At 46.6% G+C, this 230,686-nt stretch carries 195 protein-coding genes and 1 tRNA gene (1 of these 196 cut by a window edge); 121 read left to right on the top strand and 75 right to left on the bottom strand.

From position 1 onward, the window contains the following. Nucleotides 1-1,743, bottom strand: the 5' portion of a protein-coding gene (locus tag LSG34_RS20850) for an ATP-binding protein (RefSeq protein ID WP_233009095.1). 1,134 nt of this gene lie to the left of the window's left edge; the window shows 1,743 of its 2,877 coding nt (coding positions 1-1,743); it begins with the start codon at nucleotides 1,741-1,743; its stop codon lies off the left edge, out of view. A 195-nt stretch (nucleotides 1,744-1,938) separates the two neighbouring features. Here LSG34_RS20850 and LSG34_RS10740 point away from each other — a divergent pair, with 195 nt between their 5' ends. From LSG34_RS10740 to LSG34_RS10765, 6 genes are all read left to right on the top strand, one after another. After that, a complete protein-coding gene (locus tag LSG34_RS10740) occupies nucleotides 1,939-3,741 on the top strand; it encodes an assimilatory sulfite reductase (NADPH) flavoprotein subunit (RefSeq protein WP_233009096.1) in 1,803 nt (600 codons plus the stop codon). Beyond that, the gene (gene cysI, locus LSG34_RS10745; RefSeq protein WP_233009097.1) at nucleotides 3,741-5,456 is read left to right on the top strand and encodes an assimilatory sulfite reductase (NADPH) hemoprotein subunit; all 1,716 of its coding nucleotides are present in this window, start codon (nucleotides 3,741-3,743) and stop codon (nucleotides 5,454-5,456) included. Before LSG34_RS10740 ends, cysI begins: the two co-directional genes overlap by 1 nt. A gap of 61 nt (nucleotides 5,457-5,517) precedes the next feature. Beyond that, a complete protein-coding gene (locus LSG34_RS10750) occupies nucleotides 5,518-6,255 on the top strand; it encodes a phosphoadenylyl-sulfate reductase (RefSeq protein WP_233009098.1) in 738 nt (245 codons plus the stop codon). 200 nt (nucleotides 6,256-6,455) lie between these two features. After that, nucleotides 6,456-8,732 carry a GGDEF domain-containing phosphodiesterase gene (locus tag LSG34_RS10755; protein ID WP_233009099.1) on the top strand — a complete coding sequence of 759 codons (2,277 nt, stop codon included), beginning with the start codon at nucleotides 6,456-6,458 and terminating at the stop codon, nucleotides 8,730-8,732. A 72-nt stretch (nucleotides 8,733-8,804) separates the two neighbouring features. Beyond that, nucleotides 8,805-9,191 (top strand): DUF4377 domain-containing protein, encoded by a 387-nt coding sequence (locus LSG34_RS10760; RefSeq protein ID WP_233009100.1) that lies wholly within the window; start codon nucleotides 8,805-8,807, stop codon nucleotides 9,189-9,191. Between the two features lie 113 nt (nucleotides 9,192-9,304). Then, nucleotides 9,305-11,131: a tetratricopeptide repeat-containing diguanylate cyclase gene (locus LSG34_RS10765; RefSeq protein ID WP_233009101.1), complete on the top strand. Its 1,827-nt coding sequence runs from the start codon at nucleotides 9,305-9,307 to the stop codon at nucleotides 11,129-11,131. A 21-nt stretch (nucleotides 11,132-11,152) separates the two neighbouring features. Here LSG34_RS10765 and LSG34_RS10770 read toward each other — a convergent pair whose 3' ends face one another. Then, entirely contained in the window at nucleotides 11,153-12,247 is a 1,095-nt protein-coding gene (locus LSG34_RS10770; protein WP_233009102.1) for a transglutaminase domain-containing protein, read from the bottom strand. A 270-nt stretch (nucleotides 12,248-12,517) separates the two neighbouring features. Between LSG34_RS10770 and sstT the strand changes: the two genes are divergently transcribed. The 8 genes from sstT to LSG34_RS10810 all read left to right on the top strand — a co-directional run bounded on the left by sstT (nucleotide 12,518) and on the right by LSG34_RS10810 (nucleotide 21,426). Then, complete coding sequence (sstT, locus tag LSG34_RS10775; RefSeq protein WP_233009103.1) at nucleotides 12,518-13,732, top strand: serine/threonine transporter SstT; 1,215 nt, start codon at nucleotides 12,518-12,520, stop codon at nucleotides 13,730-13,732. Between the two features lie 253 nt (nucleotides 13,733-13,985). Continuing rightward, nucleotides 13,986-15,404: a siroheme synthase CysG gene (gene cysG, locus LSG34_RS10780; RefSeq protein ID WP_233009104.1), complete on the top strand. Its 1,419-nt coding sequence runs from the start codon at nucleotides 13,986-13,988 to the stop codon at nucleotides 15,402-15,404. A 51-nt stretch (nucleotides 15,405-15,455) separates the two neighbouring features. Then, nucleotides 15,456-16,370 carry a sulfate adenylyltransferase subunit CysD gene (cysD, locus tag LSG34_RS10785; RefSeq protein ID WP_053423049.1) on the top strand — a complete coding sequence of 305 codons (915 nt, stop codon included), beginning with the start codon at nucleotides 15,456-15,458 and terminating at the stop codon, nucleotides 16,368-16,370. Continuing rightward, nucleotides 16,370-17,788, top strand: coding sequence for a sulfate adenylyltransferase subunit CysN (gene cysN / locus LSG34_RS10790; protein ID WP_233009105.1), 1,419 nt, complete (start codon nucleotides 16,370-16,372; stop codon nucleotides 17,786-17,788). The genes cysD and cysN overlap by 1 nt, the downstream gene beginning before the upstream one ends. A 2-nt stretch (nucleotides 17,789-17,790) precedes the next feature. Continuing rightward, nucleotides 17,791-19,527, top strand: a complete 1,737-nt coding sequence (locus LSG34_RS10795; RefSeq protein WP_233009106.1) for an SLC13 family permease — start codon at nucleotides 17,791-17,793, stop codon at nucleotides 19,525-19,527. Nucleotides 19,528-19,536: 9 nt separating this feature from the next. Beyond that, nucleotides 19,537-20,130 (top strand): adenylyl-sulfate kinase, encoded by a 594-nt coding sequence (gene cysC / locus LSG34_RS10800; protein ID WP_233009107.1) that lies wholly within the window; start codon nucleotides 19,537-19,539, stop codon nucleotides 20,128-20,130. Then, on the top strand, nucleotides 20,130-20,900 hold the full coding sequence (cysQ, locus tag LSG34_RS10805) for a 3'(2'),5'-bisphosphate nucleotidase CysQ (protein ID WP_233009108.1): 771 nt from the start codon (nucleotides 20,130-20,132) through the stop codon (nucleotides 20,898-20,900). The genes cysC and cysQ overlap by 1 nt, the downstream gene beginning before the upstream one ends. Nucleotides 20,901-21,042: 142 nt before the next feature. Beyond that, on the top strand, nucleotides 21,043-21,426 hold the full coding sequence (locus LSG34_RS10810; protein WP_233009109.1) for an LETM1 domain-containing protein: 384 nt from the start codon (nucleotides 21,043-21,045) through the stop codon (nucleotides 21,424-21,426). Between the two features lie 9 nt (nucleotides 21,427-21,435). Here LSG34_RS10810 and LSG34_RS10815 read toward each other — a convergent pair whose 3' ends face one another. After that, nucleotides 21,436-22,383, bottom strand: coding sequence for a lysylphosphatidylglycerol synthase domain-containing protein (locus LSG34_RS10815; protein WP_233009110.1), 948 nt, complete (start codon nucleotides 22,381-22,383; stop codon nucleotides 21,436-21,438). Between the two features lie 270 nt (nucleotides 22,384-22,653). Then, nucleotides 22,654-24,000 carry a sodium-dependent transporter gene (locus LSG34_RS10820; protein WP_233009111.1) on the bottom strand — a complete coding sequence of 449 codons (1,347 nt, stop codon included), beginning with the start codon at nucleotides 23,998-24,000 and terminating at the stop codon, nucleotides 22,654-22,656. Nucleotides 24,001-24,309: 309 nt separating this feature from the next. On the opposite strand from LSG34_RS10820, the gene LSG34_RS10825 reads away from it, so the two are divergent. The 5 genes from LSG34_RS10825 (at nucleotide 24,310) to LSG34_RS10845 (ending at nucleotide 30,479) form a co-directional block, all read left to right on the top strand. Further along, the gene (locus tag LSG34_RS10825; RefSeq protein WP_233009112.1) at nucleotides 24,310-25,824 is read left to right on the top strand and encodes a thioredoxin-like domain-containing protein; all 1,515 of its coding nucleotides are present in this window, start codon (nucleotides 24,310-24,312) and stop codon (nucleotides 25,822-25,824) included. A gap of 44 nt (nucleotides 25,825-25,868) precedes the next feature. Then, a complete protein-coding gene (rsuA, locus tag LSG34_RS10830) occupies nucleotides 25,869-26,561 on the top strand; it encodes a 16S rRNA pseudouridine(516) synthase RsuA (protein ID WP_233009113.1) in 693 nt (230 codons plus the stop codon). A 239-nt stretch (nucleotides 26,562-26,800) separates the two neighbouring features. Then, on the top strand, nucleotides 26,801-27,529 hold the full coding sequence (locus tag LSG34_RS10835; protein WP_233009114.1) for a complement resistance protein TraT: 729 nt from the start codon (nucleotides 26,801-26,803) through the stop codon (nucleotides 27,527-27,529). A gap of 159 nt (nucleotides 27,530-27,688) precedes the next feature. Then, nucleotides 27,689-28,660 (top strand): catalase family peroxidase, encoded by a 972-nt coding sequence (locus tag LSG34_RS10840; protein ID WP_233009115.1) that lies wholly within the window; start codon nucleotides 27,689-27,691, stop codon nucleotides 28,658-28,660. Nucleotides 28,661-28,772: 112 nt separating this feature from the next. Next, complete coding sequence (locus LSG34_RS10845; protein WP_233009116.1) at nucleotides 28,773-30,479, top strand: alpha-amylase family glycosyl hydrolase; 1,707 nt, start codon at nucleotides 28,773-28,775, stop codon at nucleotides 30,477-30,479. A gap of 32 nt (nucleotides 30,480-30,511) precedes the next feature. Here the strand turns inward: LSG34_RS10845 and LSG34_RS10850 are convergent, their stop codons facing one another. Together LSG34_RS10850 and LSG34_RS10855 are read right to left on the bottom strand one after the other, a co-directional pair. After that, entirely contained in the window at nucleotides 30,512-32,137 is a 1,626-nt protein-coding gene (locus LSG34_RS10850) for an ATP-binding protein (protein WP_233009117.1), read from the bottom strand. 129 nt (nucleotides 32,138-32,266) lie between these two features. Further along, entirely contained in the window at nucleotides 32,267-33,025 is a 759-nt protein-coding gene (locus LSG34_RS10855) for an SDR family NAD(P)-dependent oxidoreductase (RefSeq protein ID WP_233009118.1), read from the bottom strand. 133 nt (nucleotides 33,026-33,158) lie between these two features. On the opposite strand from LSG34_RS10855, the gene LSG34_RS10860 reads away from it, so the two are divergent. Both LSG34_RS10860 and LSG34_RS10865 read left to right on the top strand, forming a co-directional pair. Beyond that, nucleotides 33,159-34,058, top strand: coding sequence for a LysR family transcriptional regulator (locus LSG34_RS10860; protein ID WP_233009119.1), 900 nt, complete (start codon nucleotides 33,159-33,161; stop codon nucleotides 34,056-34,058). 81 nt (nucleotides 34,059-34,139) lie between these two features. After that, nucleotides 34,140-34,685, top strand: coding sequence for a hypothetical protein (locus tag LSG34_RS10865; RefSeq protein WP_233009120.1), 546 nt, complete (start codon nucleotides 34,140-34,142; stop codon nucleotides 34,683-34,685). 11 nt (nucleotides 34,686-34,696) lie between these two features. Here the strand turns inward: LSG34_RS10865 and LSG34_RS10870 are convergent, their stop codons facing one another. Continuing rightward, nucleotides 34,697-34,978, bottom strand: a complete 282-nt coding sequence (locus tag LSG34_RS10870) for a DUF1289 domain-containing protein (protein WP_233009121.1) — start codon at nucleotides 34,976-34,978, stop codon at nucleotides 34,697-34,699. Nucleotides 34,979-35,390: 412 nt separating this feature from the next. Here LSG34_RS10870 and ilvG point away from each other — a divergent pair, with 412 nt between their 5' ends. From ilvG to ilvA, 4 genes are all read left to right on the top strand, one after another. After that, complete coding sequence (gene ilvG, locus LSG34_RS10875; protein WP_233009122.1) at nucleotides 35,391-37,049, top strand: acetolactate synthase 2 catalytic subunit; 1,659 nt, start codon at nucleotides 35,391-35,393, stop codon at nucleotides 37,047-37,049. Further along, nucleotides 37,046-37,315, top strand: a complete 270-nt coding sequence (ilvM, locus tag LSG34_RS10880; protein ID WP_233009123.1) for an acetolactate synthase 2 small subunit — start codon at nucleotides 37,046-37,048, stop codon at nucleotides 37,313-37,315. The genes ilvG and ilvM overlap by 4 nt, the downstream gene beginning before the upstream one ends. A gap of 157 nt (nucleotides 37,316-37,472) precedes the next feature. Next, nucleotides 37,473-39,326 (top strand): dihydroxy-acid dehydratase, encoded by a 1,854-nt coding sequence (ilvD, locus tag LSG34_RS10885; protein ID WP_233009124.1) that lies wholly within the window; start codon nucleotides 37,473-37,475, stop codon nucleotides 39,324-39,326. A gap of 89 nt (nucleotides 39,327-39,415) precedes the next feature. Then, a complete protein-coding gene (gene ilvA, locus LSG34_RS10890; RefSeq protein WP_233009330.1) occupies nucleotides 39,416-40,921 on the top strand; it encodes a threonine ammonia-lyase, biosynthetic in 1,506 nt (501 codons plus the stop codon). Nucleotides 40,922-41,096: 175 nt separating this feature from the next. Here the strand turns inward: ilvA and LSG34_RS10895 are convergent, their stop codons facing one another. From LSG34_RS10895 to LSG34_RS10935, 9 genes are all read right to left on the bottom strand, one after another. Then, on the bottom strand, nucleotides 41,097-42,359 hold the full coding sequence (locus LSG34_RS10895) for a DUF6575 domain-containing protein (protein WP_233009125.1): 1,263 nt from the start codon (nucleotides 42,357-42,359) through the stop codon (nucleotides 41,097-41,099). Beyond that, complete coding sequence (locus tag LSG34_RS10900; RefSeq protein WP_233009126.1) at nucleotides 42,360-42,740, bottom strand: hypothetical protein; 381 nt, start codon at nucleotides 42,738-42,740, stop codon at nucleotides 42,360-42,362. Nucleotides 42,741-42,785: 45 nt separating this feature from the next. Then, on the bottom strand, nucleotides 42,786-43,484 hold the full coding sequence (locus tag LSG34_RS10905; RefSeq protein WP_233009127.1) for a DNA-methyltransferase: 699 nt from the start codon (nucleotides 43,482-43,484) through the stop codon (nucleotides 42,786-42,788). A gap of 248 nt (nucleotides 43,485-43,732) precedes the next feature. Then, nucleotides 43,733-44,863 carry a hypothetical protein gene (locus LSG34_RS10910; protein WP_233009128.1) on the bottom strand — a complete coding sequence of 377 codons (1,131 nt, stop codon included), beginning with the start codon at nucleotides 44,861-44,863 and terminating at the stop codon, nucleotides 43,733-43,735. Nucleotides 44,864-44,886: 23 nt separating this feature from the next. Continuing rightward, complete coding sequence (locus LSG34_RS10915) at nucleotides 44,887-45,441, bottom strand: HEPN domain-containing protein (protein ID WP_233009129.1); 555 nt, start codon at nucleotides 45,439-45,441, stop codon at nucleotides 44,887-44,889. A 234-nt stretch (nucleotides 45,442-45,675) separates the two neighbouring features. Next, nucleotides 45,676-45,891 (bottom strand): nucleotidyltransferase family protein, encoded by a 216-nt coding sequence (locus tag LSG34_RS10920; RefSeq protein WP_408636167.1) that lies wholly within the window; start codon nucleotides 45,889-45,891, stop codon nucleotides 45,676-45,678. A gap of 17 nt (nucleotides 45,892-45,908) precedes the next feature. Then, nucleotides 45,909-46,124: a helix-turn-helix transcriptional regulator gene (locus LSG34_RS10925; protein ID WP_233009130.1), complete on the bottom strand. Its 216-nt coding sequence runs from the start codon at nucleotides 46,122-46,124 to the stop codon at nucleotides 45,909-45,911. Nucleotides 46,125-46,161: 37 nt separating this feature from the next. Next, on the bottom strand, nucleotides 46,162-46,653 hold the full coding sequence (locus LSG34_RS10930; RefSeq protein WP_233009131.1) for a hypothetical protein: 492 nt from the start codon (nucleotides 46,651-46,653) through the stop codon (nucleotides 46,162-46,164). Between the two features lie 208 nt (nucleotides 46,654-46,861). Further along, nucleotides 46,862-47,224 carry a MerR family transcriptional regulator gene (locus tag LSG34_RS10935; RefSeq protein ID WP_233009132.1) on the bottom strand — a complete coding sequence of 121 codons (363 nt, stop codon included), beginning with the start codon at nucleotides 47,222-47,224 and terminating at the stop codon, nucleotides 46,862-46,864. 196 nt (nucleotides 47,225-47,420) lie between these two features. On the opposite strand from LSG34_RS10935, the gene LSG34_RS10940 reads away from it, so the two are divergent. Beyond that, nucleotides 47,421-48,644, top strand: coding sequence for an NADH:flavin oxidoreductase/NADH oxidase family protein (locus LSG34_RS10940; protein WP_233009133.1), 1,224 nt, complete (start codon nucleotides 47,421-47,423; stop codon nucleotides 48,642-48,644). Nucleotides 48,645-48,792: 148 nt separating this feature from the next. On the opposite strand, the gene LSG34_RS10945 is transcribed toward LSG34_RS10940, so the two are convergent. Then, the gene (locus LSG34_RS10945; protein ID WP_233009134.1) at nucleotides 48,793-49,785 is read right to left on the bottom strand and encodes a branched-chain amino acid aminotransferase; all 993 of its coding nucleotides are present in this window, start codon (nucleotides 49,783-49,785) and stop codon (nucleotides 48,793-48,795) included. Nucleotides 49,786-50,185: 400 nt separating this feature from the next. Here LSG34_RS10945 and LSG34_RS10950 point away from each other — a divergent pair, with 400 nt between their 5' ends. Further along, a complete protein-coding gene (locus LSG34_RS10950; RefSeq protein WP_233009135.1) occupies nucleotides 50,186-50,563 on the top strand; it encodes a hypothetical protein in 378 nt (125 codons plus the stop codon). A 48-nt stretch (nucleotides 50,564-50,611) separates the two neighbouring features. After that, complete coding sequence (locus LSG34_RS10955) at nucleotides 50,612-51,574, top strand: S41 family peptidase (RefSeq protein ID WP_233009136.1); 963 nt, start codon at nucleotides 50,612-50,614, stop codon at nucleotides 51,572-51,574. Between the two features lie 58 nt (nucleotides 51,575-51,632). Here LSG34_RS10955 and LSG34_RS10960 read toward each other — a convergent pair whose 3' ends face one another. Continuing rightward, on the bottom strand, nucleotides 51,633-52,112 hold the full coding sequence (locus LSG34_RS10960) for a hypothetical protein (protein WP_233009137.1): 480 nt from the start codon (nucleotides 52,110-52,112) through the stop codon (nucleotides 51,633-51,635). Nucleotides 52,113-52,129: 17 nt separating this feature from the next. Continuing rightward, the gene (locus tag LSG34_RS10965; protein ID WP_233009138.1) at nucleotides 52,130-53,446 is read right to left on the bottom strand and encodes a Fic family protein; all 1,317 of its coding nucleotides are present in this window, start codon (nucleotides 53,444-53,446) and stop codon (nucleotides 52,130-52,132) included. 623 nt (nucleotides 53,447-54,069) lie between these two features. Here LSG34_RS10965 and nirB point away from each other — a divergent pair. From nirB to LSG34_RS10985, 4 genes are all read left to right on the top strand, one after another. Next, complete coding sequence (gene nirB / locus LSG34_RS10970; RefSeq protein WP_233009139.1) at nucleotides 54,070-56,631, top strand: nitrite reductase large subunit NirB; 2,562 nt, start codon at nucleotides 54,070-54,072, stop codon at nucleotides 56,629-56,631. A 1-nt stretch (nucleotide 56,632) separates the two neighbouring features. After that, nucleotides 56,633-56,992, top strand: coding sequence for a nitrite reductase small subunit NirD (gene nirD / locus LSG34_RS10975; protein WP_233009140.1), 360 nt, complete (start codon nucleotides 56,633-56,635; stop codon nucleotides 56,990-56,992). Between the two features lie 79 nt (nucleotides 56,993-57,071). Beyond that, nucleotides 57,072-57,950: a uroporphyrinogen-III C-methyltransferase gene (gene cobA, locus LSG34_RS10980; protein ID WP_233009141.1), complete on the top strand. Its 879-nt coding sequence runs from the start codon at nucleotides 57,072-57,074 to the stop codon at nucleotides 57,948-57,950. A 98-nt stretch (nucleotides 57,951-58,048) separates the two neighbouring features. Then, on the top strand, nucleotides 58,049-59,257 hold the full coding sequence (locus tag LSG34_RS10985; protein WP_233009142.1) for an alginate export family protein: 1,209 nt from the start codon (nucleotides 58,049-58,051) through the stop codon (nucleotides 59,255-59,257). 22 nt (nucleotides 59,258-59,279) lie between these two features. Here LSG34_RS10985 and LSG34_RS10990 read toward each other — a convergent pair whose 3' ends face one another. Further along, nucleotides 59,280-60,995, bottom strand: a complete 1,716-nt coding sequence (locus LSG34_RS10990) for a bifunctional protein-serine/threonine kinase/phosphatase (RefSeq protein WP_233009143.1) — start codon at nucleotides 60,993-60,995, stop codon at nucleotides 59,280-59,282. Next, nucleotides 60,995-61,849, bottom strand: a complete 855-nt coding sequence (locus tag LSG34_RS10995) for a formate/nitrite transporter family protein (RefSeq protein ID WP_233009144.1) — start codon at nucleotides 61,847-61,849, stop codon at nucleotides 60,995-60,997. The genes LSG34_RS10990 and LSG34_RS10995 overlap by 1 nt, the downstream gene beginning before the upstream one ends. 420 nt (nucleotides 61,850-62,269) lie before the next feature. On the opposite strand from LSG34_RS10995, the gene LSG34_RS11000 reads away from it, so the two are divergent. Next, a complete protein-coding gene (locus LSG34_RS11000) occupies nucleotides 62,270-63,556 on the top strand; it encodes a nitrate- and nitrite sensing domain-containing protein (protein ID WP_233009145.1) in 1,287 nt (428 codons plus the stop codon). On the opposite strand, the gene LSG34_RS11005 is transcribed toward LSG34_RS11000, so the two are convergent. Further along, on the bottom strand, nucleotides 63,553-64,431 hold the full coding sequence (locus LSG34_RS11005; RefSeq protein ID WP_233009146.1) for a substrate-binding periplasmic protein: 879 nt from the start codon (nucleotides 64,429-64,431) through the stop codon (nucleotides 63,553-63,555). The genes LSG34_RS11000 and LSG34_RS11005 overlap by 4 nt on opposite strands. 137 nt (nucleotides 64,432-64,568) lie before the next feature. Between LSG34_RS11005 and LSG34_RS11010 the strand changes: the two genes are divergently transcribed. Both LSG34_RS11010 and LSG34_RS11015 read left to right on the top strand, forming a co-directional pair. Further along, nucleotides 64,569-64,907, top strand: coding sequence for an FKBP-type peptidyl-prolyl cis-trans isomerase (locus LSG34_RS11010; protein WP_233009147.1), 339 nt, complete (start codon nucleotides 64,569-64,571; stop codon nucleotides 64,905-64,907). 304 nt (nucleotides 64,908-65,211) lie between these two features. Next, nucleotides 65,212-67,347 (top strand): TonB-dependent siderophore receptor, encoded by a 2,136-nt coding sequence (locus LSG34_RS11015; RefSeq protein ID WP_233009148.1) that lies wholly within the window; start codon nucleotides 65,212-65,214, stop codon nucleotides 67,345-67,347. A gap of 39 nt (nucleotides 67,348-67,386) precedes the next feature. On the opposite strand, the gene LSG34_RS11020 is transcribed toward LSG34_RS11015, so the two are convergent. The 4 genes from LSG34_RS11020 to LSG34_RS11035 all read right to left on the bottom strand — a co-directional run bounded on the left by LSG34_RS11020 (nucleotide 67,387) and on the right by LSG34_RS11035 (nucleotide 70,421). Continuing rightward, entirely contained in the window at nucleotides 67,387-68,322 is a 936-nt protein-coding gene (locus tag LSG34_RS11020; protein ID WP_233009149.1) for a M14 family metallopeptidase, read from the bottom strand. A gap of 32 nt (nucleotides 68,323-68,354) precedes the next feature. After that, the gene (locus LSG34_RS11025) at nucleotides 68,355-69,008 is read right to left on the bottom strand and encodes a DsbA family oxidoreductase (RefSeq protein WP_233009150.1); all 654 of its coding nucleotides are present in this window, start codon (nucleotides 69,006-69,008) and stop codon (nucleotides 68,355-68,357) included. A gap of 179 nt (nucleotides 69,009-69,187) precedes the next feature. After that, nucleotides 69,188-69,739 (bottom strand): porin family protein, encoded by a 552-nt coding sequence (locus tag LSG34_RS11030; protein WP_233009151.1) that lies wholly within the window; start codon nucleotides 69,737-69,739, stop codon nucleotides 69,188-69,190. Nucleotides 69,740-69,857: 118 nt separating this feature from the next. Further along, nucleotides 69,858-70,421, bottom strand: a complete 564-nt coding sequence (locus tag LSG34_RS11035; protein ID WP_233009152.1) for a hypothetical protein — start codon at nucleotides 70,419-70,421, stop codon at nucleotides 69,858-69,860. Nucleotides 70,422-70,548: 127 nt separating this feature from the next. On the opposite strand from LSG34_RS11035, the gene LSG34_RS11040 reads away from it, so the two are divergent. The 4 genes from LSG34_RS11040 to LSG34_RS11055 all read left to right on the top strand — a co-directional run bounded on the left by LSG34_RS11040 (nucleotide 70,549) and on the right by LSG34_RS11055 (nucleotide 72,096). Beyond that, on the top strand, nucleotides 70,549-70,743 hold the full coding sequence (locus LSG34_RS11040; RefSeq protein ID WP_233009153.1) for an alternative ribosome-rescue factor A: 195 nt from the start codon (nucleotides 70,549-70,551) through the stop codon (nucleotides 70,741-70,743). A 128-nt stretch (nucleotides 70,744-70,871) separates the two neighbouring features. Then, nucleotides 70,872-71,120, top strand: a complete 249-nt coding sequence (locus LSG34_RS11045) for a hypothetical protein (protein WP_233009154.1) — start codon at nucleotides 70,872-70,874, stop codon at nucleotides 71,118-71,120. Between the two features lie 2 nt (nucleotides 71,121-71,122). Next, a complete protein-coding gene (locus LSG34_RS11050; RefSeq protein ID WP_233009155.1) occupies nucleotides 71,123-71,410 on the top strand; it encodes a cell division protein ZapA in 288 nt (95 codons plus the stop codon). Between the two features lie 119 nt (nucleotides 71,411-71,529). Beyond that, complete coding sequence (locus LSG34_RS11055; RefSeq protein ID WP_233009156.1) at nucleotides 71,530-72,096, top strand: GNA1162 family protein; 567 nt, start codon at nucleotides 71,530-71,532, stop codon at nucleotides 72,094-72,096. Between the two features lies 1 nt (nucleotide 72,097). Here LSG34_RS11055 and LSG34_RS11060 read toward each other — a convergent pair whose 3' ends face one another. The 7 genes from LSG34_RS11060 to LSG34_RS11090 form a co-directional block, all read right to left on the bottom strand. Next, nucleotides 72,098-72,637: a hypothetical protein gene (locus LSG34_RS11060; protein WP_233009157.1), complete on the bottom strand. Its 540-nt coding sequence runs from the start codon at nucleotides 72,635-72,637 to the stop codon at nucleotides 72,098-72,100. 65 nt (nucleotides 72,638-72,702) lie between these two features. Beyond that, the gene (locus LSG34_RS11065; protein ID WP_233009158.1) at nucleotides 72,703-74,631 is read right to left on the bottom strand and encodes a S9 family peptidase; all 1,929 of its coding nucleotides are present in this window, start codon (nucleotides 74,629-74,631) and stop codon (nucleotides 72,703-72,705) included. Nucleotides 74,632-74,747: 116 nt separating this feature from the next. Continuing rightward, a complete protein-coding gene (locus LSG34_RS11070; protein ID WP_233009159.1) occupies nucleotides 74,748-76,097 on the bottom strand; it encodes a hypothetical protein in 1,350 nt (449 codons plus the stop codon). Between the two features lie 82 nt (nucleotides 76,098-76,179). Continuing rightward, complete coding sequence (locus LSG34_RS11075; protein ID WP_233009160.1) at nucleotides 76,180-77,160, bottom strand: response regulator; 981 nt, start codon at nucleotides 77,158-77,160, stop codon at nucleotides 76,180-76,182. After that, nucleotides 77,160-80,480 carry an MHYT domain-containing protein gene (locus LSG34_RS11080; RefSeq protein ID WP_233009161.1) on the bottom strand — a complete coding sequence of 1,107 codons (3,321 nt, stop codon included), beginning with the start codon at nucleotides 80,478-80,480 and terminating at the stop codon, nucleotides 77,160-77,162. The genes LSG34_RS11075 and LSG34_RS11080 overlap by 1 nt, the downstream gene beginning before the upstream one ends. 24 nt (nucleotides 80,481-80,504) lie before the next feature. Beyond that, nucleotides 80,505-81,674, bottom strand: coding sequence for a dipeptidase (locus LSG34_RS11085; protein WP_233009162.1), 1,170 nt, complete (start codon nucleotides 81,672-81,674; stop codon nucleotides 80,505-80,507). A gap of 107 nt (nucleotides 81,675-81,781) precedes the next feature. Continuing rightward, nucleotides 81,782-82,165, bottom strand: coding sequence for a DUF1294 domain-containing protein (locus LSG34_RS11090; RefSeq protein WP_233009163.1), 384 nt, complete (start codon nucleotides 82,163-82,165; stop codon nucleotides 81,782-81,784). Nucleotides 82,166-82,504: 339 nt separating this feature from the next. Between LSG34_RS11090 and LSG34_RS11095 the strand changes: the two genes are divergently transcribed. The 4 genes from LSG34_RS11095 (at nucleotide 82,505) to LSG34_RS11110 (ending at nucleotide 85,242) form a co-directional block, all read left to right on the top strand. Beyond that, complete coding sequence (locus LSG34_RS11095; protein ID WP_233009164.1) at nucleotides 82,505-83,098, top strand: DUF4412 domain-containing protein; 594 nt, start codon at nucleotides 82,505-82,507, stop codon at nucleotides 83,096-83,098. Between the two features lie 2 nt (nucleotides 83,099-83,100). Beyond that, nucleotides 83,101-84,369, top strand: coding sequence for a hypothetical protein (locus LSG34_RS11100; protein ID WP_233009165.1), 1,269 nt, complete (start codon nucleotides 83,101-83,103; stop codon nucleotides 84,367-84,369). A 111-nt stretch (nucleotides 84,370-84,480) separates the two neighbouring features. Then, the gene (locus LSG34_RS11105) at nucleotides 84,481-84,912 is read left to right on the top strand and encodes a cupin domain-containing protein (protein WP_233009166.1); all 432 of its coding nucleotides are present in this window, start codon (nucleotides 84,481-84,483) and stop codon (nucleotides 84,910-84,912) included. Beyond that, nucleotides 84,913-85,242, top strand: a complete 330-nt coding sequence (locus LSG34_RS11110) for a YceK/YidQ family lipoprotein (RefSeq protein ID WP_233009167.1) — start codon at nucleotides 84,913-84,915, stop codon at nucleotides 85,240-85,242. It abuts the gene before it with no gap. Here the strand turns inward: LSG34_RS11110 and yjeH are convergent. Continuing rightward, complete coding sequence (gene yjeH, locus LSG34_RS11115) at nucleotides 85,226-86,470, bottom strand: L-methionine/branched-chain amino acid transporter (protein ID WP_233009168.1); 1,245 nt, start codon at nucleotides 86,468-86,470, stop codon at nucleotides 85,226-85,228. The genes LSG34_RS11110 and yjeH overlap by 17 nt on opposite strands. A 129-nt stretch (nucleotides 86,471-86,599) precedes the next feature. Here yjeH and LSG34_RS11120 point away from each other — a divergent pair, with 129 nt between their 5' ends. Continuing rightward, nucleotides 86,600-87,028 carry an Lrp/AsnC family transcriptional regulator gene (locus LSG34_RS11120; protein ID WP_233009169.1) on the top strand — a complete coding sequence of 143 codons (429 nt, stop codon included), beginning with the start codon at nucleotides 86,600-86,602 and terminating at the stop codon, nucleotides 87,026-87,028. Here LSG34_RS11120 and LSG34_RS11125 read toward each other — a convergent pair. From LSG34_RS11125 to LSG34_RS11135, 3 genes are all read right to left on the bottom strand, one after another. Then, the gene (locus tag LSG34_RS11125; RefSeq protein WP_233009170.1) at nucleotides 87,012-88,472 is read right to left on the bottom strand and encodes a diguanylate cyclase; all 1,461 of its coding nucleotides are present in this window, start codon (nucleotides 88,470-88,472) and stop codon (nucleotides 87,012-87,014) included. The genes LSG34_RS11120 and LSG34_RS11125 overlap by 17 nt on opposite strands. A 150-nt stretch (nucleotides 88,473-88,622) precedes the next feature. Then, the gene (locus LSG34_RS11130) at nucleotides 88,623-89,159 is read right to left on the bottom strand and encodes a glycine zipper 2TM domain-containing protein (protein ID WP_233009171.1); all 537 of its coding nucleotides are present in this window, start codon (nucleotides 89,157-89,159) and stop codon (nucleotides 88,623-88,625) included. 232 nt (nucleotides 89,160-89,391) lie between these two features. Next, on the bottom strand, nucleotides 89,392-89,652 hold the full coding sequence (locus tag LSG34_RS11135; protein ID WP_233009172.1) for a GNAT family N-acetyltransferase: 261 nt from the start codon (nucleotides 89,650-89,652) through the stop codon (nucleotides 89,392-89,394). A 77-nt stretch (nucleotides 89,653-89,729) separates the two neighbouring features. Between LSG34_RS11135 and LSG34_RS11140 the strand changes: the two genes are divergently transcribed. Continuing rightward, entirely contained in the window at nucleotides 89,730-90,485 is a 756-nt protein-coding gene (locus LSG34_RS11140) for a substrate-binding periplasmic protein (RefSeq protein ID WP_233009173.1), read from the top strand. Nucleotides 90,486-90,671: 186 nt separating this feature from the next. On the opposite strand, the gene LSG34_RS11145 is transcribed toward LSG34_RS11140, so the two are convergent. After that, complete coding sequence (locus LSG34_RS11145) at nucleotides 90,672-92,012, bottom strand: NAD(P)/FAD-dependent oxidoreductase (RefSeq protein ID WP_233009174.1); 1,341 nt, start codon at nucleotides 92,010-92,012, stop codon at nucleotides 90,672-90,674. A gap of 90 nt (nucleotides 92,013-92,102) precedes the next feature. On the opposite strand from LSG34_RS11145, the gene LSG34_RS11150 reads away from it, so the two are divergent. Beyond that, a complete protein-coding gene (locus LSG34_RS11150; RefSeq protein WP_233009175.1) occupies nucleotides 92,103-92,669 on the top strand; it encodes a GNAT family N-acetyltransferase in 567 nt (188 codons plus the stop codon). 268 nt (nucleotides 92,670-92,937) lie between these two features. Here LSG34_RS11150 and LSG34_RS11155 read toward each other — a convergent pair whose 3' ends face one another. After that, nucleotides 92,938-93,201, bottom strand: a complete 264-nt coding sequence (locus LSG34_RS11155) for a hypothetical protein (RefSeq protein ID WP_233009176.1) — start codon at nucleotides 93,199-93,201, stop codon at nucleotides 92,938-92,940. A 294-nt stretch (nucleotides 93,202-93,495) separates the two neighbouring features. Between LSG34_RS11155 and LSG34_RS11160 the strand changes: the two genes are divergently transcribed. Continuing rightward, the gene (locus LSG34_RS11160) at nucleotides 93,496-94,740 is read left to right on the top strand and encodes an NRAMP family divalent metal transporter (RefSeq protein WP_233009177.1); all 1,245 of its coding nucleotides are present in this window, start codon (nucleotides 93,496-93,498) and stop codon (nucleotides 94,738-94,740) included. Between the two features lie 173 nt (nucleotides 94,741-94,913). Continuing rightward, nucleotides 94,914-96,197 (top strand): cation:proton antiporter, encoded by a 1,284-nt coding sequence (locus tag LSG34_RS11165; RefSeq protein ID WP_233009178.1) that lies wholly within the window; start codon nucleotides 94,914-94,916, stop codon nucleotides 96,195-96,197. Between the two features lie 60 nt (nucleotides 96,198-96,257). On the opposite strand, the gene ilvN is transcribed toward LSG34_RS11165, so the two are convergent. Next, the gene (gene ilvN / locus LSG34_RS11170; RefSeq protein ID WP_233009179.1) at nucleotides 96,258-96,749 is read right to left on the bottom strand and encodes an acetolactate synthase small subunit; all 492 of its coding nucleotides are present in this window, start codon (nucleotides 96,747-96,749) and stop codon (nucleotides 96,258-96,260) included. A 1-nt stretch (nucleotide 96,750) separates the two neighbouring features. Beyond that, a complete protein-coding gene (locus LSG34_RS11175) occupies nucleotides 96,751-98,490 on the bottom strand; it encodes an acetolactate synthase 3 large subunit (RefSeq protein ID WP_233009180.1) in 1,740 nt (579 codons plus the stop codon). A gap of 617 nt (nucleotides 98,491-99,107) precedes the next feature. Between LSG34_RS11175 and LSG34_RS20855 the strand changes: the two genes are divergently transcribed. The 4 genes from LSG34_RS20855 to LSG34_RS11195 are packed head-to-tail and all read left to right on the top strand — an operon-like array spanning nucleotide 99,108 to nucleotide 102,197. Further along, nucleotides 99,108-99,953, top strand: coding sequence for a tetratricopeptide repeat protein (locus tag LSG34_RS20855; protein WP_233009181.1), 846 nt, complete (start codon nucleotides 99,108-99,110; stop codon nucleotides 99,951-99,953). 23 nt (nucleotides 99,954-99,976) lie between these two features. Then, a complete protein-coding gene (locus LSG34_RS11185; RefSeq protein WP_233009182.1) occupies nucleotides 99,977-100,579 on the top strand; it encodes a S1 family peptidase in 603 nt (200 codons plus the stop codon). Between the two features lie 41 nt (nucleotides 100,580-100,620). Beyond that, nucleotides 100,621-101,229, top strand: a complete 609-nt coding sequence (locus LSG34_RS11190) for a hypothetical protein (RefSeq protein ID WP_233009183.1) — start codon at nucleotides 100,621-100,623, stop codon at nucleotides 101,227-101,229. Continuing rightward, nucleotides 101,220-102,197, top strand: a complete 978-nt coding sequence (locus tag LSG34_RS11195; RefSeq protein WP_233009184.1) for an FHA domain-containing protein — start codon at nucleotides 101,220-101,222, stop codon at nucleotides 102,195-102,197. The genes LSG34_RS11190 and LSG34_RS11195 overlap by 10 nt, the downstream gene beginning before the upstream one ends. A 31-nt stretch (nucleotides 102,198-102,228) precedes the next feature. Here the strand turns inward: LSG34_RS11195 and LSG34_RS11200 are convergent, their stop codons facing one another. Then, on the bottom strand, nucleotides 102,229-102,612 hold the full coding sequence (locus LSG34_RS11200; protein ID WP_233009185.1) for a response regulator: 384 nt from the start codon (nucleotides 102,610-102,612) through the stop codon (nucleotides 102,229-102,231). 213 nt (nucleotides 102,613-102,825) lie between these two features. Here LSG34_RS11200 and LSG34_RS11205 point away from each other — a divergent pair, with 213 nt between their 5' ends. Beyond that, the gene (locus LSG34_RS11205; RefSeq protein ID WP_233009186.1) at nucleotides 102,826-103,989 is read left to right on the top strand and encodes a methyltransferase; all 1,164 of its coding nucleotides are present in this window, start codon (nucleotides 102,826-102,828) and stop codon (nucleotides 103,987-103,989) included. On the opposite strand, the gene LSG34_RS11210 is transcribed toward LSG34_RS11205, so the two are convergent. The 4 genes from LSG34_RS11210 to speA all read right to left on the bottom strand — a co-directional run bounded on the left by LSG34_RS11210 (nucleotide 103,986) and on the right by speA (nucleotide 109,091). Next, a complete protein-coding gene (locus tag LSG34_RS11210; RefSeq protein WP_233009187.1) occupies nucleotides 103,986-105,191 on the bottom strand; it encodes a mechanosensitive ion channel family protein in 1,206 nt (401 codons plus the stop codon). The two genes, LSG34_RS11205 and LSG34_RS11210, sit on opposite strands and share 4 nt — an antisense overlap. After that, the gene (locus LSG34_RS11215; protein ID WP_233009188.1) at nucleotides 105,185-106,108 is read right to left on the bottom strand and encodes an acyltransferase; all 924 of its coding nucleotides are present in this window, start codon (nucleotides 106,106-106,108) and stop codon (nucleotides 105,185-105,187) included. Before LSG34_RS11215 ends, LSG34_RS11210 begins: the two co-directional genes overlap by 7 nt. Beyond that, the gene (locus LSG34_RS11220) at nucleotides 106,108-107,001 is read right to left on the bottom strand and encodes an acyltransferase (protein WP_233009189.1); all 894 of its coding nucleotides are present in this window, start codon (nucleotides 106,999-107,001) and stop codon (nucleotides 106,108-106,110) included. Before LSG34_RS11220 ends, LSG34_RS11215 begins: the two co-directional genes overlap by 1 nt. A gap of 203 nt (nucleotides 107,002-107,204) precedes the next feature. Further along, nucleotides 107,205-109,091 (bottom strand): biosynthetic arginine decarboxylase, encoded by a 1,887-nt coding sequence (gene speA / locus LSG34_RS11225; protein WP_233009190.1) that lies wholly within the window; start codon nucleotides 109,089-109,091, stop codon nucleotides 107,205-107,207. Nucleotides 109,092-109,216: 125 nt separating this feature from the next. Here speA and speE point away from each other — a divergent pair, with 125 nt between their 5' ends. Next, nucleotides 109,217-110,074, top strand: coding sequence for a polyamine aminopropyltransferase (gene speE, locus LSG34_RS11230; protein WP_233009191.1), 858 nt, complete (start codon nucleotides 109,217-109,219; stop codon nucleotides 110,072-110,074). A 30-nt stretch (nucleotides 110,075-110,104) separates the two neighbouring features. Here the strand turns inward: speE and LSG34_RS11235 are convergent, their stop codons facing one another. From LSG34_RS11235 to LSG34_RS11245, 3 genes are all read right to left on the bottom strand, one after another. Continuing rightward, complete coding sequence (locus tag LSG34_RS11235) at nucleotides 110,105-110,953, bottom strand: EamA family transporter (protein WP_233009192.1); 849 nt, start codon at nucleotides 110,951-110,953, stop codon at nucleotides 110,105-110,107. Between the two features lie 279 nt (nucleotides 110,954-111,232). Next, nucleotides 111,233-111,883, bottom strand: a complete 651-nt coding sequence (locus LSG34_RS11240) for an OmpA family protein (protein ID WP_233009193.1) — start codon at nucleotides 111,881-111,883, stop codon at nucleotides 111,233-111,235. Between the two features lie 204 nt (nucleotides 111,884-112,087). Further along, nucleotides 112,088-112,663 (bottom strand): gamma-glutamylcyclotransferase, encoded by a 576-nt coding sequence (locus LSG34_RS11245; RefSeq protein ID WP_233009194.1) that lies wholly within the window; start codon nucleotides 112,661-112,663, stop codon nucleotides 112,088-112,090. A gap of 262 nt (nucleotides 112,664-112,925) precedes the next feature. Between LSG34_RS11245 and proB the strand changes: the two genes are divergently transcribed. The 3 genes from proB to LSG34_RS11260 all read left to right on the top strand — a co-directional run bounded on the left by proB (nucleotide 112,926) and on the right by LSG34_RS11260 (nucleotide 115,840). Then, on the top strand, nucleotides 112,926-114,044 hold the full coding sequence (gene proB, locus LSG34_RS11250; RefSeq protein ID WP_233009195.1) for a glutamate 5-kinase: 1,119 nt from the start codon (nucleotides 112,926-112,928) through the stop codon (nucleotides 114,042-114,044). 2 nt (nucleotides 114,045-114,046) lie between these two features. Next, entirely contained in the window at nucleotides 114,047-115,297 is a 1,251-nt protein-coding gene (locus LSG34_RS11255; RefSeq protein WP_233009196.1) for a glutamate-5-semialdehyde dehydrogenase, read from the top strand. 66 nt (nucleotides 115,298-115,363) lie between these two features. Next, entirely contained in the window at nucleotides 115,364-115,840 is a 477-nt protein-coding gene (locus LSG34_RS11260; protein WP_233009197.1) for a hypothetical protein, read from the top strand. On the opposite strand, the gene LSG34_RS11265 is transcribed toward LSG34_RS11260, so the two are convergent. After that, nucleotides 115,837-116,082 (bottom strand): DUF1272 domain-containing protein, encoded by a 246-nt coding sequence (locus LSG34_RS11265; RefSeq protein WP_233009198.1) that lies wholly within the window; start codon nucleotides 116,080-116,082, stop codon nucleotides 115,837-115,839. The genes LSG34_RS11260 and LSG34_RS11265 overlap by 4 nt on opposite strands. Before the next feature lie 194 nt (nucleotides 116,083-116,276). Here LSG34_RS11265 and LSG34_RS11270 point away from each other — a divergent pair, with 194 nt between their 5' ends. After that, nucleotides 116,277-117,362: a glycerol-3-phosphate dehydrogenase/oxidase gene (locus LSG34_RS11270; protein ID WP_233009199.1), complete on the top strand. Its 1,086-nt coding sequence runs from the start codon at nucleotides 116,277-116,279 to the stop codon at nucleotides 117,360-117,362. Here the strand turns inward: LSG34_RS11270 and argA are convergent. From argA to LSG34_RS11295, 5 genes are all read right to left on the bottom strand, one after another. Then, complete coding sequence (gene argA / locus LSG34_RS11275; protein ID WP_233009200.1) at nucleotides 117,357-118,676, bottom strand: amino-acid N-acetyltransferase; 1,320 nt, start codon at nucleotides 118,674-118,676, stop codon at nucleotides 117,357-117,359. The two genes, LSG34_RS11270 and argA, sit on opposite strands and share 6 nt — an antisense overlap. 307 nt (nucleotides 118,677-118,983) lie before the next feature. Further along, nucleotides 118,984-119,799: a hypothetical protein gene (locus tag LSG34_RS11280; protein ID WP_233009201.1), complete on the bottom strand. Its 816-nt coding sequence runs from the start codon at nucleotides 119,797-119,799 to the stop codon at nucleotides 118,984-118,986. 145 nt (nucleotides 119,800-119,944) lie between these two features. After that, nucleotides 119,945-121,096: a glutathionylspermidine synthase family protein gene (locus LSG34_RS11285; RefSeq protein WP_233009202.1), complete on the bottom strand. Its 1,152-nt coding sequence runs from the start codon at nucleotides 121,094-121,096 to the stop codon at nucleotides 119,945-119,947. Between the two features lie 6 nt (nucleotides 121,097-121,102). Next, entirely contained in the window at nucleotides 121,103-121,717 is a 615-nt protein-coding gene (locus tag LSG34_RS11290; RefSeq protein ID WP_233009203.1) for a DUF1190 domain-containing protein, read from the bottom strand. Nucleotides 121,718-121,744: 27 nt separating this feature from the next. Then, a complete protein-coding gene (locus LSG34_RS11295; RefSeq protein ID WP_233009204.1) occupies nucleotides 121,745-122,158 on the bottom strand; it encodes a DUF350 domain-containing protein in 414 nt (137 codons plus the stop codon). A 177-nt stretch (nucleotides 122,159-122,335) separates the two neighbouring features. Between LSG34_RS11295 and LSG34_RS11300 the strand changes: the two genes are divergently transcribed. The 7 genes from LSG34_RS11300 (at nucleotide 122,336) to LSG34_RS11330 (ending at nucleotide 140,523) form a co-directional block, all read left to right on the top strand. Next, nucleotides 122,336-123,961, top strand: coding sequence for a methyl-accepting chemotaxis protein (locus tag LSG34_RS11300; RefSeq protein ID WP_233009205.1), 1,626 nt, complete (start codon nucleotides 122,336-122,338; stop codon nucleotides 123,959-123,961). Between the two features lie 383 nt (nucleotides 123,962-124,344). Next, nucleotides 124,345-127,263 (top strand): TonB-dependent receptor, encoded by a 2,919-nt coding sequence (locus LSG34_RS11305; protein WP_233009206.1) that lies wholly within the window; start codon nucleotides 124,345-124,347, stop codon nucleotides 127,261-127,263. Nucleotides 127,264-127,333: 70 nt separating this feature from the next. Then, the gene (gene pulA, locus LSG34_RS11310; RefSeq protein ID WP_233009207.1) at nucleotides 127,334-131,323 is read left to right on the top strand and encodes a pullulanase-type alpha-1,6-glucosidase; all 3,990 of its coding nucleotides are present in this window, start codon (nucleotides 127,334-127,336) and stop codon (nucleotides 131,321-131,323) included. Nucleotides 131,324-131,758: 435 nt separating this feature from the next. Further along, nucleotides 131,759-134,581, top strand: a complete 2,823-nt coding sequence (locus tag LSG34_RS11315) for a TonB-dependent receptor (RefSeq protein WP_233009208.1) — start codon at nucleotides 131,759-131,761, stop codon at nucleotides 134,579-134,581. Between the two features lie 127 nt (nucleotides 134,582-134,708). Next, complete coding sequence (locus LSG34_RS11320; RefSeq protein ID WP_233009209.1) at nucleotides 134,709-136,214, top strand: tryptophan halogenase family protein; 1,506 nt, start codon at nucleotides 134,709-134,711, stop codon at nucleotides 136,212-136,214. Between the two features lie 47 nt (nucleotides 136,215-136,261). Further along, nucleotides 136,262-138,670 carry a glycoside hydrolase family 31 protein gene (locus LSG34_RS11325; RefSeq protein ID WP_233009210.1) on the top strand — a complete coding sequence of 803 codons (2,409 nt, stop codon included), beginning with the start codon at nucleotides 136,262-136,264 and terminating at the stop codon, nucleotides 138,668-138,670. Then, nucleotides 138,667-140,523 (top strand): glycoside hydrolase family 13 protein, encoded by a 1,857-nt coding sequence (locus LSG34_RS11330; RefSeq protein WP_233009211.1) that lies wholly within the window; start codon nucleotides 138,667-138,669, stop codon nucleotides 140,521-140,523. The genes LSG34_RS11325 and LSG34_RS11330 overlap by 4 nt, the downstream gene beginning before the upstream one ends. Before the next feature lie 2 nt (nucleotides 140,524-140,525). On the opposite strand, the gene LSG34_RS11335 is transcribed toward LSG34_RS11330, so the two are convergent. Beyond that, nucleotides 140,526-140,909: a DCC1-like thiol-disulfide oxidoreductase family protein gene (locus tag LSG34_RS11335; RefSeq protein WP_233009212.1), complete on the bottom strand. Its 384-nt coding sequence runs from the start codon at nucleotides 140,907-140,909 to the stop codon at nucleotides 140,526-140,528. A 156-nt stretch (nucleotides 140,910-141,065) separates the two neighbouring features. Here LSG34_RS11335 and LSG34_RS11340 point away from each other — a divergent pair, with 156 nt between their 5' ends. From LSG34_RS11340 to LSG34_RS11355, 4 genes are all read left to right on the top strand, one after another. Beyond that, nucleotides 141,066-141,926 (top strand): hypothetical protein, encoded by an 861-nt coding sequence (locus tag LSG34_RS11340; RefSeq protein WP_233009213.1) that lies wholly within the window; start codon nucleotides 141,066-141,068, stop codon nucleotides 141,924-141,926. Between the two features lie 9 nt (nucleotides 141,927-141,935). After that, nucleotides 141,936-142,277: a flagellar biosynthesis regulator FlaF gene (locus LSG34_RS11345; RefSeq protein ID WP_233009214.1), complete on the top strand. Its 342-nt coding sequence runs from the start codon at nucleotides 141,936-141,938 to the stop codon at nucleotides 142,275-142,277. Between the two features lie 158 nt (nucleotides 142,278-142,435). Beyond that, complete coding sequence (locus tag LSG34_RS11350; protein WP_233009215.1) at nucleotides 142,436-144,505, top strand: M13 family metallopeptidase; 2,070 nt, start codon at nucleotides 142,436-142,438, stop codon at nucleotides 144,503-144,505. Nucleotides 144,506-144,834: 329 nt separating this feature from the next. Continuing rightward, entirely contained in the window at nucleotides 144,835-146,346 is a 1,512-nt protein-coding gene (locus LSG34_RS11355; RefSeq protein ID WP_233009216.1) for an MFS transporter, read from the top strand. Between the two features lie 90 nt (nucleotides 146,347-146,436). Here the strand turns inward: LSG34_RS11355 and rlmF are convergent, their stop codons facing one another. Both rlmF and LSG34_RS11365 read right to left on the bottom strand, forming a co-directional pair. Further along, complete coding sequence (rlmF, locus tag LSG34_RS11360) at nucleotides 146,437-147,372, bottom strand: 23S rRNA (adenine(1618)-N(6))-methyltransferase RlmF (protein ID WP_233009217.1); 936 nt, start codon at nucleotides 147,370-147,372, stop codon at nucleotides 146,437-146,439. A gap of 21 nt (nucleotides 147,373-147,393) precedes the next feature. Continuing rightward, nucleotides 147,394-148,434 carry a LacI family DNA-binding transcriptional regulator gene (locus tag LSG34_RS11365; protein ID WP_233009218.1) on the bottom strand — a complete coding sequence of 347 codons (1,041 nt, stop codon included), beginning with the start codon at nucleotides 148,432-148,434 and terminating at the stop codon, nucleotides 147,394-147,396. 658 nt (nucleotides 148,435-149,092) lie between these two features. Here LSG34_RS11365 and LSG34_RS11370 point away from each other — a divergent pair. The 4 genes from LSG34_RS11370 to LSG34_RS11385 all read left to right on the top strand — a co-directional run bounded on the left by LSG34_RS11370 (nucleotide 149,093) and on the right by LSG34_RS11385 (nucleotide 152,367). Beyond that, a complete protein-coding gene (locus LSG34_RS11370; RefSeq protein ID WP_233009219.1) occupies nucleotides 149,093-149,950 on the top strand; it encodes a MipA/OmpV family protein in 858 nt (285 codons plus the stop codon). A 14-nt stretch (nucleotides 149,951-149,964) separates the two neighbouring features. Continuing rightward, nucleotides 149,965-150,339, top strand: a complete 375-nt coding sequence (locus tag LSG34_RS11375) for a DUF3019 domain-containing protein (RefSeq protein ID WP_233009220.1) — start codon at nucleotides 149,965-149,967, stop codon at nucleotides 150,337-150,339. Beyond that, nucleotides 150,339-151,034 (top strand): response regulator, encoded by a 696-nt coding sequence (locus LSG34_RS11380; protein WP_233009221.1) that lies wholly within the window; start codon nucleotides 150,339-150,341, stop codon nucleotides 151,032-151,034. Before LSG34_RS11375 ends, LSG34_RS11380 begins: the two co-directional genes overlap by 1 nt. Nucleotides 151,035-151,191: 157 nt before the next feature. Then, the gene (locus tag LSG34_RS11385) at nucleotides 151,192-152,367 is read left to right on the top strand and encodes an ATP-binding protein (protein ID WP_233009222.1); all 1,176 of its coding nucleotides are present in this window, start codon (nucleotides 151,192-151,194) and stop codon (nucleotides 152,365-152,367) included. Nucleotides 152,368-152,390: 23 nt separating this feature from the next. Here the strand turns inward: LSG34_RS11385 and LSG34_RS11390 are convergent, their stop codons facing one another. Continuing rightward, complete coding sequence (locus tag LSG34_RS11390) at nucleotides 152,391-153,065, bottom strand: DUF3334 family protein (RefSeq protein ID WP_233009223.1); 675 nt, start codon at nucleotides 153,063-153,065, stop codon at nucleotides 152,391-152,393. A gap of 141 nt (nucleotides 153,066-153,206) precedes the next feature. Between LSG34_RS11390 and LSG34_RS11395 the strand changes: the two genes are divergently transcribed. Continuing rightward, nucleotides 153,207-153,758 carry a sugar O-acetyltransferase gene (locus tag LSG34_RS11395; protein ID WP_269822868.1) on the top strand — a complete coding sequence of 184 codons (552 nt, stop codon included), beginning with the start codon at nucleotides 153,207-153,209 and terminating at the stop codon, nucleotides 153,756-153,758. Here LSG34_RS11395 and LSG34_RS11400 read toward each other — a convergent pair. After that, entirely contained in the window at nucleotides 153,755-154,459 is a 705-nt protein-coding gene (locus LSG34_RS11400; protein WP_233009225.1) for a substrate-binding periplasmic protein, read from the bottom strand. The two genes, LSG34_RS11395 and LSG34_RS11400, sit on opposite strands and share 4 nt — an antisense overlap. Nucleotides 154,460-154,604: 145 nt before the next feature. Between LSG34_RS11400 and LSG34_RS11405 the strand changes: the two genes are divergently transcribed. After that, nucleotides 154,605-155,789, top strand: a complete 1,185-nt coding sequence (locus LSG34_RS11405; protein ID WP_233009226.1) for a Bcr/CflA family efflux MFS transporter — start codon at nucleotides 154,605-154,607, stop codon at nucleotides 155,787-155,789. On the opposite strand, the gene LSG34_RS11410 is transcribed toward LSG34_RS11405, so the two are convergent. After that, complete coding sequence (locus tag LSG34_RS11410; RefSeq protein ID WP_233009227.1) at nucleotides 155,786-157,285, bottom strand: YifB family Mg chelatase-like AAA ATPase; 1,500 nt, start codon at nucleotides 157,283-157,285, stop codon at nucleotides 155,786-155,788. The genes LSG34_RS11405 and LSG34_RS11410 overlap by 4 nt on opposite strands. A gap of 318 nt (nucleotides 157,286-157,603) precedes the next feature. Here LSG34_RS11410 and LSG34_RS11415 point away from each other — a divergent pair, with 318 nt between their 5' ends. From LSG34_RS11415 to LSG34_RS11450, 8 genes are read left to right on the top strand one after another with little or no spacing between them, the layout of a single operon-like run. Beyond that, nucleotides 157,604-158,911 (top strand): tetratricopeptide repeat protein, encoded by a 1,308-nt coding sequence (locus LSG34_RS11415; protein WP_233009228.1) that lies wholly within the window; start codon nucleotides 157,604-157,606, stop codon nucleotides 158,909-158,911. Beyond that, nucleotides 158,901-160,073 (top strand): FecR family protein, encoded by a 1,173-nt coding sequence (locus LSG34_RS11420; protein ID WP_233009229.1) that lies wholly within the window; start codon nucleotides 158,901-158,903, stop codon nucleotides 160,071-160,073. Before LSG34_RS11415 ends, LSG34_RS11420 begins: the two co-directional genes overlap by 11 nt. A gap of 23 nt (nucleotides 160,074-160,096) precedes the next feature. Continuing rightward, entirely contained in the window at nucleotides 160,097-165,865 is a 5,769-nt protein-coding gene (locus LSG34_RS11425) for an Ig-like domain-containing protein (protein WP_233009230.1), read from the top strand. A 9-nt stretch (nucleotides 165,866-165,874) separates the two neighbouring features. Further along, entirely contained in the window at nucleotides 165,875-166,690 is an 816-nt protein-coding gene (locus LSG34_RS11430) for an MBL fold metallo-hydrolase (RefSeq protein ID WP_233009231.1), read from the top strand. Then, a complete protein-coding gene (locus tag LSG34_RS11435) occupies nucleotides 166,684-168,891 on the top strand; it encodes a CHASE2 domain-containing protein (RefSeq protein WP_233009232.1) in 2,208 nt (735 codons plus the stop codon). The genes LSG34_RS11430 and LSG34_RS11435 overlap by 7 nt, the downstream gene beginning before the upstream one ends. A 15-nt stretch (nucleotides 168,892-168,906) precedes the next feature. Continuing rightward, nucleotides 168,907-170,538 (top strand): HD family phosphohydrolase, encoded by a 1,632-nt coding sequence (locus LSG34_RS11440; protein ID WP_233009233.1) that lies wholly within the window; start codon nucleotides 168,907-168,909, stop codon nucleotides 170,536-170,538. A 39-nt stretch (nucleotides 170,539-170,577) separates the two neighbouring features. Then, complete coding sequence (locus LSG34_RS11445; RefSeq protein ID WP_233009234.1) at nucleotides 170,578-171,375, top strand: hypothetical protein; 798 nt, start codon at nucleotides 170,578-170,580, stop codon at nucleotides 171,373-171,375. A 45-nt stretch (nucleotides 171,376-171,420) separates the two neighbouring features. Continuing rightward, nucleotides 171,421-172,179: a TerC family protein gene (locus LSG34_RS11450; protein ID WP_127026023.1), complete on the top strand. Its 759-nt coding sequence runs from the start codon at nucleotides 171,421-171,423 to the stop codon at nucleotides 172,177-172,179. 30 nt (nucleotides 172,180-172,209) lie between these two features. Here LSG34_RS11450 and LSG34_RS11455 read toward each other — a convergent pair whose 3' ends face one another. From LSG34_RS11455 to LSG34_RS11470, 4 genes are all read right to left on the bottom strand, one after another. After that, nucleotides 172,210-173,241, bottom strand: a complete 1,032-nt coding sequence (locus LSG34_RS11455) for a DUF2955 domain-containing protein (protein WP_233009235.1) — start codon at nucleotides 173,239-173,241, stop codon at nucleotides 172,210-172,212. A 46-nt stretch (nucleotides 173,242-173,287) separates the two neighbouring features. Then, nucleotides 173,288-174,352, bottom strand: a complete 1,065-nt coding sequence (locus LSG34_RS11460) for an HlyD family secretion protein (RefSeq protein WP_233009236.1) — start codon at nucleotides 174,350-174,352, stop codon at nucleotides 173,288-173,290. Beyond that, entirely contained in the window at nucleotides 174,349-174,801 is a 453-nt protein-coding gene (locus tag LSG34_RS11465; protein ID WP_233009237.1) for a MarR family winged helix-turn-helix transcriptional regulator, read from the bottom strand. The genes LSG34_RS11460 and LSG34_RS11465 overlap by 4 nt, the downstream gene beginning before the upstream one ends. A gap of 132 nt (nucleotides 174,802-174,933) precedes the next feature. Then, nucleotides 174,934-175,560 carry a trimeric intracellular cation channel family protein gene (locus LSG34_RS11470; protein WP_233009238.1) on the bottom strand — a complete coding sequence of 209 codons (627 nt, stop codon included), beginning with the start codon at nucleotides 175,558-175,560 and terminating at the stop codon, nucleotides 174,934-174,936. Between the two features lie 131 nt (nucleotides 175,561-175,691). Here LSG34_RS11470 and LSG34_RS11475 point away from each other — a divergent pair, with 131 nt between their 5' ends. The 3 genes from LSG34_RS11475 (at nucleotide 175,692) to LSG34_RS11485 (ending at nucleotide 179,891) form a co-directional block, all read left to right on the top strand. Continuing rightward, the gene (locus LSG34_RS11475; protein WP_233009239.1) at nucleotides 175,692-176,657 is read left to right on the top strand and encodes a hypothetical protein; all 966 of its coding nucleotides are present in this window, start codon (nucleotides 175,692-175,694) and stop codon (nucleotides 176,655-176,657) included. 84 nt (nucleotides 176,658-176,741) lie between these two features. Next, a complete protein-coding gene (locus LSG34_RS11480; protein WP_233009240.1) occupies nucleotides 176,742-178,817 on the top strand; it encodes a TonB-dependent receptor in 2,076 nt (691 codons plus the stop codon). A gap of 12 nt (nucleotides 178,818-178,829) precedes the next feature. After that, a complete protein-coding gene (locus LSG34_RS11485) occupies nucleotides 178,830-179,891 on the top strand; it encodes a PepSY-associated TM helix domain-containing protein (protein ID WP_233009241.1) in 1,062 nt (353 codons plus the stop codon). Between the two features lie 221 nt (nucleotides 179,892-180,112). On the opposite strand, the gene LSG34_RS11490 is transcribed toward LSG34_RS11485, so the two are convergent. The 5 genes from LSG34_RS11490 to leuA all read right to left on the bottom strand — a co-directional run bounded on the left by LSG34_RS11490 (nucleotide 180,113) and on the right by leuA (nucleotide 185,387). Then, complete coding sequence (locus tag LSG34_RS11490) at nucleotides 180,113-180,484, bottom strand: DUF3718 domain-containing protein (protein ID WP_233009242.1); 372 nt, start codon at nucleotides 180,482-180,484, stop codon at nucleotides 180,113-180,115. Nucleotides 180,485-180,707: 223 nt separating this feature from the next. After that, nucleotides 180,708-181,310, bottom strand: a complete 603-nt coding sequence (gene leuD, locus LSG34_RS11495; protein ID WP_233009243.1) for a 3-isopropylmalate dehydratase small subunit — start codon at nucleotides 181,308-181,310, stop codon at nucleotides 180,708-180,710. Continuing rightward, complete coding sequence (gene leuC, locus LSG34_RS11500) at nucleotides 181,307-182,731, bottom strand: 3-isopropylmalate dehydratase large subunit (protein WP_233009244.1); 1,425 nt, start codon at nucleotides 182,729-182,731, stop codon at nucleotides 181,307-181,309. The genes leuD and leuC overlap by 4 nt, the downstream gene beginning before the upstream one ends. Continuing rightward, a complete protein-coding gene (gene leuB / locus LSG34_RS11505; RefSeq protein ID WP_233009245.1) occupies nucleotides 182,731-183,813 on the bottom strand; it encodes a 3-isopropylmalate dehydrogenase in 1,083 nt (360 codons plus the stop codon). The genes leuC and leuB overlap by 1 nt, the downstream gene beginning before the upstream one ends. Nucleotides 183,814-183,815: 2 nt before the next feature. Beyond that, a complete protein-coding gene (gene leuA / locus LSG34_RS11510) occupies nucleotides 183,816-185,387 on the bottom strand; it encodes a 2-isopropylmalate synthase (RefSeq protein WP_233009246.1) in 1,572 nt (523 codons plus the stop codon). Nucleotides 185,388-185,864: 477 nt separating this feature from the next. Between leuA and LSG34_RS11515 the strand changes: the two genes are divergently transcribed. The 8 genes from LSG34_RS11515 to LSG34_RS11550 all read left to right on the top strand — a co-directional run bounded on the left by LSG34_RS11515 (nucleotide 185,865) and on the right by LSG34_RS11550 (nucleotide 192,803). Beyond that, nucleotides 185,865-185,951 (top strand) — tRNA-Leu (locus LSG34_RS11515). 102 nt (nucleotides 185,952-186,053) lie between these two features. Then, nucleotides 186,054-187,283, top strand: a complete 1,230-nt coding sequence (locus tag LSG34_RS11520) for an adenosine deaminase family protein (protein ID WP_233009247.1) — start codon at nucleotides 186,054-186,056, stop codon at nucleotides 187,281-187,283. A 479-nt stretch (nucleotides 187,284-187,762) separates the two neighbouring features. Beyond that, nucleotides 187,763-187,963 (top strand): hypothetical protein, encoded by a 201-nt coding sequence (locus LSG34_RS11525; RefSeq protein WP_233009248.1) that lies wholly within the window; start codon nucleotides 187,763-187,765, stop codon nucleotides 187,961-187,963. 360 nt (nucleotides 187,964-188,323) lie between these two features. Beyond that, nucleotides 188,324-189,742 carry a sensor histidine kinase gene (locus tag LSG34_RS11530; RefSeq protein ID WP_233009249.1) on the top strand — a complete coding sequence of 473 codons (1,419 nt, stop codon included), beginning with the start codon at nucleotides 188,324-188,326 and terminating at the stop codon, nucleotides 189,740-189,742. After that, on the top strand, nucleotides 189,739-190,314 hold the full coding sequence (locus LSG34_RS11535) for a YtzC family protein (protein ID WP_233009250.1): 576 nt from the start codon (nucleotides 189,739-189,741) through the stop codon (nucleotides 190,312-190,314). The genes LSG34_RS11530 and LSG34_RS11535 overlap by 4 nt, the downstream gene beginning before the upstream one ends. A 2-nt stretch (nucleotides 190,315-190,316) precedes the next feature. Continuing rightward, nucleotides 190,317-191,666, top strand: a complete 1,350-nt coding sequence (locus LSG34_RS11540) for a sigma 54-interacting transcriptional regulator (RefSeq protein WP_233009251.1) — start codon at nucleotides 190,317-190,319, stop codon at nucleotides 191,664-191,666. 35 nt (nucleotides 191,667-191,701) lie between these two features. Continuing rightward, the gene (locus LSG34_RS11545; RefSeq protein ID WP_233009252.1) at nucleotides 191,702-192,028 is read left to right on the top strand and encodes a DUF2288 domain-containing protein; all 327 of its coding nucleotides are present in this window, start codon (nucleotides 191,702-191,704) and stop codon (nucleotides 192,026-192,028) included. Nucleotides 192,029-192,047: 19 nt separating this feature from the next. Then, a complete protein-coding gene (locus LSG34_RS11550; RefSeq protein WP_233009253.1) occupies nucleotides 192,048-192,803 on the top strand; it encodes an arylamine N-acetyltransferase family protein in 756 nt (251 codons plus the stop codon). 100 nt (nucleotides 192,804-192,903) lie between these two features. On the opposite strand, the gene ggt is transcribed toward LSG34_RS11550, so the two are convergent. Both ggt and LSG34_RS11560 read right to left on the bottom strand, forming a co-directional pair. After that, nucleotides 192,904-194,616 carry a gamma-glutamyltransferase gene (ggt, locus tag LSG34_RS11555; RefSeq protein WP_233009254.1) on the bottom strand — a complete coding sequence of 571 codons (1,713 nt, stop codon included), beginning with the start codon at nucleotides 194,614-194,616 and terminating at the stop codon, nucleotides 192,904-192,906. 84 nt (nucleotides 194,617-194,700) lie between these two features. After that, nucleotides 194,701-195,093: an acyl-CoA thioesterase gene (locus LSG34_RS11560; protein ID WP_233009255.1), complete on the bottom strand. Its 393-nt coding sequence runs from the start codon at nucleotides 195,091-195,093 to the stop codon at nucleotides 194,701-194,703. A gap of 18 nt (nucleotides 195,094-195,111) precedes the next feature. On the opposite strand from LSG34_RS11560, the gene LSG34_RS11565 reads away from it, so the two are divergent. Beyond that, a complete protein-coding gene (locus LSG34_RS11565) occupies nucleotides 195,112-195,813 on the top strand; it encodes a 2OG-Fe(II) oxygenase (RefSeq protein ID WP_233009256.1) in 702 nt (233 codons plus the stop codon). A gap of 41 nt (nucleotides 195,814-195,854) precedes the next feature. Here the strand turns inward: LSG34_RS11565 and LSG34_RS11570 are convergent, their stop codons facing one another. Further along, a complete protein-coding gene (locus LSG34_RS11570) occupies nucleotides 195,855-196,331 on the bottom strand; it encodes a GNAT family N-acetyltransferase (protein WP_233009257.1) in 477 nt (158 codons plus the stop codon). A gap of 167 nt (nucleotides 196,332-196,498) precedes the next feature. Between LSG34_RS11570 and LSG34_RS11575 the strand changes: the two genes are divergently transcribed. Next, complete coding sequence (locus LSG34_RS11575; RefSeq protein WP_233009258.1) at nucleotides 196,499-198,307, top strand: EAL domain-containing protein; 1,809 nt, start codon at nucleotides 196,499-196,501, stop codon at nucleotides 198,305-198,307. Here the strand turns inward: LSG34_RS11575 and LSG34_RS11580 are convergent. Continuing rightward, nucleotides 198,279-199,199: a 1-aminocyclopropane-1-carboxylate deaminase/D-cysteine desulfhydrase gene (locus LSG34_RS11580; RefSeq protein ID WP_233009259.1), complete on the bottom strand. Its 921-nt coding sequence runs from the start codon at nucleotides 199,197-199,199 to the stop codon at nucleotides 198,279-198,281. The genes LSG34_RS11575 and LSG34_RS11580 overlap by 29 nt on opposite strands. A gap of 102 nt (nucleotides 199,200-199,301) precedes the next feature. On the opposite strand from LSG34_RS11580, the gene LSG34_RS11585 reads away from it, so the two are divergent. The 25 genes from LSG34_RS11585 (at nucleotide 199,302) to pssA (ending at nucleotide 229,940) form a co-directional block, all read left to right on the top strand. Continuing rightward, the gene (locus tag LSG34_RS11585; protein WP_233009260.1) at nucleotides 199,302-200,264 is read left to right on the top strand and encodes a hypothetical protein; all 963 of its coding nucleotides are present in this window, start codon (nucleotides 199,302-199,304) and stop codon (nucleotides 200,262-200,264) included. Continuing rightward, nucleotides 200,248-200,862 (top strand): PilN domain-containing protein, encoded by a 615-nt coding sequence (locus tag LSG34_RS11590; RefSeq protein ID WP_233009261.1) that lies wholly within the window; start codon nucleotides 200,248-200,250, stop codon nucleotides 200,860-200,862. The genes LSG34_RS11585 and LSG34_RS11590 overlap by 17 nt, the downstream gene beginning before the upstream one ends. Further along, the gene (locus LSG34_RS11595; protein WP_233009262.1) at nucleotides 200,859-201,509 is read left to right on the top strand and encodes a hypothetical protein; all 651 of its coding nucleotides are present in this window, start codon (nucleotides 200,859-200,861) and stop codon (nucleotides 201,507-201,509) included. The genes LSG34_RS11590 and LSG34_RS11595 overlap by 4 nt, the downstream gene beginning before the upstream one ends. Then, complete coding sequence (locus LSG34_RS11600) at nucleotides 201,487-201,816, top strand: hypothetical protein (RefSeq protein WP_233009263.1); 330 nt, start codon at nucleotides 201,487-201,489, stop codon at nucleotides 201,814-201,816. Before LSG34_RS11595 ends, LSG34_RS11600 begins: the two co-directional genes overlap by 23 nt. After that, nucleotides 201,813-203,510, top strand: a complete 1,698-nt coding sequence (gene mshL, locus LSG34_RS11605) for a pilus (MSHA type) biogenesis protein MshL (protein ID WP_233009264.1) — start codon at nucleotides 201,813-201,815, stop codon at nucleotides 203,508-203,510. The genes LSG34_RS11600 and mshL overlap by 4 nt, the downstream gene beginning before the upstream one ends. 2 nt (nucleotides 203,511-203,512) lie before the next feature. Continuing rightward, nucleotides 203,513-204,424: an ExeA family protein gene (locus LSG34_RS11610; RefSeq protein WP_233009265.1), complete on the top strand. Its 912-nt coding sequence runs from the start codon at nucleotides 203,513-203,515 to the stop codon at nucleotides 204,422-204,424. Next, the gene (locus tag LSG34_RS11615; protein WP_233009266.1) at nucleotides 204,421-205,650 is read left to right on the top strand and encodes a tetratricopeptide repeat protein; all 1,230 of its coding nucleotides are present in this window, start codon (nucleotides 204,421-204,423) and stop codon (nucleotides 205,648-205,650) included. The genes LSG34_RS11610 and LSG34_RS11615 overlap by 4 nt, the downstream gene beginning before the upstream one ends. Nucleotides 205,651-205,654: 4 nt before the next feature. After that, entirely contained in the window at nucleotides 205,655-207,400 is a 1,746-nt protein-coding gene (locus LSG34_RS11620) for a GspE/PulE family protein (protein WP_233009267.1), read from the top strand. Further along, nucleotides 207,400-208,617: a type II secretion system F family protein gene (locus LSG34_RS11625; protein ID WP_233009268.1), complete on the top strand. Its 1,218-nt coding sequence runs from the start codon at nucleotides 207,400-207,402 to the stop codon at nucleotides 208,615-208,617. The genes LSG34_RS11620 and LSG34_RS11625 overlap by 1 nt, the downstream gene beginning before the upstream one ends. Nucleotides 208,618-208,719: 102 nt before the next feature. Next, complete coding sequence (locus LSG34_RS11630; protein WP_233009269.1) at nucleotides 208,720-209,364, top strand: prepilin-type N-terminal cleavage/methylation domain-containing protein; 645 nt, start codon at nucleotides 208,720-208,722, stop codon at nucleotides 209,362-209,364. Between the two features lie 31 nt (nucleotides 209,365-209,395). Then, entirely contained in the window at nucleotides 209,396-209,965 is a 570-nt protein-coding gene (locus LSG34_RS20755) for a prepilin-type N-terminal cleavage/methylation domain-containing protein (RefSeq protein WP_269822869.1), read from the top strand. A 15-nt stretch (nucleotides 209,966-209,980) separates the two neighbouring features. Next, entirely contained in the window at nucleotides 209,981-210,487 is a 507-nt protein-coding gene (locus LSG34_RS11640; protein WP_233009270.1) for a pilus assembly FimT family protein, read from the top strand. Next, nucleotides 210,478-211,119 (top strand): type IV pilus modification PilV family protein, encoded by a 642-nt coding sequence (locus LSG34_RS11645; protein WP_233009271.1) that lies wholly within the window; start codon nucleotides 210,478-210,480, stop codon nucleotides 211,117-211,119. The genes LSG34_RS11640 and LSG34_RS11645 overlap by 10 nt, the downstream gene beginning before the upstream one ends. Beyond that, nucleotides 211,119-211,952 (top strand): PilW family protein, encoded by an 834-nt coding sequence (locus tag LSG34_RS11650; RefSeq protein ID WP_233009272.1) that lies wholly within the window; start codon nucleotides 211,119-211,121, stop codon nucleotides 211,950-211,952. Before LSG34_RS11645 ends, LSG34_RS11650 begins: the two co-directional genes overlap by 1 nt. Further along, nucleotides 211,942-212,406, top strand: a complete 465-nt coding sequence (locus tag LSG34_RS11655; protein ID WP_233009273.1) for a pilus assembly PilX N-terminal domain-containing protein — start codon at nucleotides 211,942-211,944, stop codon at nucleotides 212,404-212,406. The genes LSG34_RS11650 and LSG34_RS11655 overlap by 11 nt, the downstream gene beginning before the upstream one ends. A 67-nt stretch (nucleotides 212,407-212,473) precedes the next feature. Continuing rightward, on the top strand, nucleotides 212,474-217,174 hold the full coding sequence (locus LSG34_RS11660; RefSeq protein WP_233009274.1) for a DUF6701 domain-containing protein: 4,701 nt from the start codon (nucleotides 212,474-212,476) through the stop codon (nucleotides 217,172-217,174). A 287-nt stretch (nucleotides 217,175-217,461) separates the two neighbouring features. Beyond that, entirely contained in the window at nucleotides 217,462-218,505 is a 1,044-nt protein-coding gene (locus tag LSG34_RS11665) for a rod shape-determining protein (protein ID WP_046521342.1), read from the top strand. A gap of 14 nt (nucleotides 218,506-218,519) precedes the next feature. Further along, nucleotides 218,520-219,407, top strand: a complete 888-nt coding sequence (gene mreC, locus LSG34_RS11670) for a rod shape-determining protein MreC (protein WP_233009275.1) — start codon at nucleotides 218,520-218,522, stop codon at nucleotides 219,405-219,407. Then, nucleotides 219,407-219,889 (top strand): rod shape-determining protein MreD, encoded by a 483-nt coding sequence (gene mreD / locus LSG34_RS11675; RefSeq protein ID WP_233009276.1) that lies wholly within the window; start codon nucleotides 219,407-219,409, stop codon nucleotides 219,887-219,889. The genes mreC and mreD overlap by 1 nt, the downstream gene beginning before the upstream one ends. A gap of 8 nt (nucleotides 219,890-219,897) precedes the next feature. Then, entirely contained in the window at nucleotides 219,898-220,461 is a 564-nt protein-coding gene (locus LSG34_RS11680) for a Maf family protein (protein ID WP_233009277.1), read from the top strand. Then, the gene (gene rng / locus LSG34_RS11685) at nucleotides 220,458-221,927 is read left to right on the top strand and encodes a ribonuclease G (protein WP_233009278.1); all 1,470 of its coding nucleotides are present in this window, start codon (nucleotides 220,458-220,460) and stop codon (nucleotides 221,925-221,927) included. Before LSG34_RS11680 ends, rng begins: the two co-directional genes overlap by 4 nt. Further along, entirely contained in the window at nucleotides 221,927-225,913 is a 3,987-nt protein-coding gene (locus tag LSG34_RS11690; RefSeq protein WP_233009279.1) for a YhdP family protein, read from the top strand. The genes rng and LSG34_RS11690 overlap by 1 nt, the downstream gene beginning before the upstream one ends. After that, complete coding sequence (locus tag LSG34_RS11695; RefSeq protein ID WP_233009280.1) at nucleotides 225,906-226,745, top strand: carbon-nitrogen hydrolase family protein; 840 nt, start codon at nucleotides 225,906-225,908, stop codon at nucleotides 226,743-226,745. The genes LSG34_RS11690 and LSG34_RS11695 overlap by 8 nt, the downstream gene beginning before the upstream one ends. Further along, the gene (gene tldD / locus LSG34_RS11700) at nucleotides 226,742-228,181 is read left to right on the top strand and encodes a metalloprotease TldD (RefSeq protein ID WP_233009281.1); all 1,440 of its coding nucleotides are present in this window, start codon (nucleotides 226,742-226,744) and stop codon (nucleotides 228,179-228,181) included. The genes LSG34_RS11695 and tldD overlap by 4 nt, the downstream gene beginning before the upstream one ends. Nucleotides 228,182-228,596: 415 nt before the next feature. Further along, the gene (pssA, locus tag LSG34_RS11705) at nucleotides 228,597-229,940 is read left to right on the top strand and encodes a CDP-diacylglycerol--serine O-phosphatidyltransferase (RefSeq protein WP_233009282.1); all 1,344 of its coding nucleotides are present in this window, start codon (nucleotides 228,597-228,599) and stop codon (nucleotides 229,938-229,940) included. Between the two features lie 59 nt (nucleotides 229,941-229,999). Here the strand turns inward: pssA and yjgA are convergent, their stop codons facing one another. Further along, a complete protein-coding gene (yjgA, locus tag LSG34_RS11710) occupies nucleotides 230,000-230,527 on the bottom strand; it encodes a ribosome biogenesis factor YjgA (RefSeq protein WP_233009283.1) in 528 nt (175 codons plus the stop codon). Nucleotides 230,528-230,686 lie beyond the last annotated feature (159 nt).

Here is a 230,686-nt window from a genome sequence, read left to right on the forward strand (position 1 = left end):
ACTGGCCAAAGGCTCGAGTAAGTTATGCAGGCGACCCAGTAACTCGGCCAATACTACCTGCTGATCCACGGGTTGATAGACGCCATAATCTAACCTGCTGGTGGTCAGAATATTGTTGATAATATTATCCAGCGACCAGACAGAACGACGCGCCAATTGCACTTTCTGCTGGCTGCTTTGGTGATCCAACTCAGTAAATAATTGGGCCAACACTGCATCTATGCCTTGCAATGGCGTGCGGATTTCATGGCCTAAGGTGGCGATAAATTCATTTTTAACGGCAATTTTTTGTTGGGCCATTTCCTGCTGTTTCTGCAGTAACAGGCGGTTACGCCTTGATTTGTGATAAAACAGCGACAGCAGTAATGCCAAAGCTAAACAGGCGCCGACAGATAACAACAGCAGCATATTTTTTTGATGTTGATGAGTCAGTTGATCCAACTGACCTTGCTGAGCGGCTTGCTGTAGATTACGTTCCAGCAATTCTTTGTGCTGTTCACTGGAGATCACCAGCGATTGTTTATGAATTCTGTCATCAAATAATTGTTGTTGCAGCTGCCGCACTTGTTCCGCAGCAGCATAAGCCTGTTGGTAATCCTGATTAAATTCGGCCACCTGAGCTGTTACTGTCCAATAATCCAGCAGGTTCTGAGGTTCGGTAAAATGCGAGCTTTGTAAGTTTAGCTTTTGATATAAAGCTGCAGCCTCTGCCTGCTGCTTAAACTCCAGCAAAGCCGTTAAGTAGTTTAAGCTGAATTGGCGGAAATTCGGCTGATGTTCGTCAGCTTGCAGTAACTGACTGATCTGTTGATACCTGGTGTTCGCCATAGCAGGACGGTCAAAATATAAATCCAACCAGGCTAAGCTTTGTTGAGCGTCCGCCTGCTCAATGTTATTTCCAACTTGCTGTGCTGCCATTAACGCCAGCTGGAGCTGTTGCTCACTTTCCTGATATTTTTTCTGTGGCAATAAACTACGGGCCAGACTTAAGTGGTATTGGGCTGTTAAAGCTTGTTCCTGACGGCTAAGGCGCAGTTCCAGCGCTTTACGGGCAAAATCTTCAGCAGCCTGATGTTGCTGATACAACCGGCTGGCTTCAGCCAACAGATGTAAAAAATTAGCCTGACGATTGCTGTCATCCCCGCTCATTGCAAGGCTCAGACCATCGCTGGCAATTTGAATAGCCTGGGGGTAGGCATACAAGTTTAAATAAATATGAGCCAGGTCATAACGGACGATTTGCAGCGGGATAGCGTTGTTGGCATCGACAGCAATTTGCATGGCTTCCAGTGCTTTGGGTAAAGCTTTATCGGCCTGACCTAAACGGTTCAGGTTGTCGGCTTGTCGCCTCAACGCATTAAATAACTGTTTAGTGTCCTTTTGCAGGCGGGCTAAACGCTCTATTTCCAGACTGGTTTGATAGGCTTGTTGATAATTTCCTTGCAGCATAAAAGCTGTAGTTTGCTGCAACAGAACTCTGTGATAATTGGCACTTTCTCTGTCTGTGCTGCTCTGCAGCCATTGTCTGGCATAGCTCAGGCTTAAGGCCGGGTCTTGTGTGACAAAAACTTCAGTTAACCTGACCAGCAGGTTCAGCCGTTGTTCTGGCTCTGTGCTTTGTTGTAGTTGCTGCTGCAATTGCTGACGCTCAGCTGCAGTTGAAACCTCTACCTGTTGGCTTTGCGCCATTGCGGGTAAAAGCAACATCAGACCCAACCATAGAAAAAGCAGCTTAACGGCCACTATACAACTCCTTGAACAGATTCAACCCATGCTAACAACCAGTTCTGATTAGGGCAAGGCGTCATCTGGTTTTATGGTTATAAACCAAAAACTTATTTTAATAACTAAAAGGTATAAAGCAGAGATAAGGGTTATTTAGGTTTATCCATTTAGACGGCTAAAATGGCTGCAACTTAGCTTATTTGTGGTGTTTTTATGCTATTTGCGTCCTTAGCTGCTCAGGCCAGTCCTTTGTCCGCTCAACAAATCAAGGATTTACAGTCGCTGGTCAGCCAGCTGAATCCTATACAGCAGGCCTGGGTCAGTGGTTATCTGGCGGCTGCTGCTCAATTATCCGGACAAGCTGCCGCTCCTGTACAACAGAGTAGCGAGAGTGCTGTGCTGACTATTCTCTATGGCTCACAAACCGGCAATGCCAAAGCTGTCGCAAATAAAATCAAAGCGGCCGCTGAGCAACAAGGCATAGCTGTGAAGTTAACAGATATTGGCAGCTATAAAACCACTCAATTGGTGAAAGAAAAATACCTGCTGATTGTCACCTCGACTTATGGCGAAGGTGAACCACCAGAAAGCGCTGTGGCTTTCCATAAATTCTTATTCAGCAAAAAAGCACCTAAGCTCGACGGTCTGCAATTTGCCGTGCTGGGTTTAGGTGATACCAGTTATGAATTTTTCTGCAAAACGGCCATCGATTTTGACGAACAACTGGCTGCTTTGGGCGGTAAAAGACTGCATGCCCGTGCTGATCTGGACGTAGATTATGCGGCACAGGCGGCCAGTTGGACTGAAACTGCAGTGCAGGCTTTTGCGCCAGAGCTAAAACAAGCTAGCGGTTCTGCCCAGGTTATTGCCTGGCCTGGTGCTACAGCCACAGCTGGTCATGACAGCGCTTATAGCAAAGAAACACCTTATCTGGCTGAGTTATCCGTCAATCAGAAAATCACTGGCCGGGATTCAACCAAAGATGTGCGTCATATTGAAATCTCTTTGGCCGATTCAGGAATAACCTATCAGCCTGGTGATGCTTTGGGTGTGTATTTCCTCAATGACGACAAGGCAGTGGACGCTATTCTTACTGCGACAGGTTTAGCTGGCACGACAGAAGTGCAGTTGGCTGGTCAGACTTACAGTTTAAAGACTGCGTTAACTGAACACTTAGAGCTGACCCAGTCTTATCCGAGCTTTGTTGAGAAATATGCAGAGGCCACGGCCAACAGCGAATTGCTGGAGCTGGTCAAAGATAAAGCAGCCTTACGTCAGTATCTGGACAACCGTCAGACGCTCGATGTGATTTTACAAAACCCAGCGCCTTTAACGGCGCAACAGCTGGTTGACGCATTCCGTAAACAACAACCGCGGTTGTACTCCATTGCATCCTCTCAGGCTGAAGTGGGTGATGAAGTGCATTTAACTTTGGGCGTAGTACGTTACGACGCTTTTGGCAGCACCCATTTAGGTGGCGCTTCAGGTTTCCTGGCTGAACGTTTGGAAGAAGGCGCTCAATTAAAAGTATTCGTGGAACACAACGACAACTTCCGTCTGCCTGACCATGAAACCCCAGTCATTATGATAGGACCAGGTACTGGTATAGCGCCGTTCCGCGCTTTTTTACAAGAGCGGGATCAGGCCGGAGCTACAGGTCAGAACTGGTTGTTTTTTGGTAACCCACACTTTACTCAGGACTTCCTGTATCAGGTGGAACTGCAGGATTATTTAAAACGTGGTGTGTTGAGTAAGCTGGATGTGGCTTTTAGCCGCGATCAGGCACAGAAAGTTTATGTGCAGGATAAATTACGCTTAAAAGCCGAAGAAATCTGGACCTGGTTACAACAAGGCGCTTACCTGTATATCTGTGGTGATGGCAATAAAATGGCCAAAGATGTACATCAAGCCTTGCTCGACATAGCGCAACAACAAGCTGGCCTCAACGCAGAAGAGGCAGAACAGTATTTTGACGATTTACGTCAAGCCAAACGTTATCAGAAGGATGTTTATTAATGACTCAGCCAATTAACCCGGATTTGCAGGTGCAAGGTCAGCTGTCTGATAACGAACGACTGAAAAAAGACAGTCATTTATTACGTGGCACTATCACTAAAGATTTAAAAGACGAGATCACTGGTGGCTTTAACGGCGACAACTTTATGTTGATCCGTTTCCACGGTATGTATCAGCAAGATGACCGCGATATCCGCCCTGAACGCGCCGAACAAAAACTGGAGCCTCTGCATAACGTCATGTTACGTGCCCGTATGCCTGGCGGTATTATCAAACCAGAACAATGGCTGGCCATCGACGAGTTTGCAGCGGATAACACCATCTATGGCAGTATTCGTTTAACCACCCGTCAGACCTTCCAGTTCCACGGCGTATTAAAGCCAAAGATCAAAGGTATGCACCAGATGCTGAACAGCATAGGGATCGACTCTATCGCTACAGCTGGTGACGTAAACCGTAACGTGTTGTGTACCTCCAACCCGGTCGAGTCGGTATTGCATCAACAGGCTTATCAGTGGGCGGCGAAAATTTCTGAGCATTTATTGCCAAAAACTAAAGCCTACGCCGAAATCTGGCTGGATGAGCAGAAAGTAGAGACTACAGAAGTCGAACCTATTTTGGGTGAAGCCTACTTGCCACGGAAGTTTAAAACCACAGTGGTGATCCCACCGCAAAACGACGTCGACGTGCATGCCAACGACTTAAACTTTGTCGCTATTGCCGAAAACGGTCAGTTAGTTGGTTTTAACGTGCTGGTGGGTGGTGGCTTGGCCATGACTCATGGTGATAAAGGCACTTACCCTCGTAAAGCCGAAGACTTTGGTTTTATTGGTCTGGAGCATGTGCTGGCGGTGGCTGAGCATGTGGTGACAGTGCAGCGTGATTATGGCGACAGGGTCAACCGTAAAAACGCCAAAACTAAATACACCATAGACCGGATCGGTGTGGATGTATTTAAAGCCGAAGTGGAAAAACGTGTTGGCGTGAAGTTCCAGCCAAGCCGTGCTTATGAATTTACCGGTCGTGGTGATCGTTTTGGTTGGGTGGAAGGCATAGATGGTAAACATCACCTCACTGTTTTTATCGAAAACGGCCGCATTCTGGATTATCCGGGTAAAACCTTAAAAACGGGTGTCGCTGAAATTGCCCGTATTCACAAAGGCGATTTCCGCATGACTGCGAATCAGAACCTGATTATCGCTGGTGTTGCGGTTGAAGATAAAGCCCGTATTGAAGCTTTGGCACGTCAGCATGGTCTGATTAACGACAGTGTGACAGAGCAGCGTAAAAACTCTATGGCTTGTGTGTCTTTACCTACTTGTCCACTGGCGATGGCGGAAGCTGAACGTTATTTACCAACCCTGGTTACTTATGTTGAAGAGTTACTGACCAAACATGGTGTGCCTGATGACCACATTATTTTACGTGTGGTGGGCTGCCCTAATGGTTGTGGTCGCGCCATGTTGGCTGAAGCTGGTTTAGTGGGTCGTGGTCCTGGTAAATACAACCTGTATTTAGGTGGCAACACTCAAGGCACCCGTATTCCAAAGCTGTATTTAGATAACGTGGCTGAAGCCGAAATTCTGCAGGCGTTGGACGGCTTGATTGGTCGTTGGGTGCTCGAACGCAACAGCGGCGAATGTTTTGGTGATTTTGTCGTGCGTGTTGGCGTTGTGGCCGAAGTGAAAGTATCAAAAACCGACTTTCATGCCTGAGTTCAGTTTTAAGTATGCCCTGATGAGTTGTTAAAAAGCACCAGGGCAGGAGAGGCAGATTATGAGTCAGTATAAACAGCTATTACAGCTGGGCACAGAACAACAGCAACAACTGCTGGCTGAAGCCAACCAGTTGCTGCTGCCTTTAACGCCTGCACAAAGGGTGCAATGGGCGCTTGAGCATTTGCCGGATCAGCAGATTTTAAGTTCCAGCTTTGGCATTCAGTCTGCTGTAATGCTGCATCTGGTGACCACTGAGCGGCCTGATATTCCGGTGTTACTCACCGACACCGGCTACCTGTTTCCTGAAACTTATCAGTTTATTGATGAGCTGAAAGAGCGGTTGCAACTGAATCTGAAGGTGTATCGTGCGCACTTAAGCCCTGCCTGGCAGGAAGCCCGTTTTGGCAAGTTATGGGAAAACGAAGCAGGTATTAAACAGTACAACCATATGAATAAAGTCGAGCCTTTGCAGCGTGCTTTAAAAGAGTTGAATGTGGGCACCTGGTTCAGTGGTTTACGTCGCAGCCAGTCCAGCACCCGCGCCGATAAAGATATTATCGAAATCAGCCGCGGCACAGTTAAAGTGCAGCCTATTATCGAGTGGTCAAATAAGGACGTGTTTTATTATCTAAAAGAACATGACTTGCCGTATCACCCTTTGTGGGAGCAAGGTTATGTTTCTGTTGGCGATGTGCATTCCACCCGCAAACTCGAACTGGGCATGACCGAAGAAGACACCCGCTTTAACGGTTTTGGCCGTGAATGTGGTATTCATCTGGATGGGGATGGTATTTAAACCATCCCGCTTTCACTCTTGCTCCTCCTGCCACTGAACTGGTTAATAGTACCAATTATCGTCTTTGTCCCCTAAGTGAATAAAAATAACTTGTAGTTAACAAGCTGACCTATTACATTCTCATCGGTAAAAAACCTGTACTGGGTTTGTGTTATCAGCGCCCTGAGCTGGCCTGATCAAAGGGAATTAGGGAGCTGGATGTGGGGTGGTTGGGTCGTTATTTGCGGCTGAGGACTCAGGATTTAGGCAATGCTGATACAGCGTTTTGGCAACAAAGTGTGCTGCGCATTATAATGTTGTCTGGTTTGTGTCTGGTGTCTGTTATTGTGTTCCACAGTTCCTGGCAAGCATGGCAACTGGGCGCTTATCACGTCATCATCATCACCTCGTTATTTTATGCTGCTTTAGTTTTTGCGCTGTTTCTCTCCAAACAACATACAAAGAAAAGTGCGGTGGCTTTGCTGCTGATTGTGGTGATGGCAGGGCTTTGTATTCTGCTGTTTAATGACGATTTTGAAATGGGCAAGCTGGGTATCATTTTTATCTATACCTTGCCGATGATCAGTCTGATGTTTTTTGGATTCAGAACAGCACTCGTTTTTATGACTCTGAATTTCATTCCTTTTTTCTATCTGCTGCAAAATGAAGCTCCGGATAATTTATTCGGTTTATCTATTACTCTGCCTGCAACCCATAGCTACTTACATGGCCTGTTGTTTTTGTTTTTTAATTTATGTTTACCTTTGGCCGCGGCCCGTATTTTCAGCACTTTAAAACGCAGTGCCGGTCAGCTTTCTGAGTTGAATCAGAATCTGGCACAAAGCCATGATTATTATGAAGAGTTGTTTGAGCATAATGGTTCAGCCACTGTCTTAGTGACGGCTTCCGGCGATGTTATCAAATCGAATAGCCAGGCTTGTGAGGTGCTTGGGCTGGAGCCTGGACAAAAAGCGAATTTATTGTCCTTACTCAGTTTTGTGCAGGATAGTCAGTTACAAGGACATTGGTTAAAGGGCAAAGTGGAATGCAACGTAAAAAGTCGTCCTGAGTCCAGTTTGGTATTAAAACATGTGATGCTGACCCGCTCCGGGCACCATGTGGTCAGCTTGCAGGAAATAAGCGCTCTAAGGCAATTGCAACTGCAGCTGAAACAAAGTCAGAAGGTGCAGGACAGCTGGCTACATTATGACAGCTTAACCTGTTTGCCTAATCTGGCCGGTTTTACTGAATTGGCTAACTACAAACAAGAGCAGTTAGCACCCCATGAGTTTGCGCTGGTGGCTATTATCCGGCTGCGGCATGTTAAAACACTGAATCAGCAATATGGTTATGAGTTTGGTAGCCAGTTATTACAACATTTTGCCAAAGTGGCTAAGGCGGCTTTGCCGTCAGATGCTGTATTGGCGCGGGTTCGGGGAGTCAAGTTTGCGCTCTGGCTGAAAGGCGATTTAAACGTGTTGGATCCAAAACAACTGGCGCAGGCTATTGCCAGCCAGTTGCCGGTTGAACTGACAGTTGGGCCTTATACAGCTCGTATGACTTACCAGTTTGGAGTCAGCTTCACTGAGCTGCGGGACAATCACAATGCGCAACAACTGATTGAACAATGTGAGCTGGCGCTGGAGTTATCTGACCCGAATCAGGCCGTTGGCTTTTATGATCAGCAGCAGGCTCAGCAATTGGAGCAGGACTATCAGCTGTTAAATGCCTTTCGTGACGCAATACGGCAAAAACATCTGGAGCTGTGGCTACAACCTAAGGTCGACCCACAAGGTAAAATTCAAAGTTTTGAAGCCTTAAGTCGCTGGTTTATTGATGGGCAGGCGATAGCGCCCGATTGTTTTGTATTAATGGCAGAACGTCATGGCTTAATGACGATGTTTTCGCGTTTAGTCTTGCAGCAAAGTGTCAGTATTTTACAAAGCTGGCAGCAGCAAGGTTTGTTATATCCCATAGCCATCAACCTCGGCGGGCCTGAGCTATTGGATGACAGTTTTTTTGCGGAACTGATGAGCTTAAGTGCTGATCACCCCTGGCTTACCCGCTACCTGCAACTGGAAATCACCGAAACCAATATTGCAGTGCAGCAACCTTTATTACATAAGCGTTTAAAGGCGCTGAACCAGTATGGTTTTAGCATTTCTATCGATGATTTTGGTACAGGCCATTCGTCGTTAAGTCAGTTGGTCGATTGCCCGGCCGATACCATCAAAATAGACAGGCGTTTTGTCAGCTGTATCCCACAAGACAGCCGTACAGTACGTATTCTGCATACTACGATCCAACTGGCTAAAGCCTTAAATCTGAATATAGTGGCTGAAGGGGTCGAAAACGATATTCAGCGCCGCTTCCTGCAAAGCCTGGGTTGTCAGCTGATGCAAGGTTATTTATTTGGCCGCCCAGCTCCGGCTTTGTATTGGGAAAATTTATTGTCGCCCAAGTTAGCCGGGTTGGAATTAAGCTCGAAGCAGGCATAAGGATATGCCGTTCAGTTTCTGTCCAGTTTTGGCGGATACACTGAGTTAAACAGTAAATTAGGGACAATGCTTATGTTGAATAAACGACTGGCCAGCCTGGTACTTTTAACTTTGGTGGGCTGCTCAGACTCTTCTGAACCTGCTGTTACTGTGCAGCAGCCTAATGAATCTGGCGTTTATCCTCCTGTTTTTGCTGAAGCGCCAGTTGACACTCTGATCTTATGGGTCGCAGCCGAAAAGCGTCAGTGTATGGCGGTGGGGCCTACCGAATGTCTGCAAATTCGCCATCACCCTGAAGAAGACTGGCAACTGTTGTATGGCGATATTGTTGGTTTTGATTATCAGCCAGGCAGGGTATATCAAATTGAAGTCAGCGAAGTACGGATCCCTGAGCCGCCGGCTGATGCGCCAGACAGGCAATGGGTGTTGCGACAGATCATTAGTAGTCATTCCGAATAAAGCGCTGCAGTTTGTAGTAAATTCTTGTTTTTCTGCCAAATACAGTACAAATCAGCAGCAAACTGCGGCATGCTGGAGTCAGTATTCTTAGAAATGACAAACGAGGTCATAGCTTGAAATTCTGCTTTGCTGTTGTTCTTCTGTTGCTGATCCATTGTCCTGCTCAGGCAGCTGACGCCTTACCATCTCGTTTACTGGAACTGGAAGAATTAGCTGTTGATAAGTTCAGTGAAGCTGACGCTGAGTTTCGTCTGTTATTAAAAAACACCTCAGAACCACAACAATTACTGAAGGTGCAGCAAAGTTACTGTTGGGTGATCGCTGTTCAGGATCCTGCGCGGGCTTTACAACTGGCCGAGGAGTACAAAAAACAACAACAGGATTTGATGTGGCAACTGCGGTTTTTATTGTGTGAAGGTTATGCCAAAGAGCAGCAGGATAAAACGGCTGAAGCCATGCTGGATTATCAGCGGGTGCTCTCTTACAAAGAGGCTGAGACTGATCCTGAGTTACATGCTAAAGCTTTGGTGCTGCGTGGTGAACAATACGCCCTAAATGCCGCTTATGCTGATGCCTTAACCGATTTGCAAAAAGCTTATCAGCTGGAACTGTCGCACGGCACAAAAGGGCGACAAAATTATGTTGCCAATGCATTAGCTAATTTATATTCCGATTCCGCAGTCGGTGATTATGACCAGGCCATCACACTGTATCAAAAATCTCTGGAGCACTGGCAAAACAGCGGTAACTTGCAGGGGCAGGCTACGGCTTTGTTCAATTTAGGTGGTACCTACGAAAGCGCTGGTCAACTGGAATTGTCGCTGAACTATTTAAATCAGGCATTGGCTATTGATCAAAAGCGCGGGGATTTGGATGAAATTGCCTACGATAAACGATCGGTTGCCAGGGTACTGACCAAATCAGGCCAGGGTGAAAAGGCTCTGGTGCTGCTGAACGAAGCTATAGCTCATTACCAATCCAGTTCTGATGCGCAAATGCTGGCTTATTGTCAGCTCAGCCGCGCTATCAGTTACAGGACCCTAAAACTGTATCCAGAGGCTCGCCAGGATTTTGAGTCGGCGATGAGCTATTTTGGGCAAAAGCCAGATCTGCGTTTTGAAGCCTTGTTGTATAAAGAATATGCTTTGTTGCTGGCGGAAATGCAGCAATGGCAGGACGCTTTTATTATGCAGCAAAAGCAACAACAAAAAGATGCTGAAATTCAGCAACAACTGCTCGATCAGCGCACCTCCCGTTTAAAAATCCAGTTACAAACTGAACAAATCCAACGCGAAAAAACCGAACTGGAAGTAAAAAATGCAGCTCAAAGGCAAGCTTTAACAGACGGAGAGAAGCTCAGGTTTTGGCAGTATTTGGCGCTCTGTTGCGCTTTGTTAATGATTTTGGCCATGCTGTTTTTATTTAGCAGGCAAAGAGCTTTGTCTGCGCAACTAAAAGATATGGCGTTAACTGATGAATTAACTCATCTGCCCAACAGGCGTCATACCCTGGCTTTAGCGCAACAGCTATGGCATCAACAGCAACCTTTTTGCGTGTTGGCTATAGATATTGATTTTTTTAAGCGGATTAATGATCAGTATGGCCATGCTGCGGGCGATTTAGTTTTGCAAAAGGTCGCGTATTGCCTGCGGCAAGAATTGCGGCCAGTGGACAAGCTTGGGCGGGTTGGTGGGGAGGAGTTTTTAGTCCTGTTGCCCGGTACTGAGCTCAATAGTGCTAAGGCTATAGCGCAACGTTTGTGTAATGCAGCGGCCGCATTAGAGTGGCCGCAACTGGAGAATTCCTATCAGGTCACTATTAGCCTTGGGGTCGCTCAGCTCGATCAACACAAAGACTTTATGCAACTGTGGTGTTCTGCTGATGAGGCTTTGTATAAAGCAAAACAAAATGGCCGTAACAGAACAGAAACGGCTGACTAATTCAACTGGAGCCAGTTTTGCTTAATCTGATTTGTCGAGGCTTTGCCTGTGTTGTTTCAGAGCTGCCAGCTTAGTGTTATAAAACTCCCGACGCTCGGGTTCATAGGCATAATCCATAGCTTGTTCCACCAGGCGTTGAGCTGATTTGAAGTTTTTTTCCTTCAGGTACAAGCTGATTAACGCCAGGTTAGCCTTATGCAGGTAGGGCGCTTTTTCCAGTAGTTTTTCGTAATAGCGTTTGGCATGGCTGAATTGTTGATTACGTTCAGCATCTATGGCTAAAGCTAACCAAGCGTAGGGATTGTCATCCTCATTGGTCAGCAGTTGCTGATTGATTTTTTCCAGCAGTTGTTGGTTATCCATTTTTATCGCCAGATCCCGGTAATTGGTCAGTAGAGTGATACGGTTATCTTTGAGCTTCATTCCATAATCAAACCATTGAGCTGCTTCTGCATAGGCATTTTTCCGGTGATACATTAATGCCGTCATATTCACAGCAGGATTATAGGTGGGGTCCTGCTCTAAGGCTTTTTGGCTTAAAAAGAACGCTTTATCACTATCGCCTTGCAGCAAGGCGTCTGCTGCGAGGTTGCTGAACAGCATGGCGTGAAAGCGGGCAACCTGAATGTCCTGCCCTGTTAAATGAGTGTTATCCGGGAAGTAGTCGATAATCAGTGCGCCTCTTTGCAGCAACAGCTTGCCTTTTTCCTGCTTCGTCGTTGCTTTGTAGAGATAAGTACGGATGTGGTTTGAACTGATGAAAATGTTATTTTTGTAATCAATCAAAGGTTCCTGATAAATCACTTTGTAACCCACTTCAATATTGGCCAGTTTTGCCAGCGCCGAAGTGACCAACGCCAAAGTCATGCAGTTCCCTCTTCGTTGCTCCAGAGCAAGCTGCGCGCTGTTATTGGCGCCTTCGTAGGTAAAGTACATCAGCTTATTTTGCAGATAATTGTAAAGTCGGTATTCAGCCGTATAAGTGGCTTGCTCCTGGCTATGAAAATAACCTAAAAAATCCTGCTGCTGCTCGTCGTTCAGGTAAAACAGTTGCTTCAATTGTGGCAGGCTTTCAGGTTGTCGGAACAGACTGGCGGATGTTGCCGGCAGCTGCATAACCTTTGGCGACGCCTTTTGCGTTGCGCAACCTGACAATGTAAGAATACAAAAAAGCAGAATAATTTTAGTCAGTGACATAGTCCATTCGTCCAACTCATACTTTGCTATAAGCTAACATCCGCTTCAGTGAAATTAAAGTCCCTGTTTTATCTCTGGCTGCTATGAAGCTTCGAGAACTCCGACTTGCCCCGCTAGCAGATTCAAGGCAAAATCGGGCACTTATTCCTATAACTGTGGCGCGCACCACAGCAGCAACAGAGAGTCCGTATGACATCCAGTCCATCCCGTCCATGGCAAAAACTTCTGCAATTAGGGTTAGTGCCACAAATTATTATTGGTATTTTATTAGGTGTGCTGGTGGCTGTGGTATCGCCTGAACTGGCAAAAAACTTATCCTTGTTGGGCACCTTATTTGTCAAAGCGTTAAAAGCTATAGCGCCTTTATTGGTGTTTGTGCTGGTGGCTTCAGCTATTGCCAATAAACAAGCTTCAGAAAGTGGCAGTATCAAACCTGTGCTGGTGCTGTATCTGTTTGGTACCTTTTTAGCCGCAGTGGTCGCTGTGCTGTTAAGTTTTATGTTCCCAACGACGCTGGTACTGACGGCTGTGCCTGAAGCTATTGCTGCACCTGAAGGTATTAGTGAAGTATTAAAAGCTTTATTGCTTCAAGTAGTGGATAACCCTATCAATGCCTTGATTGCTGGCAACTACATTGGCGTTTTGGCCTGGGCTGTGGGTTTAGGTCTGGCGCTACAACATGCCAGTAAAAGTACCAAATTAGTCTTTTCTGACCTTTCACATGGCGTATCCTCTTTAGTGCGTTTTATTATCCGTTTGGCACCTTTTGGTATTTTGGGTTTAGTCGCAGATACCATAGCCACTACAGGTTTTGCTGCTTTAGCCAGTTATGGTCAACTGATTGCTGTGCTGTTAGGCGCTATGGCGATTATCGCTTTTGTGGTGAACCCGCTGCTGGTGTTTGCTAAAACAGGTTCTAACCCTTATCCGCTGGTCTTTACCTGTTTACGTGAAAGTGGCGTGACTGCGTTTTTTACCCGCAGTTCAGCCGCCAATATTCCGGTCAATTTGCAGTTGTGTGAAAAGCTGAAACTCAACGAAGAAATTTACGGTGTGTCCATTCCGCTGGGCGCGACCATCAATATGGCAGGGGCAGCTATTACCATCACAGTGCTGACATTGGCGACTGTAAATACATTGGGTATAGAGGTAGATTTTGCCAGCGCTATTTTATTAAGTGTGCTCGCTGCTGTTTCTGCTTGTGGCGCCTCTGGAGTAGCTGGTGGTTCTTTATTGTTGATCCCTCTGGCCTGTAGCTTATTTGGTATTCCAAACGAAGTGGCGATGCAGGTTGTGGCCACTGGTTTTATTATTGGTGTGATTCAGGACAGCGCTGAAACTGCGCTGAATAGTTCTACTGATGTGGTTTTTACTGCCGCAGTCTGTCAAAGCCAAAAAGTCTGACTATGAAAAGGACTGAGAACATTAGTCATGCATAACTAATGTTAAAAAGGGTGGGCCATATTTATTTGGTCCACCCTTTTTTATTACTCCTTCATTCCATTTAGTTATAAGAGATCGATATCCATTATTGTAAAAAAGACGTTTAGACGTCTAATATGCAGGCTCAGATTAAAAAGCTTTGATTGAGGTCGCCACTCTAACCAAATCAGAGCATAGTTGTATCAAAGTGCTGTCCATACAGCAGGAGCCTCAAGTGCAGTATTTGCCTATTTTTGCCCAATTGAATAACAGACCTGTGTTACTGGTGGGTGCTGGTCATGTGGCATTGCGTAAGGCGGGCACTTTGCTAAAAGCCGGCGCCCGTTTAACAGTAGTGGCCACTTACTTTTCAGATGAATTCAAAGAGTGGCAGCAACAGGGCAAAGCAACCTTAATTGAAAGCCGTTTTGCACCTGAACACATTGACGGACATGTGCTGGTGATAGCCGCTACTGATGATGATGCAGTCAATCAGTCTGTGTTTGAGGCTGCTGATGCGCGCAATATTCTGGTCAATACTGTGGATGATCAACCGAACTGCAGTTTTATTTTTCCTGCCATTATCGACCGCAGCCCTATCCTGATCGCCATTTCCAGTGCGGGCACTGCACCAGTCTTGGCGCGGCGTTTGCGGGAAAAACTCGAAGCTATATTACCTGCACATTTAGGCCCGCTGGCTCAGTTAGTGGGGTCCTTTCGTGACAAAGTAAAACAAAAGATTTCAGGTTTTGCCGGTCGTCGCCAGTTTTGGGAGCGGGTATTTGACTCCTCCATAGTGCGTGAAGTGCAGGCCAATAGGTTGGATCTGGCGCAGCAGCAATTAGAAGCTTTATTAGAGCGTGAAATCCCGACTCAGGGGGAAGTCTATTTAGTAGGTTCTGGCCCTGGCGATCCTGAGCTTCTGACTTTAAAAGCACTGCAACTGATGCAACAGGCTGATGTTGTGGTGTACGACTATTTAGTCTCAGAGCCTATTATGCAACTGGTGCGTCGTGACGCTGAATTGATTTGTGTAGGTAAAAAAGCCGGTGCGCATTCGGTAGCTCAGGAAGAAACAAATAACTTGTTGGTTTCTTTAGCTTTATCAGGTAAAAAAGTATGCAGACTCAAAGGCGGTGACCCTTTTATTTTTGGTCGTGGCGCCGAAGAAATTGAAGTGCTGTTACCTCATAAGATCCCGTTTCAGGTGGTGCCAGGTATTACTGCAGCCGCAGGGTGCGCCGCTTATGCCGGTATTGCTTTAACCCACAGGGATTATGCCCAGGCCGTGCAGTTTGTCACTGGTCATTGCCGTAAAGATGGTGTTGAACCGGACTGGCAAAGTTTAAGCCGGCCAAACCAGACGCTGGTGATTTATATGGGCCTGATGAAAGTAGAACATATTCAGCAGCAGTTATTGGCCGCTGGCCGTGCTGCAGATATTCCTGTGGCTGTTATTGAAAACGGTACCAGAGCCGATCAGCGTGTATTTACCGGACAGCTCAGCCAGCTGGCCACTTTAGTCGCAGAGCATCAGGTGCAGTCACCCGCTTTGTTGATTATTGGTGAAGTGGTGGCCTTACAGCAGAAATTAAACTGGTTTGGTGACAGACCTGATCAGCAGGCTCAGCAGCCTTTAACCAACAGAATTTAAACACTTTTTGTTTTAGAACTCTTTTTTACAGACTTAATGGGAGCAGACCCTATGGGCCAGCCAGTCAAACCTCTGACACATTTACAACAACTGGAAGCTGAAAGCATCCAGATTTTCCGCGAAGTAGCGGCCGAATTTGATAATCCGGTGATGTTGTATTCCATAGGTAAAGATTCCTCTGTGCTGCTGCATTTAGCGCGCAAAGCTTTTTATCCGGGCAAAATTCCGTTTCCACTCTTGCATGTTGATACCCGCTGGAAATTCCGCGAGATGATCGAGTTCCGTGACAAAGTGGCGAAACAATATGGCTTTGATTTGCTGGTGCATATCAATCCGGAAGGTGTTGCTATGGATATGAATCCATTTACCTACGGTAGCTCGAAACACACTGACGTGATGAAAACCCAGGGCTTAAAACAAGCGCTGGATCAGTACGGTTTTGATGCTGCTTTTGGTGGCGCCCGCCGTGATGAAGAAAAATCCCGAGCGAAAGAAAGGGTCTATTCATTTCGCGACCAACACCACAGATGGGATCCGAAAAATCAGCGTCCTGAGCTGTGGCATACCTACAACGGTCAGGTGAATAAAGGCGAAAGTATTCGTGTATTCCCGCTGTCGAACTGGACTGAGCTGGATATCTGGCAATACATCTATCAGGAAAAAATCGACATAGTGCCGCTGTATTTTGCTGCGGTGCGCCCTGTGGTTGAGCGCAACGGCACTTTGATTATGGTGGACGACGAACGTATGCCACTGAATCCTGGTGAAGTACCAGAGCAAAAACTGGTGCGTTTCCGTACTTTAGGTTGTTACCCGCTGACGGGGGCTATCGAGTCTTCTGCCGACAGCCTGACAGGTATTATTGAAGAGATGCTGTTGTCGACTTCCAGTGAACGACAAGGCCGGGTGATTGACCACGATTCCAGTGGTTCTATGGAAAAGAAAAAACGTGAGGGGTATTTCTGATGTCAGTCGCCAATGAATTAGCCCAAGTAGGCATTGAGCAGTACTTAGAGCAGCAACAGCATAAATCGCTGCTGAAGTTTTTAACCTGCGGCTCAGTCGACGATGGTAAAAGTACGCTGATCGGTCGTTTATTGCATGACAGTATGCAGATTTATGAAGACCAACTGGCGGCTTTGCATAAAGACAGCAAAACCCATGGCACCACAGGTGAAACCATAGATTTAGCTTTGCTGGTCGATGGTTTACAGGCTGAGCGTGAGCAGGGCATTACCATAGACGTGGCCTACCGGTATTTTTCCACCGACAAACGTAAGTTTATTATTGCCGACACCCCAGGCCATGAGCAGTACACCCGCAATATGGCCACAGGCGCGTCGAACTGTGACCTGGCTATTATTCTGGTGGACGCCCGTTATGGCGTGCAAACTCAGACCCGTCGTCATAGTTTTATTTGTTCTTTGCTGGGCATCAAACAGTTTGTGGTTGCCATCAACAAAATGGATTTATTAGGTTTTGACCAGCAGCGCTTTGAGCAAATTAAACAGGATTACCTGCAATTTGCTGCACAGCTGAACGTGCCTTCTATTCAGTTTGTGCCTTTGTCAGCCCTGAATGGCGACAATGTAGTGCATAGCTCAACCCAAACGCCCTGGTATCAGGACGGTCCTTTATTGAGCTTGTTAGAAAAGGCTCCTGTCACAGGTTTTAACTGGCAAGCCGAAGCCCGCTTGCCGGTGCAGTATGTCAGCCGCCCTAACCTGAACTTCCGTGGTTTTGCCGGTACTATCGCCAGCGGCAGCTTTAAAGTAGGTGATGCCATTGTGGCTTTACCTTCAGGCAAAGGCTCCACTATTAAGTCTATTGTCACTTTTGATGGCGAATGGCAGGAAGCAGTTGCAGGCCAGGCCGTGACTCTGACATTAAAAGACGAAATCGATATCAGCCGTGGTGATGTAATAGTGCCTGCCACTCATCATGCAGCGGTATCCAACCGTATTCTGGCCAAAGTAGTCTGGATGCATGAAGAACCGTTGCTGATTGGCAAAAGCTACAACATCAAACTGGCGACAAAAAAGGTCAGCGGTAAAGTCACAGCTATAGCACACAGCATAGATGTGAATACGCTAGCGGAACATCAGGCCGACAAGCTGGAGCTGAACAGCATAGCGCTGGTTGAGCTGGAACTGACCGAAGCTGTGGTGTTTGACCCTTATGCGCAAAACCGTGATACAGGTGGTTTTATCTTTATCGACCGCATCAGCAATATCACTGTGGGTGCTGGTATGGTCGACAGCGCTTTGGCCAGCGTCAGCAGTAAAGCTGAATTCAGTGAGTTTGAACTGGAATTGAATGCCTTAGTGCGTAAACATTTCCCACACTGGCAGGCACTGGATTTAAGCCAGTTGAAAAAAGGCTGAGCATGAGTCTGGAGCAGTACGGCGTATTCGCTATTTTGGCAGGGTTGATTGCCCTGCTGACCCTGACACGGCTATCGGCCGCCTGGGTATTTGGAGCAGTGGCCGTACTGACTTATCTGACGGACTTGCTCAACGTACAACAATTTGCCGCCAGTTTTACCGACTCCTCGTTATTAACATTGGTGTTGTTATTGCTGGTGTCTATAGCGCTGGAGAAAACCCGGCTGATCAGTTGGGTAGGGCAGCAGCTTAACAACGGCGGCTTACGTACCGTACTCACCCGGCTTTGGGTGTCCACTTCCTTGTTGTCGTCATTTACTGCCAATACCGCAGTAGTCGCCAGTTTAATTGGTGCTATTAAACGTAGTCAGAAGTTTGCCCCAAGCAAGCTGATGTTGCCTATGGCTTTTGCGGCCACTTTTGGTGGCACTCTTACTTTGATTGGCACCTCCACCAACTTAGTGGTCAACAGCTTTTTAGATAAAGCCGGTTTGCCCTTACTCGAGTTTTTCACTACAACGGCCGTAGGTGCTGGAGTGGTGCTGTCTGGTATGTTGATGATGTGGCTGATTGCAGACCGTCTGCCTGTCACTGAAAAAACAGTAGATGAAGCCGACTTGCAGTATTTCCTTGAAGCGCGTTTAAGTGCGGACTCAGTACTGATTGGAAAAACTATAGGTGAAGCAGGCCTTCGGCATCTACGGAAGTTGTTTTTAGCCGAAATAGTGCGGGGTGATCAGAATATAGCGCCTGTTTGCCCGGACGACCGCTTGCAGCAAGGGGATGTATTACTCTTTGCCGGTGATATGGAATCTGTGGCTTTATTGCAGGAAATTCAGGGTCTGACTTTGTATGGCCATCACAGCATGAATGGTCAGGCGTTGGTGGAAGCTATTATCAGCCATTCGTCGAGCCTGAATGGCGTATCTCTGAAAGACGCCAAATTTCGTGAAGAGTTTGATGCTGTGGTAGTTGCAGTCAAACGTGGGCAGGAACGCCTGCAGGGCGGTTTAGGTTCTATAGTGCTGCAAACCGGCGATACCTTATTGCTGGTGCCGGGCAAAACCTTTCATCAAAACAGCAAACTCAATAAAGAGTTTTTATTGGTAAACGGCGTTGATTCGGCGACCCGTTTATCCTTGCGCCGCAGCTGGGGTGTGTTATCTGCTTTTGTTGCTGTGATTGGTTTATCCATGACTGGCGAGCTACCTTTACTCAAAGGGCTGGTGTTATTACTGATAGGTTTAATGGCGACAGGCATTATCAGTTTGCAGGAAGTCAGGCGGCGTTTTCCACTGGATATAGTGCTGATTGTAGGTGGTGCTTTGGTGTTGTCGCAGGCGATGGAAAATACTGGTGTATCTGAACTGCTGGGGCAGGGCTTGTTGCAGGTATTTACTGGTTACCATTTATTCTGGGCTTTAGCCGCTTTGTATTTTTTCACGCTGATACTGACGGAGCTGATGTCCAATAATGCTGCCGCTGCTTTGGCTTGTCCTTTGGCTATCAGTTTGGCGAAAGCTTTTGGTATCGACCCTATGCCTTTTATTATGGCGGTACTGTTTGGTGCCAGTGCCAGCTTTATATCGCCATGGGGTTATCAAACCAATCTGCTGGTTTATACAGTCGGTAACTACAAATTAAGCCAGTATGTCAAAGTGGGTTTGCCTATGGCGCTGGCCTATTCGATAGCTGTATTAGCCTTAATTCCATTGTTTTTCCCTTTTCAGTCGCTGTAAGGAATTTTTATGAGTCAGGTCGTTTGGCAAAACTATCAAATCAGCCGCGCCGATCGTGAGCAACAAAACGGTCATCAGGGCGTTGTATTGTGGTTTACCGGATTAAGCGGCGCAGGAAAATCCACAGTGGCCAACGCGTTAGAGCAGGAATTAGTAAAACGTAAAGTGCATAGTTATTTGCTGGATGGCGACAATGTGCGTCATGGTTTATGTGCTGATTTAGGCTTTAGTGAAGCCGACCGCACCGAAAATATCCGCAGGGTAGGTGCAGTAGCAGGTTTAATGCTGGACGCTGGTTTGGTGGTTTTGAGCGCCTTTATTTCGCCTTACCGTGCCCAGCGTCAGGCAATAAAAAACAGCCTGCCGGAAGGTAAGTTTTTAGAGATTTATATCGCCACCTCTTTGGATGTGTGCGAGCAGCGTGACGTCAAAGGTTTGTATCAAAAAGCCAGACGTGGTGAAATCAGTCACTTCACCGGGATTTCCGATCCTTATGAAGCACCGGAGCAACCGGATCTAACGATAGACACAGCACAGCAAAGTCTGGAGCAAAGTGTTGATCAACTGATTGCCTTACTGACTGAAAAAGGAGTGCTAAGCTAATGTTGGAACTGACACAGGATTTATTGCAGCAAGTACGACGTATAGCTGTTGCTGCAGGTGAAGCCATTTTAACTGTCTATCAGCGTGACTTTAGCGTTGAACAAAAAGACGATGACTCGCCTTTAACCGAAGCTGATTTAGCCGCTCATCACCTGATTTTGGCTGAACTGAATAAGTTAACGCCGCATGTGCCTGTGTTATCCGAAGAAGCGGCTGATATTCCATGGTCAGAACGTCAGCAGTGGACAGAATACTGGCTGGTTGACCCTTTAGATGGCACCAAAGAGTTTATTAAGCGTAACGGCGAATTCACCGTTAACATCGCCCTTATTCAGCAAGGTGAGCCTGTGCTGGGCGTAATTCACGCACCAGTGCTGGATAAAACCTATGCAGCAGCTGAAGGTTTAGGTGCAACCCGACAACAAGATGGCCTAACAGAAACTATCAGGGTGGCATTAACGCCATCAGCCGGTGAGGTAGTGAAAGTGGTCGGCAGTCGCAGCCATTACAGCGCTGATGTGGAAGACTATTTAAGCCGTTTCCCACAACATGAACTGATAGCTGTAGGTAGTTCGCTGAAGTTTTGCTTAGTGGCTGAAGGCAGTGCGCATTTGTATCCACGTTTTGGCCCTACTATGCTGTGGGATACAGGCGCAGGTCATGTGATAGCTAAAGTCGCAGGTGCCCAGGTGGAGTATCAGGGGATAGCCAATCCGGCTTATCACAGAGAAAATCTGAAAAACCCAAATTTTCTGGTCAGCGCCTTATAATTCAGTGAGTTAAACTAAATGCTACAAAATAATACTGTCTTGTCTTACCAAAGCAGCCGATAATGTATACACCCTTGAACTTGAAGCGACAGCTGTCTTGACTTCAGTTATCTTGGGTAAGGATAAGGCAGTTGAGGTGGGTATGAATCTGTTAAGTCGGTTGCACAAGGCTCCGATCCGGGTATTGCGGTTACAACGGCGTAAAAGTATGTCGCGTATTCGCTTTAGCATGATTCGGCTCAGAATGGCCTTGTCGCAGGAAACAGATGAAACCAGACGCATGCTGATTATTTATCAGCGCTCTTTACAGGGCAAAGCCACCCAGGCTGAAATGCGTTTTGCCAATCACCAATTGGTGGACGTGTTAAGAGCAACAGGCTTGGGCATATTCGCCGTGTTACCTTTTGCGCCTATAACTATTCCTATCCTAATTAAACTCGGCCGCAAGCTGGGCATAGAAGTGTTGCCAAGCTCCTTTCAGCCCAAAGCAGATAAACCGAAAAAGCTACCGGATTACGAATCTTAGTTGCAGTTCTTAACTCTTTGAGCTTCTGAATTTTTTCAGCAACTGGTCCTGTTCAAACCACACCACAATAATCAACGAAATAGCAAAAGGGATCAGCAGATAAAATAAGCGGAATACCAGTAACGCAGCAATCACATCGGCCGGATTCACTTCAGGCAATGCCAATAAAAACATTACTTCCAGTACACCTAAACCACCTGGTGCATGCGATAACAAGGCCGCAGAGAAAGACGCCAGAAATATACCCAATACCATAAAATAACCTGGGTTACTTTGTTCGGGTAAGGCGTAATAAATAATGGCAGCAGCGGCCAATAATTCCAATGGCGCTACAATCAGCTGACGGCAAACCAATGAAAAGCGAGGGTACTCCAGCTTCATCTTCCATAAATTGATACAGCGTTTTTTCGCCAGGCTACCCCATAAATACAAAGCCACCAGAAACAACATGCCAGCGCCAAGCAGGAAAGCTATCCATTCAGGTATGGCTTTATGAAAATGGGCAGGCAGGCTGGGTTCGATCATCAGCGCTATGCCACCCAACAAAATACTGCCCAAGGCGAAAGTGAAAGAACAGAACGCAACCAGAATACCTACTTCGCCGGCGGTTAGGCCTTGCGAGCGATAAGCCCTGTAACGCACTACAGCGCCGGAAAATACCGAAGCACCTAAGTTATGGCCAATAGCATAAGCGGTGAAGGAAGCGATGGAAATAAAGGTCCAGGATACTTTTTTACGCAGATGAGATAACGCCAGCCTGTCGTAGCCCGCTAAGGCCACGTAAGCAAAGACTGTTGCTAATCCAGCCATCAGCCAACCATGCAGAGAAATGGCTTCAAGGCTAAGAACTACATCTTCATAGGAGATATCTTTGAGCTGCTCAAGCAGCACATAGACTGAAAATGCTACAGCGGCCAAACCTAACAGCGGCCAGAAGTAGTCTTTTTTTATCATCATCTCAATCCTTGTCTGATCGCATGTTTTTGCGTTGTGGGCAAAAACGGTAACACAACCATGACGTGTCTTGCGTGTCAGGTGTCCTGCATTATCCATTGTGGTTAAGCAGTGAACCTGACTTTATGGTTATTACAATGGGTCTATCTCAGCATCCACAACAGGCTTTGGCAAGTTAAGCCGTCCTTTTTGGTGACTGGTTGCTTAAAACTACAGCAAACAAGACAAAAACCGGCATGTTGAATTCAAACTGCCGGTCTATTACCTGAAAACTTAACTGCCTTTAATCGTCATGATGGCCACTATCGCAATCAATACCGGAGAAACTACAGCAGCTAACAACCAGTAAATTTTCTGCACAGCGGCTGGCACTTCACCCGCTAAAATGGCTTTAATTTGTGGCCAAATTCGCCAGCCGACAAAAGTCGCTGCAAACATACCACCTAAAGGCATCAACACATTAGATGCCATAAAGTCCATCGCATCAAATGGGGTTTTTCCGAAAATGGTATAGCTTTCCATACCACCGCCGAAAGACAACGCAGCCGGAATACCTAACACCACATAGTTCACTACAGCAACCCAAATAGTGGCTGTCTTACGCTCCATGCCATATTCATCAATCAGGAAAGCCACTACAGGTTCCAGAATAGAGATTGAAGAAGTGACAGCAGCAAACAGCAGCAAACAGAAGAATATTAAAGCTAACACCTGACCACCAGCCATCTGGGCAAAAAGCGCAGGCATAGTGATAAAAGTTAAACCCGGGCCAGCAGCAGGGTCGACGTTAAAAGCGAATACTGCAGGTAGAATCATCAGGCCAGCCATCACAGACGCCAGAGTCGCTAAACCAGCTATCCATAAACCTGCGTTCACTACTTTGGTTTCAGGACTTAAATAAGAGCCATAAGCCACCATTAATCCAGCGCCTACAGACAAGGAAAATACAGCTAAACCTAAAGCATCCAGCACCATCTTAATGCTCAATTTGCTCCAGTCCGGCGTAATAAAGTACATCACACCTTCTATCGCACCTGGTAAGGTCAGGCTGCGCCATACCATCACCAGCATTAACACAAACAGCGCTGGCATCAGAATTTTACAAATACGTTCAATACCAGACTGAACACCTGCAATCACAATGACTGCTGTGATGATCATAAACAGAGCTGTGTAGATTAAAGAGGAGGTTGGATTAGCGATAAAGTTAGTAAAAGTATCACTTAACACTTTGGCGTCTGTGGTCAACACTGTGCCCTGAATAGTTTGCACTATATAGGCTATGGTCCAGCCTCCTACCACACAGTAGAAGCCCAGAATTAAAAAGACCCCAAGCACAGAAAGCCAACCTGCGACATGCCAATAGCCTTTGCCCATGGCGCGATAGGCTGAAGTGGCAGATTTTTTGGCAGTACGGCCAATCATCATTTCTGCCAGCAACATCACCACACCAACAGAAAACACACAGGCCAGATACACTAATAAGAATACGCCGCCGCCATTGGCGCCTGCGACATAAGGGAATTTCCAGATCGCGCCAAGGCCCACTGCAGAGCCTGCTGCCGCTAAAATAAATCCGATACGCGAACCCCAGCTGCCGCGTGTTGTAGAGTTAGTCATGCTTATCTCTTATGTAGTTATAGTTTTTTTGGACTTGGTTATACCCGTCGCACTTGTGGCCTCACTGCAATCCCCATTACTTTGGGTATATCCTGACTCACAGTTAAAGATGGAATGAGTCTGGAAGTCGCAGAAGTTACACCTTGGTGCAGCAGCAAGATAGAGGAAATCTGTGTCAAAAAGCAACCAAAAAACCGCCGCTGTCATTAATCTATCGTTAAACTCTGGTTAGTTTAACTAAAACAATGAACGAAATTAGCTGAAACACCGTTCTATAGTAGGTAAGAGCAGTCTGACCAGGAGTCACTAATGCGTTTTAAACTAATAATCTGGATTTTCATCATGGCCTGTAGTTTAACCTTTGGCCTCGCCAAAGCCTCTGCCCGCACCAATAGTGTTGAGTTTCCTGCGGGTTTACCCTGGGTCAATGTGACAGAACCTCTGACGATGCAGAAATTAAAAGGCAAGGTAGTGTTGCTGGATTTCTGGACCTATGGCTGCGTCAATTGTATTCACGTGATCCCGGACCTGCACAAGCTGGAGCACAAGTATGGCAACAAGCTGGCTGTGATCTCAGTGCACTCCCCCAAGTTTGATAACGAAAAGCAGCTAAGCACCTTAACTTCTATAGTGCGGCGTTACGGTATGCAGCATGCGGTGGTGAATGACGTTGATTTTCAGTTATGGCGCTCTTACGCGGTTCGGGCCTGGCCTACTTTTGTGCTGATAGGCCCGGATGGTAAATACGTTGGCCAAACTTCAGGTGAAGGCCGTTACGATGTGTTGGATCAAGCCATTGAACAATTGCTGGCCGAGTTTAAAGGCGAACCGAATCTTAAACCTCTGCCTATTAAATTACTGGACCCGCTGGATACTCCATTAGCAGCCCCAGGCAGTTTGACTGTGGACGAACGTTATATTGCCATCAGCGACACCTTGCATAACCAAATCGTACTGCTGGATCATCAGGGTAAGCTGGTGAAGCGTTTAGGGTCTGGTATAGCTGAACTGAAAGATGGCCACAGCGACAGCAGCGCTTTTTCGTCTCCTCAGGGTTTGGTACTGACAGACAAATCTTTGTATGTGGCTGATACAGGCAACCATGCTATTCGCCGTATTGATTTAACCACTTTCCAGGTGACGACTATTGCAGGCAATGGTGAATTGGCACAAGGCCGTTTAGTGCCGGGTTCAACACCAACTGAAGTATCGCTGCGTTCCCCATGGGATTTGGTCATGGATAAAACCACTTTGTATATCGCTATGGCGGGCAGTCATCAAATCTGGACTTTGGATTTACAAAACTCACAATTAAAAGCTTTTGCCGGCACAGGACAAGAAGCTTTGCTGGACGGTGAACGTGGTGATGCCGCTTTTAATCAGCCAAGCGGTTTAGCTTTAAGAGGCAATAAGCTGTGGGTTGCAGACGCAGAAGCCAGCGCAGTGCGGGAAATAGACCTGAGTTCTGACAAAGTAGACACTTTAGTGGGGCAGGGTTTATTTGAATTTGGTTTAAAAGACGGTGGTTTTAAACGGGCTTTGATGCAACACAATAAAGACGTGGTGTCACTGGATAAAAATACCCTGGCCGTGGCTGATACCTATAACCATAAAATCAGGTTATTGGATTTGGATGAGCAGCAAGTTATGACTTTAAGCCTGGGCACAGAGTTAAACGAACCTGGTGGGCTGGCTGTGTTTAATGGTGAGCTTTATATCGCCGACACTAATAACAATAGAATTTTACGCTGGCATCTGAAGGACCAGAAATTGTCTGAAGTGCAGGTGCCTGCGTCCGCTAAGGCAGATACAAAGCCAAAGTAAGTGGAGTCTGGTACACTGAATGCAGAATAGTTGGGAAACTCAAAATGCGTTTAGATAAGTTTATTTGTGATTGTACCGGTCTGACTCGTAGTCAGGCCGGCAAAGTAATACGCCAAAAGCTGGTCACAGTGAATGGCGAAATTGCCAAACAACCGGCCTTGCAACTTAAAGCCTCTGACCAGGTGTTTTTAGAAGGCGAACAACTGCAGCTGATTGGTTTACGTTATATAGTCATGCACAAACCTGCTGGTTATATCTGCTCGACTGAAGATCCAGACCACAATACTGTGTTCACTTTAATGGATGAACCTCTGATGGAGCGTTTGCACACAGTCGGCCGTTTGGATTTGGATACCACAGGTATGGTGCTGATCACAGACGATGGTCAGTGGTCACATAAAATCAGTTCACCTAAACATCACTGTACTAAAACCTACAGGGTATGGTTGGCTGACCCTGTGCCTGAAGCAACAATTACAGAGTTCGCTGAAGGCATTATGTTACGTGGTGAAAAAGACTTAACTAAGCCTGCGAAGCTGGAAATCATCGATCCACATCAGGTCCTGCTGACGATAAGCGAAGGTCGTTACCATCAGGTCAAACGTATGTTTGGAGCTATAGGTAACAAAGTGGAAAAACTACACCGCGAACAAATTGGCGACCTGCCACTGGACCCGGATTTAGCCGAAGGCGAGTACCGTTATTTAACGCCTGAAGAAGTGGCTCTGTTCCGCTAAAAGCTTAAAAAAGGGGTCAGCTGAGATTGTTCACACTGCGCAATCTGAGCTGACCTCTTTTTAATTCATCTGCAATTCAGACGCCCAGCCTATACTTCCCACCAAGACGGCAGCAAAAGCATATAACGGCATAGTCTGTTACAACTTTTTACCTGATGTATGAACACTTCGCCTTGGTCTGCAGCGTGCTGTCCGTTAAACTAAGCAGGTCTAATCTCATTTGTGTTATGGAGTTTTGTATGTCAAAAATGAAAATCGCTATTGCAGCATTAGCTGTTGGTGCTTTGATGTTGTCCGGCTGTTCAGCTACCCATACGGCGATCAGCAAGCGCAATCTTGAAGTTCAGACCAAGATGAGTGATACCATCTTTTTAGACCCTGTTGCAGATGATAAACGTACTGTGTTTGTACAGGTACGTAACACCTCAGATCAACAAGGTTTATCCATTGAACCTCAGATCATCGAAGCAGTGCAGTCTAAAGGTTACCGTGTAGTGCGTGACCCTGAGCAAGCCAACTTCCTGTTACAAGCCAACGTGTTACAAGCTGGTCAAACTGATTTACGTAGCCAGAATGAGCTTTTAGGTAGCGGTTTTGGTGGCGCTTTAGTGGGTGGTGCTATCGGTAACCAGTTTGGTAGTGGCAGTGGTCGTGCTGGCGCTACAGTTGCTGGTGCACTGATAGGTTTAGCTGCTGACGCTATGGTCAAAGATGTGCATTACAGCATCATTACTGATTTACAGATCTCTGAACGTGCGAAAAAAGGCGTGGTTGTGCTGGAAGAAAACAAAGCCAGCTTAAAACAAGGCAACAGTGGCTATAAAAATGTCACGTCCACTGAAGAAACCGAGTGGAAACGTTACCAGACCCGTATTTTGTCTACTGCGAATCAGGTCAATATGGAATACGCCGAAGCTGAGCCTGAGTTAGTAAAAGGCCTGATGCGTTCTATCTCCGGCATTCTGTAACTTTTAGTCGTAAATAAGTTTCCCAGTGGCCGCTGTTTTGTTGTCTTCGGCGGCCATTTTTTACTCGGGCTATCCTGCCTTGCTCTTCTTTGAAAGTTTTTAATTGATCGTCCTGTCTCTATTCGCAGTATTTATTGCAGTGATATAGAAGGATGTGCCATGAACAAAATTACTTTATCTTTACTGCTGGCGTTAAGCCCTGCTTTGCATGCCGCTGAACAAGCTACTCCTAACCAGTTTATTGACGTCTTCGCCAAAATTTTTGGTGAACATAAAGGCGAGCGTAAAGGTCATGCCAAGGGCTTTTGTGCTGTAGGCAGTTTTCAGGCTTTACCTGATGCCAAAAACTTCAGTTCAGTAGCCTGGTTATCCGGTGAAACTGTTCCTGTGACCGCACGTTTTTCAATGGCTGGTGGTAATCCTAAAGCACCTGAAAATGCCCGTTCTCCCCGAGGTTTAGGTTTGCAGTTAAAAACTGCTAATGGTCAGCTGCAGCATTTTGCTATGTTAAGTACGCCGGTCTTTGGCGCTAAAGATCCGGAAAACTTTTTAGGTTTACTGCAAACTCAAATTCCTGACCCTGCAACAGGTAAACCTGATCTAGCCAAAATTCAGGCCTTCCGCGCAGCTCATCCAGACACTTTGCCTCAGGCTGAGTATTTAGCGAAAAACTCTCCACCATGGAGCTACGCCACTACACCTTATTTTGGTATTCATACGTTCTTTATCAAAGACAACAGCGGTGTCGAGCAAAAAGTACGTTGGCAGTTTGTGCCTAAAGATGGCGTGAAGGGTTTAACTGAAGCCGAAATCAAAGCGCCAGCCACAGACTTTCTACAAAAACGGTTGGCTGATCGCTTAGTCAAAGGTGCAACTCAGTGGACTATGCAGCTGGTGCTGGGTGAAGCAGGAGATACTGAAACTGATCCGTCGGTATTATGGCCTAAAGAGCGTAAAACTCTGGACATAGGGTTGTTATCCATCACAGAGCAAGGCGGCGAAGCCTGTACAGGCCTTAACTTTGATCCAAACGTGCTGAGTACAGGTTTGCGTGCAAGCGCCGACAGAGTGCTGCAAATGCGCTCTCCTGCTTATGCCATCTCTTTTGGTAAACGCCTGACAGGCCAATAACAGTATTTAACGCTAAAACGAATGCACCAGAGGAGTGCATTCGTATGCAGTCTGGCCCTGTGGCTGGAATTTGACTAAGCTGGGTCAAATTCAAAAAAACAGGGATCTTCGAATGCTGAATAAATCATTGCTCGCGCTGGCTTTAGCAGTTGCTTTAACGGGCTGCGGCAAAGCGCCGGAACAAGCCACCACCACTGCAGAAACACCGGCTGCAGTTTCTCAAACTGCTGTTCAAAGTACAGAAGCAACACAGCCCTGGTGGCAGGATGCAGTGTTTTATCAAATCTGGCCCCGCAGTTTTTATGACACCAATGCCGATGGTACAGGCGATTTTAAAGGCATCGAAGCCAAGCTGCCGTACTTGCAGGATTTAGGTATCAACGCCATTTGGTTAACACCAATGTTTGAGGCCCCTTCTTATCATGGCTACGACTTCACAGAGTTTTATCAGGTAGAACAAGATTACGGTTCTATGCAGGATTTTGAAGAGCTGGTACAGGCGGCCAAAGCCAAAAACATTAATATTATCCTCGATTTAGTCATCAACCATATTTCCGACAAACACGACTGGTTCCAGCGTTCTGCCAAAGGCGAAGCACCTTATAAAGACTATTTTGTCTGGCGTGATGAAATGCCAACAGATGGCTGGGGTCCGGCCTGGAGCACTGAAGTGAAGCCAGAAACTGTCTGGCACTGGAACGAAGAACGCAAAGCCTTCTACTACGCTGCTTTTGGTGCATCACAACCTGATCTGAATTTAAAACACCCTGATGTGATTGCTGAAATGAAAAAGATGGCCAAATTCTGGCTGGACAAAGGGGTTGCTGGTTTCCGTTTAGATGCAGTGCGTTATGTGCAGGAAGATGGCCCGCAGCAACGCGCTGATACCCAGGGCACTATCGACTATTGGGTCGACTTTACCCAATACGTTAAAAGTGTGAAGCCGGACGCTTATCTGGTGGCTGAAGCCTGGGTTGATTTACCTATAGCAGCCAAGTACTGGGGCGATGGCAAAGGTCTGGATGCTGGTTTTGATTTTGAATTTGGCTACAAAGTGCTGGAATTGCTGAATGTAGGCAAACAAAATGCCGAATTTGGCACTATGCAGCAGCAAGGCAGCTCAACTGGCGACAATCTGCTGATGGCGAATTTGCAACAGCGCAAAACTACCTCTGCGCCTATGGAGTTTTTTAGCCCTTTCCTGACCAATCACGATCAGCCACGTTTAAGCTGGCAAATAGGTCAGGACTTTAACAAAGCCAAACTGGCTGCGGCTTTGTTGTTCAGCTCACCAGGCACTACTTATATCTATTACGGTGAAGAAATTGCGCTTACTCAGGCATCGGATAAAGAGCATTTACACCGCCGCTCGCCAATGTTCTGGGACAACAGCGCTCAGGCAGGTTTTAGCACCGCCGACAAAGTCTGGGTGCAACGTGATGATTTATTCCCGCCTCAGGCAGAAAGCAGTTGGTGGACACCATTCCTGACGGCTCAGCAACAAGGAGCGAATAACGTCGCAGCTCAGCAGGCGGATGCGAAGTCTGTCTGGTCTTTGTATAAATTCCTGATCAAACAAAAAGCCGACCGCGCTGAGTTTGGTATAGCGGGGGACTACAAAGCAGAGTTTTTAGCTGAAGGTAAGTTGCTGAAAATATTGAGGTCTTTGGGTGATAAACAAAGCCTGATGCTGCTGAACTTATCAGCCGACACTATGGCAGTTCCAACTGATTTAGTGCCAGCTGGCTTCACTGCGACCTGGCAGGAAGATGAAACACCAGAGTTAAATGCCCATCAACTACAAATCTGGCAAAACTAAATGAAAATGGGGTCAGAACACATAAGTTACGCCTAACTTATGTGTTCTGACCCCAATTTTAAGTCAATATAAAAACTGCTGCCTTGGCCTGTCGTACTTTCAAATGACAAGGCGCCACCATGATGTTCCATTATAGATTTGCTGATACTCAAGCCTAAACCTGTGCCGCCAAAATTCCGTACATCAGAGGTGTCCGATTGGCTGAAAGGCCGGAAGATAAAGGCCTTAAATTCTTCGTCTATGCCAGGGCCCCGATCGATAATGGCGATACGGATTTGTTCATTCAGTGACTGCACCTTGATCTGCACTGTGGAGTTGGCAAAAGAAAACTTAGCGGCGTTGGATAATAAATTGGCCAGCACCTGCATCAGGCGATTGCTATCAGCCCATAACCATAAATCGTCAGGCACAGTGTCTAACTCCAGTGTCACCTGATGCTGTTCCGCATAACCGGCCATTTGCTCCACGGCACCACGCAGCAAAGGCTGCAGCTGCACTTTGGCAAAATGGAAGTTCATCTGGCCTGCTTCAATTTTTTGCATATCCAGAATGTCATTAATCAACCGGATCAACCGCTGGCTGTTTTTTTCAGCCAGTTCCAGCATGGCGCGAATTTTTGGTTCAGGTTCACCTAAGGCATTGCCCAGAATTAAACCCAAAGCACCATGGATGGAGGTTAAAGGCGTACGCAGTTCATGGCTGACGGTAGAGACAAAACGGTTTTTCAGTAAATCCAGCTGTTTGCGGGCACTGATATCTTCATACACTGCGATGCCAAAGGTCAGTTCACCGTGTTCGTTGTAACCAGGCCGGCCCCAGGCCTGCATCTGACGACGAATGCCATCCTGCTCAATTTCCATATCTTCGGTTTGGCTGGTTTCGCCGGACAAAGCTTTGGCGGCAGGCATTTGTTCTGCCGGATACACTTTGTCTGTGCCAGCAATAAAAGCAGAAGGTTGTAGCGGTGCAGGGCCCAGTAGTTCTTCGGCGGCTTTGTTATGGTAGTAGGGCTGCAGGTCTTTACCCTGCACTACGACACCCATAGGCAAATCATCAATCCATTGCCGGAACTGGTGTTGGGTCGTGACCTGCAAAGAGGCTGTATAAGTTATAAAAGTGCGGACCACCACAAAAAATACAATGCAGTTGACGATAATGTAGGTGGCCCACGAAGCCGAATCTGTGACATAACGGCTGATGCTGACCGGAATAGACAAATATCCCGACATAAAGCCAAAGGCTGTGCCAATCATGCTCAGAAAGGTGGCCAAAGCTAATAAAAGAGCTACTCTGGCCTGATACAACACATGAGCAACCAGACAACTTAACACCAGCCACCAGATCCCTGGCGAGGCAAAACCAAAAGTTAAAGCACCAGGTAGGCCAACCAGCCAAAACACCAGGATCAGCAAGCCGCCTTTTAAGCGCAGTGACATTTTATGGCAAATCAAAGCACCAGAAACCAGCAAAGTCCCCACTACCAGATGCACTGTATACACAGCTAACCAACCTGTATTGAAGGAGCGTAATATCGACAATGGCACTGCTATCAGTGCAATAAGCGCAAAGCTGCGCCACAACGAGTTGGTAAACTTGTGTCGGATAGTGCTGAGCTGATGTTGCAACTCAGTAGTGGAGGTGCTCTGAGGCTGACTCAAAAAAACTGATCTCTGCAGCTGTAATGCATTCACTCTAACCAGCAGTGCCGCAAGGTGCAATCTATCCTTGTGTTTGGACGTGAAATAAAGCTCAGGGCCGCTAGAGCAACGGCCCGGTAATAGAAAATTTTACAGATGAATTCCGCCCGAGACTTCAATACGCTGGCCATTAATCCAGCCACTTTGTTCTGACAATAACATCTGAACCACACCACCTATATCGTCAGGTAAGCCGACGCGGCCCAATGCAGTTTGTGATGCAATGTAGTGATTAATATCGGCATTATCACGCACTGTGCCGCCACCAAAATCGGTTTCAATAGCGCCTGGTGCAAGCGTATTTACTCTGATACCACGGGCACCTGATTCCAGCGCCAAATAACGGCTTAACACCTCAACCGCACCTTTCATTGCGGCATAAGCGCCATAACCAGGCAAGGCAAAACGGGTTAACCCTGAAGATAGATTCAAAATACGGCCGCCATCGGCGATTTGCGGTAACAACTGCTGAGTTAAGAAAAACACCCCTTTAAAATGCACATTCATCAGCGCATCAAATTGCTGCTCAGTGGTTTCACTCAACGGGGCGTGAGCACCAAAACCTGCATTGTTTACTAAAAAGTTAAACTGATCACGTTGCCATGTTTGCTGCAAATGAGTGGCTAATTGCTTTGAAAAGTTAGCAAAAGAAGATACATCACCAGTATCGAGCTGAATGGCTACTGCTTTACGGCCCAACCACTGTGCTTCTGCCACCACAGCTGCAGCTTCGTCAGCTTTGCTGTGGTAAGTAATAATTAAATCCACACCGGCTTTGGCCAAAGCTAAAGCGGCATTTTTGCCTAAACCACGGCTGGCACCTGTAATTAAAGCGATTTTCTGACTCATGTTATGTACCCTTTATTTATGTTTGGCTAATTCAACAACTGCAGTGTATTGTTTGAATTAATTCGGATAAATAATGCAAAAACGAAATCACTGTTCGTAATTTTCGGATAGTTGCGGCGAGGAAGATCAAGGCATGGACAGAATTCAGCAGATGCAAATTTTCCAGCGAGTGGCCGAACTGGGTAGTTTTGTCCGTACCGCTGAACAATTGGGTTTACCTAAAACCAGCGTGTCAGAAGCTGTACAGCAGTTGGAAACTCAACTGAATGTGCGGTTGTTAAACCGCACCACCAGACGGGTTGAACTCACTCAGGATGGCAGCAACTATTACCAGCGTTGTGTTGAACTGCTGGCCGACTTTGACGAGTTGCAGCAGTTATTCCAGCAACAGCCTGAACAGCTCAAAGGTGTGTTGCGTATTGATATGCCAACTGGTCTTGCCCGTGAAGCTGTGATCCCTGCTTTGCCTGATTTTTTAGCCCAGCATCCGCAGTTACATATTCAATTGAGCAGCACCGACAGGCGGGTCGATTTAATAGCTGAAGGCTTTGATGCCGTGATCAGAGTAGGTCAGCTAAGCAGCAGTAGTTTAATAGCCAGGCCATTGTCGCAATTCAGGCAAGTGAACTGTGTCAGCCCCTCTTATCTGGATAAATATGGTTTACCTGCAACTCTGGCCGATTTAAGCAGTCACAGTTTAGTGTTTTACAGTCAGCAACTGGCGGGTAAGCCCGATGGTTTTGAATATCAGCAGGACGGTAAAACTAAATTTTGGCCTATGTCCGGTGCTATCACTGTGAATAATGCCGAAGCTTATACCGCCGCTTGTCTGGCAGGTTTAGGCATTATTCAGGTACCAGAAGTAGGGGTTCGTCAGTTGGTGCAACAAGGCAGGCTGGTGAAAATATTGCCAGACTATCAGGCGGCGGCCATGCCGGTTTCTGTGTTGTATGCACACCGTCGGCAGCTAAGCCGCAGGCTAAAAGTTTTTATCGATTGGTTGCAAGCTGTGGTGAATTCAGACTACAACTAAAGAGTGCATCATTGCTGATGCTAAACGTGCTAGTCTGCTTGTCCGGCGCCAATCTTCACCAACCATAACCAAGGAGCTTCAATGCGCTATTTTTGCATCAGTCTGTTGTTGTGGTTCAGCACTGTAACCCATGCTGCTATCCATATGCCTGATCAGTTTATTGTGGATGGTGTGCCACATGAGGTCGACAGCAGTCCTTTGGAAAAACTCTACGCTTCGGACCAAATTCGTCAGAAGCTACAAAACCAACCACAATGTGCTGCGGATCAACGTGGTTATCAGGGCGTTTGGGAATTAAAAGGTCAGCAGCTGTTTTTAAAAACCTTGCTGCAAAGTGATTGCAAAACCACCACCGCCAGCATAAACCCAACATTGTTATTTAGCGAAAAACAGTACCCGTTAAAAGCCAACTGGTTTACTGGTGCGATCAAAGTGCCGCTGACTGACAAAGATTACAAACATTGCCTGACCGATGAAGGTTCAGACGAAACCATAGGTTATGCCTATCTGGCGATGGTGTACGAGTTTATTGGCGGTGAACTGGTCAAACAGTCTGAACAGATTGTTACTGAAAACTGGCAAAGACCTCGCAATAACTGCGCTAATGTGCCAACAGCGCGGGTTTGAGCTGCTTTTATTCAAAAACCAAACATATCCGGGGTAGAGCCTATATCCGCTTCCAGGCTCTGATCCGGCTTACCAGCAAGCCGTGCTGCATCACGTCTAATCCTGCGGTTTTCCAGTAATTTTAAAATGCGGGAGCGTTCTTCCACGGGTTTGTTATGCCAGTTAAAGCGTTCGTCACGCGAGCGCAAGCAGCCGAGGCAATAACCTCTGCTGTTGTTTTCGCAGACCCCAATACAAGGATTGGGTAAGTCAAACAGCTCTAATTGATCCATTACACCAACAATCAACGCCACTCTGATTAAGATTCTGGCTTATTCTGCCTAAAAATGCAGCTTTTGTAATTTTTTTACAAAAATCGGCCAAAAGCAAAAATATCTGTTGACTTAAGATGTGTAGACGGCTATTTCTATAGGCATAAATTTTCGGCACCTAACGTAAAAACACCGCCGAAGTAAAAAATACTTAACCAAAGAGTTAAAATTAAAAAATGCGTTTAGCTTCTATTCTGAACATTATTGTGGTCCTCGTAATCGTGGTGATTAGTCACTGCGGGGGCTCGCGTTTGGAATTTTAAGCAGCAAAAAAATTCTCAACAAAACCCCCGCACCGAAAGGTCCGGGGGTTTTGTGTTTTAAGGTCCCCGGAAATTTCGAAAAAGGTTTTGTTGTACTGACAAACAGACGATAGAAAAGGATGGGATACATAATGAAAGGCGCAGAACTGGTTATCAAGCTGCTGGAGCAAAAGGGAGTCGAACATATCTTCGGCTATCCTGGCGGAGCTATTATGCCAATCTACGACGCGCTGTATCAGAGCAAAGTCAAACACTACCTGTGCCGTCATGAACAGGGTGGGGCTTTTTCTGCCATAGGTTATGCCCGCAGTTCAGGCAAAGTTGGCGTTTGTATGGCCACCTCAGGCCCTGGTGCGACTAACCTGATCACTTCCTTAGCCGACGCTTTATTAGACTCAGTGCCTTTAGTGGCCATCACAGGTCAGGTATCTCAAGCCGTAATGGGCACAGATGCGTTTCAGGAAGTAGACGTTTTAGGTTTAAGCCTGGCTGTGACTAAACACAGCTTTATGGTGACAGACGTGACTGAACTGGAACACACCTTAAACGAAGCCTTTGAATTGGCGATGTCAGGTCGTCCTGGCCCGGTCTTGGTGGATATTCCTAAAGACGTGCAACTGGCCGAAGTGCAGTTTAAGCCCCGTTTAGTTGAAGATGCTGCTTCCGCTCAGCAGCAGTTTTTACCAGCTGCAGCTTTAGATCAGGCACGTTTATTAATCCAAAACGCCAAACGCCCAATCGCTTACATTGGCGGTGGTGTGCATATGGCCGATGCAGTAACGCAGTTGCAGGACTTTTTAGCCACTAGCCCTATGCCTTCGGTGACCACTTTAAAAGCTATGGGTACGGTGCCGCCATCTAATGCCTATTACTTAGGCATGTTAGGTATGCACGGCACTCAGGCCGCCAATCATGCGGTGCAGCAATGCGATTTGTTAATCTGTTTAGGTGCCCGTTTTGACGACAGGGTGACAGGCAAACTGGCCGCTTTTGCACCGGATGCCAAAGTGATCCATATCGATATAGACCCGGCCGAGCTGCACAAATTACGCCGCGCTGAGTGCGCCATGATAGGTGATTTACGTCAGTTGTTGCCTGCGATGTCAGTACCCACTCACTGCGAAGACTGGTTAAAACATTGCCTGAACATGAAACAGCAACACGGCTGGCGTTATGACCATCCGGGTGAGCGTATCTTCGCGCCTTTAATGCTGAAACAGTTAAGCGAACGTATGCCGGACAACGCCGTGGTGTGTTGTGACGTAGGCCAACATCAAATGTGGGTGGCTCAGCATATGAGTTTTAGTCATCCACGTAATCATTTAAGCAGTGGTGGTTTAGGCACTATGGGTTTTGGTTTACCAGCCGCCATAGGTGCACAGTTAGCCAGACCAAAAGATACAGTAGTCACAGTCAGCGGCGACGGCTCTTTTATGATGAATGTGCAGGAACTGGGCACCATCAAGCGTTTCCGTCTGCCGGTGAAGATTGTCATAGTTGATAACCAGCGTTTAGGCATGGTGAAACAATGGCAGGAGCTGTTTTTTAACGAACGCTACAGCGAAACCGATTTATCCGACAACCCGGATTTTGTCTCTTTAGCTGCTGCTTTTGCCATACCAGGCCATAGCATCAGCCGTAAAGATGAAGTGTTACCAGCGCTGGAAGCCATGTTCACCTGGCCAGGCCCATACTTATTGCACGTTCGAATAGATGAAACAGACAACGTCTGGCCCTTAGTACCGCCAGGAGCAGCCAATCAGGATATGTTAACGGAGAAAGCGCTATGAACCATGTATTAACCATCCAGACTAAAAACCAACCTGTGGTATTAGAGCGGTTATTGCAGGTCACCCGTTACCGTGGCTTTGAAGTGGCCGGTATGGAAATGAAACCAATGGCCGATTTCAGCGGCTTGCTTGTGACTTTGTCTATCGTTAGCGACAAACCTATCAGCCTGCTGACCAATCAGTTAAACAAGTTATACGATATCGAATATCTGGATTGTGTTGAGTCTGAACGAACACAAGCCGAAGCAGGATCAATGCGGGCTTAAGCCGCTAAACTTAAGACAAATTAAAAATGGGGTCAGACCCCATTTAACTAAACATAATTAATTTACCCCGAAGTGAAGCCGCAGCCAGGCGAAAAAGCTCAACAACGCTGCGGTTCCAAGTACGCAGGGGAACCAAACAAATTGGAGTAATAAAGAGATGCCAAAGCTTAGATCCGCTACTACCACTGAAGGCCGCAATATGGCGGGAGCCCGTGCTTTATGGCGTGCCACAGGGGTAAAAGATACCGACTTTGGCAAACCTATTATTGCCGTAGTGAACTCCTTCACCCAGTTTGTGCCTGGCCATGTGCATTTACGCGATTTAGGCAAACTGGTGGCTGAAGCTATTGAAGAAGCGGGTGGTATCGCCAAAGAATTTAATACCATCGCCATAGACGACGGCATCGCCATGGGCCACGGCGGTATGTTGTATAGCCTGCCGTCCCGCGAAATCATTGCCGATTCGGTGGAATATATGGTCAACGGCCACTGCGCCGACGCTATGGTCTGTATTTCCAACTGCGACAAAATCACCCCAGGCATGTTAATGGCGGCCCTTCGCTTAAATATCCCGGCCATTTTTGTTTCTGGTGGCCCTATGGAAGCAGGCAAAACCAAACTGTCGGACCAAATTATCAAGCTGGATTTAGTCGACGCTATGGTGTCGGCCGCTAACCCGAACGTCAGCGATGAAGACAGCGAAAAAATTGAACGTAGCGCCTGCCCAACCTGTGGCTCTTGCTCTGGTATGTTTACCGCCAACTCAATGAACTGTTTGGTTGAAGCTTTAGGTTTAGGCCAACCTGGCAATGGCTCTATGCTGGCGACTCACAGTGACCGTAAAGCGCTGTTTATCAGTGCTGGTGAGCGCATTATGGACTTATGCAACCGCTGGTATAAAAACAACGACGCCAGCGCTTTGCCACGTAATATCGCCAATAAAACCGCCTTCGAAAACGCCATGATGCTGGATATCGCCATGGGTGGTTCTACCAATACAGTGCTGCATTTACTGGCCGCCGCTATTGAAGCCGAAGTCGATTTTGGCATGAACGACATCGACCGTTTGTCGCGCATAGTGCCGCATTTATCCAAAGTGGCACCGAGCACTCAGAAATACCATATGGAAGACGTACACCGCGCCGGTGGTGTGATTGCGATATTAGGCGAGCTGCTGCGCGCCGGTTTATTAAACCCCGACACGCCTCATGTCGCAGGCAGCTCTTTAGGTGATGTGATCAACCGCTTTGATATCACCTTAACCAAAGATCAACAGGTGCTGGATTTCTTCCGTGCTGGCCCTGCTGGTATCCGCACCACTAAAGCCTTTTCGCAAAGCTGCCGTTACCCAACATTGGACGACGACCGCGCTGAAGGTTGTATCCGCAGCAAAGAAAACGCCTATTCACAAGACGGCGGTTTGGCTGTGCTGTACGGCAACATAGCGCCAAACGGCTGTATTGTTAAAACCGCTGGTGTGGAAAAAGAAAACCTGGTGTTTAACGGCCGCGCCCGTATTTTCGAAAGCCAGGACAGCTCAGTTGAAGCCATTCTGGCAGGAAAGATTGTTGCAGGCGACGTAGTGATCATTCGCTACGAAGGGCCAAAAGGCGGCCCTGGTATGCAGGAAATGTTGTATCCAACCAGCTACTTAAAGTCTATGGGCTTAGGCAAAGCCTGCGCCTTAATCACAGACGGCCGTTTCTCGGGTGGTACTTCGGGTTTATCTATAGGTCATGTATCACCAGAAGCCGCCAGCGGCGGCGCTATTGGCCTGGTTGAAGAAGGCGACGCCATTGCCATTGATATTCCAAACCGCAGCATCGCTATTGGTGTGAGTGACACCGTATTAGCAGAGCGCCGCGCCGCTATGGAAGCCAAAGGCAAACTGGCCTGGAAACCTGTTGACCGCGTGCGTTCCGTCAGCCCGGCGTTAAAAGCCTACGCTATGCTGGCAAGCAGTGCCGATAAAGGCGCAGTACGTGATCTGAGTAAATTGGAAGACCTATGAGTGCTGTGCAACATCCTGTAAAAGACGCTGTTAAAGAGCAAGGCAAAACTGCATCCGACTGGCAGCGCCCTGCACCAAACCCAGGCCTGATGCAGCAGTATTTGCGGGAAATTTTATTGTCGCCCGTGTATCAGGCCGCGATAGAAACTCCGCTGCAGGCTATGCCAAAACTCAGCCAGCGTATTGGTCAGCATGTGCTGTTAAAACGTGAAGATATGCAGCCTGTGTATTCCTTTAAGCTGCGTGGCGCTTTTCATAAATTGCATAAAGTGCGCGAGCAGAACCCAGGTGGAAACGTCGTTTGTGCATCGGCCGGCAATCATGCTCAGGGCGTGGCTTTATCCGCCAGCAAACTGGGCCTGAACGCCACTATTGTGATGCCTATCACCACACCGGAAATTAAAGTAGCAGCAGTTAAAGCCCTTGGCGGCAAAGTGCTGCTGCACGGCACCGCCTTTGACGAAGCCAATAAGTTCGCCATTGAGTTATCCCAGACGCAGGGCGCCACTTATATTCCACCTTTTGACGATGCCGACGTCATCGCAGGTCAGGGCACAGTCGCCAAAGAACTATTAAGCCAACATAACAAACTGGACGCGGTCTTTATTCCGGTCGGCGGCGGTGGCTTATTGGCCGGTATGGCGGTGTATATCAAAGCCGTGATGCCGGGCGTCAAAGTAATAGGCGTAGAGCCAGACGACGCCGCCTGCTTAAAAGCAGCAATGGACGCGGGCGAACCTGTCACTTTAGACAGAGTAGGGCTATTTGCCGACGGTGTGGCGGTAAAACGTATAGGCAACGAGACCTTCAAACTGGCGCATTTATACTGCGACGATGTGATCACAGTCTCCAGCGACGAAATTTGTGCCGCCATCAAAGATATCTTTGACGACCTGCGAGCCGTAGCAGAACCTGCTGGTGCTTTGGCTTTAGCTGGCCTGAAAAAATATGCTGCAACCGCTACTCAAACTGAAAACCTCAGCGCAGTGCTGAGTGGCGCTAACCTGAACTTCGACACCTTACGTTATGTGTCGGAGCGCTGCGAACTGGGCGAGAAAAAAGAAGCGGTCTTTGCAGTCACTATTCCGGAAGAAAAAGGCAGCTTCCGCCGTTTCTGCCAAACCTTAGGCGGCCGCGCCATCACCGAATTTAACTACCGCTACGCCAGCGACAACAAAGCCCATATTTTTGTTGGCATCAAACTACGCCACGGCGCAGAAGAACTGCAACAGGTGAATCAAGCCTTATCAGCAGCAGGCTACGACTATCAGGACTTATCCGACGACGAACTGGCCAAACTACACGTACGCCATATGGTCGGCGGTATGCCACCACGTTTAGTGCAAGAGCAGGTCTATCAGTTCAACTTCCCGGAATACCCAGGCGCGCTAATGAACTTCCTCAACACCCTAGGCGAAAAATGGAATATCACCTTATTCCACTACCGCAACCACGGCGCTGCGACTGGTGATGTATTGGCAGGGTTTGAGATTGCTGATCATACGGAAATTGCTGAACATTTAGATACTTTGGGTTATGAGTATCGGCTGGTGACCAGCAATGGGGCTTATAAAGTGTTTTTGACGGCGGGGTGAAGATCGGGCTATTGTTCGATTAATGGGCTTCAGGCAACTATAGAACTGCTGATTCTATTCCTCGTTGCAAGTCGACCACACAGGAGCTAATTAACGCTTAGAACTGCGTTAATTAGCTGTCCATTTAATATGTATTCTTGGTGGAGTCGATTCATTTTGAACATGATCGAAACGGCTATCTGAAAGGCGATAGATCAATTTGCCATCTTTGCAAAGTCTTGGCTCGACGCTCTGCTGTATCTTGACTTAAGGTTTTGCATGTCTCAATTAAAAACTGTGTTGCAGTATTGGGATCCAGCTCAGATATCTTAGTTACACCTGCCCACTTAAGCCAAGCCCAACCGCAAGCACTGCTTTCAAACCGTATCGCTGTTACCTTCATCCTTTGACTGTGATCTAATGCGATAAACTGATAACCAACAGAATTTATTGCATTAGAACTCGAAAGTAATCCTAACACTCTTGCTGCATGAAGGTAATATGCGACTTGCCGTTCAGTTGTTAACCCTAATGACTCAGGAGTGACAAAATCACCTTTACTTTTGATTTCTATAATAGAAAAAACTTTGTGTAGGTCATTTGCTTGTGGGACATCTAGGCTTGATACATAGCTTGCCGACGCAGCCTTCAATATAGCTAGAGTTTCGTTTGCCTTTTCTTCCGTTATATTTAGTTCTGCTTCAAATTTGTTTTCGAGGCCAAACTGTATTTTCACTTTTCCGTCAACGATTTCTTCCAGGAATCGTTCTGCAGCAGATATGTCAATATTTAGAGATACGAGATCTTCATATGGTGCTGACGAGTTATTAAGAATATTGAATATAGTCTTTATGACAGGCAGGCATTGCTCTATCTGAGGTGATCTTAGCCTAAGAATAAATGAGCCGGTTCTCGCATCAATAGGCGTTATATATTTTCCAGATATATCCAAACTTCTCAATACAGAATTATATAGTTGAGAAAATGCGTCTGATACCTTGCCTACAGTACTTAGCTTGGGTTTTTCTCTATTTTGTTGACTTTTTATGTACAGTTCAGAAGTTTGTTGTGCTTCTATCTGGTGAGTGACAACTCTTTTTCCGTCAATAAAATAATCATGAGGTGGTAATATATCCTCTGTCATTTTTACTAATGGAACTTCATTGAGTTCAGATGACAAAGAGCTATCGAAAAAAGTTTTGACTCTAAAAATATAATCACTTGGATATGTATAAATATCGCGTAGTTTTATTTTTGATAATTCAAGCTCTATGAGTCGATCTTGGTCGATAGATGAATACAACCATTCATCGTATTCATCAGTTGAATCTATCCAAAAAGATATGAAATGGTTACCTGTCCCATTTACCGCAAGAAATAACTTTGGTCCGTCATAAAACTCATAAACTGACTTTATCGTCAGTTTTCCGAAGTATGGAGTGTTAGGCAATATGCTCATTTATGACTCCATGACCACAAAAACCATCTGTGGTAGGGCACTTAATTTATACCAGACAGTGAAATGGCTTGGTTCAAAAGTTTGTTTCATTTTTCCTAGCTCAGGGAACAACTCGCCCTTGGCAATATGCTTGTTTCTTAACTTTGGGAACAATCTCTTTTTTCTCTTAATATCATCTAATTGAGCAAAGTGAGATGTTCCGCAAGCATTGATAAATTCTGACTCTGATGTGTATTTCCTTTTCGCAAACTCTTCGCAAGTAGACTTAAAGTCTGATCTTTCTGGTGGGTTGTTATCAACCAGTCGAAAAGATAAACCTGAGGCGGGGGTTGCATCTACAGGAGGTGTGTTATCAGGAAAGTAATCAGGCCATTCACTCATCTAAGTCATCCATTTACCTATATTGAATACCATCTTTATATCAAATCAAACTTGATTACACAACGAGTTCAGTCTATCCAAAGTTATGCGCAGTGAGTCTTCTGAAATATCATTTCCATAGAAGTTTCTTGATAATGATAATGCGGATACCCCTACCGAACCTGAACCCATGAACGGATCACAAACTACCTCGTTTTCCTGCGTGCTCTGCTTGATAAGTATATCCATCAACGCTACGGGCTTTTCAGTCGGATAACCATTATAGACTCTAGGTACCTCTAAGATATCTGGTACACCCAAGTTATTCAGTTTTCTTTTACCTTTCTCGAAAAAAAGAACGAACTCATATCTGGACCTATAGTGATACCCCATCCCTATTCTTTTTTTATCCCATATGATGGGCTTCCAAAATTTAAATCCGCATTTTTCTGCTAGGGGTTTTGCAAAGAAAGCAGTCTCTTGATCACATAAAAGATAAAAATGAGAGTTTTTTCTTAGTACTCGGTAAATTTCAGAAAACAATTCTTCAAATCTTGAGTTTGGGAATATTTGAAACCACTGATTACTTGAGCTTTTACTTTCCTTTAACCTTGTTGTTGTCCCTATCTTTCTGTGCTTTTCTAAAGATTCATATGCGGGATCAGTTATAACCAGATCGACACTATCACTATCCAGTGATTTTAAAAAATCAACAGCATCATTTTGGCTAATTATGAGGTCTTTTGATGAGTCTTTATTTATCAAAGTTATAGCCATTCACTGTATAAGAATACAGCATTTTATAGGTAAATTGATCCTAGGGCAATTAGTTAATAAGAACAAAGCAAAATCTGTTTCAGGTCTTACCCTATGCCCATGCTATAAAGCAACTCCATCCGTCACTTTGACTAATTCTTTAAAAAACTTAATAGCCTTTTGTACTTCGTCTCGTTTGACTAAAAGCGAGACCTTGGCGTCGATATTATTGTCACTCTAAACAACCTAAGCCCGCTTTAAAGTGACTCATTTTTCAGAGCCTGATTTTCTGCTTCGCATGCTTTGCTGTTCGTGAAGGTATATTCCAAAGAGATAGTACCCGTCTCCGTGTCTTCGGCGTTTGCTGCAATAGCAACTGAGCTAATATCATTGGGGAGTTTCAGGCTTTCCTTACTGTCCCAAGTTGTGATGAAATATCGTTCATTCTTAGCCAGCCCATTCATCCAGTCTTTTGGAGCATTCCAAATGCTGCCGGGCAACAGTAGGTCGGTTTTAACGCCTTTGCCGTATTTGTCGCTAAGTACTTTCTCCAGTTCGTTAAACTTTGATTTGAGAAAGTAACCCATCGAATCTGTTGGAATATCTTTGCTAATAGCCTTAACCCAACATAAACCTGAGTTTTTGCCAAATTCCAATACGTATTGTTCGAAGTCTTCGTGTGGGCTAGGTACCGGGTCAACAAAAAATTTACCCGTAACCACTTTAGTTAGTGTTGTACCAAAAGCCTCTTCTGGTATGCCCATGCTGAGTCCAAAAGGCCCGTCGGAAGCAGGGACCAGAGAGATGGCTGATGGCTCTGAGTGCTCAGCTTTAGTCGAAGTGGTGTCAGACGACTTAACGTTAGTGCCCAGATCATTGATATACAGTCCATATTTCGCCAACGACTTGCGGTATTCCAGCATAGTGATAGCGTTTTCTTGTGTTGCAACATTGGCTTGTTTCAGCGCAAACAAAAGACCAGCTGAATATTGGGCTGCTTCCTCTTTCGCATTTTTTAATTTGCCTGCTGCAATGTTGAGATCTTCATCAATGCTGTCCACCAATGTCTGGTCTATTTCTGAAACTATTGGTTTGATTGTAAAGTCAGCCCCAGTTTCAAGGCTGGCTATTCTTTGGACAAATAGCTCTTTGTTTAATTTGAGTACTTCTAACCTCTGGTTTTTCAGAGTTCCAATTAAACCGCCTTTGCCAAGACTTTGGTCTTGCTCCAGAGCGGACAGGTCGGATTCGATCCTGCTTAACTCAGATTTGAGAGCTTCAACAGTTTTAAGCTCTTCCTCAGATAGCTGTTTATCGAAAAAACAACCGGCTAATAAAGTGCTACATAACAGAACTGTGGATAGCTTCAGCTTCATTCCTTTGATCATGGGTTTACCGTGGTTGTCCATTGTTAAATAGTGAGTGCTGGAGCTGGTTGTGTTGCGGCCTTGTCAGTCACTCTGACCAGCTCTTTAAAAAAGTGCATGGCTTTATCCAGCTCTTCCCGTTTGACTAAATGCGGAGTTTTTGGGTCATCGTTTTGGCGGCCATGGTGTACTACATCGCCGCGTTTGCTCAACCAGGCGTTAAGTTGCATACGGGCATCTTCAGGTTCCACATTATTCCAGTGCCAAAACTCTGTTAAGTTACGCTGCAAATAGTCCTCGCTCAGATGTTTTACCTTGTCTGAGGTAGGGTTATGTAGTTGATTAATTTCTTTATGTAACTTTTTCAGAATGAAATCGCCTGCATAACTACCTTGTATGCCACAGATCTTTTTCTCTACCAATTCCAGCAGAAGGGATTCGATATAAGTTTCCCATGCCGTCAGCGTCATAATAAGCGCAGCACGTTTTAAAACTTCATTGGGTTGTCGTTCTTGCTGAGGTAGTTTATCGAACAGCACAAGCAAGCGCTCGGCGTCGGCGATAGCGGTTTCAAAAGCTTGATAGGAGGTTGATGCCATGACGTCCTTTCCCGGCAACTGCAGCCATCTTTAGTGGCTTGAATAGAACCAAATTAGAACAACTGAAACCAAAGCACAAGATCTTTTTCGGGACGTACGGTGAATGTCATATCGTTGATATGGATGCGGTGGTTTGGATAGTATTTTGTCGATAACTGCCTATAAAGGTTTAGCTTGTGCCAATACTACAGATCTGAACTTTTCTGGCAAAGCATTGGGTGTCAGTACATCCACCTAAACTTTAAGCAGTTTCAGCAGTTTGTGGCGGATAGCACCAATGTCCAGCATGGTCATTTCTGGTGTTGGGTCGACCAGTAGATCCAAATCGCTTTGTTCTGTGTCTGTACCTTGCAGCACAGAACCAAAGACCCGGACATTGAGGGCATGATGCACTGCGATGATCTTAAGGATCTCTTCACGGTGCACAGCTAAAGCATCTGAAGGTTTCATATCAATTCCATCCCCTTTCAACGAAACCCATCAAAGCTAAAAATCTGCTCTACCGGTACTTCGAAGTAACGTGCCATTTGCAGCGCTATCACGACCGAGGGTGTAAAACGGCCGGTTTCTACTGTGCTGATGGTTTTACGGGATACACCAATGGCGTCGGCCAGTTGCTGCTGCGACAGCCCTCTGGCCGCGCGCAGCTCCGCAATTCTGTTGTACAGCGTTTGCTCTTCCATCAATTGGTTTCCTGCGCAGCTTCGTCTTGCTCTTCCATCAATTGGTTTCCTGCGCAGCTTCGTCTTGCTCATCCAGCACTGTGCGCAAACTCAGATAAAAGCTGATGGACCCGACAAAGATCGTCAGTAATAAAAAGGGCTGGAATGCAAGCCACTGCGGGTCACCGTTTTTGTTGATTAAGTGGGTTATGACATAACCCGAAAACGCCACCACTATGGTTAAGTTGTATGCCAGCGTAGTAGCGCGCTGAAAACGGCTGCGTAAATACTCGTCCTGAAAATCACCGCAGATCTCGCGGATTTTCCAGCCGTACGACAGCAGCTTAGGTTGTTTGGTCACTTTGACCAGAAAATAAATCACCGAAAACAACACGCCAAAGCCAAAAGCATCACTCACTGCTTTTAGTTCAAACCAAAACAAACTGATGTCTCTTAACAATTGAAAGCCTGTCAGCAGCGCAAAAAACAGTGCGCCGAAGATTGCCGCTTTGACACAATTTTCCTGATCTTCGATAGTCCATGTAGCCATAATAAGTGTTCCTTTTTTATTAAGTTTAGATACCTTCAGGTATCAATATGGAACCTTAAGGTATCAATGTCAAGTTTTTTTGATACCTTAAGGTTATATTTTTGAGTGATAAGAAAAGAACGCAAATGAAGGGCTGTGGGTTGCGGCAACTAGTGATCAGTTATTCCTGCCCCTAAAGACGATGAGCGCAGAGCAAGAGCTGGAGTGCTTATGTGGTTGTCGTACTTAATTGCTTGGCCAATTCCTGGATCTGATGTCTTTGCTGCTGCAATTCCAGCATCTGCTGGTCTATCTCTGTCAGCTTTTGTTGCAGCATAGGTAATAACAATTGGCAGTCGACCGGATGTTGATCGCTGCTGTGATTCTGGCGTTGCACTGAGCGGATTTGCTTGAGGCTAAAGCCCATTTGCTGAGCTTTTAGGATCACTTCCAGCCGGTTTTTGCTGTCTTCGCTGTAGTAACGGTAACCGCTGTTTTCCCGTAGCGGACTGATCACCCCTTGTTGTTCCAGAAAGCGTAGTTTTGATTCTGATACGTTAAGTAGTTTGGCAAGTTGACCAATGCGATACATCGAATAGACTCCTGCGATAAAAAGTTACTTGCAGGATACTGGCATATGGGGGCTTGACTCTCAACCTAGGTTGAAGCTTTACACTTGCGTTGTACTTGAATTCAGGCGGGCGGGTACAAGACCCGCCCCTACAGTTGAAAAAACAAAACGCAGTGAAAAAGACTAATGCCAGAGAACAGAACCAAGAGGTGTAACTATGTTGTTTGAAGCCACAACCCTGCCAAATGGCGTACAGCTGAAAAACCGGCTGGTGAAAGCCGCTATGGAAGAGAATATGGCCGCGGCCGGGCAAAATCCGTCGGCACAGTTGATTGAGTTGTATCGGCACTGGGCTTTGGGTGGCACAGGCTTATTGATTTCCGGCAATGTGATGATTAGCCGCAAAGCGTTAACAGGGCCTGGTGGTGTGGTGCTGGATGCCAAATCGGATTTAACTTTGTTCCACAGCTGGGCAGAAGCGGGGCAGCAAAACGGCACTAAGCTGATTTTGCAGCTGAATCATCCTGGGCGACAAATGCCAGCGAATCTGGGGCAGCAGGCGATAGCGCCTTCGGCTGTGGCTTTGGATTTAGGCCAGTTCTCAAAGATGTTTGCCAGCCCCAGAGCTATGACGCTGGATGATATCGCCGAATTTAAACAACAGTTTTTGTTGAGTAGCCAGTTGGCGTTGCAGGCCGGTTTTGCCGGAGTGCAAATTCATGCGGCTCATGGTTATTTGCTGAGTCAGTTTTTATCGCCGCTGGTGAATCAGCGCCAGGATCAGTACGGTGGCCCTTTAGAAAACCGTGCCCGCTTATTGCTGGAACTGGTCACTCTGTTACGCCATGAATTGCCTGCCAGTTTTATCATCAGCCTGAAGTTGAACTCGGCTGATTTTCAGCGAGGTGGTTTTTCCACAGAGGATGCGAAACAAGTATTGTTATGGTTCAACCCGCTGGCGCTGGATTTTGTCGAGTTATCAGGCGGTAGCTACGAAGCTCCTGCTATGCAAGGCGATAGTCGCGATGGCTCTACGCTGGCGCGTGAGGCCTACTTTTTAGACTTTGCCAAAGAGCTGCAACAATCTGCGCAAATGCCATTGATGGTGACAGGCGGTATTCACAGGCCTGAAGTGGCAGAGCAGGTGTTGCAAACTGGTGTTGCTTTAGTGGGCATAGCTACAGCTTTGGCTTTGGCGCCGGATTTACCTAACCGTTGGCAACAAGGTGAAGCAATAAGCCCGGTTTTACCTGCCTTTAGTTTTGCCAAAAAACCTCTGCAGTCACTGGCGAAAATGGCTTATACAAGATTGATGTTACGCCGCTTAGGCCGCGCTTTACCCTTCTGGTCTATCCGACGCTGGCCTCTGGCAATGTTAGTGTTGGATCAATTGCGGTTGGTCCGTTTAAGCCGTCGTTATAAACAGCAGATGGGGTTGTGAGATCACCAACAGCGGTTAGTTAAGGTAATAGATGAAGCCAAAAAAGCTACGATCGTAGCTTTTTTGGCTTCATGTTCTGCTGGCGTTTTTAAAAGTAAAAAGCAGGCCTTAAGCCTGCTTTGTCGTATGGGTTGAACTCAGCGAAAAATTAAATCTTAGTCAACCAACCATGTTTATCTTCGGCTTTGCCCCACTGAATATCGTTCAGGGTTTGGCGTAATTTGGCAGTGGTGCTGCCTGGTTCGCCGTTGCCTACTTTGTATTCTTTGCCCTGGTGGATCAGAGTGCCCACTGGCGCTAATACAGCGGCTGTGCCTGATAACGCAGCTTCTGTGCCTGGTTTGGCGGCGCGTTCCAGCAGTTCGTCTACTGTCAGTTCACGTTCGGACACTTTCATGCCTAAGTCACGGGCCAGCGTCAGAATGGTGTCGCGGGTAATGCCGTGCAGGAAAGATGCGTCCAGCGCTTTGGTGATAATTTCGTTGCCATCGATCAGCAAGAAGTTGGCTGCGCCTGTTTCCTGAACGTCGCCATTCGGGCAGAACAACACCTGATCAGCCTGATATTTGGCTTTGGCTTGCATAGTTGGGTGCAAGGCGCTGGCGTAGTTACCACCACTTTTGATCATGCCCATATGAGGCGCGCAGCGGGCATTGTCTTCCATCAGCAGGCGTAAACCACGGCTGCCGCCGGCAAAATAATCGCCAACCGGAGATAACAATACATATAGTAAAGACGTCAGAGTTGGTGTTGCTGCTTTACCAATAGCGGGTTCAGTGCCGATATGAGTAGGGCGGATATACATAGAACCAGGTGGTGTTGGCACATCGGCGGCATAATGGCGCACTACGTCCACAATCATCTGACTCAGCAGTGCTGCGTCGAAGGTAGGTAAAGACAATAATTCAGAGCTTTGTTGCATACGGGCAACGTTTTTATCCATGCGGAAAATAACCACAGAACCATCTTCATGGCGGAATGCCTTTAAGCCTTCAAAACAAGTGCTGGCGTAATGCAACACGTGAGCGCCCGGGTGCAGACTGATGCTGTCGGACGGAACTATTGCGGACTGACCCCAAGCTGTACCATCGAAACGGGCCATTGCCATTTCAGGCATAAATACACTACCAAAAGCTGCCATTTTTTCTTTCCTGCTGATGTTCAAGGGCCAGTGTAGGCTGGCCTGATTAAAATAGGGTGCGCTTTGTTATATGGGTTGGGCTTTATAGCGGCTGTCAGCTTGGTGCTACGCCACGGCCTTGGTCTATCAATTAACCCTGAGAATTATGAACGCCTGTCTATTGTACTCAGGCTTGCTGTTTTCGGCATCAACTAATTGCCCGTTTCATGTTCTGAGTACTGGATATTTAAGGCTTTACTGGGTTTAGTGACTCATAGTTTTGTAACCTGGCAATGTGGCAATCATCTTCACTACCGCACCTTATTGTTATCAGAGCCTTGTTTTTATCCGGAGCTGGCTTTATATCCCGTTCAGGTTTTCTATGGATATATGTATGCAAAGGACAGGCTTGTTTAGGTTTATGCAACTACTGCTAGCGAGCTGTGCTTTGGTCTGGTTGCTGGCTTTTTTGCATCATGCGCCTGAAGTGAAGCTGCAAGGGCCTGCGTATCAGCAACTTTGGACTGTGCCAGCCGATACAGGCGAAGAGCCTTTGTTGCAACAACTTCAGCGCAGCCCGGCCTTATTGTTTTTGCATCAGAAACAACAAGCGGATTACCAGCTGGTGCTGGAATTTGGCAAGCTGGCTTTGGTGTTAATTCCTCTGACTCTCTCTTTATGTTTTCTGCTGTTGCTTTGGTTTATTCGCGCAGGCCCTGGCCGGCGTTTCAGGCTGTCGTTATGGCACGACGCTAATCTGCATAAAAAGCGGCTTTATTATCAGCTTTCACTCAAATGACTGTGTTTATAGGTTTTACAGAACTTTTATCAGTAATTTGAGGTAGTTATGATTTCTTTATTAAAAAGGCAGCGCCTTGCTCTGGTGCTGCTTGTTGCTGTCGTTTTTCCATTTTTTGTTCAGGCAAATACCCCTCTTTCCCCAGCCGAACGTGCGGCCAGTATTGATGGCATTGTTCATATATTGAATCAACAGTATGTATTCCCCGATACAGCGCTAAAGGTCAGCGAGGTTTTGCTGCAGCAAGAGCAAAGTGGGGCTTTAGCTGATATCACCAGTCAGGAGCAGTTTGCTGACAAGGTTGGTGATTTAATGCGTCAATACAGCGGTGATGGCCATTTGAATTTGGCGTTAATAGCTGAACAAGGCGGGGTTTCGCATCGTTTAAAAGAGACGGAAGAGCGCAAAATCAATAACTTTGCCTTTGAGCAGGCGCGTATTCTGCCGGGCAATATTGGGTATCTGAAGCTGCATAAATTCTGGCAGGCCGAAGAAGCGCATAAAGTGGGACATGCCGCTTTGGTGTTTCTAAGCCACAGTGATCATATTATTATTGATCTGCGTGACAGCGGCGGTGGCTCCCCAGAGCTGGTGCAGTATTTGATTAGCCATTTTGTGCCGGAAGGCACCTTGTTATGGGATCTGCTTGACCGTAGCAGCAAAAGTACAGACCAAATACGAAGCCTGGCGGTGCCTGATTCAGAACTGTTAAAAACCAAGCCACTCTATATTCTGCAAAGTGAAGAGTTGGTTAGCGCGGGCGAGGTTTTTAGCTATACGCTGCAACAACTAGGTCGCGCCGTAGTGATTGGCCAGACCAGCGCTGGTCTGGCCCACTACACGGGCGCAGCTCAAGTCAACGACTGGCTTTTTGTGCGTATTCCCATGTTCAGGCCGGTGAACCCAGTCACAGGCACTAACTTTGAAGGCGTTGGTGTGGAGCCGAATATAACAGTTAGCTCAGAAATGGCGTTGTACACGGCTTTGCGGTTGGCGAATAAGGGCAGTTAGAAAATGAAGGGCCTACGGTTCTTTAAGAACAGCAGGCTCTTGTTTGGCTGCGGGCGGCTTACTCGTTAACGATTTCAATCTGAGGTGCATGCTGGCGGAAAAAGTGTCGTACTTGTTGCAGCTCATCCAGCTGAAATATCCACTGATGCCCTTGATTCCATGCCAGTTGTAAAAAAGCCGGCCCCTGAATATCTATACGACCAATCACCACTTTGCGTACTGTATCCGGCAGTGGGTAATCATCTATCCAAATAGTGCCATTTTCTGTTTTGAGCACCTGCATCAGACTGCCTAACTTGTCTTTCGGAAAGCCATTGGTATGCAAAATCGTAATTGTTAAAGAACTTATAGATACTATGCACAGCAGTAAGCTAGAAGCACTCTGTTGTTCGAGGCTGCGATAAATGGAGAGACCAAGGTACAACAGACTGAAGGTAATCAGTGCCACTCTGGCGTTTCTGCTGAGCTGCTTCCAGCCGAGTTTTAGCGATGAGCGGGATGGAGTTTGATTTCTCCAGAGAATTTGGGGTTTTTGCATCATTCTTCCTTGAACTCTTAAATTTTCAGTGTGGCCTTCAGGTTAGCCGGTGCCAGATATAAAACAGATTTCCCTGCTTTAGCTTTGGCCACCACTAATAGATTGGCGTCGACCAGCGCATTTAAATGGCTACGAGCTGTGTTTTCTGTGATATCAAACTGAGTGGCTACTTGTTTGGATGTAAATACTTTACCTGGTTCGTTGACTGCCTCTTTTAGCAACTCTAGCTGCGCAGTTTTTAGTTTTTTAGCCAATGGGCTGCGCTCTATCCAGCTCATAAATTGGTAAAACTCTTGTTTTTTGTTTTTGATATGAAGCTGCAAAGCGTCAACCGCTTTCACCACAGTGTCGGCCTGATTGTAAAGAAAGTAGGTCAGATCCAGCTCGTCGGTTTCGGTATAAATGAATGCAGCATCGTAGTCACTCCTTTTCTCCTGGATCAATTTACTGATCGAGACAAATTCGAACAGCCAGTAACCAGACCTGAGCATGGACCAATAAAACAAGGCTCTGGCAGTTCTGCCGTTACCATCACCAAAAGGGTGAATGTAACCAATCATAAAATGCAGGATGATGGCTTTTACCAGCGGGTGCATAAATTGGTCTGATTGCTGGCCATCACTGTTCTTATTGGCAAATTCACATAGTTTGATAAGCCTCTCTTTTAACGTAGTGAAGCAAGGTGGTTCATGCGCGATTTCGTTGTAACTGTTTCTGACACTAATGTCGTTGGCTGTGCGAAGCTCGCCTGATATTGCATTATTATCAATGGCTTGATAGGTTGCTATCCGATGCAAGTCCAGTAATAAATCTACCGACAAGTCTTCGTGTTTTTTCTCGAAAACTTTTTTCATTAACAGATAGTTATTCACAATCATCTGTTCTGATTTATCTCTGGGCGGTCTGTTAGTCTCCAGCATTTCTTTGGCAACTTTACGTGTAGTTGCAGCGCCTTCTAGCTGAGATGAAGTAATGGCTTCCTCCATCATCAGACTTTTGACTAAATACCGGTCTTTTTCATGTCCGGTGATAAAAGTGGCATCACCTATAACCTGACCACCCCCTGTGATTTTGTCTATGTAATGCAGCTTGGCATACAGTGAATCTGGCACTGAGTAGTTAAATAATTCTGTTTCATTTTTACCTTCCAGTTGCGGGATATATTTGATTGTAGCTTTCCGGGCTAATTTGGTAGCGGCCCAAGCTGTTTGTTCGTTATCGCCTTTTTCGACTTTCCACTTAAATTTGTCCCAATGCAGATAAGCACCAGTAGAGTCTGTTGCTTTGTATTTTTGCATTAGCGGCAACAAAGTATCCGTTGATAATTTAGTCATTAGTTCACTAAAAGGAACTGGAGGTCTAATTCTGGCCATAACTTACCACAAAACAAAATTCTTAAAATTGAGTTTAAACAGATTAGTTTAAATTTCAACGCAAATTTTTAAAATTGAGTTTTCTTAATTTATAAATAGAAAAATTATATTTATCTATTTGTTTTAGATGAATTAATTAGTGTTTTTTTAATTGCGTTTTTAACAGTTTTTCTGAAAAAAATTGCAACTTAACTCAAAACCTGTCTCTTTCCAAAGCGAATTACCATCTTAGCCAAATGCTCAATAAGATGATGCTATGTAGTTCTTCCATGCCTCAATCCGGTGCCGTTTTGCACCAATTCAACGCAAGCTTTTGATAATTGCCTGCACATAAATTAGCCATTACTCAATAAAATCAGCCAGTTAATAAACTGGCATTCTTTGTGCTTTGGTTATCAGCGAGTTTTATCAGTGCGTTAGCTGAAGCGAACGCAACACAATTTGAATTTAAGCGCATAGCTTTGGCTGTGTGCTGGCAACGAAGCCTGGATTCTGACCGCCTTTTTGGTGGTGCAGAGCCGGGCTTTTTTTATGGGCAAAATTTGGCTGTCGAGTCAGCCGCCAAAGGCCTTAAGGACATAACAATGCAGCAGACCAAACAAATTCTGGTGATCGGCAACGGCATGGTGGGACATCATTTTGTTGATCAATTACGTGCCAAAGACCCATTAGCGCAAATTACTGTGCTTTGTGGTGAAGCTCAGCTGGCGTACGACAGGGTGCATTTATCCGGCTATTTCAGCGGCACCAGCGCAGAGCAGTTGGCGTTGACGACAGAAGAAGCTTATCAGGCCGCCAATATTCAGTACCGCTTAAATTGTTGGGTGGAGCAAATTAACCGCGAGCAGCAGCTGGTGGTAACCAGTCAGGGCGGTCAGTTTTATTACGACGAACTGGTGTTGGCAACTGGCTCTTACGCTTTTGTGCCGCCTATTCCTGGTAATGATCAGCCGCATTGTCTGGTGTACCGCACTTTGCAGGATTTAGATGCGATAGCGCAAAGCGCAGCTGTAAGCAAAGTAGGGGTGGTGATAGGTGGCGGTTTGCTTGGACTGGAAGCGGCTAATGCACTGAAACAACTCGGCTTGCAAACTCATGTGGTGGAGTTTGCGCCTCAGCTGATGGCGGTGCAGCTGGATCAGGGCGGCGGCCAGATGTTAAGCCAGAAAATTTCTGAACTGGGTGTGCAGGTGCATACCGGTAAAGCCACGCAAGCCATAGTAGCTGGTGCTGAATGTCGTTATCAGTTGCAGTTTGCTGATGGCGAAAGTTTAGAGACGGACTTAGTGTTGTTTTCTGCTGGCATCCGACCTTATGACCAACTGGCGCGCAGCTGTGGTTTAGCTGTGGGTGAGCGGGGCGGCATAGTCGTTAATGATCAGTGCCAGACCTCTGACCCACATATTTATGCCATAGGTGAATGTGCCTTGTGGCAGCAAAAGATTTTTGGCCTGGTAGCGCCCGGTTATCAGATGGCGCGTGTTGTGGTCAGTCAACTAACAGGGGGCGAGTTGAGTTTTAGCGGCGCTGATATGAGCACCAAGCTGAAACTGCTGGGTGTGGAGGTGGGTTCTATTGGCGATGCCCATGCCAGAACGCCCGGCGCTTTAAGTTATGTGTTTACCGACCCACGTGCTCAAGTCTACAAAAAAATGGTAGTCAGCAAAGACGGTAAAAGGCTTTTGGGTGCTGTGCTGGTGGGCGATACCAGTAACTACGACAGTCTGCTGCAATATGCTTTAAACGATATGCTGCTACCAAAACAACCGGAGCAACTGATTTTACCTGCAGCGTCCGGCGCACCTTTAGCAGCTTTAACTTTACCCAACAGTGCCACCATTTGTTCCTGCCATAACGTGGCCAAGGGCGACATTGTTGCTGCTATGGACTCTGGTAGTTGTGATTTAGCCAGCATCAAAAGCTGCACCAAGGCCAGTACGGGTTGTGGTGGTTGTACTGCTCTGCTCAAATCCGTAGTGGATGACGAGCTGAAAAGCCGTGGTGTGGAGGTGAAAAATCACCTTTGTGAGCACTTTGCTTATTCCCGTCAGGAATTGCTGCATTTAGTCCAGGTGGGCGGTATTAAAACCTTTGCTGAACTGTTAAGCCGCCATGGTCAGGGTTTGGGCTGTGATATTTGTAAGCCGACAGTGGGCTCTATTCTGGCATCAAGCTGGAATGATTATGTGCTGAAAAAGCCTCACGTGGGTTTGCAGGACACCAACGATACCTTCCTCGCCAATATGCAAAAAGACGGTTCTTATTCAGTAGTGCCGCGTATTGCCGGTGGCGAAATTACCGCAGAAAAACTGCTGGTGATAGGTCAGGTGGCTTTGGATTTTAATCTCTATACCAAAATTACCGGTGGTCAGCGGATCGACTTATTTGGCGCTCGTTTAGAGCAGTTGCCTGCCATTTGGCAGCGTTTGGTTGATGCTGGTTTTGAGACAGGTCATGCCTATGGCAAGTCGCTGCGTACCGTCAAATCTTGTGTCGGCAGCACCTGGTGTCGTTATGGCGTACAGGATAGTGTGGGTCAGGCCATAGCTATTGAAAACCGCTACAAAGGTTTACGTGCACCACACAAAATCAAAATGGCGGTGTCGGGTTGTACCCGCGAATGTGCTGAGGCGCAAAGCAAAGACATTGGCATTATTGCCACCGAAAACGGCTGGAACCTGTATGTCTGCGGTAACGGTGGTATGAGACCACGCCACGCCGACTTATTTGCCACCGACCTCGATACCGAAACCTTAATCCGCTACATAGACCGCATTCTGATGTTGTATATCCGCACAGCCGACCGTTTGCAGCGCACTTCCGTCTGGATGGAAAAATTGGATGGTGGTCTGGACTATCTGCGTAAAGTCATCATAGACGACGAGCTGGGAATAGCCGCAGAGCTGGAAAACCAGATGGCAGCCTTAGTGAATACCTATGCCTGTGAATGGAAAGCTACGCTGGAAGATCCACAAGCGCTGAAACGTTTCCGCCAGTTTGTAAACAGCCCGGATGCAGATGAAAACATCGTTTTTGTGGAAGAACGTGCGCAAATCCGCCCTGCCACTGCAGAAGAAAAACGCCAGTGGTTGCAACAAATCCCCATCACAGAGCTGCCTGTAAAGGCTTTAGCAGAGGAGAACTAACATGGCCTGGACTGATATTTGTGCTTTTGAAGATTTAGTCGAAAACAGTGGTATTTGCGCTTTGCTAAACGGCCGTCAGGTCGCGGTGTTTTTGCTGGAGCTGCAAGGCGAGCCGCAGATTTATGCGATAGGAAATTACGATCCTATTGGCGGCGCCAATGTGCTATCGCGTGGCATGGTGGGTTCTATAGGTGAGCAAATAGTAGTGGCTTCACCTTTGTATAAACAGCACTTTGACCTGACCAGTGGCCAGTGCTTAGAGCAACCTGAAGTGGTGATCCCTGTGTATGGGGTGAAACTGCAACAGGGCCGAGTGTGGCTGAATGCGGTAAAACAAGTACAAGAAGCATCAGCTGCTTAGTCGCAGGGTTCAAAGAAATCCACGATAAAGCCAAAGGACAAGGCCGAAAGGCAGACAAGAGTAAAAGGGTGGTAGCAAGATGAGTGTAATCAGTAATTTATTTCGTTCACCACTAGCAGCGCAGTGGCTATCCGGCTGGAACTGGAAAGGTGAAGCTGCACAAACAGAGCAGCGTAAGCCTGAAGGTAAAGGTCAGGTGGTGCTGATTGGTGCAGGGCCTGGTGATCCTGAGCTACTGACCGTCAAAGCCCAGCGTTTATTGCAGCAGGCTGATGTGCTGTTGTTTGACAGTTTAGTGTCGACTGAGCTGTTGGCTATAGCCCCCCGGCGTTGCAAAAAAGTCTTTGTGGGTAAAAGAGCGGGCCGTCATGCCATGCCACAACAAGAGATTAACCAGTTGTTGGTCCAATACGGCCAGCAAGGTGGTTTAGTGGTGCGGTTAAAAGGTGGGGATCCGGCGATCTTTGGCCGGGTATCGGAAGAAGCCGCTGCTTTGCAACAGGCTGGTATCGCCTTTGCGATAGTGCCAGGCGTGACCAGTGCCTGTGCGGCTTCAGCTTATTGTGGTATTCCGCTGACAGCCCGGGGTTGTGCAACTTCAGTGCAGTTTTTAACGGCGCAGTTTGCCGACCCGACCAAACAACCGGACTGGTCTGGTTATCAGTACAGAGCCAATGGCTCTAACCCCACTTTGGTGGTTTATATGGGACTTAACCGCTTGCAGCAATTGTGTGCCGGTTTAGTGTCAGTTGGCTGGCCGGATCATACGCCTATAGCACTGCTGGATCAGGTCAGTACAGCCCAGCAAACCCAGCTGCAGGGCACTTTGGCTGATATCAGTGAGCGTCTGGCAGCTTTTCCACTCTCTGGCCCAACCCTTATTGTGGTGGGCGAGGTGCTGAAGCAGCGGATGAAAGTAGATCTCAGTCTTTTACAACCAATGACAGTAGAAAATTAACTAAGCCGTTAAACCCCATTCGTTTTGCCCTCTGGCTGCTTTAACGCAGTCCGCTGGCGAAGCTTTGCCAAAAATTAACCTCAATAGAAGGGATCCTTATGCGCTATTACTCTTTACCCGCTTTGGCTGTAATGGCCGCTTGTACTTCAGTTTCAGTTTGTGCTGCTGATGTTGCTTCCAGCGCTTTCACTGCACCAGAGCTAAAGATGTTATTCCGTTACCGGTTGGAAGCTGTGGACCAGGATGGCCTTGCCGAAAATGCTTTGGCTAGTACCTTGTTATCGCGTTTTAGCCTGACGCAAAAATTCAGCCATGGCTGGTCAGCAGGCGGCGAATTTGATTATGTGGCGGCTTTAGGGGATAAAAATTACAACGATAGTATGAACGGCAAAACAGCCTATCCGGTGGTGGCAGACCCTGCTGGTGCTGATTTAAATCAGGCTTTTGTGATGTATCAAAGCGACAGCCAGAGCTTAAAAATTGGCCGTCAGCGTATTAACTTAGCCAATGAACGTTTTGTTGGTGGTGTAGGCTGGCGTCAGAACGAACAAACCTTTGATGCATTGCGTTATCAGGCCAGTTTATCTGCTGAACTCAAACTGGATTACAGCTACAGCAGCAAAGTGAACCGGGTGTTTGGCAGTAAAAGCCCACAAGGCGACTGGAGTTCGGATTTACATCTGCTGGATTTACGTTATCAGCCGAACACTAACCATCAGCTCGGCGCTTTTGTTTATCAGATGGAATTTGACGATGCACCTTTAGTGTCAAACCAAACGCTGGGGCTGGATTATCAGTACAGTCAGGCTTTATCCCAAAGCAGTCGTTATATGCTCTATGGCTCTTATGCCCGGCAGCAGGAAGCAGGTGATAACCCCAATTCGTATGACGCAGATTACTGGACTGTGGAAGCCAACCTTTGGCTGGGTGCATGGCAAAGTGGCGTGGGGATAGAAGTATTAGGTTCTGACAATAACTCTGGTAACGCGATTGGTTTTTCGACACCACTCGCAACTTTGCATAAATTTCAGGGCTTTGCTGATAAGTTTCTCACTACACCTGCCAATGGCATTGAAGATAAGTATCTGAAGCTGGGTTATAAACTTGACCAGCTGGAACTGATAGCCTTTTACCACTGGCTGGATGCGGCACAAGGCGACGCTGACTATGGCAAAGAGCTGGATTTACAGCTGAGTTATAACCTGAATGCTCAGCACGCGGTATTGCTGAAATATGCTGATTATCAGGCCAACAGCTTACACACAGACACCAGTAAGTTCTGGTTACAGTGGCTGGCGAAGTATTAAAGCAAGTGAAGTGGCTGTCTGCTTAATTCGCGGCAGCCACTAACCAGAGGATCACTAAGCCCTGCACTACACAAAGGCACTGCCAGAACCAAAGCGGATGCAGTTCAATTAAACTGAGTGGTTTTTGAAATTCGGCATTAGGGTGGCGTAAGTCGTATAAAAACTCCGACAAAGCCTGGTAGCGTTTATTCGGGTCGGGTTGCAGTGCTTTTTCTAAGGTTAAATCCAGCCAGACCGGCAGCTCGCTGTCTTTGCTGAGTACAGATTGATAGCGCAATTTTTTCTGCGCTTTGATACTTTTACCCCGCGCCACTTCAGGACCATAAGGATAACGGCCGGACAGCAACTGGTAAGTTAAAACCGCTAGTGAATATAAATCCGACAGCTCTGTGCCAGCCAGGCCTAAAAAGTACTCAGGTGCTGTATACAAAGCTGTGCCTGGAATATCTCCAGCTACTTCGTCATCGGTCTGTAATCCCGCCAGTCTGGCAGCACCAAAGTCGATAATTTTAACTATGCCTTGAGGGGTCACCATCAGGTTATCGGGTCGGATATCCTGATGCAGAATTTCGCTGCGGTGCAACGCCTGCAGCCCTTTACCCAGCTGTTCAATAATGCCTCGAACTTGTTCCACGGTGGGTTTGGGGTGATCCAGTTGCCACTGTTTTAGCGTCTGGCCTTCGACATAATCAAACAAGGTATAAAGCGCAGTGCGAGGCCTGTTGATGCTGGCCGGACGCACGACATGGTTGCTGTGCACTCTTTTGGCTATCCATTCTTCGCGCATTAGCCGTTCCAGATAATCCGGCTGTTCAGCTAAATCAATGGAGGGGGCTTTTAGTACCAGCAATCGTTCTGTGCCAGTGTCCTGCACCAGATACACATGGCTGCGGCTGCTTTGCTGTAGTGGCCTTATTACCTGTAAGCCATCTAATGTATCACCTGGTTGCAGCAAAGGCGGCAGAGGTAATTGCTGATCCAGGCAAAGAGGTAAATTGTTGTCTGCCGGCAACTGATCAATACGCGCCAATTGCAGCGTAATATTATCTTCGCTGCCTGCAGCTAAAGCGGCTTCAGTCAGTTGCAGGGCCAGCAGCGATAAATCCCGCTGTGTTTCCAGTAACTGAATCAGTGTGGTCTGGGGTAAAACTTCAAATAAACCGTCCGTTGCCAGCAGAAACAGATCCCCTTGTTGCAAAGGAAGGCTGTGATAATCCGCTTCCAGCGCTGCTCCTGCGCCAAGTGCCTGACTTAAAAAGCTGCTGCTGCCACGCCAGACTCTATGGTCCCGCGTCAGTTGTTCCAGTTGCTGATTGCGCAGCAGATAAATCCGGCTGTCACCCACATGCAGCAAATGAGCATGGCGTTGTTTTAGTATTAAGGCACTAAAAGTGCAGACATAACCCTTGTCTGGATCGGATGCAAAAGGGCCATTGCGGCTTTGAGCGTACAACCAGTTATGACTGGCTTTAAGCACTTGCAAGGCGGCATGAGGTACTGACCAGGCATCGCTGGTGCAGTAATAATCATCCAGAAAACTTTTCACTGCTGTTTCACTGGCGATTTGGCTGACGGTGCTGGTGCTGATGCCATCGGCGACCGCCAACACTATGCCTTTACTGCTTAATTCCGGCTCTTTTGGCTGATAAGCACCAAAGCAATCCTGATTGATAGTTTTACGGCCAGCAGTGGAATGCTGGCCTATGGAGACTTGTAACGAGGCTCCAGGCAACATCATCAGGCTTTGGCCAGAGTAGCTACAGGGCTTTCAGCTGTTTTAGCAGTCAGGTTACGTTTTGGTGCCGTTTTATAGTGAGTGCTGTACAGGGTCAAACCGGTAAAGGCTAAACCACCCACCAGATTGCCTAAAGCTGTTGGGATTTCGTTCCAGATCAGATAATCCATCACTGAGAAATCACCACCCATCATCATGGCAAAAGGGAACAAAAACATATTGACCACTGAGTGTTCAAAACCCATAAAAAAGAACAACATAATAGGCATCCACATGGCCATCACTTTGCCGCTGACATGAGTGGAAATCATAGCGCCAACCACGCCCATAGATACCATCCAGTTACACAACATGCCACGCAGGAATATCGTCATCCAGCCTGTGACACCATGTTCGGCATAACCTAAAGTACGGGCTTCACCCACACCAGCCAGTTTTTGTCCAACTGCATCGGGTTCAAGATGAAAACCCATAGTCAGCACAAAAGCCATCATGGCGGCGACTGTTAAGGCTCCAAGGAAGTTACCGGTAAATACCAAACCCCAGTTACGAAGTACACCTTGCACTGTAACGCCTGGTCTTTTGTCCAATAAGGCTAGCGGTGTCAGTACAAAAACACCGGTTAATAAGTCGAACCCCATCAGATACAACATAATAAAACCGACTGGGAACAACATGGAACCTACTAAAAAGGATCCGGTTTGCACAGCTACTGTCACAGCAAATACTGCAGCCAAAGCCAGAATAGCTCCTGCCATATAAGAGCGGATCAGCGTATCCCGGGTGGACATAAAAATTTTGGATTCGCCGGCATCGACCATTTTGGTCACAAATTCGGCTGGAACTAAATAAGCCATAGGTTCACCTTTTCCTGTTGTTGCTGTTGGTTTGTTCAGGTGCTGTTTTTTAAAAAACAAAAAAGGCGTCCGGATCATTCTGTTGCCAGAAGATCGCGGGACGCCTTTGTCCTGAAATTTGTTGCGAGGTGATTACCACCTCTGCCGTTTTAACAGAGCAACTTTGATGCCAGCTGATGCTTTTATATCAATACATTGATTTTGTTTAGTTTTCGTAAAACTGATTTTGGATGACTGCTACAGCAAGGTGCCATTGTTGTGCATTTTCTGCACCGTTACAGGGCAACACTGCTTTGTGCTCTGAAACAAAAAGACGGATTAATTCTGATTATCCAGCATTGGCGCGGTCTGGCAGCTGTCGCGGACAGCGTGGAATAACCATTGCTAGAGTATGGGATTATCAGCACTGCAGAGTGAACCATGAATTATCCGACAGCTCAGTTTTTGCTGGCCGCGAAACAGGCAGAAATAAAAGCCCTGCAGCAGCTTTCGGCGAACTGTTTACTGGTCACCAGCGTTAGTGAACTGGTGCATCAGTTGCAACGTGAGCGTGGTATCAGCAATATTTTCCTGGCGTCAGACTGTGAAGTGTTTGTTGTGCAGCGCCAGCAGCAATTACTGCAAAGCACTAAAGCAGAGCAGCAGCTGCGTACCCAACTGAATCAGCAGTATCTGCAGGCGACCGAACCTTGTAATAGCAGCCGTTTACTGAGCGGAGTTTGTCTGGCATTGCAGGGTATGGATCATCTGGCTGAGTTACGCGAGCAGGTTGACAACCAAAAATTTACGCCGCTGCAATCGACCGAAGCTTACAGCAGATTAATTGCAGCCTGGCTGGCTGTAGTGCTGGAATCGGCTGATTTAGCCTGTGACGCTGGTATAACCCGTTTTTTGGTGGCGTTATTTAACTTACTGCAAACCAAAGAATATGCCGGACAGGAACGGGCATGGGGCGCTATGGGCTTAGCTTCGGGTCAGTTAACCACTGAGTTGGCCGAACGTTTGTTATTGCTGCAACAAGCGCAGCAACATAGTGCCGCTGTATTTTTGGAGTTTGCCACTGCATCACAGCAACAGCAGTGGCATCAGCTGGAACAAGCTACTGCGTCAAAACAACTGCAGCAATTAAGAACTATGATCCAACAATTGTCCGGTACTGCAGCACCGGTGCCTGCGGTCAGCGATCTCTGGTATCAGTTTGCCACTGAACGTATGGATGCTATGCATCTGTTACAGGCTGGATTAACCTCAGAGTTGCAGCAACTGACGTCAGCCACAGTCGATGCGGCACAGCAGCAGTTGCAGCAGCATCAACTGAAACTGACCGAACTGACAGAGCTACCAGCCAGTTCAGGTTTAACTTTATTAATTGACCCGGGTATGTTGGGTTTATATGGAGCTTCTGTTGTGCCTGCAGGTCAGGCCGAACAAAATGTGCAGGCACCAAGCCGATCCTTTTATCAGCTATTGTCTGAACAAGCCCAGCATATCCGTCAAATGCATACAGAGCTAACAGATGCCCGCCGCGCTATCAGCGAACAAAAGCTGATTGACCGTGCTAAGTTATTGCTAATGCAGTACAAAAAACTGACCGAAGAGCAAGCCTATCGCCAATTGCAGCAAAGTGCGATGAAGCAACAATGCCGTATTGCCGATGTAGCCGATGCTGTGGTGAAAGCGTTAAAGCCTGTGAAAACATCGCCTTAGTAACCCAGTTGTGGGTCAAACCACAGCGCTTTGTTGTGCAAAGGTGTTTGGGCTGGAAGAAGCGGGTTGTTCAGTGGAATCACAGTTCTGGATTTTAAATCGGCCTGTTGTATGGCGCTGCTGAAATGTTGTAAAAACAGCTGCTGCATGCTGCCATCTTCAATGGCACGCAGTAGCCCTATTTCAATGGCATTGGCCAGTTCGATATTGTCTTTTTGCACAAAAAAATACAAAGCAGCCGGGTAATGCAACACCCACTTCGGCGCAACTGTCAGCGACATGCCTGTTTTTTGCTGCAATTCTGGCCAGATTTCTGTAATTGAGCGGGGGAAATAATCAATACGTTTGGCCTGCAACATTTTGAACATAGCGTCAAAGTCACCGCTGCCTAATACCCGAAAATGATTGGCTTTTAAAATAGGGTAATCCGGCCAGTCACTGCCCTGAATAGACGGACTGGTTTTTAATTGCTTTTCATCCAGATGCTGAATTTTTTGTTCGTTATCGTTGTGAATAAGCAACAAACGCCAGCCAATTAAACCTCTGTCTATTGGAATACGGATGGGCTTGAGTTCTTTTTCCCGTTCTGGTGAGGTCATTGTCCAGACCACATCCAGTCCACTTTTAGAACCCAACTGGCGCAAAGTCCTGTGTTGGGTCATCACTTGGCCGCTGGGGACCAGCTGATACTCAGTGCCGGATTTCTCTATCGCCAGATGCAATAAAGCAATGGGGTAACTGCCACGGGCATCACCCAACATAGACATAGGCCATGAGTAGATCACTTGTTGTGGTTGTGCGCTGCTGAAAGCGGGCAACAGCATCAACAGAAAAGGCAGAAGCAGAAGACAAAACCGGGCTGTCATCACAGACATTGCATGCACTCCGTGGCGTTGATTTAGAAACTATAGAACATTTCAGCTGCAAGGTTAGTCGGCTGACTTCTGCTGATGTTATTTCGCCGAATATTTGCAGTTATAATCAGCGGCAAAAGTTGAGGGCAGGTAAAGAGATGACTGACGAATTAAAAATTGAAGATTTGGTGTTGGGGGAGGGCAAAGCTGCTGAACGTGGAGCTTTAATTACCGCACATTATCGTGGCTGGCTGGAAGATGGCACAGAGTTCGATTCGTCCCATAAAAGAGGCGAAGCTTTTCAGTGTATTTTAAGCAATAACAGAGTGATTCAAGGCTGGATTTTAGGCTTAAAAGGCATGCAGGTGGGTGGCAAACGTAAGTTATGGGTGCCTGCTCATTTAGCTTATGGCGAACGCCAGATAGGCACTATGATCCCACCACACTCGAACCTGATTTTTGAGATAGAACTGTTAGAAGTGCTGACGCGGGACTGATAACCCCGTCATCCTTGCAGCCGCAGCTTTGTTGACTGCGAGCTTTCGCCCCGGTCACATAGTGATCTATGCTCCCGGGGTCTCAATCTCTTGTCGCCGCGTTGCGACTTCAATGCTTTAGGGGTTGCGCCTTCATCCTTGTAGCCGCAGTGTTGCCGAAGAAACACAGCTGTTTTGTTATCAGTAGGTTATAAATTTGAAACCACTTACATTCAGCTGTCTTACTGCTCTGTTCTTTATCTAAATCTAGTTGATAACAATTCGTATTAGTGTATTATTCGCTCAATTTTATTGGGGGGTAATCATGGCGTTACAACAGAAATTCAGAAAGCTGCCAGTGGTATTGGCAGTTCAATTGGCTTGTATGGTGTGTGTGGTTCAGGCTGCAGATGACAAAACTGAAAAAGAAATTGAAAAGATTTCGGTGAAAGGTCATTACACAGTGAATGAAAACATTGATACAGCTACTGGTTTAGGTTTGTCTTTATTTGAAACCCCTCAGTCTGTCAGCGTGATTACCTCACAACGTATTATCGACCAGGGCTTCAGCGGTATTAATGAAGTGATTAGCCAAACTGTAGGTGTGTCGGCTAAACAGCTGGATACGACGCGTAATACCTTTAGTGCCCGTGGTTTTGATATTGATAAATACCAGATTGATGGTGTGCCTTTAGCCTGGTCTTTAGCCGGAGATTCCGGTGAAACCATCACTGACGTGTCGATTTATGAGCGTATTGAAGTAGTACGTGGCGCTACAGGCTTACTGACTGGTGCTGGTGATCCTTCTGCTTCTATCAACCTGGTGCGTAAACATGCAAATTCTGCTGAACTGACAGGCTATGTTAATGCGGGCATTGGTCGTTGGAATAACAGGTTTATCACTGCAGACGTATCGACTGGTTTAGATGCTGAAGGCGATTTACGTGTACGTTTAGTCGCGAAAAAAGAAGTTGGCGACAGCTTTATGGATATCCCTGAAGACGACAAAACTGTGCTTTATGGGGTAGTAGATGCTGATTTAACGGAACAGACTTCTGTTAGTTTCGGTAGCAGCTATCAGGATAACGACCCTAAAGGTTCGACCTGGGGTGGTTTAGCTGCCTGGTTTAGTGATGGTACTGCAACCAATTGGGACAGAAGCATCACTTCTGCCGCAGACTGGACTTACTGGGCCTCTACAAACGAAAACAATTTTGCCAATCTGGTGCATAACTTCTCTAATGGCTGGCAGGCTAAAGCCAGCTTCAATCAGACTCAAAATACTGCAGATACTCAATTGCTTTATATTTTCGGCTCACCAGACAAAGAGACAGGTTTAGGTTTGTCTCCATGGCCTTATAAAAGCTCAGGTACCAGCAAACAAAACAGCGTGGATGTGCAGTTAAAAGGTGATTACCAGCTTTTAGGTCAGAGCCATGAGTTTGTCGTAGGTGTATTAAACAGCAAGCAGGAAGCCCAAACAGTTACTTTTGCTCAAACCTCTGCTTTTGTTCCTGTCGGCAATTTCTATGAATGGACGGGTAGCACTTATCCTGAGCCGACCTTCTCTGGTACACCAGCTGTAGCAGTAGATTTAAACACAGAGCAGGATGGTTACTATGCGGCCACCCGTTTTTCTCTGACTGACGATTTAAAACTGATTGCCGGTGGTCGTTTATCCAAGTGGGAGCGCACTGGTGTGAACTACGGTGTTGTTGAGAACTTTGGTGATGACAGTGTGTTTGTGCCTTATGCTGGTTTGATGTACCAGTTGAATGCAAACCACAATGCCTATATCAGTCAGACTGAAATCTTTAAGCCACAAAATGCCCGTGTCGCTTCTGGTGCTTTTATTGATCCGCTGGAAGGCACAAACACTGAGTTGGGTTTAAAAAGCTCCTTCCTGGATGGCGCCGTACAAACTGCAGTGGCTGTATTCAAAGTGGAGCAGGACAACCTGGCTCAGGCTATTGGCACTTTCCCGCCTGTAGGGAACAATCTGCCTGAAACTATGTATCGTGCGGCTCAGGGTGTCGAAAGTGAAGGTTTTGAAGTGGAAGTGATAGGTCAGTTGATGGACAACTGGAATATCTCTGCCGGCTATTCTCAGTTTAAAGCCGAAGACGCAGCTGGTACTGAAGTAAATACTGATCACCCACGTAAAAAGCTGAACGTCTTTACGACCTACGACTTTGCTAATGAGTTACAAGGCTTAGTCATTGGTGGTGGTATCAGTTGGGAAGATGAGCAGTACAGTGGTACAGCACCAAAAATTCTGCGACAGGATTCGTATAGCTTGGTTAGCCTGATGGCCCGTTATGAAGTGACAGAACAGCTGTCGGTGCAGTTTAACGTCGACAACCTGTTTGATGAAACTTACTACAGCCAGATTGGTTTCTTTGACCAATACGGCTACGGCACACCACGTAACTTCACTTTAGGCGCGACTTACTCGTTCTAAAAGAATGAAAGGGTCAGAGTGTTAACTCTGACCCTTACTTTAAGCTAAAGCGTAATCCACACCTGCACAAATCACAGCAACCTGAGCTGCATTACACTGTTCCGGGCTGGCTTTAGGGCTATCCGGATACACCTCTGTAGTAGTCACAAATTTGGCATCTGTCATACCACCACATAATCCCAAGGCACGTTTCGGGTAATTCACCACGCCAAACTGAGCGAGTTTTTCACCGATCAGACAGCCATTTTCGTCTGCTTCGGCTATATGAGTGACTTTTTGCACCGCGTCGATAATAGCGCGTTGAAAGCCCGCTTCCGGTTTGTTGCTATCACCTACCAGATAAAAACCATCAGGAATATTCCAGTTGTGGTTCACAGTGCCATCACGGGCTGCTTTAGCTGGCCGGAATTCGCTGTTATCCGAATCTGTAGTTTCGTGCAGGTCGATATGCACCAAAACTTCACCACTGTGCTGACGGACAAAAGCCATAGCTTGCGTTGCTTCTTCGGACTGACTTTCTGCGCCAAAAGAGCGGTTAGGGTCTACTGCTTTTGGATTCCAGCGGTTAATGGTTTCATAACCCCAGGGGCTGATGCAGGGCAGAACCAACAAATTCACTTTGTCGCTGTAACGGCTGAACTGCTCTTTAACAAACTTAAGCGCACCTTGCACGCCACTGGTTTCATAACCATGCACACCACCAGTCACCAGTACTATAGGTTTCCCGGCTTGCCAGTTTTTGCTGCGAACAGCAAACAGCTCATACAAAGGTAAATCAAAACTGCGGTAATCCAGCTTACCGTAACTAACCAGTTCGGCTGTATCAGGTACATTCAGCAGCAAAGGTTTCACTACTTCGTCTTCATAACTGCGTTTAATCTGTTGCTCACTCAGCCACTGCTTTTTTTCAGCCTCGCCCCAAGGCGTGCCTACAGTACCTATGTGATAAATAAAGTCTTTCATTGGGCTGGTCATACCGCACCTTTTTTCTATAAATCAGATTGTTGTTATTCAGTGGTCATTTCATCGGCAATTTGCAGCAGACTGGCCGCTAAAGTAGCAGGGTCTTGTGCGCCGGAAATTAAGTAACGTTGATTAATGACAAAAGCTGGCACTGAACTGATACCCGCTTGCTGATACTGTGCTTCTTCGGTGCGCACTTCATCAATAAACTGTTCTGATTGCAGCACTTTTAACGCTTCATCTGCGTTCAGTCCGGCTTTTTCTGCGCATTTTTGCAGAACGTCAGCTTTTGACACATCTTCGGCAAAACCAAAGTAGGCTTCAAATAAAGCTTGTTTCATCGCTGTTTGTTTATCAAAAGCCGCCGCCCATTTCACCAGACGGTGCGCATCAAAGGTATTGCAGGTAAAACGTTGCTGCATTTTATCGAAGTTCAGCCCAAGATCTGCAGCAACCTGCATCATTGACTGTTGTGACGCGCGCATTTCATCTTCGCTGCGGCCATATTTTTTGCTCAGTGCAGGCAAAATCGGCTCTGGAACTAGCTTTGGATCCGGGTTTAATTCAAAGGCCCGCCATTGAATACTGACGCTGACTTTATCTTTTATGCTGTCCATGGCTTGTTCCAGCCGTGCGTAGCCAATGGCGCACCATGGGCAGGCAATATCAGAGACTAAATCTATATGCAGGTTTTTCATCACAGATCCTGAATCAGGGAAGTTTTGTTGGATCTGGTTACGTGAGCTCAGTATATCAATACTGGAACGGGGATTTGTTCAAATTGAGGTGGAAAATCTGCGTCAAAATAAGCAGCCGGATGCTGATTTCCGGCTACTTGTTATTGTTGCTTTATAGCAATGACTAGCTGTGGGGCAGTTTAAAACCGATAATTGATGCCGGCACTAAGGCTGTCCACATCTAAATCATCTTCGTCATCGCCTAATTCGGGTAAAACGGCGTATTCAAAATTGACGCTCAGATTAGAAGTAATACGCAACTCTGCGCCTGCGCCATAAATCAGACCATCTTCGCTGTGGCTGTCGTCCAGTATGCCGTCTTCATCATTGATATTGATGTCGTATTTGGTTTTATTAAAACCAGCGATGCCGTAAACAGATAAGGTTTCCAGCACTGGCCAGGACGCTTTGCCGAGCACTGAATAGCTGTTATCTATGCCTATTTTGACCCGGGTTAAGGCTCCGGAATACTCTTCATCCTGCACTCCCACACCTAAACGGCCTTCTATGGCAAAGATGTCATTAAACTTATAACCAGCCACCCCTGATACCAAACCAAAATCCCAGGATGCATCATCAACACTTTGCTGGCTGTACTGAGCACCAAAATAGAGAGGTTGTTCAGCGTGAGCCGAAAATACTGTCATTGAACAGCCTAAACCCATCAATGCTACTGCAATTTTTTTTAACATATTTTTCCTTAAATAGTCTGAGAATGCTGCCAGGCCTGGAGGCATGACCGGTGTCCTTGAATGGACTGAAGGCAATTTATGTTAATTATTGTGAATGTAAGATTAACGAAACTATGCTTTAGCAGTTCTGATCTTCGTCAATCAGGCTGACACTGGCATCATCCAGATTAATTTTGACAACCCCGGCAGGGCGGATAGGCAGGTAAAAGTCACGTTGCAGCAGATAGGGTGATTTTTCAAAGCAGCGCCATTGAATAGAGCTCACTGAACGCAACAACTCTTCCAATTGCTGTCGGCTATAAAAGGCACTCAGACCAAAACTTTGCAGCACAGAACCATCAGCTTTGTACAACACCACCACATCGCCATGTCCTGAGTTGTACCAGTTATCCAGAGTGATCAATTCGCCCTGGTTGCTGACATAAATAAACAAAGGCGAGACTTTATTTTGCAAAGACAATTGTTGATAGGGCTGATAGCTGGCTTGGTTATCCCAGCGGAAAAAACTGGCTGTGGCAAAATGAGGCTGATTACTGGCGTCTCTGTTAGGTAAAACGCCGGGCTCTATCCGCACCAGTATTGAGGCATCCGCACTTAATGCGGCCATTGGTTCAGGTTGCAGCCAGCTGTCGGCATCTATGATAAAACTTATCAGTAAAAACAGCAGCGCTATAAACTTCATGTCTGGATTCCTGCTTTGGTGATGCGCTTTATCATAAAGCAGATCTGGCTAAAATAAATCTGTGCCAGCAATTTACTCAGATAGGTTTTGGCTCTACACTTTGCGCGTTTTTTACACAGGAGGCCTTATGGCAAAAAAGACAACGGCTGAGCATGGCCGCGGCGAGATCCGGGATAATGCACTCAAAGCTTTAGTAACCAGCAAGTTATTTCAGATGCAGGTGGTGAAAGCGAAAAAAGGCAAAGGCTCCTACAGCCGCCAGAAGTTTAAACAAGGGCAGAAGTGTGATCACTCTGCCCTTTTTGTTTGTGTCATCCGCTAAATTTATTCATTTCCCTTCTTATTATTCAGCTCAGGTTCAAACCTTCAGGTTCATTCTGCCTTCGCAGGTAAGCAATGACTCACTTGTGATACCCAATTTTCAACCCACTAATGCATTAAGGGAATTTTATGTTTGAAGCCGAATTCAGCAAATTAGAGCAGTTAATTCAGAAATTAATTTCGGAGAATCAACAGCTCACAGCGCAAGTACAACAACTGGATCAAAAAGAGCTGCAGCTGCAGCAAGAATTGAAAAAAAGCATGGATCAGCTGGAAACCTTACAGTTGCATGCGATGGAATCTGATGATCAAAAGCAGCGGGCTCAGCAAAAACTACAGCAACTGACGCAGTTGTTTGAACAGCAATTGTCGGCCTGACTATGTTAAAGCAGCCGTTGGTCGTTGAGCAGAAAGTGGTAATAGCCGGTCGGGAATATTGGCTGCGCTGCACTGTAAAAGAACAGGCTGAACTGCAGGAAGCTGCGCGGCTGCTCAATAGCAAAATAGCTCAGGTGAGGCAGGGTGCTGGCCATTTGTCGATGGAACAAAGCATAGTGCTGGCGGCTTTAAGTTTGGGTCAGCAGTTGGTGACCCAGCAAAGTCCGCAACTAGAAGAATGCCAGCAGCGGCTAGCGAAATTAATGGCCTTAATGGAGGCCAAAAACTGAACAGTTTATTTAACTGGTTAAGTTTTAGTTCATCTGTATAAGCCACACTGAATTTTATAGATCACGCCAGTAAGTTACGGGCGCAACAGAACTTTTATTGACTCAGAAGGAAGGAACCCATGAAACAAGTGAAAGCCTGGCTCAGTGCCGCTCTGACTCTGGTGCTGGTAAGCGCCTGTAGTTCAACAGCTGATCATCAGCAAAAATATGCTCAGCTGTATAAAGAAACGCCAAAAAAACTAATGATAGTGGTACATGGTGGTGAAGCTGTGCCTGCTGAACTGATACAGGCTTTTAATAAAGAAGTTCCGGATATTGTCGCAGAGCATGGCTTTGAGATTGTCGATGCGCAGCAACGTCAACTGACAGAAGTACCTGCATTAACTGATGTAGATGCGGTACTGTATGTTGATGTTCAGCGTTGGAATAAGGATTATTCAGCTGTGATCGCCGCTGAATCTGTGTTGGAGCTTGAATTTAAACTAGTGTCGGCTAAATCAGATCAGGAACTTTGGAGTCATCAGGACAAATACACTAAAACCCATTTGTTTCTGGGTAGCGATGTGCTGTCTGAACTAATCCATCGTGCATTTTTTGAAGCCTCTACGGCCTATGAAAACCGTGCCAGTGCAGTAACGAAAAAAGCTTTCTCAGATTTTCCAGAAGTACTGGCGGCTAATCGTTAAATTACTTGCAAGGCTGGCTTTTGCTGTTGATATCGCAGATATGGATTTTGTTGGTGTAGTCCAGCCATAAATCCCATTCGGTTTGCAAAGGTAAGCTGCGCCAGACTTTGTTAAAGACATAAAGCGACTCTTTTCCGGCAATGGATTTATGCAGAATTTTGGAATAAGCGCCGCTTTTGCTTTTACATTCAGACACCCAGACCAAAGCAGGATAACCATTGACCGGTTCTTTGCTTAAGATTTGACTATCAAACAGCTCGTCGCAGTTACGTTGGCCTTGCTGATCATCAATAGTTTTGGTCTTCATCAGGTCGCTATTCGGCTGCTGCTCAAAGACAAAACTCTGTACATAATTCTCTGAATCAACAGCTTGCCAGCGCATTTCCGTGACATTATCCATATCATTTGGATTGCTTTGAGTCACTGTCCATTCGCCTTCAGGCAAAGGCATAGGCTGCTGTAGCCGTTCCGTGTAGCGAGGCATAGCACAGGCGGTTAATAACAAACTGCTGATCAAAACAAAGCTGGAATAGGTTTTCATAAGACTCAAATTATTTTGCGTTAACGGGAGCGCAGACTGATCTAAGCTCCCTGCATGGTTAAATGCTACAGGTATTTTTGTAAAAAGGCTAAATAAGCCTCTTGTGCCTTAATGCGATTTTCCTTTTTCATAAAGCCGTGGCCTTCATCCGGGAATAACACATACTCAACAGGTACATTCTGAGCGCGAATAGCTGCCACCATTTCATCACTTTCCACCTGCAGTACACGAGGGTCGTTGGCACCTTGCACCACCAGCACAGGTTTTTTCACTTTATCACCGTGGAACACTGGTGAAATACGGCGTAAACGTTCACCATCTTTGGCTGGGTCACCCAATTCAGCATACAAAGACTCGCGGAACGATTCCCACCAGGCTGGAATACTTTCTAAAGTACGAACCCAGTTAGTGACACCAAAAATATTGATGCCCACTTTAAACTCATCGGTAAATGCCATAGCTGCCATTGTCAGATAACCGCCGTAGCTGCCGCCCATGACACCTATGCGATCAGCCTCCACCCAGTCCAGCGATTGCAGGTATTTTTTACCATACACAATATCCTGTAAATCGTGTTCGCCGTGTTTTAAATCGTCCAGATGAAAGAAGGTTTTGCCATAACCACTGGAGCCTCTGTTATTGACGGATAGCACCGCATAACCCTGATTCACCAGATGCTGAATCGCAGGGCTGTAGCCGGTGCGCGACTGACCACCTGGGCCACCGTGGATCCAGATTAAGGCCGGAACTTTAGCTGTGCTGCTTGCTTGCTGCGGTTTATACAGCAGCGCTGGTATAGCTAAGCCATCAAAGCTTGGGAAACGTACTACTTCACTTTTTACCAGCACGCTTTCATCTATGGCTTTATCCAGTGCCTGAGTTAAACGTTCTGCTTTAGGTTCGGATAATTTCCAGACAAACAAATTCGACGGGCTGTTGTCGGCGTTGACATAAAAACTTAAATACTGGCTGTCATCCGAAAAGCTGATATCCCGTAAATCACCAGCTGGTAATTCCGGCAGTTGCAGCGCTTTGCCTGTGCTTTGTTCTGTGATGCTGATTTTGGTCGACGCATCAGCGTTCACTGCTTCTACTTTGTATTTATTATCTTTGCTAAAGCCAATGTACATAATGTCCCAGTCGGCTTTACTGTATGGCTGCACCGCTTTTTCAGCGATGTTATAGGCAAAAGCTTCACTGAATTCTGATTTTTCGTCTGAACCAAAAATCAGCTGATTATTGTCGCGGCTAAAACCATAAACTCCATGAGACACATTGCCTTCATGCGGTGTGATATGTACTGGTGTTTTGTCAGCGCTTTGCAAATCGACCAGATACAGGTTGTTATCGGCATTGGTACGTTCTTTGGATAAAGCTATATAACGGCCGTTGTCGCTTAAAGCTCCTATTTCGTAGCCTTCATTATTCTGATAGACCAAAGTGCGTTCGTAGCTGCTGCTGTCGTAGCTGTACAGATCAAAAAACTTTGGATCTCGTTCGTTACTCATCACCCAGAATTTATTGTCCTCTGTCCAACCAATAAACTCGGCTTTGTGTTTATCACCAGGGGTTAAATCTTTGACCGAGCCGTCCAATTCACGCACATACAAATGATGCAGCTCGTTACCGCCCTGATCGGCGCGATACAGCACCCTGTCATCTTGTGGAAACCAGCCAACAGGTAAAATAGATTCTGTGGTGGAGCTGGTCAGGGGTGTCCAGGTTTTGCCGTCCAGACTCACTTTGTATAAGTTAAATACACCTGTTTCATCGGATGCAACCAACAGCGCATCGGCTTTGTGGTTAATGTCATTGCCCGTATAGGACTTAGTGGCATAAAACTGAGTTGGAGTATAACTTGGCAGAACTGCGGCTTTTGTTGCCACTGTAGTTTCTGCAACTGAGGTAGCAGTATCGGTTTTTGGTGTTTTATCACAAGCGCTGAGTAGCAGAGTGCTGGTCAGCAGCGCCAGATAGAGTGGAGTGCGCTTCATACAATATCCTTGTTTTAAGAATGTTTCAGAGTTTTCCTAACACTACTTAAAGTCAGGACCGGAAAAAAACGCCTGTGAATATAAGCAACACAGGCGTTTTTGCTAGTAAAACCCTATTACAGCGTCAAGTCGGCAGCAATGGAAACGTATGAATAATCTGACCATTCGCCTCCGAATATGTCAGCGTCATCCACCCGGCTCTTTTTCACAATACCCTTAAGTGCACTTTGGTAATTCGTTTCACTGGCATATTTGGTTAATGTAAGTTCAAGATAAATATCCGATGCAGTCTCTAGTTTATCTTCCATGTTGTAATCTTCGGGTAATGCGTTTTCCGGGTATTTTCCTTGCATTGGACCATAAAATACTTCGGTGTATTCGGAGCCATCCATCAGGCTGATGTCTGCACGTATTGAAAACATCGCGTACTGATTTGCATTGGGAATAGAGTAGGACGTTGAGTCAGAGCTGATGAAATTGTCAAAAGCCGCCGCAAGCCCCTCCAGCGGGCTCATATCTGGCATAGGCAGAGATGGGGTGTCGGACTGCGCAAAGTTGACGGCCTTTCTGTGGCCGGCAAAAACATTCACCGACTGATTATTCTCAGTCACCTGATAAAAATAGGTCCCGCTCAGGTGAGTGCGTGTCAACGTATCTAGCTCGGTAATGACCGGCGCTTCTATACTGCCGGGAGCAAAGGTAGTGCTGAGCATATTTGCTTCGATTTCATGGGTAATTCTGAGATTGTTGAAGTTTGTATCAACATTAATCGGATAGTAGGTTGCGAATTTATCCAGCTGAATTTCTAGTTCAGTATTGATATCGTAATTGGTCAGGCTACCTGCTGCTAATTCTGTACTTTGCGAATTTAAAACTGTTAAGGCAGGCCAGCTTTCGCCCGGAGTTCGGCAAATCTGAACATCTCTGAATACACCGCTATAGGTTGATGTTTGTTGAAATGGCACCCGATCAGTCGCTCCAATTAAGGTAATACGACTAGAGGTCATGCCTTGAATTGAGCTAGCTTGTATATCTTTGGTTGTGCACTCGCAGTTTGAGGCAGAAGTGCCAGCAGCGTAGAATTTACCAAGGTCGCCAACAGGGTGCTGAGCTCTGGATTGAATATAAGTCCTGGTTCCGGTAGATGTCTCGGCCTGAGTAATCAAGGCGATATTGACAAACTGAGTGGTGGGGATCGTAGCTGTGATTTTTCCTTGCGCATCAGGTTTGTGCCGGCTTTTTATTGCCCAGTTATCGTCGTAAACAACAAGTTCAGCGTGGGTTGCCGGGATTTCTGTCAGACAGAGAGTTTCCTGCACTATGTCAGCGCTTAGAGTTACAGTATTGCTCCCTCCGCCAGTGCCGCCGCCTCCTGCTCCTCCACTGTCATTGCTACCTCCACCGCCGCCACATGCGGTAAAAAGCAAAGTACTGCCGATCAAGGTTACTAACTTAAGTTTGTTCATTTTGAGTCCTTTCTGAATGGTGAGATTAACCTGTCCTGTTGCCACAATAACCAATTACAATATTCATTAATATGGTTTTGTATTATTCAGCCCAACGTTGTTTAATTTCAAGGATTTGTTGCAGGTTTTCATCCAGCAGATCCACCAGCCGTGGTTCAAAATGCAGGCCTTTCTGCTGATGGATATGCTGTAGTGTTTCTTCAATACTCCAGGCTTGTTTATAAGGGCGGGCGCTGGTTAAAGCGTCAAATACGTCGGACAAGGCGACAATACGAGCTTCGACAGGAATTTGTTCAGCGGAAAGACCATAAGGATAACCTGTGCCATCCCATTTTTCGTGGTGATACAAAGCCACAGCTTTGGCCATTTTTAACAAATCAGATTCGCAATCACCAATGATCTCAGCCCCTATCAGCGGGTGCTTTTGCATCTCTTTGTATTCTTCAGCTGTCAGTTTGCCGGGTTTCAGTAAGATATTGTCGGCTATGCCTATTTTGCCTATGTCGTGCATAGGGGAAGCATGTAACAAGTCTTCGGCTTTTTGTTCGCTAAAACCATAAGCTAAAGCCAGGACCTGAGCGTAGTGGCTCATCCGCATCACATGTAGGCCGGTTTCATTGTCTTTGTATTCAGCAGCCCGGCCTAAGCGTTGGATCACTTGCAGCCGGGTTTGTTTCAGCTCCTGTGCTTGCACCAAAGACAAATGAGTTTTTACGCGAGCCCGCACTACGGCAGGGCTGATGGGTTTAGTAATGTAATCCACAGCTCCCACTTCAAAGCCTTTAGTTTCATCCATTTCGTCTTTTAAGGCTGTAACAAAAATAACTGGAATAGCGCTGGTGGCAGGGTTGGCTTTTAGCCGTGCGCAGACATCAAAGCCTGTTAATCCCGGCATCATGACATCAAGCAAAATTAAATCAGGTTGTTCTTTTTGTACCAGCTGTAAGGCTTCTTCACCACTTTTGGCAAATAACAAACGGTATTGCTCCTGCAATACAGTGCGCAGCACTCTTAAGTTAGTGGGTTCATCATCCACCAGTAACAGGCTTTGTTTTTCTGTCATCAGAGCTCTCCTTCACCCAGCTTTTTCTTTAACTGCTCCAACAGTTGTAACGCCAGGTTAAAGTCAAAATCGTTCACAGCGTCCAGTAACATCATCAATACCTGCTGATGTTCGCCACTGTAGTGAGACAATTGTTCTATCCCTTGATCGTCCAGTTCGTTTCTTCGTAAAGACTGTTGCAAGTTATCGAGCATAGCGGCCAGTTGCTGGTTATCCAGTTGTGTGGACTGCATCTTTTCAGCAGCAGGTTGTTCTGACAACAGCTTCTGATGTTCAGCTTCAAATTTTGGCCAGCAGCCAAGAATTTTTTGCAGTAATTCAGCTGCTCTTTGCTGCTGTTGTTGTCGCGCCGCTTGCTCCAGTTCGGCACAAACTCTGCTTAACGGATCCAGCCCCAAATTCGCACTAACGCCTTTAATGGCATGAGCTTGTTGCTGTACAGCGTTATAGTTTCCTGCTTGCAGCTGTTCAACGGCTAACTGTAATTGCGGTCGTTGCTGCTGCAGAAATTGTTCTAACTGCGGCAGATAAGTCGTCAGGTTGCCCCAAAGTTGCAGAGCTTTTGGCAGGTTCAATAACTGATCTGTGGTTGTAGCTTGAGAGTGCTGCGATAAAGGTTCACGCACTTCAATATTTAACACGCGGGCTATCTCAAAACTCAAAGCTGCGAAGTCTATAGGTTTAGTAGCGAAACCCTGCATACCTGCCTCTTTGGCTGCAATTTTATCTTCGTCCAGCACGCTGGCTGTTAACGCGATGACAGGCAAAGTGGTTTTGCTTTGTTCCTGCTCCCACAGTCGTATTTGCTTGCAGGCCTGCAGTCCATCCAGATTCGGCATCTGAATATCCATCAGCACCACGTCAAAGCTGTGTTGTTTGATAGTTTTCACTGCTTCAATACCGTCAGTCACAGCTGTTACCTGATGTCCTGCACGTTGCAGCAAGAGTTTTAACAGCTCCAGGTTCTGAGGTATATCATCGGCAATCAGTATATTGAGCGCAGGTAAAGCAGGTACATAACCTTGTTGGCCAGTTGCGGTGGCTTTGCCGGTTTGTAGCGGCAGGCTGAATTCAAAACAACTGCCAACACCTTCAGTGCTTTGCACTGTAATCTGGCCGCCCATCAGCTCAACCAGTTGTTTACTGATGGTGGTGCCAAGGCCTGTACCACCAAAACGACGGCTCATCGAGGCGTCAGCCTGAGTAAAGGCATCAAATATCTGTGGTAAACGATCAGGCGCTATGCCAATACCAGTATCAAAAATACTGAACAGCAGTTGCAGATTGGTTGTGGGGGCAACTTTCACCAGTACAGTGCCTTGTTCGGTGAATTTAATGGCGTTACCAATCAGGTTAGTTAATACCTGACGTAGTCTGTCTGGTGCGCCGTAATAAAATTCACCCAGTTGTGGCGACAGTTCCAATCGTAATGCCAGTTGTTTTTTCCGTGCCTGGATCCATAAAGTCGACACCACTGAATCCAATACAGCGGGTAAAGAGAAATCCTGTAACTCCAGCTCAAGTTTGCCTTTTTCCAGCTTGGCGCTGTCGAGAATATCGTTCAGTAAATGCAATAACGAATGAGCTGAACCATGGATAGTAGCCAGATGTTTTTTCTGCTCAGCGGATAACTCTGAGCTTAATAACAGGTCGCTGAAGCCAATAATGGCATTCATTGGGGTGCGGATTTCATGGCTCATATTGGCTAAAAAAGCACTGCGGCTTTCAGCGGCCAGTTCAGCTTTCTCTTTGGCTTCCAGCAACTCGACTTCCATTTGTTTGCGCTGGCTGATATCCATTAAAAAACCGTCCAGCCAAATGATTTCACCTTCTGCTGATTTTATCGCTTCGCCATACTCCAGCATCCAGCGGATGGAGCCATCTTTATCAATGATCCTGTATTCAATGGTGAAATGCCCTTGGTACAAGTCCAGCTGAGTGGTGGTGCTTTTATCGTCCGGATGCACTAAATCGGACCAGCTGCGCTTCGGGGTTGGCAACATAAAATCGCTGGCAGGGTAACCGGATAAGGTTTCAATGGCGTCACTGATAAACACCATATCCCAGTTTTTATTAAACAAGCAGCGATAGGCTGCGCCTGGAATATTGCCAATCAATGAGCGGAATTTTTCTTCGTTTTCTTTTAATGCCTGCTCCATCTGCAGGCGACTGCTGATGTCGGTGATAAAAGCCACAAAGATATCTTCATCCGGCAATTTGGCATGACCAATAGCCAGCCGCACAGGCACAGCATGACCATTTTTATGCACTGCTTCCACATCACGGCCTATGCCTATGATTTTTGCGTCGCCTGTGGTCAGGTAGTTATGCAGATAGGAGTCATGATCAGGACGGATGGTCACAGGTGTAAGGATATTGACGTTTTTATGCAGTAGCTCAGCAGCTGTCCAGCCAAAAATTTTCTCTGCTGCTTTGTTCATGCCCTGAATAAGGCCCTGAGCATTAATGGTGACTATACCGTCGACCGCAGTGTCCATCATAGCTAATAAGCGGCTTTCACTGACTCTGGCCAAAGCGCTGGCTTCGCGGTATTTCAACAGCAAGTTAATAGCGACCACTAAACTGCTGATCATCAGAGTAGTGAAGGTAATACCCATAGCGAGCACTAAAGGCATTTCACCTGCTTGTGTATCCGGCTGAAACCCAACTGGCGGAACAAAACGGGCCGCTGCCATGCCAGTGTAATGCATGCCACTGATAGCGCCGCCCATCACTAAGCTGCTTAATAACGTCAGCCACTGTGGTGCCAGATTAAAACGTTTTAAACCGAAGCGGATCCAAAGAGCAATTATGGCAAGTACCACTGCCACCAGAATAGAGAGTAAGAACATCGGCAAGTCGTAACGCAAAGCGACCGACATTTGCATGGCGGCCATACCGCTGTAATGCATAGTGCCTATGCCGGCGCCCATCAATAGCCCACCCAGCAGTAGCTGAGGCAGGCTGATGTGTTTTTTACTGATGAGATCTAATGCCACCCAGGAGGCGGCTATGCTCGGCAGCATAGATAAAGCGGTAATACCGAAGTGATAACTGACATCTGTGCATAAGGCAAAAGCCAGCATGCCAATAAAATGCATCGACCAGACACCACCGCCAAGTGCGATACTGCCACTGCCAAGCATCATTAAACGCAGCGAGTTTTTACTGACACTAATAGCCTGTGCTGTAACCTGCATCGCCATAGCAGAGGCAAAGACCGCAATTAAAAACGACAACAGCACCAAACTAAGATCGTAGCTGCCGGATAACAGCAATGGATCGGCTGGGTGTTCGAACAACTGACGTAACCAATCCATTTACTCTACCTCTACTGCTTCAATTTAGTGTTGAGCGGCATAGTCCTCTACTGCACGCCAAACTCTTAGTGTATTACCGGATAAGACTTTTTCAATTTCCTGCTCTGTGTAACCACGCTCTAATAAGCCACGGATCAGGTTAGGGTACATAGAGACATCTTTTAACTGCTCTGGTAAGGAATCACCTACACCGTCAAAGTCAGAGCCTATGCCGACATAGTCTATGCCCACCAGTTTTTTCACGTAGTCGATATGATCCAGCACCTTAGCTAAAGAGGCAAATGGATATGGGTTTTTCTTTTTATATTCTGCAGTAAAAGCGTCTTTATCGGTCTGGCCTGAAGCTTTAAAAGCACCATCCCGCTGTAAACCCCACTGATTGGCTGCTGAAACGACAAAAGCTGAACCAAAGTTAATTTGGATCACACCACCATTTTTCGCCAGGGCCTTGATCATCTTGTCGTCCATATTGCGCTCAAAACCCGGCACAAAAGCCCGTAAGGAGGAGTGGGAGGCAATGACTGGTACTTTACTGATCTCAACGGCCTGATAAAACGCATCGTCAGACACATGGGAGATATCTATCATGATACCTGTCTCATTCATGGCTTTGACCAGTTCTTTACCAAAAGGACTTAAGCCTTTCCACTGCCGACGCAAGTCGTAGCTGGAGTCGGCTATATGATTACTTTCGGAGTGAGCTAAGGTGATGTAACGAATACCACGGTCATAAAAGTGCTGCAGGTTTTCCAGCTTACCTTCGATAGGAGTGCCGTTTTCCATACCCAAGGCTAGCGAGATTTTGCCTTCTTTAAAGTGTTTGGCTAAATCGGCGCTGTTGTAGGCCATAGCAAATTTATCCGGGGCGCGGCCCACTAAAGCTTCCATATTGTCGATCAGCTGGTTTGCCAGCAAATAACCACCGCCTTTTTTCTCGTAAGAGGACGGAATGTAAATCGACATAAAAGGCGCATTTAAACCACCGGCTTTGGCGCGGGGGTAATCAAATTCACCTCTTTTGGTGGCTTTGGTCACATCTTCCCAGTCGTCATGTAAGCGGTAAGGTACATCGATGTGAGTGTCGATAATAAGCGTACTTTGAGCGATTTTATTGGCTTGCTGGCTAAAGTCTGCGGCTTGGGCCTGTAAACCCAAAGCGGCGATTAAACTGATACTAAGTAGAGTAAAGCGCATAGATCCCTCGATAGTTTGAACTGCAATGCAGTCGTTTTTTCCTTAATCTATCGCGCTTTGTACTTTGGGTATAGAGCAAGCTCTGTTTCTGGTCGCAGTTTTTGCCCTTATGGCAGCAACCAGCCGGATAACCATAAGCTGTATAAGGCAGAAGTGTGCAAAAGCACTGTCAGCCAAAACAGTAATTGAAAGCTGACTTTACGGTTTTTATGCCGAAACCAATGCTGCGCTACAAAAGCTGCTGGCCAGCCGCCTGCTAAACCTAACAGCAGCAAGGTGCTTTCCTGAGTGCGCCATGCTTGCTGCTCTGCCGCTTTTTTATCGCGCCAGTAACCAAACAAAGTCACAGCGTTCATCAATACAAACACATACTTCAGCCAACCCGGCACTAATAGCTGCCAGTCCAGATACAGCAACCACAAGGTCAACAGCACAAAAAGGCCAATACTGAATTTTAAACTGAAGCGAAAAGCTGAAGATGTGGGCTGCATTTGGGGAAATCCTCTGGACTATATAGATGACAAATTATTTCAAAAGGTACGCATTAGTAAAAATTAATAAACACTTTGCAATGATTTCCCGCACTGTTCCAGCGGTAGCCTGCTCTAAGTCTATCTAATGTAAAGAATACTAGCTGAAGAGCCACTGAATTGGTGCTGTTTTTTTAGTAACACTATTTAACAACCCTGTGGCAGGGGCGGTTGTAAATTGGCCATCCTTCGTTGTTTATGTGAGCAATGAAGTGAATATACCTAAGGTCGGGCGCTCTGGTGGTCGGGGAATTCTCTTTGCAGTGGCTGGACTATTGATCAATACAAAGGACAGAAATAATGAACAAATTACTATGGCTACTGCTGAGTCTATGCTCTGTTTTTGGGCTTAGCGCCGAAACTTTACCTGTAGCTTCAACTGAATACAGCGCCGAGCGAACTATATCCAGCGAGATGGGCGACATGCAGCAAAAAGTGTTTCATTCGTTTGGCAAAGAGCGGATAGAGATGCAGATAGAAGGCATGCAAACCGTGATGATTTCCAGACCGGACTTAGGCAAATTCTGGAACCTGATGCCGATGTTTGAAATCTATATGGAAATTGACGCAGCTAAAGCCAGTGAAATGACGGGACAAGTGCCTGACGATATGACGATTGAAAAAGTGGGGACAGATACAGTCAATGGTATAGCGACCACCAAATACAAAATGCTGATGAAAGATAAGTCAGCTGGTGGCTTTATCTGGCTGACCGCAGAGCATATCCCATTACAAATGGACTTTATCAGCAAGGAAGGCAGTGAAAAATCACGTATTAAAATGAGTATGAGCAATTTAAAACTGGGGAAGCAGGATGCTGTTTTGTTTGAATTGCCAGAAGGCCTGAACCCCATGCCAGGTATGGACGCTATGATGGACGGTTTGGGGAATTGAATATGAACTACAAAACCAGAGTTTTGTCCTTGTTGGGCATGCTGATACTGAGCCCGTTCAGTTGGGCTGATTGTGTGGCGGATATTACAGCGGCAGAAGCGCAGGATTTTTTTGATAAAGGCCGTAAGTTGCAGGACAGAGGTCAGGACGCTGTGGCGTTAAACAGCTATGTTCGTGCTCAGGGTTATGTATGTGATGCTGGGGGGAATCCAGTGCTACGCCAGGCTCTGGAGAGAGCCGCAATGCTGGGTAAAAAAAATGGTGCTTTAGCTGAGCAAAAAAAGCACTGGTTTGATGAAAGTATCAGTCATTATGGAGCTTTCCAGTGGTATGAAAAATCAGGCTATTTTGCCAAAGCTGACCATGCGTTAGTGCAGGCATTAAAGCTGGACCCGGCTAATCGCCAGTTGTCAGCCACAGCACAGGAACATTTCCGCCACAGGTCGATGGATTATTTTGGCCGTAATAGCACAGATTTAATTAATGTGACCGAACCCTATCAAATGTCACAGCCACATTTTGAGTATGTTGCAGCGCTACCGGCAGAAAATATCAGGCTGTTATTACAGCAACAGTCTGAGCTGGTTCCAAAGCAGTATCTGGAGGAGCTTACCGCTCTTTCTGATGCTCAGGATGATTTGCGATCTACTGATTTAGTCGGGCAAATGAGACTGCAGCAGCAAGCCAAAGCTTTCTCCGATAAATGGTTTGATAAAGGGTTGGAAGCTTCTGAAAAAAGTTTTTATCTGGCCCATGAATGGACCAGGCAAATGCTGGATTATGCTAAGGCTGAGCAATTAAAGCAGCAAATTACGGCAGAACAACTGAAGTTGGCGGACTGGTTTAGCCGTGATTATGCCCAAAGTCATGAAGTGTTAAGGGTGGCGCTGAGTTTTTATCTGCAGGCTGACCGCGCCGATCTGGTGCAAAAAGTCCGGGTACAAGCTGTAGCTTCTGGTGATAAAGCGATGGCAGCTCACCACTATCAGCGTGCCAGTCAGTTTTACAATCTCGCTGAGCAGGATGAAAAAATGGATTTAGCCGAACAAAAACTGGCTGAGCAACGTGAGCAATTGAGTCAGCTAATGGCGGGACAAAGCCAGCAGCAAATTGATGCAATGAAAGCTCTGGCCAATGATCCGGAAAAACTCCAGGCTATGCAGCAGAATGCGCTGAAATTGCAAAAAGAGTTGGAACAAAAACAACAACAACAGCAGCAGAAGTTTGGTGAGGAAACCGACACTTTAGCAGAGGAGTTAGGTATAAATTAAAACCTTGAGGCGTCGAAAAGCAGGAAGTTATTTTCGATGCCCTTTGGTCTTTTTGTGATTTGTTTTTGTCCGGCTACACTTCATTCCATCTGTCATAACAAGGAATGAAATATGAAAAAAATGCTCGCCTGCAGCTGTATTTTCTCTTTATTTACCAGCCCCATGTTATCCGCTATCGAAACAAGCGCTGCTGTAAAAGTCACTCCTGTATTAAAAACCAGCCAAAGCTGGGACGGTGCTTTATTAAAATATCCGCAGGGTCAGGCTGAAATTACCGGTGTCAGAATTGAAATAGCGCCTGGTGGCGAAACTGGCTGGCATTTGCACCCTGTACCTTCCTTTGGTGTAGTAGTGCAGGGCCAGTTGGAAATAAAGTTAAAAAATGGTAAAACTAATGTGGTTAAAGCGGGGGATGCTTTAGCTGAGGTGGTTAATACAGCCCATAGTGGCAAAAACATTGGCACTGAGCCAGTGCAGCTGCTGATTTTTTATGCCGGTGCTGTAGGGCAGGCAAATTCAGAGTCGTTAACAGAAGGAAACTAAATGCGGCAAACCATTAACTATCTTTGCTTGTTCACTTTGGTTTTAACAGGGTGTGGCTCCGTAAGAACTCTGGCGCCAGACCAAGGCAAAGTGAAAATCAGCTATAACGACAAAAGAAGTTATTGCCAGTCTATCCCGCGTATTTATAGCGGCGTGGCGCATAACTTCTGTCAGCTCTATGGTGAACCGGACAAAACCAGCTATAGAACAGCGGCAGAGTTCCCGTTTTGGGCGACGGACACTGTGCTTTGTGCTGTCACCGATACCTTAGCTCTGCCTTACACTGTCACCCGGCAAATCAAGGATGGTTCACTTAAAGTGGTACGCTAAGACGTTGTTTTTTCTGTTGCATATAAAGCAAAGGCCAAATCAGGGCAATCAACAGCAGGGCATACAGCATGTGCTCTGCTATAGCCACAGCAAGCAGCAGGCACAACGCTAAACTGACCAGACTTACGGCTTTGTAGCGGTCTGGCAGTAGTTTGTAAGCAGCGGCCATGCTGACCAGATAAATCACTACAAAAACTCCGTTAACCCAACTGATTAAATCTTCCAGTTGTTGGCCGCTGAACCAGGTCAGTAACAACACTGCAGCCATAGCGCTGATAATAGCTGTGAGTGCACGTTGTGGCATCTGATGGCGGTTTTTCTGCTGAAAAAAAGCAGGAGTAATACCTTGTTCACTAAAACTGGCTAAAGATCGGGCGACACTGGCGGTATACACATTGACTGTCGCTATGCCGCTGCAAAAACCTAAAACACCAAGCACCAGTTCACCATAACCACCTAACAACTGATTAAAAACGCCAATCATAGCGACTGGATGACCTGATCCCATCAGTAGCACTAAGTAGCTACAGGCGATATAAATAGCACCAACCACCAGACAACCACGAAGAAGCGCAGGCAATAAATCTTTGCTGGCGTCCCTGAAATCATTGGCCAGGTGGGTCATGGCTTCAACGCCTAAAAAGCTCCAGAAGGCGATAGCACAAGCTGCAGCCAAAGCACTGCCATTAAAATCAGGCAAAGAGGGCTGTTGCAGGTTTTGCGGTTGCAGCAGGCCAAAGGCCAGTAAGAGCAGCAGTACAACCGAAATAATTAGCAAAGTTAAACCAAACTGCAGGCGGGCGGAGAGTTGTAAGCCCCGGTAATTCAGCAGCCACAATAAGCCCAGCAGACTCAATTCAACCGGCAATCGCCATTGCTGGGCTTGAGGTATTAAAGGCGCGATAAATTCAAAGGTAATCATCAGTGCAGCGGAGGCGCCAAGCGGTACCACCAGCAAAAACATCAGGCCAAGAATTCGGCCTGTCAGTTCTCCAAAAGCTAAAGCTGCAAAGTGTGCAGGCCCTGTGGCATGAGGAAAACGGCTGGCTAACAAACCAAAAGTAAAAGCCAGCGGCAATACAGCAACAGTAAGTAATAACCAGGCCAGCAAAGCCCATGGGCCAGCTACAGCCACTGTCATTTGCGGCAGAATAAATACTCCGGTGCCTAGTAAAGTGGTGGCCATCAGTGCCGCACCTTGCCAGCGTCCAATTCCTTTGTGTGACATAGTTTTTCTCTTCGATTAGGGCTGGTGATATTCTAATAAAAGCCCAAGCGACAAACTGCGGTTTTCTACCGTGAAAATGCAGGCCTATCAATAAAAACAGCGGCAAAATGCCGGAGTGCGTATACCCATATGGATAAATTTGATCAACATATTCTGGCCGAACTGAAAAAAGATGCGCGGCAAAGTGTGTCGACTCTGGCTGAGAAAGTCAGTTTGTCGCGCAGTGCTGTCTCCGATCGTATTAAGCGGCTGGAACAAAAGGGCGTGATCCGCGGCTATCAGGTGCTGCTGTCTGAATCACAAAAAAGCGCGGTGTCGGCTTACTTTGAAATTCAGCATCGTTGTGGTCGTTGCGCTGATGTGATGCATGTGTTTCGCGCCATTCCTGAAGTGATGACTTGTCATGGCATCAGCGGTGAAATGGATTTATTGGTCTATGTAAAAACAGAGTCGATGCAGCGGCTGCATGAAATCCGGGAGTTATTGGATGCCGAACTGGACGTCATTAAAATTCGTACCCATGTGGTGATGAGTGAGTGGATTAATAATCTGGGCTAGTGGGCACGGTGATCTCGGATCGAACTGCGCAGTTGCGGCCTGCGTCTTTGGCCTTGTATAGCGCCTGATCGGCCAGTTCGACTAAGTTTCGGCTATCCATAGTGGCAGGTGGTATGTCGCAGTACCAGCCAATACTGACAGTGCAATGGCCCTGTTGATGGTTGAGTCGGACCTGATGCTGTTCAAGGCGTTGCAGAAAATCTTCCAGTAATTGCTGCATCGTTTCTGCGTCACTGCCGACACTGACCAGAATGAATTCCTCGCCGCCATATCGCACCAATAAGTCGTCTTTGCGCTGAAACTGACTCTGGCAAAGCTCTGCGAAGTCTTTTAAGCACTGGTCACCGAAGTTATGCCCGAGTGTGTCGTTGATGTCTTTAAAGTGATCCAAATCCATCATCGCCAGAGTTAATGGTAATTGCTGTCGTTGGCACAAAGCCAAAGCCTGTTGCACCCGGGGTTCAAAATATTGCCTGTTGTACAACCCCGTTAAAGGGTCATGCTGGCTGAGTTGTTCCAGCCTTGTATTGGCTTCAATCAGGGCCAAATTGAGTTTTTTCAGCTTCAGGTAGCTGATGCTGACCACTGAAATCAGCAAAACAAAGGCCGCCAGCATTTGCCAGAATAATTCATAGTCAAACCCCTGCTCGTAACGAATCGCCAGCCAGTGATTGTTGATTTGCTGTTTTTGCTCCGGACTGATCTGCAGTAGCAGTCTGTCAAAAATTTCCAACAGCATTGGGTCATCATTACGGCAAGCCAGACTGAGCAGCGTATCTTCGGCCAATCGCCCTGCTATTTTCAGGTTGGTGATGGAGTTTTTTTGTAAGCTGTAGCTAATACTGCCCATATTGCCGAGCATGCCGTACAAGTGACCTGCCTGTACTTGCAACAGCCCTTGTTCGTAGTCGTGAAAAGGCACCAGCTGCAATTGCGGATAACGTTGCTGATAGAGCTCAAGGGTGCCAAAGCCGGCTCTTATACCTACAGGAGAAGAGGTTGGAATATCTGCTACTGAGCGGATAAAAGCTTTGTCTTTGGTGGTGACTACGACATTAGGGACTTCCAGATAAGCTTTGGTAAAGATCAGGTATTCAAGGCGGGAAGGGGTGGGCATGGCCAGAGTAAGCAAATCACAGTGCCTGTCTTTGGCGGCCTGCAACGATGCTGGCCAGTCGGCAGTAGGGTATAACTCCAATGGTACCGGCAACATGCGTTGTAACAGACGAATATACTCAGCTGAAATACCCGTATGTTTGCCTTGTTCAGAGAGCGCTTCAAAAGGCAGCCAGTTGGGGTCAATACAATAAGTGACTTTGCCTTTTTGTTTCAGGTGCGCAATCTGAGCGTCAGACAACAAGGATTCTGCTACTGCAGACCAGCTTGCCAGCCAGAGACTCAGAAAAATAACAAAACCCGAACTTTTGAAGCGTACCGCTGACATGAGATAAGCAGCCCAGTGTGATAGCACATGCTCTTTTAGCACCATAGGTCTGGTTTGGATAAGCCGCAAGGAAAACAGAAAAATATAAGGAAGGTGTTTCTGAAGTGGTAACGTATAGAAACAAAAATGCCCCATCAAGGGGCATTTTTCTTAGTTGGCGCTTGCTGTCAGCAGCTGGCCATCTTTTACCGGAATACGCTCTGCCGGTTCTTCATCTAAACGGGTTTTGTGGACTTTACCGTCCAACAGGTAAGTTACGTCGTAACCAACCACTCGTTGTTCTTTTTTCTGTACTGTTTTACAAACGCGGCGTGTAGTACTTTCTACATCCTTGTTCTGCATATCGTTCTGCACTTGTTTACCGGCGTAACCGCCAGCTGCAGCACCTGCAACAGTCGCAATCTTTTTACCAGAACCGCCACCAACCTGGTTACCCAGTACACCACCAACCACAGCACCTAAGACTGTACCTGCAATTTGATGCTGATCCTGTACAGCTTTTTTCTGCTGCACTATCTGATCGGTACATTGTTCAACCGGAACGTTGTAGCTTTCATACACAGCTTTGCTGGCCACTACTTCGGCATAGTCCGGTTCTTTGTCTAAATAACTGTAGCCTGCCATAGAGCCTAAAGCAGTAACGGCGATACCACCTACTACTAAACCTGCAATAAGAGACTTGTTCATGATGCACCTCAATTAACTGTTATAAAGTTCGATTGCCTTTGGCAATGAAGTTGACAAGAGTGTAGACGCTTCAAGCTGTACTCAAACTGAATCGTTATAACCTTCGTTCTTGAAGCCGCAACTTTGTTACCTGCGATATCTCGCCCCAGTCACATAGGACTACTATGCTCCTGGGGGCTCGCTCTCTTGTCGCCGCGCTGCAGCACCAATTACTTTGGTTATAGAAAATGTTTCACTTCTTTAAAAATGGTTGTACATAAGAGCAACTGGCCTGCATTTCATAGCCTTGTGCTTTGGCCCAATGGATGCCAGCGTCCACCAATTGTCGGGCTAAACCTTGGCCTCTGGCGCTTTCTGGAACATAAGTGCGGTAAAAGTTGATTTTCCCGCTGTTTGGGTCAAGGCTATATAAAAGTTCTGCCTGTTCGTTTAGCCACTGAATCACAAACCGCTGCTCTTGAGGGGAATGTTTAATCTCAACTGATGGTGACATAAAGCTCAGCCTTTACTGGTTATGAAGGATCTGATTCAGACTAAACTTTTTCTACTGGCTGGTATAGAGGTAAACACATGAGATGGTTGTTGGTGTTATGTCTCGTCTTTAGTTTTACTGTTGTGGCTAAAACACAGCTGACTATTCTGGTTGGCCTGGATAAACCGCCTTATATAGATTTAAACGACAGTTCAGGTTATGAGCTGGATTTATTGCGGGCGCTCAGCAAAAAAATGGGTTATGAAGCAGTTTTTCTGCATGTGCCTAATGCCAGAATTAAAGGGTTAATGCTGGAAGGCAGAGCCGATATTGCTACTTTACAAAAGCCTGATCCGGAACAAAAAGAGTTATATTATTCACAACCTTATATTAGGTATCAGAACGTAGCCGCCAGTCTGTCGTCAAAAAGCTTGCAGTTGCATCAGTTGGAACAACTCAAATCTTACTCTGTGGTGGCTTTTCATAATGCCCGTACTTTGTTAGGTCCTGAATACCAGAAGCCGGTTCGTCTGGTGATGAATTATCAGGAAGTGGCGAATCAGAGTCAGCAATTGCAAATGTTATTATTGGAACGCTGTGACGTAGTGGTGATGGACAGGAATATCTTTTATTACTACGCCAAGGCGGCAGGGCATAGTATGCAACCTTTTGATTTAGCTGCTGTGTTCAAGCCCAGTTTATATAGTGCGGCGTTTAAGAATGAGCGGTTGCGAGCTAAGTTTGATAAGGCTCTGGCTGAAGTACAGCAAGAGCCCATTTTTACTCAGCTGCAGCTGAAGTATTTTTCTGAAGTGAATCAGCAGCTTCAGGAGTCTCAGAGCCAGCTTCACTAACTTCTGTCTGAGATTCTTCCGCTTTTTGTTTCAAGCGGATGGAGTTTTTCACCAGAATGTTTTTCTTTTGTTTGGCTCTTTTACTGATTTTCTTTTTTAATGCTTTGCTTGAACTCATGATGTCTTTTCTCACTCCGGATATGGCCGCTAGTTTACCTTAGTCTCTCTATATACCCAAGGGGAGAGCTATAACCAGCGATCTTTAACCATGCCATAGTGGAAATATCCCCACTGACCTAAACGACGCAAAGCAGGTAGTGGAAACTTCGGTAAAGCATTCTGGTACAACGGAATGGCAGGCAAAGGGACTCCCATTAAACGTTCCGCTAATCGTTTGCCGGCCTGGACTGAAAACGTCAGGCCACTGCCACAATAACCCATGCTGTACAGCACATTGCCTTTATCATCAGCCTGCGCCAGGTGTGGAATATCGTCCAGAGTCATACAAATCCAGCCTGACCAGCTGTAGTCGTATTTTAATGATTGCAAAGCCGGAAAACTGAGTTTTAATACTTCAAGCAAACGTTTGGCGAAATAAGGGTCTTCAGCACCCTGACCTGTAATAGCGCCGCGGCCACCAAACAAAATTCTGTTATCGGGTAATTTGCGGTAGTAATACTTAAGCGCACGGGTATCCATAATGACTTGCGAGGTTAGAAAGTTACAGGCAGCCAGTTGAGCTTCAGACAACGGTTCGGTGACAATAATTTGCGATAACACCGGCAAAGTTCTGGATTGCACAGCGCTGTGCAGCAGCTTAGGTGTATAACCATTGCTGGCAATCACTACTTTTTTCGCTCTGACATTGCCTTGCGGTGTGATTAACAGTTGGTGTTCGCCATCTTGTTGCCACTGAGTGACAGGGCTTGCACTATAAATTTTAGCGCCAGATTTTTGCGCCAGTTGCTGATAACCCCAGGCTAGTTTTAATGGATTAACCCCAAAACCATCATAAAAACGTAAGGCGGCGTAGGCATGCTGATCGGCGACAAATTTTTGTTGTAACTCATCACGGCTGAATATCTCCACCTGGTAACCAAATTCTTTTTGTAACAAGCTGGCTTGTTGGTGCAGGGTTTTGATCATGGACGGTTTATGCGCCATACGTAAATAACCCGCTTCTTGTTGGTCGCAGTCTATGCCTGTGGCGATCAGCGATTTGACGGTTTCAAGCCCAGCGCAAAATTCGTTATAAATACCGTGCATAGCGGCTTCGCCATACTGGCTTCGCATGACTGAATAGGGTTTTCGGCCAGAGGATTTCAGCACAAAACCGGCATTACGACCACTGCAGCCCCAGGCTGTTTGATTGGCTTCCAATACCACAGCCTTGACACCATGTTCAGTCGCCAGATGATAAGCGCAGGACAAGCCGGTATAACCAGCGCCAATAATAGCGACATCTACCGTCAAATCCTGTTGCAGCTGACCATCATCGGCAGGTGCAGTGCCTGAATGATCCGCCCAGTAGCTATTTGGGTATGGTTGTCCCTGGCCAGGATGGGGGTCGATAAGCGGGTCGTACATCCGTTTTTCCTTTTGTCTTACGACTATATTGTATTGGATGAAGTTTTTAGTGATCATGGCAAGAACCACTGAAAAAACCAAGAGTGTTTTATGTTTTCCATCGCTATTCAGTACCGCCAGCTGCAATTGCAGGACTATGCGGCTTTGCTGCAATTAGCCAATCAGGTGCATGGTGATGGTTATCTGGATCAACAGTCCTTGGCTTATTACCATCAGTTAAGTATTAAACAAGGCATAGATGCCAGCTTTGTGGCTTATGCCGATCAGCAGCTGGTGGGGTTTCGTTTATGCTGGGCTGCTGGACAGTGGCAACCTGACCAATGGTGCAGTACAGAGCTTTGGCAAAGCGCTGTGGCCGATACCAGCTATTTTAAATGCAATACCATAGCGCCACTTTGGCAGGGTCGGGGTGTGGGCGGTGAGCTGATGAATCGCTCTATAGCTGCATTAAAACAGCAAGGCGCAAAAGCCGGTGTGGCACATTTATGGCGGCAAAGCCCGGGTAATGCTGCAGTGAAGTATTTCAGTAAACAGGGTGGCCAACTGGTAAAAATCCATCCGGATAAATGGCGGGAAGACAGCCATAACGGTTATGAATGTGTGCGTTGTGGTTTTGATTGTCGCTGTGAGGCTGCCGAGATGATTATCTATTTCTGAAAATCCTGCGTCCCTGGCGCCGCAGCGGCGTTGACTGCTCTCGCTCACCCCAAAAATTTTAAAAAGGACAGCTTGGTATTACGAGAGCTTTCTCGCTTCCATCCAATGTCACATAGGATAACTATGTTCATGGGGATTCACTCGTTTGTTGCCTTGCTGCAACACCAATGCCTTTGGATTTTATTCCAGATTTTATTCTGCGTCCCTGGCGCCGCGGCGGCACGGGTTTATCTCCGCCCGTCCAGTATCCAATTCGGTGCCAATCAGATTATTCTGTCACCCATGGCATTTCCGGCAATAAGGCCAGATGTTCGGTGTAACGCTGCAGATTAAAAGCTTCGTTGCGTTCAATCACCGCCTCCATTTCTGGAGCCAAAGCGCAGGCCATTAATTCCAGCGCATCTTCTCTGCTATGGCCCGTCATGCAGAGACGCATCAGGGTTTCTTTCACTTGTTTTGGATTATTATCGGCCAGTTGGTTTTCCAGCACTTCAAAAATAATTTCCTGTGCTTCTAAATGTTCTTCGTTCATGGCACTTTCCTCAGACGTTATTTAGGTATTACCCAAAGTAATTGGAGTTGCAGTGAGGCGACAAGTGCGGGAGACCCCAGGAGCATAGTTAACCTATGTGACTGGGGCGAGAGCACGCAGGCAACAAAGCTGCAGCTTCAAGTACGAAGGGTATATGCGCGCAGCATGCCAGAGCGCAGCCAATGCGGCAAGCCGAAGGACCGACCTCTGAAGTTTTTACGCTGGCCTGATGGTGTTCCGCTTTGGCTTTGGCTAAGCTGGGCCACGACTTTTTAAACATAAAAACAAAAACTTATGCAACAGGGATATTCGTCAAACTGGCACAGCAGGCTAAAAGCTTTAGGGCCAGGAATTTTATTGGCTACTGCCGCTATTGGTGGCTCACATATTGTCGCTTCCACTCAGGCTGGGGCTTTGTTTGGCTGGCAACTAGCGGTGCTGATTTTGCTGGTGAATGTGCTGAAATACCCCTTTTTCCGCTTTGGTGTGGAATACAGCCTGCAAAGCGGTGAAACCTTACTTGAAGGTTATAAAAAACAAGGCCGGGGTTATTTATTAAGTTTTGTCTGGCTGAATTTAATAGCTGCTGTGGTCAATACGGCAGGGGTATTGTTGCTGACCGCCAGCTTGTTGCAGTTTTTTATGCCTGTGCAGTTGTCCTTGACGGTGCTTTGCCTGATCTTGCTGGCAGTCTGTTTGCTGATTTTGTTGGCGGGCCAATACAAGTTGCTCGACAGGGTGTCGAAATGGGTGATGGTATTGCTAACGATCACCACTGTGGCTGCGGCCATTATTGCCTTTAACAAAGGTCCAACTGCTGCACCGGATTTTATTGACCCTTCGCCATGGCAGTTGATGTATTTGGGCTTTTTAGTGGCGCTGATGGGCTGGATGCCTGCTCCTATTGAAATTTCCGCTATTAACTCGTTGTGGTTGAAAGCCAAACAACAGCATACCCCTGTCAATAAACAGGATGGTTTGTTTGATTTTAACTTAGGCTACTGGAGTACCACTGTATTGGCATTGGTCTTTTTGGCTTTAGGTGCTTTGGTGCAATATGGCTCGGATCAGAAAGTTGAATTAGCAGGTGCAGCTTACACCAACCAGTTTGTTTCGATGTATGCCAGCACTATAGGCGATTGGTCAAAGCTGTTAGTAGCTTTGGTGGCCTTTCTTTGTATGTTTGGTACTACGCTGACCGTATTGGATGGTTATGCCCGTACTATTAACGAATCCTTTCAACTCTTGGGCTGGCAAAAAGCAGAACGGAAAAATAGCTACAACCTTTGGCTGCTGGCACAGGCGGCTTCTGGTATGGCGGTGATTTTATTTTTTAAATCTGCTTTGGGACCTATGCTGACTTTTGCCATGAGTCTGGCTTTTGTTACTACTCCTATTTTTGCCTGGCTGAATTACCGCCTGATGCGGGGCCAGCAAAAACATCTGATGCAGCCCTGGATCCGCTTATTATCCTGGTTAGGTCTGACCTATTTATTTGGTTTTGCCTTGCTGTTTATTTGGTGGTACCTGAGCAAATAAAATATGCATACAATCATTCACTTAAGCTGAACTTACACAAATCCGCTTGCGCTGGTTTAAACCGCTCTGTAGTCTCGAATTCAGAGACCGGTTTAAACTGGCGGCACGGCAAATAAACTCAACCTTTTCCCCTGTAAAACATCAAATCAACAATATAAGTAAAAGAGAAACTTATGAACTCATGGGAATTTGTGGGCACCTTTTTGCTGCAACTGGCCGTTATTCTGGTCGCAGCGCAAGTCTTTGGTTATCTGGCTCGTTTTATAGGTCAGCCGAAAGTGGTTGGCGAAATGATCGCTGGTGTTGTACTAGGACCTTCATTATTTGGCCTGTTCTGGCCTGAAATACAACAACAAATATTCCCTGCCGACACTATGCCTGTACTGTATTTTGGTGCTCAGCTTGGGGTGGGTTTGTATATGTTTTTAGTCGGGCTGGAGTTTAATACCAACTTGTTTAAACAGCAGGCCCGCAGTGCTATAGCTGTCTCTTTGGCTGGCATGTTAGTACCCTTTACCGTTGCTGCTTTGTTGTGTTTATGGCTGTTGGATATGCCGGGTTTATTTGCTGCCGATATTTCTTACGGCAATGCTGCGTTGTTTTTAGGTGCTGCTATAGCTATTACCGCTTTTCCTATGTTGGCCCGCATTATTTATGAAAGAGGTTTGTCCGGTACTTCTTTAGGTGCTCTGGCTTTGGCTGCTGGTGCTATTGATGATGCTGCCGCATGGACTGTGATGGCCGTGGTACTGGCTAGTTTTGGTGGTGGTGCTTTGTTGGCGGTGAAAGCTGTAGTAGGTGGCGTAGCTTATGCCACCTTAATGTTTACCAAAGTCACTGGCTGGTTACAGCCTTTGGCTGATCGTATTGAAGCCAAAGGTGAAATGAGTTGGGGCCAGTTTGGTTTTCTGCTGGTGTTGTTTGCGATGTCTGCTTATTCGATGGAATGGGTCGGGCTTCATGCAGTCTTTGGTGGCTTTATTTTAGGCATCGCCATGCCACGGGGGGCCATAGTGGAACACTTACGTAAGCGCCTGGAGAAAATCACTATTTTTGTATTATTGCCGATGTTTTTCACTTACTCAGGCTTAAAAACCCAGCTGACTATTTTGGCGGATTGGGACGTGATGTCTGTGGCTTTAGTGATACTGGCAGCTTCAGTTTTTGCCAAAGGCATAGCTTGCTGGGCTGCTGCCCGTTTAACCGGCAGTGACAACAGAACCGCTATGGCTGTTGGCGCTTTAATGAATGCCCGTGGCCTGATGGAGCTGATAATCATCAATATAGCGCTGAAATTTGGCGTAATAGAACCTGCGTTGTTTTCTATTATGGTGCTGATGGCGATAGTCACTACACTAATGGCCACTCCACTGTTTGAGTTGGTGTATGGGCGGCATATGAAGCAGAAAGTTGTAGAGAAAAGTGCTGTATCAGCACAGGTTGTAAGTGAGAGCTAGTGTCATAAAAATAATAAAGCGGACCATAGTCCGCTTTATTAAATAAAATAAAACCAGTTGTTACAAACTTAAAGTACGCTCACCGCGGGAAATACCAGAGACACCACTGCGCACTGTCTCCAGTATTTGGGTGCCGTTTAAGGCCTGAATAAAAGCTTCCAGTTTGTCTGAAGTGCCGACTACCTGAATGGTGTAGGTATTAGCTGTAATATCAATAATCTGACCACGGAAAATGTCTGCGCAGCGTTTTACTTCTTCGCGTTGCTCTGCCGTGGTTTTGACTTTGACCATCATCAGTTCACGTTCGATATGAGCCGACTCACTTAAATCAGCCAGTTTGACGACTTCAATCAGTTTATGCAGCTGCTTGGTGATTTGTTCTATCACCTGATCATCACCACGGGTCACCAGCGTCAGACGCGAGATAGTCGGATCTTCTGTTGCCGCTACTGTGAGTGAATCAATGTTATAACCACGCTGGGCAAATAAACCTACTACGCGGGCTAAAGCGCCGGACTCGTTTTCCAGCAATACAGATAAAATATGCCGCATCTTAAGTCCGCTCCGTTTTGCTTAAAAACATTTCATTCATGGCGCCGCCAGGTATTTGCATTGGATAAACATGCTCTGTTGGATCGACATGAATATCTAAAAACACCAGCTTGTCTTTGAGGGCAAAAGCGCGCTCTAACGCAGGCTCTAATTCTTCGGCTTTGGTGACACGAATACCCACATGGCCATAAGCTTCGGCGAGTTTCACAAAGTCAGGCAAGGAATCCATATAAGAGCTGGAGTAGCGACTGTCGTAATTCATATCCTGCCACTGTTTTACCATGCCTAAATAACCGTTATTCAGGTTAATAATTTTGACGCCAAGGCCATACTGTTTGCAGGTGGACAGCTCCTGAATATTCATTTGAATAGAGCCTTCGCCTGTCACGCAGACCACTTCAGCATCAGGGTAATGCAGCTTGACGCCCATAGCGGCCGGTAAACCAAAACCCATGGTGCCGAGGCCACCTGAGTTGATCCAGCGATTCGGTTTATCAAACTTATAATACTGAGCAGCAAACATCTGATGCTGGCCTACGTCTGAGGTGACATAAGCATCGCCCTTGGTGTGACGGTGCACAGCTTCAATCACGGCCTGAGGTTTTAAATGCGACGGGCTTTGGTCATACCGGCCACCATGCACTTCACGCCATTGTTTGATTTGTTGCCACCACTGGCCTAAAGCTTCTTTATCCAATTCGCCTTTGTTTTTCTCCAGCTGATGCAGCATTTCCTGCAATACAGGCTTCACTAAACCGACAATAGGAATATGCGCATTGATGGTTTTAGAAATACTGGCCGGGTCAATATCGATATGAATAATGGTGGCGTTAGGGCAGAATTTTTTGGTGGCGTTAGTGACGCGATCATCAAAACGCGCGCCTACCGCAAAAATCACATCGGCGTTATGCATCACCTGATTGGCTTCATAACTACCGTGCATGCCCAGCATGCCAATAAACTGTGGATCGGACGCAGGATAAGCGCCCAAGCCCATTAAAGTATTGGTGACCGGAATATTCAGCTTACGGGCCAGCACTGTCAGCTCTTCTGAAGCCTGACCTAAAATCACGCCGCCGCCGGCATAAAGCACAGGTTTTTTCGCCGCTAACAAAGTCGTCAGCGCTTTTTTAATCTGGCCCGGATGGCCTTTAGCGTTCGGGTTATAAGAGCGCAGCTTGATATCTTTTGGATAGTCGTATGGGAATTTTTGGCTTGGAATCGTCATATCCTTTGGAATATCCAATACCACAGGACCTGGCCGGCCGCTTTGCGCTATATAAAAGGCTTTTTTGACTAAATACGGAATATCTTCGGGGCGACGCACCGACATATTGTGTTTCACAATAGGGCGGGAAATGCCCAGCATATCGGTTTCCTGAAAGGCATCGTCGCCAATCAGATGGCTCATCACCTGACCACAGATCACCACCATAGGAATTGAATCCATATAGGCAGTGGCTATGCCGGTAACAGCGTTAGTAGCACCAGGGCCAGAGGTGACGAGCACTACACCAGCTTTGCCGCTTGCTCTTGCGTAGGCGTCCGCCATATGGGTCGCGGCTTGCTCATGGCGGACCAGCACGTGTTTCACCTGATGCTGTTGAAACATCGCATCGTAAATGTGTAACACGGCACCGCCGGGGTAACCATAGACATACTCAACGCCTTCGTCAGCTAAGGCGCGGATCAGCATGGCTCCACCAGACAGCAGTTCTGGTTGGGTGTTTTGGCTTGTCATTGTTCAGGTCTCATAGTTTGCACGTGCGAACTTCAAGCCCTATTGCGGGCGCAATTGAGCTCAAAGCAAAAATCACTGCTCAGCTTGCGCAGAACAGCATAATTTCTTTTACGTGGACGGACAGAGTAAGGGGTCTGTCAAAACTATGTGCCTGTATACCTTGAGGTATGGATCCGACTCAGTGGTCGTTTTTATATTTTATTTAGCAGGCTTGATGGCTAATTTAAGGGAAGTAGCTTTGAAAGTCGACCGCTTTTTCTGGTCTGACCAAAAAAAGTCTCACTGCAGCAGCGCTCAGATGCATTGGTCTGGAGGCCGATTACTATTGAAGACGGCGAACGCTAAATCCTCGGGAAATATGTGCACTCACATGTTGATAGTCACTTGATAGCTAATGGCTTAAACGACATTTAAAGCGGTTTCGCCGCTGGCGAGATACTTTCTTTTGCTTCGCCAAAAGAAAGTATCCAAAGAAAAGGCTAAACGCTTTTAAAGGCTGCATACGGTTATATGAACAATGCTCTCCCCGACTTGCAAATCTAAGGTCCCGGCCACATAGTGGTTCAAAGCATTCCATAAAACCGGAGCTGTCCGGTTTGAATAAAAATAGGTGAGTTGTGTCCGCTAATATCAAGCCCGTTACTATAGAAAATGTTCGTGAACTGTTAGAGCTGTCTTTTGCCCAGCCTGTGCTGTTTTATTTTTATTCAGAGCGCAGCCCGGCTTGCTTAAATTTAGGCCCTGTTTTGCAGCGTATTGCCCAAAATTATCCGGATGCGCTGACGCTGGCCGTGGTGGATTGTGATCAGGAACAGCAACTTGCAGCCCATTTTGGTGTGCGTTCAGTGCCTACAGTACTCTTTATTAAAGAAGGTCAGCCGGTGGATGGTTTTGCCGGTGAAGAACCTGAACAGGCTATTTTGCAGCGTTTAAGCGTATTCTTACCTAAGCCTGAAGATCAGTTGTTGCAGCAGGCCATGCCTTTGCTGGAGCAGCAAAACTGGACTGAAGCTTATCCATTGCTAAAACAAGCCAACGAACTGGCCGTTGATCGGGTCGATATCCTCTTACAACTGGCCTTGGTGCAAGTGGAGCTGGGTCAGTTAGAGGCTGCCGAAAAAGCATTAGCGACTATATTGATGGCCGATCAGGATGCGCTGTATCAAAGTGTCAAAGCGCGTTTAGAGTTAGCGCAACAAGCGGCCGACAGCCCTGAAGTGAAAGCGCTGGAACAGGCTTTAGTCACAGACCCTGATAACAAAGAACTGCAACAACAGCTGGCCGTGCAGTACCATCAGGTGCAACGTTCTGCCGAGGCTTTGGCCTTGCTGTTTGAAATATTGAAGCAGGATCTGAACTTTGGCGAGGCGAAAAAGCTCTATCTGGATATTCTGGCCACTTTACCAAAAGGTGAGCCTTTAGCGTCCAGCTACAGACGTAAACTCTATAGCCTGTTGTATTAATTCCTGATTTGAAAGGATCCCCTATGCTGCAAAAAACATGGACCAGCTTGTTGTTGCTGGTTCTGTGCTGTTGCTCAGCCCCTGGTTACAGCGCTGCTGTAGCTGAAAAAGTATTTGCCGATTACGCCGATGCTTTGTTGCAAATTAAAGTGCTGGAGCATGCTTCAGGCGCTAAGTCAGCCATAGGCAGTGGTTTTTTACTGGCCGAACCTAATCTGGTGGTGACCAACTACCATGTAGTGTCTGAAGCCGTGTTATTTCCGCAAAAATACCAGCTGGAGTTTCTGGCGCAAAATCAGCAAAAGGGCAAACTTGAGATAGTGGCTGTGGATGTGGTCAACGATTTGGCTTTGCTAAAAACCGACTATAAGGCAGCCAAGAGTTTTCAGTTGCAACAGCAGGCACCAGTGCAAGGGGCCGCAGTGTATTCGCTGGGAAATCCTCATGATTTAGGTTTAATAGTAGTGCCTGGTACCTACAACGGCCTGCAAAAACACAGCTTTTACCCTCGTATTCATTTTACCGGCGCTATTAACAGCGGCATGAGTGGTGGCCCTGCAGTAAATGAGGCGGGTGAGGTGATAGGTGTCAATGTGGCATCAGCCGGCAATGATTTGGGTTTTTAGTACCAGCAGCAGCCTTACAAAAGCTACTGGCGAAACAGCCTGTGGCTGATATCAAACAAGATATTCATCAGCAACTGATCAGTAATCAACAGGCTATGTTTCGGCAAATTCTGCAGGCAGACTGGCAGCTGAAAAACTTTGGTCCTGCCACAGTGCCGGACGAAATAGTGCCTTTTATTCGCAGCTGGGGCACGTCCAACGTGGAAAAAGACAAAGACGATGTCAAAAGAGTGAATGCCTTTTGTAATCAGCCGGAAGAAATATTTTTGTCGTCAGAATTCAGCACAGGCCGCATTGAAATGCAGTTTGAATGGCTTCAGGCCAAAGACTTACACCCACTGCAGTTTTTCCGCCGTTATCAGCACAGCATTAATCAGATGAATGCCGACAACAGTGCGGGTGAAGAGGATGTGACTGCTTATTCCTGCCAGAATCAACTGGTGAGTCCGGTGGAAGGTCAGCATGCCAAGGCAGTGTTTTGTTTAAGAGCCTATCGTAATTATCCGCAACTTTTTGATGTGGCTTATATTTCTGCTTCTTTAGACCATCAGCAACAAGGCGTGATCAGCCACTTCACCTTAGCAGGTGTTGATCAAAAAATGGCCTTAGAGTTCAGCCGCAAGTTTATTGGAGCTGTGGTATGGCAGTAATAGTCGAAGTACTGAATAAGCAGCAAAAAGTCACAGAACGGCATAAGTTTTTACAGCAACAAGTGCGCTTAGGCCGGGCTTTTGATAACGATGTGATTTTGTTTAATAAACATGTTTGCCCTTATCACGCCAAGCTGCAACAGGACGAAGAAGGCCATTGGTGGCTGGAAGATTTAAGTTCAGTCAATGGCAGTTTTGTTTTGGATCGAAAAGCTGTAGTGGCGAAAGAGCCGCTACGCTCTGGCGAAATCTGCTGGCTGGGTGAGCAGGCCTTGCGGTTGTATGACGATGCACATCCTGTTGCTGAAACTATGCCTTTCAGTGTGGCAGCCCAGCGGTTACAGGCGATGGGGCATTGGGCTTTCATTCTGCTTTTTGCGTTGATATTAGCGGCTGATCAGGTCATAGATATCTGGTTAACTTTACCAAAACAGCTGGATCATTTATGGACAGTGCGGTTGCTGGAATTACCAAAAACCTTGCTGATGTTTTGTATCTGGCCCGCTATTCTGGCGCTCTGGAGTAGATTTAATCAGCAGGAAAGTCATTTTCTGCCTCAGTTAAGCCTGACCTATGCGGCGCTGGCAAGTAGTTCAGTCTGGGGCGCCTTTTGTTATTGGCTGGGTTTTAATCTGGATGGTTCTGCTGTTGCACAGCTGCTCGAAGTGCTTGGGTATAGTTTGATCTTAGCTGCTATGTTTAGTGGCAATTTATGGCTGGCGACTCACTGGTCCATCAAGGCTCAAACCTCTGTTGCTGTGGCTGTTGCTTTATTGGCTACCTCAGGCCAGTGGGCAGCTTTACTGACTCCTCCTTCGCCTTTTGATCGAAGCTTGCAGTACGATTCACGTTTATTACCTCTGCCTTTTTATCTGGGGCAAGGCAAAGATATGCAGCAGTACGAGCAGGACTTACAAAAGTTATTTGAGCAGGTTGAACAGAAGCGGCAGGACACTGAGCAAGATTAACAAAGGGCCGAAGGGCCCTTTGTTATTTAGCTTATTGCAGTTTCTGCCAGATTTCGCGAATTTGATCCGACAAAGTCATAGGGTCAAAAGGTTTCACCACTACATCGGCAGCGCCTAAGGCTTTGTAAGATTCAATTTCATTAGCCTGCACTTTAGCTGTCATAAACACCACAGGAATGGCGCTTAAGTCAAAATCCGACTGCATTTTTTTTAAGGTACTGGGACCGTCCATACCTGGCATCATCACATCCAGTAAAATCAGTTGAGGTTGAAAAGCGTGAAAACCTTTTAAAGCCTCTTCACCGCCACTACAGGTTTCGACGGTAAAACCACCTACTACTTCTAATGCGACTTTAGCCACGGCCTGAATGGATGGATCGTCTTCCACATGCATAATACGTTTGAGTTCTGTCACCTGAATGTCTCTTTGTTCGGGTCATGATCTATGCGATTGAGTGTGCATTATTTTTAGCCTTGATGCCAGTTGAAGTCTGATCATGCTAAACAAAAAACTAAGGGACAGCCAAAACCGCTTTTGTAGTTTGCAGTGGTATAGTAGCGACACATTTTCTAGTTACAGATATTTTATCCGCTTATGCCCCAGCTTCTGTCTGAACAGTTTTTACACTTGGATTTGTTGCTCACTCAGTACCAGCAGTTCTGGCGCTTCAGCCCTTTTCATTTCACTGTTTTGCCCTGGGCTGATACAACAATAGGCCAGAATTTACTGCAGATCAGCGCTGCAGAAATAGAACGACTGGATCAGGATGAAGTGCATCGGCGCAGCTATTTTTCTGAATTTTTTCCTGAGCTAAATCAGTTCAGTCCTTTTGACCTTGCAACACCTGACAGCAAAAAAACAACGCAAACCGAACTGCCATTCTGGTTTAGCCGTGATATTAAAGGCCGTAAACTAGAACAAATTCAGGCTTTTGCGACAGAGATGCAACAAAGCGATTTGCCTGTACTGGAATGGTGTGCCGGCAAAGGTCATTTAGGACGCTGGCTCTGTTTTAGTCAGCAGCGAGAGGTATGCAGCCTGGAATGGCAAGAGGCACTTTGTGTGGAGGGCCAACAACAGGCAAAGAAACTGCAGCTGGCACAGCATTTTATTCAGGCGGATGTGTTATCTGAAAGTACTTCAAAGCACTTCAACACAGCGCAGCAGGTTGTGGCTTTGCATGCCTGTGGTGATTTGCATATCCGCTTGCTACAACTGGCAAGCCGTGTCGGCACAAAGCAACTGGACATAGTGCCTTGTTGTTATCATTTAATTGCCACTGAGCAGTATCTGGCGTTATCGACGCAAGCGCAGCAAAGTACTTTGGGCCAGTTAAGCCGTGACGAGCTCAAGCTGGCAGTGCAGGCTCAGGTCACAGCAGGAGATCGGGTGACACGCTTGCGTCACATCGAAGTGATGTGGCGTCTGGCCTATCAGGAGTTGTATCAGGACTTGCAAAGTCAAACGCACTACCGACCTTTGTCTTCAGTACCTAAACATTGGTTTAGTGGTGAGTTCAGTGCTTTTGCAAACTGGGCCGCAGAGCAACATCAATGGCAAATTCCGGCTGATACAGACTGGGACCATTATCTGCAACTCGGGCAACAACGGCATCTGTTAGTACAAAAAATGCAGCTGGTGCGATCCTTGTTCCGTCCTTTATTGGAACAATGGTTGGTGCTGGACAGAGCCTTGTTTTTGCAACAACAAGGCTATCAGGTGCAGGTTAAGCAATTCTGCGACTATCAACTGACCCCTCGTAATCTGATGATTAGCGCCAGCAAAAGTTAAAGTTCCTGCTGTCTGCCACCTATCCGCTGGAAAGTACTTAAGGTAAAAAGCGGTAAAGTCGCAAATAAGGTTTCGAAAATTTCGGCCTGAATTTGCTCATAGTTGGCCCAGACTTTATCTGAGCTAAAGCAATACACTTCCAGCGGTAAACCTACCTCGTTAGATTCCAGCTGACGCACCATCAAAGTCATGTCCTGATTGATATTTGGGTTCTGCTGCAACAACCACTGGGTGTAATGGCGAAACAGCTTCAGGTTGGTCAGGTGTGGTTGCTGTAACAAGTCCTTCGCTTCTTGTGTCGCAAAAAATGGCTGCAGTACTGGTTGCTCCAACAGTTGTTGTATTTCCGCTTCGTCCAGAAAACCTATGCTGTGGATATCAATTTTGATGGCTCTTTTAATACGGCGGCCACCGGATTGTTGCATACCACGCCAGTTTTTAAAGGAGTCGGAAATCAGCGCATAAGTGGGGATAGTGGTGATGGTATTGTCCCAGTTCTGCACTTTAACAGTGGTAAGCGCCACTTCGGTCACGGCACCATCTGCGCCGTATTTCGGCATTTCAATCCAGTCGCCGCGGTTTACCATGTTATTGGTGGCTAACTGAATACTGGCGACTAAACCTAAAATCGTATCTTTAAAGACTAACAACAACACTGCAGTCAAAGCACCTAAACCGCTGAGTAAATAGACCGGAGATTTGTCCAGCAGCATGCTTAAGATCAGTATGCCTACGACGATGAAGTCGAGTAATTTCAGAATTTGCGCCAGCCCGAGATAAGGCACATTACTTTGACGGTCGACAGCGCTATAAATGGCAGCAGCAAAATTAATCAGCGCAGCAAAAGCCATACCTGCAAAACAATAGAGGTAAATCCAAAGGCCAAGATGCACAGCCGACATAAAATCTGGCCAATGCAGGAAAAACTTTTCGGCTGAGCTAATCAGTACCACCGCAGGCAGCAAATGCGCAACATGGCTGGCCAGTTGCAAACGTTCTCTTTCTGTTTGATGTTCTAATTCACCATCCACTTTATCCAGCAGATGAGCTATAACAGGCATCAGATAGCGGCGAGCCAGCGCAAAAAGCAGGCATAACAAGACCAAAGCCAATACGAGCCGGATGGCTAACATCAGCAAATGTTCTGGTGGTAACGTCTGGCCAAAATAACTGGCCGCTTGTTGTAAATACTGATCTAACACAAGGCGTTTTCCGAAGTGGATGGTTCTGGTTGATGATAAGCCGCAATAGCCTGATCTTTTTTCAGCCAGCGCTGATTTAGCCAGTTCTGAAAGGTGATTCTGAACGCTTCGTCGTTAAAATAATCGCCAATAATTTCATCATCCACCGGCAGAATCTCAACCAGGACGACCACACGTTTTAAACGGCCACAAAGCATATCTAAAGCCACATGGCCTGGGTTGTCAGGGTAAAGAATGGTGATATCCAATACCGAATGAAACTGCTGGCCCATACTGGCGAGAGTAAAGGCTATACCACCGGCTTTGGGCGGCAATAAATGCCGGAATGGACTACGTTTTTGCTTATGTTTTTCTGTGGTAAAACGCGAGCCTTCAACAAAGTTAATAATGGTGGTTGGAGTATTTTTAAACTTTTCGCAGGAGGCGCGGGTAGTTTCTATGTCTTTGCCTTTAAGCGCGGGGTTCTTCGCGACTTGTGCCTGGCTGTAGCGCTTCATAAAAGGCATATCCAAAGCCCAGGATCCTGAACCAATAAAAGGCACCCATTTTAGTTCTTCTTTTAAAAAGAACTTAGGTTCAGGAATACGATTTAACGCAAACTGGCTTAACACCGGAATATCCAGCCAGCTTTTATGGTTGGAAATCAGTAGATACCAGCTGTCTTTTTTCAGTTCAGCCACGCCGCTGACCTGCCATTCGACTTTGTTAAACAGCTCCATTAATAGCTTGTTGTAACGCGACCAGCCGCGATAACACCAGTGTGCAGGTTTAGACCAGAATGCTCTGGCTGTTGCGCTTGGAGACAACAATTTGGCCAGACCAATCAATGTGACCAGCGTGCCCCACAACGCCAGATTGCAGCTAAACAAAAAAAACGCTAAAGGGGCTTTGAGTACTACAGGCAACCAATACAGCATTAGCTCCGCTCTCCTTGTTTCAGCTCTGTTAATAACAAATCTTTATCTAACCAGAGTTGATTGACCCAGGCCTGAAATCTTTGTTTAAACACCGGATCTTCATAATCCCCAATCAGATTTGGATCTATAGGCAATACCCGCACCCGTACTTTAATATCCTGCACCTTGCCGGAAATGTAATCCCAGAAAGTAGGGATTTCTTTAGGGTAACAAATGGTCACATCCAGCAGTTTATGCAAATGTTCACCCATGGCGTTCAGCACAAAAGAAATGCCGCCAGCTTTAGGTTTGAGCAAGTGGGTAAAAGGCGATTGTTGTTTATCATGTTTGTGTTGAGTAAAGCGGGTGCCTTCAAGGAAATTCATCACAGACACTGGTTTGTAGCGAAACTTTTCGCAGGCTTTACGGGTCGTGGCTATATCAGTGCCTTTGAGTTCAGGTTTTTCTGCCAGCTGTTTAGCGGTTAAACGCTGCATAAAAGGAAAATCCAGTGCCCACCAGCACAAGCCAATTACTGGCACATAAATCAGTTCTTTTTTCAGGAAAAACTTTAAAAAGGGTGCTTTGTGGTTAAAGACTTTTTGCAGTACCAGAATATCAACCCAGGACTGATGGTTCGCCATCACCAGATACCAGTCTTTGACGCTTAAATTATCTATGCCTTTGATATCCCAACGGATGCGGGTAAAGGTTCGGCTGGTTAAGTTATTTAATGTGATCCAGCTGGTAGCACAGAAGTCGAGTAAATAGGTGATCCAGGTTTGCCAGATTTTTACCGGAGGCAACTTCACTATGGCCAGGATCAGAATAGGGGTGGCCCAAAAAATAGTGTTGATAAAGTACAGCAGAAAAGAAAGCGAGCCACGTATTGGGGCTGGTAAAAAATGCAGCATTCAGTCACCACTTAGTTTTACCCTTCTTACTTAAAACTGCAGCTTTGTTGACCGCGCTCTCTCGCCCCAATCACATAGTGACCTATGCTCATGGGGTCTCGTGGCTTGTCGCCGCGCTGCAGCTTCAATTAATTTGGGTAATGGTTATAAAGGAAAAGCAGGCGGGCCTGCTTTTCTCTCATCCGATCAGTGGCAAGTTTACCTTAATCTTCGAAGTAGGTGTAACCATAAACCCCGGATTTCAGTTCATCTAAATAAGACGCCTGCATTTCAGGGGTAAAGTCCATCCGTGCTAATTGCTTCTGATAAGAGGCAAGCAGCTTCTTCGCGTCAAACTGTACATAACGTAAAACGTCAGCCACTGTGTCGCCTTTAATCGCATTGGTCAGACGGTAACCGCCTTCGTCATCCAGTTCAACATGGACTGAGTCTGTATCACCAAACAGGTTGTGTAAGTCGCCCAGAATTTCCTGGTAAGCACCGACCATAAACATACCCAGCAGGAACTGCGAATCTTCTTTGTACGAAGGCAGCGGCAGGCTGGATTCAATACCGTTACCGTCGGCATAACTTTTCAGTACGCCGTCTGAGTCACAGGTAATGTCCTGAATAATAGCGCGGTGTTCCAGTGACTCATCCATACGTTCCAGTGGCATGACTGGGAATAACTGGTCAATACCCCAGGCATCCGGCATAGACTGGAACAAAGAGAAGTTTACAAATAGCTTGTCGGCTAATTTCTCGTTTAACTCATCGTGAATATCACGGTGTGAACGCGAGGATAAATCCAGTTTGTTTTTCACTTTATTGATGGTGGCAAAGTAAATTTGCTCCAGCAAAGACCAGTCTTTTAACGTCAGCAAACCATGCACATATTGAGCATGAGCATCGGTAAAATAATGCACTGCATCGTGATAGGCTTCTACCGCTGTACGTGGCGTCACGTTTTTATACGAATCCCACAAGGCCCAAATCACGGCTGGTGAGTCTTCGCTTGGTTCCGGCATATTCACTAAGCCTGGTGCGCGTTCTACGTCAATAGCATCAGTAATTAACACAGCGTGGTGTGCAGTCATAGCACGGCCAGACTCAGTGATAATGTTCGGATGTGGTAAGTCGTATTCGTCACAGACTTCTTTTAAGCCGTACACCACGTTGCGGGCGTATTCCAGCATGGTGTAGTTCATCGAGCAGGCAGAACGTGAGTTCGAACCTTCGTAGTCCACACCTAAACCACCACCTACGTCAACCGTAGTGATAGGCACACCTAAAGTGCGCAGTTCAGCGTAGTGACGGGCGCACTCACGAATCGCATTGTGAATATCACGGATATTGGCAATCTGAGAGCCGATATGGAAATGCACTAACTGCAACAAGTCCAGTTTGCCGGCGTCACGCAGAATGTCGATAGCTTGCAGCACTTGAGTGGCGGTTAAACCAAACTTGCCTTTTTCACCACCGGTGTTTTGCCATTTACCTTTACCGACCGAGTTCAGCTTGATACGGATACCAATCATAGGCGCCTGGCCTAAGCTGTCGATTTCACGGATTAAGGTTTTTAATTCAGTGATTTTCTCAACCACCACATACACCTGATGGCCCATCATCTGGCCAATAGTGGCTAAACGCAGGAACTCAGAATCTTTGTAGCCGTTACAAACAATACGCAAAGGTTTGTCGGTGACGCCTAAAATAGCCATCAGCTCAGGTTTAGAACCTGCTTCTAAACCTACTTTACCGCTGTCATGGCTCACCAGCTTTTTCACTACAGAAAATTGCTGGTTTACTTTGATAGGGTAAACGGCAGTGTATTCGCCTTTGTACTCACGCTCTTTTTTCGCCTGAGCAAAAGAATTAATTAAGGTGCCAACACGGTGCTGCAGAATATCGGTAAAACGTACCAATACGGGCAGGGTTAAGCCTTCCTCTTTAAAACGGGCAGTCAGCTCCGGGAAATTAATTCCGGGTTTTTTATGGTCTTGATCCGGATAAGCTACCAGGTCGCCATTGTTGTTAACATCAAAATAGCCTTCACTCCAGACTGCTACGTTATATATGGATCGTGCTTTTTCGATACCCCAATCTGCCATTGTCGTGCCCTTAAAAAAATGATGCGCTATTTTAAAGCCAATGCAGTGAAAAAAACATGAAAAGTTTGTCTCATATTGCCCTGACTGGCAAAATACCCAGCTTAGTTGATTTTCAGGAGATAAGTATGTCGGGCGACAACAAATGGTTCACCGAAATTTTTGCGGCCAGTGGTAGTGCTTTTGGTTTGGCCATCACCAAAAAACTGGATGAGGTGCAGTCGCCTTTTCAACATATCGAAATGTTTGAGACCACTCATTTTGGTAATCTGATGGTGATTGACGGCGTGATTATGTTGAGCAGCCGTGACAATTTCCTTTATCACGAAATGTTAAGCCACCCAGTGTTGTTTACTCACCCGGCGCCAAAACAGGTGGTGATTATTGGTGGTGGTGACTGCGGTACTTTGCGTGAAGTATTAAAACACCCGGATATCGAACAAGTCACTCAAATTGATATCGACGAACAAGTGACCCGCATGGCGGAAAAATACTTTCCTGAACTCTGTGCATCCAATGACGACCCACGCGCGACGTTAAAATTTGCCGACGGTATTCAGTTTATGCGTGATGCTGAACCAGAATCTTTGGACGTAGTGATCGTTGACTCCACCGACCCTATAGGCCCGGGTGAAGGTTTATTTAACAGAGCATTCTATGAAAGCTGCTTAAAAGCACTGCGCCCAGGTGGCATTTTAGTGCAACAAAGCGAGTCGCCTCTTATTCATATGCCGCTACTCAAAGCCATGCGTGATGCTATGTCAGACGCTGGTTTTGCTGATTTACAAAGCCTGTTGTTCCCACAGATGGTGTATCCATCCGGTTGGTGGACTTGTACTTTAGCCCGCAAAGATGCCAAATTTGACGGCTTCCGTGTTGAGGCTGCACAAAACCCTGCCTTTGAAACCCAGTACTACAATGCGGAAGTGCATCAGGCCGCCATGGCTTTGCCTAACTTTGTAAAGAAGGCCTTTGCAGAAAAGTGATGAAGTTGCGGGCGGCTCTAAAGGCCGCCCCTACACATCTTCCTGCCGGCTTGCCCAGCCTAAACTGGCTAAAATTAATACTGAACCTGCGGATAAAGTCCACCAGTTGACGTTTTGTTGCCAGAATACAAAGTTCACTACTAAACCCGCTGGTATCAATACATTGTTCATCACTGCTAACTGATTGGCATTCACTTGCCGGGCTCCGGCATTCCATAGCCAATAGCCTAAACCAGAAGCAACTAATCCGAGCCAGATTAAAATGCCGTAGTCCAGAGTGGTAGTGGGCATTTTGTTCCAGTCGGCAAATAAAGCTGTCGCCAATAAGCTGGTGAGAGTGGCACCAACAAAAAACCAACCGAAGTTATAACGTTGTGAGCCTGTTGAACCCAAATCCAACTGGCGATAAGCCACCTGACCAAAAGCAAAACATAAGTTGGCCGCTTGGATCAGCAATAAACCCCACCAGAAATCTGCGCTTAAGTTTTGATAGCGAATGACTAAAGCACCCAAAATAGCCAGCAGGGCAGGGCCTAACCAGCGCAAATGCAGCTTTTTATAACGCCAGAAGTAATCCAGTATTGAGATATAGGCAGGGGTCAGAATAGTAAATAGCAGCACTTCGGCCACACTCAAATACAGGAAACTGTGATACAGCAGCAGATACATCAGTCCCAACTGAATAGCACCAATGGCGGCAAGGACCACAGCCTGAGCTTTAGAGCTGGTGCTTTTTAATAACCAGGGCAGGAATAACACTAAGGCCAACAGCATACGGCTACTGACCGCCAAATAAGGGTCGACCCGGCCAGACAAAAATTCGCCAATCAGGGAAAAACTAAAAGCCCAAATCAGCGTAACTAACCACAATAAACCCATAAAAAAACTCCGGTGTGCTGGTACTGCAATAGATGCAGCGGCAGCATAGCCGGAGTTTTACGCTTTTAAAAGCTTTACACTTTTAAACGCTTTAGCCTAAGCCATTGATGTTACTGCTCGGTCAACAAAGCTGTGGCTTCAAGGCGACGGCAATAGCCTAAGTCATTGGTGTTGCAGTGAGGCGACAAGCTCTCGAAACCCCAGGAACATAGTTAACCTATGTGACTGGGGTGAGAGGGCGCAGTCAACAAAACTGCGGCGACAAGGACGACGGGTATTTTATTCAGTGATGGCTTCGATATGAATCTCAACGCGGCGGTTCATCGCTCTGTTGCTTTCAGAATTGTTTGGTACAGCCGGGTAACTTGGGCCTAAACCCTGAGTTTCAATACGGATTGGGTTTAAACGCTGCGCCACTAAATAATCTTTTACGCTTTCAGCACGTTTTTTTGACAGCTGCATATTGTAATCATAAGCACCTGTATCGTCGGTGTGACCGCTTATGACCAGCATAGTTTTATCGTATTCACCCAGTACTTTAGCCACATCATTCAGCACCGGATACAGCTGAGGCTGGATAGATGACTGATTCACAGCAAAGGTAATTTGTGATGGAATTTCTAAACGTAAAATATCGCCGTCACGGTGCACTTTGACACCAGTGCCAGATAACTGATCACGCAAAGCCATTTCCTGATGGTCCATATAACGACCCACAGCAGCGCCTGCTAAAGCGCCAATAGCTGCACCAATAGCCAGCCTTTTGTTTTTATGATTGCCTGTTGCTTTACCCAGCACAGCACCTACACCAGCACCAATGGCTGCGCCTTTGGCGGTGTTCTGGTTTTCCGGTGCGATATTCATACTGGCACAACCGGATAAAACTAAGGTGCTGCATAAGGCAACTAAACCTAACTGTTTGGCTATCATGCGAAATCTCCTGAATTATTGTGACGCGATTGTACCTCAGTTGAACTGAATTAGCGCTGAACTAAAAACATTGCCCTGGTCAATGTTTAACAACGCAGAGCCTTGGCTCTTTAGGGAGATCGCCATGTATGGCGGTGAATAAAGCTGAAGAGAGCCAAAGTAAGAGGCGCTACCCAGTATTCTGGTGAAGGAATGGTGCAGCGATTAGGTTCGTTTTAATACCTTTAACAGTTCACGTTCAATCGCAAACACATGTTCGTCTTGCTCATTCATATCGCGCAGCGCCTGTGCCAGCTGAAGCAGGTATTCACTATTGGGACCACTTGGACCGCAGCTGCGTGCTATATGCGCGGCTATAGCTGCGTCTGTGTCCGGGCCCAAATAAGCCTCATTGTCTGCGCTGGCTAAATACACAACCCCTTGCACTTCACCTGTTTCATTCAGCCAGTGTAGTGGGGTAAATATACGCAAATAACCATTTTTTTCACGATGGTCCAAATGTTCAAAGGTCGTTGGTGTTACTTGATAAGCCATGCCGGCGCAACGTGCTCCAGCTGCTTCAATCAGGGTTAACACCCTTCCAGGCGCCTCAGGCGTACCACGATGATCATGTGAGCCTTGCCAAAAGCGGCGTTCCCAACCATAAATGCAGGCTGGTTTAGCGGCCAAATAGTCAAAGTCAGTTTTATAAATCAGTGAGCCGTAACCAAACAGCCAGACCGAGTCGAGGTGATCCAGTGGCTGGCGCTGTTGGTTCAGTGAAATAGTGTTGTGCGACATCAGGCTCTGCTTAGGACAAAAAAGTAATGCATTGTGGGTCAGATTTTACCGAAATACCTGTGAACTAAGCTATCTGACTTTTGGTTTGAGTGGAGGTAAAGCCTATTGTCAATCTGATACTCAGCCGGCTGAAGTTCAGGTGCTATGCAAGACACTTTTAAACGGCCTGTTAAAGTCGCGGCTCGCCCAATAGCAAGACGGCTATAGACATATATACGTCTAAACCAGTATGCTCGGGTGGTTAAAAAATAACTGGAGATAAATGGGTTTTATGGCTGGGTTAAAGTGGCGACGTCTGGTGCTTAAAGTGGGCAGTGCCCTGATTGCACCGGAAGCAAAAGGTTGCTCCACCCGTTATTTGCTGGCGATCGCTGGGTTTATCAGCGAATGCAGGCAACAAGGGGTTGAAGTGGTATTGGTCTCTTCAGGTAGTGTGGCTGCAGGCCGTGCTGCTATCCCCTTTGCCCATCACCCCTTACCCATTAACGTTAAACAAGCTATGGCGGCCGTTGGCCAAACCCGCATGATGCAAAGCTGGCGTAACTTGCTGGATTTTGACTGTGCGCAAATTTTGCTGACACATGACGATTTACAGCACCGTAGCCGCTATTTAAATATCCACAATACGCTGCGTACTTTGTTGGATCATGGTGTTCTGCCTATAGTGAACGAAAACGACACTGTGGCCACTGCAGAACTTAAAGTGGGTGATAACGACAATCTGGCTGCTTTGGTGGCTACTGTTGTGGATGCCGATGCCTTGATTATTTGCTCAGATGTCGATGGTTTATATACAGCTAATCCACGTTCTGACAGCAATGCGCTGCTTATTCCTGAAGTACATCAAATCACAGCGGATATTTATGCCATGGCCGGCGGCAGTCATCATGCCATTGGCACAGGTGGCATGACCACCAAGTTGCAGGCGGCCAGTAAAGCGACGTCGCAAGGCATTGATACCTTAATTATTAACGGCCAGAAATCTGATAGCTTCGCAGCACTCCTGGCTGGTAAAGCCTGCGGCACGCTGTTTCATAAACAGCAGGAAAGGTTAAGCGCGAAAAAACACTGGTTGCTGCACAGTTTAAAAACCCGTGGCGAGCTGCAGCTCGATAGCGGCGCTGTGCAGGCGTTATTGCATAAAGGTGCCTCTTTGCTGCCAAAGGGCATCAGCAGCATCAGCGGTGATTTTGATAAAGGTGACGCTATTTGGTTGTGTGACCAAGCCGGTAAACAGCTAGCCAAAGGCATCAGTCAATACAGTGTGGCTGAGCTTGGTAAAATCCGTGGCGTACATAGTCAGCAGATTGAAAGTATTTTGGGTTATTGCCCAAGCGAAGTGGTGGTGCACCGCGACGATTTAGCTTTGGTAGAGGGCTGAGCATGACTAGTGTGAATATTAAAGCCATTTGCCAGCAAGCTAAAATCGCGGCCTTACAACTGGCGCAGTTATCTGAAGCTGATAAAAATCAGTTACTGCTGGCAATGGCTGATCAGTTAGAAGCCGATACCGCTTTGATTTTGGCTGGCAATGCCAAAGATATGGCGGCAGGGCGCGAGAAACAGTTAGCAGAGGCTATGCTGGACCGCCTGCTTTTGACCGAAGAGCGGATTAAAACCTTAGCCAATGCAGTACGTTATATCGCAGCTTTACCAGACCCTGTAGGCCAAATCCGCCAGATGGCACCAAGGCCTAATGGTATTCAGGTGGGTAAAATGCGTATTCCGCTTGGCGTCATAGCGATGATTTACGAAGCCAGGCCTAATGTCACAGCAGATGCTGGTGCTTTGTGTTTAAAGTCCGGTAATGCGGTGATTTTACGCGGTGGCCGTGAAGCTCTGCAGTCCAGCCTGGCTATTGCAGCCTCTTTGCATAAAGCCATGGCGCAGCAGGGGATTGATCCGGCAGCTATAAGTGTGATCTCGGATCCAGACCGTGCTTTATTGCTGGAGCTACTGCAGCAAAAGGACAGTGTTGATTTAGTGATACCACGAGGCGGCGAAGGTTTAATTCATTTTGTCAGCGACAACAGTAAAATTCCGGTGATTCAACACTACAAAGGTGTCTGTCATCTGTACGTGGATAAAGAGGCAGACCTTGAGAAGGCAATCGCTTTACTTATAAATGGTAAAGTCCAAAGACCCAGTGCCTGTAATTCGCTGGAAACCTTGCTGGTGCATCAGGCGGTAGCCCCTGAATTTTTGCGCTTGGCTGCAGCTGCATTGGCGCCACATCAGGTTGAAGTGTTTGCCTGCGAGCAATCGGCTGCCTATTTCACTAATGCCGTGGTCGCACAACCCCAACAGTTCGATACCGAATATCTGCGTTTGGCGATTTCACTTAAAATAGTAGCCAGCTACGATGATGCCATTGTACATATCCAACAGCACAGCTCCAATCATACCGAGGTGATTTGCACTCAGGACATCAGCACAGCACAGCGTTTTTTAAAGCAAATTAACAGTGCAGTTGTGATGGTGAATGCGTCCTCACGATTCAGCGATGGTGGCGAGCTGGGGTTAGGGGCTGAAATTGGTATTTCTACCTCCAAGTTGCACGCCTACGGCCCTATGGGACTGGAATCTTTGACCACAGAGAAATACATAGTGATAGGCGACGGTCAAACCCGCTAAAGCTGATTAAAGTTTATTTAGCTGGTGCCGATAATAGAGTGATTCTCTATTTTCGGTGCAAAGCTGATGTTAAAAATGGACTTAAATCAGATGCTCAATCTGAGCATTCAAAATGTAGTGCCTGCAGCAACGCAGGCAGCCCCTGTTTCGGATGACAACACCTCAGCTTCGGAAAAAGACAGCAGTAAAGCTCCTGTTGGTATTCATGTGGATCTATCGCCACTTGGATTACAAAAATCCAAAAAAGCGGAAAGAGATAAAGATATAGACGAAAGTGAATTGCCTGACAACGTCAAACAGGCGCTGAAAGCTATTCGTGATAAGCAGGAAGAGCTGGAGAAAAAACAACAAGAGCTGCAACAACTGATGAGTAACAGTTCTATGACACCTGAAGAAAAACAGGAAAAGGTAAAGGCGCTACAAGCAGAAGTCAGTAGTTTAAGTCGGGGTTTAGTGGATTCTAAAAATAATTTAGTCAGCTCAATGCAGGATCAGGGCTTAACTGAACAGCAAATTCAAACCGCCATGGCGCTGATGAACTAAGGTGCTGTTTTTGTTTTGCAATCAGGTTTAAACACCCGTGCCGCTGAAGGCGGGTTGGCTGCTAATTTAGCTGCCGGGCGTATAGGCCGTCTGACTAATTCTCCGCCGCAGTTTGGACAGATCCCTGCCAGTTGCTGCATGCACTCCGGACAAAAGGTGCATTCAAAAGAGCAGATAAAAGCCTGATCTGCTGGTGCTAAATCGGCATCACAACACTCACAGTTCGGTCTGAGTTCTAACATCAGTATCTCCTTTGGTTCGCTTCAACATATTTCAACAGAGACACCTTCAGCTGTCTGCCAGAATTCAGGCCAAATCATGGTGCTTATCAGCCAGCCAGAACCAGCAAAGTAGTCCGGCAAAGCAGTCAGACAAAGCAATTCGACAAAGCTGGCTGATTCTGCTTTGATAGATCAAAGACTTAATGGATTAGCATATGAAAATAGCTGTCATAGGTGGTGGTATTAATGGCTTGTCATCTGCCTGGCAATTAGCGTTGGCTGGCCATCAGGTGACCTTGTTTGAACGAGATGAGCTGATGCAGGCGACCAGCAAATCCTCCTCTAAATTACTGCATGGTGGTTTACGTTATCTGGAACAGGGCGAGTTTCGTCTGGTGCATGAAGCCTTGCAGGAAAGACGTTGGTGGCTGAAAAAAGCACCGCACTTAACCAAAAGATTACCGCTGTTGTATCCCATCTATCAAAATGGCCAAAGGCCAGGCTGGCAAATCAAAATTGGCTTGTGGCTTTATGACTTACTGAGCGGAAAAAAAGGCATAGGTCGACATCGCTGGTTAACAGCAGAGCAGACAAAACGTTGCTCGCCACAACTAAAAACTGATGGTTTAACAGGGGCTTATTTATTTTTTGATGGCCAGATGGACGACAGAAAGCTCGGGCTTTGGGTGGCAGAACAGGCCATCAAAGCCGGTGTGCAAATTCACCAGCATTGCCCGGTAACGCAAATTACGGCCACTGGTGGGGTTTTTGCGGCCAACAGTTCGGACTGGCAAGTTTTTGATCTGGTGGTGAATGTGGCTGGGCCCTGGAGTAATCAGCTATTGGAACAATCAGAGCTGCCGTTGCAACAAGCTTTGGATTTGGTGCGTGGCAGTCATTTGCTGGTGCCTGCTATCAGCCGTTATGGACATATGCTGGAAGTGCCGGGGGAGCGCCGTATTGTCTTTGTATTGCCTTATCAGGGTAAAACTTTAGTGGGCACCACTGAGGTACGGCAAAGTTTGGCAGAGCCAATAGAATGCAGTGACGCAGAGCAGGCCTACTTACTAAAGCTATATAACTACTATTTCGATAGTCAACTTAGTGAAGCTGATGTAGAGAGTAAGTTTGCCGGAGTCCGGCCTTTATTGGGTGGTAGCGACAGTGCCAGCACCGCCAGTCGGGAGTATGCACTAAATTGGCAGCAGCAGTTGCTGACTGTATCCGGAGGGAAATGGACCACCGCCAGGGCCTTAGCCCGGACTGTGGTAGAACAAATACAACAGAAAAAAGCTTTATAAATCCAGGGCCAAAATTTTAGAGCGGCGTTGGTAGTTATACAGCTGTTGTTTTTTCTCTGGTAAATCCTGCACTGTCACCAGCTCAAAGCCGTGCTCCTGGAACCAGTGAATGCTGCGGGTGGTCAGCGCAAATAAGCGGTAATACTTACGTTGGCGAGCCAGCTGAATAATATTTTTCAGCAAGGCGCTGCCACGGTCGGCATCACGGTATTGTTCATGCACAGCTAAACAGGCAAATTCACCGACGTTCTCTTCCGGGAAGGGATAAAGCGCGGCACAGCCAATAATTAAACCATCACGTTCAATCACCACAAACTGGTCTATTTCCATTTCCAGCTGTTCACGCGAACGACGCACTAATAAACCTTGTTGCTCCAGCGGACGGATCAAATCCAGAATACCGCCTATGTCGGTAATGCTGGCGGCACGCAAACGTTCAGCTGCCTCGGTAACTATCTGAGTACCAATACCATCACGGGAGAATAATTCCTGCAGCATAGCGCCATTGTCGCCATAACTGACTAAGTGACAACGCGAAACGCCAGAGCGACAGGCGGTAATAGCGGCATGCAAAAAGGCGACTGTTGCTGTGCATACATCTTCCTTTTGTTCCATTTGCCACATTAAATGTTCAGCGTAATTTGGCATTAACTCAGCGGTAATATCGCCATCTTCACCAACAATACCGCCAGCTTCGTTAAAGCCGATGATTTTTTCAGCTTTGAGTTTTATTGCGACTTGAGTAGCAATTTCTTCGGCTGTCAGGTTAAAACTTTCGCCTGTCACAGAAGCTGCCACTGGGCCCATTAATACGATGCCGTTGTTATCCAACTGGCGGCGAATACCCTGCACATCAATTCGACGCACGCGGCCGCTGTGCAAGTAGTCGATGCCATCGTCCACACCCAAAGGCTGAGCTATAACAAAGTTACCGCTCACCACGTTGATTTGAGCATTATGCATTGGCGTATTACTTAAGCTCATCGACAAACGGGCGGTAATATCCAACTGCAACGCGCCTGCGACTTGTTTGATCACATGGAAGGAATCATCGTCTGTCACCCGGATACGGTTATGGTAATCGCAATTTAAACCGGCTTTTTCCAGCGCCTTATTAATTTGGGGGCGGGCGCCATACACCAGCACTATCTTAATGCCGAGGGTATTCAGCAAGGCTATATCATTAATAATGCTGCGAAAGCCGGGCTGATCTATGGCTTCACCACCAAGCATCACCACAAAGGTTTTGCCACGGTGAGAGTTCACATAAGGGGCGGACTGACGAAAGCCATCAACAAGTTCTGTAGTGCGCACTATGGTTTTGTTTCCTTCTGGCAAAAACAAAATAAGACTAAGGCTGTCTTGTGACAGGAATACGACAGCGGCTTAAGCATAGCAAAGGAATGCAAAAGCCATAGCTGGCGCAGTATAGACAGCACAAATGAGCGCGCACTTTAAACAATTTTGGATAAATAACCAACAGTTAATTTAACTGGATTTGGTATTTTTAATAAAGTTGTTTTTTATCATGTATTTATGTTTTTTCATTTGGCCTTGCGTTGGTTTTTTATCCTCTTTTAGTGCATGAATATACTTTTTTGCCTGTTGTGGCTATTGCTGCTCAGAATGGGCAGGCAGGATACTGTTGCAAAGTTGCGGCCGCAGCCTGACGCAGCTGTTGCTGGCTTTGAGCCGATAAGGTTATGTTGCTCAGCTGTGGCAAGGTGTCGGCATTATTGCCTGTAATGCTTTGATACAGCACCAGAGCCGTTAAAAATGTACCAGCCAAAGCCGCATGATTGCCATCAGAGCTATGCAGCGTTAGCTCTGGGTATAGCTCCAGCGCCTTATCCCACGCCAATCCGACAGGAGCAAGGCAACTATTCTCCTCTTGCTGAATTGACTGATGTAACTGATGCACCCTCATGCCTTCTGTCTTGTTACCCGATGTTGGGTGCTCAGGAAAAAGGATCGGGGTTACTTGTTGTGCTTTACTGGCTTTTACCCAGGTCACAGTTTTGTCTGTCGGATAGTAGTAAGCACCACTGGTGGAATATTTTTGTCCTTGCAGGATCAAATGTGTCCAGGTCTTGGATTGCAGCAATCTAAGATCGTTTTGATTATTGAAGCGCTCATCCAGAAAAAGAATGCCAGCAGCAAGTTCTGCTGTAGCTTTCGCACCTGGCCGACCTGTTTGTATCATCTGAACAACCAAATCAGCCAGATTATGGGAGCGCACATGGCTGTTACCAAAAATCAATACTGAATAAGTGTCGACAAATCTGTTATCCGGCACAGGCTGTCCTGCCGGAAAATTGGTGTTCACCTCTTTAACAGGTGCGGCTGCACCATCGCTGCTGCCTCCGCAAGAGGCCAGTAACCATAAAGTGCTAAACATGATCAGATTGAGTTGTTTTGACGCTGAGAGTAGGCTCATTTTATATTCCTGTCTGACTGAAAATAGCTGATATCCAGGCTGACAGAATAAAAACTCAAACACTGAAAATCCTTACGTTGAGCTGATGAAAAGCGGATAAATAAATGACAACAGGCCAGCATCAATCTGGCCTGCCTGAATGGAGTTAATCCAAAATAATATGAGGTAAAAAACGTGAACTGTCTTTGGTGATCAGCGAGTTGTCTTCGCGAATGCCAATGCCAGCGGCGCTGTTGCCTACGACCCAGCTGCCAATCATAGTGTAGCTGTCGCCAAATTTTGGCAAGGGATGCAACTTCTGGCGGATAAAAGGCGAGTCGGCGTAAGGGCCTGGCTCACTGATTTTTTCGCCGCTGAGAGTGACTAATTCAACATTCGCGCCTTCACGGGAAAACAGTGGTTTACGCACCCAGCCTGCACCAAAGCTCTGGCCTGGTTGTTCAAAATGGCTTTCCAGCAAATTTGGGTGGCCCTGATGTTTTTGCCACAACAAAGGTAATATGCCCTTGTTCGACAACAACATTTTCCAACCTGGTTCCAGCCATTGGGTTTGACTGCTTAAAATGACGGAAGCAAAATCTTCCTGCACCATAAATTCCCATGGATACAGCTTAAACAAACCACCTATGGCGAAACCTTCCAGATCCACCAGTTGACCACTGGCTTCACCTAACTGTTCCAGTTCGATAAAACGGCTGTCGACCCCAGCCTGTTTGGCAATATCCATCAGATACATCACTGTACCTTTGTCTTCAATACTGTTGGCCACAGAAGCGAAATACAATGGATTGGCTAAGGGCAGGTTGGCAAAAGCGGCCTCTAACTGGTCTTGCAGGGAATTAAACTGATCGGCGCCTTGTGGCACTTTGCCGCGCATGATCTGATCTTCCAGCCAAACCCACTGGAAAAAACCTGTTTCAAATAAAGAGGTTGGGGTGTCGTAATTCAGTTCCAGCAATTTAGCCGGACCTGTGCCGTCGTAGACTAAATCCAGCCGGCCGTATAAAGATGGCGCCTTGTTGCGCCATGAGTCTGCGACAAAATCCCAGAATTTTTCTGGTATGGCTAATTGTTTTAGCTTTTCTTCATCACGAATGACGTCGTCCACTAAACCTAAAGCCATCTGATGTAGCTCTTCGGTAGGCTCTTCTAAATCCTGCTCAATCTGGCGCAGGTTAAACTGGTAATAAGCCGTTTCATCCCAATAGGCTTCGCCATCAAAAGTATGAAACTCAAAACCTACAGATTCTGCATAAGAGCGCCAGCCAGGGCGCTCATCACAAGCTACTTTTTTCATGCGCTCTTAACCACCAAAGCTGCTGGCTGAGCTGGAACGTTTTTGCGCCTGAGCACCAAAACCACCTCTATTCACCATACCCGCTGGTTTAGGTTGCACCGAAGAAGGTTTGATATAAGTTGGGCCTACACCTTTAGCCACAGGCGTATTGGTTGCCGTGCGGAAGGTACTGCGGTCATCCCTTGATTTATACAAAGGTTGAGCCTGCACTGGTTGTTTTAACTGTGAGCCTGAACGGTTCAGCATTTGACCTGCTAAAAATCCCATCATCATTGGCATAAAAAAGCCGCCGCTGGACGCCTGAGCCTGCTGTGGCATTTGTTCTGTACCCGCTGTTGCTGCGGCTTGAGCCGGAGTTTCACACTGGCCTACACCAAAGTCAGTTTCACAGGCAGCTTTGTCGGCATATTTAGGCGCAACTTGCGTATGCATAGCCAAAGCCTGACCTAAATCTGCTTTACATTGTTCAGGGTTGTAATAAGCGGCACATTGGTCGACGGTTTCAAAAGCTGCAGTTTGAACTGCCTCTTCCTGACCACAACCTGCCATTAAAAAAGTTGCAGTAGGCACCATCAACACTAAAGCTGCTTTTTTACTGCGTTTCAGCACTTTTTGTTTCATCAGTGACTCCTCGATTGGTTGTGCAAGTTAATAGGTCATGCTGGCAGAGTTAATCAAACCAATGGCAATAGAACAACCGGCAGAAAACACACCAGCAGCCACTTCGCCTTTATTGATACGTTCCGGCAGTTGTTTCAGAGCAAAACGGACCACGGCAAAGGTCAGCACTTGAACCACTAAAGCAATAGCACCCCAGATAGCACAGTCGGCTAACGACAGTGAATGGGTAATAGCGCTGGATAACGGCAAAGCAAACCCAATTAAAGCGCCAGCAAAAGCTATAGCAGCAGCGCTGTTGTTTTCTTTGATCAGGGCTAACTCGTCTTGTGGTGTAATCCAGGTATAAAAACGACAAAACAAAGCTATTAATAAAATGGCCAGAAAAAAGAAGCTGATAAATTCAGGGAAACCAGCCACAGAGGCCAACAAAGTATCACTCATTACAAAATCCTTTCTTTAAATTGAGGGGCTTTGCCGATGATCCAGAAAAGCCGGGCAAAAGGCAACAACTGAATCAAAGCGCATTTTGTGTTAATCCGTTGAACCTGCCAGTTTTGGGCTATGCTCAATAGGAAAGTTAAATCGCTAAGTTGCTGATCTGTTAAGGAGTTAACCCCAATGTTAAATCAAATGTCGGTAAAAATCCGCTTGTTGCTGTTGGTTTGTGTGCCATTACTGGTGTTAATTACCATTAGTTTGATTTCGGTCAGGGAAATGGGCCATTTGAGTGATGGAGCCACCAGTATTTATGAAGACCGCGTTGTGCCGCTAAAGCAAATTAAGCAAGTGGCTGATGCTTATGCCGTGACTTCTGTAGATTTACTACATAAGTACCGTGGCGAGGTGATAAGCGCTTCAGAAGCTGTGCAGCAGTTGCAGCAACAAGGCCAGCTGGCCGATCAGGTCTGGCAGGCTTATCTGGCAACGACTTTAACCACAGAAGAAGCTGGATTGGCTGAAAAAGCTAAACAGCAAATGTCAGTGTTCCGGCAAAAACTACAAGAGTATCAGGGGAAAATTAGCGATGGCAGCTTAGTGCAGCGTAGTGCGAAAGATTTTAATACAGAGCTGTATCAGTTGGCTGATCCACTGAGTGCCTCTTTGGCTGCCTTAATTGATGTGCAGTTAGTGGAGGCTGAAAAGTTTAAGGTCGCAGCGGCAGAGCAGTATCAGTTTTTTCTGCAACTTTTTGTGATTGCGCTGTTGTTGGTGTTGATATGTTTAGGGATTTTGTCCTGGTTAATTTACCGCTCTATTCACAAGCCACTAAATCAGCTGCAACAGGCTATTTCTGTGGTTGGAGATAAATCCGATTTACGCATCAGGGCTGAAGTTACAGGCACCGATGAAATAGCGGTGACAGCCATAGCCTTTAACCAGACCATCAGTCGTGTACACCAGTTTTTTACCGAGTTAGGTGATGCAGTGTCACAACTTGCAGCCGCTTCAGAAGAGATGAGCCAAATTAGCCAGCAAGTCAGCGGCACTGCCTTTGAGCAGGAACAGCAGGCCAATTTAATAGCCACAGCTGTCAATCAAATGTCGGCCGCTATTCAGGAAGTGGCAAACAGCGCTTTGGCGACTTCGGAGCAAGCCAATGATGTGGATCATAAAACCCAGCAGGGTTATCAAAAAGTCATCCAGAATGTGAGCTCTATTGAGCAATTGTCCAAAGTGGTGAACGGCGCCAGTCTGGTGATTGAACAACTCAATGGCGAATCTGAGAAAATCACTGCGGTATTGGCGGTGATCCAGACGATAGCTGGCCAGACCAACTTACTGGCGCTAAACGCTGCCATTGAAGCAGCTCGTGCCGGTGAAGCAGGCCGGGGTTTTGCTGTGGTCGCAGATGAAGTGCGAACTTTAGCCACCAATACCCAAAAGGCCACAGAGTCTATCCGCGTGATGATAGATACTCTGCAGGCTTCAGCACGAGAAGCTGTGCAGGCGATGGCGCAATCAGGTCAATACGCCAGTAGCAGTGTCACCAATGCACAGGAAGCTGGTGCTGTGCTTGAGGAGATTAAATCTGCTGTTGGCACTATAGTGGATATGAACGTGCAAATTTCTGCTGCGACTGAACAGCAAACCATAGTGGCAGAAGATATTAATAAAAATATCAGTGAGTTTAGTGTCAGTATCGGCGAGATGACCCGCAGCGCTACCCACAGTGCGGATGCCAGCACTTCATTGGCTCAGTTAGCTGCGCGTTTACAGCAACAGGCAGCCTCGTATCGGGTGTAATTTGAACGAATAAGGCCACTTACAGTGGCCTTTATTTTTGAGAGTTTTGCACTGCTTTAGCTGCAATTAACCTAAATTAGTGCAATAACATGCCTGGTAATGAAAGCTCTCTATTTTAGTGATATATCCTATTAATTTGTGTTTTTCGAAGCATTTGTCTGCACGATTCGCAATATTGAAAAGCTCTTTTTACCCCCGTTTTTATCTGAATAACCTGCCTTGCACCAGTTTGTGACGACTGTATGGCATGAATACGTATTCATGTTGTGAGGTTGCTCAGCTTGGTTAATAACTGTTCACGGAAGATTTTATAAAAACCAGGACGTCCTTTGATTGTGTTGTACAAGGAATGTCTATAACAATCCAAATCGGGGACAAGAGGCATGTCAAACTATAAGCATAGTTTGCTGACGCTCGCTATTGCTGCTGCAGGTTTTAGTTGCAGCATCAGCGCGGAAGAAGCAAACCAGCAACTCGCACAGCAGGAAGAACAGGTCAGTACTGGTTCGAACACCAGCAAAACCAGAGAAGAAGTTGAAGTTATTGAAGTAAAAGGCTTCTCCAGCAGTTTAATTAAATCACTGAACGACAAACGTTTTGCCGACACAGTGGTGGAATCCATTTCAGCAGATGATTTAGGTGCTTTACCTGATGTCTCTATGGCTGATGCCTTAACACGTTTACCTGGTATTTCAGCGGTAAGAACCGGCGGTCAGGCATCTGAAATTAACATCCGTGGTATGGCGGGCGGTTTTGTCTTTTCTACCTTAAATGGCCGTGAGCAGGTCTCCACCAGTGGTCAGCGTAATATCGAGTTTGATCAGTATCCATCCGAGCTGATTTCCTCAGCTTCAGTCTATAAATCTCCTAAAGTGTCGCTGATTGAAGGTGGAGTTGCCGGTACAGTAGAACTGAAAACCGCCAGTCCGCTCAAAGCCAAAGAAACTCATAATTTCACCGTCAATGCCCGTGGTATGTACAACGACAGGGCGGATGAGATCCCTAATGGTCAGGAGACGGGTGATCGCTTTAGTTTGTCTTATCAGGGCAAGTTTTTAGATGAAACCTTAGGTGTGGCTTTTGGTTTTGCCCGTTTGTACCAACCCAGTGTGTCAACGCAGTTTGTGGGTTTGGCGTATAACAAGCAGGCTGACGTGGATGGTGTTAGTGAAACAGAACCGAATGAGCTTATCAGCGAAGGTTTTGAAATGCAGCACCGCGGTGGTGAGGAAACCCGTAACGGTTATATGGCGGCCATTGAATGGGTGCCAACAGATAAATTAACGGTCAAAGCGGACGCCTTTTTATCCAAATTTGATACTGAGGCTTTTGCCCGTGGTTTCAGGGTAAAACTGGAAGGGGACGGCGCTGCTATAGGCAATCCGGTGATCAATGACAATCTGGTGATTGGCGGTACTTTTAACCGCAAAACCAATGGTAACACCAGAGTTGAGTTGGTCAACGACGACAACACCGATAACGATGAAGTGAAAAGTTTTGGTTTTAATGTCGATTTTGAAGCGACAGACGAGCTGACATTAAACTTTGATGTCTCTCATTCATCAGCGGACAGTGTGTTTAAAAACGGTTTGTTGTGGGCCTTAGTTGCAGAAGATGCCACAGTGGCTAATCCGGTGTTGGATACTAATGTGTCAATCAGTTACCTGCTGAACGGTTTAAACCTGCCTGATGTGGGTTTTAATCAGGAAGCCGCTTTTACTGATGTAAACCGGGTGATGGTCAGCAAATACGGCATTTATCCGTACATCAATTCTGACGAAGTGAATGCCTTCAAACTGGACGGTAAATACGAGCTGGATAATCCGGTGATCAGTTCGATAGAGGCAGGGGTGCGTTACTCAGAGCGCGAATACTCCAATGATCGTCAGGTATTTGAGTATGGTTCAGACGGTGCCTTTTTAAGCTCACAACCTCCGCTGCGTTTAACTGACGATATGGTGGATGTGGTCAACTTCAGTGGTAATTTTTCACATTTTCCCAGTTATCTGGCTATTGACGCAGACAAAGCGCTGAATGCCTGGTTTCCTCAGGGTATCCCACAACCTGTGCAAACCTGGGGCACTGGCAATACAGGTATTCTGGAGTCACAACGTGTTTCAGGTGGTCCTGATACGGCATGGTCTGTTCTGCAAAGTGGCGAAGTCTATGAAGATGTGATGGCTGCCTATGTGATGGCCAATCTGGATACCGAGTTTTTCTCTATTCCGGTGACGGGTAATATTGGCGTTCGTATGGTCGAAACCGATCAATACGCTTCTGATTTAACCGACGTGGGTGGTGATGCCACTTTAGGGGCTCAGAATATTACGGATGCGGCGGGATTGGTGAACACCCGTTATAAACCGGGCATTATAGGCCAGACCTACAGGGATTATCTGCCACAGATGAACCTGAATTTTGCTATTACCGACAGCGACCAAATCCGTTTTGCGGCCGCCAAAGTGATGTCACGTCCGCCTATAGACCGTTTAGCTTCCAATACCAGCTACACCATTAATGAGCTAACAGGCCAGGTGAATGGTTCCAGTTCGAACAGTCCGTTTTTAAAACCTTTTTATGCCACTCAGTATGATATTTCTTATGAGAAATACTTCACCGAAACAGACGGTGCTTTTGTCGCAGCGGTGTTTTACAAGGATATCGAATCCTTTATTAACACCTTCACTATTACCGACTTTGATTTCGCCGCCGCTGGTTTCCCTATCCCACAGTATGTGCCTGGTACTGAGCCTGGTAACCCTGATGGTTTACCTCCGGTAACCACTACGCCAGGTGATTACACCACAGCTGTGAATAACGACAAAGGCGGTTATATCCGTGGTGCTGAGATTGCGTATACCCAGGTGCTGAAATTCTTACCGTCTTTCTGGCAGGGGTTAGGTTTTAGTGGCAGTTATTCCTACACAGAAAGCGAAATCCAGCAGCAGGTCAGCCTGGGGGCTCAAACCATAGATATTACCTTACCGGGTTTATCGAAAAACGTCATGACTGCCACTGTCTTTTGGGAATACGAAGGTTTTGAAACCCGCATCAGTGGTCGTTACCGCGACAACTTCGTGTCAGAGCAGGTGGCTGTAGAAGCCCAGACCGTGAACTTCGACGGTGAAACTGTGATTGATTACCAGGCCTCTTACCAGATAAACGATAACTTTGGCGTGTTGTTTCAGGTCAATAACCTGACGGATGAACCGACTAAAAGTTATTTTGGCGAAGAAGCCAACACCGGCACTATCCAGTTTTTTGGCCGCCAGTATTTTGTTGGTGCGAACTATACGTTCTGACCTGGGTGACGACTTTAGCACCCGGCATCAGAGCGGGTGCTCATAACAAGAATTGATTGGAGCACGACTTATGTTTCATATAACAAATAGCTTAAAGCTGGCCCTGCTGGGTTTAGCTGCGCTGACACTGGCCGCATGCGGTGGTGGTGGCGAAGATTCAGTAGACGGTGGCACTAAACTGCTGACCTGTAATGTGCCACAAATCCCTAATGCGGCAGGCACGGCCTGTATTGATCCACCTCCTATTAAGTGCAAAGCACCTACAGTGCCGGATGCTAAAAACGAGACATGTATAGTTGGGGTAGATCCAAATGCACCTGCACCGGTATTTTTCCCAGGCGCTGGTCAGGCGGCTTTGTTTTACAAAAGAGCTGATGGCAACTACGAAGGGTATCGTTTACATACCTGGAATAATGACGCCTGTTCTGCTTACAAAGACAGTTCGTTAGCCGCTTCATGGGACAATGGTTTGGTTCACACAGCGGTTGACCCCAATTACGGTGCTTATTGGGTGCTGGAGTTAAAAGACGGTGTAGCGGGCGTCGAAGGCGCTTGTGGTAACTTCCTGATCCATATTGGCACTGACGATGCCGGTAAAGAAATGGGCGGTGGCGATCAGAAGATGCCATTAGGCCCTAAATCGGATGAAAGATTTGCCCGGATGAACTTTACCTTTTCTGGCGTGAACTCTGTTTTTGAATTCCCTTTGTTATCTTTAGGTGTTTCTATCGCTAATTCAGCTGCTCACTGGCTGGATACCAACACTTTTGTCTGGAATGTTGACCGTGCTATTGCCAGCAAAGTGCAGCTACATCATTCAGCCACCGCCAATCTGGAGATAGATGCAGACGACCAATTAAATGGTGACACTGTCGTATTAGAAGAAACTGAGCTGACCGATCAGCAAAAAGCTTTGGTTCCACATATAGCGGACTGGCCAGCATACAGAAGCAATATGACGACCGAACAAGTAAAATCTGTGCTGAAAAACCAGTTGGTATTGTCGGCATATGATGCTGAAAACAAGTTATCAGCCGCCAGTTACGTGCAAGCTGCCAAGGTACTGGATGATTTGTATACCAGTGCTGAAGCTGATGCTGATGAAGCTACGTTAGGTGTCAGCTACGAAGGTGATGCTGTGAAGGTTGCGTTATGGGCGCCTACTGCTCAAAGTGTGGCTTTAAAGCTGTATAACGCTGCAAAAACACTAACTTCTACTCATGCTATGACTTTAGATGCCGCGACAGGGATCTGGAGTTACAGTGGCACCAAGGCCAACCTGGACCGCACTTTCTACCGCTTTGAAGTGAAGGTGTATCACCCGACGACCAGAAAAGTGGAAACCGTAGAAAGCACAGATCCTTATTCGGTCAGTTTGTCGACTAATGGTCGTTTCAGTCAGTTTGTTAATTTAGCCGACGAGGATTTAAAACCTGAAGGCTGGGCAACTCAGACTATTCCAACTATTGAAAATCTAGAAGATACAGTAATTTACGAAGGCCATATTCGTGATTTCAGTATCCGTGACACTAGTGTCAGCGAAGCTAATAGAGGTAAATATCTTGCCTTCACCGAGATGGAAAGTGCCCCTGTTTTGCATCTGAAAAAACTGGCTGAAAGTGGCCTGACACATTTCCATATGTTGCCAGCTACAGATATGGCCACTGTTAATGAAGACGTCACAAAGCGGGTTGAAATCACTGATACTGTCGGCGAGTTATGTGCTGTTAACGCTGCAGCTAAAGTCTGTGCAAACGAAAACGATGCAACAGTGTTGCTGGATTTGCTGCAGTCTTACCAACCTTCAGGTGAGCTGGCTCAGCAGTTAGTGGCGGATATGCGTGCTACTGACGGCTTTAACTGGGGTTATGATCCACATCACTTTAATGTGCCTGAAGGCAGCTATGCTTCCAGTGCTGAAGGGGTAGCCCGTATTAAAGAAATGCGCGCTATGAATAAAGCTCTGCATGATATTGGCCTGCGGGTCGTGCTGGATGTGGTGTACAACCACACCAATTCGTCCGCTGTATTTGATAACTCAGTTTTTGACAAAATAGTGCCTGGTTACTTCCACAGATACAATCCAACCACCGGCGTTATTGAGCGTTCAACTTGCTGCGAAAACACCGCAATTGAACATAAAATGATGGATAAATTCGTCAAAGACTCATTAGTGTTATTAGCTCGTGAATACAGCTTTGATGGCTTCCGTTTTGACATTATGGGCCATCATCCCAAAGCTGGTATTTTAGCGGCCCGTGACGCTGTGCGAGCTGTTGATCCTGACACCTACTTCTATGGCGAAGGCTGGAATTTTGGTGAAGTGGCTGATGATCGTCTGTTTGAACAAGCGCGTCAGGCCAATATGGCAGGGACTGAAGTAGGTACTTTTAATGACCGTTTACGTGACAGCGTGCGCAGTGCAGCCTTATTTACCGGCAAAGGTGAAGACGGTGAACGTCAGCAGCAGAACTATATTGAAATTGGTTTAGCCGGCACCTTAAAAGACTTTATTATCAAAGACTACAGAGGCAATACCGGCACGGCTTCCAGTGTGATTTGGAACTCTCAGCCAGCAGGTTATGCTACAGATCCGGCAGATATTATTAACTACGTATCTAAGCATGATAATGAAGCTATCTGGGATAAATTACAGCTGGAATTACATAAAGCCGGTGTGGATTTGAGTCTGGAAAACCGGGTGCGGGTGAACAGCATAGCTTTGGCTATCCCATTGTTAAGTCAGGGTATCCCTTTCCTGCAAATGGGCGATGATTTATTACGCTCTAAATCGCTGGACCGCAACAGCTATGACGCAGGTGACTGGTTTAACTTTGTTGATTTTAGTAAGGAAACGAATAACTGGAATGTAGGTTTACCTTTGGCCCAGGACAATAGCGCCAATTGGGCAACCATGGCATCTGTCGCAACCAAAGCTAATACCAAAGCTGCTGCTGATGACATTCAGTTTTCATCTGATGTCTTTAACGAGTTCCTGCAAATTCGTAAAAGCAGCCCTCTGTTTCGTTTAACAACCGGTCAGGATGTGATGCAGCGGGTTGGTTTTCACAACATTGGTAAAAATCTGACGCCAGGTCTGATTGTGATGAGCATAGACGACGGTACAGGTTTAGCCGATTTGGATCCTGATCACGATGCTGTGGTGGTGGTGATTAATGGCACAGCTGCAGAGCAGTCTCATGAAGTCGCAACTGCCAAAGGTTTTGTGTTGCATCAGGTGCAGCAGGCTTCCGCCGATAGTCAGGTGCAGGATGCCAGTTTCGCCGAAGCTGCAACAGAAGGTACTTTTACTGTACCTGCTTACACTGCAGCTGTTTTTGTTAAACCTCAGAATGGTGCTCAGGGTGAAGGTTTAAAAGCTGACGCTACTCTCGGAGCCGCAGACATCCCCCCATATGAATTAACCACTATTTACGTACGTGGCGCTATGAATGGTTGGGGTGAAACAGATGCGATGAGCTACGATGGAGATGGAGTCTACAGTGCAAGTATCACTATTGCGGCGGGCGACTATGAGTTCAAAATAGCCTCAGCGAACTGGTCCACTGTAGATTTTGGCTCGGCTGATCAACAAGTGGCTTTAGGGGCTGCGAAAACCTTAAGTCGTGGTGGTTCTAACCTGAAAATCACCATCCCTAAAACATCCACTTATACTTTCAGCGTGAATGCTATCGACCCTGAAGCTCCGGTGCTCACTGTGACTGAATTCGTGCCTTATGGTGAGACCACTGTTTATTTACGAGGCAACATGAACGGCTGGGGTGAAGTCAATCCTCTGCAGTACGACGGTGCCGGTGTTTACAGTGTGACTGTAAATCTTGCAGTATCGGCTGATCACGAGTTCAAGATAGCTTCGGCTGACTGGAGCACAGTAGATTTTGGTTCTGCGGATCAAACTGTCATTCTGGATACAGATAAGGTGCTGACAAGAGGTGGCTCGAACCTGAAACTGCCTATTACAGAGCAGGCCGATTACAAGGTCACACTCACAGCAACAGACCCTGAAGCACCAGTATTAAAGGTCACTAAAGTAGAGTAAATGGACGATTAAAGCTCCAGCAAAAGGCCGTTTTTTAACGGCCTTTTTTTCGCCATTTTTTCCAGAAAGTACGTGCTGTAATTTCTCCTTCGCAGGCCGCAAATCAAACTGCACTGTAACGTCTGCATGCCGCTGCTATGCAAGACTGAATGCATAGCCGCTTGCAACTTCGATGAACTGAGCTAAGTTTGCATTAAGTTAGAGCGCAGGCTCTGGTCCATTCCTTCAAATAAATCAGGCGATCCAGCAGGTTGCTTGCACCAATAGAATGCAAAATTGCACAAATGCCCTGCAAAGGGGCGTCAACATAGGAGGTGAATACGTATTCATGTTGAACATTGGCGGCGATAAGTTTAACTAGTAGGGTCAGACTACTATCAAAACCAGACAGATATAAGTCTGAAACAAAAAAACAAACAAATCCGGGGATAAGGCATGAATAAATTTAAGTTAAGCATACTCACCATGGCTATTGCGACTGCAGGTATCAGTTCGTACAGCTATGCACAAGAACAAGAAACGAAACTGTCACCTACAGAAGCCCGTGAAAAGGCAAAAGCTGACGCAGCTATTGAAACTATCGAAATTAAAGGCTTCCGTCGTTCTATCGTTGAGTCCATCAACGCTAAACGCTTCTCACCAAACGTGGTTGAATCTATCTCTGCAGAAGACATCGGTAAGTTACCTGATTCGAGTATTGCAGAATCAATCTCCCGTTTACCTGGTTTAACCAGTCAGCGTTTGGATGGTCGTGCTAGTCGTGTCAGTATTCGTGGTTTCGGTGAAAACGAAAGTGCTACAACCTTCAATGGTCGTGAACAGGTTTCTATCGGCGATAACCGTGGTGTAGAGTTTGACTTATACCCGTCAGAAATAATGAGCGGTGTCACTGTTTATAAAACGCCAAATGCAACTTTGGAAGCTGAAGGTATTGCTGGCGTAATCGACATGCAAACAGTGAAGCCTTTAAGTCGCGAGCGTACTATTCAGTTTAATGGTCAGTATGAAATGACCAGCTTTGATAAATTGAACCCTGATGGTAATGATAACGGCGCACGCGGCACTTTCTCCTATATCGATCAATTTGCTGATGACAAAGTAGGTATTGCATTCGCTTATTCCAAAATGAGTTCTCCTAATCAGGAAAAACGTTGGAATGCCTGGGGTTACCCTGAGTTTACTGTCGATGGAGAAAATTATTCAATCTTGGGTGGTGCTAAGCCATTTGTCCGCTCGTCCACTCTTGATCGTGATTCTGCGCTCTTAGTGGTTGAAGCTGCACCGACCGACAAATTAAAAATGACCTTTGATGCACTTTATGTGGATTTCAAAGATGAGAAAATTCTTCGTGGTATCGAAATTCCTTTTGCCTGGGGTTATAACCGTGGCACTTCTGCGTTAGAAGTTGATCCGGCAACAGGTTTCGTCACTAAAGGTTCTGTCACTGATGAGAACCTTGTCGTTCGTAACGACATGGAAAATCGTGAAGCTGATTTAACAGCTTTAGGTTTTAATGTGGAATATGACCTGAATGATGATTGGACTTTAGTATTCGATGCAAGTCATTCTGCCGTGCAACGTGAAATCTGGAGTTTTGAAAGTTACGCTGGTACAGGTCGTGGCGATAATGAAGGTGTGGGTGACGACCTGACTTATGAGTTCAGACCAGGCAACACAGGCGCTATTTTTACTCCTAGCCTGGATTACAGTGACTACAATTTAATCCGCCTTGGCGGCCCTCGCAGCTGGGGTTCAAGTACTGCATTAAACAACGCTTTTGTGCCTGATTCTAATGGCGATGGCGTGATCGACAGTAACGATCAATATTTTAATGCAGCGCAAGATGGTTTTATTAACGCTCCAACTATAGATGATGAACTGAACGCATTTAAACTGGCAGCCTCTCAGTTAGTTGAAGATGCAGGCATACTGACAAAAATCACTTATGGCGTGTCTTATCGCCAGCGTGAGAAAACCAAAGAGTCTGAAGGTTACTTCATGACCCTGAAGGATTTCCCGGATATGGTGAGTATTCCTGATCAGTATCGTTTAGGTAGTGTTTCATTAGACTTCATTGGTATGGGCAACATGGTTGCTTATGACGCTGGACGTTTATTGGATGACGGCTTCTATACGTTGACGAGAGAGAGCCTGACCAATCAAAGCCATGCGACGAAGAGCTGGAAAGTGTCCGAGGATGTACTTGCACTTTATGTCCAAACAGATTTGGAAGCTGAAATTGGCGATATTCCAGTGACAGGTAACTTCGGTTTACGTTATGTCGATACCAAGCAGAGTTCTCAAGGTTCAGCTTCGGCTCCTGTGAATGGTCTGATTGTGACTTCTCCAACAGATATTGAACACAGCTACAGTCATTTGTTGCCAAGTGTTAACCTGACTTTTGACGTTGCTGAGAGTCAAAGTGTTCGTTTTGGTGCTGCAAAAACTTTGTCTCGTCCACGTTTGGATGAAATGCATTCTTCATTATCTGTGAACTATGGTTCAACGCCTGATTCAAATGGCAACTTCTGGACAGTAAGTGGTGGTAACCCACTGCTGGAACCAAAAGAAGCTATTGGTCTGGATTTAACCTATGAGAACTACTTCAATGATGAAGGCTACTTCTCTATCGCTTACTTCTGGAAAGATTTAAATGAATGGATTTTTGACGGTAGCTACGAAGTTGATTTAGTCGGTGTACAAAACCCGAATACGGGTGAAGTACCTGCTACCTCTACTGCGACTGGTTCGGGTAAAGTGAATGGCGGCGGCGGTACTTTGCAAGGTGCTGAATTCTCTGTCACTCTGCCGTTAAATGTGGTCAGTGATGTGCTTGATGGTTTTGGTGTGATTGCCAGCTACACTCGTGTTGATCAGGATATGACAGATCAAAATGGTAACGACTATAAGTTACCAGGCTTATCAGAGAACATTCAGTCGTACACTGCTTTTTATGAACAAAATGGCTTCCAGGCCCGGGTCAGTATGCGTAAACGTGGTGACTTCCGTGGTGATGTTTACGGTATAGGTTTTGATACCCAGCAAGTAGATATCATGGGCGAAACTATTGTGGATGCGCAAATTGGCTTCGACTTTGGTGATGCGGGTTACAAATCTCTGGAAGGTCTGTCGGTATTCCTGCAAGGCCAGAACTTAACAGAAGAGCCTTTTGTATCTTTACAAGGCAATGCTTTCCAGGTTCGTGACTATCAGGATTATGGCAGCACTTACCTGTTAGGTTTCAGCTATAAAATGTAATCTAGTGTAGTTTTGAATAAGCCCCGGTCCTCATACCGGGGCTTTTTTATAGAGTCTGCCATGACTGATTTTATCTGATATTCCAAGAGCAGAATTGCAGACAACGTAATGCTGAGCGGGAGTCGTTATGAATACCAAAGCGGTTAAAAATGTAGTGATTCTGGGGGGCGGAACTGCGGGATGGATTACCGCTTCTTTACTGGTAAAGGTCCTCGGTAAAGCCATTACTATCACTTTAGTCGAATCTGATGATATAGGAATAGTTGGTGTGGGCGAGGCGACTATTCCGCCTATTATTAATTTTAATGCCGCGCTGGGACTGGATGAAAAAGCGTTCATACGCGAAACCCAGGGCAGTATTAAATTAGGCATTCAGTTTGAAAACTGGGGCAAGCCTGGTGACAGTTATATGCACGCCTTTGGCTCTATTGGTAAAGAATTCCCATTTTGTAACTTCCATCATTTTTGGCTGAAAAGTAAGCAGCTGGGGATGGACTTTGATTTTTGGGATTTCTCTTTAGCTTATCAGGCAGCACGACAAAATAACTTTGCAAAGTTGGCCAGAATAGAAGGCGTTAACTTACCAGGTTTGTCCTACGCTTATCACTTTGATGCTGGTTTATATGCGCAGTTTTTAAGACGCTTCTGTGAGCCTTTGGGCGTAAAACGAATTGAAGGCACAGTTAAAAAAGTACATTTAGATCCTGTAAACGGTGAGGTCACTCGTTTGACCTTGGCTTCGGGGAGTGAAGTTGAGGGGGATTTATTCGTTGATTGCACAGGACTTCATAGTTTACTGATTGATAAAAGTTTAAATACAGGCTTCGAAGACTGGTCACATTGGTTACCAGCAGACAGCGCTTTGGCTGTGCCTTGTGAATCCGTGCAGCCTATTACACCTTATACAAAAGCTATCGCTCATCCTAAAGGCTGGCAATGGCGTATCCCTTTGCAGCACCGGATAGGGAATGGATTTGTTTACTCCAGTAAATATTGCAGTGATGACGAAGCTAAACAAACCTTGCTGTCGAATCTGGATGGCAAAGCTTTGGCCGAACCACGAAAAATTTCGTTCCGCACAGGCCGCAGATTAAAGCAGTGGAACAGGAATGTGGTCAGTATCGGCTTATCAAGCGGTTTTTTGGAACCTTTGGAGTCGACTAGTATTCATCTGATTCAATCCGGAGTTTTTAGGCTGCTGAAATTTTTTCCACACAGCGGCATTACTGATGCGGCCAGAGATGAGTTTAATCGCCAGTCAAAAGTTGAGTTTGAACAAATCCGCGACTTTATCATCTTGCATTACAAGCTAAACGCCAGGGGGGATAGTCAGTATTGGAAAGACTACCAGGCGATGGATATTCCTGAGTCTTTGCGCAGAAAAATTGACTTATTTTCGGCGTCTGGCCTGGTATTCAGAGAGCAGGACGAACTCTTTGCTGAGGTGGCATGGCAGCAAGTGTTTATAGGCCAGGGCATTATTCCAACTGATACTCATCCTTTGGTAAATGCACTTAAAGAGGAGCAGTTGCAGGATTTGCTCAGTAATTTAAAAGCTGTGATGCAATTAACTTCGCAGCGTTTGGGCCCACATGCAGATTTTCTGCAAAGCTGTCATTCGAAGGATATGTAGACAGTGTCGTCAATTACTCCAGTCATACATAGGTACTGTAGATGTATATGCAAAAAAAGATAAAGACTGTTTTGGTATTTTTCCTGCTGCTCGCCAGTCATTTTGTACAGGCCGCTATTTATCAGTCTCATCACTTACAAGGCAATCAGTTGCAGCTGCAAACTGATGAATACTCAGTGGCTTTGAGCTTTAAAAGTGAGGGCAGCGTCGAAGTTGTGTATCAAAAAGCTGGTTTGAAACAACTGCCTTCTTTTGCTTTGGCTGCACCAGAACAACAGCTTGCCGCTACGCTGAGTGAGCAACCGCAGCAGCTTGAGTTTGCCAGCAAAGATCTGAAAGTGCGTATCGATAAAGCACCTTTCCGGTTGAGTTACTACCGTGGCAATGAACTGGTTCTGGCCGAAGAAAAAGGTTTTTTTGCCCATGAGACCTTACGTGGTTTTCGCTTTGCGCTGCAAGACGACGAAAAGTTGTTAGGCACAGGTCAGCGGGTGGTCGGCATGGACAGACGGGGTCAGCGTTTGCCTTTGTATAACAAGGCCAGTTATGGCTACACCACCGAAGCGCAGCAGATGTATTTTGGTTTACCTGCCGTGCTGTCGAGCAAAAAATATCTGGTGTTGTTTGATAACAGCGCCAGTGGTTTTGTTGACTTAGGTAAAACTGAAAAAGACGTGTTGCAATTTGAAGCTGTGGCAGGCCGCACTTCTTATATTGTGATGACAGCCGCTTCTTATCCAAAGTTGATCGAGCAGTATGTCACTGTGACTGGCAAGCAACCTCTGCCACCGCGCTGGGCTTTTGGCAACTTCGCCTCGCGTTTTGGTTATCGCACCGAAGCTGAAACCCGCGCCATAGTGGATAAATTTGCATCTGAAGACTTTCCGCTGGATGCCGTGGTATTGGATTTGTACTGGTTTGGGCCTGATATTCAGGGCCATATGGGGAACTTAGCCTGGGATAAAAAAGCCTTTCCCAACCCTAAAGGCATGATCAGCGATTTTAAAGCCAAAGGCATAAACACCATTCTGATCACTGAGCCTTTTGTACTCAGTACCTCTAAACGCTGGGATGAAGCGGTTCAAGCCAATGCATTAGCCCAGGATTTAGCGGGTAAGGCGAAAACCTTTGATTTTTATTTTGGTAACACGGGTTTAGTCGACGTGTTTTCAGCACAAGGCTCAGCCTGGTTTGAGGGTATTTATAACGAGCTTGCTGATTATGGTGTTGCAGGATGGTGGGGCGATTTAGGCGAACCTGAAGTACATCCATCAGATACGATTCATAGCATAGGCACAGCCGATGAAATCCATAATGCCTATGGTCATCGTTGGGCTGAACTGTTGTATCAAAATCGTTTAGCTCAGCAGCCAACACAGCGCCCTATGATCATGATGCGCTCTGGCTTTGCCGGTTCACAACGTTTTGGCATGATCCCCTGGACTGGTGATGTCAGTCGCAGCTGGGATGGTTTAAAGCCGCAAGTGGAATTGTCGTTGCAAATGGGCTTGTTGGGCATGGCTTATACCCATTCTGACTTAGGTGGTTTTGCCGGTGGCGAAGTCTTTGATAAAGAAATGTATATTCGCTGGTTACAGTACGGTGTGTTCCAACCTGTGTATCGTCCTCATGCACAAGAGCAAATAGCACCAGAGCCTGTGCTGCACGACAAAGAAACTAAAGACATTCTGCGTGAGTACGTGAAATTACGTTACCGCATGTTGCCTTACAACTATACGCTGGCCTATCAAAACAGCAGCACTGGTATGCCGCTGATGCGCCCGCTGTTTTTTGAGAACGAAGCGGACACTAGTCTGATTGCCAACAAAGACAGCTACTTATGGGGCGATGCTTTTTTAGTGACTCCGGTCACTGCTGCTGGTGTTAAGTCTGTATCTGTAAAGTTGCCTCAAGGCGTCTGGCTGGATTACTGGACCGGTAAAGTCTATCAGGGCGGCCAGACTATTCAGCAGTCAACCGATTTAACGACTTTGCCTGTGCTGGTGCGGGCTGGCTCTTTTGTGCCTATGGTACCTGCGGTACAAAGTTTAAAAGACTACAGCAGCCGTCAGTTGGAACTGCATTATTACCACGACCAGTCTGTCAGCAAAGCTAAAGGCCAAATGTATGAAGATGATGGTGTATCGCCTGATGCGTTAAAAAGTGGCCATTATGAGTTGCTAACCTTTGCGGCTGCGACACATAACAATAGTCTGACGCTGGATTTAAATCGTACCGGCTTAGGTTATGCCGGTATGCCAAAACAGCGTGAAGTGACCCTGGTTGTGCACCAATTGGCTAAACCCGCAGTAGTGTTGGCGAATAGCAAAACTTTGCAATGGGTTAGCTCTGAAGCAGAAATGACTGCCGGGACAGCATGGTTTGATAAGGCTAAGCAGCAAGTGCGGGTGAAATTAAACTGGGATCAGGCCAAAGTGAAGGTGGTGCTGCAATGAAAGCTCATTACACAATAAAAACTGTACTTTTTAGTCTGGCGGCCATGATGCATGTGGTCCAGGCGGCTGAAATCGAACATCTGGAGCCTGCCTTTTGGTGGGCTGGTATGAAAGAATCCAAGCTGCAACTGATGGTGCATGCCAAGGATATTCAACAGGCTCAAGTGGAGCTGAATTATCCGGGCGTAAAACTTATAGGGCTACAAAAGGTAGAAAGCCCCAATTATCTGTTTGTCGATTTAGAGCTAAGCCCTGATGTGAAGCCCGGCAATTTTGAGTTGTCGTTCAGGCAAAATGGCAAGGTAGTAGCCAAACATAACTACAGCTTATTAGCGCGCCAGCAGGGTTCTGCGCAGCGTCAGGGGTTTAGTCAAAAAGATCTGATTTACCTGATCACTCCGGACCGTTTTGTAAACGGCGACAAGTCCAATGATGAAGTAAAAGGTTTAACTGAAGGGTTAAACAGGGCCGCTCCAGGCGGCCGCCATGGCGGTGATATAGCCGGTATGCAGCAGGCATTGCCTTATTTACAGCAACTGGGCGTCACACAAATATGGCCTCAGCCATTAACGGAAAACAATGGCCCATCTTATTCTTACCATGGTTATGCTGCTACTGATCTATACAAAATCGATCCACGTTTTGGCAGCAACAGTGACTATAAAAACTTTGTGTCGGAAGCAAATAAACGGGGGATCGGTGTGATTCAGGACATAGTGGTCAATCACATAGGATCGACCCATTGGTGGTTAAAAGACTTGCCCGAAAAAAGCTGGTTGAATTACAACTCCAGTTTCCATCCGACCAACCATGCCCGCACTACGGTGCAGGATCCTTATGCCGCCAAAGTCGACGCCAAAGCTTTTGTTGATGGCTGGTTTGTCGACAGCATGCCGGATTTAAACCAGCGCCATCCATTGTTAGCGACTTATCTGATCCAGAATTCAGTCTGGTGGGTGGAATACGCTCAGTTATCCGGTATTCGTGAAGATACCTACTCTTATGCGGACAAAAACTTTTTGACCCAGTGGTCGAAGCGTCTGATGACGGAGTACCCGAATTTTAATATTGTCGGTGAAGAGTGGAGTGCCAATCCTGTGGTGGTGTCCTATTGGCAGAAAGGTAAACAAAACTCAGACGGTTATCAATCTTCCACACCCAGCATGATGGACTTTCCGCTGTATTACGCCTTACTGGCGGCGCTGACCGAAGAAGAAGCCTGGGATAAGGGCTGGGTCAAACTTTATGAGGCTTTGGGCAACGATGTGATTTATCCGGACCCAACCAACCTGGTGTTGTTTGAAGGTAATCACGACACAGCGCGGATATTCTCATTATTAAATGAAGACAGAGATTTGTATCAGATGGCGATGATTTATCTGCTGACGGCGCCTCGTATTCCGCAGCTGTATTATGGCACTGAAATTCTGAAACAAAGCCCAAAGCAGCGCGACGATGGTTTGGTGCGCAGTGATTTTCCTGGTGGTTGGGCAGGTGATGCAGTGAATGCCTTTACCGGCAAAGGGTTAAGTCAGGCGCAGCTGCAGGCTCAGCAACTGGTCAAAACACTGGCGAACTATCGCAAAAACAACACTGTGCTGCAGCAAGGGCAGATGAAACATTTCAGCCCTGTGGATGGTATTTACAGCTATGCCCGTTATCAGGACAAGGCACAGGTGTGGGTGTTTTTTAATAAAAATGCCGAAGCCAAAACTGTGGATTTAAACCGCTACTCAGAATTAATGCCAGCCAATGCCCGATTTACTGATGTGCTGACAGGCAAAAACATCAGCACCAAAGGCAAACTGGAATTGCCTGCACGTGGCAGTCTGATGCTGCAATTGAAACCGTAACTTCAATAAGGTAAAGGCGGAATTTTCAGCAGTTTTAACAATAGATTACGACCGGCCCGCAGCAAAGGATAGCTAAAGCGGGCACGGCGTGCTGATTGAAACCAGTACAACCAGAGTTTGTTGCGCCAGCTGGGTTTATTGAGTGAGGCCAGCAACTGCAACACCTCTGCACCTTTTAACCAGCGCCCATCCACTCGCAACAACATGCTTTGATTGACGATCAAGTTCTGATGCTGCAGTTCGGCCAACAATAGTGGGGCTTGTTCAGCTAAATCGCGGGCATTGAGCAGTGTCAGTTCACCAAACTGCTGTTGCAGCTGTTGTGCAGCAACAAAATTTCGGCATAAAGGGCAATCCCCATCGTAAATCAGTAATAGCTGCTGCATTAAGGCGCCTTGTGATCAAAACAATCACTTTAACGGAAAACCGCAGGCGGTGGATCTCTGGCGATAAAATAGCCGTATTTAACTGGCGAAACAGCGCCATAAGGTTAAACTAGTAAGTAGTTTAATTTCTGGTCGCCCGATCAGATGGAGTTTGTGATGATCAACAATGTCAGCCCGGGTTTTATTCCGTCAACACCGACAGTAAATCCTGCTGCGACACCCAGTTCCGGGGCCGCTTCTGCCAACAGCAGTACTGCGTCTTCAGCCAGCAAAAAGGCTGAACTGGAATTTAGTCCAGGCCGCAATTCGGCAAAAGACTATTCTGCTGTGCAGCAAAGTCTGGCTAAAGGCAAAGGCGCGGTAGAAAGTGCGCAGGCCGCCACTACCGACATAAAAGACTCTTTGGTGAAGGTGCGGGATGTTGCGACTAAGCTGGCAGATGATTCGTTAGCTGCACCAGAGCGTGAAAAATTACAGAAAGAGTATTCCGCTTTGCGTTCTGGTATTGAAAAGTCACTGGAAGGGGCAAGTTATAAAGGCGCTGATGCTGGCAAAGGTGTGAACTTGCTGACAGATAAAGACAACACCAAAGTGACAACCAACAGTTATGGTAGTCAGTCTGAACTTGCTAGCAGTCAATTGGATAAACGCCTCGGTTTACCAGAAAAAATTGGTTCAGCGGCAGAAGCTCGTGAGTTATTAAATGGCAAAGAAGGTAAAACCAGTGCTCTGGCTTCTGCCGAAAAATCTGTCAATGAAAGCTCAGAACGTTTAGCAAAAGACGATAAAAAACTTAAAGCTCAGTTAGAAACGGCCACTGCTGTCAGTAAAGCTGCAGCCAGTCTGGAATCTGAACGTACTGGTGGCCGAAATTCAGCCCGTGCAGCCCCGGATGAAGAAAGCAGAGCCGCATTGTTAAAACAGGCCGAGGAAACCCGGCAACAGTTAAAACAACAAACTCTGGGCATAGGTAATAAAGATCAAGGCGCCCGCTCCCTGCTGAGTTTATTCAATTAAGCCGGTCTGATGCGAAGCCCATTGGATCTGTATCGAACTACCCGCCTTTTAGCGTCGAACACCAAAGCTCTTGAAGCTCAGGTGTTTCGTCGCGTCTTGTATCAGTTGGAAATGACAGCACAAGCTTCTGAATTGGAGCAAAGCAAAGCTTTGGCCGATCTACGTGTACTTTGGCTCACTGTTTTAGGTTTAGTGACAGATCCAGACAATCATTTGTCACTCGCCTTACAAAAGAACTTAGAACAACTGGCTCAAGCTGTGATTGCTGAACTCGATTTACCTGCAGCTGAGCAAGACAGACCATGGCTGGTTCAGGTGACCAGTCAAATTGCCGAAGGCCTGGAAGCCTGACTTGTTGTTGACGTCTTGATCCTTTAGCAAAGCTGAGCTTGGTCTGGTTTGCTTAGCCACTAGTCTCAGTCAAAATCTAAAAACTGGACAATAGCCTTCTTTTCTTTACACTGGTTTTGCGTAAAAACTAATAACTAAAATTAACTTCAGGAACAACCATGTTAAATAAATCTACTCTGGCCCTTGCTGTGCTTTTTGCGCTGGCAGGCTGTGATAAAGCCCAAACTCCAACTCAAACCACTGAAACTCCACCTGCAGCTGTGGCTGAAGTGAAGACCTTAACTTCAGGTATTGAGCTGTCCAATATGGATACCAGCGTAAAGCCACAACAGGACTTTTTCCGTTATGTAAATGGCAACTGGCTGGCAAAAACTGAAATTCCGGCAGACAAAGGCCGTTGGGGTAGTTTTGATGAATTACGTGAAAACGCGGATAAACAAGTTCTGGCTATAGTGCAGGAACTGGTCGCAAAAACTGCAGAGCCAGGCACTGATATCCAGAAGATTTCTGATTTCTACCGCTCTTATATGGACACCGCCACACTGGATACTCTGGGGTTGGAACCGCTGAAAGCTGAATTTATTAAAGTGGATGCTGTCAGCTCTCATGCTGACTTGGCAAAACTTTGGGGCGAATTGCAGGCTGAACGCACCGGTACTCCTGTGGTGTTATATGTTGGTCAGGATCAGAAAGCATCCGATCAATACATTACGCAGGCAAACCAGTCAGGTTTAGGTATGCCGGACCGCGACTACTATCTGAACAGCGATGAAAAGTCGAAAGAAATCCAGCAAAAGTATCAGGCTTATATCACTAAAGTAGCAGAACTGGCTGGTTGGACTGACCCTGCCAAAGTGGCCTCAACTGTTTATGCCATTGAAAGCAAACTGGCACAAGCACAGTGGAGTCGGGTACAAAACCGCGATCGTAATGCCACTTATAACAAGCTAACCGTGGCACAACTTGCTGAAACAGCTCCTGGTTTTGATTGGGCCGCGTTATTAGGCGCAGCTAAACTCGCTGATGTAAAAGAACTGGTGGTGCGTCAACCTACGTACCTGACCGCTTTTGCCAAACTGCAAAGTGAAATTTCTGTTGCAGACTGGCAGACCTATTTAAAATTCCATCTGGTTCGCGCGAACAGCCAGTTGCTGGCCAGCAGCTTTGATCAGGCCAGTTTTGAGTTTTATGGTAAAACCTTGTCTGGTTTGGAAGCTCAGCGTGACCGTGAAAAACGTGCTGTAGCTGCGCTGGAAGAATCCTTAGGCTTTATGCTGGGCAAAATCTATGTGGAACGTCACTTTAAACCTGAAGCCAAAGAGCGGATGGATCAGCTGATTAAAAACCTGAGGGTCGCTTTTAAACAAGCTATTGATGGGCTGGAGTGGATGAGCCCTGAAACGAAAAAGGCGGCTCAGGAAAAACTCACTAAATTTAACGCCAAAATTGGCTACCCTGATGTATGGCGTGACTACAGCTGTTTAGAAGTCAAAGCCGGTGATTTAGTGGGCAATATGCAGCGCAGCAGCCAATGTGAATTCGACCGCATGGTAGCTAAATTAGGCAAGCCAGTGGATCGCACTGAATGGGGTATGACACCTCAAACCGTCAATGCGTACTACAGCTCGACGATGAACGAAATTGTTTTCCCTGCTGCTATTTTACAGCCACCATTTTTTAACGTAGATGCGGATGATGCAGTGAACTACGGTGCCATTGGTGGTGTGATTGGTCACGAAATTACCCATGGTTTTGACGATCAGGGCCGTCGCTCAGATGGCAATGGTAATTTAACCGATTGGTGGCAACCTACAGATGCAGAGCAGTTCCAGAAACGTGCTCAGTTGATGATTGATCAGTACAGCGCCTTTAATCCTATTGATGATTTAAAACTGCAGGGTGCTTTAGGTTTAGGTGAAAACATTGCTGACTTAGGTGGTTTAACTGTCGCCTTTAAAGCTTACCAAACTTCGTTACAAGGCAAACCTGCCGCTGTGATTGATGGCTTTAGCGGCGATCAGCGTTTCTTTATGGGCTGGTCTCAGGTCTGGCGTATTAAGTTCCGTGATGCGTCTTTACGTCAGCAAGTGATCACCGGACCTCATTCACCAGGCATGTACCGTGTGCTGGGTGTGCTGTCGAATATGCCTGAGTTTTATCAGACTTTTGATGTAAAACCAGGTGATGGTATGTACCGTGACGATGCGGTTCGGGTCAAAATCTGGTAATAAACCAGACGTAGATAGAAGGACGCTTTTTAGCGTCCTTTATTTTTTAAGTGGTGCAGGGCATAGTAGATTTGGGTTGCTGCTAAAAGTAGAACCTGGCCTGACCTGAATACGTATTCATCTTGTTGTATAGCATGCATCGCTGTTCTAATCGGGCACCCTACAAAAGAATGTGCAGCATAGATAGACTGCATCTAGATCTCAGGATAAAGGTCTGCAGACCAAAAGCCAAAGTGCTTCGCCTGAGATTAACGCCGAATTTTATTCAAGAGTGGCTGGTTGATGGATTTATTCCTCAATAAAGCCGCCGGACTCAACAGGACAACGATATGCAACAAAAGCCCAATCTCAGTTTTTGGCAAATCTGGAATATGTGTTTTGGATTCCTGGGGATCCAGTTTGGTTTTGCTCTGCAAAATGGTAACGTCAGCCGGATTTTCCAGACGTTAGGTGCCAGTATTGATGAAATCCCTATTCTTTGGATTGCAGCCCCTTTAACAGGTTTATTAGTGCAGCCTTTGATTGGCCACTTTAGTGATAAAACCTGGACTAAGCTGGGCCGTCGTCGGCCGTTTTTCCTTTATGGCGCTATAGTCACTACCTTAGCGTTATTTTTTATGCCCAACTCGCCTGGCTTGTGGATTGCTGCTGGTATGTTGTGGATTTTAGACGCTGCCATTAACGTCACTATGGAGCCCTTCCGTGCTTTTGTTGGCGACAACTTAAATGCCAAACAACGCCCTATGGGCTTTTCAATGCAAAGCTTCTTTATTGGTGTGGGAGCTGTTATAGCATCTGCTTTGCCCTGGATCCTGACCAATTGGTTTGAGGTTGCCAACACTGCACCTGAAGGTCAAATCCCTGATTCAGTGAAGTACTCTTTTTATGTGGGCGGTGCTGTATTACTGCTTGCTGTGCTTTGGACTGTGATCCGCAGCAAAGAGTACAGCCCTGCTGAACTGGCTGAATATGAAAAAGCTGAACTGGCCGAGCCAAATCATCAGGCACCTGCTATGCAGCCAGCAGGTTCAGGTAAAACCTATTTCCACCGTGGCTGGGCTTTTGTGTTGGTCGGTATTATCTGTCTGACGGTTGTGTACAACTGGGATATGGACAAACAGCTGTATATTCTTGGCGGCGGTTTAGCTGCTTTTGGTTTATTGCAATGGCTGACCAGCTGGTACAAAACCAAAGAAAACTACAATATGGTGGTGCAGATCATCGATGATTTGTACAGCATGCCTATCACTATGCGGCGCTTAGCTGTAGTACAGTTTTTCTCCTGGTTTGCATTGTTTTCATTATGGATTTATACCACAGCCGCTGTCACTGCCACTCATTATGGCAGCAGCGATACCACCTCAGCCGCTTATAACGAAGGCGCAGATTGGGTCGGCATTTTGTTTGCAATTTACAATGGTTTTGCCGCTATTGCAGCCTTGTTAATCCCTATTATGGTGCGCAAGTCCAGTATCCAGTTGACGCACAGTTTTAACCTGGTCTGTGGCGCTTTTGGTTTATTTGGCTTTATGTGGATAGAAGATCCTATGATGTTGTGGATCCCTATGATTGGTGTAGGCATGGCGTGGGCATCGATTTTATCTTTGCCTTACGCTTTGTTAGCCGACAGCCTGCCTGCCAACAAGATGGGGGTGTACATGGGGATATTTAATATCTTTATCGTGTTACCGCAGTTATTAGCTGCCAGCATTTTGGGTTCGCTGGTCAATCATCTGTTTGAGAAACAAGCTATTTATGCGCTGGTGATAGGTGGTGTGAGCTGGATTATTGCCGCTTTGTATGTACTGCGAGTCAAAACCCGCCGCTTAGCGTCTAAATAAGTGTTTAAGCCATAGTTCGCATAGCTCTCCCGCTTCTGGCCTTGTTTAGCGATGGACAGGCCAGAAGCACCTTTACTGCTTCCGCTGTTGTTATTTCTTTTGCCACCTGAATTGAGCCCAGAGCTGACGCTGTTTGTCCGGCATAAAACTCCAGGCTAAAATCCGGCTTTGTTTATTGCCTTGTTGCATGTCAAGCAGTTGGTGTTGTGCTCCCAGCTTGTTCAGTTGCAGCTGCAATGCGGGCACATTCTCTTGTTTTGACACCAGACTGCTAAACCACAACACTTGCTGCGCATAACTTTGACTTTCTTCGATCATAAGACGGATAAAGGCAGCTTCGCCACCATCACACCATAGCTCATGCGAACGGCCAGCAAAGTTCAGCTCTGCGCTTTTTTGCCCAAGATTTCGGGCTTTACGTTCACTGCCTTCCAACGCCTGTTCAGCTGAGTTATGAAAAGGTGGATTGCACAAGGTCAGATCAAATAAATCATCAGGCTGAATAATGCCGTGAAAAATATGTGCTGACTTGTGTTGCTGACGCAAAGCGATTTTATGGTTCAGCTGATTTTGGTTGATCAAAAGCTGAGCTGCAGCCACAGCGTCCTGATCCAATTCAGAGGCTGTGACTTTCCAACCGTATTCAGCTTGAGCCAGCAATGGGTAAATCAGGTTAGCGCCACAGCCTGTATCCAGCAGCTGTACTTTGCTGCCGGTCGGAACTTTGTTTTTATTCAATAAAGCGAGCAGGTCTGCCAGATAATGCAGATAATCAACCCGGCCTGGTACCGCAGGGCATAAGAAGCCATCAGGCAGTTGCCAGTGCTCCACAGAGTACATGTGCTTTAACAGCGCTTGATTCAGAGTTTTAACTGCAGCTGGATTAGCAAAGTCGATTGATAGCATGCCATAGCCATTATCGCGGACAAAAACAGTGAGTGCAGGAACTGCGGCACAGAGGGCTGCAAAATCATAGGGTTGATGGTGTTTATTTCGCAGATGCAAAGCTTTGTTGGATATCTTCATCAAAGGAACCTGGGCTGCAGCTTAACGCTCTGCAGCACCACAAGATTGACGGACAATAATTTTTGGCTGAATTTCTGTTAATTCTACGGCCTGATGGTTAATCAGTTTTAGTAAGTTAACCACCAGCATTTCACCAGCCAAAGAAGTATTTTGTTGAATAGTAGTTAAAGCCGGCGAGGAAAATGAAGCAACAGGAATATCGTCAAAACCTACTACAGCGACATCTTCAGGCACTTTCAGGCCTTTTTTCTGTAATGCACGAATAGCACCTATCGCAATCAAATCACTGGCACAAAACAGCGCATCAAAGCTTTTACCCTGAGCGTGAAGTTCGTTAATCGCATCAAAACCTGCTTGTTCTGTTGAGATAGCATCCAGCTGCGCCACAGTGTCTTCGGCTATTCCTGCTTGCTGTAAGGCGTGCACCATGCCTTGATAACGGGCCAAAAATTCAGGGCTGTTGTCGGATGCATTGCCAATAAAAGCAAAACGTTTTCGACCTTGTTGTAACAGATGTTGTCCGGCCAGCTTGCCACCTTGCAGGTTATTACTACGAATAGTGAATTCAGGATGGCCATGCACTTCAGCGCCCCAGCAGACAAAATGGGTTTGCTGTGCCAGCAGGGTATTGAGTTTTTCTTCGTAATCTTTGTAGTCGCCATACCCCAACAGAATAATACCATCGGCTTTTTTACTGTCTTCGTAGTCAGCGTGCCAGTCATTACTTAGCTGCTGAAATGAGACCAATAAGTCGTGGCCACGTTGACTGCAGGCGCGGGTAATACTGCCGAGCATAGCAAGGAAAAATGGATTAATCTGGGATTCGTCTACAGTCGGGTCTTCAAACAACAAAAGCGCCAAAGTACCAGTCGTCTGCTTGCGTAAATTACTGGCGTTTTTATCCACCTTGTAATTCAGCTGTTTGGCGATGGCAAAAATTTTGTCTTTGGTTTCCTGATTAACCGCCGGGCTGTCACGCAAAGCACGCGAAACTGTGGATTGCGATACGCCGGCCAGATAAGCGATATCAAAAGAGGTCGCTTTTCCTTTCATCGGTGTCATCGGGGCTATTCCTGGCTGATTTGTTGACTTCATATACCCTTCTTTCTTGAAGCTGCAGCTGCGTTGACTGCGCTCTCTCGCCCCAATCGCATAGGACGACTATGCTCATGGGGCCTCGTTCTCTTGTCGCCTTGCCGCAACTCCAATTAATTTGGGTAACACCCTTCTTTCTTGAAGCTGCAGCTGCGTTGACTGCGCTCTATCGCCTCAGTCACATAGGACAACTATGCTCTTGAGGACTCTATTTCTTGTCGCCTTGCTGCAACTCCAATTAATTTGGGTAATACCCTTCTTTCTTGAAACTGCAGCTGCGTTGACTGCGCTCTCTCGCCCTAACATAGCTTTATCTGCGAGACGGGCTGGGATAAACCCAACCCTTACGATAGCTCTTTGTTACCACTACAGTCACTGACTTGTTTATTCTTATTTATAGTGGGCATCATAGCATTAAATTGGCGCCTGGTATCCTTTTCGAAGGGCTCCCTAAGTACCTCATTATCTGACTTAAATACGTATTTTGTTAAGCTATGGATCCCATCTTTTAGCCTGGTTGGTTTGTGATTGGACGCGGCAATTTGTGCGAAGTTGTTAACTTTACTTAAGCTGTTTTGCATTAACTGCTAAAGTATGCGGCATTCATAGTATGGGTCATGTGTCGATGAAATCAGTAGTTTGGCTTTTTCTCACCTGCTTTTTGGGTAGCAGCGCCGCTTTGGCATGCACCAGAGACGAAGACGGTTGTGTAGAGTCTGAACAATTTCAATTGTCTGTTGCTTTGGGCGCAGGACAACGCAGTAACCCTCTGTACGATGGCGAAAGCTTCCCTATGCTGCTTTTGCCGGATTTTAGTTACTACACTGACAGCTGGTTTATTGATAATGGTACAGTGGGTTACAGCCTTGCACAGAATGACCAGTTCGCTGTTAGTCTTGTGATGCGACTGAACTCTGAAAAAGGTTACTTTCAACGCTGGTTCGCTGGCAATGTGATCACCATGAACACCTCCGGTTCTTTTTTACCTCCAGAAGTTGAAATTGGCACTGAAAAATCAATGAGTGCGGTTTCAGTTGAGCATGTGAAAAAAAGACCAACAGCTGTGGATGCAGGGCTGCAGTTCAACTGGTTTGGCGAACAATGGCAAAGTCGGCTGAACCTGTGGCAAGACGTCAACTCAAAGTATGAAGGCCAGAATGCCAGTCTGAGTTGGTCAAGGTTTTGGCCTCTGGCTGGTGGTCAGTTTGATCTGAGTACCAGCTTGTACTGGAAAAGTGCCAAACTGATCGATACCTATTATGGTGTAGGTGAAGATGAGCTGTATTACCTGGAACGATACCAGGGGAGAGCCAGCTGGCAACCTGAATTACGTTTAGGCTGGCAGAAGGCTCTGACTTCACGCTGGTCTGTGCTTACTTTTTATAGATATCTGCATCTGGATGATGCCATGACGGATAGTCCGTTAGTGCAGGATGATTCAGTGCAGACCTGGTTTGTAGGTATGAGTTATCGCTTTTATTGACGTAAGGATTGGGAATGCTAGGGCTGTTATTCGCCGGTAATATGTTGCTGGTAACGGCCCAAACCCCTGAATGCAGGGCTGAATTATGCTGGTCTGTAAGTCCGGCTTTTTGCGTTTCTGCAACACCAGACCAACAGTGTGAAGCTCAGCTCAAAGTCAGTTGGAGCAGCAACAAAGCGGAAAATGTATGTCTGTATTTTGCACAAGAAAAAATGCAGTGTTGGCAACAGGCACAGCAAGGACAGTGGCAGCAATTGTTAAGCTGGCCGGGTAAAACGGAAGTCAGATTGCAAAATGACACGCAAGTGTTGTTGCAGAAAGAGTTAATTGTATTAAGCCGTCAGCCGGAAAAAAGACGACGTCTGGTGGCACCCTGGAGTGTGTTCTGATGCAAAAAATCTTATTGGTTGAAGATGATGCCCGCTTGGCTGCTTTAGTGCAGAGTTTTTTACAGCAACAAGGTTTTGAAGTCCGGTTGGAAAGCCGCGGCGATACAGTCCCGGCTATTTGTCAGACCTGGCAGCCCGACCTCGTGATCCTGGATTTGATGTTACCAGGTATGGACGGTTTTACTATTTGCCGTACTATTCGTCCCTGGTTTACGGCTCCTATTCTGATGTTAACAGCCAAACAAGGGGATATTGATCAGGTTCTTGGTCTGGAATTAGGTGCTGATGATTATGTCATTAAACCTGTTGAACCTCGTGTATTGCTGGCACGGGTGCACGCTTTGTTAAGACGAGGCAGCCCAGCGCAAAAAACTGAAAATCAGGAGCTTAGTTTTGGCAAACTCAATCTGAATAACAGTGCCCGTGAAGCTCACTTTGCCGACGAAATGGTGGAGTTGACCAGCTATGAATTTGATTTGTTATGGATGCTGGCTAAACATGCCGGCCAAACAGTAAAACGTGAAGCTATCCATAAACAAATTATTGGTCGTGAGTATGATGGTCTGGATCGCACTGTTGATGTCAGAGTGTCGCATTTGCGCCGTAAACTGAATGACAATGCGGAAACACCTTTCCGGATTAAAACTGTCTGGGGTAAGGGGTATTTGTTCGTTGCTGATGCCTGGAATAGCTAAACCCTGCTCACTTGGAGCCGCAGCTTTGTTGACTGCGCCCGCTCGCCCCAATCACATAGGACAACTATGTTCATGGGGTCGCGCGCGCTTGCCGTCGCGTTGCAACTCCAATTGCTTTGGGTTTTAGACAGTGTCCAGGCTATTCCTGCATTTTTATTTGTTTATCTCGCTTGTACTTATAGGGGTAGGCTGGACTGTAGAGCGTATTTGGCAGGAAACCCAAAGCCAGGTACCGCCCTGGGTGTTGTTAGTCGCTGACAATCTGGCAGGCCAATTGCGTACTCAGTCTTTACCCCAAGCTAAATTATCCTCTGCTCTGGAAGCCACCTTATTGCCCGCCGGTAGTATTTTATGGTCTGAAGCTGAACTGGCTGCGCTAAAAGCTGGTCAGGTCGTGCCTCTGTTTACCACAGATCAGGTGTTCTTTTATGCCATGCAACAAGGTGAGTTATGGCAACTGGGGCCTGCTGATTTGACCGAAAGTACAGTACCTTCCTATTGGTTTAGCCTGTTATTTTTGGGCTTATTAGCTGTGGCGGTTTGGTTATGGCTTTGGCCCGTCGCCCGCGATATTCAAATGCTCAGGCAACAGTTATCCAACCCAAATGGCGTTGCCGCAGTCCCTGTTCGTTCCTTTATTGCCCCTATTGCGCTTAGTTTCGAACAGATGCGCCAACAAATTCAGCGTCTGCTTGGTTTGCAGCGTGAAATGACTCAGGCCGTCTCGCATGAATTACGTACGCCTTTAGCTCGCCTGAGTTTTGCATTGGAGTTGTCTGCTCTGCCCACGGATGAAAAGCAATTGATGCTGAATGATGTCAAAGAGCTGGAGCAACTTGTTGATGAAATGCTGGACTATGCGCGGTTGGAATCGACTCAACCCCAGCTGAAGCTGCAACAGGTTGATCTGTCGGAGTTGTTACAAAACTTAGTAGAAAAGCTATCGCCTTTACCTGGCGCTGCCATCGAGCTACAAGCCGGACCTTGTTGTGTTTATGTCTGTGATGGCCATTATCTGGAAAGGGCAGTACAAAATTTATTGGTGAATGCAAAACGATTCGCTCGTGACAAGGTACTACTCAAATTAGACAGTACGCAGAATGCAGTTGAAATTACAGTTGAAGATGATGGTCCTGGCATCGCATTGGAGCAACGGGCTGAAATTCTGAAACCTTTTGTCAGATTAGACCCAAGCAGACAAAAAGGTTTTGGTGGTTTTGGTTTAGGGCTGGCTATTGTATGCCGCGTGCTGGAATGGCATCAGGCCAGTATTGAGGTAGGAGAAAGTTCTTTGGGTGGTGCCAGTTTCAGGATAAAACTGCCGTTAGCTTAATCTGTTAACGGCAGCACACAGAGTTAAAGTCCCAGATTTTTCAGGAAATCATCATCTGCGTCAGAGGTTAACACCTCCACAGCTTCTGCTTCTGCCGCGTTGGTATTGGCAATAATATCGTCCGGATTTTCATCCCGTGCCGGCACAAAATCGTGCAACTGAATAAATTCAGTTTTATCCATCGACAATTCCATATAAAAAATGGCGTGGTTTGGTGTACTGAAAGTGACCCGGCGAGCCTGAGGCTGATCCAGCTGGGTATTGATCATGATTTGCACTTGTTTATTAATCGCCATCATTTTGGGCTGACTTTGATTAATAGAAGTTTGCAGCTCTATACGAACTCTGTTGGTGAAGTCACCAACGATTTGATTCATCAGTTCGCCCATCACATTACTGACTTCGTCTGACGTATGGAAATTAGCCAATTCAGATTCTGGCATGCCCATGCTCATCATATACTTACGGTAAATTTCCATCGCGGCTTGCGATGTAAAGTTGATAATGACTAAACCAGAAAAACCACCGTCAAATAATACAAAACAGCCCAGATCAGGACGTAAACAGGTTTTCTGGATTTTTTGCACCATAGGTGAGTAAGCAACTTTATCGTTGCCAGCTGCAGCTAATACCTGAGTAACAGACTGGCAGAGGGTGAGCAATATTTCTTCGGTGGTGACTACTTTCGTTTTTTTCATCTCATAGACCCAGCTAAACAACGACATTAGCCTTAGTATATCTCTATTCCAACGCATAACACTATAAAAAGCCTGAAGCTTTGTGTTAACAGCTCAGCTGATATCACCCTCTTTCAGGCAAGTTGAATAAGGACAAAATTGATGACTGAACAGGAAAAAATGGCTGCAGCTTTATGGTTTAACCCGGCTGACAAAACCTTAGCGAAACAACGGCAGCAGGCTAAAGCCTTGTGCGCCCAACTCAATCAGCAAGGGCCTTTGCCTTTTAAAGCACATCAACAGCTGGCTGGACAGCTATTTGGCAAACTCGGCAGCTGTTATATCGAACCCAACTTTTTCTGCGACTATGGCACTAACATTGAACTGGGACAGAATTTTTATGCCAACCACAACTGCGTTATTTTAGATGCGGCTAAAGTCCGTATTGGTGATGACGTATTGTTAGGGCCTGGGGTGCAGATTTACACTGTGACTCATCCGCTGGACGCCACACAACGTAAAACCGGACTGGAGCAAGGTAAAGCTGTGACTATAGGCAATTCAGTCTGGATTGGCGGCGGAGCTATTATTTTGCCCGGTGTCAGTATAGGTGACGGAGCAGTCATCGCCGCTGGTGCAGTAGTGACTAAAGATGTTCCCGCTTATGTGGTGGTTGCAGGTAATCCTGCCCGTGTGATTAAAACTCTGGATTAAAGCCGGGGTTTATCGTGAATTTTTTGCAATTCGCCTGACTCTGTCAGGTGAAGTAAACCTGAGTTAAATTGAGCCTGAAGTTTGGCATTCCAAAATGCGGCCGGATAATCGACAGATGGAAAAATCCGGTGCATTTGGATGCTGCCGCTGCCATAGTTTTTGTTAGCGTAGTAGGCCAGTACTTTGGCATCTCCCACCATCAACTGCACTCTGTCATTCATCAATAACTCAAATTGCTTCTCTCTGTCCGCTTCCTCCAGATAATGAGCTTTCTTAATAATGGCGGAAAAGTCAGGGCCTAACACTTCATTAGCTTGTTGATACGCAACAATGGTTTTGCCGGCAAGGTCTTGTAGCGTATTAATTTTAATTGTTTTATTGCTTTTTTGAATGACTACGTCCAGCACGGTAAAATAAGGCTGGCTGTAAAACGCGCCTGGGTAAGGCACGGCAACAGGGCTGGCAATATCGAGTTTTTGTTCTGAAAATAGTTTTAATAAGCGGCTGTAACTATAAAGTTCGAATTCGGCTTCAATACCTTCACGCTGCAAAATAGCTTTCACTATTTCATAGTCCACCCCAGTGATTTCGCCCTGAGCATTACGATAAGCCCATGGCGCTGAATCATGTAAACCCACCTTCACAGGGGCGGCTTGCACCAAAGTACAAAGCAAACTGAGTAAAAAAATAAGCTGTTTCATAAAAGACTCCGGCAAGATGCTGGTCAGCAGACCTGCAGTGTTTTTAACACAGTTCAGGACCAGTGTCGCAATTTTTACGATGATGCCCGGAATAATTGTTCACAGGATCAGGTATTATTTAGCCTTGTCCTGTAGGGGGCTCATCATGAGTAAAACAGTTTCTTTTGGTTTGTTGCTGCTGCTTGCCAGCATCATAGCTATTACCCCTTTAGCCATCGATATGTACTTGCCCGCTATGCCAGTGATGGCTACTGAGCTTGGCACTGATATTGGCCTTATTCAACAATCATTAAGCATTTACCTGGCTGCTTATGGGATAGGTATGTTGGTGTTTGGTCCGCTGGCTGATGCTATTGGCCGTCGTCCTTTGGCTCTGGGTGGACTGTTATTTTTTAGTCTCGCCAGTTTTGCGTTAGCATTTTGTCAGGATGCACAGTGGTTATTGGGGTTGCGCGCTTTACAGGCTTTTGCCGGCAGTGCTGCTACTGTTGTGGTGCCTGGAATTATCCGAGCCTTGTATCAGGAAAATACCGCAAAGGGCATGTCCTATGTGTCGATGATTATGATGATGGCTCCATTGATCGCACCGGCTATAGGCAGCGCTGTGCTTTGGGTTGGGCATTGGCAGGATATATTTCTGGTATTGGCCTTGTATTCCGCTTTGATCTTGCTGCTGACCTGGCGCTTTTTACCTGACCCTGTACCTGTAGCTAAAGGTCGTAAACTGGAGTTTTTTTCCGGCTATCGTTTTGTTTTTGCCAATGTTGCGGCACGGCCACAAATTGCGACCTCCATGTTTGCCTCTTTTGCGTTCTTCTGTTTTTTAACCGCAGTGCCTTTTGTTTATATTGAGTACTACGGTGTGAACGAACAACTGTTTAGTCTGCTGTTTGCGCTGAATGTCGGCATGCTGATGCTGGCTAACTTTTGCAATAGCAGATGTGTTGGCCGGTTTGGTCCGCAGCGTATGCTAAATCTGGGGCTGGTATTGGCCTTATGCAGTGCCAGTGTGCTTAGCCTGGCGAACTGGTTTGAGTTGGGTCTGGTGTTTACTGTGCTGAGCATAGCTCCATTGATGGCAAGCTTAGGTTTGATTGCAACCAACGCCGATGCGATGATTTTAATGCGTTTTCCAGAACATAGCGGCACAGCCACTGCTGTGATTGGCACCTTAAGGTTTGGTAGTGGTGCCTTAGCCGGACCTTTGTTAGCTTTGGCTTATACAGGTACTGCTTTACCCTTCTCATTGTTAATGTTTTTTGGGGTGGTATTGATTGCTATCAGTCAGTTTTTAGGTGTGCATCAGGGGCGGCCAACAAAAGAAGCTTAGGATTGTAAATAGTTAAGTAAACGGTCAAAAGAGCGGTAACTTAAGGCTTCAAGTAAATCATGGCGCTCTATCTGAGGCCGCTGCGCTAAGTCGGCCAGAGTACGCGCTACTTTAAGCAACTTATGATAACTGCGGGCTGAAAGTTTCAACTGGGTCAGACAGCTTTCAAAGTAGTCGGCATCTGACGGAGTTAAGTAACAATGTTGCTCCAGTTCAGTAAGGTTCAAACGCGCATTAGCTTTGCCTTGTCGTTGCCATTGTATGGCTCTGGCTGAATGGACCCTTTGTTTCACTTGTGCACTGGATTCTTCGTTTTTGGGCTGGCTTAAACTGCCTTTGGCTAATAAAGGGACTTCTACCTGCAATTCAATTCTGTCCAAAAACGGGCCGGATAAGCGGCTTAAATAACGGCGGATTTGTTCAGGACTGGAGCGGCCATCTTTATGATGCCCTGAAGGGCTTGGGTTTAATGCAACGACCAATTGAAAGCAGGCAGGAAACTCGGCTTGCCGTGCTGCTCTGGAGATAAAGACTTTGCCACTTTCCAGAGGTTGGCGTAATGACTCCAGCACGGTGCGCGGAAACTCCGGCACTTCATCCAAAAATAAAATGCCACTGTGGGCTAAAGATATTTCTCCTGGACGAGGCACTGAGCCACCCCCAACCAATGCAACGGCAGAGCAGGTGTGATGAGGCTGGCGAAAAGGTCGCTGGTGCCACTGTTGCAAAGTTCGGGGTTGTGCTGCCACAGAATAAATCGCGGCGGTTTCTAAGGCCTCCTGATCTGTCAGTGTGGGGAGAATACCGGGTAAACGTTGTGCCAGCATAGATTTACCTGTGCCTGCAGGCCCAAACATCAGCAAGTTGTGTTCACCGGCTGCGGCTATTTCCAGTGCTCTTTTCGCCTGAGCCTGACCGCGCACTTCGGCTAGATCCGGATAAAGTTCAGCTTCAGTAGGTGGAATAGCCGGAATAGCAGGTAAAGCCTGCTGGTGTAACAAAAAGGCGTGCAGCTGCAACAAATGTTCGGCACCACAGAGCTGCATATCTGGAATTTGTTGCGCTTGTACGGCATTTGGCAGCGGAAATACTGCGGTATGTCCGGCCATTTTACAGGCCAAAGCTAAGGGGATCTCTCCGACTATGCTGCGAATCTCACCCGACAATGCCAGTTCACCAAAAAATTCGTAGCCGGACAAATCCGCTTGTAACTGACCGCTCGCATGCAGTATGCCAAGGGCAATAGCTAAATCAAAACGCCCGCCTTCTTTGGGCAGATCTGCGGGTGCCAGATTGACGGTAATTTTATGATCAGGGAACTCAAAACCGCTATTAATCAGTGCACTACGTACTCTGTCTTTGGCTTCTTTGACAGAAGTTTCAGGTAAGCCGACCAACTGAAATCCAGGCAAACCCCGGCTCAGGTGTACCTCCACTGTGACCAGCGGTGCCAGCAAACCGCAGCGGGCTCTGCTGTGAACTAAGGCCAGTGCCATAATTCATCCTTAAATAACTTTGTTTACTTAATTTTAACCTTGAACGGCGAATTCGCCAGCAGTAGCGGTGAATTGACAAAAGTGCATCTTTAAGCTTTGGCCGACATAGATAAATCTCTGTTTATAAGGGCTATTTATTTAGCTTTTCTGCTGTGAAATACAGGAGTGCGGCTTTCATTTTTTACATTTCCTGCTATTCCTCTTACAGCAGAGCAATAAACAGGCAGCGCGACACTCATATTTGTCCGGCCATAATAAATAAATGAGGTTGCTGTGAAAAAAGTCGGGGGACATAAAGCGAAGATCAGGTCAGCCTCTTTGCTGTCTATCTTTCTGGTGAGCTTGCTTGGCAGTGCAGTTTTTTCGCTTCAGGCTGAAACACCTGGCATCGAACAACAAAAAGCTGCCTTTATTCAGTTGGTGCAATCCGGCCAGATGGAACAGGCTTACCAACTGGCGACGGCTTTGGAAACAGAATTGGCTGGCGATGCTGATTTTGATATGGCGTATGGCCGTATCGCCTTGCAGGTTGGTCAAAATGACAGAGCTGTGTTTGCGCTTGAGCGGGTTGTGGCTGAGAAACCTGCGTGGCAGCAAGCCCGCTTTACTCTGGCTCAGGCCTATTACAAAACAAAAAATTATCCTGCCGCTTTACGTCAGCTCGCTGAATTGGAACAACAACCTCAGGCCGATTTAGCAGAGCCTGTTGCTAAACTACGCAGTGCAGCCGAATGGGAACAAAATAAGTTAAGTGGTTATCAGCGGCATAAAATCAAATATGCTTTTGGGCATGATGACAATGTGAACAGTGGCACAGCGGAAGACCGGATTTTTATCCCGTCTCTTGGTGAAATTGATGTGTTCCCACAAAGCAAAGCGAGCAGTGACTACTTCCACCAGTTTGGGTACGGCTTTGATGGTCGCTGGCAGCAGGATCAACGTTATGCCTGGTTAGCTGATGCGCAGTTGGGTGCTACTCAGTTTAATCAGTTATCAGAGTTTGACCGCGAAACACTGGCCGCACGTTTTGGCTACGAGGCTGATTATCAACACTACAGTTACAGCCTGAGAGCCTACAGCAGACCTTTACGGTTAGGCGGTCAGTTGTATCGTAATGACTGGGGCGGCCAAATCAGCGGGCAGTATCAATTAAATGCCACGCACTCTTTGGGTCTACAGTGGGTATCAGGCCGTTCTGATAACAGAATAGATGACAGATTAAATCTGACTGTGCATGCCATCAGCGCTTCATGGGAGGGCAAGGGTAACCGCTGGATTAATCAGGCTAATATCAGCTTTTCCACTGAACGCAGCCGTCTGGACAGTGCTGATTACAACAGCAGAGACGTCGGTTCATTAAGTTACACCAGCATCTGGTTGGCCAGTGCTTCTCATATTTTGATTGGCAGGGCCGAATTTCAGGATATTCGTTATAAAGCACCCCACCCGATCTTTGCTCTAAAGCGGGACGACTCGTTATTTTCCGTCAGTGGTAGCTGGATTTGGCAGTATTCGGCCTCCATCAGCACTGAACTCAGATGTAGCTACACTGATAAGAACAGCCCTGTCACTTTGTATGAGTATGACCGCACTGAATGTGTGCTAGGAGCCAGTTATGCCTTCTAAATTTACCTTGTATGCGATACCTGTAGTTGCTCTGTGTAGTTTGGCCTTATCAGCTCAGGATCAGACCAGTCAGGAACAAACAAAGAATGCGGGCCTGACGCTAATGGCCAGAGGCAACGTCACGGCAACGGCCACAGATACGCGGCAAAGTCGCGATCTAAGCCGCAAAGCGCCAGTCTTTAACATTGATCAGGTCAGTACGGGAGCAGAAAGCCAGGCTCAATTCAGAATGCTCGATGGTGCTTTATTGGCCTTGCAAAGCGACACAGAACTATTGATCTCAGAGTACAAAGCCGGTTCAGCCACAGAGCAAGGCTCTGTTGTGATGGAATTGGTCAAAGGCAGTCTGCGTACAGTCACTGGTTCTATTAAAGGAGAGGCAGGTAACTATCAGTTAAAAACCCCAGTGGGTAGTATTGGTATTCGTGGCACGACCTTTCAGTTGTCTTATATCAACGAAATTATGCTGGTAGGTGTATGGGATGGCCAGATTGAATTACAGATTACCCGTGCTGACGGCACTGTGCAAAACGTGACTTTTGGTGGCGGTCAGAGTGCTTCCTTTGCACAAATCACTGCGGCGGGGCAGGTGACCCCTTTGTTGTCTCCTCCTGCTGAATTCGCAGGAGATACGACTGGTGGTGCAGGCAACACCAATTCCAGCAGCTCAGACACAGCTGCAAATACAGCTTTTACTGATGCGACCAATTCGTTGTCCGCTCAGGGGTCTGAAGATACCTCTTTTATCGCAGAGCAAGCCTATCAGGGCAGTAACAATCAAATTCCGGTAGCTGAGTTGATTGCTGCGCGTTCAGGCAGTTATCAATACGCCAGTATTGAACAATTCAGTGTGCAAAGTACAGAAGGTGCTGTGTCTGATTTTCAGGCCAGCATGACGATAGATTTTGACAATGGCACAGTACCACAAGGTGAGTTGTCTTTTAGCGATGCAGGTGGGGAATGGTTTGCAGCCTTTAATGGTGTGGTAAATGTTGATCAACTGGAACTGGGTGTTAATTTCGCCAGTCACGGTAATGAGAGAGCTCAAGGCCAGATAGATACCCTGTTTGTTGACGGCATTGATCAGATCCTCGGCCAATTTGTGTTGAGTGAAATTGAGGATCCCACAACCACTGCCGGTGGTGTCTTTTTGATCAAATAGCCCAGCCACAAAGGATGAACACTATGTATCTAGTTCTGCTTCGGGAGTTTTTTCGGCGGGGGGTAGTTATCACCTTTTGCGTGTTGCTGGTCGCCTGTGGCGGCGGTGGATCTGGTGGTGAAGCCGTATCGGATAACCCTACAGGGGGGCAACCCCCTGTTTTGCCACCTCCAGTGAGCGAAACTCCGGTTGAAATGGGTCTGATGGTTGCTTTTGGCTATAACTCGCTGGTGGCGGGCGCACCTTTTAAAACCAATCAGGTGCAAAGTCTGGCGGTTGGAAATGGCACAGCTAACTATCGTTTTCCGCGTTCAGGAGAGAGCATCAGTGGCAATATAACGATCGCTGTGGATGTGGCTGATCCGGATGGCATCGCCAGAGTTTTGGTTGGCTTTAATGGCAGTGAACAGGCCTTGGTGTTGTGTGAGGTAAATTGTGGCGCATCCTTTTCGCAAACTGTGACTGGGGTGAATCCCCGTAATTTTGGTTTAAGTCCGGGGTCCTTACGCTTGGAACTTTGGCTGGAAGACCAACTGGGCAACCGTATTTTATTTGATGCCCGTGATATTGAGTGGTTACCTGAAGCTGTGGTTGGCGTAAACACCAGTCGCACTGCGGGTACTTTGCAGGTGAACTGGTCAGCGAACAGCAGCGCACGTCGCTACAACCTGTATATTGCGGAGCAACCAGGTATTACCCCGGAAAATATCCTGACTAAAACCGGGGGGCGACAATTTTTAGCCTTGAGTCAAACCGGCTTTTCTGTACCTGCTGTGGTGGATAGCCAACGTTATTTTGTGCTGATCACTGGTGTTGATGCATCTGGTGAAAGCCTGTACTCCGAACAGCATGTGATCCAGCCTGTTGGTGCTCCGCAATTTTCTTTACCTGTAGCTGCCGCAGATCAATTTAATCTGAATGAAGATGAAGAGCTTAGTGGTTTCTTGCTGGCTAACGACAGTCATCCTGATGCTCGAAGCTTTAGTCTGGATAGTCAGGTGGTACGCTCACCTGAAAACGGCGCCGTGCAGCTTAATGCTGATGGTTCCTTTGTCTATAAACCCGCAGCAAACTTTGTCGGCAACGATAGTTTTATTTATCAGATCACCGATACTCAGGGCTTAACGGCACAAGCGCTGGTCAGCCTGACTGTATTACCAATAAATGATCTGCCGGTAGCTCTGGACGACAGTTACAGCCTGAATAAAAACACCAGCCTTAGTATTGCCTCTCCTGGTCTTTTAGCCAACGATCTGGACCTGGATGGCGATAGCCTTATTGTCGATAGTATTGCAGTTACCAATCCTGCTCATGGCAGCGTGCAGCTGAATCCGGATGGTGCTTTTAGTTATACGCCAACTGAAAATTATACAGGCGAAGATTTTTTTGTTTATCAGTTAACAGACGGGCAAGGCGGTGTAGCGCAAGCTAAAGTGACACTACTGATTGAAATGACCAATGCGGCTCCCGTTGCGCAAAACGACAGCTATCAGGTCGGGGAAGACGAAGAGTTAATAGTGACTGCCGCTGCCGGTTTGTTAGCGAATGACACAGACCCGGATGGCGATACTATTAGCCTGCAACCTGAGCTGCTAAGTACAGTACAGAATGGTCAACTGCTGTTGGCATCGGATGGCAGTTTTCAGTACCTGCCGGATCAGGATTTTTTCGGTACCGACAGTTTTAGCTATCAAATCGCAGATCCCGCCGGTTTAGTCAGCGCTGCAACTGTAGTCTTAAACGTCTTAGCGCAAAATGATCCCCCTGTAGTTCAGGCTGCAAGTTTTTCGGTGAATCACAATACCCCACTATCTGTGGCAGCACCTGGTTTATTGGCTTATGCCTCTGACGTGGACGATCAAAATTTAACCCTGGATGGCCAGGTTGTTGTTGCGCCAACAAAAGGCTCTGTGCAGCTCTCGCAAGATGGCAGCTTCAGCTATTCAGCAAATTCTCAGGAGACTGGCTCTGATAGTTTTGTGTTCAGGGTTTTGGACGGCACAGGTGCTTCCAGCACAGGTACAGTGGTGATTAATATTATTTATCAAGCCTCGGCACCTGTTTTAGCTGACGCCAGCTACCAGCTATTTGCCAACTCTCCGAATGGCTATGCGTTTGCTCAGTTGACTGCGGCAGACAGCGATCCGAATGACACCGTCTCGTTTAGCATAATCAGTGGCAATGACGCAGGGATTTTTAGTTTATCAACCTCTGGCTTATTCATGGTTGCGGATGCAACACAACTGGCTCAATTCTCAGGTACAACAAAAACTTTAGTGGTGCAAGCGCAGGACAGTTATGGCCTGATTGATCAGGCGGTGCTGCAGATCCAGATTGTAGCTATACCAGTGATAGCCCAGCCTGATACTTATAGTCTGGCTCAGGGCTCAACCTTAACCGCCACTCCCGGCGTGTTGGCCAATGACAGTGAGTCTTCATCTGCCACTTTGACAGCCAGCCTGATTTCCGGACCTGCCCATGGACAGCTGACGTTAAGTGCAAATGGCAGTTTTGTGTATACGCCAGCCCCAACTTTTTATGGCTCAGACAGCTTTATCTATCAGGCGTCGAATGGAACTTATAGTGCTCAGGCTATGGTGACACTCAATGTGCTGTCCACGCCGCCGTCTTTGCAAGCGAACTTTGATGCCTACACCTTAGATGAAGACAGTACTCTGACTGTGACTAGTGCTGATTCGTTATTGCTGAACGACAGTTTTAACCCAAATGAAGCGCTGACTGTCAGTCTGGTGCAGGCTCCTCCTTATGGCACCTTAAGTTTAAACACAGACGGCACTTTCACGTACCAGCCGGCTGCCAATTCCTACGGTGCTTACTATTTCACTTATCGGCTGACTCAAGGAGCAATCACTTCTGATGCTCAGGTGGAGTTAAACATCAGTCCGGTTAATGATCCGCCGTCGTTACAAGACGCCGCAGTCACTATTTCAGATGATTATGTGAATGCTCAGCATGTGTGGACCATGACTCAATACGATGCCGATCCGGGGAGTTACAGTTATCAAATTTTATCCGGAAACTCAGCCGGAGTTTTTGCCATTACTGCCGGTGGCACTATTCAGATTGCTAATTCATCCTTGCTGGATGCAGGCACCACAGCTTCTTACAGCCTGGTGGTACAAGTGACAGAAAATGGTGATGCCAGTCTGGTTGATACGGCAAGCGTCGTGATCACTGTGATTGCTGCTCAAACCTTTGAAACTTCTGTTATTGCCGATAATAGTTTTGCCTCTGGCGGTAATCTCTCATTACAGATGATGCTTAGCGGCGAATACAATAATCCTACGCAAGTTATTCCATTAAGTGATGGTCGCAGTCTGGTGATTGGGACTGTCGGCCCTGCTGCCTCATCAAAGATTTTTGTTGCCAGACTTACAGCAGATGGTGGTATAGACACTAGCTATGCAGACCGGGGACTATTCAAAAATAAAATACTTATAGACTCTTTGTCAGAGCAAAGTGTTGCGGCGGTCGTTACCAGCAGCAATGAATTAGTGGTTTTGGTCAATTATGTCGACAGCCTGGGCTCAGGGTTTTTCCTGTTTAAACTCAGTGAGACAGGAGTATTGGATGGCTCTTTTGGTAGCGGCATGGGCAATATTGTTTGTGCAGCCAATGAGTGTGGTGGTCATGCTGAGGCGACAGATCTTCTGCTGAATAATTTGGGGCACTATGTTGTCTCTGGTTCCAGAGACGGCACGAATGCTTTTGTACTGGAGTATGCTGATTCCGGCTATCAGGCTGGATGGATCAGTACGCTAAGCAGTATGGAGCAGTTTGATCTGGTGCGGCAGGACTCTGATCATAATTATTACGTTGTAGGCCAATCGTCCACCGCCTCTATTATTGTGGCTCGTTTTTCGTCCTCTTTTAGCCTCGATACTACAGCTTTTGGTTGTGATACTAATTTGCCTCCGGTGTGCTCCGGGTATCGGGAATATAATTTCTCTTTTGCTGAAGCCAAGGCTTATGACGCTGTACTGTATAACGACGAATTGTATGTGGTTGGCAGTGTCACTGAATCATCAGCACCAACCAGCCCGGACGGGCTGGTGTTTAAACTGACTTATGACGGCAGTCTCGACCCCACTTTTGGCACTAGCTCAGGTTTTACGCAAGTGTATGGCAATGCCGGTAACCCTTTGCATTACAAGTCAGTCGCATCAGATGCAACAGGGCTTTATATTTTGACCAGCACAGACGGTGTAAACGATGATTTGATTTCCGTCAGTTATTACGATTGGACGGGACAATTTATACAGGATCAACCTCTGGCTGCAGACGGACAATTAAAAGCTTTGGATCTGCAAAGTGACGGGGTTGCCATATGGGTATTGCAGCAGTTCAGTAATCCGAATTATGGCGCTGTTGGCAGTGTCAGTTTTAACTGGATTGGTAAATATCAGCTAACCACGTTACTGGCGGATACTTCATTTTCTGCGGATGGACAACGCTGGTTTAATGCAGGTTTCAGCAGTGACACTGTGCAAGGCAGTCGCAGGTTAGTGCTGGGCAGTCAGGTGAATAAAACGCTGTTTTATGGCTACAGCTACTCTTATGTGAATGGGAACTATCAACAGGCTTTTGTCGGCAGACTCACCTCCAGTGGAGCTTTGGACCAGAGCTTTGGTAATCATGGTTTGGTGTTACTGGCTGATGATCAACTGGCAGAGATGGAGGTGAATACAGTACTTGAAGCTGGTTCAAATCAGTTGTACGTGGCAGGTTCAGGATTAGATACAAACAATGATCAGATAGGTTTTGTAGCCAGATTGGACCAGGATGGCTCTGTGGATCAAGGGTTTGCTGGCGGTATTGTTGATCTAATCCCAGCTCAGTTGGGCAGCTACAACGGATCAGCGGCAGTGCATTTACAGCTAAAAGCAGATGGTCATCTGATTGTGGGGGCTGAATACAGGCAATTTCAGGACAATTCTGATATTGCCTTGTTGCAATTGAATACCGATGGCTCATTGGACGCAGGTAACTTTGGTTCATCAGCTGCAGGTTTTACGCTATTTACTGAAATAGACACAAACGCCCAGACCGAAGAAAGACTCAGTCAGATGAAACTGGACCCGGCGGATGACACTCTGGTCATTGCCGGTCAATACAAACTGATGGCAGATCCCAGACTTTATGTCGCCCGTTTTAATGAAACAGGCCTGCTGATGAATACTGCCAATAGCCCTTCCGATACTTTTGGGGACGCAGCTCAGGGCTACAGCGTGATCAATCTGGTCGACAACAGCAATGACCAGACCAAATATTCTGAGTATCTCAACGCTCTGGATTTTGATGCCGGACAGAATCTGATTTTTGCCCTGTCAAAAAATTATGAAGGAGATGAATCGCATTATCTGTATCGATTACAGCGCAATGGTTTGAGCGACACTTCATTTAATTCCGGTAGCCCCAGACTCTATAACAGCTTCAGCGATCAGACGCCTGTTGATTTGGAGATTAAAGCTATCCATACCGATGCTGAAGGCCGATTATTGATGGTGGGTACTTATGGTGTGAATGCCTGGGTTGGACGAGTGCTGCTGGACGGCAGTGGTAGCAATGTGGGTCGCTGGGACCCTGCCTTTGAAGCGAATTCTGCGACCCCAGGGGCTTACTTATTTACCGGATTTACCTTCTCCAGCGATTTGTTTATGCAACTAACCAGCAGCAAAGTCACCCTGGGCTGGAGTAACTACGATGCTAGTGGGTACAGTGCAACACTGCGGCAGTATCAACTCTACGAATATGATCCAAATTTCATTTAGTGAGTCATTATGCAGATTAAATTTTATGGCGTGCGTGGCTCAATTCCAACTCCGGGAGCGGATACACAAAGGTATGGTGGTAACACCCCTTGTGTGCTGCTGACCAGCCAAAATGGTCAGCAATTAATTCTTGATTCGGGCACTGGGATCCGATTGTTGGGGCAGGAATTAATGGCGGGCACTGAAGAGTTGGTGCTACTGCTCAGCCATAACCATTGGGATCATATTCAGGGTTTTCCTTTTTTTGCACCAGCGTATCAGCCGGGTCGTCAAATCCGGATCATTCCGGGGCATACCTTAAAGGCTGAGCATGACGCTATTTTAAAACAAATGTCAGGAGAGTTTTTTCCTGTAGCGCCAGAGCAGCTGCCTTCATTGATCCGTATTACTCCTATAACGGAAGATCAGTGGCAGTTGGGCGATTTTTATATCCAACGTTGCCCGTTGAATCATCCGGGCTCAGGCAGCGCGTACCGTATTACCGCAGACGGACAAGCATTGGCTTATGTCACAGACAATGAGCTGTTTCCACCCGAACAAGTGCTGACCTCCAGAACTCAATGGTTAGACTTTGTCGCAGGCGTTGATTTGTTGATCCACGATGGCCAATATCTGGAAGCAGATATGCCTTATAAATTGGGCTGGGGCCATTCACTGGTCAGTCAGGCAGTAGTGTTAGCCAAAGAAGCTCAAGTGAAAAAGTTGGTCATTTTCAGCCATGACCCAGCCCGCACTGATCTGCAACTGGATGAGCTGGCGCAGCAGTTTAGTGGTCAGCAGCCTGAAGTACTGATGGCACGGGAAGGAATGGAAATCTGGTGCTGAAGTATTGGCGACGTCATCAATGGATTTTGCTTTGTAGCCTGTTGTTTAGTGGAGTGCTGGTGCTGGCTCAACTGAGTGCCGTGTATTCCGAGCAGTCTGTATTAAAGCGCCTGGATGGTCTGCTGTACGACAGCAGATTAAAATTGATGCTGTCGCACCGGGAAGTAAAAGATTTACCAGTGGTGATAGTGGATATTGACGAAAAAAGCCTGAAGCAGCTGGGACGCTGGCCATGGAGTCGCCAAATGGTGGCACAAATGCTGGAGCAATTAACGGCTGCCGGTGCTTCAGTGGTCGCTTTTGATGTGATTTTTTCCGAGCCTGAGCGCAACCCGGCACAGCAAGTGCTGCAGTCCGGCCAACAGCAGTTGTCCCCCGAAACAACAGCGGAGTTGCAGCAAATAGCACCACAGCTAGACGCAGACCATCAGTTTGCCTCCAGCCTTCAAAACAAAGACGTGGTTTTGGGTTTTTTATTTCAGCAGGAACAACTGGCTGTTGGGCTGTTGCCTGAAACCTATGTGTCTATGGATTCTGAAGCCAGCCAAAGCTCCGTCAGTCAGTTTGCCGGTTATGTCGCTAATACGGCTGTACTTCAGCAACAAAGTGCTGGAACAGGTTTTATTAATTCATCTCCCGACCCTGACGGTTTTATCCGCCAGGCTGCATTGCTCATCCGCTATCAGGACAAGGTCTATCCGTCACTGGCGCTGGAGGCTGCACGTTTATATGCATTGGCTCAGCAGCTGGAGGTAGAGACAGCGCCACTGCAGCAAATTAATACCATAGTGGGGGTCACAGTAGGCAATACCCGCATTAACACCGACTTATACGGCAGGGTACTGATCCCTTATCGTGGTCCTGCGCGGAGTTTTCCTTATATTTCCGCTGTTGATGTAGTGCAAGGGGCTGTGGATAAAACGCTGTTAAAAGATGCAGTCGTTTTTGTCGGCACTTCTGCGGTAGGCCACGCTGATTTACGCTCGACTCCTGTTGGTGTGCAATACCCAGGCGTAGAAGTGCATGCCAATGTATTTGAAGGCTTAATTTATCCGGAGTTGATTCACTCTCACCCGGATTGGGCTGAGGCTCTGGTGTTTTTGTTTTTAGTGGTGCTTGGTCTGTTGATGAGTTTTATCTTTCCGGCTTTGGGGGCAGTCAGTTTAGCTTTAAGTGGTGGCATTCTGTTGCTGCTGACCTTGGGGGGGAACTTATACAGCTGGCAAATCTTGAAGCTGGATTTACCCTTAACGTCCAGTTTGTTACTGATTTTAGGCCTGACTTTGCTGAATTTAATCTATGGCTTTTTTGGCGCTTCACAACAAAAAGCCCGGATTAAATCAATTTTCGACCAGTACGTACCACCGGCTCATATCGATGAAATGCTGAATCACCCTGAAAGCGTAAGTCTGGATGGTAAAAGAAAAGAGATGTCGGTGTTATTTTCAGATATTCGTGGTTTTACCAACTTGTCAGAGAAACTGACAGCGACCGAACTGAAGTCCTTGTTAAACCGCTACTTTTCACCCATTACCAAAACTATTTTTGAGCATCAGGGCACCATAGATAAATACGTGGGCGATATGGTAATGGCGTTCTGGAATGCGCCGCTGGATGTAAAAGCTCATGCAGAGCTGGCGGTGAAGGCGGGTTTCTCTATGTTAAAAATCACCGATGAACTCAGCAAAAGTTTTGTTTTGGATGGCTTGCCCGCCATCGATATTGGTGTTGGTATCAATACAGGCGAAATGAATGTCGGTGATATGGGATCGGAATATCGTCGTGCTTATACAGTACTTGGTGATGCTGTGAATTTAGGCTCCCGACTGGAAAGTCTGACTAAATATTATGGCGTCCGGTTTTTGGTGAGTCAGATGACGGCAAAACAATGCCAAAACATCAGGTTTCGTACCATAGATAAAGTCAAAGTGAAGGGAAAAACGGAAGCCGTTATTATTTATGAACCTGTGGATCCCGACTTACTGATGAACCCGGACTTTGTAGCAGCCTTGCAGCGGCATGAACAAGCGCTTGTATTGTATTGGCAGCAACACTGGAACGAGGCCGAACAGCTCTGGGCCTCGTTGTATCAGCGCTATAACGATAAGTTATACAGCTTGTATCTCGAACGACTGACTCATTACCGTACGCATCAAACTGGTGCAGATTGGGATGGGGTCTATACTCATGCAGAAAAGTAGTCATGGCAGTGAAAAATGATGACTGAACCTTCAGTATTACGACATTTGATAGACATAGGCATTTCGTTATCGGTAGAGCGGGATACAACCCGTCTGCTGGAGCGTATTTTAACCAGTGCTCAAACTTTAACTCAGGCAGACGGCGGCACTATTTATTCAGTGACGGCTGACAAGAGTCTGAAATTTGAGACTTTGATCAACAACTCGCTGAACATGTATATGGGCGGTAGCTCTGGCGTGCCTATCCCTTTTCCTTCTATCCCCATTTACAAAGAAGGCCAGGTGAATCAACACGCTATAGTGGCTATCGCAGCCGCTGAAGGCGAAATGATCCATATTCCTGATGCTTATGCGTGTCAGCAATATGACCTAAGCGCTGCGCGCAGTATGGATCAGCGGACTGGTTATCATACCCAGTCGGTGCTGACTATCCCGATGAAAAATCATGAGGGCGAGCTCAATGGTGTATTGCAACTGATTAATGCCACAGTGGATGGCAAAGTCAGTGCATTTTCAACTCAGCAAATGGAATTGGTGCGTTCATTGGCTTCTTTAGCTGCTGTGGCACTGACCAATAAGCAGTTGATTGAAAACATGGAAGAGTTATTTCAGGGCATAGCCAGACTTATCGCCAAAGCTATAGATGAAAAGTCCCCTTACACTGGCGGACACTGTAAGCGGGTTCCGGAGCTGACCATGATGCTGGCGAATGCGACACATCAGCATAACACCGGACCTTTAGCAGACTTTGTGCTGACGGATGCTGACCGGCATGAGTTAAGTGTAGCGGGTTGGTTGCACGACTGCGGTAAAATTGCCACCCCTGAATATGTGATGGATAAAGCCAGTAAGCTGCAAACCATTTTTGACCGGATAGAACTGGTCGACGCCAAAATAGAGATAGCTAAACGGGATTTCGAACTCAGTCTTACAGGTCCTTTGTATCTTGCGTCTTACCAGCAGGATCAAGCTCAAGTTGCATTGTTGCAACAGCAGTTGGCGCAAGGACTGGCCGCTTTGGATGCGCAGCGCGAATTTTTGCGCAAAGCCAATATAGGTGGCGAGTTTATGGACAAAGACGATCAGCAGCAGGTCGCCGATTTAGGTCGTCAGCAGCAGATCTGTATCGCCGGACAGCGACAAAATCTGTTATCTGACAATGAAATCTACAACCTGAGTATAGCCCGTGGCACTTTAACGCCGGAAGAAAGGCAGATCATCAACCGTCATATGAATATTACCGTCGATATGCTGGAGTCTTTGCCTTTCCCTAAACATTTACAAAGGGTGCCCGAGTTTGCTTGTGGTCATCATGAAAAAATGGACGGCACTGGTTATCCCAAAGGCCTGAAGAAAGACCAAATGTCGATACCAGCCCGTATGATGGCCATAGCCGATATTTTTGAAGCCTTAACGGCGTCAGACCGACCTTATAAAGACGGCAAACCTTTGAGTGAATGTCTGAACATTATGGGGCGAATGAAAGAGAACCAGCACATAGACCCGGATTTGTTTGATATTTTTATCGATCAGAAAGTGTATCTACAGTACGCAGAGCAATTTTTAAAACCTGGGCAATTAGATGAAATTGACCACAGCCGTATCCCTGGTTATTTACCGCCTGAGCAACGCTACAGCACTAAATAGCCTAAGCTTAGAAAGTGTCAATGAAGATGTTGGAGTCGCATGCGAGCTGTATTGATGCTGTTATTTAGTTGCCTGAGCTTCTTTTGGGGCAGTGTTCAGGCCAAAACCTATGTGATTGGCATAGAGCAACTGGATTATTATCCCCACTATGATTTTAAATCAGCGCAGCCCCGTGGTTACTTTGTTGATTTGATCCAGTTATACAGTGTCTGGAGTGGCGATGAGTTTGTGTTTAAAGCTTTACCAGTCAAGCGTTTATACAAGGATTCGGCTGAACTGACGGACTTTGTCTATCCGGATAACCTGCGTTGGCAACCTCATTTAGACATTGATCAAGAGCTGGTTAAATATTACAGCGCGCCAGTGATTTATACTTTGGGTGGCACTATGGTGTTGCCACAAAAACAGCAAATGTCTTTGTCTGATTTTAAGGTGCTGGCTAATATTCATGGCTTTTCGCCAACTCGCTGGCTTGAGCTGAAAAAACAGCATAAGTTTAAAATTTTGGATGTACCTGATGCTGAATCTGCGCTGCGAATGACGCTGCGGGGCAGGGTCGATGGTGCTAATGTGGAATACAATGTCGCTCAGTACCATTTAGCTCAGATGAAATCTGCCAAAGCTCTGGTGATGGCTGAGCATTTACCTTTTACCAACCTGGCTTTTCACTTATCCAGCCAAAAACACCCGGAGCAAATCCTGCGCTTTAATCAGTTTCTGATTGAACAGCAGGATCAAATTCAGCAGTTAAAACGGCGTTATGCTTTGGTTGAATACAGGGAACAGTTACCCAAGTTGTCAGATAAGCAAAAGGTTCCAGCTGAAATTCACCAATAAAGCCGCTACACTAGCCGCAGTTAATTAAAATCATGGGAACTTCATATGTTTGAATGGATCGCGAGTCCGGAAGCCTGGATAGCCTTAGGTACTCTGGCAGCCTTGGAAATCGTCTTAGGTATAGACAATATTATCTTCTTATCTATTTTGGTGGGGCGTTTGCCTGAACATCAACGCGCCTTTGCCCGCCGTATGGGTTTAGGCTTGGCCATGTTTGCCCGTCTGGCGCTGTTATTCTCGATTTCCTGGGTGATGGGGTTAACTGAAACCTGGTTTACTGTGCTTGGTAATGACATTTCAGGCCGTGATGTGATCTTAATTGGTGGTGGTTTATTCCTGCTGGCGAAGTCGACTCAGGAAATTCACCATAGCCTCGAAGGTATGGAAGAAGAAAGTGCTGGCCCTAAAGTGGTCGCGAACAACCTGTTTATGGTACTGATCCAAATTGCTATCTTAGATATCGTATTCTCTTTAGATTCAGTCATCACTGCTGTGGGTCTGGTCAATCAAATTGAAATTATGGCTATTGCCATCATAGCTGCAGTGTTGGTGATGATGTTTGCTGCTAAGTCTATTGGTGACTTTGTTGATGCGCATCCATCAATCAAGGTTCTGGCTTTATCTTTCCTGATTTTAGTTGGTGTGACCTTAATGATCGAAGGTTTTGACGTGCATGTGCCAAAAGGTTACATCTATTTCGCTATGGCATTCTCTGTGGCTGTTGAGATGATCAATATCCGCATGCGTAAAGGCCGCAACGTAGTGAAACTGCATAAAGCTATATCGGACGAAAAAGCCGACTAAGCCTAAGCAAAGCCGATGAGAAGAGCCCTGCTAGTCACTGACAAGCGGGGCTTTTTTATTGGCGTTGATTTTATGGTTGCGACGTTCCAAATGCAGATAGAACACAGTGGCTAATACCAGCGTCAAAACCACAGCCACACTGACAGAGCTTATCCGGTACAAAGCGCTGTACATCAAATCCTGATCCGGTTTTAAATACTGACCAAAAATAATAGCCATAGTGGTCATGCCGCCAAAGGCGACTCCAGAGCCAGGACCTTCCAGTTGCTGAGCTCTGGCAAAAATCAACATGCCAAAAAAGAATGCCAGCATGGTTAAGGGTAAATGCTGGTAGTTGTCATACAACACTAACTGGACCGCTATCGCATAGGCGGAACCCAGCAATACCCCTGACGCTCGTTTGATACCAGCCTGCACTATGCCAGTAAAACTCATAGGCAACAGAATAAGGATGCTGCTGGCCTGAGCCGACAGCGAATCCTGTAAATCCAGCAGTTGGAAGGTCACAAAAGACAAAGTTGCAATAGCTGCTGCGACCAGACTTTGCTGTTGCTGCTCAAGCTGAGTTTTAGCCGGAGGCATTTGCATAGGCTGTTCTGGCACAGGAAAAAGCCAAATCACAGCACCACTAATCAGCAAAGCAAACAACACAGCCAACAGGGCATTGCCGAGCATCTGGCCCGGATCCATGCTGGGGTAACTGGCGAAATGCAAAAAGATACTGCCATTAATAATGGCAATAGCCGCAAATACAAAAAGCGCGCCTTTGGCCATCAAACGGAATAACCAGAGGAAATAAACAAAAACCAGCAGAGTCATCACAGCACTTAAAGTACCAAGCCAGCTGTACAGCAGCACCATAGAGCCGGCCACCAGGTTCGCACTCACGTATTGCAGCACAACAAAAGGCGTCAGCCGGGGAATTAAACCTAACAACAACACAGGACTGATGGTAAAAAACACCCCCCATTGATCCGAGTTGGTCAGTTTGGCCAGCAGTAAGCCGAGACTGGCACCAAAGGCCAGCCGCAGTACTTTATTAAAAGGGGTTGAAGCAAACATAACAAACCTTAAAGGGCGTTAGTAAAGACATCTTTAATAAACAGCTTTAATAAACATAGTGCAGCAAGCTAATCAGCTGAATTTGGCCTTTTGCCAAAGCGGCCAGCAGGCTGTTATCTTTTGGCACCAGTTGCACTGTTGCCCGGGAGCCAACTACTAAAGCGGACGGCATTTGCTGTTGCATCGCCAGATTTACTTTTAAACGCTGCGCATCACGGACCCAGCGGCTGCTGCTGTCGGCTGTGGCTAAACGCCCATCTGGTGTACTTTGGCCGTTGGCAACGCCCGCATCTATATCCCGTACTGAAGCGCTGAATACTTCACCAGGTAAAGCATCAAAAGTGATGAGAGCTTCGGTACCTTGTTGTACATGCAGTAAACTTTTTTCACGAAACAAAGCGCTGACCCAACTTTGCTGAGTGGAGACCAAAGCTACAGTTGCCTGATGACTGGCCAAATTAGTGCCAACTTCCAATTGCAAGTCTGTGACTATGCCATCCACATCTGCATACACCTTGGTTCTGTCCAGCTCCAGTTGGGCTAATGCCAGCTGATTGCGGGCCTGTTTAATTTGCACCAGCTCCTGAGTCGGAATACCCAGTTCTGCTTCACGTTCTGCTAAATCTGCGGTACTGGCCTGTAACTCAGCTTTGGCTTTGAGCACAGCTGTATGGCTTTGATCCAGTTGCTGACGTGCTATTAGTTTTTGATTGTACAGTTGCTGATAACGCTGATCTTCCCGCTGCACTTCCTGCAAGGCAAAACGCGCCTGATCAACACGGGCTGCAGCGCTTTGCAAAGCTGCGCTTAACTGACGGTTGTTTTGCTGGCTTTGTTCCAGTTGCAATTGGGCAAGCTCCAGCTTGAGCTGGTAGTCAGCCGGGTCCAGTTCGAATAACAAATCACCTTTTTTGACCTGCTGATTGTTCTGCACCGCAATAGATACCACACGGCCAGGCACTTGGGGAGCAACCTGCACTACATAACGTTGCACTAAACTGTCTGTGGTGACAGGCATATACAAATCGGCAGCCAGATAGTAACCAAACACCAGTCCAAATAGCACTAAGGTCCATTTTATCCAACGGTTAAAGAGTTGTTCAGCGCTCATGATAGGTCTCCGGCTTTTTGGTCCTGCAAAAGCACTGCAGCTTGTTGTAATACCAGACTCAGCAATTGTGGAAGATCCTGCTGCTGCTGTGGAGTTAAGTTCCCCAGTAATTGCTGCTGCAAAACGCGGCGTTGCTGATTAATAGCGGCCACTAGGTCTGTTGCCGCAGGCAGCAAATACAACGCCTTTTGGCGTCTGTCCTGTTCTGACGGACGGCGTTCAATCAGGCCTTGTTTTTCCAGCTGGTCCAGCACTGGTACTAAAGAAGGGGTTTCTACAGCTAACAAGCGGGCCAGTTCAGTTTGGCTAAAACCTTGATTTTCAGCTATGTACACCAGCGCTATGCCTGAGCTTTGGGTCAGCCCCTGACAGGCCAGTTGTTTATCTAATAAACAACGCCATTGGCGTGACAGCAGGTGAACTTGCAGGCCTAAACTTTGGAAACTCATAATTTGCTCGTTAATAATTAGGAAGCTAATCATATTTTAGTTAGCTTCCTAATCAATTTCAAGCCGAAGCAGAAAAATGGCAGTTTTTTGTGTAAATAAAAAAGTACAAGTGGCCTTGCTGTTTAGCTGGGGCTAACGCAAGTCGTCGGCTTTTTTGCCGAACACAGGAATAGTCAGATGCCAGCGAATGGCAGCTAAACGCAAGCTCAATAAGGCAATCATTCCTGCCAGCATGGCGGGCATTTGTGCGACGCCAAAGTCCAGCAACTGGACGTACACCAGGCCGCCAAAAATGCAGGTAATAGCGTAGAGCTCGCCACGAAACACCATAGGAATTTCACGGCATAACACGTCACGGATCATGCCACCACAAACCCCACTCATAGTGCCCATCATTATGGCGACAAAACCCGAAGTGCCGTGGTCTAGTGCTTTTTGTGTGCCCATAATGACAAAAAATGCCAGGCCAATGGCATCTGCAATTTGTAAGGTATTGTTTGGGATCACTAATCTGTTACGAACGGCCAGAATAGTTAAACCTGCGGCAACGAAAATGGCTAAAAAGTAACTGTTGTTGCTTAACCAGATCACCGGAGAGTCGAGGATTAAATCGCGTAAAGTACCGCCACCTATAGCTGTGACTGTTGCCAGCACTATGACACCAAAACCGTCCATTTGTTTGCGCCAGGCGGCAAGAGTGCCTGAAATTGCAAACACAGCAATACCTAATAAATCAAACCAGTGGAAATAGAGCTCCATACCGCACCAAAAAAACAGAGGAAAGACATCAAATTAACAGGCTTTTACATTGAATCACAGCTTGAAGCAGGTGTTTTATTTTCTGCTCATGCTAGTATGGCGCCGTTAGTTTTGTTGAGGGAAGAGGGAATATGAGTAAAAAAGTTTGGTTAGGTGCTGCATTGGTTTTGTCTGCCAGTGCTGTGGCTGGTTTTTTATATGCGAATCATCATGCGGAGCAGCTGATGGCTGGCCATATCGAACGCAGTAATCAGCAGTACCTGCAATTAGCCGAACAAGGCGATATGCCGCCTATTCATATGAGCTACAGTAAATTGTCGGCCAATATCATTACCTCAAGCTACAAAATCCGTGACTTGCATATAGGCATTGCAGGCATGGGAGATTTAGTCACTGTAGGTGAAGTGGAACTCATTGGGTTACAGCGTGATGGTTTACCCGAAGATGGTGCTGCCCGCTTAAAAGATTTAAAACTAGCCCCTCAGGCTCTGGCTTCGGTGCCAAAAGATTTAGCTGATTATCTGGCTACATTGCTGATGGAGCTGAGTTATCAATACAAGTACAAAGCAAAAACAGGGGAGCTGACCTTCCAGCAGGAACTGCGGGTCGATCATCATTTCAGCCTGAATTACCGTTTTGCTTTAACTGGCGTGACAGACTTATGGCAATTTGCGGAAAACATACATGGGCTGACACCTGAACAACAGCAGCAGCAATCTGAGCAGCCAGACTATTTGCCGGGTTTAATGAAAAAAGTGGGTGTTATTGGTGTAGCCAATGGCTCCTTTGAAATAGAAAACAAAGAGTTTTTACAACAACTGTTTGATAAGTTGGCTGCGGCACAAATCACCACGGATTATGCCAGTACACAGCAGCAACTGAGCGCTGCTTTGCAACACAACCAACAGATCCCAGAGTCTATTCGTCAGCCTGTGCTGAATTTCTTACAAAAACCTGAACGCTTAAAACTCAGCTTCCAGTTCCAACAACCCCCTACTTTTTCTCAAATGCAGGATGGTTCTGCAATGGCAGGAATTGAGACGGCTGAAGATTTCATCAGCTTCGCCAGTTTAAGTCTGACTGCCAATTCAAATTAAGCCACTGCCCTGTCTTATCTGACTTGACATAAGAATGGTTCGCATTTATAAATGCGAACCATTTTTGTTAGCTTAGGTGAAGTTATGAAGTTATCCAGATTAGCTATGGCTTTGGCCTTACCATTGCCGTTGCTGGCTGCAGAAAGCACCACTGAAATTGAAACCATCAGTGTGTCAGCGACCCGCTCTTCTTATCCCGTCAGTACAGTACCTGCCACTATTACGGTGATCGATCAGGAAGAGTTAAAATCTCAGTTGGCTGTGACTCAGGACTTATCGCAAATTTTGGGTAATTTGTTACCCAGCTTTTCACCTAGCCGACAAAAATTAACAGCCAATGGCGAAACCCTTCGTGGCCGCGAACCTCTGTATATGATTGACGGTGTGCCGCAATCCACGCCTTTACGTAATGGTTCGCGTGACGGCAATACCATAGACCCTTCGATGATTGAACGTATTGAAATTATACGTGGTGCTAACGCTATTCAGGGCATGGGCGCCAGTGGTGGCATTATCAATATCATTACCAAATCACCGGGCGAGCATAAACATCAGGTCAGTTTATCTGGTTCAGTGCCAACAGCAGGCGGATCGGACACTCAAGGTTATAAAGCCAGTTATCTGTTTTCCGAACAGTTTGATGATGTCTCCTTAGTTACAGGCGCTGCTTTTAATAAAACAGGTTTGTATCTGGATGGTAATGGTAATCCTATCGGAGTGGATACCACTCAGGGGGATACCATGGATTCCGATACGGTCGACTTATTTATCAAAAGTAAGTGGCAGATGACTAAGGTTCAAAGTCTGCAGTTGATGATTAATCACTTTGATTTAAAAGGTAATAATAACTACGTCACAGTGAATGGTAATGCTGCCGCAGGTATTCCTACCACTTCAGCGCGCGGAGTTACTGAAGGCAAGCCATCCCAAAATAAAGTGACTTCGGCTTCGTTGGATTATCAGCATCAGGACATAGCTGGCGGTCAGTTAAATCTGCAATTATTTGCGCAGGACTTTGCTTCTATGTTTGGCGGCAGCAGAGCAGCAGTGTTTCAGGACCCTGCCTTAGGTGCAGCTATTTTTGATCAATCCCAAAATATCTCAGAAAAAGTTGGCAGTCGTCTGACGTATTTCCGTGCTGATTTAGCGGATACGGGCGTGGATTTAAGCACTGGTCTGGATTGGTTGCAGGACAGCACTTATCAGGAACTGGTGATGACCAACAGAAACTGGGTGCCTGAAACTGAATTCACTAACTACGCACCTTTTGTCCAGCTGCGTTACAACCAGATTAAAAACTGGACTTTCAGTGCTGGCGCCCGTTATGAATACGGCCAGTTATCTGTCGCCGACTTTACGACACTTGCTTCATCCAACAGCAGTTTTGTCACTGGTGGCGAGCCCAGCTTTAACGAACTGCTGAAAAACTTTGGTGTGGTGCATCAGTGGTCTGACAGTATCCGTGTGTATGCCAGCTACAGCGAAGGTTTTAGTATGCCGGATGTAGGTCGGGTACTGCGTGCCATTAATAAACCGAACCAGTCTGTGGCTCAGTTTCTGAACTTACAACCTGTGGTCTCTGATAACGCTGAAGTCGGTATTGAATTAACAGAAGATAATTACCGCCTGCAACTGAGTTATTTCCAGTCAGACTCCGATTTAGGCTCACGTTTACAAGCCGATGCCGATGGTATTTACAGCGTGATGCGTGAGCAAACTGAAATATCAGGTTTTGAAGCTGAAGGCGAATACAATCTGACAGATAACAGCTCTTTAGGTTTCACTTATGCCCGCACAGATGGCCGTTATGACAGTAACAACGATGGTCAGGTCGATAAAGATTTAGGCGGCATTAATATTGCCCCTGAACGCTTAAACCTGTACTGGTTACAGCAATGGCCGATGCAGTTGAGCAGCAGAGTGCAACTCAGTCAGCTGTTTGACGTCGACTATAACGACGGATCTTCTTTTGATGGTTACCATACGCTGGATCTATCCGGCCGTTATGACACAAACAATTGGGGCAGCTGGACTTTGGGTCTGGAGAATGCGCTGGATAAACAGTACATTACCTATTATTCACAAACTACTCCTGCCAACAGCAGTTATTTTGCCGGTTTAGGCCGCACTTTAAATCTGAATTGGCAGATGGCGTTTTAAGGATTTTAACGGATGAGAGTGGCCAAAAAGTTACACCGGGTTTTTGGCCTGATTTTAGCCTTATGGCTGGTGCCTGCCAGCCTGACAGGCGCTGTTTTACTTTATAAAAATTCGTTGCTGCAATGGCTTTATCCACAACTTCAGCAGCCTTTGGTCAGCGACTTAGTCACCTGGGGCAAGGTATTAGATGCTTTGCCTCAGACCGACTACAACTTTGTCCGGCTTGCCAACACTGAACGGCCATGGCTTGAACTCGCCCGTCTGGATGGCACTTTAGAGTACTGGTCCGCTTCGGGTCAATTATTGCTAAGCCGCAGCCAGTATGAAGATTTCATCGGCTGGTTTTATGAATTTCATCTGCATTTATTCAGTGCTGAGCTGGGTGAACAAATTATTGGGGTGCTGGGATTATTGGCACTGCTGCTGATTGGATCTGGTTTATGGCAGAGCTGGCCCAGGCATTGGGGCTGGCGCTTGTGGCGTTTACCCTTGTCTGCTCCTGCTATCCGCTGGTCCAGGCAATGGCACTTTGTTATTGCGTTTTGGGCAGCGCCACTGCTGTTACTCAGTATCCTGAGCGGTACCGCTATGGTGTATAACCAGCAAGTACAGCAAGGCTTAAGCTGGTTGTTTAACGATCCAGTCGTCAAAACTCCTGTCTCTGTTGTTTCATCTTATCCCGTGACTCAAAGTCAGTGGACTTTATGGTTGCCCGCCGCGCAACAACAATTACCTGAAGGGGTTTTACGTTTAGTCAGTTTTCGCAAAACAGCAGAACAGGAACTATCAATCCGTGCTCAGCTGAACGCAGAGTGGCATCCAAATGGCCGCACTCTGATCAAACTTGAACCTGCCAGTTCCAGTGTTTTATCTGTGCAAAAAGCCACGGAGATGGGGCAGGGCAAACAACTTAGCCAACTGATTTATCCAATACATATAGCCGCAGTAGGTGGAGACTTCTATAAAATTTTGCTGTTACTGACAGGTTTTATCCCATTGATACTTTGGGTATTAGGCATGATTTATCATAAAAGACGTGAAGCTTTGGACAAGGATAAAAAAACGGCTCCTTAAGGAACCGTTTCAAAACACTTTACCCTTTACAGCGCAGGCAACGCAGGTGCTGTCGATGGTTTCAAAGCAGCACATATAGCCAAAGTAATTGGAGTTGTAGCGAGGCGGCAAGCGATTGAGACCCCAGGAGCATAGTTGTCCTATGTGACTGGGGCGAAGAGCGCAGGCAACGTAGGGGCGGGGTTTATCCCCGCCCGAACGCTTCAAGTACGAAGGCTATATTAGTCCTGGCCGATACGGGCTTTGATATCGTTAATCAGCGGAGATGCAGCAAAACCGTTGGCAGTAGCCCAGGTTTCCAGATCTTCTGCCACTAAAGCTTTAGCTGGCATCTGTTTCACAAAAAACGAACCTGTTTCATAAGCGTCACTGCGCATTGCAAACTTAATCAGTGAATCGCCATTGCATTGAATTGCATCGTAGATCTTACGAAGGTTCACTTTGTTATCGGATAATACTTTACGGACGCGGTTTTTATCGTCGGCTTTGGTGTATTCACACAAAGAGGTGACCCATTGATCCTGAGCCAAAGCTGCCGGCGCTGCCGCGAAATAAGCACTTGCTACTACTGCTAATGTAACGAGCTTTTTCATAAAAATACCCCTTAGAGGTTAATAGGTGAACTAGTAAAATTGATAATAATGAAACTATATACTGTCTGGTACTACTTTGCCAAGTATTACCCGCTTTTTCTGATAAGCAAGTAGTTCAAATAAATCAGTAGTTTACGGCTGGATGGCTGGATGGGCGGCAGTGTAATTGTAGGGGAGAGGTTTATCCTCTCCCGTTGGTTGTACAAAAACTTTGTTATCGGTTTTAACCTAACCAAGGCTGCGCTGTGGCACGTTGTTTTTCATAACTGCTGATTTGTGGGGCAAACTGTTCACTGGCACCGATAAAATCCAGGCCACTTAATAAACGCTGTTTAATATCAGGATCAATCTGAAAACCCACAGCAGCGTTATTGCCCAGAATAATTTGCTGGCCTGCTAAATCAATTTTCCATTCTTGTGTGCCTTGTTGGCAGCGACTGAATAAAAACTCGATATTGGATGCACTCAGGCTGATCAGTAACATGCCGTTGTTGATGCTGTTATTAAAGAAAATATCGGCAAAGCTTTCGGCAATCACCACGTTAAAACCATACTGCTGAATAGCCCATGGCGCGTGCTCACGGCTGGAACCACAGCCAAAGTTGGCGCGGGTCAGCAGAATAGAGGCTCCTTTGTACGCAGGTTCGTTTAACACAAAGTCAGGGTTAGGCTGCTCATTCGCCAGATAACGCCAGTCGTAAAACAGCGCCTCTGCAAAACCGTCGCGACTAACCGAAGTTAAAAACTGCTTCGGAATAATCTGGTCGGTATCGACATTGTTTTTATCTAAAGGGCAGACCAGCCCTTGTGCAAAAATCTGGCTCATTGGTAACTTCCTTCTGCGCGCTCTACATAAGAAATATCTACAAAACGACCGGCAATAGCTGCAGCTGCTGCCATAGCGGGGCTGACCAAATGAGTGCGGCTGCCACGGCCCTGACGGCCTTCAAAGTTGCGGTTTGAGGTGGAAGCACAACGTTGGCCTGCTTCAACACGATCGTCGTTCATACCTAAACACATAGAACAGCCTGGTTCACGCCATTCAAAACCAGAGGCTTTAAAAATATCAGCTAAACCTTCAGCTTCGGCCTGACGTTTGACCTGACCAGAGCCTGGTACTATCAAAGCGCGTACACCGGAAGCCACCTGTTTGCCTTGCACCACGGCAGCAGCCTGACGCAAATCCTCAATCCGGCTATTGGTGCAGGAACCAATAAAGACCACATCGACTTTCAGGTCAGTTAATTTCTGGCCTGCTTCTATGCCCATATAAGTTAAAGCACGGCGCGCGGCATCGGCTTTAATTAAATCGCTGAAGGATTCAGGGGAAGGAATTGGCTGATCCACTGCTATAACCTGCTCTGGATTCGTGCCCCAGGTCACTTGAGGTCTGATGTTTTCTGCGGCAATAGTCACTGTTTTATCAAAGACTGCATCAGCATCTGAGTACAGGCTTTGCCAATACTGCACTGCTGCATCCCAGTGCTCTGCTTGTGGCGCATGAGGTTTACCTTTTAAATAGCTAAAAGTGACCTCATCCGGTGCTATTAAACCTGCTTTAGCGCCCATTTCGATGCTCATATTACACAGCGTCATACGGCCTTCCATGCTCATGCCACGAATAGCAGAGCCACAAAATTCAGCCACATAACCATTACCACCAGCTGTGCCTAATTGGCCTATCACCGCCATAATAACGTCTTTTGGCGTAACAAAAGGCGATAAAGAACCTGTCACTTCCACTTTTAAGGTCTTCGCCACTTGCTGCTGCAAGGTTTGAGTCGCCAGCACATGTTCTACTTCAGAAGTACCAATGCCAAAGGCGATTGCGCCAAAAGCACCGTGAGTGGAGGTATGGGAATCACCACAGACAATAATCATACCAGGCTGGGTTAAACCCAGCTCAGGGCCAATCACGTGCACTATGCCCTGATCCGGGTGCATTAAATCCAGCAAAGGCACATTAAATTCTTTGCAGTTGGCTGCCAGAGCTTCCAGCTGTTTGCGGGATGTTTCCCCCGCTGCATCTATGCTGCGCAGCTGAGTCGAGACATTATGGTCCATAGTGGCGTAGGTTAAATCCGGACGGCGTACAGTGCGGCCGGCCTGATGCAAACCAGCAAAAGCCTGAGGGCTGGTGACTTCATGTATTAAATGACGGTCTACAAACAACAAGTCGGTGCTGCCATTGACCGGAGCCACTACATGGCTTTGGTAAATTTTCTGATATAAGGTTTTGGCCATCATTAAGCTCTCTTTGTATCAATAGCGTTTAAGGCAGCAATCACTGCAGCGCCTACATCTGCTGTACCGTAATTCGATGCTGAATTAATATCCCGCGTGACTATGCCTTGCTCTAAGGTACTGGCAACGGCTTGCTCAATAGCACGAGCTGCGGCTTCTTCGGCGAAGCTGTAACGCAACATTAAGGCGGCACTTAAAATCTGTGCTATTGGATTGGCAATGCCTTTGCCTGCGATGTCTGGCGCTGTGCCACCAGCTGGTTCGTACAAACCAAAGTTGGAACCGTTTAAGCTGGCTGAAGGCAATAAACCTAAAGAACCAGCAATGGCCGCAATTTCATCCGACAAAATATCGCCAAACAGGTTGTCGCATAACAACACATCAAAATGCTGCGGCGCCCGAATCAGCTGCATAGCGGCGTTGTCGATATACATATGTTCCAGCTGCACCTGTGGATAGTTTTTAGCAACACGCTCCACCACCTCACGCCATAACACACTGGTTGCCAGCACGTTGGCTTTGTCGATAGAGGTCACTTTATTCTTGCGTTTAGTGGCTGCTTCAAAAGCAACACGGCTGATACGTTCAATTTCGCTGACACTGTATTTTTGGGTATCAAAAGCTGCGTCTTCAGTACGGCCTTTTTCACCAAAATAAATACCACCTGTCAGTTCACGCACACATAAAATATCCATGCCCTGGCTGCTGATTTTTGGGTGCAAAGGCGATAACTCAGCAAAAGCAGGGTAAATCTGACCCGGGCGTAAGTTGCAGAACAAATCAAAGGTTTTACGAAGTGGCAATAACGAAGCCCGTTCTGGCTGTTGGGCTGGCGGCAGACTGGTCCACTTAGGGCCTCCTACTGAACCAAATAAAATGGCATCACTGTTTTTACATAAATCCAAAGTCGCTTCAGGTAAAGCCACGCCCGTTGCATCAATAGCAGCGCCACCTATTAAAGCCTCAGTGCTTTGAATGCTGAATCCGAATTTATCAGACACCACAGCCAGTACTTTTAACGCTTGAGCCATCACTTCAGGGCCAATACCATCTCCGGCTAATACGGCAATTTTATAGTGTTTCATTGTTACTTCTCTGTCTGTGATTCAGATAAACGGCGAGCCTGCTTAGCGGCGTCTACCTGTTTGCTGCGTTCAATTAAATTTAATACGTGCACATAAGCCAACACTGAAGATCGCACTATGTCAGTGGCTAAGCCTGCACCGTGATAACGGCGGCCCTGATGTTCGGCAATAATATCTACCTGGCCCAAAGCATCTTCACCACTGCCTTTAGCCTGTAAGTTAAAGTCGACCATCTTGACGTCAGTGCCAACAATCCGCTGAATGGCCTGGAATGAAGCCTCTACCGGGCCATTGCCTGTAGCTGCTTCGGTATGGGTTTCGCCATTAATGCTGATGCCTACAGTGGCGCTGGCGACATGGCCGGTATGAGTGGAAGAGCTCAAAAATTCCAGTTTGTACGGCTCGTTGGTGTCCTGTAAGTTCTGGAAAAACACCAGCGCTTCTAAGTCGTAATCAAAAACACGGCCTTTTTGGTCGGCTAAAGTGACAAAAGCTTTGTAGATCTCGTCTAAGTTGTAATCTTCATTGGTGTAACCCATTTCGCTTAAACGATGCTGGATCACAGCGCGGCCAGAGCGGGAGGTCAGGTTTAATTCGTTCTGACGAATACCGACTTGCTCAGGAGACATGATTTCGTAGGTGTTTTGCGCCTTTAATACGCCATCCTGGTGAATACCTGAGGAGTGGGCAAAGGCATTTTCACCGACAATAGCCTTGTTTGGCTGAATCGGCATATGGCAAATCTGGCTGACCAAATGGCTGCTGCGGTAAATCTCAGTGCTTTTAATGTCAGTGTAAAACGGCAGAATGTCCGGGCGGGTTTTGATAATCATCGCCACTTCTTCTAATGAACAGTTACCTGCGCGCTCACCAATACCGTTGACTGTACATTCAATCTGACGCGCACCAGCCTGAACTGCTGTGATGCTATTCGCCACAGCCAAACCCAAGTCATTATGGCAGTGCACACTTAAAATAGCCTGATCAATGTTGGGTACCTTATTGCGCAGGTCGGTAATGATGCGGGCAAATTCGTTTGGAATGGTGTAACCCACAGTGTCCGGAATATTAATAGTACGGGCACCAGCCTTAATAGCGGCTTCAACAATACGGCATAAATCATCAATAGGAGTGCGGCCTGCATCTTCACAGGAGAACTCGACATCGTCTGTATAGCGGCGGGCTAACTGAATAGCGGCAACAGCCTGCTCAGTAGCCTGTTCCAAAGTGCGGCGTAATTTGTACTGCAAATGCAAAGGTGAGGTTGCGATAAAGGTATGAATACGACGACGTTCGGCATTAGCCAAGGCCTGGCCACAAGCTTCAATGTCAGCACTGACAGCTCTGGCTAAACCACAAATAATAGGGCCTTTGACTTGTGTCGCTATGCTGTGCACCGATTCAAAATCACCTGGCGATGACACAGGAAAACCCACTTCCATCACATCAACATTTAAGCGGGCAATTGCATGAGCCAGCTGAATTTTTTGCTTATGACTTAAACTGGCACGCAATGCCTGTTCGCCGTCTCTTAAGGTGGTATCAAAAATCCAGATTTTGTCCTGACCACTCATCACATTTTCCTCATTAATTGATTAAAACCCGTTTTGGTGGCCTTGGTTAAAACAAAAAACCCCGGCCTGTGGCACGGGGTTTTTGGTTTACTGGTACAGTCGTTTTACCAATGCACAAAGCCCCGTGGCCTGTTGAGGAGCACGAGGAGAGTGAGCAGGTTAGCGAAACGCTGGTTTAAATTCATTGTTGTCTGAGTCTTCATTGGGTTTAATTTATACAACTGCTATTAGTAATATCACGGCACTTTTTGCTTTGCAACAGTATAGACGGCTAAATATCTAAGTATTTTTTGTCGACAGCGCTTTTCAGAACGCTGGTTTTTGCAGCTATAGCAGCTAAATACGGTTGTTTTTGTTGAAAAATTAGGCGGTTGATGCGTTTTTTCAGTTTTTTTATGAAAAACACATGACGAACGCCTGTTATTCAGCATAAAATGCGCCCCGTTCTGCCAGTGTTATCAAACACGCTCTGCTCATGCCCGGGTGGTGAAATCGGTAGACACAAGGGATTTAAAATCCCTCGCTCGAAAGGGCGTGCCGGTTCAAGTCCGGCCCCGGGCACCATTTATCTTCTGTTACTCCGTATAGATCCCCTTTTAAATTCCTGTTCTGCCACTTAACTGCTATAACTAAAACACTTTGCTTATTTTGCAGGTTTATTCTGTTATGCATTTTTACTCTCTTGATTTCATTAAAGAAATGCCAAAATCCGATCTGCATTTGCATTTAGATGGCAGCTTACGTTTAGACAGCCTGATTGAGATGGCTGCTAAAGCCGGTGTGAAACTGCCGAGTCAAACGGTGGAAGGCTTAAAAGAGCTGGTGTTTAAAGACAGCTACCAGAATCTGGGCGAATACCTACATTGTTTCCAATATACCTGTGCAGTGCTTCGTGATATGGATAATCTGGAACGCGCTGCGTACGAGCTTGCCATCGACAACCAGCTTGAAGGTGTGAACTACATTGAAGTACGTTTTGCTCCTCAGTTATTAATCGACCTGCCAACAGGCATAGATTTTGACCGTGTGATGCATGCCGTCAACAATGGTCTGAAAAGAGCTCAGCAGGAATACAATAGCCAGGCTGTGGTTCTCAACGGCGACAAACCGCCTTTTGCCTACGGCATTATCAACTGCGCCATGCGGATGTTTGGCGACAAAGGTTTTTCACCTTATTACACCAACTTGTTCCAGCTGATGCGGGATTTTAGTCCTATTGAAGTCATTAAGCTGGCGGCGATGGAATTAGTGCGTGCCAGTGTGCGGTTGCGGGATGAAGCAGGAATTCCAATAGTGGCTTTGGACTTAGCTGGGCAGGAGTCTGGTTATCCGGCCAGCAAATTTAAAGAAGTTTATGAGTTTGCTCATCAGCACTTTTTACTGAAAACCTTACACGCCGGTGAAGCTTATGGCGCTGAAAGTGTGTTTGAGGCCATTACCGAATGTTATGCCGACCGTATAGGCCACGGCTATTCGTTGTTTGTGCCGGAGATGATCCAGGACCCGTCCATCAAAGATAAACAAAAGTATATTCGTGAGCTGGCCTCTTATATAGCCGACAAACGTATTGCTATTGAAGTCTGTTTAACCAGCAATTTGCAGACTAATCCAGGTATCAGCGACATTAAAGCGCATAAGCTCGGCGATATGCTGGATCACCGTATTGTCACAGTGATTTGCACCGACAACAGACTGGTGTCGAATACGACAGTCAGCCGCGAATACAAACTGGCTTTGGATAACTTTGATATTCCGCTGAAGCGCCTAAAAGATATGGTGGCCTACGGCTTTAAGAAAAGCTTTTTTCCGGGCAGCTATGTAGAAAAGCGCCAGTACGCTAAACAATGTTTAGAGTACTTCGATAAAGTCGCGCAAAAATACGGCTTTATTAACTAAGCTGCTTCATGCGGCTCAGAGTAAAATTAAATCCCAAATTTGATTTTACTCTGAGCCGAATCAAACACTCCGCGTATTTACCCCCTTTTACTCTAGAATCTGCATTTTTGATTTTTTATAAGTTATTGAAATTTAATAAAATTATCTCTTCTTAATAAATGCTGATAAAAGTGTCGCAAAAAGCATACATGCTAAGCTATTGAAATATATAAGTATTATTTTAAGCTCTGTTTTGCTGTTGCTAATTAGCGACAGATCTTTTGGAGTTTCTGTTCAGTTTCAGCTGGAAATGAAATTAATTTAATTTAAGTTATTGATATTTAACGTTTAAAAATTAATTTTAAAACTTGGCACGGACTCTGCATTTATTAGTTCGTAACGGTAAATTAGGTAAGAGGTACGATGTTGTTACTCTTACCTAATTTACCGGCAGGCTCAGCAAAACGCTGAAATGAACAGTAGTAAAGACGGGGTGAATTATGGACTTATTTTTAATCGCAGCTATCGCATTCTTCATGGTTAACGCTTTTGTATTCGTAACCTACATGCGTAAAATTGATTTAAACGGCAATGCAGTTTTAGAGTTAGAGCGTGTTCAAGCTGCTGATGCTTATGCCCGCACTGCTGCTAAAGTACGTAAAGCACGCACTGCAGTTGCGCTGGAACAAGCCACTAACTAATTAGTTGCTGTGAATTGATGAAAAGCCAGTCTCCGACTGGCTTTTTTTATGCGCCGCCATCCATGACGCTTACCCACATTGGATTGGAATTTGAGACGGGCGGGGACAAGCCCGCGCCCCTACGGGTTAAAAATCGTTCCAGACGATTTTTTATTCGCTGCCATCCTTGGCGCTCACCCCCAAGGGGCCAACGCTTCGCGTTGTTAAAAATCGCTCCTGACGATTTTTTATTCGCTGCCATCCATGGCGCTTACCCTTCGGGCCAGCTAAAGCTGTTAAAAATCGTTCCAGACGATTTTTTTACGTCCCTGTGTAAATCCGTTATGATAAGCGCCTGATTTTTCGTGGAACCCTGTCCTGATGCGAATGCCTGTTCAGCCTGCTTCCTTGCGGCAGTTTGTTTTACTCAGCTTTTTTATGGCGCTAATCCCACTTGGGGTTTTGTTGTGGCAAAGTCATAGTGCTTTATCTGATGTCAGCCGTTATGCCATAGCCGAAGCTGAAAGCTCGGTGGCTAATGTGCGCCGTGCTGAAAATATGCAAAAGCTGGTGAATGACATTGAACGTTCCGTATTGCAATTCAGCATTTTGAAAACCGATGCCTTGTCGCAACTGGCGGCCACTCACCTTAATAACTACCAACAGAACCTGGGTTCTGTTTGTCTGAATCTGGGTCAGCCTGTGCTGTGTGCGCAGCAGCAAAAGCAACTGGAGTTGTTGTTTGACAGCTATCTGCATGAAAGTAATGAAGAACTGAGTCCTATTCTGCAAAAAATCCGTCAGCAGCAGGTGCAACTGACGCAAGTGATCTGGGCTTTGCTGGAGCAACGATTACAGCAGCAGCAAGTCTATGCCGAAGAAGCACAAAGTCATCTCGCCTGGCAAACCGTTGCTTTAGTGGTGCTGACTTTGCTAATGGTGCTTTGGGCTTCAGCCCGTATCACCGCGCCGGTAAAAATGCTGGATACCATGATCCGTTCTATAGGGCAGGCCAGTCATCATTTCCCACATGACAAAGTAGATGGTCCACGTGAACTGACTGAACTAGGTGAGCAGTTACGCTGGCTGGCATCTCGTTTACAGCAACTGGAAGCCTTGCGACTGATTTTATTACGCCATGCATCCCATGAATTAAAAACCCCTTTATCCAGTATCCGTGAAGGCTGCGCTCTGTTAAGCGAGCAGTTGGTTGGGCCTTTGAACCCGCAGCAAATGGAAGTGGTCAGTTTACTCAATGGCAGCGCTGACCGTTTAAGTGTACTGACGGAACAGCTGTTGGATTACAACAAGTTATTGCAACAAGCCAAGCCCGAGTTTGACTGGCATGACAGCGAAACTCTGCTGCAAAACTGCTTTAATGATCATGCGTTATCCTTGCAGCAACGTGAGCAAAAAATTGTGCTGGACTGCCAGTTGTCACGTATCTACACCGACTCCATGTTGTTCAGGCGTATTCTGGATAACCTGATTAACAACGCACAGGCGTACGGTGCTGAGGGCAGTAATGTCTGGGTCAATTTACGCCTGCATGATAAATTTATGCTGTTAGACGTGGCGAATAACGGCACTCCTATTCCTGCTGAGTTGCGGGCTAAATTGTTTGAACCCTTCCAGCGCGGCAAAGCCCCTCGTTTTGACGCTGTGCAAGGTTCAGGTTTAGGTTTATCTATTGTCGCCGACTGCGCCCGTTTATTAGGTGGTCTGGCAGAAATTATCGATGTCAGTTACGCCGATGTGTGTATTCAGGTGCGTTTACCTTTAGTTGAGGATGCGGTATGAAAGTTTGGTTAAGTCTTGGCCTTTGTTTGGCGTTAACAGCCTGTCAGGGTGTAAAACCTGTAGTGCCTGTGGTGAATAAAACTTTACCAAAAGTGGAACCTGCACAAACCCAGCTGGTGGAACCTCCTAAACCTGTCAAAGCTGAATTGGCCATAGCTGACGATGCTTTAACTTTACAAGCCTGGCGTGATTTCCGCGCCCAGTTGTTGTTGATGCCTGTGGCGGAGCGGGATTTATTATTACGAAGCTTCAGAACTAACCCTGTGACCACCTTACAAACTTTATTGATTAAACTGCATCCTGAGAGCCCTTATGCGGTGCGTTTTGCCGCTCAGACTCAGTTAAGTGACAAACTGACCACTTTACCTAAAGGCTTAGCCGATTTATTGCGCTGGGATTTAGCCTATAACCAGAAGTTGCTGGAAAGTGAATCTGCAGTGACTGCCTTATCGCGTTTAAATGCACAACAGCAAGAACAATTAGACAGACTGCGCCGGCAAAGCAAAGACTTACAAAAGAAAATTGATGCGCTGACTCAAATTGAAGCCAAATTAAACCAGACAGGAAATTAATCATGAGCAATGGCGCCCGGTTATTGCTGGTGGATGATGATCCCAGCTTATTACGTTTACTAACGCTCCGTCTGGAAGGCGAAGGTTATCAGGTGATCAGTGCGGATTGCGCTGAAACCGCTTTGGTTTTGCTGGGTAAAAATAAAGTTGATGTGGTGCTGAGTGATTTACGTATGCCGGGTTTAGACGGCATGGCTTTGTTTGATGAAATTGCCAAACGCCACGCCGGTTTACCTGTGGTGCTGATGACAGCTCATGGCTCAATCCCTGAAGCTGTAGCCGCCACTCAGCGTGGTGTCTTTGGGTTTTTAACTAAGCCTCTGAACAATAACGACTTACGCGACATTTTAGCTCAGGCTGTGCATCAGTCCCATGTGCCAAGCAAAGATGAATGGCGCACTGATATTATTACCCGCAGCAAAGTGATGGAGCAGGTACTGGATCAGGCGTACAGAGTGGCGCAGCGGGACGTCAGTGTATTAATCACTGGTGCCAGCGGTACAGGTAAAGAAATGCTGGCTAAAGCCATTCATAAAGCCAGTCCACGGGCTAAAGGCCATTTTGTCGCTATTAACTGTGGTGCTTTACCTGAGCATTTGCTGGAATCCGAACTTTTTGGTCACACCAAAGGTGCTTTTACCGGCGCAGTGACAGAACACTTAGGTTTATTCCGCGAAGCCGACGGCGGCACTCTGTTCCTGGATGAAATCGGTGATATGCCGATGCCATTGCAGGTGAAGTTATTGCGGGCTTTGCAGGAGCGGCAAATCCGCCCTGTGGGCAGTACTAAAACTATTGCTATAGATGTGCGGGTATTATCGGCAACGCACCGTGATTTAAAACAGGCGATGCAGGAACAGAGCTTCCGCGAAGATTTGTATTACCGCTTAAACGTGGTGAATTTGCAGTTGCCGACTTTAAGAGAACGGGCTGAAGACATTCCATTGTTAGCTCGTCATGTGCTGCAACAAAATGCAGAGCGACATGGTGTGCAGGTCAACCGTTTTTCTGAAGATGCAATGCAGGCGCTGGTGACAGCCCAATGGCCAGGTAATGTGCGCCAATTGGTCAACGTGGTTGAGCAATGTGTGGCTTTAACCCAAAGCCCTGTCCTGAGCGTGGCTTTAGTTGAGCAGGCTTTATCACAAAACCGCAGTTTCTGGCCGACCTTAAGTGAAGCCCGTGATCAGTTTGAACAGCAGTATTTGATCCGGGTATTAAAAATGGCCGAAGGCAACGTCACCCGGGCTGCAGAATTGGCCGGGCGTAACAGAACAGACTTTCATAAACTACTGAAAAAACATGAACTCAGCGCAGCTCAGGTGTCAGAGCAAAGCGACGAATTAGAATAGCAAAGCGATGAATTGGAATAGTAAGAGATAAATCGATGCACGAAAATTTTGAAGTAGAACCCGATGTACTAAAAGCCAAAATCATCAGCGAAACAGCCCGTATCAACTGGCTGGAGCTGCAAAAATTTTATGCTGCAGGCTCCGTGATTCAGGTCTCCGCTGAATTGGATTTAGTGGATGTGGCTTTTGCTTTTAGTCAGGATGACAAAACTGCAGTGCAGAACTGGCTACAAGCTGGTTTAGTCGACAGAGTAGGCGATACCCAGGCTCAACTATGGGTTGAGCAAAAAGCCGAACTTTGGGCCGTGGTGATTTCCCCCTGGATTTTAGTGCAGGATAAAGCCGGTTCATCCACTCATTAATTACGCAGGTCAAAGCTTTATGTATGCAGAAAATTTCCAGTTAGAGTCTTACCTGAAACGTATTGGTTATACAGGGTCTTTAGAGCGCAATGCTGAAACCTTAACAAAGCTGATGCGTGCTCAGCTCTTTAGCGTTGCCTTTGAAAACCTGGATGTGCAGGCCGGTAAAATTGTCTCCTTAGTGCCGGAACAGATAGTCGAAAAAATAGTAGGCCAGGGCCGTGGTGGTTACTGTTATGAGGTCAATGGCCTCTTTGCGATGGCATTACAGGCTTTGGGTTTTAGCTACAAGTTTATCGCCTGTCGCCCTATGTTTTATCCGGTGCGCCGGCCTAAAACTCATATGGTGTTATTGGTGGAAGCTGATGGTGACCAGTGGATCTGTGATTTAGGTTTTGGCAGCTACGGTATTCGTGCCCCTATCGCTTTATCTTCGTTAGAACAAGTGCAGCAGCAGGACTTTGATCAGTTCCGTTTAACCACAGAGCAAAGTGGGGCTTATGTGGTACAGGCCTTGGTGGATGGCCAGTGGTTAAGTCAGTTTGGTTTTGAAACTTATGCCAGCGAGTGGGTCGACTTTATGCCCGCCAACTACCTGAACTCTACCCATCCGGATACGATTTTTGTGCAGAAGTTATTGGTGATTAAACACCACGAACAAGGCCGCGATATCCTGCTGGGCGATCAGCTAAAACAAATACGAGCTGAAGGTACAGAAGTGCAACAGCTAAGCCCTGAACAGCGGGAAGACATACTAAAGCAGTTGTTGGCATAGGGTCAGAACCTTGGTTCTGACCCTTATGTCGGTCGATATAAAGAGAAGAACGGCTGAATATCTGATTTTGGGGTCAGAGCTGATAGCTCCGACCCCACTGTTAATAGCCTGCAGCCTGGCCGTCTTTACGGGATTCAGAAGCGCCGTAATAAACGCCGGTTTTAGGGTCTTTCATAATGGCCTGATAACCGCCGTATTCACCCAAAGCGTAACGCACATCATGGCCTTTTTTCATCAGCTCACGGGCAGTTTCATAAGGCACACCTTTTTCCAGCTGAACATAACCACCATTGGTTAAATAAGTAGCCTGTGAATCGGTCGGCTCAGTGCTGCCCAGATGTTGCCAGCGCGCGGCATCCCCAGCTTCCTGCAGGTTCATGCCATAATCCACCATATTCACCACAATCTGCACATGACCCTGAGGTTGCATAGCGCCACCCATCACACCAAAGCTGGTCAAAGGTTTGCCATCTTTACTGATAAAGGCCGGAATGATGGTCTGGAAAGGGCGTTTACCCGGCTCATAAGCATTGGCGTGTTTTTGATCCATGGAGAACATCTGGCCTCTGTCCTGGAAACCAAAACCAGTGCCTGGTGCTACAACACCTGAACCCATGCCGCGGTAGTTACTTTGGATCAGTGAAACCATAGTGCCGTCTTTGTCGGCTGTGGTCATATAAATGGTATCGCCTTCATAAGCGGCCGGATTGCCTGCATCAACACGCTGGGCTGCATTGGCGCCAATCAGCTTAGCGCGCTCTTTACCATAAGCTTCAGAAATAAGGCCTTTAATCGGCAACTTGTTAAAATCGGTATCGGCATAAAACTTAGCTCTGTCTTCAAAAGCCAGTTTTTTCGCTTCCACTAAAGTGTGAATACTTTCGACGCTGTTGTAGCCCATAGCTTTTAAGTCGAAGTTTTTCAGAATTTGCAGCATCTGCAAGGCCGCTATGCCCTGACCATTAGGTGGTAATTCCCAGACATCATAACCACGGTAGTTCACAGATACAGGTTCTACCCAATCCGATCTGTGGCTGGCGAAATCTTCATAACGCAGATAACCGCCATTGGCTTTCATAAAACCATCGATGCTTTTGGCGATGTCGCCTTTGTAAAAGGCATCACGGCCGCCCGTAGCTATGGCTTTATAAGTGGCAGCCAAGTCAGGGTTTTTAAACATCTCACCTTTAGCTGGTGCTTTGCCATTGATGGTAAAAGTACCGACAAAATCACCCGGCTGGTCTTTTAAGCGTGGTACTGATCTGTCCCAGTAATATGCGATCAGCTCGCTGACCGGAAAACCTTGTTCGGCATAAGTAATGGCAGGTTGCAGAATTTGCGTCATAGGCAATTTGCCAAACTTCTGATGCATCTCAAACCAGCCATCTACTGCGCCAGGTACGCTGATGGGTAACATGCCATAAGGAGGCAAATCTTCACGACCCAGTTTTTTCAGCTCTTTGGCCAGTTGTTTATGACTTAAACCTTTAGGGGAGCGACCTGAAGCATTGAGGCCATAAATTTTATTGGTTTTACCGTCCCAGATAATAGCGTACAAATCACCGCCTATACCGTTGCCAGTAGGTTCCATCAAACCTAAAGCGGCATTGGCAGCAATAGCAGCATCTACCGCTGTGCCACCTTGTTTCATAATATCCAAAGCAATTTGAGTGGCTAATGGCTGGCTGGTAGCGGCCATTGCATGAGGAGCTATCACTTCGGAGCGGCTGGCAAAATCAGCGCCGGTAATACGGTCATACGCCATCAGTTGAGGAGATAACGCAATCAGGCTGCAGAGTAAGATTTTTTTCATTATGGTTGTGCCTCTGAAATACAGGAGCACTCAAACTAATCAGAGCTTACCTAAATTACCAGCGGCACGCGACCAAAGCCCGAATTAGCTGGCTAAGTGTTCGTTTAACGCTGCTTTTTGTTCGGTACTCAACAGTATTTTCTGTTTGGTAGCAAAATCGTATTGCACCAGTACGGCTTTACCCAAAGCGCAGCACTGATCCTTTTGCCATGCCTCTTGATGCACTTCAAACGAACTGTTACCAACCATGCTGATCCCGGTACGTAATTCAACCGGCACGCCATAAAACAGCTCTGCTTTAAACTGCACATTGATACTGGCGAGTATTAATCGCCACTGTCTGGTATCGAGATCAGGTGTAAATAATTTGAAAATAGGATCTCTTGCCCCTTCAAACCACTGCGTCAGCACTGTATTGTTGATATGACCCAGAGCATCCGTTTCATTAAAGCGGGGCTGAATAATTTCTTTAAACATAACAATAACCTAAAAACTATGAATGATTTTATTGAAGTTTATGATGATGTATTACCACAAGAGTTTTGTCAGCAACTGATCAAGCTATTTGAGCAGAGCCCTCACACCACAGCAGGGCGCACTGGCGGTGGTGTCGATACCAGTAAAAAATTAAGCACTGACTTGTATTTAAATCAGTATCAGGACTATCACCCGGCTCTGAGTGAGATTATTAAGTACACCACCAGTTATGTGGCGCAGTATTTTAAGAAGTACCATTTTGCGCTGATTGGCCCTGTCAGCATGACTGTAGCTCACCCATCAGAGCAGCGTATGGTGACAGTGACAGCTGAGAATTATCAGCAACTGGGAGCTCCACAGGCTGACAACTTTATGCGTACTTTGTATCGGCTTGGCCCTATTCAGATGCAAAAATACCAGCAAGGTAAAGGCAATTATGGCTACTGGCACTCAGAGGTGTACCCACAGTTACCGAACAATGAACCTTTGCATCGCACTTTGCTGTTTATGTTTTATTTAAATGATGTTGCTGAAGGTGGTCAGACTGAGTTTTATTACCAGAATAAAGCGATTCAGCCCAAAGCCGGCCGTATGGTGATAGCGCCGGCTTACTTTACTCACACTCACAGAGGTTGTGTGCCTGTGTCAGACGATAAATATATTCTAACCAGTTGGGTCTTGTTTAATCGTGCAGAACAGTTATACGGCTCAAGCGCCTGAGTGCTGAGCCGCAGATATAGCTGATCAATGGAACAGATCAGTTATACGGTTTCCGCACCTAAAGGCGTTACCGGGCGAGCCATTTCCAGATGAGGAATATCATCCTCCAGATAAGGTTCGCTGCAAGCGATAAAACCAAAAGACTCGTAAAAACGTTGCAGGTAACACTGAGCGGAAATACGGATCTCCAGATCAGGCCAGCAGCTACTGGCGACATCCAGAGCCTTATCCATTAAACCACGGCCCAAAGCCAGGCGACGGGCAGTTTGTGATACACAAATACGGCCTAAAGCAGGGCTGTTTTCGTAACTGACACCAGGCGCTAATACCCGGGCGTAGGCTAAAATTTTGTCGCCTTTTTTAAGCAATATATGCCGGGTTTGCGGGTGCAAATCTTTGTTATCCAGTTCTGGGTAAGGGCAGTTTTGTTCAACCACAAATACATCGACCCTTAACTGCAGCATGGCGTATACAGTGTATGAATCCAGCTGGCTAAAGCCTGCAACTTGCCATTCCATTCGTCTGTCCTGTTATTTTTTCTAATGATTCTGGCTTTACTATACCAAAGTCACTGTCATTTTGTCTGGTCGTAACAAGAGGGGGAAAACACAACAAAAAACTCGGCATAGTGCTTAAACTTGACTCACACTTAATACATTCGCTGTTTGAGACAAAAGGAGTTGTAATGTGGTTAAGCCAGATAGTCCAAAAGAAACGTCATTGGCAGCAGTTACTTAGCGTACTGGTGTTACTGCTGGTCAATGTCAGCTTTTATAGTATTGGTGAATTACAACTGCAGCATCGTCAGCAGCAGTGGCAACAATGGCTGAGTTTACAGCCGTTGCAGCAACAGTCCTGGCTTGTCAGTGAGCAAGGCCAGTTAAAACTGTTATCCAGTCCACCACCAGTCGCAACTGATTTTGTTGCTTTGGATGGCTCTAATCCGGTGTTACATCTCTCACCTGAATTGGTGCAAAGCTGGAGCGCGCAGGACTATCTGTTACTGAATCTGCCTTTTGTGATCTGGCTGGTATGGTTGCTGTGGATCCGTTCTTATCAGCAGCAATTCAGACAGGAGTTACAGCAACTGGAACAGCAAACTCAATTACTGCTTACCCATTTAGAGTTGCCATTTCATCGCGAAACCAACCCGGCCACTCAGTTGCAGCGGGTTTTATTAAAGCTGCAAAACTGGCAAAAACGCGATAGTGAAATTCGTCAATTGGTGCGGGTACAGGGCCTGGTGGATCACGAGCTGGCGATAGGCAACAGAGTGTTTTTTGAAAGCCGCTTAAATCATTATTTAACAGAAAGCACAGAAGTAGCCAGTGGCGCTGTATTTTTAGTGCAGTTGTCGCATCCAGAACCTAACGTATCCAACCTGATTAAACTCAAGCGTCTGCGGGGTTGTGTGGAACTGGTTGTCGAGTTGGTGGCTAACTGGCCTTATGCTGTGATGGCCCGATTGGCTGAAAACGATCTGGCGATACTTATCCCTGGCTTCACCGGTAAAGAAGCGGAACAACTGGGCGATCGAATGGCGCAGGTATTGAGTCAGGCTAACTTTTTTGACGAGTGTCAGGATTTTGATTTAGTGCATATAGGTTTTGTGTTGTATCAGCAGGGGCAAAGTTCTTACCAGTTGATGGCCGAAGCTGATATGGCGTTAAAAACTGCCCAGTTGATGGGACCTAACGCCGCTTATGGTTTTAATGATCCACAAAAACCTAAAATTAAAGGTTCAGTCTGGTGGCGGACTGAGCTACATAACGCCCTGAAAGATCAGCGGTTTTTACTGAGTTTTCAGCCGGTGTTTTCCTGGCAGGACAATGATGTATTACAGCATGAGGTCTTGGTCCGGCTGGCCAGCAGCGATGGTGATAAACTCGCGGCTGCATTATTTTTACCTATGGCAGCTAACTGTGGTTTGGTGGGTGCTATTGATCAATATGTGTTGCTCAAAGTCGCCAAACTGAGCGAAACCGAAGCGTTGGAACATTGTCGCTGCAGTGTGAATTTAAATACGCAGTCTTTAACGGATGACAGCTGGTGGCATTGGTTGCAGCAGCAGGTGGACAGCAAAGCTATAGTAGCGACAGATTTTGCGCTTGAGTTTCATGAACATCATTTAATTAAACACTACAAAAGCCTGAAACCTAAATTACTACAACTGCATCAGTGGGGTTTTGAGCTGATCGTAGACCATGTCGGATTAAGTCTGGATGCCACACCTTATACCGATGAACTACCTATCCGTATGTTAAAAATTCATCCAGCCGTAGTGCGGGGTATCGATCATCAGCTGGAACAACAGCTGTTTATTCGGGGCTTACTGGCTTCTTGTGTTGGCAAAGATATAAAAGTGATAGCTACAGGGGTGGAGCAAGACCCTGAGTGGCAATGTCTGAAAAAGTTAGGGGTAACAGGGGCGCAAGGCTATTACTTCAGTCAACCGTTGGCCCGTCTTATTGCTCAGAATCAGTTATCGGATTAATCAGACCACGATAGGCCAGTCCTTTCAGCGCCTGCAGACCGCCTGTGTGAAAAAAGCTCAGGCGGCTGCCTTTGAGAATGACACCACTTTTAATCAGCTCAAATACAGAGTACAAAGCTTTACCGGTATAGATGGGTTCAAGCTGCACTTTCTGATCAGCAAAAGACTGGCAAAATTGCCATAGTTCTTGATCAAAACGTCCATAACGCGGCTGATGTACCGCCTGTATTAATTGCCATTCGGGCCAGAGACGGCTTGTAGGCAAAAATTGCTTTATCTTCTCAGGCAAACTCAAATCTTTCACAACCGCAATGCCTAAGACTGCGGTGCTTTCAGCGCCATGAATAAGGCCTGCTATGGTGCCGCCGCTGCCCACGGCGCAAATCAGCAAAGACGCAGGGCCATTGGGTGTGTTACGCATATCCAGTTCACTGACACCACGTACAGCCGCTTCACATGTACCCCCTTCAGGAATATGCAGATAACCTGGGAATTGGTTATTGAGCTGCTGTATTGTTTCGGACAGATGACGACTCTGGTAATAAGCTCTGCTGACCAGAATTAATTGCATGCCATAAGACTGACATATTGCCAAAGTAGGATTATTTAGATCAGCGTCTTCGCCCCGCACTATACCTATACTTTTCAGGTTATTTTTGGCAGCCGCCGCGGCCGTAGCGACCAGATGATTGGAAAAAGCACCGCCAAAGGTTAACAAGCCCTGATATTTTTGTTGCAGTGCCAGTTCCAACTGGTATTTTAGTTTCAATAATTTGTTTCCGGATATGTCCGGGTTGTCACTTGGAGCGTAACGCAGCCAAAGTTCCGTCTGATGGTCCGTCAAAACAGGGTGTTGAAGCTTTTGCCACTGTAGATAAGAGGTTAGTTTCATTCTTTGTTGTCTATTTGGAGCGAATTTTTATCATTTTTATCGTTTTTGTGCTACTTTAGCATCATAATAATTAAGAAAGAACAGTAGGTAGTATTTGCCCTTATGTTAACAAAGCTATTGGCGCAATTAAAATTAACTAAAAAAAACGGTCATGTGTTTGCCGGTGTTCATCTGTCTGCCAATAGTTTAAAGGTTGTTGTGGTTACTCAGCAATCTGCAACAGAACAGCGGGTTGAACAAATGTTCGTGGAACAGTTTGGTTCCGCGGCGCAACTATCTGCGGCTTTTAAAACCGTAGCAGCAAAGTTACCTCCTGATTGTCAGTGTACTTTAGTGATCCCGCCAGAACGTTATATGGTGTTGCAGATTGATAAACCTGCAGTGCCTGACGATGAAATCTCATTAGCATTACCCTGGACTATCAAAGATTTAGTGACCTTGCCTGATGATGACATGGTGCTGGATTATCTGGATCTGCCTTTGCAAAACCAATTACAGGGTATCAAAGTGAATGTGGTCGTCAGTTCAAAAAGCTGGTTGGCAGACATTGTTGCTTTGTTTGTGCAGAATAAGCTGCAGTTGGTGGGAATTCAGCCGGAAGAATGGTTAGCACGAAACTTATTACCTGCTAAAAATCAGGCATTAATGCTGGTATCCCATCAGAGTGGCCAGGATTTGGCTGTGCAAATATTACAGCAAGGCAACTTATGCTTCTCCCGTCGTTTGCGTGGTTTTAATCGGCTGGATCAATACAGTCTGGATGAAATGCAGCAAGGTGTGTTTGATAATTTATTGCTTGAATTACAGCGGTCTATTGATTATTTCGAAGGCCAGCTGAAACAAGCTCCAGTCAGAGAAATTGCACTGTTGTTATCAAATTCAAATCAGACTGGCGTGGTGCAATTGTTTGTTCAAAATGGGTTTTCTCAGGTATTTGCTATCTCAGCCAAAGATGCAGGCGTGCAAATGTCAGCAGAGCAGTTTAGCCTGTATTGGTTAGCATTGGCCGGTGCTATAGAGCCATTGTGCGCACAACGGGAGGTGAACCTTGAAGCTGCGGGTTAACCTTTATGTGCAGGCATTGCAGCCTGTTAAAGAAAAAATCAGTTTAAAGTTACTGGTCAGCAGTACCCTTGGGCTTTGTGTTGTCTTGCTGATTGCTGGTCTGGTTATGAATATGCAAACGCAAACGAAACAAGCTGAATTAGCGGTATTGCAGCAGCAGGTAAAAGCTCAGGAACAACAATTAACCCAATTGCAGGCTACCCTGGGGAGTCGTCAGCCATCACCTGCTTTGGTAAAGCAGCGTACTGAGCTGAATCAGATTATTGCGCAAAAACAAAAGCTGCTGCAATTTGTGCAGGGTGAGCAATTAAAAACTTCAGTAAAATATTCCCCTGTGTTTAAGTATCTCGCCAGCATTGACCCTCAGGGTTTTTGGCTGAGTGGTTTTAGTTTAAATGCCAATTCCAGCCAGTTTAGTGGTTATGTCACAGAGCCCGAATTATTGCCAAAATGGCTGAACCAGTTAGGTGGCACAGAGTTTTTTAAAGGTCATACTTTTTCTCAGTTTGAAATTAAACAAGTAGAAAACACAGAAGCTTTGGCCTTTAAAGTCACCTCTTCCGCAGCTGGTGTTGCGTCTGAGGAGACGAAACCATGAGTGCATGGCAGCAAATGTCTGAGCGCTTCAGCGCTTTAAAAGAGCGGGAAAAGTACACAGCTTTTATTGGCGCTCTGTTGTTAGCTTTATGGCTTTTTATGCTGCAACTCTTAGTACCGGCTTTTGAAGAGTTGCGTAAAGCAGAGCAGCAAATAACCAGTGCTACTATGACGACGCAGCAGCAAAGCAATACACTCATAGCCTTGCAGCAGCAGGCTGGAGTCGATATCGATGCTAATTACAAAGTCGAACTGGAGAGCCTGCAGCATCAGGAGCAAGAGCTACAGCAACAGATTTCTAAACTGACCAGCTATTTTATCGGCTCAGAGCGCATGGCGTCTGTACTACAAGACGTGCTAAAAAGTAGCAATAATGTAAAAATGAAATCAGTGATCGCCAATCCGCCTGTGCCTTTAACTTTTTCGGAGCAAGGTACTGATAATAAAGCCGTTATTTATCAACACTCTACGGTGGTGGTGTTAACGGGTAATTATTTTGCATTAGCGGCTGTACTGGAACGTCTTGATACCTTGCCCTGGTCACTGGGCTGGCAAAGTATCGACTATAAAGTAACTGAATACCCTGATGCAGAGCTGACTTTGCATTTACTGACTGTGAGTGACAATGAAAGTTATATTAAGTTGTAGCCTGTGTTTGGTTCTGAGTGCTGCTGTGCTTGCTGCTTCAGACCCAACAAAACCTGATATGGCAATGGCTGTACCTGTAAATGTGGCAGCAGATCCCGAAGCAGTGGACCTGAGTGCTAAATTTAAGCTGGGCCTGATCAAAAATGTGCAGGGACAACATATGGCGTTAATCAATGGTCAGTCAGTGAAACAAGGTGATGAAATTGATGGCTATACAGTGCTGAGCATTAACCGCTCGCAAGTGGTGTTACAGCAAGCGAATGAACGTTTAACCTTAAGTCTGTTTAAAGCGATGAAAACTCAATGAATTATTTTAAGAAAAACTATTTTACATTAGCTTTCATCAGCCTGAGTTTAGCTGCTTGCCAGGGCTTGCAGGACACTAAAGTGCCACAGCAGGCGCAGGCCGCTTTAGCTGAATCACAGAAACAACCTAAACCAGCAGCTCCTGTTGTACCTGACAGTGTCACTCAGGATTTATTAGCTCTTGCTACCCCGATGCAACAAGGTCAGTCGATGCAGCCGCGCTTTAATGTAGCGGCTGCGAATGTAGATGTGGCTGATTTCTTTACTTCTTTAGTGGCAGATACAGATTACAGTGTGGCTATTCACCCTGCAGTATCGGGTCAGATCACGCTTGATTTAAAACAAGTGACGTTAAATGAAACATTTTCCGTTGTTGAACAGTTGTATGGTTACCATATCCAGCAGGTCGGTTCTATTTACAAAGTGATGCCCGGTGGTTTACGCACTGAAACTATTCCAGTGAATTATTTGTTGATGCAACGTTCGGGCAGTTCTTCTATTTCTGTAACAGCTGGTGGTATTTCTTCGTCTCAAAATGGCAACAGTAACGGTAATTCCAACAATAACCAAAATGGTAACCAGAATAACAACAACCAGAACAACAATAATCAAAACGGTAACAACCAGAATGGTCAAAACGGCCAGGGTGGACAAGGCAATGGCAGCTCGGTGCAAAGCTCCAGTGAAACCGATTTTTGGAAAGATTTAAAAGAAGCTATTACAGGTGTGATGGGCTCAGGCCCGGACAGAGCTGTAGTGGTAAGTCCGCAGGCGGGTTTAGTCACAGTTCGGGGTTTGCCTGCAGAAATTGAAGCAGTGCGTGCTTATTTAGGCCAGACCGAAGAAAGTTTGCAGCGTCAGGTGATACTGGAAGTCAAAATCATTGAAGTGACCTTAAATGATGACTATCAACAAGGTATTAACTGGAGTCAAATCGCAGGAACCATAGGTTCTACCGATATCAATTTCAGCAATAACAGCTTTACCCTGGGTAATAATATTACTGCTCAGATTGGCGGCTTAGGCAGCATAGGTTTTGAAGGCGATGACTTTAGTGGCGTCATTAACCTGCTGGAAACTCAGGGCAATGCGCAAGTGTTATCCAGCCCACGAGTGACGGCTATCAACAATCAAAAAGCTGTGATTAAAGTGGGCTCCGATGAATATTATGTCACTGGCGTCAGCAGCAGTTCCAATCTGACCGATACTACGGGCACTGGCACAGGTATCACCAGAGACGTACCCATTCCTGAGTTGGAACCCTTCTTCTCTGGTATTGCTTTGGATGTAACCCCCCAGATTAACGTCGATGGTGACGTGATTTTACATGTACACCCTTCTGTATCTGAGACCACTGAACTGAGCAAGTCGATCAATTTAGGTGGCACCAGCGCTTTTACCCTGCCTTCGGCTCAGACCAATATTCGTGAATCCGATACTATTATTAAAGCCCGTAACGGTGAAATCGTCGTGATAGGTGGCCTAATGCAATCCACCATCAGTGACAGTGAATCTAAAGTGCCGGTGCTTGGTTCTGTGCCATTAGTGGGCAAGTTATTTACCAGCATCAGTAAAGTAGAGCGGAAAAAAGAACTGATTATTCTGATTAAACCTACGGTATCGTCCGGCAGCGCTATGCAACAACAGCTGAAGCAGTCTGCCGATTTGATTGATCAATGGTATCCGAAGAACTGATTATGTTGTATTTACGCCACTTTGGTTTACAGCAAACCCCTTTTAGTTTGACTCCAAACACGGCGTTTTATGTCGATTTACCTCAGCATCATGAAGCCTTAGAGGTGCTGAATACAGCCCTGAATGTTGGTGAAGGTTTTATCAAAGTCACAGGCGAGGTTGGCACAGGTAAAACTATGCTGTGTCGCAAGCTGATGAATGACGCACCTGAAGATTGGGTCATTGCTTATATTCCGGATCCTTATTTGTCTCCGCTGGAGTTACGCTGGGCCTTTGCTACTGAGTTGGGGTTAAAACAGGCCGATACCGTAGATAATCAACAGTTGCTTCAGCTGCTACAGCATCGTTTGGTTGCGCTGGCCGCTGAAGGCAAACGAGTGGTGCTGATTATCGATGAGGCTCAGGCTTTGCCTGACGACACCTTAGAAGCATTACGCTTATTAACGAATCTGGAAACTGAGCAACGTAAACTGTTGCAAGTGGTGCTGTTTGGCCAGCCTGAGCTGGATAAACGCTTAGCCAGTTATAAATTCCGCCAGTTGCGCCAGCGTGTTAGTTTTTCCTATTTATTACGTGGCATGTCTTTTTATGAAGTGCAGGCTTATATCAGCACCCGCATTGATATTGCTGGTGTTCGACAACCATTATTTTCACCTGGTGCATTAAAAGCTATCTGGAAATACAGCAGAGGGATCCCACGTTTAGTGAATGTGTTAAGTCATAAAGGCCTGATGTTGGCCTTTGGCGAAAATAAGCTGCAGGTGGACACCAAACATTTACGTTATGCCGCAAAAGATACTGAAGACGTGCAAATTCAGATGTCAGCTCTAAACCCCATTTTCCTTGCAGTACTGATTTCAGTGCTGTTGATCACAGCAGCAGCTGCCTGGCATTTCCGGGGGCTGTGGTTATGAGCGTGATCAACAAGATGCTGCGTGATTTAGACAAGCAGCAACAGCAACAACCGCACAGAGGTTTTGCCAGCTTTAAACCACAACGTAAGTCACATCTGTTGTTGTGGGGAGCTGTGCCTCTGGCTTTATTAGCGGGCTGGTGTGGTCAGGCCTGGTATATGGAGCGGTTCTCCATTAAAACCGAACAAGCCACTACAGCAGCTGAAGTACAAAAAGGTCAGGTGCATCCGCTCGCTGCTGTTGCAGAGCTGGTGCCACAGGCACAAAGTCTGTCAGCAGTAACTAATGTCCCGGCAGAACCTGTCAGCCTGCAGGGTGTGGTAGCTACCCGCATATCACCAGAAGCTGCAGCTCAGCTTGCTAAGAAGCCAGTAGCAGAACCAGTCATAGTGGCAGAACCTGAATTACAGCCTTTTGTAAAACAACCTGTCGCTGAAGAGCGTGTTGTTGAGGTTGTTGTGGCTGAACCTGTTGCCGCTAGCAATGAAACTTCGTTGGCCTATACAGAAGTAACAGACGAAGTGCAGGTGAACGAATTTGACCAAAGCGGTGACTTTGCTACCGAGTCTGAAACTGCTATTGAACCCGACTGGAACGATACACCGCAGGTAGCAGATAAACCCCGTTCTCTGGCTATTGAAAAAGTACAACTTAGTCCGGAACAACAAAAAGACTTGCTAAAGAACAAAGCGCAAAAGGCTGAAGCTATTGGCAAGTTAAGTCAGGCGGTAAGTTACTGGCAACAAGTGCGTCAGCTTGAACCCTCCGATAGTGAGGCTTATTTAGAGTTAGCGCGTCTGGCTCAAATTCAGCGGAATGACGCAGCTGCTGTGCAGATTCTGGAACAGGCAAGTGCCGCCGGTGTGCAGGATCCAAAGTTATCTATGGCGCTGGCCGCTTTAGCGCTGAAACAGCAAGACTGGAGTAAAGCGCTGAGCTACTTACAGTACGAGCCGGATATTTTTAACTACACTGACTTTTATGCGTTAAAAGCTGCTGCCTTGCAAAAAACCAGTCAGCATGCTCAAGCTGTGCAAGTGTTCCAGCAATTGGCTCGTCAGCAGCCTGAACAGGCGCGTTGGTGGCTGGGGATGGCATTAAGTTACGATGCGATGTCACAATCAGAGCAGGCATTACATGCTTATCGTCAGGTGGCAGTAAACGGCTTTGGCTTGTCAGCTGAAAGCCTGAACTATGTAAAAAAACGCATAGCGGCGTTAGAGTGATTTTATGTTAAAACCCAGACTAAAAATGCGACTTGGCGACCTGTTGGTGCATGAAAACATCATCAGTGAGCAGCAATTGCAGCAAGCTTTGGCGCAGCAGCAAAAAACTGGCCGCAAGCTGGGTAGCAGCCTGATTGATATGCAGTTTTTGACTGAAGATCAGTTACTGCAGTTTTTATCGCAACAACTCAAAGTAGATTTGCTCGACATCAGTTCTCAGCAAATTGATCCCAAAGCTGTTGCCTTGTTGCCTGAAGTGCATGCCCGTCGTTTCCGCGCCTTAGTGCTGGAAGACAGAGGCAGTTCCGTCTTGTTGGGCATGAGCGATCCAGCCGATTTGTCTGTGCTGGACCAGATAGCGCCTATGCTGGCGCCGAAAGATATCTCTATTGCGATAGTACGGGAAAGCCAACTGATTAGCGCTTTTGACCGTTTATATCGTCGTACTAAACAGATTGAAAGTTTTGCCACTCAGCTCAAAGAAGAATACGCCGAAACCGATATTCTGGACTTTGGCGCCTTAAGCGACCCAACAGATAACGACAACACTATCGTCAAGCTGCTGCAATCTATTTTTGAGGATGCGGTGCAAGTGCGGGCTTCGGATATTCATATCGAACCGGACGAAAAACTGCTGCGTATTCGCCAGCGGGTCGACGGTGTATTGCAGGAAAACGTGTTAAAAGAAGTCAGTATAGTGCCGGCGTTGGTACTGCGTTTAAAGCTGATGGCGCAGCTGGATATTTCAGAAAAACGTTTGCCGCAGGATGGCCGTTTTCAAATCAAAATTAAAGGTCGCACTATAGATGTGCGGATGTCGACTATGCCTGTGCAATATGGCGAGTCGGTGGTAATGCGTTTATTAGACCAATCAGCAGGTTTGCTGACGATGGAACAAACCGGTATGCCGGATGCGCTGCTGAAACGTTTGCGCCGTATCTTAAAAACACCTCACGGTATGATTTTGGTCACTGGCCCTACAGGTTCGGGTAAAACCACCAGTTTGTACGGCATGCTCAGCGAGCTGAATAAAGAAGGCAATAAAATTATTACGGTGGAAGATCCGGTGGAATACCGTTTGCCTCGTATTAATCAGGTGCAGGTAAACCACAAAATAGGCCTGACCTTCAGTAATGTATTAAGAACCAGCTTACGTCAGGATCCCGACATCATCATGGTCGGTGAGATGCGTGATCAGGAAACCGCAGAAATTGGCTTACGTGGTGCTTTAACAGGTCACCTGGTGTTGTCGACTTTGCACACCAACGATGCAATCAGCAGTACCTTACGTTTAATTGATATGGGCGCCGCTGAATATTTAGTGGCTAGTGCCTTGCGGGCCATTCTGGCGCAGCGGTTGGTGCGACGTTTATGCCCACATTGCAAAAAACCGTACACACCGGATTCTTCTGAAATCAGCTGGTTACAGCACAAGCACATAACACCAAGCCAGCAGTTCTGGCGTGGTGAAGGTTGTCAGAACTGCAACCACACAGGCTATTCAGGCCGCATTGGCGTGTTTGAATTACTGGTGATGAACCGCGAACTGGCGGATGCGCTGCGTCGCAGTGACGCCGAAGGTTTTGCTATTGCTGCCCGTAACAACGAAGGCTTTAGGCCTTTGGGTGATATGGCGCTGGATTATGCGATGCAAGGGCTGACCAGTATAGAAGAAGTGATTAAAGTATCGGAATATCTTGAATTAGAAGAGCCGGTTAGTATCACTACTGCAGAGCTGGATCTTATCTAATGGCAACCTTCAGCTACACAGCCAGAGACCGACAAGGTCAAGCGATCAGCGGCAGTATTGAAGCGGGTAGCGAGACGGCTGCGGCAGATATGCTGCTTAAACGTAGTCAAATTCCAATAAAAATTCAGCTGCAGGAAGAGAAACAAACCAGCACTGCTATTGTCTGGCCTTGGCAGCGGGTCAGTATGACTGAGCTGATTATTTTCTCGCGCCAGATGTATTCACTGATGAAAGCCGGTATTCCTATTATCCGCGCTATTGTTGGTTTAGCGGAAAGCACCAGTTCTTCAGCCTTAAATATGGTGCTGTTAGATTTAGCTGATCAGTTGGAAAAAGGCCGTACTTTATCTGCAGCTATGGCACAGCACCCGAAGATATTCAGCCGTTTGGTGGTGTCGATAGTGCATGTGGGTGAAAACACCGGTCGTTTAGATGAATCCTTTTTGCAACTTTCCAGCTATTTTGAGCAGGAAATGGAAACCAAAAAGCAAATTAAACAAGCCACCCGTTATCCGACTTTTGTGCTTTTTGCTATTGCTGTAGCCATGGTGTTGATGAATATGCTGGTGATACCGCAATTCGCCACTATGTTTGCGAAATTTAATACGGAGTTGCCCTGGGCGACCCGGGTCTTGCTGGCCAGTTCCAATCTTTTTATTAATCACTGGAAACTGATGCTGGCGGCGCTGATCGGCTGTATCTGGGCTTTGAGGCTTTATTTACAAACAGAAAAAGGCCGCTATCAATGGAGTTACTGGAAGCTTAAAACCCCTTTAATGGGTTCTATTATTGTGCGGGCGACGTTGGGGCGATTTAGCCGCAGCTTTTCTATGATGCTAAGAGCAGGTGTGCCTTTAACTTCAGCTTTAACCCTGGTGGCTGAAGCCGTAGACAATGACTATATGGCGGAAAAAATCCGCGAGATGCGGAAAAATATAGAACGCGGTGAGAGCTTACTGCGGGTGGCGGTACAAAGTGAATTATTTACGCCTTTAGTGCTCCAAATGTTAGCCGTAGGCGAAGAAACAGGCCAGGTTGACGATATGTTGACGGAAGTTGCTTCGTTTTACGAAAGAGAAGTGGCATACGACTTGAAAGCACTGACGGCAAAGATAGAGCCCATTCTGATTTGTGTGGTGTCAGGCATGGTATTGATTTTAGCCTTAGGTATCTTTACCCCTATGTGGGACATGCTAAACGCCTACAAGGGTGGTTAGTAAATAATCGGTAAAAATGAAAAAAACGGAAGACAAGTTTGTAATAGTAAGTAAAATGGTCGTAAACAGCGATAGACTAACAATTAAGGGTGTGGAGTTAACATGATGAAGCGACAAAGTGGTTTCACTATTATCGAAATTATCATTGTAGTGATAATTTTGGGATTATTAGCAGCGACAGCATTGCCGCGGTTTCTGGCTATTACTGATGATGCAGAAGACGCATCTATTGACGGTATCGCAGGTGGTTTTGCGTCCGCAGTAGGTTTAGTGCGCGGCCAGTGGGAAGTCGAAGGTCGTCCGGCTGGTAACTTCACCGGTACAGGCACTAACACTCAAATGAGTTTTGTCACAGTGGACAGTACTCAGATAGGTGTGAATGGGACGGATTTATCTTCTGCTGGTGAGGCTTTAGGTTTTCCAACTATGGCCCCGGTAGATGGCGGTGATTCACGTGCTGAGCTGACAACAGATGCAAAATGCCAGGAAGTATTAAATCTGATTTTGCAAAATGCTCCACGTTCTATTGTTCAGCAAACAGGTACTCCGGTAACCACAGTAAACCAGTTAGCAGGTTTCACTTTATTTGTTCAGGCTGACGCTGCAACAAATGCAACAAGCTGCTACTACTATCAAACCAACGGTCTGGCTGCAGTGCCTGGAAGAGGCGCTACAAATGTTTTCAACGGATTCATTTACACACCATTAAATGGCACAGTGACTGTATTCAAAAATAAACCAAATTAACAGATTTAATTTTTAAACAGAGGTAAGAAGTATGAAAACTATCAATAAAACTCAACAAGGTTTCACCTTAGTTGAACTGATTATCGTGATCGTAATATTAGGCATATTGGCAGTCACTGCAGCACCGCGTTTTTTGAACCTGACTGGTGATGCCCGCGCAGCCACTTTAGACGCTGTAGAAGCGTCTGTTATCAGTATCAATAATCTGGTAAATGGAAAAGCAAGATTACAGGGTGTTGATGTAGCAGCAGCAACAGCTACAGTGACTGATGGTACCTTAACTATCAATGTCGCTCAGGGACAACCAAGCACAAATAACGGTGATGAAGTTGAATGGGGTAGCTTGTTAGATTCGAATGATTTTACAGTAGCATTTAACGCAAGCATCGATGAAACAGATGGCAAGTTTACTGCTGTTGCGGCAGATCAACGGGATGCAATTCTGATCCTTCCTGCTGGCTACAGTGCTCCAACAGCAGCGGCAGACCTTGGTTGTTATGTTTATGTGGTTAACTATGTAGATGACAACGGTACAGCCGGTGATACAAGTGATGACGTACTTCGCAGAGAATTAGGCAAAGTCACTGACGGTTGTAACTAAGCTGTAGCACTTCCTATGCCAGCAATACGGGCTAAGGTCGCAGGTTTTTCGCTGATAGAACTTATTATTGTGGTTCTGCTCATTGGCGTATTAACCGTCACTTTATTGCCCCGTTTTGTTGGCAAAGATGGTGTGTCTGAGTTTGTGGCACGCGACCAAATAGTCAGCTTGCTGCAAACTGCCCAAATTAAGGCTATGCAACAAACCTCAGGGGGTTGTCATAGCCTCGAACTTTCCTCTTCAATTCTCGCGCTACAAGCTGTAAATGGCTGTGTTGCCGGACCAGACTCTGCTTTTTATTTTCAGAGCCCCTCAGATTCAAACGTGACTTTGTCTTTGATTAGTTGGGACGGGAATTCAGTGTTAACCAGTTCCATTCTTAGCTTTGATGCCAATGGCAGGCCTGTTTTACCCTTAAATTCAGGCTATAGAGTACGCATTTCAGCGGACAGCGTTCTTGATATTTGCGTTGAATCAGAAGGCTATATCCATGCCATTGTGCCGGGGGGAGTATGCAACTGAATAAACAAAGTGCAGGCTTCACACTGATTGAGATCATTGTCGGTATGGTGGTCTTAGCTATTGCGCTTGTGGTGATCACTGGTGCTTTAGGGCCTATGTTTAAACGCAGCTCAGATCCCTGGCATCAGGTGCGTGCAGCCGAGCTCGGCCAAAGCTTTTTAAATGAAATTATGGCAAGAGCATTCGACGAAGCATCCGATAAAGCGGGTGGAGAATTTAGGTGTGACGCTCAGGTTGGTGCTGAACCTGAGCCTGGAGCGGCTTCTTGTAACAACTCGTTACTTCTTAGTAATGCTCCAATGTTGGCGTGCAGCGAGCAACTGTCTTGTCAAGATACCGGTGGTTGCTCTGCATGGCGTGAAGAAGCAGAAAGAGCTTCTTATGATGATGTAGATGATTTCCATGCTTATGTGGGCACCGGAGCTGACATAGCGAATGTGTTAGGGAGTGGCGATCCTTATGCGGTATTGGCCAGCTATTACCAAAGCTATAAAGTCTGTGTTGATGTGCGTTATGCTGGCAATGAATTACCTGGTATCAGCAGTATAAGAAAAGCGAAAAAAATAACAGTGTCTATCGTGACACCTGCAGGTGAACAGGTAAATTTTTCCGCTTATAAAGGAAATTGGTAATGTCCAGAGAACGAGCCGCGCTAAACAATGGCTTTACTTTGGTCGAGTTGATTTTGGTCATTATAGTATTGGGCATAGTGACCACTGTAACCACCAGCTATCTTGGCTTGGGGGTTCGTATGTACACTGAAGCAAATCAACGTGCACAATTATTAAGCCAAAGTAGGTTTGCTATAGAGCGCTTGACCAGAGAACTGAGGAATGTAGTGCCAAACTCAGTGCGTATTCAAGGAAGTTGTATTGAATTTATGCCTCTGAGTGCGGCCGCCCGTTATTCGATTGCTCCTTTTGATAGTGCTGGGACCAGCCTGACATTTTATAGTGCTTTACCTGAATGGCAGGATGCAGACGCCTCTAATGATAACATTCTTGTTAAGAATGGGGATTACGTCAGTATTTATCCTACGCTTTCAAGTCATATTTATAGCGATATAGTTTCAGCTGGTGTGGAAAAAAGAACAGTCCAGATCGTAGCTAATCCTGTTGCAGCAGCAGGCACTGTCAGTTTAAGTATCGCCTCTAATCGCTTCCCTGCTCAGTCCTCCAGTCAGCGTATGTATCTGATGCCCTCAAGCCCGGTTTCTTATTGCCTGACCAATGGCCAGCTTCGCAGATACGATAATTATGCTGTGACAGCAACCCAGCAAGTGATGAACTCAAGCGGAGGTATTCTGATGGCAGAAAATCTGGAGCAAGGTAGTTTTCAGCCTTTCACTATTGCCCCTGCGGTTTTACAGCGAAACTCTGTTGTACACATCATACTCAAGTTTCAATCAGATGTTGGCGATGATTTGTTCTTCAACCAAGAGGTTCATATTCCCAATGTCCCTTAATACTGGTGTTTCCTCAGCTTCATTGCAAAAAGGCAGCGCTTTGGTGATCGCCGTTTTTATTAGTGTAGTGATGTTGTTGCTGGTGGCTGCTTTGTCTAAGTTGTTAATAGCTTCGTCAGAAGGTGTGTCCTACGAAGTGCAGGGAACGCGCAGCTTTTTTGCTGCCCAAAGTGGCATAGAGTACGCATTAACAGAGTTGTTTCCGCTAGCTTCAGCAACAGTTGCAACTAGTTGTCCGGGGACATTGCAAAATGGTGAGGCAGTCAATCTGACGTTGCCATCTACGATATCCTTTAATACTGCTGGGTTACAAAGCTGTACTGCACATGTCAGTTGTCGTGAAAGGTCAAATACAGCAGGTGAAGTGACTCACTTTTGGTTAATCAGTACTGGTCAATGTGGTACTGATGAAGTCCAAACTTCCCGCACTATTCAGATGGAAGTATGGCAGTAGTGGGAGCTATAACTAACAAAGCTGTGATCCGTTGTAATACTCTTTTGCGAAAGAGTGAGGTAGCTATATGAAAAAACTGTTGTGGGTTTTGATGGGTTTGCTATTGCTTGTAAATATACGAGTCTATTCCGCCACTCTTAACTTTAACAACAACGGTAGTCTTTCAGCTTTGCAGGCCAGTGGTACTTGCGGTACCTGGAATAATGCCTGGGAATACAGCAATGGTGAATTCAGCTGTAATGCGCAGGTCACCTTTGCGAGTGGCGATCTGATCCGTACAACCCGGACCTCGGTTATTATCAGAGGCAACGGCGGTATTATTGTTAATAATAACTCTGTGGGCACAGCGTCAAACCGGGTTAATTTAACTACGACTTATGGAGCGCTGGAAATTAGCGCGTCTTCAAACGTTTTTGGTAATCTGCAGACATCAAGTGGTGCTGTGACTGTGCAAAGTTCCGCAGTCAACGGCTCTATCATGTCCTCTGGAGCTCTGACCTTAAATGCGGCGTCTGTCAGTGGCAGCATTAACAGTTCTGGCACTGGTTCTATTAGCAATGGCAGTACCCTTAGTGGTGCTGTCACTATTGGCAACGGCCTGACCAGTGGCAGCAGTACGTTTAACTCCACATTGACGGTTACCAATGGCTCGTTAAATAGCAGCAATAGTACTTATCATGGCAATGTAATCGTCAACAGTAATATCACCACCAACAACGATGTTTTCTTAGCTGATGTTACCAGTACAAATGGAGCTTTAAATCTGACAGGTGGTTCAGTCACCGGCATGATCACCACGCCTTGTTGTACTTTAACCACCAATAATACCGACCTTGCCGGAGGCGCTACTGTGCAATCTGGCATTAGCATCACAGGCGGTACTATATCAGGTGACTACACTATGACGTCCAACAACCCTGCCGTAGTGAATAATGTCACTATGACCAGTGGTTCAATTACCAGCGCCAGTACTGTCACTATCAATAACAGTACGTTGGGTTCAGATACTTCTCCTGTTTTAGTGACCTCGGTTTCCGGCAGTATTTCAGTGAATAACTCGCAAGTTTATGGTGATTTAGTCACGCCTGACTATGACAAAGTCTACGTTAATGGTAGCAGTGAGGTGATTGGCTCCTGTGTTCCTGTGGACGAACCTTTGTATGCCTGTGGTGGTGTAGGCACAGTAACCAGAGATTCCTACTGGCGTTTTGATGAAGTGCTTTGGAATGGCAGCACTGGTGAAGTGAAAGATTCTTCATTGGAGGCCAAGCATGGCCGTGCTGTTAACAGTGCCGTTGTTGCTCAGTTATTCCCGTCACCTGCATCTTGTACTTATGGCGATTTTCAGGCAACTGGCTCCTCCAGCCATCCTTTTGTGGATATAGCCAGAAACAGCTATTTCCACAACAGTGATGAATTTGGTTTTACCTTGTGGCTAAAAATGAGTGCTGCTGCTCAGGCTTCGGGTAGCCAGACTGTTATGGCGTACGGTGGAGCAGTCGGCGTCTCCGCTGGGCGTTTTCAATTAACCCGCGAGTCGGGCGGCAACTTAAGGTTTTCAGTCCGGATGACAGGCGGCGGCGTTCGTTATGTTGAAACCAGTGGCACTGCTATTTTTAATGATCAATGGCAGCATATAGCGTTTAGCTACAGCAAAAATAACAGACGGATGCGGCTTTACGTGAATAATCAACTGGTCGATGGTGTGCCAGACAGCAGTATCAGCGACACGACCAGTGCAAAAACGCCAAATGATGGCACCGGGAATTTTGCTATAGGTGCCTTGCCGGATGGAACAGCAGGTATTCGTGGCCAAATTGATGAAGTCAGGTTTTTCGACCGGGAGTTGCTGACATCTGATATCAAAAATATGTACGAGCAAGTCGCTACTTGTATCAATGAATGTTTCACAGAGAACTTTGCCAACGATGCAAACTGGTATTTAACACAACGCAACAGCACGCCTCCTTCATTAAGAACCTCTCCCAGTCGTTTGCGGCTGACTGAAAACACCTTAAATCAGGCTACTTCTATCACCTTTAAGCGTAGTTTCCCTGCCGCTGGCAATAAAATGACCATAGAGTTTGATCATTATGCTTATGGAGGAACAGGTGCTGATGGTATAGCGTTGGTGTTATCTGACGCTGCTGTAACTCCTGTGCCTGGCAGTTATGGTGGCAGTTTAGGCTATGCCCAGCGTACTAATGTCAGCCCCTCGCAAAGTGGTTTTTCTGGGGGCTGGCTGGGCATAGGTTTTGACGAGTATGGTAGTTTCTCTCAGGCCACGGAAGGACGGGTTGGTGGCACAACGGCTCGTCCTCAAGCTATAGGGGTCAGGGCTGCAAGCAGTACTAACTATGGCTGGCTTGGTGGCACCACTACCTTGTCGCCTATACTGAGTTCAACCGGTAGCACGCTAGCACGGGGTGACAGATACAGAATTACTATTGATTCCCGAATCGCAAGCCCACAAACGGTTTCGTTCCAGTTGGAAAGGCGTCTGGCTGGTGGTTCCAGTTACAGTACTTTGCTGACATCATCGAATTTGCTGAGTCTGGGACAGCCTGCACCTCCGGCCAATTTGTTGCTTTCTTACACAGGTTCCACTGGCGACAATACGAATTTCCATGAAATTACTAATATTCAGGTTTGTACACAGCAGCCTTCTACGCCAGTTGAGCTTGGTGACCCGGTGCACCACTATGAATTGGTTTATGCCAACAAGGGATTAACTTGTGAAGCCGAAGCAATTCAGGTCAAAGCCTGTGCTAATGCAGACTGTAGTACTTTAGTTGCCGATTCTGTCAGTACGACTATTAGTGCTACTAACAACGGTACTTTTGTTGGGGGAAATAATATTACCTTTACGGGAAGCACTACGGTTTATTTACGGCAGACTAACCTCGGTGACACAACGTTGTCCGTGTCTGGGGCCCCTAATCCCACGGTATGCAGTACAGCTGGCTGTAAAATTAACTTTAGCCATGCCGGCTTTAAATTTTACGCGACGGATAATTCAACAAACGGATTGTTAAACCAGGTGGCTGGTGTGCAAGGGGGAGGTTTCTTGCGTGCAGTGAAAACCAATACTGACACTATGGCTTGTGAGGCGCGAACTGTAGGTACACGTAATGTAACCCTTTCGTATGACTGTCTGAACCCTGGAAGTTGCAGTGCTGGTTTTGATGAGGTACTGGAATTAAAAGATAACAGTGCCGGAGCTACTACTGAGACTTTGTTTGATGGTGACGAAGAAGGTGATGGCAAAACGGTCAGCCTTACTTTCCGAGCTGATGGTTATGCCCCTCTTGGTATTAATTACTTTGATGTAGGGCAAATCCATTTGTCTGCTTCACTGGATTTGGCGGCTTCAGGCAATGATCCTGCCGTTACACTAACCGGACAAAGTGATCCTTTTGTGGTACGGCCTCACCGGATCAATGTCACCACGGCGTTATCCTCTGCTAGTGCAGACCCCGCCAATGCTACAAATCCACAAACTTTAGGCACTGGAGCTGGCTTTATTGCTGCAGGAGAGGATTTTCAGTTGTACGTCTCGCCGGTCAATGTGCAAGGCAATTTAACGCCTAACTATGGCAATGAGACAAGCCCAGAAACTGTTGCTGTTAATTTCGGCCAATTATTGCACCCACTGGGAGGGGACAACGGCACTTTAACTTCGGGGGCAGCTTTTACCAAAGTCACTAGCGGCACTTACAACAATAGGTTCCACAGCACTGGTTTTAGCTGGAATGAAGTGGGTACCATCAGTCTGCTGGCCAGAGTTGGAGATAACAATTACCTGGGAACAGGCGCAGGTGCAGAATTGAGCAGTACTCCTTATACAGTCGGGCGCTTTTATCCCAAGCACTACACATTAGCCAGTTCGTCATTTGGCAATACCTGCTCAGATTTCAGCTACATGGGACAACCCGCGATGAAACTGGAATACGAGCTTCAGGCTAAAAATGTGGCTGGTGCTGTGACCCAGAACTACCGTCCGGGCTATGGTGTGCTAGCTGCACCTTCTGTGGTGCTGGAAAATGCTGACAATGGCACAGACCTCAGTGGCAGAACCATTGTTCCGGCTTCCAGTTGGACCAGTGGTAAATATACGTTCTCACAAAGCAATCTGAGTTTTAGTAAACTGGCGACACCAGACGGCCCTTACTCTGCCCTGATGGCTGGGGTTAAAATTACAGATACTCTCGATGGAAGAGATTTGGAAACAAAAAATATGAGCCCAACAAGCGCAGGAGTTTGCGGAAGCAACTGTGTGGCTGCGGCTGTCAATGGGACTCTCGATATGCGCTTTGGTCGTCTGTTTATCAACTCAGGCATAGGGGATGAAAACGAGAAACTCAGAGTAATGGTTGAAACTCAGTACTGGAACGGTAACAACTTTGTTCGTAATGTTCAGGACAATTGTACTAGTTTTGATCCCACTCATTGGAGTGCCGTAAAAGCTGCTGAGCCAGCAGCTCCTTCAGCACCCGCAAGTATTCAGTTATCTGGCGAGGAATCCCCGCTGGTCGATGGTGTAACAGATCCCACAGACTTTTGGATTGAAACGCCGGGTGTACGCAGCAAATATATTCTGCAGTGTGCCGGAACCATCACTGAGTGCATAAAGCAATCCTGGTTACACTATGACTGGAATGGCGACAACGTTTTGGATGCTGATGATTTTGATACAGGAGCCGAGTTTATCTTTGGTCTTCGAACAGGCAACAAACGCCAAATTTTCTGGCAGGAGCGGCTGAACTAACTTAATTCGGGTCAGAGTAAAATTAACTGCATGCCTTTAGTTTTACTCTGACTTTGATGCGCTGAATATTTCTGTGGACCTGTTTATTTTTATATTACTGCTGCGATAAAACTTAAATTACTCTGTCTTGTCTGATGACTAAACATTTGGCTTTTCAATGGCTTTGGTTTAATTTGGTAAAAACTAAAGATAAAGCTATTTTCTTGGCGTTTTGTTACTTAAAATAAGCCCCATTTCGTCGGGCACCTTGTGTCACCACCTCTTAGTTAAAAGGATTAGTCTGTTCCATGTTAAATAAATTGCGTGGTCTGTTTTCAAATGATCTGTCGATCGACCTGGGGACAGCCAATACACTCATCTATGTAAAAGATCAGGGCATAGTTCTGAACGAGCCTTCTGTTGTTGCTATTCGTCAGGAAAGAACTGGCGGACCTAAGAGTGTTGCGGCCGTTGGCCACGCAGCCAAGCGCATGCTGGGCCGTACTCCTGGCAATATCAAAGCCATTCGTCCAATGAAAGACGGTGTAATTGCCGACTTCTATGTGACTGAAAAAATGCTGCAGCATTTTATCAAACAAGCGCACAGCAACAGCTTCCTGCGTCCAAGCCCACGTGTACTGGTTTGTGTGCCTTGTGGTTCTACCCAGGTTGAACGCCGTGCTATCCGTGAATCTGCTCAGGGTGCTGGCGCCCGTGAAGTCTACTTAATTGACGAGCCAATGGCTGCTGCAATAGGTGCAGGTTTACCTGTGTCTGAAGCGACTGGTTCTATGGTGGTCGACATTGGTGGTGGTACTACTGAAGTTGCCATTATCTCTCTGAACGGTGTGGTGTATTCCTCATCAGTTCGTATTGGTGGTGATAAGTTTGACGACGCCATTATCAACTACATCCGTCGTAACTACGGTATTTTGATTGGTGAAGCCACTGCAGAACGTATCAAAACAGAAATTGGTTCAGCTTACCCAAGCGACGAAATTCTGGAAATTGAAGTACGTGGCCGTAACCTGGCTGAAGGTGTACCTCGCAGCTTTACCATGACCAGCAACGAAATTTTAGAAGCTTTACAAGAGCCTTTGGCTGGTATCGTTTCTGCTGTGATGGTGGCTTTGGAACAGTCTCCACCAGAGCTGGCTTCTGATATTTCAGAGCGTGGCATGGTATTAACAGGTGGTGGCGCTTTATTGCGTGATTTAGACCGCCTGTTAATGGAAGAAACCGGTATTCCTGTGGTTGTAGCCGATGACCCACTGACTTGTGTTGCTCGTGGCGGCGGTAAAGCCTTAGAAATGATCGACATGCATGGCGGTGATGTGTTTAGTTACGACTAACAAGTCAGTCCTGAATGAAACCTATCTTTGAGCGTGGCCCATCTCTGCCATTACGGCTGTTTTTTGCAGTCTTATGCAGCGTTGGGCTGATGACGCTGGACAGATTCACCGACAGCTCCACACAGTTGCGTAGTTATTTAACTGCAACTGTGAGTCCTTTGTATTACATGGCTAATTTACCTCAAGCCATGATGTCCGATGCCTCCGAACAATTTATGTCTCACCAGCGTTTACTGCAGCAAAACCAGAAGCTGCGTGAAACCCTGCTTCGCCAAAACACCCAGATGCAGCGCCTGCAATTTTTGCAGCAGGAAAACGACAAATTACGTTCCCTTTTAGGTTCTGTGCCTGTAGCTGATAGCAAACGTCTGGTCGCTGAAGTATTGGCCGTATACAGTCATCCGTTCAGTAACCAGATAGTGATCAATAAAGGCAGCAACGACGGCGTCGTCGCACAGCAACCCTTAATTGATGATTTAGGTGTACTGGGTCAAATTGTTAGTGTTGGGCCAACCAGCAGCCGTGCATTACTCATTTCAGATACCACTCATGCGATATCCTTGCGGGTTGAACGTAACGGCGATCATGTAGTCGCTGAAGGTTTAGGTCAGTCCGACGAAGTGCGTCTGATGCATATTCCGCACAGCGCAGATATTCAGCAAGGCGATAAACTGATCACCTCAGGTCTGGATGGTATTTTCCCTGAAGGTTATCCGGTGGCTGAAGTGGTGCGGATCAGCCGTAACGCACAGCAACCGTTTTTGCAGGTCTATGCACGACCTTATGCCCAGCTTGATCGTATTCGTTATGTGTTATTAGTCTGGCCTAAAGCTAAACCGGAAATTGATGAGCAAATAGCTCCGCCTGATGCGCAAGCTTCCGCTGTGGCAGGAGATTTCTGATGGAAAAGTCGCATCGTTTATATCTGGTGTATTTATCCCTGATGTTCTCCCTGGTGCTGGCCGTTGTGCCTTTGCCTGCCATGGTGAAATTATTCCGTCCTGACTGGCCTTTGTTGGTGCTGTTTTATTGGGCTTTGGCTTTGCCATTTCGTGTCAGTATAGGCACGGCTTTTGTGGTGGGCTTTTTGCTGGATGTTTTGGTCGGCACTGTGCTGGGTGTTAATGCGCTGGCCTATTCAATCATCATTTATTTCTGTTCAGTGCACCATTTAAAAATCCGTAACTTCTCTATTTTGCAACAAAGCTTAGTCATAGCTTTGTTTTTGGCTTTTTATCATTATTTTATCTTTTGGCTCAGCCACTTCTTAACAGGCGTGGTTTTTACTATGGCCTATCTATGGCCCGTGGTGACCGGAGCTGCGGTCTGGCCCTGGATTTTCTGGTTATTACGCCGTATCCGCCGTCAGTTTAAAATTCATTGAGTGTCATTATGATTGCCCTTGCGTCCGCTTCACCCCGTCGCCGTGAATTATTAGGCCAGTTGCAGCAGGAGTTTGTGCTGGTCAGCGGTACTATTGATGAAACTCAACTTGATGGCGAAAACGCTGATCAGTATGTACTGCGTTTAGCAGAGCAAAAAGCCCGCGCAGGTTTTTCCAGTCAAAGCACTCCACTTCCTACCTTAGGCGCCGATACCATAGTGCAGGTGGATGAATTAGTTTTAGGTAAACCTGCAGATTTGGCTGATTTTCAGCGCATGATGAGGTTATTATCAGGTCGTAGTCATTGGGTGAAAACTGCAGTGGCTATTGCAACGGCACAAGGCACTATCAGCACTACAGTCGCGACTCAAGTCTGGTTTAAAGACTTGTCCGAACAGGAAATTTTTTGGTACTGGAATACGGGCGAACCTGCTGATAAAGCGGGTGGCTACGGTATTCAGGGACTGGCTGGTCAGTTTGTACAACGCATAGATGGCAGTTACTTTGCTGTGGTAGGTTTGCCTCTCTATGAAACCGCACAGTTGCTGCTCACACTGAAGGATGCACCATGAGCGCAGAATTACTGATCAACGTCACTCCAAGTGAAACCCGTGTGGCTTTGATTGAAAACGGTGTATTGCAGGAAGTGCATATTGAGCGTCAGGCTAAACATGGTCTGGTTGGCAATATTTATATGGGCAAAATCAGCCGTGTTTTGCCTGGTATGCAAGCTGCCTTTGTTGATATTGGTTTAGATAAAGCCGCCTTTTTGCATGCCTCCGATATTGTCACCGCAGGTTTAAATATTGCGGACGCTGAGCTCAAAGCTGGTCCGGTCAAAGATATTCGTCTGTTGGTGCATGAAGGTCAGTTTTTACTGGTACAAGTGGTGAAAGACCCATTGGGTACCAAAGGCGCTCGCTTAACCACAGATATCACTCTGCCAAGCCGTCATCTGGTGTTTATGCCAGGTTCAGCTCATGTGGGTGTATCGCAGCGTATAGAGAGCGAAACTGAGCGTCAGCGCTTAAAAGATATAGTCAGCACTTGTCTGGATGAAACTGGCGGTTACATAGTTCGCACTGCAGCCGAAGGCGCTGGCGAAGATGAACTGCTACACGATGGTAAGTTTTTACAAAAGTTGTGGGCAAAGGTGCTTAAGCGCAAAAAAAATGCCCGCAAAGAAACCATGTTGTATGAAGAGTTAACGCTGGCCTACCGTATTTTGCGTGACTTTGTTGGCTCTGATTTAGAGCGGGTGCGGGTAGACAGTAAACTGACGTACCAGCAACTGCATGCTTTTACTGAGGAATTTGTGCCAGAAATGACAGCCCGGCTGGAGTATTATCCGGGCGAGCGGCCTGTGTTTGATTTATTTGATGTCGAAAATGAAATTCAGCGCGCGCTGGAGCGTCGGGTCATGCTGAAAAGCGGCGGTTATCTGATGATTGACCAGACCGAAGCCATGACCACTATAGACGTCAACACCGGTGCTTTTGTCGGTCACCGCAACTTAGAAGAAACCATTTTCAACACCAATATTGAAGCCACTCAGGCCATAGCCCGTCAGCTAAGGTTACGGAATCTGGGCGGCATTATTATTATCGACTTTATCGACATGCAAAGCGAAGAGCATCAAAAGCGCGTGTTGCATAGTTTAGAAGTGGCTTTGGGCCGGGATAAAACGAAGACCAATATCCATGGCTTCTCGGCGCTGGGTCTGGTAGAAATGACCCGCAAACGCACCCGCGAAAGCCTGGAACATGTGCTCTGTGGTGAGTGTCCAATTTGTGCTGGACGCGGCAGTTTAAAAACGGTCGAAACTGTCTGTTTTGAAATATTGCGTGAAATAGTGCGGGTGAACCGGGCTTATGTTGCAGATAAATTTGTGGTTTATGCTTCACCTGCGGTAAAAGATGCGTTAATTAATGATGAATTTCACAGCATGGCTGAACTCGAAGTGTTTATTGGTAAACAAATCAGTGTCGTGATCGAACCTCAATACGGTCAGGAACAATTTGACGTGGTGATGATGTAGTGCGGACTGTGAAACAGGCCTGGTTTTATTGCTTACACAAACTCTGGATCTTCTTTGCTATCTTCGTCGTGTTGATGGCCACCTTAGTCTCAGCTTTACGTTTTGGTCTGCCTTACGCCCCTGGTTATAAAACCGATATTGAACACTGGATCAAAGCAGAATACGGTACTGAAGTGCGCATTGGTGCTTTGTCGGCAGGTTGGCAGGGCACAGGGCCTGCGCTGGTTCTGCAACAACTTGAAGTACTGGACAGCAACTATCAGCCGCAACTGACAGTGCAGGAAACCGGCATCCGGCTGGATTTCTGGCGTTCTTTGCGCACCATGAAACTAAGTGCAGCTCACTTTGAACTGACAGGCTTAACCTACAGAGTGGATGCTCAGCGTTGGTTAGGCACTGGGGTTGCTACTCCTTCTGATAATCAGCAGCTTTTTGATGCCTTACAGGATCTGTTTTTTAAGCAACTGCAGCATTTCTCTGTACTCGACAGCCAACTGGTGTTTAACAATGCACAAGACGAAGATATCCGGCTGGAAATCAAAGCGCTGAACTGGCAAAACGAAGGTGAACGTCATCAGGGCTGGGGCGAGTTGTCTGTGGCTGATGTGACGGCTAATACCTTGTCTTTTATTATCGATTTAACAGGCGAGCCATCCAAAGCCCAGGGCCAGTTGTATCTGGCCAGTCAACAACTGGACTTATTGCCCTGGTTCCAGCAGTTATTACCTCAAACCCGCAAACTCAACAGCGCCAAGCTAAACTTTGCTGCCTGGGGGGATATTAAAGCCGGCAAATTACAACAAATTGACGTGGCATTGTCCGACAACAATGTTGGCTGGCTGAAAGATGGGGTCTGGAATAAAGTTGCTTTATCTGATGGTTATCTGCGTTGGGTACCTATGGCTAAAGGCTGGAGTTTAAGTTCCAGCCCTATGACGCTGAGTAACAGCAGCCAAAGTTGGCCTGGCTTGCAACTGCAACTTAATCAGAATGAACTGGGTTATCAGGCGTCGTTACAAAACCTGCAGCTAGGCGTAGCGCGGCCTTTGCTGGAGCTGTTTTCCGATGGTTCAGAGCAGTTGCAGTCGTTGTTGTCTTACCAACTGGACGGCAAAGTAGAGCGGCTGGATTTAGTCACGGAAAATGATCAATGGTACTTATCCGGTCAGTTTAATGAGCTCTCCTCAGCTCCGGTCGCTGATGTGCCTGGTGTCAAAGGCTTTAACGGTCGTTTTGTCGCGTCCCCGCATTTTGGCTGGCTGGGGTTAAAAGCAGAAGATGGTGCACTTCAATGGGGCCAGGCTTTTAGTAAAGACTGGACTTACAAAGGCGCGGAATTGGAACTGGCCTGGCGTAAACGTGCTGGCAACTGGCAGATTCTAGTGCCTTATTTAAGTTTATGGCAGGATGCTTTTAGTCTCGAAGCTGAGCTGGTAGTGAATCTGGACGACAAACCTGATATGGATTTAGTCGCAGAGCTGCATGGTGTGCCGGTACAAAACGCAGAGCAGTTTTTCCCGAAATTTTATATGCCGGAATCTGTGATTAAGTACCTTAAACCTGCACTGGTATCTGGTGATGTCAGTTCAGGCAAAGTGTTATGGTCAGGCGATTTTTCTGCTTATCCTTATGCTGAAAGAGACGGTGTGTTTCAGGCGCTGGCTGATGTGACCAATGCCGAGTTTTTGTTTGATGAAAACTGGCCTAGTTTAACGGACTTATCCGCACAATTATTTTTTGAAAATGCCGCCATGCTCATCAGCAGTAAGTCCGGTTATCTGGTGGATGCTCCTGTTGATCAGGGAGTGCAAGTCGGCATTCCTGACTTATATAACGCCGATAATTTAATTATTGATATCAAACAACAATTGCTGGCTGAACAAGTCACTACCCTGATGCAGGCTTCACCTTTGCACGATTCTGTGGGTGAAACTCTGGCTTACTTAGGTGTGACAGGACCAGTCAAAGGCGATGTGCGTCTGACTATTGGCCTGAATGAGCCGACAGTGGATATCAAAGGCGCTATCGACTTTGAGCGTAATGGTCTTGCTTTGTCAGCGCCTGCTTTAGTTGGCGAGAATCTGACGGGCCGTCTTGAGTTTCACAATGACATTTTGACGGCTGATGATTTACAGCTTTTTATCAGCAATATTCCCGTGCAGTTTGGTTTTCGTGGCGAACAGCAACAGGACAATTACAAAGTATCCTTGTTAAGTCAGGGCTTACAGAACAGTCATGAATTGTTATTGAGCTTAGCGCCACAGCTGGAGCACTTTGCTACTGGTCCTCTGAGTTGGCAGTTTAAACTGGACTTATTGCTGGCAGGAGAGGGCTACACCTATCAGGCCGATTTGGCGCTGGATTTAACCGACACCGAATTGCTGTTGCCCGCACCTTTGGCGAAAAAGTCAGGTCAGGCCGGTACTGTATTCTGGTCGTCCAGCGGTAGTCAGGACAACTCAGTTATAGCGCTAACCTATCAGGATTTAGTGTTTTTTGATGCCAGCTATGTGCATGCTCAAGGTCAGATAGGTCGCGCTCATTTAAGTTTAGGCGCCAAAGAAAATGCTGGTTTTGCTGATGGCTTTACCATCAGCGCCAATTTAGATAAAACCGACTTTATGCCCTGGTTTGAGTTAATTCGCCAGCAAGTCAGTCAGCAGTCTGATGAAGCTGGATTATTACCTGCATTAACTTCAGTCAAAGCCAAAGTGAATACCCTTAGCGTGACAGAGGATATCCTGTTTGATCAGGTACAGCTGCAGTTAAAGCCAGAAGCAGACTTTTGGTTAGTTGATTTAGATTCGACTCAAACCAAAGGCCAGCTGAAGTTGGCAAAAGATTTTATGGCGCAGGGAATTGAGGCCAACCTTGAGTTTTTAAAGTTATTCCCTTACGACCCGGCAGAAGCAGAGGCCGAGGCTCTGGCTGCTGCGGAGTCCTTAGCTAAACTGACGAAAGAGCAGCAAATTGCCAAAGCTCTGGCTGACGTGGTGAAACCACAACCTATGCCATGGCTGGCCGATTTACCTCCAATCAAACTGGATTGTAAAAGCTGTGTGTTTGGGCCTTTTGATTTAGGCCAACTGAGGATGCAAACCGAATCCGATGGCGAGCGTTTAACTATTCAGAGCTTTGAATCCCGTTATAAAAAACATCAACTGAGTATCAAAGGCCATTGGCAAAAAGATGCAGAAGCCGGTGTTACTACCTTATCTGCAAAATTAACCAGCCCTGACTTTGGTCAGTTGATGAAAGACTACCATTTAAGCTCAGCTATAGCGGGTAGTCCGGCCCAGGTGCAGATAGACAGTATCAGCTGGGCTGGCGGGCCGACTCAGTTTAACTACGCCACCTTAGGCGGCAAACTGAACTGGCAGTTGGGTGAAGGTTCCTTGTCTGAAGTCAGCGACAAAGGTGCGCGCTTATTGTCTTTATTTAGCCTGGGGTCTTTGGTGCGTAAGCTGAAGCTGGACTTCAGGGATATTTTCTCTAAAGGCTTTTTCTACACTGAAATGAAAGGCGATTTACAGCTGGATAAAGGCGTAGTGCATACCAACAACACCATGGTCGATGGCGCTGCGGGTAAAATTGAAATTCAGGGTTATGCCGATTTAGTCACAAGGCAACTGGATTATCAGATGGCGTTTTTACCAAAAATTACCTCGAGCCTGCCTGTTTTGGTGGCTTTATTGCAGTTTAATCCGGCCACTGGTTTAGCCGCTTTGGCTCTTGATGAGCTGGTCGAATCGGCTGAAGTAGTGTCCAAAGTTAATTTTGTAGTCACAGGTAATTTTGACCAGCCGGAAGTGGTGGAAGTGGCGCGTCATACCACTGAAGTCGAAATTCCACGTTCTGAGTTATTAAAAGCCGAACAGGAAAAACGCCTACGTTTGCAGCAGGAACAAGAGTCGCAGCAAAAACCTGTCAAACCTGCGGCAAGCAGTAAAGCAAAGGATAAAACCAGGGAGAAAGCCAATGGCTAAGCTCTGGCGCTTATCTGCAGTTCAGCTGACCAGCGGGCCGGATCCTTTATTGAATCTGGCGAAAGTGGACAGCTTGCTGGCGCAACTACCCAAAGCATCGCAACATCTGGCGGTATTACCTGAAGGTGTGGCGGTATTTGCAGGCCCTGATGGCTTAAACCTGCAACTGGCGGAAGCCTTAGGCTCTGGCCCGCTGCAAAGCGCTTATGCTGAATTAGCAAAAAAACACCAACTGTATTTATTGGTCGGCACTTTGCCAACCCAAACTTCTGATCCAACACGTTTTGCTGCCAGTAGTCTGTTATATAGTCCTGCAGGTGAATTGGTCGCTGATTATCAGAAAATCCATTTGTTTGATGCTTTGGTCAATGACAGCAGCAAGCAGTATCTGGAATCAGCCACTACTATGCCGGGTGAAAAGTTAAGCCTGGCCCAGGCTCAGCAGTTAAAGTTGGGGATGCTGATTTGTTATGATATGCGTTTTCCCGGATTAGCCCAGGCTTTAGCTGCTCAGGGCATGAATGTGATGGCTGTACCTTCGGCTTTTACTACAGTGACAGGGGAGGCGCATTGGCATACCTTATTAAGAGCCCGTGCCATAGAAACCCAGAGTTTTGTTGTAGCACCAGCTCAGGTGGGCACTCATCCTAATGGTCGTCAGACCTATGGCCATAGTTTAATTATCGACCCATGGGGTCGTATTCTGGCCGAAGCCGATGGCAGCAGCGAAATGGTGCTGAGTGTCGAAACAGATTTAGATCTTTGCCAGCAGCTGGCGGAGAAAATGCCGGTAAGGCACCACAACAGATTTCAAAGTGAGTTCAAAGCATGAGTAACGTCGAACACAACCTGTTAAGCGCCAGTGACCTAAGCGCCAGTGATTTACAACAAAGCTTAGGCTTTTTGTTTGCGCACAAGCTGGATTACGCCGACTTGTATTTTCAGTCCAGCGTACATGAATCCTGGGGCTTGGAAGATGGTTTAGTGAAAGACGGCTCTTTTAATATTGAACGTGGTGTGGGCGTGCGGGCCATCAGCGGTGAAAAAACCGGTTTTGCTTATGCCGATTCTATTTCAGCTGCAGCTTTAAAGCAGGCGGCAGAAGCGGCCCGTGGCATCGCTGGTGCTGGCAAACAAGGTTCAGTACAGGTCTTTAAGCAGCAATCCCAACCACAAATTTATTTGCCTTGTGAGCCACTGCAAAGTTTGGACAACACAGCCAAAGTTGAGCTATTGAAGCAGATGGAAGTTTATATTCGTAGCCTCGACAGCCGTGCTGAACAAGTGGCTGTCAGCTTATCCGGCGTTTATGAAGAGGTGCTGGTTGCAGCATCCGATGGTACTTTTGCCACTGATATTCGTCCTTTAGTGCGGTTAAACTGTTCTGTGCTGCTGCAACACAATGGTCGCCGTGAACGTGGCGGCAGTGGTGGTGGTGCCCGTACTAACTATCAATATTTCCTTGAAGACGTCAACGGCTCACCACGCTGGCAGGGTTATGCCCGTGAAGCAGTACGTATGGCTCAGGTGAATTTAACAGCAGTAGACGCACCAGCTGGCACTATGCCTGTGGTCTTAGGTTCAGGCTGGCCTGGCGTGTTATTACACGAAGCTGTAGGTCATGGTCTGGAAGGTGATTTTAACCGTAAAGGTTCATCCACTTTCGCTGGTCGTGTCGGCGAGCAAGTCGCATCCAAACACTGCACTATTGTTGATGACGGCACTTTGGCTCATCGCCGTGGTTCACTGAATATCGACGACGAAGGCACAGCCAGCCAATACAACGTGCTGATCGAAAACGGTATTCTGAAAGGTTATATGCAGGATAAACACAACGCCATGCTGATGAACGTGGCGCCTACAGGCAATGGACGTCGTGAGTCTTTTGCTCATTTGCCTATGCCCCGTATGACCAATACCTATATGCTGGCGGGGGAATATGACCCACAAGAAATTATCGGCAGCGTGAAAAAAGGTATTTATGCACCGAATTTTGGTGGTGGTCAGGTGGACATTACTTCAGGCAAATTTGTATTTTCAGCCTCAGAAGCTTATCTGATTGAAGACGGTAAAATTACCACACCAATTAAAGGCGCAACCCTTATAGGCAACGGTCCTGAAGCAATGCAGCAGGTATCTATGGTCGGTAACGACCTGACACTGGATGCTGGGGTTGGCGTTTGTGGTAAACAAGGTCAAAGCCTGCCTGTGGGTGTAGGTCAACCTACCTTAAAACTGGATGCCATGACGGTAGGCGGTACTGCGTAACTAGAGCGTGTTGACGTTTCGAGATTAAATTTTGTTCGTTCTGGAGGCGCGTTGAGCGCGAAAGGAGGAGCGAAGTTTAGTTATTCTAAATGAGCGACGAGTGACAAAGCTCAGGGCGCCGCCAGACGAACCCGAAGGGCAGCGCCTGGCCGGCCTTTCTGCTGCGTTAGCACTCGTTTATGTAGAATAACTACACTGCACTCGCGCTGCCTTGCATAAAAACCGGCCAGACTGCTGCAAAAATAATCCTGAAACGTCAACACGCTCTAATCTTTCAGACAAAAACACTAGGACTTTGTGCCGTTTTACGGCAAGATCCAGCCCATTAAATAATTCGGGTCAGAGTAAAATTAAACCTCCGCTTTAATTTTACTCTGACCCGAATTAAATCTACTGACTGAGAATTTCGCCTGCTATGTTACAAACTTTGTTAAACAGACGTCGTCTGGCCAAATTGCCAAAAACAGATCTGGTGGCTGAAACCGTTTCTGTGTTGTGGTCAGCTGCTGATTATAAAAGCACAGTGCTGGATCTGATCCAGCGCGCTCAACATCGCATTGTGATCACAGCTTTGTATCTGCAAGCTGATGAAGCTGGTGAACAAATTCTGCGGGCTTTATTTGCCGCCAAACAACAAAAGCCAGATTTACAGGTGACTGTTTATGTGGACTATCACCGTGCCCGTCGTGGCCTGATAGGTCAGGAAGGCGCCCGCACCAACAACGATTTTTACCGTGAGATTGCCAAAGACTACGACTTGCCTATTCAGATCATTGGTGTGCCGGTAAAAAAGCGTGAGTTGTTTGGGGTGCTGCATTTAAAAGGTTTTGTGTTTGATCAAACCCTGCTGTACAGCGGTGCTTCACTGAACAATGTCTATCTGGCAGAAGAAAATCGTTACCGTGCTGACCGTTATTTAGTGCTGCAAAATCAGGTAATGACAGACGCCATAGTGCAGGCGCATCAGCAGTTATTTGGCGATGAAGAACAAACACCAGAACTGCTGGACGACGAAGACTATGTCAGTCAGGCAGTAAAACGCCAGTCACGTTTATGGCTAAAACATGCCAAAGCCACCCGTTATCAGTATTCTGATAAAACTGACTCGGCTTTACGGGCTTCATTGTTGATGGGCTTAGGGCGTCGTAATAACGAGCTAAACAGCACAGTGCTTGCGCTGCTTTCGGTGGCGCAACAGGATGTACTAATTTATACGCCTTATTTTAACCCGCCTGTGGCTTTGGCCAGAGCGCTACGTAAATGTTTAAAACGTGGTGTCACTGTGACCATAGTAGTGGGCGATAAAACAGCCAACGATTTTTATATTCCACCAGGTCAGCGTTTTAGCAAAATTGGCGGTTTACCTTATTTCTACGAAACCATTTTGCGTAAATTTGTCCGGGCTAATCAAAAGTTTATCGATTCAGGTTTGCTGCACGTCAAACTGTGGAAACACCAGGACAACAGTTATCATCTCAAAGGCTTAAGTGTGGATGGTGTGAAGCATCTGTTTACTGGTCACAACCTGAATCCACGGGCTTTTGCTCTGGATTTTGAAAACGGTATCTATGTGGAAGATGACCTGCAGCAGTTAAAAACTTTGCTGGAACAAGAAAAACAAGTGATCACAGCCCACGCCAGCGAAGTTGTGCATTATTCAGAAATTGAAACTGTGCGGGATTATCCGGAAGTGGTACAAAAGCTGTTAAGCCAGTTGCGTCGTATAGGTGCAGATTTGGTGGTGAAGCGGTTGATATAAAAATGGGGTCAGATCACATTGTTAATTGTTTTATTAACAATGTGATCTGACCCCATTTTTTAGTCTTCTAAAATAGCCGGCTTAATCAGCTGGAACAATTCACGGAACGCCTTAGGTGGCAGATCCTTTTCCTGTTCTCTTTTTGCATTACGAATAAGTGCCCGTAACTGCTGTACGTCTACATCAGGAAAAGCCGCAACAAATTCAGTTAATGCATCCGGATTGGCAATCAGTTTATCGCGCCAGGTTTCCACTAAGTGAAACTTACGGGTCGCCGCCTGATTGGTGTTACGCAGCACAGCCAAAGCACGTTCAATAGGTTCCAGATCACGGGTACGCATTAAACGACCAATAAACTGGATATGACGGCGCAGCGCTTCGTGCTTTTTAGACAGCTTATCAGCTAAAGCTAAAGCGTCTTTTAATTCATCATCTAAATCTAACTTAGCACGGGCAGCAGGGCTTAAAGCCACCAGGTCTTCACCCAGTTTCTGCAGCGCAGTCATCTCTTTTTTGACTTGGGTTTTACTTTTACCATGCTCAACATCCCAGTCGTCGCCATGGGTAAAGTCGGTCATATCGGCCATACGATTCTCTTACCATCTTAATTAATGCACATAGTATACCCGATAGCCTGCACTCTGTCGTGCATCGGATTGAGGCGGGACGGGCGACCGTGAAGGTCGCCCCTACATCCAATTCTTACGGAACTATGGTAAGCTGAGTCCACATTCTGGCAGTTAAAA

This window comes from Rheinheimera faecalis (assembly GCF_021290965.1).
Lineage (GTDB): Bacteria > Pseudomonadota > Gammaproteobacteria > Enterobacterales > Alteromonadaceae > Pararheinheimera > Pararheinheimera faecalis.

Coding starts and splice junctions, on each gene's coding strand:
- LSG34_RS11455 (WP_233009235.1), bottom strand. CDS start 173,241: ATGTTTGCTTCAACCCCTTTTAATAAAGTACTGCGGCTGGCCTTTGGT.
- tldD (WP_233009281.1), top strand. CDS start 226,742: ATGAGTAACGTCGAACACAACCTGTTAAGCGCCAGTGACCTAAGCGCC.
- LSG34_RS11095 (WP_233009164.1), top strand. CDS start 82,505: ATGAACAAATTACTATGGCTACTGCTGAGTCTATGCTCTGTTTTTGGG.
- LSG34_RS11240 (WP_233009193.1), bottom strand. CDS start 111,883: ATGATAGCCAAACAGTTAGGTTTAGTTGCCTTATGCAGCACCTTAGTT.
- LSG34_RS11045 (WP_233009154.1), top strand. CDS start 70,872: ATGTTTGAAGCCGAATTCAGCAAATTAGAGCAGTTAATTCAGAAATTA.
- LSG34_RS11400 (WP_233009225.1), bottom strand. CDS start 154,459: ATGAAACAGCTTATTTTTTTACTCAGTTTGCTTTGTACTTTGGTGCAA.
- LSG34_RS11025 (WP_233009150.1), bottom strand. CDS start 69,008: ATGAAAAACCTGCATATAGATTTAGTCTCTGATATTGCCTGCCCATGG.
- LSG34_RS11545 (WP_233009252.1), top strand. CDS start 191,702: ATGCACGAAAATTTTGAAGTAGAACCCGATGTACTAAAAGCCAAAATC.
- LSG34_RS11125 (WP_233009170.1), bottom strand. CDS start 88,472: ATGTCAGCGGTACGCTTCAAAAGTTCGGGTTTTGTTATTTTTCTGAGT.
- LSG34_RS11535 (WP_233009250.1), top strand. CDS start 189,739: ATGAAAGTTTGGTTAAGTCTTGGCCTTTGTTTGGCGTTAACAGCCTGT.
- LSG34_RS11520 (WP_233009247.1), top strand. CDS start 186,054: ATGCATTTTTACTCTCTTGATTTCATTAAAGAAATGCCAAAATCCGAT.
- LSG34_RS11070 (WP_233009159.1), bottom strand. CDS start 76,097: ATGAACAAACTTAAGTTAGTAACCTTGATCGGCAGTACTTTGCTTTTT.
- ilvD (WP_233009124.1), top strand. CDS start 37,473: ATGCCAAAGCTTAGATCCGCTACTACCACTGAAGGCCGCAATATGGCG.
- LSG34_RS11695 (WP_233009280.1), top strand. CDS start 225,906: ATGGCTAAGCTCTGGCGCTTATCTGCAGTTCAGCTGACCAGCGGGCCG.
- LSG34_RS11000 (WP_233009145.1), top strand. CDS start 62,270: ATGAATTATCCGACAGCTCAGTTTTTGCTGGCCGCGAAACAGGCAGAA.
- pssA (WP_233009282.1), top strand. CDS start 228,597: ATGTTACAAACTTTGTTAAACAGACGTCGTCTGGCCAAATTGCCAAAA.
- LSG34_RS11525 (WP_233009248.1), top strand. CDS start 187,763: ATGGACTTATTTTTAATCGCAGCTATCGCATTCTTCATGGTTAACGCT.
- LSG34_RS11040 (WP_233009153.1), top strand. CDS start 70,549: ATGGCAAAAAAGACAACGGCTGAGCATGGCCGCGGCGAGATCCGGGAT.
- ilvA (WP_233009330.1), top strand. CDS start 39,416: ATGCAGCAGTATTTGCGGGAAATTTTATTGTCGCCCGTGTATCAGGCC.
- LSG34_RS11445 (WP_233009234.1), top strand. CDS start 170,578: ATGCGAGCTGTATTGATGCTGTTATTTAGTTGCCTGAGCTTCTTTTGG.
- LSG34_RS11490 (WP_233009242.1), bottom strand. CDS start 180,484: ATGAAAAAGCTCGTTACATTAGCAGTAGTAGCAAGTGCTTATTTCGCG.
- LSG34_RS11280 (WP_233009201.1), bottom strand. CDS start 119,799: ATGAGCCTACTCTCAGCGTCAAAACAACTCAATCTGATCATGTTTAGC.
- nirD (WP_233009140.1), top strand. CDS start 56,633: ATGGCCTGGACTGATATTTGTGCTTTTGAAGATTTAGTCGAAAACAGT.
- LSG34_RS11640 (WP_233009270.1), top strand. CDS start 209,981: ATGCCAGCAATACGGGCTAAGGTCGCAGGTTTTTCGCTGATAGAACTT.
- LSG34_RS11255 (WP_233009196.1), top strand. CDS start 114,047: ATGACTAGTGTGAATATTAAAGCCATTTGCCAGCAAGCTAAAATCGCG.
- LSG34_RS11075 (WP_233009160.1), bottom strand. CDS start 77,160: ATGACAGAAAAACAAAGCCTGTTACTGGTGGATGATGAACCCACTAAC.
- yjgA (WP_233009283.1), bottom strand. CDS start 230,527: ATGGCCGATATGACCGACTTTACCCATGGCGACGACTGGGATGTTGAG.
- LSG34_RS11405 (WP_233009226.1), top strand. CDS start 154,605: ATGAGTAAAACAGTTTCTTTTGGTTTGTTGCTGCTGCTTGCCAGCATC.
- LSG34_RS11195 (WP_233009184.1), top strand. CDS start 101,220: ATGGCAGTAATAGTCGAAGTACTGAATAAGCAGCAAAAAGTCACAGAA.
- LSG34_RS11575 (WP_233009258.1), top strand. CDS start 196,499: ATGTGGTTAAGCCAGATAGTCCAAAAGAAACGTCATTGGCAGCAGTTA.
- LSG34_RS11650 (WP_233009272.1), top strand. CDS start 211,119: ATGTCCAGAGAACGAGCCGCGCTAAACAATGGCTTTACTTTGGTCGAG.
- LSG34_RS10815 (WP_233009110.1), bottom strand. CDS start 22,383: ATGATGATAAAAAAAGACTACTTCTGGCCGCTGTTAGGTTTGGCCGCT.
- LSG34_RS11460 (WP_233009236.1), bottom strand. CDS start 174,352: ATGAGCGCTGAACAACTCTTTAACCGTTGGATAAAATGGACCTTAGTG.
- speE (WP_233009191.1), top strand. CDS start 109,217: ATGTCGGGCGACAACAAATGGTTCACCGAAATTTTTGCGGCCAGTGGT.
- LSG34_RS11005 (WP_233009146.1), bottom strand. CDS start 64,431: ATGTCTGTGATGACAGCCCGGTTTTGTCTTCTGCTTCTGCCTTTTCTG.
- LSG34_RS11285 (WP_233009202.1), bottom strand. CDS start 121,096: ATGAAAAAAGTAGCTTGTGATGAGCGCCCTGGCTGGCGCTCTTATGCA.
- LSG34_RS10935 (WP_233009132.1), bottom strand. CDS start 47,224: ATGTATCGCATTGGTCAACTTGCCAAACTACTTAACGTATCAGAATCA.
- LSG34_RS10930 (WP_233009131.1), bottom strand. CDS start 46,653: ATGGCTACATGGACTATCGAAGATCAGGAAAATTGTGTCAAAGCGGCA.
- LSG34_RS11035 (WP_233009152.1), bottom strand. CDS start 70,421: ATGAAGTTTATAGCGCTGCTGTTTTTACTGATAAGTTTTATCATAGAT.
- cobA (WP_233009141.1), top strand. CDS start 57,072: ATGAGTGTAATCAGTAATTTATTTCGTTCACCACTAGCAGCGCAGTGG.
- LSG34_RS10770 (WP_233009102.1), bottom strand. CDS start 12,247: ATGCAGCTGCCGGCAACATCCGCCAGTCTGTTCCGACAACCTGAAAGC.
- LSG34_RS11085 (WP_233009162.1), bottom strand. CDS start 81,674: ATGCGCTTTACTCTACTTAGTATCAGTTTAATCGCCGCTTTGGGTTTA.
- LSG34_RS11050 (WP_233009155.1), top strand. CDS start 71,123: ATGTTAAAGCAGCCGTTGGTCGTTGAGCAGAAAGTGGTAATAGCCGGT.
- LSG34_RS11340 (WP_233009213.1), top strand. CDS start 141,066: ATGATCAACAATGTCAGCCCGGGTTTTATTCCGTCAACACCGACAGTA.
- LSG34_RS11290 (WP_233009203.1), bottom strand. CDS start 121,717: ATGAAACAAAAAGTGCTGAAACGCAGTAAAAAAGCAGCTTTAGTGTTG.
- leuB (WP_233009245.1), bottom strand. CDS start 183,813: ATGAAACACTATAAAATTGCCGTATTAGCCGGAGATGGTATTGGCCCT.
- LSG34_RS10840 (WP_233009115.1), top strand. CDS start 27,689: ATGAACAAAATTACTTTATCTTTACTGCTGGCGTTAAGCCCTGCTTTG.
- LSG34_RS10845 (WP_233009116.1), top strand. CDS start 28,773: ATGCTGAATAAATCATTGCTCGCGCTGGCTTTAGCAGTTGCTTTAACG.
- LSG34_RS11015 (WP_233009148.1), top strand. CDS start 65,212: ATGGCGTTACAACAGAAATTCAGAAAGCTGCCAGTGGTATTGGCAGTT.
- LSG34_RS11550 (WP_233009253.1), top strand. CDS start 192,048: ATGTATGCAGAAAATTTCCAGTTAGAGTCTTACCTGAAACGTATTGGT.
- leuA (WP_233009246.1), bottom strand. CDS start 185,387: ATGAGTGGTCAGGACAAAATCTGGATTTTTGATACCACCTTAAGAGAC.
- rlmF (WP_233009217.1), bottom strand. CDS start 147,372: ATGAAGATATCCAACAAAGCTTTGCATCTGCGAAATAAACACCATCAA.
- LSG34_RS11430 (WP_233009231.1), top strand. CDS start 165,875: ATGCAGATTAAATTTTATGGCGTGCGTGGCTCAATTCCAACTCCGGGA.
- cysC (WP_233009107.1), top strand. CDS start 19,537: ATGAGTCAGGTCGTTTGGCAAAACTATCAAATCAGCCGCGCCGATCGT.
- LSG34_RS11475 (WP_233009239.1), top strand. CDS start 175,692: ATGAGTAAAAAAGTTTGGTTAGGTGCTGCATTGGTTTTGTCTGCCAGT.
- LSG34_RS20755 (WP_269822869.1), top strand. CDS start 209,396: ATGAAAACTATCAATAAAACTCAACAAGGTTTCACCTTAGTTGAACTG.
- LSG34_RS10810 (WP_233009109.1), top strand. CDS start 21,043: ATGAATCTGTTAAGTCGGTTGCACAAGGCTCCGATCCGGGTATTGCGG.
- LSG34_RS11235 (WP_233009192.1), bottom strand. CDS start 110,953: ATGGGTTTATTGTGGTTAGTTACGCTGATTTGGGCTTTTAGTTTTTCC.
- LSG34_RS10920 (WP_408636167.1), bottom strand. CDS start 45,891: ATGAAACCTTCAGATGCTTTAGCTGTGCACCGTGAAGAGATCCTTAAG.
- LSG34_RS11065 (WP_233009158.1), bottom strand. CDS start 74,631: ATGAAGCGCACTCCACTCTATCTGGCGCTGCTGACCAGCACTCTGCTA.
- LSG34_RS11370 (WP_233009219.1), top strand. CDS start 149,093: ATGAAATCAGTAGTTTGGCTTTTTCTCACCTGCTTTTTGGGTAGCAGC.
- LSG34_RS11390 (WP_233009223.1), bottom strand. CDS start 153,065: ATGAAAAAAACGAAAGTAGTCACCACCGAAGAAATATTGCTCACCCTC.
- cysD (WP_053423049.1), top strand. CDS start 15,456: ATGGGCCAGCCAGTCAAACCTCTGACACATTTACAACAACTGGAAGCT.
- rng (WP_233009278.1), top strand. CDS start 220,458: ATGAGCGCAGAATTACTGATCAACGTCACTCCAAGTGAAACCCGTGTG.
- LSG34_RS11135 (WP_233009172.1), bottom strand. CDS start 89,652: ATGTCACCATCAGTTGAGATTAAACATTCCCCTCAAGAGCAGCGGTTT.
- LSG34_RS11080 (WP_233009161.1), bottom strand. CDS start 80,480: ATGGATTGGTTACGTCAGTTGTTCGAACACCCAGCCGATCCATTGCTG.
- nirB (WP_233009139.1), top strand. CDS start 54,070: ATGCAGCAGACCAAACAAATTCTGGTGATCGGCAACGGCATGGTGGGA.
- LSG34_RS11300 (WP_233009205.1), top strand. CDS start 122,336: ATGTTAAATCAAATGTCGGTAAAAATCCGCTTGTTGCTGTTGGTTTGT.
- LSG34_RS11625 (WP_233009268.1), top strand. CDS start 207,400: ATGGCAACCTTCAGCTACACAGCCAGAGACCGACAAGGTCAAGCGATC.
- LSG34_RS10995 (WP_233009144.1), bottom strand. CDS start 61,849: ATGGCTTATTTAGTTCCAGCCGAATTTGTGACCAAAATGGTCGATGCC.
- LSG34_RS11530 (WP_233009249.1), top strand. CDS start 188,324: ATGCGAATGCCTGTTCAGCCTGCTTCCTTGCGGCAGTTTGTTTTACTC.
- LSG34_RS11325 (WP_233009210.1), top strand. CDS start 136,262: ATGCAAAAAAAGATAAAGACTGTTTTGGTATTTTTCCTGCTGCTCGCC.
- LSG34_RS11130 (WP_233009171.1), bottom strand. CDS start 89,159: ATGAACAAGTCTCTTATTGCAGGTTTAGTAGTAGGTGGTATCGCCGTT.
- LSG34_RS11630 (WP_233009269.1), top strand. CDS start 208,720: ATGATGAAGCGACAAAGTGGTTTCACTATTATCGAAATTATCATTGTA.
- speA (WP_233009190.1), bottom strand. CDS start 109,091: ATGGCAGATTGGGGTATCGAAAAAGCACGATCCATATATAACGTAGCA.
- LSG34_RS11410 (WP_233009227.1), bottom strand. CDS start 157,285: ATGGCACTGGCCTTAGTTCACAGCAGAGCCCGCTGCGGTTTGCTGGCA.
- LSG34_RS11560 (WP_233009255.1), bottom strand. CDS start 195,093: ATGTTTAAAGAAATTATTCAGCCCCGCTTTAATGAAACGGATGCTCTG.
- LSG34_RS11450 (WP_127026023.1), top strand. CDS start 171,421: ATGTTTGAATGGATCGCGAGTCCGGAAGCCTGGATAGCCTTAGGTACT.
- ilvN (WP_233009179.1), bottom strand. CDS start 96,749: ATGCGGCATATTTTATCTGTATTGCTGGAAAACGAGTCCGGCGCTTTA.
- ggt (WP_233009254.1), bottom strand. CDS start 194,616: ATGAAAAAAATCTTACTCTGCAGCCTGATTGCGTTATCTCCTCAACTG.
- LSG34_RS11020 (WP_233009149.1), bottom strand. CDS start 68,322: ATGACCAGCCCAATGAAAGACTTTATTTATCACATAGGTACTGTAGGC.
- mshL (WP_233009264.1), top strand. CDS start 201,813: ATGAATTATTTTAAGAAAAACTATTTTACATTAGCTTTCATCAGCCTG.
- LSG34_RS10740 (WP_233009096.1), top strand. CDS start 1,939: ATGCTATTTGCGTCCTTAGCTGCTCAGGCCAGTCCTTTGTCCGCTCAA.
- LSG34_RS11610 (WP_233009265.1), top strand. CDS start 203,513: ATGTTGTATTTACGCCACTTTGGTTTACAGCAAACCCCTTTTAGTTTG.
- LSG34_RS11655 (WP_233009273.1), top strand. CDS start 211,942: ATGTCCCTTAATACTGGTGTTTCCTCAGCTTCATTGCAAAAAGGCAGC.
- LSG34_RS11100 (WP_233009165.1), top strand. CDS start 83,101: ATGAACTACAAAACCAGAGTTTTGTCCTTGTTGGGCATGCTGATACTG.
- proB (WP_233009195.1), top strand. CDS start 112,926: ATGGGTTTTATGGCTGGGTTAAAGTGGCGACGTCTGGTGCTTAAAGTG.
- sstT (WP_233009103.1), top strand. CDS start 12,518: ATGACATCCAGTCCATCCCGTCCATGGCAAAAACTTCTGCAATTAGGG.
- mreD (WP_233009276.1), top strand. CDS start 219,407: ATGGAAAAGTCGCATCGTTTATATCTGGTGTATTTATCCCTGATGTTC.
- LSG34_RS11615 (WP_233009266.1), top strand. CDS start 204,421: ATGAGCGTGATCAACAAGATGCTGCGTGATTTAGACAAGCAGCAACAG.
- LSG34_RS10760 (WP_233009100.1), top strand. CDS start 8,805: ATGTTGAATAAACGACTGGCCAGCCTGGTACTTTTAACTTTGGTGGGC.
- LSG34_RS10945 (WP_233009134.1), bottom strand. CDS start 49,785: ATGGCAGCTTTTGGTAGTGTATTTATGCCTGAAATGGCAATGGCCCGT.
- LSG34_RS11140 (WP_233009173.1), top strand. CDS start 89,730: ATGAGATGGTTGTTGGTGTTATGTCTCGTCTTTAGTTTTACTGTTGTG.
- LSG34_RS11420 (WP_233009229.1), top strand. CDS start 158,901: ATGCCTTCTAAATTTACCTTGTATGCGATACCTGTAGTTGCTCTGTGT.
- ilvM (WP_233009123.1), top strand. CDS start 37,046: ATGAACCATGTATTAACCATCCAGACTAAAAACCAACCTGTGGTATTA.
- LSG34_RS11345 (WP_233009214.1), top strand. CDS start 141,936: ATGCGAAGCCCATTGGATCTGTATCGAACTACCCGCCTTTTAGCGTCG.
- LSG34_RS10895 (WP_233009125.1), bottom strand. CDS start 42,359: ATGAGCATATTGCCTAACACTCCATACTTCGGAAAACTGACGATAAAG.
- LSG34_RS11580 (WP_233009259.1), bottom strand. CDS start 199,199: ATGAAACTAACCTCTTATCTACAGTGGCAAAAGCTTCAACACCCTGTT.
- LSG34_RS11395 (WP_269822868.1), top strand. CDS start 153,207: ATGACTGAACAGGAAAAAATGGCTGCAGCTTTATGGTTTAACCCGGCT.
- leuC (WP_233009244.1), bottom strand. CDS start 182,731: ATGATGGCCAAAACCTTATATCAGAAAATTTACCAAAGCCATGTAGTG.
- LSG34_RS11480 (WP_233009240.1), top strand. CDS start 176,742: ATGAAGTTATCCAGATTAGCTATGGCTTTGGCCTTACCATTGCCGTTG.
- LSG34_RS10940 (WP_233009133.1), top strand. CDS start 47,421: ATGTTGTTTGAAGCCACAACCCTGCCAAATGGCGTACAGCTGAAAAAC.
- LSG34_RS11355 (WP_233009216.1), top strand. CDS start 144,835: ATGCAACAAAAGCCCAATCTCAGTTTTTGGCAAATCTGGAATATGTGT.
- LSG34_RS11265 (WP_233009198.1), bottom strand. CDS start 116,082: ATGTTAGAACTCAGACCGAACTGTGAGTGTTGTGATGCCGATTTAGCA.
- LSG34_RS10855 (WP_233009118.1), bottom strand. CDS start 33,025: ATGAGTCAGAAAATCGCTTTAATTACAGGTGCCAGCCGTGGTTTAGGC.
- LSG34_RS10795 (WP_233009106.1), top strand. CDS start 17,791: ATGAGTCTGGAGCAGTACGGCGTATTCGCTATTTTGGCAGGGTTGATT.
- LSG34_RS11380 (WP_233009221.1), top strand. CDS start 150,339: ATGCAAAAAATCTTATTGGTTGAAGATGATGCCCGCTTGGCTGCTTTA.
- rsuA (WP_233009113.1), top strand. CDS start 25,869: ATGCGTTTAGATAAGTTTATTTGTGATTGTACCGGTCTGACTCGTAGT.
- ilvG (WP_233009122.1), top strand. CDS start 35,391: ATGAAAGGCGCAGAACTGGTTATCAAGCTGCTGGAGCAAAAGGGAGTC.
- LSG34_RS11665 (WP_046521342.1), top strand. CDS start 217,462: ATGTTAAATAAATTGCGTGGTCTGTTTTCAAATGATCTGTCGATCGAC.
- LSG34_RS11055 (WP_233009156.1), top strand. CDS start 71,530: ATGAAACAAGTGAAAGCCTGGCTCAGTGCCGCTCTGACTCTGGTGCTG.
- LSG34_RS10825 (WP_233009112.1), top strand. CDS start 24,310: ATGCGTTTTAAACTAATAATCTGGATTTTCATCATGGCCTGTAGTTTA.
- LSG34_RS11305 (WP_233009206.1), top strand. CDS start 124,345: ATGTCAAACTATAAGCATAGTTTGCTGACGCTCGCTATTGCTGCTGCA.
- LSG34_RS10835 (WP_233009114.1), top strand. CDS start 26,801: ATGTCAAAAATGAAAATCGCTATTGCAGCATTAGCTGTTGGTGCTTTG.
- LSG34_RS11150 (WP_233009175.1), top strand. CDS start 92,103: ATGTTTTCCATCGCTATTCAGTACCGCCAGCTGCAATTGCAGGACTAT.
- LSG34_RS11595 (WP_233009262.1), top strand. CDS start 200,859: ATGAGTGCATGGCAGCAAATGTCTGAGCGCTTCAGCGCTTTAAAAGAG.
- LSG34_RS11645 (WP_233009271.1), top strand. CDS start 210,478: ATGCAACTGAATAAACAAAGTGCAGGCTTCACACTGATTGAGATCATT.
- LSG34_RS10900 (WP_233009126.1), bottom strand. CDS start 42,740: ATGAGTGAATGGCCTGATTACTTTCCTGATAACACACCTCCTGTAGAT.
- LSG34_RS11110 (WP_233009167.1), top strand. CDS start 84,913: ATGCGGCAAACCATTAACTATCTTTGCTTGTTCACTTTGGTTTTAACA.
- LSG34_RS11335 (WP_233009212.1), bottom strand. CDS start 140,909: ATGCAGCAGCTATTACTGATTTACGATGGGGATTGCCCTTTATGCCGA.
- LSG34_RS11585 (WP_233009260.1), top strand. CDS start 199,302: ATGTTAACAAAGCTATTGGCGCAATTAAAATTAACTAAAAAAAACGGT.
- LSG34_RS11320 (WP_233009209.1), top strand. CDS start 134,709: ATGAATACCAAAGCGGTTAAAAATGTAGTGATTCTGGGGGGCGGAACT.
- LSG34_RS10915 (WP_233009129.1), bottom strand. CDS start 45,441: ATGGCATCAACCTCCTATCAAGCTTTTGAAACCGCTATCGCCGACGCC.
- LSG34_RS11245 (WP_233009194.1), bottom strand. CDS start 112,663: ATGTCGCACAACACTATTTCACTGAACCAACAGCGCCAGCCACTGGAT.
- cysN (WP_233009105.1), top strand. CDS start 16,370: ATGTCAGTCGCCAATGAATTAGCCCAAGTAGGCATTGAGCAGTACTTA.
- LSG34_RS11270 (WP_233009199.1), top strand. CDS start 116,277: ATGAAAATAGCTGTCATAGGTGGTGGTATTAATGGCTTGTCATCTGCC.
- LSG34_RS11120 (WP_233009169.1), top strand. CDS start 86,600: ATGGATAAATTTGATCAACATATTCTGGCCGAACTGAAAAAAGATGCG.
- LSG34_RS11185 (WP_233009182.1), top strand. CDS start 99,977: ATGCTGCAAAAAACATGGACCAGCTTGTTGTTGCTGGTTCTGTGCTGT.
- LSG34_RS11425 (WP_233009230.1), top strand. CDS start 160,097: ATGTATCTAGTTCTGCTTCGGGAGTTTTTTCGGCGGGGGGTAGTTATC.
- LSG34_RS11570 (WP_233009257.1), bottom strand. CDS start 196,331: ATGGAATGGCAAGTTGCAGGCTTTAGCCAGCTGGATTCATACACTGTA.
- LSG34_RS11470 (WP_233009238.1), bottom strand. CDS start 175,560: ATGGAGCTCTATTTCCACTGGTTTGATTTATTAGGTATTGCTGTGTTT.
- LSG34_RS11565 (WP_233009256.1), top strand. CDS start 195,112: ATGAATGATTTTATTGAAGTTTATGATGATGTATTACCACAAGAGTTT.
- LSG34_RS10865 (WP_233009120.1), top strand. CDS start 34,140: ATGCGCTATTTTTGCATCAGTCTGTTGTTGTGGTTCAGCACTGTAACC.
- LSG34_RS11540 (WP_233009251.1), top strand. CDS start 190,317: ATGAGCAATGGCGCCCGGTTATTGCTGGTGGATGATGATCCCAGCTTA.
- LSG34_RS11350 (WP_233009215.1), top strand. CDS start 142,436: ATGTTAAATAAATCTACTCTGGCCCTTGCTGTGCTTTTTGCGCTGGCA.
- LSG34_RS11175 (WP_233009180.1), bottom strand. CDS start 98,490: ATGACAAGCCAAAACACCCAACCAGAACTGCTGTCTGGTGGAGCCATG.
- LSG34_RS10955 (WP_233009136.1), top strand. CDS start 50,612: ATGATTTCTTTATTAAAAAGGCAGCGCCTTGCTCTGGTGCTGCTTGTT.
- mreC (WP_233009275.1), top strand. CDS start 218,520: ATGAAACCTATCTTTGAGCGTGGCCCATCTCTGCCATTACGGCTGTTT.
- LSG34_RS11030 (WP_233009151.1), bottom strand. CDS start 69,739: ATGTTAAAAAAAATTGCAGTAGCATTGATGGGTTTAGGCTGTTCAATG.
- LSG34_RS11090 (WP_233009163.1), bottom strand. CDS start 82,165: ATGCAGCCCACATCTTCAGCTTTTCGCTTCAGTTTAAAATTCAGTATT.
- LSG34_RS11365 (WP_233009218.1), bottom strand. CDS start 148,434: ATGACACCGATGAAAGGAAAAGCGACCTCTTTTGATATCGCTTATCTG.
- LSG34_RS11600 (WP_233009263.1), top strand. CDS start 201,487: ATGAAAGTTATATTAAGTTGTAGCCTGTGTTTGGTTCTGAGTGCTGCT.
- LSG34_RS11105 (WP_233009166.1), top strand. CDS start 84,481: ATGAAAAAAATGCTCGCCTGCAGCTGTATTTTCTCTTTATTTACCAGC.
- pulA (WP_233009207.1), top strand. CDS start 127,334: ATGTTTCATATAACAAATAGCTTAAAGCTGGCCCTGCTGGGTTTAGCT.
- cysQ (WP_233009108.1), top strand. CDS start 20,130: ATGTTGGAACTGACACAGGATTTATTGCAGCAAGTACGACGTATAGCT.
- LSG34_RS11010 (WP_233009147.1), top strand. CDS start 64,569: ATGACTGACGAATTAAAAATTGAAGATTTGGTGTTGGGGGAGGGCAAA.
- LSG34_RS11315 (WP_233009208.1), top strand. CDS start 131,759: ATGAATAAATTTAAGTTAAGCATACTCACCATGGCTATTGCGACTGCA.
- LSG34_RS10990 (WP_233009143.1), bottom strand. CDS start 60,995: ATGATGTTGCCTGGAGCCTCGTTACAAGTCTCCATAGGCCAGCATTCC.
- LSG34_RS11440 (WP_233009233.1), top strand. CDS start 168,907: ATGATGACTGAACCTTCAGTATTACGACATTTGATAGACATAGGCATT.
- LSG34_RS11680 (WP_233009277.1), top strand. CDS start 219,898: ATGATTGCCCTTGCGTCCGCTTCACCCCGTCGCCGTGAATTATTAGGC.
- leuD (WP_233009243.1), bottom strand. CDS start 181,310: ATGAGCCAGATTTTTGCACAAGGGCTGGTCTGCCCTTTAGATAAAAAC.
- LSG34_RS11660 (WP_233009274.1), top strand. CDS start 212,474: ATGAAAAAACTGTTGTGGGTTTTGATGGGTTTGCTATTGCTTGTAAAT.
- LSG34_RS10820 (WP_233009111.1), bottom strand. CDS start 24,000: ATGACTAACTCTACAACACGCGGCAGCTGGGGTTCGCGTATCGGATTT.
- LSG34_RS11375 (WP_233009220.1), top strand. CDS start 149,965: ATGCTAGGGCTGTTATTCGCCGGTAATATGTTGCTGGTAACGGCCCAA.
- cysI (WP_233009097.1), top strand. CDS start 3,741: ATGACTCAGCCAATTAACCCGGATTTGCAGGTGCAAGGTCAGCTGTCT.
- LSG34_RS11465 (WP_233009237.1), bottom strand. CDS start 174,801: ATGAGTTTCCAAAGTTTAGGCCTGCAAGTTCACCTGCTGTCACGCCAA.
- LSG34_RS10860 (WP_233009119.1), top strand. CDS start 33,159: ATGGACAGAATTCAGCAGATGCAAATTTTCCAGCGAGTGGCCGAACTG.
- LSG34_RS11220 (WP_233009189.1), bottom strand. CDS start 107,001: ATGCTGCATTTTTTACCAGCCCCAATACGTGGCTCGCTTTCTTTTCTG.
- LSG34_RS11145 (WP_233009174.1), bottom strand. CDS start 92,012: ATGTACGACCCGCTTATCGACCCCCATCCTGGCCAGGGACAACCATAC.
- LSG34_RS11160 (WP_233009177.1), top strand. CDS start 93,496: ATGCAACAGGGATATTCGTCAAACTGGCACAGCAGGCTAAAAGCTTTA.
- LSG34_RS10750 (WP_233009098.1), top strand. CDS start 5,518: ATGAGTCAGTATAAACAGCTATTACAGCTGGGCACAGAACAACAGCAA.
- LSG34_RS10950 (WP_233009135.1), top strand. CDS start 50,186: ATGCAACTACTGCTAGCGAGCTGTGCTTTGGTCTGGTTGCTGGCTTTT.
- LSG34_RS11620 (WP_233009267.1), top strand. CDS start 205,655: ATGTTAAAACCCAGACTAAAAATGCGACTTGGCGACCTGTTGGTGCAT.
- LSG34_RS10985 (WP_233009142.1), top strand. CDS start 58,049: ATGCGCTATTACTCTTTACCCGCTTTGGCTGTAATGGCCGCTTGTACT.
- LSG34_RS11165 (WP_233009178.1), top strand. CDS start 94,914: ATGAACTCATGGGAATTTGTGGGCACCTTTTTGCTGCAACTGGCCGTT.
- yjeH (WP_233009168.1), bottom strand. CDS start 86,470: ATGTCACACAAAGGAATTGGACGCTGGCAAGGTGCGGCACTGATGGCC.
- LSG34_RS10960 (WP_233009137.1), bottom strand. CDS start 52,112: ATGCAAAAACCCCAAATTCTCTGGAGAAATCAAACTCCATCCCGCTCA.
- LSG34_RS11060 (WP_233009157.1), bottom strand. CDS start 72,637: ATGAAAACCTATTCCAGCTTTGTTTTGATCAGCAGTTTGTTATTAACC.
- LSG34_RS10910 (WP_233009128.1), bottom strand. CDS start 44,863: ATGATCAAAGGAATGAAGCTGAAGCTATCCACAGTTCTGTTATGTAGC.
- LSG34_RS10965 (WP_233009138.1), bottom strand. CDS start 53,446: ATGACTAAATTATCAACGGATACTTTGTTGCCGCTAATGCAAAAATAC.
- LSG34_RS11215 (WP_233009188.1), bottom strand. CDS start 106,108: ATGCTGTATTGGTTGCCTGTAGTACTCAAAGCCCCTTTAGCGTTTTTT.
- LSG34_RS10925 (WP_233009130.1), bottom strand. CDS start 46,124: ATGGAAGAGCAAACGCTGTACAACAGAATTGCGGAGCTGCGCGCGGCC.
- LSG34_RS11485 (WP_233009241.1), top strand. CDS start 178,830: ATGAGAGTGGCCAAAAAGTTACACCGGGTTTTTGGCCTGATTTTAGCC.
- LSG34_RS11295 (WP_233009204.1), bottom strand. CDS start 122,158: ATGAGTGATACTTTGTTGGCCTCTGTGGCTGGTTTCCCTGAATTTATC.
- LSG34_RS11330 (WP_233009211.1), top strand. CDS start 138,667: ATGAAAGCTCATTACACAATAAAAACTGTACTTTTTAGTCTGGCGGCC.
- LSG34_RS11260 (WP_233009197.1), top strand. CDS start 115,364: ATGTTAAAAATGGACTTAAATCAGATGCTCAATCTGAGCATTCAAAAT.
- LSG34_RS11155 (WP_233009176.1), bottom strand. CDS start 93,201: ATGAACGAAGAACATTTAGAAGCACAGGAAATTATTTTTGAAGTGCTG.